The organism is Kaistella pullorum, assembly GCF_014837035.1.
GTDB classification, from domain to species: domain Bacteria; phylum Bacteroidota; class Bacteroidia; order Flavobacteriales; family Weeksellaceae; genus Kaistella; species Kaistella rhinocerotis.
In genome coordinates, this window is sequence record NZ_JACSPS010000002.1 from 56725 (window position 1) to 287410 (window position 230686).

General features: G+C 43.0%; 218 protein-coding genes and 4 tRNA genes (2 of these 222 running past the window's edge). 116 read left to right on the forward strand and 106 right to left on the reverse strand.

All coding sequences use genetic code 11. From position 1 onward, the window contains the following. The 17 genes from H9628_RS04710 to H9628_RS04790 all read right to left on the reverse strand — a co-directional run. Nucleotides 1-162, reverse strand: partial view of a hypothetical protein gene (locus H9628_RS04710; protein ID WP_251832975.1) — the beginning only. Its footprint begins 210 nt before the window's first position; 162 of the gene's 372 nt are visible here — the first part of the coding sequence; it begins with the start codon at nt 160-162; its stop codon lies off the left edge, out of view. A gap of 144 nt (nt 163-306) precedes the next feature. After that, nucleotides 307-1686 (reverse strand): NADH-quinone oxidoreductase subunit N, encoded by a 1380-nt coding sequence (locus tag H9628_RS04715; protein ID WP_251832976.1) that lies wholly within the window; start codon nt 1684-1686, stop codon nt 307-309. A 47-nt stretch (nt 1687-1733) separates the two neighbouring features. Continuing rightward, nucleotides 1734-3227 carry a complex I subunit 4 family protein gene (locus H9628_RS04720; RefSeq protein ID WP_251832977.1) on the reverse strand — a complete coding sequence of 498 codons (1494 nt, stop codon included), beginning with the start codon at nt 3225-3227 and terminating at the stop codon, nt 1734-1736. A 3-nt stretch (nt 3228-3230) separates the two neighbouring features. Next, nucleotides 3231-5126 carry an NADH-quinone oxidoreductase subunit L gene (gene nuoL, locus H9628_RS04725; RefSeq protein ID WP_251832978.1) on the reverse strand — a complete coding sequence of 632 codons (1896 nt, stop codon included), beginning with the start codon at nt 5124-5126 and terminating at the stop codon, nt 3231-3233. Between the two features lie 7 nt (nt 5127-5133). Continuing rightward, a complete protein-coding gene (nuoK, locus tag H9628_RS04730) occupies nt 5134-5463 on the reverse strand; it encodes an NADH-quinone oxidoreductase subunit NuoK (protein ID WP_251832979.1) in 330 nt (109 codons plus the stop codon). 4 nt (nt 5464-5467) lie between these two features. Then, nucleotides 5468-5962 carry an NADH-quinone oxidoreductase subunit J family protein gene (locus H9628_RS04735; RefSeq protein WP_251832980.1) on the reverse strand — a complete coding sequence of 165 codons (495 nt, stop codon included), beginning with the start codon at nt 5960-5962 and terminating at the stop codon, nt 5468-5470. Then, a complete protein-coding gene (locus H9628_RS04740) occupies nt 5963-6511 on the reverse strand; it encodes a NuoI/complex I 23 kDa subunit family protein (protein ID WP_251832981.1) in 549 nt (182 codons plus the stop codon). A gap of 54 nt (nt 6512-6565) precedes the next feature. Next, complete coding sequence (gene nuoH / locus H9628_RS04745) at nt 6566-7624, reverse strand: NADH-quinone oxidoreductase subunit NuoH (protein ID WP_251832982.1); 1059 nt, start codon at nt 7622-7624, stop codon at nt 6566-6568. Nucleotides 7625-7698: 74 nt separating this feature from the next. Beyond that, a complete protein-coding gene (locus H9628_RS04750) occupies nt 7699-8697 on the reverse strand; it encodes a 2Fe-2S iron-sulfur cluster-binding protein (protein WP_251832983.1) in 999 nt (332 codons plus the stop codon). A 101-nt stretch (nt 8698-8798) separates the two neighbouring features. Continuing rightward, nucleotides 8799-10154 (reverse strand): NADH-quinone oxidoreductase subunit NuoF, encoded by a 1356-nt coding sequence (gene nuoF, locus H9628_RS04755; protein ID WP_251832984.1) that lies wholly within the window; start codon nt 10152-10154, stop codon nt 8799-8801. A gap of 13 nt (nt 10155-10167) precedes the next feature. After that, nucleotides 10168-10677 carry an NADH-quinone oxidoreductase subunit NuoE family protein gene (locus tag H9628_RS04760; RefSeq protein WP_251832985.1) on the reverse strand — a complete coding sequence of 170 codons (510 nt, stop codon included), beginning with the start codon at nt 10675-10677 and terminating at the stop codon, nt 10168-10170. Between the two features lie 135 nt (nt 10678-10812). After that, nucleotides 10813-12036 (reverse strand): NADH-quinone oxidoreductase subunit D, encoded by a 1224-nt coding sequence (locus tag H9628_RS04765; RefSeq protein WP_251832986.1) that lies wholly within the window; start codon nt 12034-12036, stop codon nt 10813-10815. Nucleotides 12037-12100: 64 nt separating this feature from the next. Beyond that, a complete protein-coding gene (locus tag H9628_RS04770) occupies nt 12101-12595 on the reverse strand; it encodes an NADH-quinone oxidoreductase subunit C (RefSeq protein ID WP_251832987.1) in 495 nt (164 codons plus the stop codon). 81 nt (nt 12596-12676) lie between these two features. Then, nucleotides 12677-13234, reverse strand: coding sequence for an NADH-quinone oxidoreductase subunit B (locus H9628_RS04775; RefSeq protein ID WP_251832988.1), 558 nt, complete (start codon nt 13232-13234; stop codon nt 12677-12679). A gap of 45 nt (nt 13235-13279) precedes the next feature. After that, nucleotides 13280-13651 (reverse strand): NADH-quinone oxidoreductase subunit A, encoded by a 372-nt coding sequence (locus tag H9628_RS04780; protein ID WP_251832989.1) that lies wholly within the window; start codon nt 13649-13651, stop codon nt 13280-13282. A 110-nt stretch (nt 13652-13761) separates the two neighbouring features. Next, nucleotides 13762-13953, reverse strand: a complete 192-nt coding sequence (locus tag H9628_RS04785) for a hypothetical protein (protein ID WP_251832990.1) — start codon at nt 13951-13953, stop codon at nt 13762-13764. A gap of 6 nt (nt 13954-13959) precedes the next feature. Beyond that, complete coding sequence (locus H9628_RS04790; protein WP_251832991.1) at nt 13960-15087, reverse strand: GNAT family N-acetyltransferase; 1128 nt, start codon at nt 15085-15087, stop codon at nt 13960-13962. 110 nt (nt 15088-15197) lie between these two features. On the opposite strand from H9628_RS04790, the gene H9628_RS04795 reads away from it, so the two are divergent. Then, the gene (locus H9628_RS04795; protein ID WP_251832992.1) at nt 15198-15905 is read left to right on the forward strand and encodes a zinc metallopeptidase; all 708 of its coding nucleotides are present in this window, start codon (nt 15198-15200) and stop codon (nt 15903-15905) included. On the opposite strand, the gene H9628_RS04800 is transcribed toward H9628_RS04795, so the two are convergent. The 5 genes from H9628_RS04800 to H9628_RS04820 form a co-directional block, all read right to left on the reverse strand. Further along, nucleotides 15902-16507: an IMPACT family protein gene (locus H9628_RS04800; RefSeq protein WP_251832993.1), complete on the reverse strand. Its 606-nt coding sequence runs from the start codon at nt 16505-16507 to the stop codon at nt 15902-15904. The genes H9628_RS04795 and H9628_RS04800 overlap by 4 nt on opposite strands. Then, on the reverse strand, nt 16504-17535 hold the full coding sequence (ribD, locus tag H9628_RS04805) for a bifunctional diaminohydroxyphosphoribosylaminopyrimidine deaminase/5-amino-6-(5-phosphoribosylamino)uracil reductase RibD (RefSeq protein ID WP_251832994.1): 1032 nt from the start codon (nt 17533-17535) through the stop codon (nt 16504-16506). Before ribD ends, H9628_RS04800 begins: the two co-directional genes overlap by 4 nt. 54 nt (nt 17536-17589) lie before the next feature. Then, nucleotides 17590-18183, reverse strand: coding sequence for a hypothetical protein (locus H9628_RS04810; RefSeq protein WP_251832995.1), 594 nt, complete (start codon nt 18181-18183; stop codon nt 17590-17592). 8 nt (nt 18184-18191) lie between these two features. Then, nucleotides 18192-20246 (reverse strand): DUF349 domain-containing protein, encoded by a 2055-nt coding sequence (locus tag H9628_RS04815; RefSeq protein WP_251832996.1) that lies wholly within the window; start codon nt 20244-20246, stop codon nt 18192-18194. 82 nt (nt 20247-20328) lie between these two features. After that, on the reverse strand, nt 20329-21054 hold the full coding sequence (locus H9628_RS04820; RefSeq protein WP_251833707.1) for a shikimate dehydrogenase family protein: 726 nt from the start codon (nt 21052-21054) through the stop codon (nt 20329-20331). 172 nt (nt 21055-21226) lie between these two features. Here H9628_RS04820 and H9628_RS04825 point away from each other — a divergent pair, with 172 nt between their 5' ends. Then, nucleotides 21227-22642, forward strand: a complete 1416-nt coding sequence (locus tag H9628_RS04825) for a T9SS type A sorting domain-containing protein (RefSeq protein WP_251832997.1) — start codon at nt 21227-21229, stop codon at nt 22640-22642. Nucleotides 22643-22799: 157 nt separating this feature from the next. On the opposite strand, the gene H9628_RS04830 is transcribed toward H9628_RS04825, so the two are convergent. From H9628_RS04830 to rbfA, 3 genes are all read right to left on the reverse strand, one after another. After that, entirely contained in the window at nt 22800-23879 is a 1080-nt protein-coding gene (locus H9628_RS04830) for an endonuclease (RefSeq protein WP_251832998.1), read from the reverse strand. Nucleotides 23880-23940: 61 nt separating this feature from the next. Then, on the reverse strand, nt 23941-25152 hold the full coding sequence (locus tag H9628_RS04835; protein WP_251832999.1) for an ABC transporter permease: 1212 nt from the start codon (nt 25150-25152) through the stop codon (nt 23941-23943). A 13-nt stretch (nt 25153-25165) separates the two neighbouring features. After that, nucleotides 25166-25528 (reverse strand): 30S ribosome-binding factor RbfA, encoded by a 363-nt coding sequence (gene rbfA, locus H9628_RS04840; protein WP_251833000.1) that lies wholly within the window; start codon nt 25526-25528, stop codon nt 25166-25168. Nucleotides 25529-25718: 190 nt separating this feature from the next. Here rbfA and mce point away from each other — a divergent pair, with 190 nt between their 5' ends. Both mce and H9628_RS04850 read left to right on the forward strand, forming a co-directional pair. Beyond that, the gene (gene mce, locus H9628_RS04845) at nt 25719-26117 is read left to right on the forward strand and encodes a methylmalonyl-CoA epimerase (RefSeq protein WP_251833001.1); all 399 of its coding nucleotides are present in this window, start codon (nt 25719-25721) and stop codon (nt 26115-26117) included. Nucleotides 26118-26193: 76 nt separating this feature from the next. After that, nucleotides 26194-26267 (forward strand) — tRNA-Ile (locus H9628_RS04850). Between the two features lie 240 nt (nt 26268-26507). Here the strand turns inward: H9628_RS04850 and H9628_RS04855 are convergent. After that, on the reverse strand, nt 26508-26945 hold the full coding sequence (locus tag H9628_RS04855) for a very short patch repair endonuclease (RefSeq protein ID WP_262891787.1): 438 nt from the start codon (nt 26943-26945) through the stop codon (nt 26508-26510). A gap of 208 nt (nt 26946-27153) precedes the next feature. Here H9628_RS04855 and H9628_RS04860 point away from each other — a divergent pair, with 208 nt between their 5' ends. From H9628_RS04860 to H9628_RS04910, 11 genes are all read left to right on the forward strand, one after another. After that, a complete protein-coding gene (locus H9628_RS04860) occupies nt 27154-28248 on the forward strand; it encodes a DNA cytosine methyltransferase (RefSeq protein WP_251833003.1) in 1095 nt (364 codons plus the stop codon). Between the two features lie 35 nt (nt 28249-28283). Beyond that, entirely contained in the window at nt 28284-30236 is a 1953-nt protein-coding gene (locus H9628_RS04865; RefSeq protein WP_251833004.1) for a DEAD/DEAH box helicase, read from the forward strand. Nucleotides 30237-30241: 5 nt separating this feature from the next. After that, a complete protein-coding gene (locus tag H9628_RS04870) occupies nt 30242-31897 on the forward strand; it encodes an ATP-binding protein (RefSeq protein ID WP_251833005.1) in 1656 nt (551 codons plus the stop codon). Beyond that, entirely contained in the window at nt 31894-32664 is a 771-nt protein-coding gene (locus H9628_RS04875) for an HNH endonuclease (RefSeq protein ID WP_251833006.1), read from the forward strand. The genes H9628_RS04870 and H9628_RS04875 overlap by 4 nt, the downstream gene beginning before the upstream one ends. Then, complete coding sequence (locus H9628_RS04880; RefSeq protein ID WP_251833007.1) at nt 32642-33607, forward strand: hypothetical protein; 966 nt, start codon at nt 32642-32644, stop codon at nt 33605-33607. The genes H9628_RS04875 and H9628_RS04880 overlap by 23 nt, the downstream gene beginning before the upstream one ends. A gap of 102 nt (nt 33608-33709) precedes the next feature. Next, nucleotides 33710-34036 carry a hypothetical protein gene (locus tag H9628_RS04885; protein ID WP_251833008.1) on the forward strand — a complete coding sequence of 109 codons (327 nt, stop codon included), beginning with the start codon at nt 33710-33712 and terminating at the stop codon, nt 34034-34036. A gap of 70 nt (nt 34037-34106) precedes the next feature. Continuing rightward, nucleotides 34107-34676 (forward strand): Crp/Fnr family transcriptional regulator, encoded by a 570-nt coding sequence (locus tag H9628_RS04890; protein ID WP_251833009.1) that lies wholly within the window; start codon nt 34107-34109, stop codon nt 34674-34676. Nucleotides 34677-34741: 65 nt separating this feature from the next. Further along, entirely contained in the window at nt 34742-35263 is a 522-nt protein-coding gene (locus H9628_RS04895) for a GlcG/HbpS family heme-binding protein (protein WP_251833010.1), read from the forward strand. A 16-nt stretch (nt 35264-35279) separates the two neighbouring features. Beyond that, a complete protein-coding gene (uraH, locus tag H9628_RS04900; protein WP_394368175.1) occupies nt 35280-35678 on the forward strand; it encodes a hydroxyisourate hydrolase in 399 nt (132 codons plus the stop codon). Between the two features lie 140 nt (nt 35679-35818). Further along, a complete protein-coding gene (locus H9628_RS04905) occupies nt 35819-36586 on the forward strand; it encodes an META domain-containing protein (protein ID WP_251833011.1) in 768 nt (255 codons plus the stop codon). Nucleotides 36587-36745: 159 nt separating this feature from the next. Beyond that, a complete protein-coding gene (locus H9628_RS04910) occupies nt 36746-36982 on the forward strand; it encodes a hypothetical protein (RefSeq protein ID WP_251833012.1) in 237 nt (78 codons plus the stop codon). Between the two features lie 150 nt (nt 36983-37132). On the opposite strand, the gene prmA is transcribed toward H9628_RS04910, so the two are convergent. From prmA to H9628_RS04930, 4 genes are all read right to left on the reverse strand, one after another. After that, nucleotides 37133-37960 carry a 50S ribosomal protein L11 methyltransferase gene (gene prmA, locus H9628_RS04915; RefSeq protein ID WP_251833013.1) on the reverse strand — a complete coding sequence of 276 codons (828 nt, stop codon included), beginning with the start codon at nt 37958-37960 and terminating at the stop codon, nt 37133-37135. A 271-nt stretch (nt 37961-38231) separates the two neighbouring features. After that, a complete protein-coding gene (locus H9628_RS04920; RefSeq protein WP_317172608.1) occupies nt 38232-38774 on the reverse strand; it encodes a VOC family protein in 543 nt (180 codons plus the stop codon). A 30-nt stretch (nt 38775-38804) separates the two neighbouring features. After that, complete coding sequence (locus H9628_RS04925; protein WP_251833014.1) at nt 38805-39806, reverse strand: glycosyltransferase; 1002 nt, start codon at nt 39804-39806, stop codon at nt 38805-38807. Nucleotides 39807-39929: 123 nt separating this feature from the next. Next, complete coding sequence (locus tag H9628_RS04930; protein ID WP_251833015.1) at nt 39930-41096, reverse strand: THUMP domain-containing class I SAM-dependent RNA methyltransferase; 1167 nt, start codon at nt 41094-41096, stop codon at nt 39930-39932. A 160-nt stretch (nt 41097-41256) separates the two neighbouring features. Between H9628_RS04930 and H9628_RS04935 the strand changes: the two genes are divergently transcribed. After that, nucleotides 41257-42000 carry a class I SAM-dependent methyltransferase gene (locus H9628_RS04935; RefSeq protein WP_251833016.1) on the forward strand — a complete coding sequence of 248 codons (744 nt, stop codon included), beginning with the start codon at nt 41257-41259 and terminating at the stop codon, nt 41998-42000. 13 nt (nt 42001-42013) lie between these two features. Then, on the forward strand, nt 42014-42715 hold the full coding sequence (locus H9628_RS04940) for a ZIP family metal transporter (protein ID WP_251833017.1): 702 nt from the start codon (nt 42014-42016) through the stop codon (nt 42713-42715). A 53-nt stretch (nt 42716-42768) separates the two neighbouring features. Here the strand turns inward: H9628_RS04940 and H9628_RS04945 are convergent, their stop codons facing one another. Both H9628_RS04945 and H9628_RS04950 read right to left on the reverse strand, forming a co-directional pair. Next, nucleotides 42769-44163 (reverse strand): OmpP1/FadL family transporter, encoded by a 1395-nt coding sequence (locus tag H9628_RS04945; RefSeq protein WP_251833018.1) that lies wholly within the window; start codon nt 44161-44163, stop codon nt 42769-42771. Between the two features lie 27 nt (nt 44164-44190). Next, a complete protein-coding gene (locus H9628_RS04950) occupies nt 44191-45144 on the reverse strand; it encodes a prolyl-tRNA synthetase (RefSeq protein ID WP_251833019.1) in 954 nt (317 codons plus the stop codon). 141 nt (nt 45145-45285) lie between these two features. Here H9628_RS04950 and proS point away from each other — a divergent pair, with 141 nt between their 5' ends. The 6 genes from proS to dnaJ all read left to right on the forward strand — a co-directional run bounded on the left by proS (nt 45286) and on the right by dnaJ (nt 52117). Beyond that, nucleotides 45286-46761, forward strand: coding sequence for a proline--tRNA ligase (proS, locus tag H9628_RS04955; protein WP_251833020.1), 1476 nt, complete (start codon nt 45286-45288; stop codon nt 46759-46761). An 89-nt stretch (nt 46762-46850) separates the two neighbouring features. After that, nucleotides 46851-48134, forward strand: a complete 1284-nt coding sequence (locus tag H9628_RS04960) for an OmpA family protein (protein WP_251833021.1) — start codon at nt 46851-46853, stop codon at nt 48132-48134. Nucleotides 48135-48235: 101 nt separating this feature from the next. Next, entirely contained in the window at nt 48236-49567 is a 1332-nt protein-coding gene (locus tag H9628_RS04965; protein ID WP_251833022.1) for an Nramp family divalent metal transporter, read from the forward strand. Beyond that, nucleotides 49564-50313: a transporter gene (locus tag H9628_RS04970; protein WP_251833023.1), complete on the forward strand. Its 750-nt coding sequence runs from the start codon at nt 49564-49566 to the stop codon at nt 50311-50313. Before H9628_RS04965 ends, H9628_RS04970 begins: the two co-directional genes overlap by 4 nt. A gap of 71 nt (nt 50314-50384) precedes the next feature. Next, complete coding sequence (locus tag H9628_RS04975) at nt 50385-50924, forward strand: nucleotide exchange factor GrpE (protein WP_251833024.1); 540 nt, start codon at nt 50385-50387, stop codon at nt 50922-50924. Nucleotides 50925-50998: 74 nt separating this feature from the next. Then, nucleotides 50999-52117, forward strand: coding sequence for a molecular chaperone DnaJ (gene dnaJ / locus H9628_RS04980; RefSeq protein WP_251833025.1), 1119 nt, complete (start codon nt 50999-51001; stop codon nt 52115-52117). A gap of 84 nt (nt 52118-52201) precedes the next feature. Here dnaJ and H9628_RS04985 read toward each other — a convergent pair whose 3' ends face one another. The 4 genes from H9628_RS04985 to H9628_RS05000 form a co-directional block, all read right to left on the reverse strand. Continuing rightward, nucleotides 52202-52885: a DedA family protein gene (locus tag H9628_RS04985; RefSeq protein ID WP_251833026.1), complete on the reverse strand. Its 684-nt coding sequence runs from the start codon at nt 52883-52885 to the stop codon at nt 52202-52204. Between the two features lie 65 nt (nt 52886-52950). Continuing rightward, nucleotides 52951-54063 (reverse strand): peptide chain release factor 2, encoded by a 1113-nt coding sequence (gene prfB / locus H9628_RS04990; RefSeq protein ID WP_251833027.1) that lies wholly within the window; start codon nt 54061-54063, stop codon nt 52951-52953. A 149-nt stretch (nt 54064-54212) separates the two neighbouring features. Beyond that, nucleotides 54213-55868: an alpha-glucan family phosphorylase gene (gene glgP / locus H9628_RS04995; RefSeq protein WP_251833028.1), complete on the reverse strand. Its 1656-nt coding sequence runs from the start codon at nt 55866-55868 to the stop codon at nt 54213-54215. Between the two features lie 93 nt (nt 55869-55961). Then, entirely contained in the window at nt 55962-56798 is an 837-nt protein-coding gene (locus H9628_RS05000; RefSeq protein ID WP_251833029.1) for a DUF3667 domain-containing protein, read from the reverse strand. A gap of 152 nt (nt 56799-56950) precedes the next feature. On the opposite strand from H9628_RS05000, the gene H9628_RS05005 reads away from it, so the two are divergent. Further along, entirely contained in the window at nt 56951-57175 is a 225-nt protein-coding gene (locus H9628_RS05005; RefSeq protein WP_251833030.1) for a hypothetical protein, read from the forward strand. A 74-nt stretch (nt 57176-57249) separates the two neighbouring features. Beyond that, the gene (mtaB, locus tag H9628_RS05010) at nt 57250-58599 is read left to right on the forward strand and encodes a tRNA (N(6)-L-threonylcarbamoyladenosine(37)-C(2))-methylthiotransferase MtaB (protein WP_251833031.1); all 1350 of its coding nucleotides are present in this window, start codon (nt 57250-57252) and stop codon (nt 58597-58599) included. On the opposite strand, the gene H9628_RS05015 is transcribed toward mtaB, so the two are convergent. The 3 genes from H9628_RS05015 to H9628_RS05025 form a co-directional block, all read right to left on the reverse strand. Continuing rightward, nucleotides 58589-58750 (reverse strand): hypothetical protein, encoded by a 162-nt coding sequence (locus tag H9628_RS05015; RefSeq protein ID WP_251833032.1) that lies wholly within the window; start codon nt 58748-58750, stop codon nt 58589-58591. The genes mtaB and H9628_RS05015 overlap by 11 nt on opposite strands. 129 nt (nt 58751-58879) lie before the next feature. After that, nucleotides 58880-60397, reverse strand: coding sequence for a malate dehydrogenase (quinone) (gene mqo, locus H9628_RS05020; protein WP_251833033.1), 1518 nt, complete (start codon nt 60395-60397; stop codon nt 58880-58882). Nucleotides 60398-60441: 44 nt separating this feature from the next. Beyond that, nucleotides 60442-61449, reverse strand: coding sequence for an NAD(P)H-dependent glycerol-3-phosphate dehydrogenase (locus tag H9628_RS05025; RefSeq protein ID WP_251833034.1), 1008 nt, complete (start codon nt 61447-61449; stop codon nt 60442-60444). Between the two features lie 270 nt (nt 61450-61719). Between H9628_RS05025 and H9628_RS05030 the strand changes: the two genes are divergently transcribed. Then, nucleotides 61720-62574 (forward strand): M23 family metallopeptidase, encoded by an 855-nt coding sequence (locus tag H9628_RS05030; protein ID WP_394368179.1) that lies wholly within the window; start codon nt 61720-61722, stop codon nt 62572-62574. 145 nt (nt 62575-62719) lie between these two features. Here the strand turns inward: H9628_RS05030 and H9628_RS05035 are convergent. After that, nucleotides 62720-62793 (reverse strand) — tRNA-Arg (locus tag H9628_RS05035). A gap of 45 nt (nt 62794-62838) precedes the next feature. Between H9628_RS05035 and H9628_RS05040 the strand changes: the two genes are divergently transcribed. From H9628_RS05040 to H9628_RS05050, 3 genes are read left to right on the forward strand one after another with little or no spacing between them, the layout of a single operon-like run. Beyond that, nucleotides 62839-63885, forward strand: coding sequence for an ABC transporter substrate-binding protein (locus H9628_RS05040; protein WP_251833036.1), 1047 nt, complete (start codon nt 62839-62841; stop codon nt 63883-63885). A 49-nt stretch (nt 63886-63934) separates the two neighbouring features. Continuing rightward, nucleotides 63935-64579 carry a monofunctional biosynthetic peptidoglycan transglycosylase gene (mtgA, locus tag H9628_RS05045; protein WP_251833037.1) on the forward strand — a complete coding sequence of 215 codons (645 nt, stop codon included), beginning with the start codon at nt 63935-63937 and terminating at the stop codon, nt 64577-64579. A 15-nt stretch (nt 64580-64594) separates the two neighbouring features. After that, nucleotides 64595-66631 (forward strand): site-specific recombinase, encoded by a 2037-nt coding sequence (locus H9628_RS05050; protein WP_251833038.1) that lies wholly within the window; start codon nt 64595-64597, stop codon nt 66629-66631. On the opposite strand, the gene H9628_RS05055 is transcribed toward H9628_RS05050, so the two are convergent. Next, the gene (locus H9628_RS05055; RefSeq protein WP_251833039.1) at nt 66609-66902 is read right to left on the reverse strand and encodes a hypothetical protein; all 294 of its coding nucleotides are present in this window, start codon (nt 66900-66902) and stop codon (nt 66609-66611) included. The genes H9628_RS05050 and H9628_RS05055 overlap by 23 nt on opposite strands. A gap of 189 nt (nt 66903-67091) precedes the next feature. On the opposite strand from H9628_RS05055, the gene H9628_RS05060 reads away from it, so the two are divergent. The 5 genes from H9628_RS05060 to apaG all read left to right on the forward strand — a co-directional run bounded on the left by H9628_RS05060 (nt 67092) and on the right by apaG (nt 74124). Continuing rightward, nucleotides 67092-68360, forward strand: a complete 1269-nt coding sequence (locus tag H9628_RS05060) for a glucose-1-phosphate adenylyltransferase (RefSeq protein WP_251833040.1) — start codon at nt 67092-67094, stop codon at nt 68358-68360. Between the two features lie 69 nt (nt 68361-68429). Further along, nucleotides 68430-69464: a polyketide cyclase gene (locus H9628_RS05065; RefSeq protein ID WP_251833041.1), complete on the forward strand. Its 1035-nt coding sequence runs from the start codon at nt 68430-68432 to the stop codon at nt 69462-69464. Between the two features lie 102 nt (nt 69465-69566). Further along, complete coding sequence (locus H9628_RS05070) at nt 69567-72365, forward strand: 2-oxoglutarate dehydrogenase E1 component (protein ID WP_251833042.1); 2799 nt, start codon at nt 69567-69569, stop codon at nt 72363-72365. 39 nt (nt 72366-72404) lie between these two features. Then, complete coding sequence (gene odhB, locus H9628_RS05075; protein ID WP_251833043.1) at nt 72405-73652, forward strand: 2-oxoglutarate dehydrogenase complex dihydrolipoyllysine-residue succinyltransferase; 1248 nt, start codon at nt 72405-72407, stop codon at nt 73650-73652. 85 nt (nt 73653-73737) lie between these two features. Then, the gene (gene apaG, locus H9628_RS05080; RefSeq protein ID WP_251833044.1) at nt 73738-74124 is read left to right on the forward strand and encodes a Co2+/Mg2+ efflux protein ApaG; all 387 of its coding nucleotides are present in this window, start codon (nt 73738-73740) and stop codon (nt 74122-74124) included. A gap of 3 nt (nt 74125-74127) precedes the next feature. Here apaG and H9628_RS05085 read toward each other — a convergent pair whose 3' ends face one another. From H9628_RS05085 to H9628_RS05105, 5 genes are all read right to left on the reverse strand, one after another. After that, on the reverse strand, nt 74128-74685 hold the full coding sequence (locus H9628_RS05085) for a 3'-5' exonuclease (RefSeq protein WP_251833045.1): 558 nt from the start codon (nt 74683-74685) through the stop codon (nt 74128-74130). Nucleotides 74686-74707: 22 nt separating this feature from the next. Further along, on the reverse strand, nt 74708-75472 hold the full coding sequence (locus H9628_RS05090; protein WP_251833046.1) for an alpha/beta hydrolase: 765 nt from the start codon (nt 75470-75472) through the stop codon (nt 74708-74710). Nucleotides 75473-75548: 76 nt separating this feature from the next. Continuing rightward, complete coding sequence (locus H9628_RS05095; RefSeq protein WP_251833047.1) at nt 75549-76406, reverse strand: alpha/beta hydrolase; 858 nt, start codon at nt 76404-76406, stop codon at nt 75549-75551. 50 nt (nt 76407-76456) lie between these two features. Beyond that, nucleotides 76457-77419 (reverse strand): glycosyltransferase family 2 protein, encoded by a 963-nt coding sequence (locus H9628_RS05100; RefSeq protein ID WP_251833710.1) that lies wholly within the window; start codon nt 77417-77419, stop codon nt 76457-76459. 1 nt (nt 77420) lies between these two features. Next, nucleotides 77421-78311, reverse strand: coding sequence for a lysophospholipid acyltransferase family protein (locus H9628_RS05105; protein WP_251833048.1), 891 nt, complete (start codon nt 78309-78311; stop codon nt 77421-77423). Nucleotides 78312-78395: 84 nt separating this feature from the next. Between H9628_RS05105 and H9628_RS05110 the strand changes: the two genes are divergently transcribed. The 7 genes from H9628_RS05110 (at nt 78396) to purF (ending at nt 88048) form a co-directional block, all read left to right on the forward strand. After that, nucleotides 78396-78965 (forward strand): thioredoxin family protein, encoded by a 570-nt coding sequence (locus H9628_RS05110; RefSeq protein WP_251833049.1) that lies wholly within the window; start codon nt 78396-78398, stop codon nt 78963-78965. Nucleotides 78966-79097: 132 nt separating this feature from the next. Beyond that, entirely contained in the window at nt 79098-80525 is a 1428-nt protein-coding gene (gene purB / locus H9628_RS05115; protein ID WP_251833050.1) for an adenylosuccinate lyase, read from the forward strand. A 124-nt stretch (nt 80526-80649) separates the two neighbouring features. Continuing rightward, nucleotides 80650-84339, forward strand: a complete 3690-nt coding sequence (locus tag H9628_RS05120) for a phosphoribosylformylglycinamidine synthase (RefSeq protein WP_251833051.1) — start codon at nt 80650-80652, stop codon at nt 84337-84339. A 147-nt stretch (nt 84340-84486) separates the two neighbouring features. Further along, a complete protein-coding gene (locus tag H9628_RS05125; protein WP_251833052.1) occupies nt 84487-85092 on the forward strand; it encodes a SatD family protein in 606 nt (201 codons plus the stop codon). Then, the gene (locus H9628_RS05130) at nt 85093-85794 is read left to right on the forward strand and encodes a DUF3307 domain-containing protein (protein WP_251833053.1); all 702 of its coding nucleotides are present in this window, start codon (nt 85093-85095) and stop codon (nt 85792-85794) included. A 25-nt stretch (nt 85795-85819) separates the two neighbouring features. After that, nucleotides 85820-86539, forward strand: a complete 720-nt coding sequence (gene purC / locus H9628_RS05135; RefSeq protein ID WP_251833054.1) for a phosphoribosylaminoimidazolesuccinocarboxamide synthase — start codon at nt 85820-85822, stop codon at nt 86537-86539. 18 nt (nt 86540-86557) lie between these two features. Then, on the forward strand, nt 86558-88048 hold the full coding sequence (purF, locus tag H9628_RS05140) for an amidophosphoribosyltransferase (protein WP_251833055.1): 1491 nt from the start codon (nt 86558-86560) through the stop codon (nt 88046-88048). Between the two features lie 51 nt (nt 88049-88099). Here the strand turns inward: purF and H9628_RS05145 are convergent, their stop codons facing one another. After that, complete coding sequence (locus H9628_RS05145) at nt 88100-88711, reverse strand: porin family protein (protein WP_251833056.1); 612 nt, start codon at nt 88709-88711, stop codon at nt 88100-88102. 265 nt (nt 88712-88976) lie between these two features. Further along, nucleotides 88977-90020, reverse strand: coding sequence for a 3-dehydroquinate synthase (gene aroB, locus H9628_RS05150; RefSeq protein WP_251833057.1), 1044 nt, complete (start codon nt 90018-90020; stop codon nt 88977-88979). An 89-nt stretch (nt 90021-90109) separates the two neighbouring features. Between aroB and H9628_RS05155 the strand changes: the two genes are divergently transcribed. From H9628_RS05155 to H9628_RS05180, 6 genes are all read left to right on the forward strand, one after another. Continuing rightward, nucleotides 90110-91279 (forward strand): proline dehydrogenase family protein, encoded by a 1170-nt coding sequence (locus H9628_RS05155; protein WP_251833058.1) that lies wholly within the window; start codon nt 90110-90112, stop codon nt 91277-91279. Nucleotides 91280-91372: 93 nt separating this feature from the next. Then, entirely contained in the window at nt 91373-93817 is a 2445-nt protein-coding gene (gene priA, locus H9628_RS05160; RefSeq protein WP_251833059.1) for a replication restart helicase PriA, read from the forward strand. A gap of 143 nt (nt 93818-93960) precedes the next feature. Then, complete coding sequence (gene dacB / locus H9628_RS05165) at nt 93961-95421, forward strand: D-alanyl-D-alanine carboxypeptidase/D-alanyl-D-alanine endopeptidase (RefSeq protein ID WP_251833060.1); 1461 nt, start codon at nt 93961-93963, stop codon at nt 95419-95421. Between the two features lie 79 nt (nt 95422-95500). Beyond that, nucleotides 95501-97435: a M1 family aminopeptidase gene (locus H9628_RS05170; RefSeq protein WP_251833061.1), complete on the forward strand. Its 1935-nt coding sequence runs from the start codon at nt 95501-95503 to the stop codon at nt 97433-97435. A gap of 65 nt (nt 97436-97500) precedes the next feature. After that, nucleotides 97501-98697: a glycine C-acetyltransferase gene (gene kbl / locus H9628_RS05175; protein WP_251833062.1), complete on the forward strand. Its 1197-nt coding sequence runs from the start codon at nt 97501-97503 to the stop codon at nt 98695-98697. A gap of 83 nt (nt 98698-98780) precedes the next feature. Then, nucleotides 98781-99209, forward strand: a complete 429-nt coding sequence (locus H9628_RS05180; protein WP_251833063.1) for a DUF4268 domain-containing protein — start codon at nt 98781-98783, stop codon at nt 99207-99209. Between the two features lie 13 nt (nt 99210-99222). Here H9628_RS05180 and gldG read toward each other — a convergent pair whose 3' ends face one another. From gldG to H9628_RS05195, 3 genes are read right to left on the reverse strand one after another with little or no spacing between them, the layout of a single operon-like run. Then, nucleotides 99223-100878: a gliding motility-associated ABC transporter substrate-binding protein GldG gene (gldG, locus tag H9628_RS05185; RefSeq protein ID WP_251833064.1), complete on the reverse strand. Its 1656-nt coding sequence runs from the start codon at nt 100876-100878 to the stop codon at nt 99223-99225. Nucleotides 100879-100899: 21 nt separating this feature from the next. Beyond that, complete coding sequence (locus H9628_RS05190) at nt 100900-101628, reverse strand: ABC transporter permease (protein ID WP_251833065.1); 729 nt, start codon at nt 101626-101628, stop codon at nt 100900-100902. A 22-nt stretch (nt 101629-101650) separates the two neighbouring features. Further along, nucleotides 101651-102202 carry a CopD family protein gene (locus H9628_RS05195; protein WP_251833066.1) on the reverse strand — a complete coding sequence of 184 codons (552 nt, stop codon included), beginning with the start codon at nt 102200-102202 and terminating at the stop codon, nt 101651-101653. A 139-nt stretch (nt 102203-102341) separates the two neighbouring features. Here H9628_RS05195 and H9628_RS05200 point away from each other — a divergent pair, with 139 nt between their 5' ends. Continuing rightward, nucleotides 102342-104507, forward strand: coding sequence for a M12 family metallo-peptidase (locus H9628_RS05200; RefSeq protein ID WP_251833067.1), 2166 nt, complete (start codon nt 102342-102344; stop codon nt 104505-104507). Nucleotides 104508-104585: 78 nt separating this feature from the next. Here H9628_RS05200 and H9628_RS05205 read toward each other — a convergent pair whose 3' ends face one another. Further along, nucleotides 104586-105413, reverse strand: coding sequence for an SAM hydrolase/SAM-dependent halogenase family protein (locus H9628_RS05205; protein ID WP_251833068.1), 828 nt, complete (start codon nt 105411-105413; stop codon nt 104586-104588). A 129-nt stretch (nt 105414-105542) separates the two neighbouring features. Between H9628_RS05205 and H9628_RS05210 the strand changes: the two genes are divergently transcribed. Next, the gene (locus H9628_RS05210; RefSeq protein WP_251833069.1) at nt 105543-106502 is read left to right on the forward strand and encodes a PhoH family protein; all 960 of its coding nucleotides are present in this window, start codon (nt 105543-105545) and stop codon (nt 106500-106502) included. Nucleotides 106503-106580: 78 nt separating this feature from the next. Continuing rightward, nucleotides 106581-107105 carry a porin family protein gene (locus H9628_RS05215; RefSeq protein WP_251833070.1) on the forward strand — a complete coding sequence of 175 codons (525 nt, stop codon included), beginning with the start codon at nt 106581-106583 and terminating at the stop codon, nt 107103-107105. Nucleotides 107106-107179: 74 nt separating this feature from the next. Here the strand turns inward: H9628_RS05215 and ffh are convergent, their stop codons facing one another. Next, nucleotides 107180-108547 (reverse strand): signal recognition particle protein, encoded by a 1368-nt coding sequence (ffh, locus tag H9628_RS05220; protein WP_251833071.1) that lies wholly within the window; start codon nt 108545-108547, stop codon nt 107180-107182. A gap of 106 nt (nt 108548-108653) precedes the next feature. Here ffh and H9628_RS05225 point away from each other — a divergent pair, with 106 nt between their 5' ends. The 11 genes from H9628_RS05225 (at nt 108654) to H9628_RS05275 (ending at nt 117002) form a co-directional block, all read left to right on the forward strand. Then, nucleotides 108654-108917, forward strand: coding sequence for an AtpZ/AtpI family protein (locus tag H9628_RS05225; protein ID WP_251833072.1), 264 nt, complete (start codon nt 108654-108656; stop codon nt 108915-108917). A 2-nt stretch (nt 108918-108919) separates the two neighbouring features. Continuing rightward, nucleotides 108920-109327, forward strand: coding sequence for a hypothetical protein (locus tag H9628_RS05230; protein ID WP_251833073.1), 408 nt, complete (start codon nt 108920-108922; stop codon nt 109325-109327). A 48-nt stretch (nt 109328-109375) separates the two neighbouring features. Then, nucleotides 109376-110482, forward strand: a complete 1107-nt coding sequence (atpB, locus tag H9628_RS05235; RefSeq protein ID WP_251833074.1) for a F0F1 ATP synthase subunit A — start codon at nt 109376-109378, stop codon at nt 110480-110482. A 118-nt stretch (nt 110483-110600) separates the two neighbouring features. Next, nucleotides 110601-110795, forward strand: a complete 195-nt coding sequence (atpE, locus tag H9628_RS05240; RefSeq protein ID WP_012782425.1) for an ATP synthase F0 subunit C — start codon at nt 110601-110603, stop codon at nt 110793-110795. 105 nt (nt 110796-110900) lie between these two features. Next, nucleotides 110901-111398, forward strand: coding sequence for a F0F1 ATP synthase subunit B (gene atpF / locus H9628_RS05245; protein WP_251833075.1), 498 nt, complete (start codon nt 110901-110903; stop codon nt 111396-111398). 1 nt (nt 111399) lies between these two features. Further along, nucleotides 111400-111939: an ATP synthase F1 subunit delta gene (gene atpH / locus H9628_RS05250; RefSeq protein ID WP_251833076.1), complete on the forward strand. Its 540-nt coding sequence runs from the start codon at nt 111400-111402 to the stop codon at nt 111937-111939. A gap of 18 nt (nt 111940-111957) precedes the next feature. After that, entirely contained in the window at nt 111958-113535 is a 1578-nt protein-coding gene (gene atpA, locus H9628_RS05255; protein WP_251833077.1) for a F0F1 ATP synthase subunit alpha, read from the forward strand. An 87-nt stretch (nt 113536-113622) separates the two neighbouring features. Then, entirely contained in the window at nt 113623-114480 is an 858-nt protein-coding gene (gene atpG, locus H9628_RS05260) for an ATP synthase F1 subunit gamma (RefSeq protein WP_251833078.1), read from the forward strand. Nucleotides 114481-114633: 153 nt separating this feature from the next. Then, nucleotides 114634-115992, forward strand: a complete 1359-nt coding sequence (locus tag H9628_RS05265; protein WP_251833079.1) for a hemolysin family protein — start codon at nt 114634-114636, stop codon at nt 115990-115992. A gap of 2 nt (nt 115993-115994) precedes the next feature. Then, entirely contained in the window at nt 115995-116306 is a 312-nt protein-coding gene (locus H9628_RS05270) for an ATP-dependent Clp protease adaptor ClpS (RefSeq protein WP_251833080.1), read from the forward strand. 39 nt (nt 116307-116345) lie between these two features. Further along, nucleotides 116346-117002 (forward strand): rhomboid family intramembrane serine protease, encoded by a 657-nt coding sequence (locus H9628_RS05275; protein ID WP_251833081.1) that lies wholly within the window; start codon nt 116346-116348, stop codon nt 117000-117002. Nucleotides 117003-117204: 202 nt separating this feature from the next. Here H9628_RS05275 and prmC read toward each other — a convergent pair whose 3' ends face one another. Further along, complete coding sequence (prmC, locus tag H9628_RS05280; protein WP_251833082.1) at nt 117205-118056, reverse strand: peptide chain release factor N(5)-glutamine methyltransferase; 852 nt, start codon at nt 118054-118056, stop codon at nt 117205-117207. Between the two features lie 161 nt (nt 118057-118217). On the opposite strand from prmC, the gene H9628_RS05285 reads away from it, so the two are divergent. The 6 genes from H9628_RS05285 to H9628_RS05310 are packed head-to-tail and all read left to right on the forward strand — an operon-like array spanning nt 118218 to nt 123600. Beyond that, nucleotides 118218-118754 carry a C40 family peptidase gene (locus H9628_RS05285; protein WP_251833083.1) on the forward strand — a complete coding sequence of 179 codons (537 nt, stop codon included), beginning with the start codon at nt 118218-118220 and terminating at the stop codon, nt 118752-118754. A 39-nt stretch (nt 118755-118793) separates the two neighbouring features. After that, on the forward strand, nt 118794-119603 hold the full coding sequence (locus H9628_RS05290) for a 2,3,4,5-tetrahydropyridine-2,6-dicarboxylate N-succinyltransferase (protein WP_251833084.1): 810 nt from the start codon (nt 118794-118796) through the stop codon (nt 119601-119603). A 9-nt stretch (nt 119604-119612) separates the two neighbouring features. After that, nucleotides 119613-120779, forward strand: coding sequence for a glycosyltransferase family 87 protein (locus H9628_RS05295; RefSeq protein ID WP_251833085.1), 1167 nt, complete (start codon nt 119613-119615; stop codon nt 120777-120779). Nucleotides 120780-120789: 10 nt separating this feature from the next. Further along, entirely contained in the window at nt 120790-121716 is a 927-nt protein-coding gene (locus H9628_RS05300) for a glycosyltransferase family 2 protein (protein WP_251833086.1), read from the forward strand. A 1-nt stretch (nt 121717) separates the two neighbouring features. After that, on the forward strand, nt 121718-122494 hold the full coding sequence (locus H9628_RS05305; RefSeq protein WP_251833087.1) for a polysaccharide deacetylase family protein: 777 nt from the start codon (nt 121718-121720) through the stop codon (nt 122492-122494). After that, nucleotides 122491-123600, forward strand: a complete 1110-nt coding sequence (locus H9628_RS05310) for a glycosyltransferase family 4 protein (RefSeq protein ID WP_251833088.1) — start codon at nt 122491-122493, stop codon at nt 123598-123600. The genes H9628_RS05305 and H9628_RS05310 overlap by 4 nt, the downstream gene beginning before the upstream one ends. Nucleotides 123601-123652: 52 nt before the next feature. On the opposite strand, the gene H9628_RS05315 is transcribed toward H9628_RS05310, so the two are convergent. From H9628_RS05315 to rpmI, 3 genes are all read right to left on the reverse strand, one after another. Continuing rightward, on the reverse strand, nt 123653-124813 hold the full coding sequence (locus tag H9628_RS05315; protein WP_251833089.1) for a M20/M25/M40 family metallo-hydrolase: 1161 nt from the start codon (nt 124811-124813) through the stop codon (nt 123653-123655). Between the two features lie 86 nt (nt 124814-124899). Beyond that, nucleotides 124900-125244 carry a 50S ribosomal protein L20 gene (rplT, locus tag H9628_RS05320; RefSeq protein WP_251833090.1) on the reverse strand — a complete coding sequence of 115 codons (345 nt, stop codon included), beginning with the start codon at nt 125242-125244 and terminating at the stop codon, nt 124900-124902. A 121-nt stretch (nt 125245-125365) separates the two neighbouring features. Then, nucleotides 125366-125563, reverse strand: a complete 198-nt coding sequence (rpmI, locus tag H9628_RS05325; RefSeq protein WP_088358204.1) for a 50S ribosomal protein L35 — start codon at nt 125561-125563, stop codon at nt 125366-125368. A 511-nt stretch (nt 125564-126074) separates the two neighbouring features. On the opposite strand from rpmI, the gene H9628_RS05330 reads away from it, so the two are divergent. After that, nucleotides 126075-127226, forward strand: coding sequence for a zinc-dependent alcohol dehydrogenase (locus tag H9628_RS05330; RefSeq protein ID WP_251833091.1), 1152 nt, complete (start codon nt 126075-126077; stop codon nt 127224-127226). A gap of 29 nt (nt 127227-127255) precedes the next feature. After that, nucleotides 127256-127789 (forward strand): hypothetical protein, encoded by a 534-nt coding sequence (locus tag H9628_RS05335; protein WP_251833092.1) that lies wholly within the window; start codon nt 127256-127258, stop codon nt 127787-127789. Between the two features lie 168 nt (nt 127790-127957). Here H9628_RS05335 and infC read toward each other — a convergent pair whose 3' ends face one another. The 9 genes from infC to H9628_RS05380 form a co-directional block, all read right to left on the reverse strand. Then, nucleotides 127958-128464, reverse strand: coding sequence for a translation initiation factor IF-3 (gene infC / locus H9628_RS05340; RefSeq protein WP_251833093.1), 507 nt, complete (start codon nt 128462-128464; stop codon nt 127958-127960). An 82-nt stretch (nt 128465-128546) separates the two neighbouring features. Then, nucleotides 128547-130466, reverse strand: a complete 1920-nt coding sequence (gene thrS / locus H9628_RS05345; RefSeq protein WP_251833094.1) for a threonine--tRNA ligase — start codon at nt 130464-130466, stop codon at nt 128547-128549. 286 nt (nt 130467-130752) lie between these two features. After that, the gene (locus H9628_RS05350) at nt 130753-131271 is read right to left on the reverse strand and encodes a hypothetical protein (protein WP_251833095.1); all 519 of its coding nucleotides are present in this window, start codon (nt 131269-131271) and stop codon (nt 130753-130755) included. Nucleotides 131272-131387: 116 nt separating this feature from the next. Continuing rightward, nucleotides 131388-131576: a hypothetical protein gene (locus H9628_RS05355; protein ID WP_251833096.1), complete on the reverse strand. Its 189-nt coding sequence runs from the start codon at nt 131574-131576 to the stop codon at nt 131388-131390. Nucleotides 131577-131587: 11 nt separating this feature from the next. Continuing rightward, complete coding sequence (locus H9628_RS05360) at nt 131588-132199, reverse strand: DUF4230 domain-containing protein (protein WP_251833097.1); 612 nt, start codon at nt 132197-132199, stop codon at nt 131588-131590. Then, complete coding sequence (locus tag H9628_RS05365) at nt 132199-132756, reverse strand: TlpA family protein disulfide reductase (RefSeq protein WP_251833098.1); 558 nt, start codon at nt 132754-132756, stop codon at nt 132199-132201. Before H9628_RS05365 ends, H9628_RS05360 begins: the two co-directional genes overlap by 1 nt. Then, nucleotides 132756-133244, reverse strand: coding sequence for a nucleoside triphosphate pyrophosphohydrolase family protein (locus H9628_RS05370; protein ID WP_251833099.1), 489 nt, complete (start codon nt 133242-133244; stop codon nt 132756-132758). The genes H9628_RS05365 and H9628_RS05370 overlap by 1 nt, the downstream gene beginning before the upstream one ends. A 99-nt stretch (nt 133245-133343) precedes the next feature. Further along, nucleotides 133344-136520, reverse strand: a complete 3177-nt coding sequence (locus H9628_RS05375) for a reprolysin-like metallopeptidase (RefSeq protein ID WP_251833100.1) — start codon at nt 136518-136520, stop codon at nt 133344-133346. Nucleotides 136521-136706: 186 nt separating this feature from the next. Next, nucleotides 136707-137849 (reverse strand): acyl-CoA dehydrogenase family protein, encoded by a 1143-nt coding sequence (locus H9628_RS05380; protein ID WP_251833101.1) that lies wholly within the window; start codon nt 137847-137849, stop codon nt 136707-136709. 178 nt (nt 137850-138027) lie between these two features. Between H9628_RS05380 and H9628_RS05385 the strand changes: the two genes are divergently transcribed. Continuing rightward, a complete protein-coding gene (locus H9628_RS05385; RefSeq protein ID WP_251833102.1) occupies nt 138028-139905 on the forward strand; it encodes an endonuclease in 1878 nt (625 codons plus the stop codon). Between the two features lie 7 nt (nt 139906-139912). Here H9628_RS05385 and H9628_RS05390 read toward each other — a convergent pair whose 3' ends face one another. The 3 genes from H9628_RS05390 to H9628_RS05400 all read right to left on the reverse strand — a co-directional run bounded on the left by H9628_RS05390 (nt 139913) and on the right by H9628_RS05400 (nt 143094). Next, nucleotides 139913-141313, reverse strand: a complete 1401-nt coding sequence (locus tag H9628_RS05390; RefSeq protein WP_251833103.1) for a helix-hairpin-helix domain-containing protein — start codon at nt 141311-141313, stop codon at nt 139913-139915. A gap of 88 nt (nt 141314-141401) precedes the next feature. After that, nucleotides 141402-141740 carry a MerR family transcriptional regulator gene (locus H9628_RS05395; RefSeq protein WP_251833104.1) on the reverse strand — a complete coding sequence of 113 codons (339 nt, stop codon included), beginning with the start codon at nt 141738-141740 and terminating at the stop codon, nt 141402-141404. A gap of 46 nt (nt 141741-141786) precedes the next feature. Next, on the reverse strand, nt 141787-143094 hold the full coding sequence (locus H9628_RS05400; RefSeq protein ID WP_251833105.1) for a DEAD/DEAH box helicase: 1308 nt from the start codon (nt 143092-143094) through the stop codon (nt 141787-141789). A 223-nt stretch (nt 143095-143317) separates the two neighbouring features. Between H9628_RS05400 and rpsA the strand changes: the two genes are divergently transcribed. From rpsA to H9628_RS05415, 3 genes are all read left to right on the forward strand, one after another. Further along, complete coding sequence (gene rpsA, locus H9628_RS05405; protein ID WP_251833106.1) at nt 143318-145108, forward strand: 30S ribosomal protein S1; 1791 nt, start codon at nt 143318-143320, stop codon at nt 145106-145108. A 112-nt stretch (nt 145109-145220) separates the two neighbouring features. Further along, nucleotides 145221-147815, forward strand: coding sequence for a T9SS-dependent M36 family metallopeptidase (locus H9628_RS05410; protein ID WP_251833107.1), 2595 nt, complete (start codon nt 145221-145223; stop codon nt 147813-147815). 187 nt (nt 147816-148002) lie between these two features. Beyond that, nucleotides 148003-148731 (forward strand): T9SS type A sorting domain-containing protein, encoded by a 729-nt coding sequence (locus tag H9628_RS05415; protein ID WP_251833108.1) that lies wholly within the window; start codon nt 148003-148005, stop codon nt 148729-148731. A 127-nt stretch (nt 148732-148858) separates the two neighbouring features. Here the strand turns inward: H9628_RS05415 and rplS are convergent, their stop codons facing one another. Continuing rightward, nucleotides 148859-149212, reverse strand: coding sequence for a 50S ribosomal protein L19 (rplS, locus tag H9628_RS05420; protein ID WP_122027716.1), 354 nt, complete (start codon nt 149210-149212; stop codon nt 148859-148861). 456 nt (nt 149213-149668) lie between these two features. Here rplS and H9628_RS05425 point away from each other — a divergent pair, with 456 nt between their 5' ends. The 13 genes from H9628_RS05425 (at nt 149669) to H9628_RS05485 (ending at nt 160708) form a co-directional block, all read left to right on the forward strand. Beyond that, entirely contained in the window at nt 149669-150373 is a 705-nt protein-coding gene (locus tag H9628_RS05425; RefSeq protein ID WP_251833109.1) for a CoA transferase subunit A, read from the forward strand. Continuing rightward, nucleotides 150373-151026, forward strand: a complete 654-nt coding sequence (locus H9628_RS05430) for a CoA transferase subunit B (protein WP_251833110.1) — start codon at nt 150373-150375, stop codon at nt 151024-151026. The genes H9628_RS05425 and H9628_RS05430 overlap by 1 nt, the downstream gene beginning before the upstream one ends. Nucleotides 151027-151190: 164 nt before the next feature. Beyond that, nucleotides 151191-151514 (forward strand): hypothetical protein, encoded by a 324-nt coding sequence (locus tag H9628_RS05435; protein WP_251833111.1) that lies wholly within the window; start codon nt 151191-151193, stop codon nt 151512-151514. 258 nt (nt 151515-151772) lie between these two features. After that, nucleotides 151773-152408 carry an N-acetyltransferase gene (locus H9628_RS05440; protein ID WP_394368176.1) on the forward strand — a complete coding sequence of 212 codons (636 nt, stop codon included), beginning with the start codon at nt 151773-151775 and terminating at the stop codon, nt 152406-152408. Continuing rightward, entirely contained in the window at nt 152396-153586 is a 1191-nt protein-coding gene (gene argG / locus H9628_RS05445) for an argininosuccinate synthase (RefSeq protein ID WP_251833112.1), read from the forward strand. Before H9628_RS05440 ends, argG begins: the two co-directional genes overlap by 13 nt. Before the next feature lies 1 nt (nt 153587). After that, entirely contained in the window at nt 153588-154562 is a 975-nt protein-coding gene (argC, locus tag H9628_RS05450) for an N-acetyl-gamma-glutamyl-phosphate reductase (RefSeq protein WP_251833113.1), read from the forward strand. Between the two features lie 2 nt (nt 154563-154564). Further along, on the forward strand, nt 154565-155704 hold the full coding sequence (locus H9628_RS05455; RefSeq protein WP_251833114.1) for an aspartate aminotransferase family protein: 1140 nt from the start codon (nt 154565-154567) through the stop codon (nt 155702-155704). 2 nt (nt 155705-155706) lie between these two features. Further along, nucleotides 155707-156660: a Rossmann-fold NAD(P)-binding domain-containing protein gene (locus H9628_RS05460; RefSeq protein WP_251833115.1), complete on the forward strand. Its 954-nt coding sequence runs from the start codon at nt 155707-155709 to the stop codon at nt 156658-156660. A 1-nt stretch (nt 156661) separates the two neighbouring features. Then, nucleotides 156662-157450: an acetylglutamate kinase gene (gene argB / locus H9628_RS05465; RefSeq protein WP_251833116.1), complete on the forward strand. Its 789-nt coding sequence runs from the start codon at nt 156662-156664 to the stop codon at nt 157448-157450. Then, nucleotides 157450-158502, forward strand: a complete 1053-nt coding sequence (locus tag H9628_RS05470) for a M20 family metallo-hydrolase (RefSeq protein WP_251833117.1) — start codon at nt 157450-157452, stop codon at nt 158500-158502. Before argB ends, H9628_RS05470 begins: the two co-directional genes overlap by 1 nt. Nucleotides 158503-158504: 2 nt before the next feature. Continuing rightward, complete coding sequence (gene argH, locus H9628_RS05475; RefSeq protein WP_251833118.1) at nt 158505-159818, forward strand: argininosuccinate lyase; 1314 nt, start codon at nt 158505-158507, stop codon at nt 159816-159818. Nucleotides 159819-159821: 3 nt separating this feature from the next. Further along, nucleotides 159822-160283 carry an Lrp/AsnC family transcriptional regulator gene (locus H9628_RS05480; protein WP_251833119.1) on the forward strand — a complete coding sequence of 154 codons (462 nt, stop codon included), beginning with the start codon at nt 159822-159824 and terminating at the stop codon, nt 160281-160283. 65 nt (nt 160284-160348) lie between these two features. Next, nucleotides 160349-160708: a cupin domain-containing protein gene (locus H9628_RS05485; protein WP_251833120.1), complete on the forward strand. Its 360-nt coding sequence runs from the start codon at nt 160349-160351 to the stop codon at nt 160706-160708. Here the strand turns inward: H9628_RS05485 and H9628_RS05490 are convergent. The 3 genes from H9628_RS05490 to H9628_RS05500 all read right to left on the reverse strand — a co-directional run bounded on the left by H9628_RS05490 (nt 160680) and on the right by H9628_RS05500 (nt 163082). Next, complete coding sequence (locus H9628_RS05490; protein WP_251833121.1) at nt 160680-162002, reverse strand: Na+/H+ antiporter NhaC family protein; 1323 nt, start codon at nt 162000-162002, stop codon at nt 160680-160682. The genes H9628_RS05485 and H9628_RS05490 overlap by 29 nt on opposite strands. A gap of 62 nt (nt 162003-162064) precedes the next feature. Next, on the reverse strand, nt 162065-162637 hold the full coding sequence (locus H9628_RS05495) for a hypothetical protein (RefSeq protein WP_251833122.1): 573 nt from the start codon (nt 162635-162637) through the stop codon (nt 162065-162067). A 10-nt stretch (nt 162638-162647) separates the two neighbouring features. Then, nucleotides 162648-163082 carry a type I restriction enzyme HsdR N-terminal domain-containing protein gene (locus tag H9628_RS05500; RefSeq protein ID WP_251833123.1) on the reverse strand — a complete coding sequence of 145 codons (435 nt, stop codon included), beginning with the start codon at nt 163080-163082 and terminating at the stop codon, nt 162648-162650. Between the two features lie 2 nt (nt 163083-163084). On the opposite strand from H9628_RS05500, the gene holA reads away from it, so the two are divergent. The 5 genes from holA (at nt 163085) to ligD (ending at nt 168827) form a co-directional block, all read left to right on the forward strand. Next, nucleotides 163085-164122, forward strand: coding sequence for a DNA polymerase III subunit delta (gene holA, locus H9628_RS05505; RefSeq protein WP_251833124.1), 1038 nt, complete (start codon nt 163085-163087; stop codon nt 164120-164122). 56 nt (nt 164123-164178) lie between these two features. Next, complete coding sequence (gene trxB, locus H9628_RS05510) at nt 164179-165120, forward strand: thioredoxin-disulfide reductase (protein ID WP_251833125.1); 942 nt, start codon at nt 164179-164181, stop codon at nt 165118-165120. Between the two features lie 47 nt (nt 165121-165167). After that, nucleotides 165168-165533: a fluoride efflux transporter CrcB gene (gene crcB, locus H9628_RS05515; protein WP_251833126.1), complete on the forward strand. Its 366-nt coding sequence runs from the start codon at nt 165168-165170 to the stop codon at nt 165531-165533. 109 nt (nt 165534-165642) lie between these two features. Then, nucleotides 165643-165727 (forward strand) — tRNA-Ser (locus H9628_RS05520). 394 nt (nt 165728-166121) lie between these two features. Further along, the gene (ligD, locus tag H9628_RS05525; protein WP_251833127.1) at nt 166122-168827 is read left to right on the forward strand and encodes a DNA ligase D; all 2706 of its coding nucleotides are present in this window, start codon (nt 166122-166124) and stop codon (nt 168825-168827) included. Nucleotides 168828-168891: 64 nt separating this feature from the next. On the opposite strand, the gene H9628_RS05530 is transcribed toward ligD, so the two are convergent. From H9628_RS05530 to H9628_RS05550, 5 genes are all read right to left on the reverse strand, one after another. Further along, on the reverse strand, nt 168892-169593 hold the full coding sequence (locus tag H9628_RS05530; RefSeq protein WP_251833128.1) for a DUF421 domain-containing protein: 702 nt from the start codon (nt 169591-169593) through the stop codon (nt 168892-168894). A gap of 71 nt (nt 169594-169664) precedes the next feature. Beyond that, nucleotides 169665-171791, reverse strand: a complete 2127-nt coding sequence (locus H9628_RS05535; protein ID WP_251833129.1) for a Tex family protein — start codon at nt 171789-171791, stop codon at nt 169665-169667. Between the two features lie 160 nt (nt 171792-171951). Further along, the gene (locus H9628_RS05540; RefSeq protein WP_251833130.1) at nt 171952-172716 is read right to left on the reverse strand and encodes a sensor histidine kinase; all 765 of its coding nucleotides are present in this window, start codon (nt 172714-172716) and stop codon (nt 171952-171954) included. Next, entirely contained in the window at nt 172695-173249 is a 555-nt protein-coding gene (locus H9628_RS05545) for a hypothetical protein (protein ID WP_251833131.1), read from the reverse strand. The genes H9628_RS05540 and H9628_RS05545 overlap by 22 nt, the downstream gene beginning before the upstream one ends. A gap of 86 nt (nt 173250-173335) precedes the next feature. Beyond that, complete coding sequence (locus H9628_RS05550) at nt 173336-173647, reverse strand: hypothetical protein (protein WP_251833132.1); 312 nt, start codon at nt 173645-173647, stop codon at nt 173336-173338. 291 nt (nt 173648-173938) lie between these two features. On the opposite strand from H9628_RS05550, the gene H9628_RS05555 reads away from it, so the two are divergent. The 7 genes from H9628_RS05555 (at nt 173939) to H9628_RS05585 (ending at nt 179463) form a co-directional block, all read left to right on the forward strand. Next, nucleotides 173939-174376, forward strand: a complete 438-nt coding sequence (locus H9628_RS05555; RefSeq protein ID WP_251833133.1) for a DUF6591 domain-containing protein — start codon at nt 173939-173941, stop codon at nt 174374-174376. Nucleotides 174377-174727: 351 nt separating this feature from the next. Then, nucleotides 174728-175690, forward strand: coding sequence for a CsgG/HfaB family protein (locus H9628_RS05560; RefSeq protein WP_251833134.1), 963 nt, complete (start codon nt 174728-174730; stop codon nt 175688-175690). A gap of 177 nt (nt 175691-175867) precedes the next feature. After that, complete coding sequence (locus tag H9628_RS05565; protein ID WP_251833135.1) at nt 175868-176398, forward strand: hypothetical protein; 531 nt, start codon at nt 175868-175870, stop codon at nt 176396-176398. Then, nucleotides 176398-177228: a penicillin-binding protein activator LpoB gene (locus tag H9628_RS05570; protein WP_251833136.1), complete on the forward strand. Its 831-nt coding sequence runs from the start codon at nt 176398-176400 to the stop codon at nt 177226-177228. The genes H9628_RS05565 and H9628_RS05570 overlap by 1 nt, the downstream gene beginning before the upstream one ends. A 3-nt stretch (nt 177229-177231) precedes the next feature. Next, nucleotides 177232-177630, forward strand: coding sequence for a hypothetical protein (locus H9628_RS05575; protein WP_251833137.1), 399 nt, complete (start codon nt 177232-177234; stop codon nt 177628-177630). Between the two features lies 1 nt (nt 177631). Next, entirely contained in the window at nt 177632-178522 is an 891-nt protein-coding gene (locus H9628_RS05580) for a DUF6175 family protein (RefSeq protein ID WP_251833138.1), read from the forward strand. Beyond that, nucleotides 178522-179463 (forward strand): hypothetical protein, encoded by a 942-nt coding sequence (locus H9628_RS05585; protein ID WP_251833139.1) that lies wholly within the window; start codon nt 178522-178524, stop codon nt 179461-179463. The genes H9628_RS05580 and H9628_RS05585 overlap by 1 nt, the downstream gene beginning before the upstream one ends. Before the next feature lie 587 nt (nt 179464-180050). Here the strand turns inward: H9628_RS05585 and H9628_RS05590 are convergent. The 4 genes from H9628_RS05590 to H9628_RS05605 form a co-directional block, all read right to left on the reverse strand. After that, complete coding sequence (locus H9628_RS05590) at nt 180051-182573, reverse strand: AAA-like domain-containing protein (protein WP_251833140.1); 2523 nt, start codon at nt 182571-182573, stop codon at nt 180051-180053. A 1-nt stretch (nt 182574) separates the two neighbouring features. Next, nucleotides 182575-184038, reverse strand: coding sequence for a hypothetical protein (locus H9628_RS05595; protein ID WP_251833141.1), 1464 nt, complete (start codon nt 184036-184038; stop codon nt 182575-182577). A 3-nt stretch (nt 184039-184041) separates the two neighbouring features. After that, nucleotides 184042-185106, reverse strand: a complete 1065-nt coding sequence (locus tag H9628_RS05600; RefSeq protein ID WP_251833142.1) for a ComEC/Rec2 family competence protein — start codon at nt 185104-185106, stop codon at nt 184042-184044. Between the two features lie 105 nt (nt 185107-185211). After that, a complete protein-coding gene (locus H9628_RS05605) occupies nt 185212-186171 on the reverse strand; it encodes an SPFH domain-containing protein (RefSeq protein ID WP_251833143.1) in 960 nt (319 codons plus the stop codon). 184 nt (nt 186172-186355) lie between these two features. Here H9628_RS05605 and H9628_RS05610 point away from each other — a divergent pair, with 184 nt between their 5' ends. Next, nucleotides 186356-186781, forward strand: a complete 426-nt coding sequence (locus H9628_RS05610) for a hypothetical protein (protein ID WP_251833144.1) — start codon at nt 186356-186358, stop codon at nt 186779-186781. A 35-nt stretch (nt 186782-186816) separates the two neighbouring features. On the opposite strand, the gene H9628_RS05615 is transcribed toward H9628_RS05610, so the two are convergent. From H9628_RS05615 to H9628_RS05630, 4 genes are all read right to left on the reverse strand, one after another. Then, nucleotides 186817-187743 (reverse strand): DUF389 domain-containing protein, encoded by a 927-nt coding sequence (locus tag H9628_RS05615; RefSeq protein ID WP_251833145.1) that lies wholly within the window; start codon nt 187741-187743, stop codon nt 186817-186819. A gap of 123 nt (nt 187744-187866) precedes the next feature. After that, the gene (locus H9628_RS05620; RefSeq protein WP_251833146.1) at nt 187867-188400 is read right to left on the reverse strand and encodes a hypothetical protein; all 534 of its coding nucleotides are present in this window, start codon (nt 188398-188400) and stop codon (nt 187867-187869) included. A gap of 114 nt (nt 188401-188514) precedes the next feature. After that, entirely contained in the window at nt 188515-189054 is a 540-nt protein-coding gene (locus H9628_RS05625; protein ID WP_251833147.1) for a hypothetical protein, read from the reverse strand. A 200-nt stretch (nt 189055-189254) separates the two neighbouring features. Further along, nucleotides 189255-190421, reverse strand: a complete 1167-nt coding sequence (locus tag H9628_RS05630) for an aminotransferase class I/II-fold pyridoxal phosphate-dependent enzyme (RefSeq protein WP_251833148.1) — start codon at nt 190419-190421, stop codon at nt 189255-189257. Nucleotides 190422-190477: 56 nt separating this feature from the next. Here H9628_RS05630 and H9628_RS05635 point away from each other — a divergent pair, with 56 nt between their 5' ends. After that, entirely contained in the window at nt 190478-191500 is a 1023-nt protein-coding gene (locus H9628_RS05635) for a M28 family metallopeptidase (RefSeq protein WP_251833149.1), read from the forward strand. Between the two features lie 66 nt (nt 191501-191566). Then, nucleotides 191567-191638 (forward strand) — tRNA-Arg (locus tag H9628_RS05640). 264 nt (nt 191639-191902) lie between these two features. Here the strand turns inward: H9628_RS05640 and uvrA are convergent. Further along, nucleotides 191903-194689, reverse strand: coding sequence for an excinuclease ABC subunit UvrA (uvrA, locus tag H9628_RS05645; protein WP_251833150.1), 2787 nt, complete (start codon nt 194687-194689; stop codon nt 191903-191905). 256 nt (nt 194690-194945) lie between these two features. On the opposite strand from uvrA, the gene H9628_RS05650 reads away from it, so the two are divergent. From H9628_RS05650 to H9628_RS05665, 4 genes are all read left to right on the forward strand, one after another. Continuing rightward, a complete protein-coding gene (locus H9628_RS05650) occupies nt 194946-195659 on the forward strand; it encodes a DUF2490 domain-containing protein (RefSeq protein ID WP_251833151.1) in 714 nt (237 codons plus the stop codon). 143 nt (nt 195660-195802) lie between these two features. Further along, nucleotides 195803-196933 (forward strand): DNA polymerase III subunit beta, encoded by a 1131-nt coding sequence (dnaN, locus tag H9628_RS05655; RefSeq protein WP_251833152.1) that lies wholly within the window; start codon nt 195803-195805, stop codon nt 196931-196933. Between the two features lie 142 nt (nt 196934-197075). Continuing rightward, entirely contained in the window at nt 197076-199478 is a 2403-nt protein-coding gene (pheT, locus tag H9628_RS05660; RefSeq protein WP_251833153.1) for a phenylalanine--tRNA ligase subunit beta, read from the forward strand. 100 nt (nt 199479-199578) lie between these two features. Further along, nucleotides 199579-199977, forward strand: a complete 399-nt coding sequence (locus H9628_RS05665; protein ID WP_251833154.1) for an META domain-containing protein — start codon at nt 199579-199581, stop codon at nt 199975-199977. Between the two features lie 53 nt (nt 199978-200030). Here H9628_RS05665 and H9628_RS05670 read toward each other — a convergent pair whose 3' ends face one another. The 7 genes from H9628_RS05670 to H9628_RS05700 are packed head-to-tail and all read right to left on the reverse strand — an operon-like array spanning nt 200031 to nt 206077. Then, a complete protein-coding gene (locus H9628_RS05670; protein WP_251833155.1) occupies nt 200031-200273 on the reverse strand; it encodes a hypothetical protein in 243 nt (80 codons plus the stop codon). 37 nt (nt 200274-200310) lie between these two features. Beyond that, nucleotides 200311-201633, reverse strand: a complete 1323-nt coding sequence (locus H9628_RS05675; protein WP_251833156.1) for a glycosyltransferase family protein — start codon at nt 201631-201633, stop codon at nt 200311-200313. 10 nt (nt 201634-201643) lie between these two features. After that, a complete protein-coding gene (locus H9628_RS05680; RefSeq protein ID WP_251833157.1) occupies nt 201644-202537 on the reverse strand; it encodes a 3-hydroxybutyryl-CoA dehydrogenase in 894 nt (297 codons plus the stop codon). A gap of 22 nt (nt 202538-202559) precedes the next feature. Beyond that, nucleotides 202560-203375: a M23 family metallopeptidase gene (locus tag H9628_RS05685; RefSeq protein ID WP_317172611.1), complete on the reverse strand. Its 816-nt coding sequence runs from the start codon at nt 203373-203375 to the stop codon at nt 202560-202562. Nucleotides 203376-203378: 3 nt separating this feature from the next. Continuing rightward, a complete protein-coding gene (bla, locus tag H9628_RS05690) occupies nt 203379-204260 on the reverse strand; it encodes a class A beta-lactamase, subclass A2 (protein WP_251833158.1) in 882 nt (293 codons plus the stop codon). Nucleotides 204261-204272: 12 nt separating this feature from the next. Continuing rightward, nucleotides 204273-205091 (reverse strand): M23 family metallopeptidase, encoded by an 819-nt coding sequence (locus tag H9628_RS05695; RefSeq protein ID WP_317172613.1) that lies wholly within the window; start codon nt 205089-205091, stop codon nt 204273-204275. 23 nt (nt 205092-205114) lie between these two features. Then, the gene (locus tag H9628_RS05700) at nt 205115-206077 is read right to left on the reverse strand and encodes a Gfo/Idh/MocA family protein (protein ID WP_251833159.1); all 963 of its coding nucleotides are present in this window, start codon (nt 206075-206077) and stop codon (nt 205115-205117) included. Nucleotides 206078-206180: 103 nt separating this feature from the next. On the opposite strand from H9628_RS05700, the gene H9628_RS05705 reads away from it, so the two are divergent. The 5 genes from H9628_RS05705 to H9628_RS05725 all read left to right on the forward strand — a co-directional run bounded on the left by H9628_RS05705 (nt 206181) and on the right by H9628_RS05725 (nt 212681). Further along, nucleotides 206181-206831, forward strand: coding sequence for a protein-L-isoaspartate(D-aspartate) O-methyltransferase (locus H9628_RS05705; RefSeq protein WP_251833160.1), 651 nt, complete (start codon nt 206181-206183; stop codon nt 206829-206831). Nucleotides 206832-206987: 156 nt separating this feature from the next. Further along, nucleotides 206988-210260, forward strand: coding sequence for a cytochrome c biogenesis protein CcsA (gene ccsA / locus H9628_RS05710; RefSeq protein WP_251833161.1), 3273 nt, complete (start codon nt 206988-206990; stop codon nt 210258-210260). A gap of 143 nt (nt 210261-210403) precedes the next feature. Continuing rightward, a complete protein-coding gene (locus H9628_RS05715) occupies nt 210404-211321 on the forward strand; it encodes a ribonuclease Z (RefSeq protein WP_251833162.1) in 918 nt (305 codons plus the stop codon). Nucleotides 211322-211345: 24 nt separating this feature from the next. Continuing rightward, nucleotides 211346-212113, forward strand: a complete 768-nt coding sequence (locus H9628_RS05720) for a TIGR02757 family protein (RefSeq protein WP_251833163.1) — start codon at nt 211346-211348, stop codon at nt 212111-212113. Between the two features lie 19 nt (nt 212114-212132). Further along, on the forward strand, nt 212133-212681 hold the full coding sequence (locus H9628_RS05725; protein ID WP_251833164.1) for a DUF1003 domain-containing protein: 549 nt from the start codon (nt 212133-212135) through the stop codon (nt 212679-212681). Here the strand turns inward: H9628_RS05725 and rsmA are convergent. Then, the gene (rsmA, locus tag H9628_RS05730) at nt 212678-213445 is read right to left on the reverse strand and encodes a 16S rRNA (adenine(1518)-N(6)/adenine(1519)-N(6))-dimethyltransferase RsmA (protein ID WP_251833165.1); all 768 of its coding nucleotides are present in this window, start codon (nt 213443-213445) and stop codon (nt 212678-212680) included. The genes H9628_RS05725 and rsmA overlap by 4 nt on opposite strands. A gap of 144 nt (nt 213446-213589) precedes the next feature. Between rsmA and H9628_RS05735 the strand changes: the two genes are divergently transcribed. The 5 genes from H9628_RS05735 to rluF all read left to right on the forward strand — a co-directional run bounded on the left by H9628_RS05735 (nt 213590) and on the right by rluF (nt 217224). Then, nucleotides 213590-214489 carry a cell division protein FtsX gene (locus H9628_RS05735; RefSeq protein ID WP_251833166.1) on the forward strand — a complete coding sequence of 300 codons (900 nt, stop codon included), beginning with the start codon at nt 213590-213592 and terminating at the stop codon, nt 214487-214489. 3 nt (nt 214490-214492) lie between these two features. Beyond that, a complete protein-coding gene (locus H9628_RS05740) occupies nt 214493-214804 on the forward strand; it encodes a DUF3098 domain-containing protein (RefSeq protein ID WP_251833167.1) in 312 nt (103 codons plus the stop codon). Nucleotides 214805-214847: 43 nt separating this feature from the next. Further along, the gene (locus H9628_RS05745; RefSeq protein ID WP_251833168.1) at nt 214848-215660 is read left to right on the forward strand and encodes an undecaprenyl-diphosphate phosphatase; all 813 of its coding nucleotides are present in this window, start codon (nt 214848-214850) and stop codon (nt 215658-215660) included. 124 nt (nt 215661-215784) lie between these two features. Then, on the forward strand, nt 215785-216486 hold the full coding sequence (gene truB, locus H9628_RS05750; RefSeq protein ID WP_251833169.1) for a tRNA pseudouridine(55) synthase TruB: 702 nt from the start codon (nt 215785-215787) through the stop codon (nt 216484-216486). Between the two features lie 18 nt (nt 216487-216504). Then, nucleotides 216505-217224 (forward strand): 23S rRNA pseudouridine(2604) synthase RluF, encoded by a 720-nt coding sequence (gene rluF / locus H9628_RS05755; RefSeq protein ID WP_394368177.1) that lies wholly within the window; start codon nt 216505-216507, stop codon nt 217222-217224. Nucleotides 217225-217242: 18 nt separating this feature from the next. On the opposite strand, the gene H9628_RS05760 is transcribed toward rluF, so the two are convergent. From H9628_RS05760 to H9628_RS05810, 11 genes are all read right to left on the reverse strand, one after another. Next, nucleotides 217243-219501 (reverse strand): cation:proton antiporter domain-containing protein, encoded by a 2259-nt coding sequence (locus tag H9628_RS05760; protein WP_251833170.1) that lies wholly within the window; start codon nt 219499-219501, stop codon nt 217243-217245. Nucleotides 219502-219833: 332 nt separating this feature from the next. After that, the gene (locus tag H9628_RS05765) at nt 219834-220028 is read right to left on the reverse strand and encodes a hypothetical protein (protein ID WP_251833171.1); all 195 of its coding nucleotides are present in this window, start codon (nt 220026-220028) and stop codon (nt 219834-219836) included. A 523-nt stretch (nt 220029-220551) separates the two neighbouring features. After that, nucleotides 220552-222333 (reverse strand): acyl-CoA dehydrogenase family protein, encoded by a 1782-nt coding sequence (locus H9628_RS05770; RefSeq protein WP_251833172.1) that lies wholly within the window; start codon nt 222331-222333, stop codon nt 220552-220554. Nucleotides 222334-222397: 64 nt separating this feature from the next. Continuing rightward, on the reverse strand, nt 222398-222757 hold the full coding sequence (locus tag H9628_RS05775) for a four helix bundle protein (RefSeq protein WP_251833173.1): 360 nt from the start codon (nt 222755-222757) through the stop codon (nt 222398-222400). A gap of 33 nt (nt 222758-222790) precedes the next feature. Next, nucleotides 222791-223969: a thiolase family protein gene (locus H9628_RS05780; RefSeq protein WP_251833174.1), complete on the reverse strand. Its 1179-nt coding sequence runs from the start codon at nt 223967-223969 to the stop codon at nt 222791-222793. Nucleotides 223970-224017: 48 nt separating this feature from the next. Further along, complete coding sequence (locus H9628_RS05785; RefSeq protein WP_251833175.1) at nt 224018-224374, reverse strand: four helix bundle protein; 357 nt, start codon at nt 224372-224374, stop codon at nt 224018-224020. A 57-nt stretch (nt 224375-224431) separates the two neighbouring features. Further along, nucleotides 224432-226825 carry a 3-hydroxyacyl-CoA dehydrogenase/enoyl-CoA hydratase family protein gene (locus H9628_RS05790; protein ID WP_251833176.1) on the reverse strand — a complete coding sequence of 798 codons (2394 nt, stop codon included), beginning with the start codon at nt 226823-226825 and terminating at the stop codon, nt 224432-224434. A 50-nt stretch (nt 226826-226875) separates the two neighbouring features. Continuing rightward, nucleotides 226876-227328 carry a MarR family winged helix-turn-helix transcriptional regulator gene (locus tag H9628_RS05795; protein WP_251833177.1) on the reverse strand — a complete coding sequence of 151 codons (453 nt, stop codon included), beginning with the start codon at nt 227326-227328 and terminating at the stop codon, nt 226876-226878. A 162-nt stretch (nt 227329-227490) separates the two neighbouring features. Continuing rightward, nucleotides 227491-228414 (reverse strand): ABC transporter ATP-binding protein, encoded by a 924-nt coding sequence (locus tag H9628_RS05800; protein WP_251833178.1) that lies wholly within the window; start codon nt 228412-228414, stop codon nt 227491-227493. Nucleotides 228415-228454: 40 nt separating this feature from the next. Beyond that, on the reverse strand, nt 228455-229432 hold the full coding sequence (locus H9628_RS05805; protein ID WP_251833179.1) for an iron ABC transporter permease: 978 nt from the start codon (nt 229430-229432) through the stop codon (nt 228455-228457). A gap of 32 nt (nt 229433-229464) precedes the next feature. Continuing rightward, nucleotides 229465-230037: a TlpA disulfide reductase family protein gene (locus H9628_RS05810; RefSeq protein ID WP_251833180.1), complete on the reverse strand. Its 573-nt coding sequence runs from the start codon at nt 230035-230037 to the stop codon at nt 229465-229467. Nucleotides 230038-230069: 32 nt separating this feature from the next. Here H9628_RS05810 and H9628_RS05815 point away from each other — a divergent pair, with 32 nt between their 5' ends. Beyond that, a protein-coding gene (locus H9628_RS05815) for a 2Fe-2S iron-sulfur cluster-binding protein (protein WP_251833181.1) crosses the window boundary here: on the forward strand, nt 230070-230686 show its 5' portion. The gene runs 508 nt beyond the window's last position; the window shows 617 of its 1125 coding nt (coding positions 1-617); its start codon is at nt 230070-230072; the stop codon falls past the right edge of the window.

Consider the following 230686-nt stretch of genomic DNA (forward strand, 5'->3'; position numbering starts at 1 on the left):
TAAATACAGAAAACCGCACAGCCAGTTTGCCCAAACTACAGCAGTTACGAAATTGCCTTCTTTCTGCCGAATCCCAAACCAGTCGAACAGAACGGAACTGCTTACAAATAAAGTGATAAGTCCAAATAATGTCAGCGCAACCGTAAGAATTGTTTTGTTCATGAGGAGTGATCACGCACAGGAGCATGAATGTTCTAAGTTACGAAAGTCTGCACGCGCTGAAAATTTTTGCAAAATGATATTCTCCCATCAGGCAAAAAAAATGCGCAACCGACGGCTACGCAATATTTTAAGATTTGTATTTAATTATAAACCGAACTGACGGGCAAAAAGGTCCGGGAAAATTCCGAAAGCAATCATCGCGACAATCACGAAAACGGCGACAATATTATAGGTTAGCGGTACGCGTTCAGAAGTGTTGAATGTGCTTTCTTTCGGGAAAAACATCACCATGATGAGTCTTAGGTAATAGGCAATTGAAATTGCGGAACCTAAAATCGCCACAAGAACGAGGAATGGAGTAGACTTAATGGCCTGCGCGAAGATCGCGAATTTCCCCATAAAACCTGCTGTAAGCGGAATTCCCGCCATAGACAGCATACCAATTGCCGCAGCAACAGCTAAAATCGGCTCAGACTGTGCCAAGCCTTTGAAAGCTTCATAAGACGTTTCACGCTTCAGTTTTTCAACCCAAATCAGACACATCATCACTCCCACAGTTGCCAATGAATAAGCAAATAGATAAAATGCCAGATTGTACGCAGAAAGGTTGTTTAGTCCAAAGAAAATCAAAGCCAAATAACCTACGTGGGAAACAGAAGAGTAAGCCAGCATCCTTTTCGCATTGCTTTGTGCAAGTCCCATCACGTTCGCGAGGAACAATGTAATGATGATCAGTGTTCCGAGGATGTTAATCCAACTTGCGGTGATACCGCTGAAACCTATTGACATCATTTTGAATAGTGCGAAAAATGCTGAAATCTTTACCACAGACATCATGAATGCCGTAATCAAAGATGGCGATCCCTGATACACGTCCGGGCTCCACATATGGAAAGGTGCTAATGAAACTTTAAATGCGAGGGCACAAAGCATCAGTACCGCTCCGGCCGCGAACATAAAGTCTTTCGGATTTTTAGCTGAAAATTCGTGAATCTGGTAAAGATCGAAGCTTCCGGTACTGCCGTAAACCAATGCAATCCCGAAAAGAAGAAAACCTGTAGCGAAAGCACCCATCAGGAAATATTTTGCCGATGCCTCATTCGAGCGCAGATTGGTTTTGCTGCTACCCGCAAGGACGTATAGCGGAATCGACAGAATCTCTATACCCAAAAACAGCGTTACCAGGTTTTGGAAACCAAACAGTACGATACCCCCGCTCAGCGAAAAAAGCATCAGCGCATAGAGCTCAGACTGGTGGCTGCGGTGATTACTGAATGCGAATCCCGCGATGAAGAACAACAATAGTGTCACCACAATCGAGATGCGCGTGAAAAGGGCAGCATTGGCGCCAAACTCATACATCGCGCTGTATTTGCTGAAGAATTCAGGCTCGGGCAAAAAGCTTACATAAAGGGCGATCAGAAGCCCGAAAATACTGATGTACCGCGAAAATTTGCCATAATCGAACACACCCGAAAATAAGGCTGCGATTGCGGTAATAAATATGATAATTAAAACGCTCATTTAGTTGTATTTGAGATTTTAAACTCGTTTTTTTTAGTCTTAAATAATTAGTTCAGCATTGCGGCATAGATGAATCTCACCGAGCTGCTTACCATTTCGATTATCGGCTGCGGAAAAACTCCGAACAGGATCACGAAGCCCGCCAAGGTTGCAAGCACCGAAAATTCTACACCCGACAGATCTTCTGCAGAGGCTAAAACCCGCTCGTCGCCTTCGCCAAACATTGCTTTGCCATAAAATCTGAACATATAAACGGCGGAGAATATAAGGGTAAGTCCGGCAACTACAGCGGCTAAAATATTATAATCAAAAACAGATTTGATCAGGATAAATTCGCCAACGAAACCATTGGTTAAAGGAAGTCCGACAGATCCGAGAACCAGGATCATGAACACGATGGCAAACTTGGGAGCCACTTTCGCTAAACCGCCCATTTGACGGATGTCACGCGTTTTGAACCTTTTATAAAGAATATCAGCGCAGTAGAACAACCCGACAATATTGATACCGTGTGCAAGAGACTGAATTAATGCACCTTCGCCACCTTGCGTTGAAACTACACCTTTCATAGTTAGGATTGCGGAAGCAATGATACCGGCCACCATTAAACCAACGTGAGAAAGTGAGGAATACGCCAAAATGCGTTTCGAATCATTCTGTACGATAGCGATCAGTGCACCGTGAACGATACCTACGATTGCGAGAACCAGTACTATTTGTCCTGATATACCGAGAATAGGATCCGGTGTGATAGGTAAGAGATATCGTAAAAGTCCGTAAACCGCCATTTTCAGCATGATACCGGAAAGCAGCATTGTTCCTTGTGTTGGCGAATAGGTATAGGTATCTGCCTGCCAGGAATGGAATGGAAATATCGGAAACTTTACTGCAAATGCAAAGAAGATAAACCAAAATACCACAGTCTGTTCAGAAGCGTTAAGCTGTGCATTGTACAGATCTGTAAGTGCGAATGAAGCCGAATTTGAATACACATAGATCAAACCAACCAGCATAAACAGCGACCCTACAAACGTATAGACGAAAAATCTTGTAGTGAACTGGATCTTTTTATTTTCCTGGCCCCAGATTCCGGCAATAAGCCAGATAGGAATTAATGTAATTTCCCAGAAAATATAGAACAGTAGCCCATCCAGTGCAGTGAAAATTCCTACAAGTCCGAATTGCATCAGTAAAATTAAACCATAGAAAGTGTTTCTGTAGCCGGGTTTTTCGTTGAATGATGACAGTATGATCAGTGGCGTCAGCACATTGGTAAGCAAAAGCATCAGCATGCTCATGCCGTCTATACCGAAATGCAGGTTGCTGCGGATGAACTGTGACCACGGATAATTGATTTCATACTGCAATACGCCATCAACGGTTGGTTTAAAATCAAGCTCCGACAGCATAAACAGAGTAAGAAACATCTGTGCAAATGCAAATCCCAGCGCCAAAAATTTACTTGCGGGGTTCTTCCACGCGAACACTACTGCTGAACCTACCAGAGGCAATAGAAGGAATGCTAATAAGAGATACGACATTTACTACTGTAATATAAAGTTAACAATTAAGATAATCCCGATGGCGAGCGACATGATGAGTACATAGTTCTCTACATTTCCGTTCTGAAGTTTTTTGGCTGCACGACCCGAATCTTCCGCGCCTGTCCCGATAAAATCTACGAAACGCTTCAATACACCTTTATCGAACATATTTCCGCCAACACCTAAACCTTCGATAAATCGAACCACGATCGCATTGTTCAGTTCGTCGAGGAATAGTTTTCTGTTAGAAAGTCTTTCCCAGCCGGTGTATTTTTCTTCAGGCAAAGCCATCTTTTTCTTGTCCACGTAGATACGTTTTGTCATAAACCATACGGTGAAAAACATCAGAACTGTGAGGCTTAATAAGATCATTTCAGTTCCAAATGCAACTTCCGGCAGTTCAACATCGTAAACGTAAATTGATTTCAGCCACTCTGCAAGTTTTGCATAATTTCCGTGACCAATAAAGTGTGGCAAGTTGATAAAACCACCAATTACTGAGAGCACAGCCAATATGATAAGCGGAATTGTCATTGTTTTCGGGCTTTCATGAACATGGCTTCTTTGCTCCTCCGTTCCGCGGAATTCGCCGTGGAAAGTAAGATAATATGCTCTGAACATATAAATTGCCGTAAGCGTCGCCACGATGAACAATACCACCCACAAAATCGGGTTTTTACCGTAAACATTGGTTAAAATTTCATCTTTTGAAATCATCCCCGATAAGAATGGGAAACCTGAAATGGCCAGCGTACCAATCAGGAATGTAAAGTGTGTTGTTGGAATGAACTTTTTCAAGCCGCCCATCTTTCTCATGTCCTGCTCGCCACTCATCGCGTGGATTACGGAACCTGAACCGAGGAAAAGCAACGCCTTGAAAAAAGCATGCGTCATCAGGTGGAACATCGCAGTATTATAAGCGCCAACTCCAAGTGCAACGAACATGAATCCAAGTTGTGAAACGGTAGAGTAGGCCAGGACTTTTTTAATATCATTCTGTCTCAAACCAATGAAAGCTGCGACAAGAGCTGTAAGAAGTCCGACGAACAGTATTCCGTCCATCGTGCTTGGCGCCAGGGAGAACAGGAAGTTTGAACGTACTACTAAATAGATACCTGCAGTCACCATCGTCGCCGCATGGATCAGTGCGGAAACCGGTGTCGGTCCTGCCATTGCGTCCGGCAGCCACGTGAAAAGCGGAACCTGAGCAGATTTACCTACCGCTCCGATGAAGAGACTTATCGTAATGAATATAATAATTGGTGAATCAAGTTCGAATTTTGAAGAATTCTGGGCTACAGAAAGGAAATCCACGGCGTTGGTTTGGTAAGCGATCATCAGGATTCCGATAATCATCCCAAGGTCACCAATTCTGTTCATGATGAAAGCTTTTCTTGCAGCCGTGCCATATTCCTGATTTTTATACCAGAAACCAATCAGCAGATAAGAACATAGCCCAACACCTTCCCAACCGATGAAAAGAATCAGGTAGTTACTTCCCATCACAAGCAGCAACATCGAGAAAATAAATAGATTCAGATAGGCAAAAAAGCGGTGAAAGCCTTTGTCGTGGCTCATGTAACCGATTGAATACAAATGAATCAGTGAGCCAATCCCAGTAATGATCATCACCATCATCAGTGAAAGCTGATCGATCTGGAAACTGAAATTGACCTGAATTCCGTTCACCCTAAACCATTCGAAAGCACGAACGATCACAGGCTGTGATTCCGCATCAAAATTTAAGAATATACTTACCGCGATGCAGAACGAAACGAAAACGACCAGTGTCGCCACGCCTCCTACAACCGCATTCGGCAAATTTTTACCGAAAAGTCCGTTAATAAGAAATCCCAATAAAGGTAAAAGTACAATAGCGTAGATTAAATTTTCCATCCTTTATTTATCCTCTTAGTTTATTAAAAATACTGATGTCTACCGATTTTGTATTTCGGTACATCATCGCAATGATGGCGAGACCTACAGCCACTTCCGCTGCCGCAACTACCATGATGAAAAACACAAGAATCTGTCCGTTTCCGTCACCTTTGTAGCTTGAGAATGCTGCCAAAAGTAGGTTTACCGAATTCAGCATTAGTTCCACACAACCCAAAATAATGATTGCATTTTTTCGTATCAACACGCCCAGCACACCAAGACAGAACAGCACGGAACTCAGAATAATGAAATATTCGAGCGGTACGGCCTGTATAAATGAATTTACTTCTCCCATAATTCTATAAGTCTTTTTTACCGATCAATACTGCACCTACGATTCCCGCAAGAATCAGGATAGAGGCAAGCTCGAATGGCAATACATATTCGTTGAACAATAATCTGCCGAGATTTTTTGTGAGGCCGATAGATGAATCTGCACCAGTGCCGTATGTTGCCGTACTTAAACCTTTGTACGCGCCAAGGAGACCGGTGAGTAATATTCCGGCTGCGAAAACGCCGATGAATTTGCTTAAATTCTGCTTTTTGCTCTCATCAGCTTTATTCAGGTTCAGCATCATCAGGATGTAAAGGAATAGAACCATGATCGCTCCGGCATATACGATGATCTGTACAATACCCAAAAACTGCGCATTCAGCAAAATATACATCGCGGCGATAGAAAAGAAAGTCACGATCAGCGACAAAATAGAGTAGAGCGGGTTACGCGCGAATACAAAATAGAAAGCACTGGCAAGTGCGATAGCTGATACCGCGAAAAAAATAATCTGTTCCATCTATTTTACTGCTTTTTTTTGTCTTTCACTCTGGCGGTCCGTGATATCAATTCTTTCATTGATCTTTTCTACCAGTTTGTCTTTACCGTAAATAAAACTGCCGCGGTTCAGTTCAGTATCTACCAAACGGTCTGTAAGGTATATTGCTGATTTCGGGCAGGCTTCTTCGCACAAACCGCAGAAAATACATCGCAACATATTGATTTCGTAAACTGACGCATATTTTTCTTCACGGTAAAGGTCTTTTTCCTCGCGTGTACGTTCAGCCGCTGTCATTGTGATGGCTTCTGCAGGACAAACCACGGCGCACAGTCCGCACGCGGTGCAGCGTTCGCGACCTTCTTCATCACGTTTCAGCACGTGAAGTCCGCGCCACACTTTTGCACGGGGCTTTTCAACTTCAGGATAAGCGTACACTTTACCTTTAGCGCCCTGAAACGCATGTTTCATGGTGATTGCCATTCCCTTCAGGATTTCCGGGAGGTATATTTTTTCCATAAAAGTCATCTCTTTGTTCGAGACTACTTTTGATCGGTTTGTTAACTTCATATTTAATGGTTTTAGCGGTCGGCATCGGCCTACGCATTAAAACTTATTTTTATTTTAAGTGAAGAAAATAATTACAGCTGCCGTAATAACCAGGTTAGCCAAAGCTAAAGGTATTAAAGCTTTCCAGCCCAAATGCATCAGTTGGTCATAGCGGAATCTCGGGATCGTCCATCGGATCCACATAAAGATGATGATCCCTAAAATTACTTTCGAAAGCATCGCTGCGATACTTAGGATTCCGGCAATATTTTCGCCCCAGTTATCTGTCACCCAGTTAATGCCCGGATAGTTGAATCCGCCAAAGAATAGAGTTGCGATCAGCGCATTTGAAATGAACATGTTCACATATTCACCAAACATGTACTGACCGAAGTTCATCGAAGAATATTCGGTCATGTAACCGTTTACGAGTTCTGATTCACATTCGGGTAAGTCAAAGGGATGACGGTTTGTCTCGGCAAGTGCCGCAACGAAGAAAATGATGAATGCCAAAGGCTGATAGAAGATATTCCAGTTCATGCCGTCGAGCGGGATGAAGCCCCAAATATTACCTTCACCCTGCGATGACGTGATCGCATACAGGTCAAGACTTCCAGCCATCAAAATAATGGAAAGTAATGAAAGACCCATAGCGAGTTCATAAGAAATCATCTGGGAAGATGCGCGGATGGCACCGATGAGTGAATACTTGTTGTTGGAAGCCCAACCCCCGATCATCATTCCGTAAACACCAATGGAAACCATTCCGATCAGGTAAAGAACACCTACATCGATGTTTGCCACCTGCACCGCGAAAGAAGTTCCGCCAATGTTCAGGCTTTTACCCCACGGAATCACCGCGCCCGTAATGAGCGACACAAACATTGTGATTGCGGGACCTAAATAGAACAGGAATCGATCGGCATTTTGAGGCACGAAACCTTCTTTGAAGAAGAGTTTACCACCATCAGCCAGAGGTTGCAGTATCCCGAAAGGACCTGCGCGGTTCGGCCCGATTCTGTCTTGAAGAGCTGCGGCCACTTTTCTTTCGCCCCACGTAGAGTAGGCTGCGATACCCATGGAAAGGGCAAAAAGCGACACAACTAAAATGATTTTAAATGTAATTACATCCATAATTTATCAAATGCGGCGGTTTTTAGTTTTATTTAAATATTTTAAACTTATTCAAAACCACCTTTTAACTTTAATTATTCCTCGTCTTTTACACTGATTTCTTTAGCGTCCGGATTATTCAAAAGATTGATCATGTTTTTCGGCTTCTCATAATGGTTCAGCGAGATTACCGAATGGCGGTCTATATGTCGCGGTCCCTCGATCGACCAGTATTTCAGGTCTTTTCGCTCGAAGCGGCATTCGTTACAGATCCACTCTTCAATCTCATCATACTGATCTTTTCTAGCTGTAACACGGATCACTTCTTCGCCTTTCATCCAAAGCACCACTTTACCGGAACATTTCGAACATGAACATGAAGCATTTACCGGTTTTGTAAACCAAACACGCTGTGCAAATCTCGCCGTTTTATCTGTGAGGGCTCCCACAGGACAAACATCAATCACGTTTCCGATGAAATCGTTGTCTAAAGCTTTATTTAAATACGTCGAAATTTCAGCCTGCTCACCGCGGAATAGAATTCCGTGTTCACGTTCTTCGGTTAACTGATTTGCCGCCAAAACACATCTTGCACACAGGATGCAGCGGTTCATATGAAGTTTAATATAAGGACCGATATCTTCAGGCTCGAAAGTCCGTCTTTCAAATTCAGTTCTGGTACGTTCCAAACCATGCTCGTAACCCAAATCCTGAAGATGACATTCACCGGCCTGGTCGCATACCGGGCAATCGAGTGGGTGGTTGATCAGAAGGAACTCAGTCACTGCTTTTCGGGCTTCCTGCGTCTTGTCTGAAGTAAGGTTTTTCACTTCCATTCCGTCCATCACGCCGGTTCGGCAGCTAGCTACCAGTTTCGGCATTGGGCGGGGATCTGCTTCAGATCCTTTAGATACTTCTACGAGACAGGTTCGGCAACGGCCGCCACTATTCTCGAGTGGTTTATAGTAACACATCGCGGGAGGAACTGAACGTCCGCCAATCTGTCGGGCAGCTTCCAGGATAGAAGTACCCGGAGCAACCTCTGTGGTTTGCCCGTCGATGGTAATCTTAAATTTTTTTATTTCTTCGCTCATATCTTAATGCTTTAAGCGTCAGGCCTTAAGCAATCTGCTTTGTTTTAAATAATTGGTTCTGGACTTTCTGATTAAATTTTAAAAATTTAAAATCCTAACGGTTACTGTGCAGCCGATGCTACCGGAATTGGATCTGCATAGCCTGCAAGACCGTAGTTTCGGGTAAGCGCCTCCGGATTATCTATGTGCCATTCAAACTCATCGCGGAAATGACGGATAGCTGCCGCTACCGGCCATGCTGCTGCATCACCCAGAGGACAAATCGTATTTCCTTCGATTTTGCGCTGAATGTCCCAAAGTAAATCGATATCTGCCATTGTACCTTTACCGGTTTCAATATTTTTAAGGATTTTGTACATCCACGGTGTACCTTCACGGCATGGTGTGCATTGTCCGCAGCTCTCATGAGCGTAGAAGTGCGCAAGGCTCATCGTATGTTTTACGATGCACTGATCTTCGTCGAGGACGATGAATCCACCTGAACCCATCATGGTGCCGGTCGCAAAGCCACCGTCAGCCAATGATTCGTAATTCATATAACGGGGTTCGCCGTTGATTGTCTTTAATAATAAATTAGCCGGAACAATCGGAACTGAACTTCCGCCCGGAATACATGCTTTTAGTTTCTTACCGTTCGGAATTCCGCCGCAATACTCTTCGGAGTAAATGAATTCTTCCACGGTAATCGTCATGTCGATTTCATAAACGCCGGGTTTGTTGATGTTTCCACAGGCCGAAATCAATTTAGTACCGGTTGAACGTCCGACACCGATCTTAGCGTATTCAGCACCCGTAATATTGATGATTGGAACTACCGCAGCGATGGTTTCTACGTTATTTACTACCGTTGGAGATTCCCAAAGACCTTTCACAGCCGGGAATGGCGGTTTTAGTCTTGGATTACCGCGTTTGCCTTCAAGTGATTCAAGAAGTGCAGTTTCTTCACCACAAATGTAAGCTCCGGCACCACGCTGAACGTAGATTTCCAGATCATAACCTTTGCCGAGTATATTCTTACCTAAAAAGCCGGCTGCTTTCGCTTCGTCAATTGCCTGTTCCAGGATTTCCGGAATCCAGGCATATTCGCCCCGAATATAGATATACGCAGTATTCGCCCCTAGTGCGAAGGACGAAATAATCATCCCTTCGATCAGTAAATGTGGAATGAACTCCATCAGATAACGGTCTTTGAAAGTACCGGGTTCTGATTCATCTGCGTTCACTACCAAATATCTTGGGATGCCTTCGGGTTTAGCCAAAAAACTCCATTTCATACCGGTCGGGAAGCCTGCGCCACCACGTCCGCGAAGTCCGGAAGTTTTCACTTCCTCCACTATCGCATCAGGAGTCATCGCAAGTGCCTTTTCTACCGCATCGTACCCGCCCTGCTTTCGGTAAACGTCGTAGTGACGGATCCCTTCAATATGTGCGTCTTTAAGTAAAAGTTTTTTACTCATTTCGTTCTCAATATTAATCTAAAGCGATGGCTCCCTGGCGGCAAAGCTGCAGGATCTCATCTACCTTTTCATTAGTTAAGTGTTCGTGATAGAATTTCCCAAGCTGCATCATCGGTGCGTAACCGCATGCGCCCAGGCACTCCACTGTTTTCAGTGTGAAAAGTCCGTCTGCTGTGGTTTCACCGTTCTTGATGTTCAACGTCTCGCGGATGTGCTGAATGATTCCGTCGCTGCCGTTTACCATGCACGGGCCGGTTTGGCAAACTTCAAGAACATATTTTCCCACAGGCTTCATGTTGAACATTGTATAAAATGTCGCTACTTCATACACTTCTATTGGTTTGATGCTCAGTATTTCAGCAACGTAATCCATCACCGGCACAGCCAGCCAGCCGCCAAACTCCTTTTGCGCAATATGAAGCACCGGAATGAGTGCAGATTTTTGTTTTCCCTCGGGATATCTCGCGATAATTTTCTGTACCTGTTTTAATGTTTCAGGCTGAAAAGCTATTGTTTCGCTCATTTTTAAAGATTTTAGATTTTTAGATTTTAGATTTAGATGAAATCACATTTCTAAAAATCTTATCAGTTGTATAACTTTTTATATGTAAAGACTTTGGATTAATTTAAAATTTATAATCCAAAATTTATAATTTCATTATGCGTCAAGTTCGCCTGCGATAACGTTCATGCTGCACATGGTAACTACCGCGTCGGAAATCATTCCTCCTTTGATCATCTCCGGATATGCCTGATAATAAATAAAGCACGGACGGCGGAAATGCAGGCGGTAAGGCGTCCGCCCACCATCGCTCACCAGGTAGAAACCGAGTTCGCCGTTGCCACCTTCTACGCAGTTGTAGATTTCTCCTTTTGGTACGTCAGTTTCGCCCATCACAATCTTGAAGTGATAGATGAGTGCTTCCATGTTATTGTAAACATCTGCTTTTTCGGGAAGATAGAATTCCGGTACATCGGCATGGAAAGCTCCCTCCGGAAGATTTTTATAGGCTTGGTTGATGATTTTCAAACTTTCCCAAACTTCCTGCTGACGCACCATGAAACGGTCATAAGTGTCGCCGGAACTGCCTATCGGAATGATGAAATCGAAATCACTATAAGAAGAATAAGGATCTGCAACACGTACGTCGTAATCTACACCCGTCGCGCGAAGATTCGGCCCAGTAAATCCGTAACTCAAGGCTCTTTCTGCCGAGATCGCACCTACTTTGATGGTACGGTCCATGAAAATCCGGTTTCTTTCGTTCAGGGCGCAGAACTCACCCCAGATTTTAGGGAATTTCTTAAGCCATGTTTGAAGAAGTTCGTGGAATCTCGGGCTGAAATCTCTTTCAAAACCTCCGATTCTACCCATGTTAGTGGTCATACGTGCACCGCAGACCTCTTCGTACATTTCATAGATTTTCTCTCTTTCCTGAAACAGGTAGGTAAGACCGGTGATCGCACCTGCATCCATCGCGATTACACCGTTACAAACCATGTGGTCGGCAATACGCGCCAGCTCCATCATGATCACACGCATATAATCGACGCGTTTTGGAACTTCGCAGCCAATCAGTTTTTCAACCGTTAGGTGCCAGCCAATATTGTTGATGGGCGCTGAACAGTAGTTCATACGGTCGGTAAGCGTCGTAATTTGAGTGAAATTCCGTCTTTCGCTTATTTTCTCATAAGCGCGGTGAATATATCCGATGGTCTGCTCTGAGTGCAGGATGCGTTCGCCGTCCATCGTGAGTACATTCTGGAAAATTCCGTGTGTCGCAGGGTGCGTAGGACCTAGATTGAGGGTATAAAGTTGCCCGTCAATCTGCTCTTTCGAATCGTGCTGGTTAAGTATATTGGATAGTGCGTTGTCTTTCATAATTTTTGATCTGAGTTTTGAAATTTGAAACCGTCGATCTCAAATTCCGTATTTCAAATAATCCCTATCGACCGAACATTTTATCATCCTTGTCTGTACGGGTCCCATCTTCCAGTCGGTATTCTTTAAGCAACGGATGATAACCGATGTCTTCCATATTCAGGATTACGCGGAGATCCGGATGGCCTTTGAATTTGATTCCATAAAACTCAAAAGTCTCACGCTCCATCCAGTTGGCGCCGGCATAAAGATCGGTAAGGGTATCAATTTCAGCATTTTCCCTCGGCATGAAGGTTTTGATTCTCATGCGGAAGTTGGTCATCATGTTGTGAAGATGATAGATCACGCCAAGTTCTTTCTCTGGTTCACCCGGATAATGGATGCCACAGATATCGGTAAGAAACTTGATCTCCAGGCTGGAATCGCGCAGATAGTGAATTACTTTTTTTACGTCTTCTTTCTTTATCTCTAAAGTCAAAAAGTCATAGGGTTCGGAATGTGAAATCACGGAGTCCGGAAACTCGCGTGTGATGGCTTCTAAAACAAATTCGTTGGTCATAGAGTTAAATTGATAGTGCGCAAAAATTCAAAATATACTTTACGCACGGTAATCATTCAGGCTTTTGAGCCATTTTATCTTTTAGCTGATTCCGTAAGATTCAAGCAGGTGCTGATATTCCGGCGTGTCACGTCTGCGGATGCTCTCACTTTCGCAAAGCGCCTGAACCTGCATCACACCCTCGATGATCTGCTCCGGTCTTGGCGGGCAACCCGGTACGTAAACGTCAACAGGAATGATTCTGTCGATTCCCTGCAAAACAGAGTAGGTATCGAAAATACCACCACTGCTGGCACACGCGCCCACAGCAACAACCCATCTTGGCTCTGCCATTTGCGTATAAACCTGCTTCAGGACGGGACCTAATTTTTTTGAGATCGTACCGCATACCATCAGCATATCTGCCTGGCGTGGGGAAAATGAGTTTCTCTCCATACCAAAACGCGATGCGTCATAGGTTGGGTTAAGAACCGCCATGAATTCAATACCGCAACAGGACGTTGCAAAAGGAAGCGGCCAAAGTGAATATTTACGTGCCATGCCAATAACGCTGCTGAGTTTGGTGGCAAAGAAACCTTCGCCTTCGAAACCTTCAGGAGGTTCGGCATCCATTCTTACTACTGGTTTTGTATCTGACATTTTTAAAATGCTTTATAATTAATAAATAGGTTCTGCAGCTTTTCTTTACTTATCCCAATCGAGGGCGCCACGTTTCCACACGTACACAAAAGCAATAAAAAACACGGAAATGAAAGTAAGAACTGCAAGAAAACCTTCAATCCCGAACTCACGCAGATTCACTGCATAAGGATAGAAAAACACAATTTCCACATCGAAGAGCACGAAAAGAATTGCGGTAAGGAAATACTTTACCGAGAAAGGCGTACGTGCGTTTCCTTCGACATCAATCCCACACTCAAAGTTTTCGTTCTTTTTAAATGAAGAATCTTTCTGTTTTGGCCCAAGGAAATGGGTGCCTGCGATGCAAAGCAACACAAAACCGAAACCTACGGCAACCTGAATGAGAATTGGAATATAATCTGCTGGAATATTCATAGGATACTATATTTTTTCAATCTACAAATTTACGAAATTAACTGCAACCATTAAAAATTTAAGCATTCAAATCTCCGCAAAAAGTGTGTATGTACTGATTTTAAATGCAATTATCGGTCCTGCTGTTTCTTTTTGAGCTTTTGGATCAGCACATAGGCCATATAGCCGATGTACAAAAACAGGAAACTGGCAAAAAGTATGTTGATAAGGTCGTTGGTCCGCTCATCCTCCACTTGGAAAAATTGGTTATAGGCAATGAATGCCAGTACCAGAACGGAGTAGATATACAATTGCTTTTTCATCCTTTTCTAATCTAAAGTAAGCGAATACGTCCTTCTGCGTTTATGATTCACCGGATTGTAGTCTTGCCACAGCAGCTGCACGCTTTTGTTTTCCTCAAGTTCCGGATTTGTTTCGGCGAATTTGATGCCCATCTTGCTGAAACGGATAAAGATTTCCTTGAAAATGATCGCCGTCACCCCGCGCCGCTGGTATTCCGGATGAATGCCGATCAGGTAAAAATTTGCTCTGTCGTTCTTCTTCCCGGCCTGCAGGAAGTGCCACCAGCCAAAAGGCCAAAGTTTACCTTTCGATTTTTGTAAAGCCTTCGAGTAGGAGGGCATGGTAACCGCAAACGAAATCAGTTCGTCATTTTCGTCCGTCACACAGATGACGTAATTCGCATCAATGTACGGGAAATACTTTTCGCGGTAGGTCTGTTTCTGCTCCTCGGTGATCGGGGTATAGGTTGAAAGCGTGTTATATGTCTGGTCGAGAAGCCTGAACATCGGGTCGATGTACGGCAGGATTTCTTTTTTATTCTTAAAGTCGACCACTTTCAGATTGTATTTTTTGGCAATCAGCGTGCTGAAGCGGTCTATTTTTTCCGAAAGTACGGTAGGGAAATTCATTTCAAACTCTACCCATTCCTTTTCCTTCACCAGTCCCAACTTTTCGAGGTGCTGCGGATAGTATTCGAAATTGTAAAGACCGATCATTGTGGCCAATTTGTCAAAACCCATCGTCAGCATACCCGATTTGTCAAGGTTTGTAAAACCCATCGGACCTTCTATTTTTTTAATCTGATGTTCGCGTGCGAAATCTTTCGCCGCATTGATCAGTGCTTCAGAAACTTCCGTGTCATCCACAAAATCGAGCCATCCAAATCTCACCTTGCTGATGCCAAGCTCTTTCTCTTCTTTTCGGTTGATGATCAAAGCAATCCGTCCGACTACTTTGCCGGATTTCATTGCTAAATATTTCTTTGTATCGGAATAGGCGAGGGCGGGATTTTGGGAAGGATCCCAAACGTTTTTTTCTTCGTTGATTAAAGGCGGTACGTAATTTTTGTTATTTTTGTAAAGTTCCATAGGAAAACGTACGAATCGATCTAAATCACGGGCATTTTTTACTTCAAGTAAAGATACTTCGGGCATTGCGGTAGGTTTGTAAAAACAAAGATAATTGATTAAAACAGATATAAAAACTTTGGCATGTTTTTTACAATTCAAAGCGGAGTATTAAATTTAAAATATAAAATATAAAAATGACAGGTTATTATGTAATTATTGGGATTTCGATGCTGGTGAGTTGGCTTGTTTCTGCCCGTTTAAAATCAAAATTCGAACACTATTCTAATGTGCATCTCCGAAACGGCATGTCGGGTAAAGAAGTGGCCGAAAAAATGCTTCGCGACAACAATATCCACGATGTGAAAGTAATTTCGGTTCCCGGTCAGCTGACCGACCATTATAACCCAATGGACAAAACCGTAAATCTTTCCGAAGCCGTTTACATGCAGCGAAATGCTGCCGCAGCCGCAGTTGCTGCGCACGAATGTGGCCACGCTGTTCAGCACGCTGTCGGATATTCGATGCTGCAGCTACGGTCAAAGTTGGTTCCGTTGGTGAGCATCAGTTCGAACTTAATGCAGTTTGTACTGATCGCCGGTATCGTTTTGATGACCGCGACGCAAACCATTGATAATCCGAACGGTAACACGACTGTTCTTGCAATTGGTGTCGCAATGTTCGCGGTGACGACGCTTTTCGCATTCATCACCTTGCCGGTAGAGTATGATGCCAGTAACCGCGCGATGAAGTGGCTTAAAGACACGGGAACAGTGACAGCGGAAGAATTTGTCGGGGTGAAGGACTCCCTTACATGGGCAGCCAGAACATATCTTGTGGCAGCGCTGGGTTCACTTGCACAACTTCTCTACTGGGCCTCAATGCTGATGGGCAGACGCGATTAAGCCAAAAACTGAAAAGAAATATTCTGCATCTCGGACAGTTGTTCCGAGATGTTTTGTTTTAAAGCCATTTTAAGGCTGGCTTCAATCGTGCAAATTTGTTCGGAGCTGAAATCCAGGATTTTTGCGTCAAACTTATTAAGCAAAGTGAATATCTGATTTTGTTTCTCGAAACTGAATTTTATCTGAACTGTGCACTCCAGCTCTTTTGTAATGATTTCACTTGCTTTCAGCGTAAGTTTGGCTGAATCTTTATACGCTTTCACCAATCCTGCGACGCCCAGTTTGGTTCCACCATAATATCTTACCACTACCACAAGTATGTTTGTGACTTCGTGCGCAAGCAGTTGGTTGTAAATGGGAAGTCCAGCGCTTCCGGAGGGTTCACCGTCATCGTTCGCGCGGTAATTTTCACCATTGAGGCCAATACGGAAAGCATAGCAATGATGCGTGGCTTTCGGATGTAAGGTTTTGATGTGTTCTAATACTTTTTTCTGGTCCGCTTCATTATCGACCGGAAATGCAAAACTGATGAACTTGCTTCCCTTTTCTTTCAGCAGGATATCGGTAACGGGCGCGGCAATGGTTTTATATTCAAATTTCAAGACGCAGAATTTTTATATAATTCAACTTCATTGTCATCTAAAATCTCTGTCCTTACGATTTCCGCCGCGATTGTGGGTGCTTTCGTGCCGTTTTCAAGTTTAAGGTTTTCGTTTTTAATGATGTTTGCTTCATCCCACAAATTGGCATCGATGAATTGCTGGAGCGTAAATCGGCCACCTTCGATGATCACCGACTGGATCTGCATTTCGTATAATTTTTCGAGCATCATCCGCGGCATTTCATCTTTCGGGATTTTGATAAAACGCAAATTACCTTCGTCCGCATCTTTTATTCCGTTAAAAACAATGGTTTGCGAATCATTATCAAATATTTTACAGCTGCCCGGAACTTTTAACTCAAAATCAATCAGAATCCGTATCGGATTTCGGCCCACAATTTCGCGTGTGGTGAGCGACGGGTTATCTGTAAGCGCTGTGTTCGTTCCAACTAAAATCGCGTGCTCGCGGCTTCTCAGCGTATGCACAAACTGTTTTGTGAGCGGATTTCCGATTTGGGTGGCTTTAAAATCTTTATCCAGAAAACCGTCGCCGGATTGGGCCCATTTCAGTATAATATAAGGTCTTTCCTTTTGATGAAAAGTGAAAAAGCGTTTGTTGAGTTCCTGACATTCTTTCCCCAAAATTCCTGAGACGACTTCTATACCGGCATCTTCAATGATTTTCCGGCCTTTGCCATTCACTTTTTCATGAGGATCCAGTGTACCGATCACTACTTTCCGGAAACCAACGGAAGCCAGTTTTTCCGCGCACGGCGGCGTCTTACCGTAGTGAGAGCAGGGTTCGAGCGAGACGTAGATCGTGGATTCACGCAGCAGCTCAGGATTTTTTACCGAGTTGATTGCATTGATCTCCGCGTGCGGCCCGCCGGCTCTTTTGTGATAACCTTCGCCAATAATTTCATCATCATATACAATCACACTGCCCACCATAGGGTTTGGATAGGTCTGTCCAAAGGCATTTTCCGCCAACTGTATGCAGCGCTGCATATACATTTCGTCTTTCGTCATCTGATTCTAACTAAAAAAGCCCGACTGATGCCGGGCCGTAAATTATTGCATACTCTAATTATTTTCCGTGCGGAGCACCACTATTTCCGGGATTTTATACTCGATCAGGCTCAGCATAAGTTGGTCGCGCTGTTTTGCGAGCGCTTTGGCCGCAGATTTCGGGTCGCCGTAAATTCTTTTGGCGTACGCTAAAATAAGGAAGTTTTTCGCGGTTCCGTTGTTGTAAGGCTTGAAACGGTAGATGTTGTATTCTACGAAGGCGTCGCCTTTATCGGGCATTTCAGATATAAAATAATCAACTACAAACTCGCTGCCGTCCGGACTTTCAGTTACGTTCACTTTCGCCAACCTGTCTGTTTCTGCCCGTTTTTGAATGGATTCCACTTTTTGTCTTACGGCCAGTTCAAGATCGATTTCTTTCGTAAAATAAGAAAAATCGAGGATTTGGTTGAAGTCTTCAATTCGCTCGTCGCGCGGCATATATTGCTGGCGAAGCAGTGTCTTTGATGCTTCTTTGCTCCAGGAAAGGAAAAATTCAGTGCCATCCAGCTCGATTGGACCTGGAATTGAGAGCAAATCCCGCGGTTCCTGTGCATTTATGCTGACGAATGTGCTTATAAATATCGCAAACAGCAGTCTTTTAAACATATCAGATTTTATTGATTTTCGCCGGCCAGAATGTTGTGAAGGCTTTGTTTCATGCTTTCGAGCTGCACTTTTTTATCATCGATTTTTTCAAAAGTCTCTTTAAGTAACGGATTTTCGCGTGTTGGGTTGCTGAAGAAACCGAGGTTGTTTTCCATTTTCACGATTTCCGCTTCGAGGTCAGCGATCTGATTTTTAATCTTACGCGCTTTGTCTGTCAGCTGGTTTTCCGAAAGTCCTTCTTCTTTCAGGTCGTATTCGTGGATTTTGTTGAGTTTCATTTTCTCGCGAAGCACTTTGTTGAACTCGGTATTAATGCTAAGCTTTTCGCGTGGGACTTTTCCTATGTTGTTCCAGGTGGTCTTGATCTGCTCAATCTTTTCTACGCTGCCTTCTTCGTCTGTGATTTCTTTTAGCTCATCCAGCAGTTGCTTTTTCCTCTTATAATTTTCCTTCCAGTTATCGTTCGTGGCGTTGTTTTTCTCGCGGTAGTTGTTAAAGAATGTGTTGCACGCATTGCGGAAATCGTCCCAAACCTTATTGGTCATGCTGCGCGGTACGTGTCCGATCTGTTTCCAGTCTTCCTGCAGTTTTTTAAATAACGGAACTGCGGTCTCCCAATCTTCGGAAAGGCTGTTGTCTTTGGCGGTTTGAATCAGTTGCAGTTTTTTCTCCAGATTCGTGTGCTGCGAAGTTTTCAGGCTCTTGTAAAAATCATTCTTGGCCGAATTGAAGTTTTTAAGCTGAACCTTGAACTCATTCCAGTTTTGGTTTGAAATTTTTCGCGGAACGCTGCCAATCTTCAGAAACTCACTGCGAAGCTCTTCAATTTTCTTGATGGCGTTCTGCCAGTAGCTGTGGTTCGGTTCCTTTTCAGGCTTCGCCAGCTTTTTCAGCTCCTCGATGATCTTATTCTTCTTCTCGAGGTTTTCGTTTTGCTCCGTTTCTATCTGTGCGGAAAGTTCCGACTTGCGGTCGTGGATCTTATTTGAGATCTCTTTGAACATCTCCCACGTTTTTTCGCGGAATTCCTCGGCCACCGGCTCGGCTTCCTCTTTCCAGAGTTTATGCAGATACTGCAGTTCATTAAGCGCTTTTTGCACGGCCGGTTCTTCCTGCAGCTGCTTTGCACGTTCGATGATGTGCTGCCTTTTCTCTAAATTATGTGCGAATTCCTGCTCCAGATATTCCTTGTTCATATCCAGCATCTGGTAAAACTGGTTCAGGTGATGGAAATAGTTGTTATTCAGGATTTTAAATTCAGATTTTGCTACCTGACCCGCGTTTTTCCAGGCCTCCTTTATTTCGCGGATGGCTTTGAAAAGATTGGTGCCGGCTTCTGTGTTGGTGTAGAGCGCCTTTAATTTTTCAATGATATCTTGTCTTTCCACAAGGTTTGCGGCGTGCTGCTCGTCCTGTTTCCGTGTGAAAGCATTATTTTTCTCGCGAAACTGATTCGTTAAAGCTGAAAATCTGCCCTGCTCCGGATGAGTGAAGCTGAATTCTGCCGACTCGTCTTCTTTTTCCTTAAAAATTTTCTTCTCGTCTTCACTTTCGTCATGAATCAGCTTATGCGCCTGGTCTTTAAGTTGGTTGAATTTTTTGAATTCTGCGCCTGCATCGTCTTTAGATACGATATTCTGCATTTCATCCAAAATCTCATTCAGGTTCAGATGGGAGATTTCTTCCGGTTCTTGATCGGAATGGTCTTCTTCAGTTTGGTTCGTACTGTCAGTGGTATTTTCGGGTTCCGGATTTGAAAGCTGACGATCAGGAGCGAGCTGTTCACCAGATTGTGGTGCTGAGCTTTCGGTCTCATCAGCACTGTCGGCTGAGCGTGAACTTTCTGTATTGAGTGAAGATTCTGTTTTATCGCGTTCCTGTTCTACAAGTCTTGCCGAAACCGCAACTTCCGCCGGATTCGTCCCTGTTTCCGGAGAATCTTCGGCCTGTCCGGACGCGGCGTCAACGCCATAGGCGGATTTATTATCGATGTGACCGTCAGCGTTCCCAGCGTCCTGAGGCTTTTTATTTGGTTGGTCAGAGATTGAATCTTCTGTTATCATGGCAGTGTCATTAGGGTTTATTGAAGCTGAAGCCTCATATCATTTGTGTATCAGTGCACTAAATTAATTAAATTTTTTTTATTTAACGGTTCCAAATTTCCCATGCTTTTTCGGCCTGTTGCTCGAGCATGTACAGACCATTGACCGTTTTCGCACCTTGGCGTGCCGCATTTCTGATGAATGCGGTTTCTGATGGGTTATAAATCAGGTCGATTACCAGATGCTGCTTGGTAAGTGACTCGAAAGGGAACTGTACGCAATCTTCAACACTGGGGAAGGTGCCGACCGGCGTGCACTGTACGATCAGAAGATGTTCTGTCACGGTTTCCGGACTTAGATTTTCAAAATTCTGTTCTGATTTCCTGCTGACGGTTATAAAATCAATTCCATTTTGGCTTAAGACGTACTGTACAGCTTTTGCGGCGCCGCCGTTGCCCAGGATGATCGCCGACCGGTGATTTTCATTTCGGTGGAGCAGAATAGTTTTCTCAAAACCGAATACATCGGTATTGTAACCGGTTTTTATATTATTTTTAATTGAGATACAATTCACGGCGCCTGTTTGGCGCGCTTCATCACTCAATTCGTCGAGGAAAGGAATTATTTTTTCTTTGAATGGAATCGTGACATTCAGGCCCCGGAGATTCGGTTTCTCAAAAAGCCTTTGTACCTCTGCGATATCCTGTAAATCATAAAGGTCATAGGCATGATCCTTCAGCATCAGCCGCTGAAATTTGTTTTCGAAGTATCTTTTTGAGAATGAATAGGAGATGTTTTTGCCAATAAGGCCGAATGCGGTCTTTTCCATCATTCAAAAATAGAAAATGGTTTACTCGGACACAACAATTTTTCGTATTATGATGAGCAACAGCTGATGTTTTTTGATAATCCTCCTATATCTGCAGTCTGAAAAAATAGCCCTAAAGTGGTATTGATTCGCCTAAGGTCACTGGTGTACATTTGCTTAAAACCTTAAAACAATGAAGAAAACTTTATCAGCTTTTGTTGTGCTGGCCTTTGCCGGCTTCAATGCACAGTCACTTGACCCGTCGTTCGGGACGAACGGAACGTACACGCATCCGGATCTTCTGAGTCTCTTTGAAGCAACAGAACTTCCCGACGGCAACGTGCTCCTCAGTGGCGACCGGTATATTGAAGATTTAAATATCTCGCAGGCCAAAATGGTGAAAATGAAACCTGACGGAAGTATTGATACCTCATTTGGAACGGGCGGAAGTTTTGTGATTGATCAGTATGCCGGCATGGACTATTACGAAGCATTTTCACAGGCTTATCCATTGCCGGACGGAAAAATTCTGACCCTGTACGGTTCTGAATACGACAACGGAATTGACCAGAGCGTCATTTCATTCCGAATGCTGCGCCTGAATGCCAACGGAACGGTGGATAACACTTTCACAGGCTATCAGCAGAGCAATATGGCGGAAGAGGATGCGCCATATGGTCTGATTCCATTACCTTCTTCAAAATTTTTGGTCTATGGTGGCGATTATATTATGAGATTTAATCAGAATGGAACATTGGACACAACATACGGAAATAACGGTGTGAGATCATTCAGTGTTGATGTGGAAGAAATTAATCGGATAGGCAATGCCCTATATCTTCACGATTACTTAAGTAACAGGCTGATAAAACTTGATAACGAAAGTTCCACCAATACCACCATTTTCAATTTAGCTCAGGGTTCCTATGTGCATTTCAGCGGAAACAATATTTTCATTGAAGATCCGAACAACAAAATCATAAAGCTGAATGCAGATTTGCTGCCTGTAAGCAACTTTGGAGTTAACGGAACGGCAACTTATCAGGATTTTGTGGGCAGCAACTTCGTATTTCAGCCCGGCGGCAGCATCATTGCCGAAAATATTGATTATATCTACGACGGAAACAACAATACCATTGGTTATAACAAAAACTTCCGCCGCATCAATCCAAATGGTTCGCTGGATACCAGTTTTGGCACTGCGGGTGTTTATACCCTGTATGTTCCGGAAAGCGCGCCGTACTCACCGTGGAGTGACCAGTTCCTGCACAGCAACGGCAAACTTTACCACGTTTTTTATGACAAAGAAGTGGATGTAGCCAATGCAACACTGTATCTGAAACGCAGTAATTTACCTGCGGAATTGCTTGCTGTAAGTGACCAGACTGCAGGTTCTACATTGCGGATCGTACAGAATCCGGTAAAAGACCGGCTGCTTCTAAGCGAACCGGTAAGCCAGGCGAAGATTTACGATTTGAGCGGCAGAGCCACTGAAATTGTTTTTGAAGGGAGTGAAAGTGCGGTGAACAGCCTTAAAGCGGGTGTTTATATTCTGAACGCTACATCCAGAACGGGCAAAACAGTAACGCTTAAGTTCATTAAAAAATAGGAACATATTAATTAAATGATCCGAAATTAAATGATCCGAAGATCCGCTTCTTTAGAGAGGCGGATTTTTTTTGATTATTTCAGCCAAGACGCTGGTTAAATATTAAAACAAAAAAAGACCAGCTAGCGCCGGTCTTATTATTTAACATCTAAATGATTTACTGCACGATGAATTTGGTGCTGCTGCTTCCGGCTTTCAGGATATACACACCTTTTGGTAAGTTCTGAAGTGAAATCTTCGATGTGTTTTTGAACGGTTGGCTGACAGACTGAACCAGTTTTCCGGTAAGATCAAAGATCTGTACCTGCGCAACCTCATTAAGATTCTCGCCTTTAACGCTGATTTCGCCGTTTTTCACCGGATTCGGGAAAACCTGCAGTCCACCTGTTTTTACTTCTGTTTCGCCTGTTGCGAGTGTTGAAGTCCATATCATCGTTACGTATTCCGGGTGATCAATATAAGGGTTTCGGTTGCCCTGGTACGTGTATGCATAGTTGTTTCGGTCAATTTCCTTTGGCGAAACAGGATCATTCTGGTGCCACTGGAGCAAAAGATTGATATACCACTGATCGAAACCGCGGTCTGATGAACCATCCTGCGGGTTATTCGCGTCGGTGTGTTTGAAGCTTGCAAGTCTGTCCTGGTAGCGGGTGATAAAATAAAGCAGACTTCGTGCGATGTCACCTTTGAATTCATTGATAGGCTCAAATACAGTTCCGTTGTAACCCGGGAAGTTGCTTGTGCCGAGTTTCGAACCGTTAGTTGATGTCCAGCTTACATTTCCTACGGTACCGAAAGGGTAGTTGCTTCGTTTACCGTTCACATAGCCATCGGTAGGGAAGATGTGAAGGTAGTCACTTTTCATCGGCGCGTTCTCATTGAAAAATCCCTGTGGAAAAACGTGCTCGCGGTTGTAGCATACGCCTTCACCATTGTAGTTTCCGCACTCCTTCTGTCCGGGAATCCAGTTGTAAGCATCCGGCCCGTTGGGTTTTTCCGAGTAAATGTCGAGGATTGTGTTGTCATTTTCATAATATTTATCCAGGTCACCTACTTTGTAAGCGTCAAGCAAAGCATTGTAGCCATTGTCACGGTGACCGTTCTTTACGATCTGGTGCAGCTGTGTTTTCAGGGCGTATCCGGTACCGGTTGCCGTATTATAATATCCGTTTGGGATTTGCGCTGTTGCGAAGCCCGCAATGAAGAGCGCAATTTGAAAATATAGTAACTTTTTCATATCAGTTATTGATTAAAAATTAGGGGTGTAAAGGTAAAGAAAAATTAGGAACGGTAAACTTTTACTTTTGAGTGGAATAGGTAGTGTTTACCTTGGAAAAAAACCAGGATACCGCTACACCGAAAACCGCTGCCGTACCGGCGACAATAAAGTAATTCACGGGAAGAATGCGCACCGGAAATGCCAGGTCTGTGCCTGCACCGGCCTTGAAAAATCCGGTTTCGATCTGCACATAGCTCAGTACAGTCCCCAGCAGCAAACCACTCAGGATACCAAAGGCTACAATGAGAATTCCGGTATAGAAGTAAATATTTCTAAGTGATCTCTGATTCAAACCTAACGAAATCAATGATTTCGCCTGCTCCTTTTTGTCGAGCTGAAGGATGATGATCGCGCCGGCCAGATTGAAGGTGGTGATAAAAATCACCAGTGCGAAGATCAGGTAGATGAACAGTTTTTCGGTATTGATCATCTTCCAGAAGGCCGCATTTTCTTCAGATTTGGTGGTAAGGACGTACTTACTTCCCAATTTTTGCTGCAGAGCGCTTTTCACGGCTTGCGCTTCGTCGGCATTTTTAAGTTTAATGACGATTTGGTAAGCCGAATTCTTAGGGAGTTCCAGCAGTTCGCGTGTTAGTTCGATGGGTGATATCACCGTGTTGTCGAGCTGATCGTTGCCCGGAAAAACGCCGGACACAAAGATGTCGCGCTTGTTGAAAATATCCTCCTCCTTACTGATGATTCCGGTGCCGGGTTTGGGCATCATCAGGTTGGCCACGTCCGAACTTTCGCCTACGGGAATACTCAGCCGGTTGTCGAGCTTGTTTTCAAGCAGTACTTCGTTCGAATATTTAAAACTCGGGTAAGAGCCGTAGAAAATATTTTTGTCAATCGGATTCACCAGTACATAAGCCGAATCTACGCCGCGCAGATTGGCTATATCGCCGTTCTCGCGGAAATTGATGTACACTTTTTCTTCAATGACCTTTGAGAAATGCGCGATCTTCGGTTCAGACGCCAGCACTTTTGCAGCCTTCTGAATTTCCGGTAAAGTTTTCCCCGACTTGCTTTTGAGCGTAAGATCAGCGTGCAGGTTCGCAATCAGGTCCTGGTTCAGGTCCTCCAGGCCTGAAAACACCGAGATGATGATGAACATCGCGGTGGCAGCCACCGTCATCGCCAGTGCCGCGAGCCACGTGATGAACGTCACAGCGGTGCTGCCTTTCTTGGCCAAAAGGTAGCGCGTCGCGATATAGAACGGCGTGTTTTTCAAGAGTTGTGGAGGTTTATAGAATCGGGTTGTCGCCTTCGCCTTTCAGTTCTTTCTCTATTTTTTCCACATCGTCCAGCGTGGTGTCGAGGTAGAAATTCAGGTCCGGAATGATGCGCACCTGCTTGCCCATTTTCTGGCCCAGGAAGTTGCGGTAGGTAGATTTGTTCACCTCAATCTCCTTCATGATCGCGCTTCGCAGAGCCGGCGGAAAAATGCTGAGATATACCTTGGCAATACTCAGGTCGGCCGTGATCTTCACATCAGAGACGGTGACCAGAAAGTTCTGCTTGCTGTCAGACGCCTGTTTGCGGAAGAGTTCAGCCATGTCCTGCTGTATAATCTGGGCTACTTTTCTTTGTCTGTTGCTTTCGTTCATGGTGCAAATTTAGTATTTTTGTTTTGAAATATTTGGGCGTGTCCTTTTTTCGCCAGCACCCTTGCCAGCCGCTGAAAAAGGCCGGTCTGCGTGCAGTCGCTTTTTTGCGGGCGCTGGCGCGCCCACAAAAAGAGCTCCGACAATGCACTCCGCCCTCACGCGGGTGACTGTATAAAAACAAAAAGCATTTATGAAAATAGAACATATCGGCATCGCCGTCAATTCCCTCGGCACTTCCGATGATTTGTTTGAGCGATTGCTCGGAAAGAAAAACTACAAACAGGAATCGGTTGCGCGGGAAGGCGTCACCACCTCGTTTTATGAGGTCGGCGAAAGCAAGGTTGAACTGCTGGAAGCCAGCAGCGAAGATAGCCCAATCGCAAAGTTCCTTTCAAAAAAAGGGGAGGGCATCCATCATATTGCATTCGGTGTAGATGACATTTATGCTGAGATTGAAAGACTTAAAAAAGAGGGATTCATCTTCATCTCCGAAGAACCTAAAGACGGCGCCGACAACAAGCTCGTGGTTTTCCTGCATCCGAAGTCCACCAATGGCGTCCTGATCGAATTATGCCAGGAAAAAGCCTGAAAAATATTTTGGTAATCTATAAAAAAGCTTATTTTTGCACCTCATAAAAACAGCCGGGATACATCCTGATGTTTTTGGCCTTGTAACTCAGTTGGTTAGAGTAGCTGACTCATAATCAGCAAGTCCTTGGTTCGAGCCCAAGCTGGGCCACAACCGTTCCGCAATTTGCGGAGCGGTTTTTTTTTGCTTTCAGGGCTGGCTAGTTGCTGTCGTTCCATTCAATAATCTCGCGAAATCGGGATGAATGCGCTTCCATGAAGCAATGCAGTGTTCGGCCAGTTCATGCTTAGGCTGTCCGCCGAACCAGCAGTAATGGATTTTCTTTGGAATCATGGGGTAGATTTTGGAATATGGATGGGTGGCTGCAAAGATTGAACCTAAATTAACTACTTAACTTGCTGCATCCCCGACGTTACTTTTTATTTTCTGTTGAATAAGTTCGATGGTTTCATCAATTCGATTTTTTTTAAGCTCACACTCCCACACAGTTAAAACCTGCCAACCAGCAGCTAAAAGCTTCCGTTCATTATCTAGATCGCGCCTGATATTCCCGTTGATCTTTGCTGTCCAGAATTCAGTCCGGGTTTTGGGAGTTACAAAATACCTGCAGTGTTCATGTCCATGCCAGAAACAACCATGTATAAAGACTGCAGTTTTATATTTTTTGAAAACCAAATCCGGTTTCCCGGGAAGATTTTTGACGTTCAGTCTGTATCTGAATCCTGCAGCAAACAGTTTTCCACGTAACAACATTTCAGGTTTGGTATTCTTACTCTTGATTCTGCTCATATTAAAGCTGCGCTGTGCAGGGGTATGTCTGTCTGCCATGTTACATTTATAATCTTTAACAGCAAAAACAGTGCGCGGTTTTCAAATATACTGGCACTTTTGTACTATATAGTTTTAGTGTAATTGCTTCGCACCTATCTTTTAATATCTTTGCCACAGTCTCAAATAAAGTAGCTACAAGGTCAAAATAATTGATAAATATTTTTTTTGATTTTGTGAGTTTCTTTTTACTAATTTTAAAAGCAGCATGCACAAATTTAAATTTATAGATCTCTTCGCAGGTATAGGAGGATTTCATATCGCGATGCACGAAAATGGTGGCGAATGCGTATTCGCCTCAGAAATAGATAAGTTTGCACGGCAGACCTACGAGCATAATTTTAGCAAAATATCGCCTGAGTTATTTACTGGGGGACATTTTAACCAGGATATTACGGATTCGGCACTCGTTTACTCCAATATTCCGGATTTTGATGTACTGTGCGCAGGGTTTCCTTGTCAGCCGTTTTCTCATGCAGGTTTAAAGAAAGGTTTTGATGATACGCGTGGAACATTATTTTTTAATATTAAAGAAATCATTCGGGCGAAAATTGAAGCTAACAAACTTGATAAAAAAGTTGCAATTCCAAGAGTTCTTCTTTTGGAAAACGTAAAAGGCTTTAGAAATCATGATAAAGGAAATACATACAAGGTTATTAAGCATACACTAAATGATCTTGGTTATGAGGTGGCGGCCGAAGTATTAAACAGTAAGCATTTTGGCGTTCCCCAGAACAGGGAAAGGATATTCATTGTAGCTTGGCATAGGGATTCAGTTAAAAAAAATGATTTTAAATTCCCTTTTGGTCTCACGCAGAAAGATGAAGTGATTTATGAAAAAGAGAAACGCGATGAACTGGCAAAAAAAATAAAGGTTGGCGATATCCTGTTAACAAACAAGGAGTTGCAGCAATTTGAAAACAGGGATAATAAAACTTACACCATTTCTGAAAAATTATGGGAAGGGCATCAGAGAAGAAAGATTATGCATGCAGAAAAGGGAAATGGTTTCGGCTATTCAATATTTAATTCTCAATCATCTTATACAAGTACCATCTCTGCAAGATATTATAAGGATGGAAGTGAAATCCTCATCGAACAAAAAGGCGTAAAAGGAAAACCTGACCGTCCCCGAAAACTTCACCCAGTTGAAGCTGCAAAACTGCAGGGATACCCTATTGACAGCTGGTATGAAATTCCTGTATCCGATAACCAAGCGTACAAGCAGTTTGGAAACAGTGTTTCTGTACCGGTAGTTAGCACTCTGGCTTTTGAAATAAAAAATCAGCTATTGGATTTGTGAATCACCGGTAACTTATAAATGGAAATCATTAATATATGAATCAGGTTATAGTCTTAAACAAGGAAATAAAAAAGATTGAGTTTGCAAACAAAACTTCTTCTTTAGTGCCTTTAACCCCTATGGACCTCTACAACCTGTTGCATATTAAGAAGGATATTTTTGGGATTTCTTACAGAGAAATTATAATTGATCAGGAAGTATCAGCATTAAAGGTAGTGAAATCACAAAATGAATTGGTAGTAAACGTGGACATAGGTTCAGAGTTCGCATCTTTATCATTTGAATTAACTTCGGTTTTTAAAACAAGGCAGCTTAATGTGGAGGAGGTTATTTTTATAACCGAAAACAATTACCTGATTAAAAATGGAGAAGTATTGTCGGTGGATAAAGAATCTGTTTTGTTTACCGCTGGTTTATTGGAGAAGCTTGATGCTTCCGGCAATTTACCCCTGCTTCTTGCGCTTGAACTTTATTCACAACGTGACAAATACTCTTGCTTAAAATTTTCAAGCGAGCAGCTTGATTTTAAGCAGATTTTAGAAAGTAATTTATATACCGGTAATTCATCTCTATTTATTAGGGACCTGTATGACTATCAGAAAGATGGCTTAAAGTGGTTGCAGTACTGTTGTATAAACAAAATCGGCGGTATTCTTGGCGATGATATGGGTTTGGGTAAAACGGCACAGATTATAGCATTAACTGCCTGGCTTCTGGAAAGGAAGATTTTTGAAAATATATTAATTGTTGTGCCCAGTACGCTTCTTGAAAACTGGAAAAGAGAATTTTTATTTTTTTCCCCTGCTTTGGAGCCATATGTACACCATGGCTCTGTCAGAACCGGCTCAGTAGAATTACTTAAAAGCAAAGATATTGTTATCACGTCGTACTCAATGATCATTAATGACCAGTATTTATTTAACAAATTAAAATGGGGTGCGATAATAATTGATGAAGCCAGCTTAATTAAAAATCCAGATTCGGAAAGAAAGATCTCTTTAAGTAATATAGAAGCTGAAGTAAAAATAGCAATGACAGGAACTCCGGTCGAAAATTCATTACTCGATCTGTGGTCATTAACAGACTTTGTATTGCCTGGTTATTTCGGCACACGGGAATCTTTTACTAATAAATTTATAAAAAAAGATATCGAGCAGACTTTAATAGAGTCGGACCTGTCCTCGCTCCGCAATGAAACATCTTTTATTATGCTTCGGCGAAAAAAAGAAGATGTATTGGATTCGTTGCCGGATAAAATTGATATACACCAGGCTCTCGAAATGTACGGCAATGAAGCCTCATTGTATAATAATGAGCGTGAGTCTATATTAGCCCGGATAAAAACGGAAAGTCCGGCTAATGTTTTTACACTGATTCAAAATCTTAGACAATATACAACCCACCCTTTACTGCTCGATTCACCTTCATTTGAAAATGCTGATGTAAAACAGCTGTCGAACGCCAGTTCAAAGTTTACCAGAACGATTGAAATACTTGATGAAATCAGGATCCGTAATGAAAAGGTTATAATCTTCACTGAATATCTGAAAATGATAGATACTTTCAAAAGAGTATTGGAGGAACATTATGCAACCACTATTTTCACTATAGACGGCAGAGTCGAAGTTTCGGAAAGACATAAAAGAATCGATGATTTTTCTGCATTCGAAGGCTTCAGTATAATGGTTTTAAATCCTAAAACCGCCGGTATGGGGCTGAATATCACCGCTGCAAACCATGTTATTCATTACACTCGTCAGTGGAATCCGGCACTGGAGGAACAAGCTACTGCCAGATCATACCGCAATAAACAGGAAAAAAATGTTAATGTTTACTATTTATATTACGTCAATACAATAGAGGAAATGATAGATAACCGCCTGCGAAATAAACGACAGCTTTCGGGTGAGGTTGTAACTTCAACGTCCGATGATTTATCTTTTGACGACTACCTCTCTTCACTAAGCAAAACACCAATTATAAAATAAATTTTATGACAGATTCTTTAGACACACTGGATGAAATGAAACCATCGGCCGCCCGCCTTGTAGAAAGCTTAAGAGATACCGGCTATATCTTTACAACCTCGGTCGCTGATATTGTGGATAATTCAGTATCAGCGGACGCAGATCAAATTGAGATCATATTGCAAACAGATTTCGGTAATAATCCCTCATTGTGGATTGCTGATAATGGTAACGGTATGGACGAAGCAGCTCTGGAAGCAGCTATGATTTATGGGTCTCCGCTAAGACCGAGTCCCAAATCACTTGGAAAGTTTGGTATGGGTTTGAAGACAGCTTCAACTTCTTTTTGTCGCAAATTAACTGTGATTTCTAAAAAGGACAATCAGTTATCAATAAGGCAGTGGGATCTGGATACAATTAAAAAATTAGACAAGTGGATATTGTTGAGACCCGAAATGGAAGATTATGAGGAAGAAGTAGCTTTTTTAAATAAGGTGACAGTAGGTAAAAATGGAACCATTGTCATCTGGGAATCAATCGACCGCCTTGTAAGATCGACAGGTGACGGTTCTCTAAAGAAGCAGCTTGATAAAATTGAACAGGAATTACGCGAACATTTATCGGGGGTCTTTTTTAATTTTTTAAGTGGAAGCAGTGGTAATCCTAAGATAGAGATCTTTGTAAATAAAACTCCGCTAGAGCCTTGGGATCCCTTCTGTCGTTGGCTTAATGATGACGGTGCGAAAAGGGTGGAAATTCACGAAAACAAGCCTTTTCAAATAACGGAAATGAAAGATGGCGAAGAAGAAGTGATCGGTGAATTCTATGTTAATATTTATATTCTCCCTACTAAAAGTGAACTTAATACCGAGGAGGAAAAAAAAGCAAGATATGGTTTGGATAATCAAGGCTTTCACGTTTTCCGCGAAGGTCGGATGATTTATTCAGGGGGATGGCCCCATAGGTTATTTGTCAAGGACCCTCACTTAAATTTGATTAGGGTGGAGTTATTGTTCGATCACAAACTGGACCACTACTTTCAAATAGATATTAAAAAATCACGGATAGATCTACCGAAGGATTTACGCGAACACTTGAAAAAAGTGATTGCACCGGCAAGAAATGAAGCGAACCGCAGGTATCGTGTGGGTACTGCAGGTAAGGTGAAAAATAATAATGAGCTCTTAAATGAACAGCATGCAAAGTCCAGTACTGCGATCGAAAAACATCATGCATCAGCAACCAGCGGATCTGTCGTGAACAATATTGATACGAGCAGTGGTGAAGCTGAAATCAAAAATAAGTTCGGTACGACGAGGGTTAAACTACAGTTCGATTTCGAAGACTCCCGCGTAATTGAAACAAAAGAAAATCTGACGGATGGTGTCCTGTGGAGTCCCGGTCTGGTGGACGGAAACAGACATGCCGTTTTTATCAATCAGTCGCATGAATTCTACAAAAAGTTCTATCTGGCTAACAAGGATAATTCAGCCTTGATTATTGCGATGGATTCATTATTGTGGAGCCTTGCTGAAGCCGAGCTGAGTGTAATGAGTGATACCGTAAAAAGAAATCTTGAAGATATGCGCGTCAGTGTATCACGATCATTAAGAACATTGGCAGAAGAGCTTCCTGAAATAAAGGAAGAGCTTAATTATGAATCCACTGAATCTATTGAATGAGTTCTTTTAAATCCTACTGTGAAAAAAAATTTCCCGAAAACTGGGAAATCCTCGATAAAGATGGAGGATTGTTTCAGTTCCGTGATAATTCCATAGCTAAAGGAACAGGTTTCCTTGTGATGGTACTGGAAGAAAGTTCAAAATATGAAGTACAGCTAAAATTTGAAAATTTTGCGAGAACTCTGTCATCTCATGCAGCACAAAGCCTCGCTGACCCTGCAAGTCCGCTAAAAAATTTGCTGGAAATATATGAAAACATTTCTGTTATAGTTCACAAACACTACATTGAAAAAAATCTAGATCCTTCAACACGCAAATTTGAAAATTGGGATTTTAATTTAATATATAAAAAGAGAGGCGGCGGCGATCATGCAGATAGTTTTTCGGATATTTTAATATCCTTTATTTTAAACATCTTTCCATACAACGTCGAAGCAGAGGAAGAGGGATCAGCTAAATCAGACTTGCTAACACGATACGAGCGTAGCCACAGAAACAGGTCACTATGTATTGCTTACCATGGTTACAATTGCAAGGTTTGCGGATTAAGAATGAAGGACTTATACGGTGATATTGCCAGGGATTACATACATGTTCACCATTTGAATCCGATTTCAGAAAACGGCGTAATTAAACCCGACCCGATTAAAGATTTCGTTCCCCTTTGTCCTAACTGTCACGCAATAGCGCATTTAAAAAACCCGCCACTGACAGTACAAGAAATTCAACTCAAAATTAAAGAGAATGGAAATACACACGCTAAATAAACACGACTTCAAAAAATATCTGCTTGCGCAATTACCTGACAGCAGGCAGGAAGAATTAATATTCTGGAAAAAAGCTATCCCTCTTCCTGTAGATCTTGTTTACAAAATATTTGATTCCAGAGGCGAGCTCTTTAAAATATATCTGGATCACATTTCAGCAGTTACGTTATACTTTTTTGCAGCTGAGTCTGAAAAAACAGATTACATTCAGCAAATAAATAATCTCCCCAATTCCGGTACCGAACTTTTAAGTGACAGATTGAATGATCAGTTCGAAAAATATTATTTTGACTCTGATATTTCCGCTTTAACTGCAACACTCGCGGAAAAATTATTTGTTGTGGAGTATAAATTCTCCGTTGAAGATTATATTCATGCCCTTTCCCACGAAGGTCGGAAGTACCGCCGGCTTTACGTCCCCCAAAAAATAAAAGAAAGCCTACGAGAGTACCATCCGGCAATGCTTAATTATATAGGAGTTTCGAACGGAGATATGTTCGGAAACATAGTTGCAGATCATCTGGGAGTATACAGGAGTGGTTTTTCAGATGCTTTTGCTGCTATATTTAATAAATTACTTGATTTTGTTGTTGCTAAGACTTATGAGCACAAGGTAGATATTTCTGCAGCCTCCGGAATAAGAATCACTCAGGTCACAGAACCGCCGCAGCAATACTTAAAACCTGAAACAGGAACCGTTGCAGACGGAAGTTTATGGGAACCACGTTACCGCGATGCGAAATCTACTTTTATACTCAACGAAAGACATCCGTATTTGGAGTTAATTGATAAAAAATCCGGCATTGAAGTTTTAGCTGATCTGGCAGGGCAGTCTGCATTGATAGAAAATGAAACGCTCCAGGATTCCAAAGCTAAAATTCTGGAAAACTTTAGACAGGAAATTTCCCGTAAGCTCAGATTAATCGCTGAGAATCCTACTTAATTATGTTGACGTTGCCCACTTCTTTCGACAAAGCAACAAAGAGTTCCAAGATATTAGTTTAAAATTTATAATGAGAAATCACTTGAACTCAGCAGCGAGGTGGTGAACGCAAAATATCTGCTGCTTCGGCGGAGCGGACATACTTACGCTTCGGATCTCTTCGAAATAATAAGTAAAGGCCCAAAAGTATTCTCGCGCCAGCATCTGAAGGAACTGAATTATCCAGCTTCCAAAAGTCCGAAAGACCATTATCTGGCCATCAAAATCCGCAAGGTCCCCGATCCCGAGTTTGAAAATGTACGCTGGGATTTCATACGACTGGAAGCTTACCAAAAGATTCAACGTGAAGAGCCAAACCCCTACTCTAAGGCAGGCCTTCCGTTTACGGTGTCGCTTACTGAACTGATGAGGACCAAAACCAAATTGTAAAACGCATTTCCATCAGCACTTCAATGGTCCGGAAATTGACCTTTGCCAATGATCCCAGCTTCTGACCTTCATGTATGAATTATTAAAACACTTTATCCTCACGCGAAAGCCTGCCGATGAGGCGGCGCTGCAGCGCATTTTTGCATGTTTCAGCCCGGTGAAGACGGCGCGGCGGGAGATTTTGCTGGACCGGAACCAGTTGTGCCGGCATTATTACTTTATTAATTCGGGCGCCCTGCGCATCTTTACCACAGATCAGGACGGGAATGAAAGTTCGCGATACTTTGCTTTCGAGGGAAACTTCATCACCGCGCTGCCCAGCTTTATAGACCAGCTGCCTGCAGATGAATACCTGCAGAGTATTGAGCCCTCGGATCTGCTGCGCATTGGCCGCGCCGATTTCTACGAACTGGTGGCCACCGAGCCCGCTTTTGCGGCCATCTACACTGAAATCCTGGAAGTGGGATTCATTAACGCACAGAAAAGAATCTACGGTTTCCAAAGTTTTGATGCCGAAGAAAAGGTAAAATGGGTGATCCGTCACCAGCCTTTGCTGCTGCAGCGCCTGTCCAACAAAATGGCGGCTACCTATCTGGGACTTTCACCCTCTACCCTGAGCCGGATTAAATCCAGAATTTAAGGAAAACGTTGACCTGGAGCAACATTTTCTACGTAACGGCAAATTACCTTTGCTGAAATTTAAGTATGAAAATGTACCTTCCCTTTCTGATTCTGCTGTCCACACTGACTTTGGCACAACGCCGCCCGGAGCATACGCCGAAACCGCTTGCCACTTTGGTAAAGCCGGCGGATCATCTCACTTTGGAGGCTGCGCTGGAGCTTGCAAAGAGAAGTACTGCTCAGGCTGCGCAGTTGGATAAGCAAGTCTCCATAGCCGTGCTGGACGCCTCCGGAACCGTTATCCTGCTTATGCGCGGCGACGGTGTGGGTCCGCACAATACCGAGGCGGCCAGGCGTAAGGCCTACACGGCGGTATCCACCAAAACAGCGACGCTGGCGCTGCTGAGGAACGCCGCAGCCAACGCCTATACCCATAACCTGAACACCCTGCCCGATCTCCTGCTCCTGAGTGGCGGTGTACCCATTTGGTACCGCGGCAATGTGATAGGCAGCCTAGGTGTGGCAGGTGGCGGCAGCCCCGAAAATGACGATGCGATCGCGCGTGCGGCCGCTATTCCGGAGAAAGGAATCTTAACATCCAAATAATCCAAAAATGATCAATATGAAAAAAATGTTTTTTACTGCTGTCTTTGCAGTCCTGTCGGTTTTCGCTTTCGGCCAGACCTACAGCCATCAGCTTTCCAGTCACATTCTGGATGTCTCGCGCGGCACTCCTGCCAGCGGTGTAAAGATCCGCCTTGAAAAGCAGGTGGCCGGAACCTGGACTTTTGTGGATGAAAAAACCACCGATGCCAACGGCCGGATTACCGATTTTCTGCCGGGTAATACATCCAACGGCATCTTTAAACTGACCTATCTGGTGAGCGATTACTTCAAAAAGAACAATACAGAAAGCTTTTACCCTTTTATTGAGGTGGTTTTCCAGATCCGCGATGAGCAGCACTATCATGTTCCCATTACGCTCTCGGCTTACGGTTATTCCACTTACAGAGGAAACTAAGGAGAGGTGCAGAGGTTGGCTGCCGCTTTCTGACCGTTGAGTTTACAAACCGTTTTCAAACTTTAATATCATTCTAATTGGGGCCTCAGCCACGTTCGGCACGGTATTCTGATGAATGCAATTATTTAAAATTATACCATATGAAATTACTAATGACAGCGGTGCTGGCAGCTATTGTAACAAGCTGTACGCCTATGCAGAATGCAAAAACCGAAGCTTCAAATACGGTAAATAAAACGTGGGAACTTATCTCCCTGGACGGTCAGCAGGTGAATGCGACGTTACCGGTTTATATTAGCCTGGACGGAACTAATAAAGTGAGCGGTAAAACAGGCTGCAACACCCTGATGGGGAATTATTCCATCACCAACGGAACGCAGATACGATTCTCACAACTGGCAAGTTCGCGCATGATGTGTGCACCTGCTGACATGAATATTGAAAAAGATGTGCTTGAAGTACTGAACACAGCAGACAACTTTACGCTGAGTGACGGGAAACTGATGCTGAATGTGGGTAGAAGGGCCCAATTGGCCGTGTTTGCGGAAATGAGCACCAATCCCGTTCTTAATAAATACTGGAAACTGACCGTCCTGGACGGTAAGCCTGTGACCATGGAGGCGGCCCAGGAACGTGAGGCGCATTTTATCCTGAGAAGCGACGGCAGCATCAGCGGTTTTGGTGGGTGCAATGGCTTCAGCGGTTCTTATGAACTTAAGGACAGTAGCAAAATCTCATTTAATGAAAATATGGCCGTCACCATGAGGGCCTGCACGGAACTCAAAATGGATGAGCGCGCCTATCTGAATGTATTTCATAACGCGGACAGTTACACCCTGAACGGAGATACCTTACACCTTAAGAAAGGCAACAGCGCGCTGGCTGTCTTTGAGGCCATCTATTTCTGACTAACCAGCGGCGCAATAGGCGTTATCATTAAATAATCATAAATCAGGCAAGCACTGTTCTCCGCATAATTTGCAGAGAATGGTGCTTTTTTTCGCCGCATCATCCTATATCTGAATCGCCCGGCCGTAATTAAATAACTTTGCTTTAAATGTTAACTTTTGGTACAGCCCATTCAAATTTTTGATGCGAAGAATATTTTTGATTATATAGAAATCAAACATCCGTATCATCCGAAGAATCCGGCATTTTTAATTCTGAGAAATGGGCTGGTGGTTTATCATGAAAATGTAGACAAAATAGAACTTAGCGGAAATCACGTGGCGCTTATTGATTCGCGGCGGGTGTACGAAATCCTGGAGATCAGTGAGGATCTGGAACTTCAGCGCATCCCGTAATTTCCTTCGGGCTATCTGCAATATAAGTCCAATATAAGTCCAATAAAACTCCAATAGTCTATTGGAGTTTTAATACAGTTACATTAAAGTTTCATTGAATTTAAACCTAATCAGGCCGCAAGAATCCATTCGTTAAAATCCTACGCGAGTTTACTTCTCGAGCCACAGCGACACCCATTCTTCCCTCTGAAGCTGTCTTTTCAGATTAAGATTCTGTTGCGTGCAAACTTCCATGATGTCCGCTACATCAAAAAAGCAAAGCCCTGAAAGCAGAATGCTTCCGCCGTCGTTCAGGACGGAAACATAAGTCGGGATATCTGAAATAAGGATATTGCGGTTGATGTTGGCCAGAATGATGTCAAAGTTTTCGCCACCCAGATTTTCGCCGGTTCCCTGCGAGATTTCGAGTTCGACGTTGTTGCGCACCGCATTTTCTTTTGAATTTTCTACAGACCATTCGTCAATATCGATCGCCACCGTTTTTCCTGCGCCTTTCTGTTTCGCGAAAATGGCAAGTACAGAAGTTCCGCAGCCCATATCCAGCACCGTTTTACCCTCAAAATCCATGTCCAGCATCTGCTGGATCATCAGATAAGTGGTGGCGTGATGTCCGGTGCCGAAAGACATTTTCGGCTGTATGATGATTTCGTGCGGCAGATTTTGGTTTTCGTGAAATTCTGCGCGGATGGAAACCTGATTTTCGACGTTGATCGGATCAAAGTTTTTTTCCCATTCCTCATTCCAGTTGATATTCGGCATTTCGCTGTACGTGTAGCTGATCTCAACTTCCGGGTGGGTGAGCAGACTCACGTTTTGCAGACTGCTTTCGGTGAACAGATCCTTCTGAATATAACCCAGGATGCCATCGTGTTCCTCCGTAAAACTGTCGAATCCCACTTCGATGAGCTCAGCCATCAGGATTTCATTCCAGGGTTGTAGAGGTTCTATTTTAAATGTAAATTCAAGATAAGTCTGCATACGTTATGTTTTTTAAAATTAATTTATCTGGCCGCCATTTCCGGCTTTCGCTACTCGCTTCCCACGCCCTGCCGGTCGCGGGAGAGCTCAGACAGGCCGCTCAATCCGGGGCGCGGTGAATCGCGGTTTTCCAAGTGTTTGCTGTCAGTCTCCTGCGAAACGCAATCGGGATTTTTCGTACCGAACTTTGTTTCCCGGGTTTCGCACTTCACTTTCATTAATGCACTGAACCTCATGTGTGTTTCTGTCGTTCAGCTTCATTCAGGCTTTGCTATTTTGTCGTCTCACCGCCCATTTCCGTGAACCCCTTGTCAATAGGTTCCCAAAGTTCGATCTTGTTTCTTTCTGCGTCCATGATGTGCACGAACTTTCCATAATCAAAGGTCTCAATCTCGTCAAGAACAGTCACACCGTTATTTTTGAGTTTTTCGACAAGTCCTTCGATATTCTGGACGCGATAATTTATCATAAACTCCTTTTTTGACGGCGAAAAGTATTCACTTCCCTGTTTGAAAGGACTCCACTGTAAATAATTGATTTCCTCCGGTCTCTTTGCATTTCGAAATTCAAAACTTGAACCCCACTGGTTCACCTCGAGTCCTAAATTTTCTGAGTACCATTCTCTCGTCTTTTCGGGATTTTCGGAGAAAAAGAAAATTCCCCCAATTCCTGTCACTTTCGGTGTTGTGTCTTCCTGCGAAAGTGGGTTTTCAGCCTGATCTTTTTGTTCTGCCATGTTTTTTGATTTGTAGGGTGTCACTGCGCAGTTTATCAGCATTGCAAAAATGGATACCGAAATTATTAATTTTTTCATCGCTTATCACTATTTAGTTATCGGATAACCTTAAGATTTGTGAAAATGTGTGGGGAAAGCTTCCTCCGGTCTCTGCCGGAATATATTGAGCAGTATCCATGATTTCAGAAAACCGTAGCCATATGAAAACATCTGGATATACGTGGAAAGTATGGCGAATGCCGCGATGCTGATATTGCGCGTTTTGTACAGTGCATGGAAAAATACCAGCAGCGTATATAGGCCGTAAAAACCGAGTATGAGGCCTTTTTGAAAGATAAAATATTCAGTGAAACCCATCACGTAACCAAGCAGGAAGAAGGTGGGAAACGCGAAAGAAAGTTTTACGTACTCGGGATGGCGCTGGTTCAAAATCGGGCGCGCACAGCCAAACTGATAGACCTGTTTTGAGAATTTGCCGAAATCTACGCGACGCTTGTGATAGACGCCGATATCATCGAAGAAAGCGGTTTTGAAGCCATTTTCCCACAATGTCATCGACAGATCGGGATCTTCGCCGACGCGCATCTCCGAGAAACCACCCACTTTTTCAAATGCAGCTTTCCGTACGCCCATGTTGAAACTCCGCGGCTGAAATTTACTCACGGATTTTTTGTTGCCGCGGATGCCGCCTGTCGTGAAAACCGAAGTCATCGAGTAGGAGATGGCTTTCTGCATCAGGTTAAAACCTTTGTGGGCTTTATCCGCGCCGCCGAAGGCATCGCAATCTGATATTTCAATGTTTTTTTTAATGTTTTGGATGTAATCTGTCTCCACGATCACATCTGAATCCACGAACACAAGCCATTCATTTTTTGCACGTCTGGCACCATAATTCCGCGAGAGTCCGGGGCCGGTATTTTCTTTCCGGAAAAACTGTATCTGCAGCGTTTCATCGAAGATCGCGACCGTGGGCCTGAGGTCGATCATCGATCCATCGTCCACAATGATGATTTCGAAATCTTTGTCCGTTTGCTTCGTCAGTGACGTCAGCAGCTCGAACAGTTCGTCTTTGCGGTTGTAGATGGCGATGATGAGGGAGAGAGAAGGCAATTCGTTAATTTGAAAATTTGAAAATGGGTTAATTTGAAAATGTAACAATTTACCATTTTAACCATGGAAGTTTACTGGTGAAAATTGCTACATTGTTAAATTGATATATTGCTGGATTATTAATTACTGATTGTTTTCCAGTTTATGCACTTTCTTCGTGCCTTCATACATTTCAAACTGCAGGAAACGGCATTCGAGTTTTCCGTTGTAAAGTTTGATTCTGCGTGATGGTCTTAAACCTACTTTTTTAGCCGCATCCAAATCTGAAGAGATGAACCAGGCCAGCGTATTCGGATAGCTTTTCTTGAAAGTGTCTCCTATTTTCTTATAAAATTCATCGTCGGTGATTTCGATACGTTCATCGTAGGGCGGATTGAAAACCATCAGCAGCGGGAAAAGCTCTTTTTTAGACTCGAAGAAATCCTGTCTTTTAATCTCGATCACATCTTCCATTTCGGCTGCTTCCACATTGAGATGCGCGGCATTGAGCATTTGAGAATCCAAATCATAACCGACAATCTTTCCGGTGAATTCTTTAATACGGTTGATCCGTACTTCCTTGATTTTCTGGAAAAGTTCTGCATCGTAATTTTTCCAGTTTTGGAATGCGAATTTCTTACGGAAAATCTGCGCTGGCAGATCCATCGCGATCATCGCGGCTTCGATCAGCAAAGTTCCCGAACCGCACATGGGATCCAGGAAGTTTCCTTTCCCGTCCCAACCTGCGAGTTGCAGCATGCCGCTGGCTAACACTTCATTGATCGGTGCTTCGCCCTGTTCGCGGCGGTAACCTCTTTTAAAAAGCGCGTCGCCGGAAGCGTCGAACGATACCGTTACCAATTCCCGGTCGATATGCAGGTGGAATTTGATGTCCGGATCCGTCGTATCAACATTTGGTCTTTTACGGTGATGGAATTTAAAATAATCGACGACTGCATCTTTCATTTTCTGCGACATGAACTGCGAATGTCTGAATCTTTCGGAATAAACCGTTGCATCAATTGCGAAACTCTGGTCCACACTCATGTAATCGTCCCACGGGAAGGCAAAAAGTTTGTCATAAAATCGGCTTTCGTCCCAGGCTTTGAATGTCAGCACCGGTACCAAAATCTTGAGTGCGGTTCGTGCAGAATAATTGATCTTATAAAGGAAACCCAGGTCACCCTCACAGTTTACCGCGCGATTTTTGATCTCGACATTGGTGCCGCCTAATTTTTTTATCTCTTCAGCCAATACCGGCTCAAGGCCGAAAAAAGTTTTGATCTGTATTTTTAAATTTTGTGTGTCCATTATTTGTTTGCGGGGTTTATACTGAACCGGCTGTGTGTTAAATATTTAGCCGGAATAGCTTCCTTTCGGTTCTCTAGAAATTATTGTTGGGCGGATTTGCAGAAGTCTCAAACACGCGTATTCGTAGTTCAGGATTTGCAAAAATAGTTATTTTTGCAGAATGGCATGGTTTCAAACATGGTTTAATACCCCTTATTATCACATTCTTTACAGCGACCGGAATTACGAAGAGGCTGAACATTTTATTACCTTGCTTCTGCAGGATTTAAAGATTCCCGAAGGTTCCAAAATTATAGATTTAGCGTGCGGCAAAGGCCGTCACTCGGTTTTTCTCAATAAAAAAGGCTACGATGTTCTCGGTCTCGATCTTTCCGAAGAAAGCATTAAACACAACCAAACATTTGCGAATCCTTCTTTAAAATTTGAAGTTCACGACATGCGAAACGAGATTTTCCCGGATGTGAGCGCGCAAAAAGTGGATGCCGTTTTCAACCTTTTCACCAGTTTCGGATATTTTGACAGCCCGGAGGAGGACCGGAAGATCTTTAAGTCGATAAATAATGTGCTGTTGCCCGGCGGTTTTTTTGTGCTTGATTTCCTGAATGAGAAATGGGTGAAAAATACACTGGTGCCGGAAGAAAAGCTCGTAAAGCAGGGTATTGAGTTTAAGATTAAGAAAAAAATTGAAAACCAATTTGTTATTAAAGACATTCACTTTACAGCAGAAGATAAGGAGCATCATTACTATGAGCGCGTCAAGCTGCATTCACCCGAAACAATCAAGGAATATGCTGCCGAATTGGGTCTGGAAACCGTGAAAACGTACGGTGATTATTCGCTCGGCGAATATGATGCGGAGACTTCGACGCGCTGCATAAGTGTATTCCGAAAAGTCACTAACTAAACAGAAAAATTTTATGTTGCCGATAATAATCCTGCTGGTTCTTAGTGTCGTCATTGGCGTTTTTTTGGGAAAGTTCTTTGGGTCTCAGCAGAAGTTCGCTAAGAACCTGCTCATCCTGAGTGCCGGTTTCCTGATAACAGTATGTCTCAATGAAGTTTTCCCGGAGATCTACACAAGCGACATCAAAAATATCGGCCTGTTTGTGATCGCGGGTGTACTGCTCCAGATGCTGCTAGAAAATCTCACCAAAGGTTTTGAGCATGGGCATTTTCATCACCACCACGAGCAAAAGAACATCCTGCCGCTGGCACTGATGCTGGGAATGTTTGTGCACGCGTTCCTCGAGGGAATTCCACTCGCAAATGAAACGGATGTTTTCAGTCCTTATCTGATGGGTATTCTTTTCCACAATTTACCGATCTCATTTGTCCTGGGCGCATTTTTATCACAGAAAAAAATGCAGTTTTCGACTTCTTCACTGCTGATCATTGGCATTTTCGCTATTGCTTCGCCACTCGGTCTGATGCTTGGGAACTTCTTTAATCCGGCCTATAAAGTGTACTTTCTGGCGCTTGTTGGCGGCATTTTTCTGCATATTTCATCGGTGATCATCTTTGAGAGCAACAAGAACCACAATATTGATTATGTAAAAATACTGATGGTGATCTGCGGTGTGGCTCTGGGGATGTTCGGTCATCTCTTTCACGCACATTAAAAAAAGCTCCGGATAATTCCGAAGCTTTTATTCATATGTGAAGTCTATTGTTCTTAAAATTTCCAGCCCAAAGTTACGAAGAAGTTATTCTGCGTACTTTCAACATCTGAAACGAGATAGTTAGAAGAATTAAGGGCTGTATTACCTGAATAATATCCAGTTCCTGCAGTTTGTGAACCGTACAGGAATGGATTTGAATAGTCTGAATTAACATATTGATATGCAGCATCGATATAAAACGATCTGAAATCATAACCGATACCTGCGCCAACTGTATTTCTGCTGCTGACAAACATATTATCAAATGATCTGTTCGCACCGCTTCCGGCATTATCAAAAGCACTTATGGAAACCGAATCGAAAGGACTTGCAGCATAACCATAACCTGCGCGCAATCTGAAGGCATCAAGTCTGTATTCGGCACCGATTTTTACTTCTGAGTTGCTGGTGTAGCTGTCTGAAAAGAAATCATTAAGAACCGTTTCCGCCTCGCCATACACTTTATACTTAGGTTTTGTGAGCCCCAGTGAATAATCTACGTTAACCGAAAAGTTTTTATTGGCTACATATGCGGCACTCAGCGTTGCTTTCAGCGGTGAGGAAAGTTTGCGGTCTTCGTAGTAAGATCCGTATGTGGAAATAGGGTAGGAGTTATAGATACGCTCAATATTCCACCAGGTAGGCGTTTCCACTGCTGCACCCACTCGGAAATTCGGATTGATCTTTCCAATCACACCCACAGACGCAGAAAAACCGCTGGCAGACTCAGAAAAAGGCGTGAACTGCTTGTCAAAATACTCTACTGATCCTGTTGCATTTGTGAACGCTGCTGAATCAAACTGGTCAAGGATCGAGTTGTGAAAGTTTACGCCAACTCCGACGTAAATTCTGTTAGCATAGTTTCCACCTACCGCGATGCCGGTCTTGTTCAGATTTCCATAGCGGTTGTACGCATGACCTGCAAATCCAAAATTTTGCACATTCTGGTTATCATCCACATATTCCAATGACACGTTACTGTTTCCCGGAGTTTCGGTATAATCGTCAAGTGAGCGGTTTGAGTACGATACACCAACGTTTACAAATTTCCAGTTGGAAGATGAAACCGGAAATACCGCGATTCCGCCGGAATTGGTAATGTCTGTATTGTTTGTTTTATACTCCACAGACTGGTTATTCAGCCGTGAAACATTATTCTGTGACTGTATGCCCAACGTAGCCGAGAAATCATTAGCGATGCTGACACCGATGCCGGCAGGGTTTGAATTGATCACCGAATATTCACCACCTAAGGCGCCCATTGAGCCTGCCATAGCGTTGTATTTAGCAGAACCCTGAAAAGTGGAGCTCGAATATACGTCCGCTGTATTCTTTATCGTCGAAACATCCTGTGCGTTCATCAGATAAGCCGCAGCAAGGGATGTGATCATCAATGTTTTTCTGATCATTATTTGATTTAAATATTTAAATTAAAATTATCTTCTGAAACCACCCGATGAGCGTGTACTGCCGGAGGTAGCGCCACCACTGAAGCCGCCTCTGCTGCCACCGGAACGGAAGCCGCCATCGCTGCCACTGTTGCTTCTGAACCTGGGTTCGTTGTAGGTAGGAGTCGTCTGGCGTGGCGTACTCTGTCTCGGAGACATCTCACGCGTGTTGTTCTGGAAATCGCGCTGTCTCGGCTGTGTAGTCTGATTCCGGAAGCCACTGTTTTCTGAACTTCTTGGCGCTGTTCCGTTGCGGAACCCGGCGCTGTTATTCGTGTTTCTCAGACTGTTGCTAGAGCTACGGATGTTTCTGAATCCGTTGTCAGTACCGCTTCTTCTGTTCGTGAAGCCGCCTTGATAAGTATTATACCCATTTGCATATCCATATCCGTAAGGATTGTACATGTAGTAAGGACTGTAGCCGTAATACGGGTGATAGTAGTCGTAGAAACCGCCGTAGTAGCTGTACCATGGATTATATCCGAAGCCCCACGGATTATAATATCCGCCGTAGCCCCATGGGCTGTAATATCCGCCGAATCCCCAGGGTGAGCCCCAACCAAAAGTCATTCCCCAGCCGAAGCCACTGTAATAACCGTATGGGTAGCCCCAGTTATCGCTGTAATACGTGTTTGTTCCTGCGTAGGTTCCCCAGTCTGAGCCCTGCGCTTCGCGCCAGCTTTCATTTCGGTTCTCCGTGTTGAGGTAAACGTTTTGGTCCTCATTAGCCTGATAGTTATAATAATCGCCAACTCTATTGCTGTTGTGGGTCATAGACCCTTCCGGAAGTGTGTCACGGTTTGGGTCATAGTAGACCCCGTCTGTTTCTGTATAGCCACCTGTCTGGATGACACAGGAGGTTAACACAAAACTTCCCGCAAGCATCAAAACAACTTTAGATTTTAATGCCTGCAGGATATTTTTATAAGTAATTTTTTCCATGATAGGTGAAAAGTTTTAAATTGAATTATATTTGCAATTCATACCAAAATAATACTGCCGAAAAGTTTTATTATGGCTTGAAACCACTGTGAATATTAGATATAGCAAATCTGCAAAAGTTAAATCAAAGATAGATAAAAAATGGCAAAACTTACTTCGCGCGCCGAAGATTACAGCAAATGGTACAATGAACTCGTAGTAAAAGCTGACCTGGCTGAAAATTCGGGTGTTCGCGGCTGCATGGTTATCAAACCTTATGGCTATGCAATTTGGGAAAAAATGAGAGATGAGATGGACCGAAGGTTTAAAGAAACCGGCCACGAAAATGCTTACTTCCCGATATTCATACCCAAGAGTCTGTTCGAAGCTGAAGAGAAGAATGCCGAAGGTTTTGCCAAAGAATGCGCCGTAGTGACGCATTACCGTCTGAAAACCGATCCGGACGATCCGAAAAAACTCGTTGTAGATCCGGAAGCGAAACTTGAAGAGGAGCTCATCGTAAGACCAACTTCTGAAGCTATCATCTGGAATACTTATAAAAACTGGATACAATCTTACCGTGATTTACCGATTCTGATTAATCAATGGGCAAATGTAGTTCGTTGGGAAATGCGTACGCGTTTATTCCTCCGTACTGCTGAATTCCTTTGGCAGGAAGGTCACACAGCACACGCCACGAAAGAAGAAGCCATCGGGGAATCTGAAAAAATGCTTGAAGTATATGCAGATTTTGCTGAAAAGTTCATGGCCATTCCGGTGATCCGCGGACTCAAAACTGAAAGCGAAAGGTTTGCCGGTGCAGATGAGACTTATTGCATCGAGGCTTTGATGCAGGACGGAAAAGCTTTGCAGGCGGGTACTTCGCACTTCCTGGGACAGAATTTTGGGAAAGCATTTGATGTGAAATTCACCAACCGCGAAGGAAAGATCGAGCACGCATGGGGAACTTCGTGGGGAACTTCAACACGTCTGATGGGTGCTTTGATCATGACGCATTCTGATGATTTTGGGCTTGTATTGCCACCGTCATTAGCACCGATTCAGGTGGTGATTGTACCGATCTTTAAAGGTGAAGAACAGCTAAAACAGATTGATGAGGTTGCTTTTGATATCCAGCAAAAACTCAAAGCAAAAGGAATTTCTGTTAAATACGATAACCGTACAGAAAACAAACCGGGCTGGAAATTTGCCGAGTATGAACTTAAAGGTGTACCGGTACGTATCGCGCTTGGTGCGCGCGACCTTGAAAACCGCACCGTAGAAATCGCTCGCCGCGACAATCTTACAAAGGAAACCATCGCGCTCGAAGGTCTTGATTCTTATATCGAAGATTTGCTGAAAACCATTCAGCATGATATCTATAACAAAGCACTGGAATATCGCGATTCCCACATTACGAAAGTGGACAGCTACGAAGAATTCAAAAAAGTTCTTGAAGAAAAGGGTGGTTTCATTTCCGCACATTGGGACGGAACAGCAGAAGAGGAAGAACAGATTAAGAACGAAACAAAAGCCACGATACGCTGCATACCATTGGATAATGAGCTTGAAGAGGGAGTTTCAATGATTACTGGAAAGCCTTCCGCGCAGCGCGTAATATTTGCAAAAGCATATTAGAAGATATAGTTATAGCCGAAAGCAGTAGTTCGTTTGGATTAAAATTTGCATCAGGTTTTTCTGAATGTTAAATTTTAAAATAAACTACTATGTCATTAAACATTATTGATCTTATTCGTGGTCAACTGGGTCCTGCACTTATTTCGCAGAGTGCCACACAGTTGGGTGAAAGTGAATCTGCCGTATCGAAAGCGGTGAGCGTTTTATTGCCTTCAGTCTTTACGGCACTGGCTGATAACGCAGATAAACCCGGTGTACAAAGTACGATAAGCAATTCCTCTGCAAGTGGCCTTTTGGGCAATTTGCTGAGCGGAACAGCGGGTAACTCAATGGTTGCTACGGTGTTGTCAGCAATTTTTGGTGACCGCGTACCTAATTTGGTAAATTCCGTTTCAGAATATGCGGGAATAAACAATACGTCGGCAAATTCACTTCTATATACCGTGACCGGTGCTGCTGTGGGTTCTATTGGTAAATATGCCGAGGATCAAAACATGGATGCATCGGGCATTGCGTCTCTGCTGCGTGATGAGCGCCAAAATGTTGCATCACTTGTTCCGGCTGGATTCACATTTGCTGAGACCGCACAAGGCAGTTTGGCAAATGCTGATGAATATCCGGATGCCGCTAAGATCACTTCTGCCGAGCCTGATGAAACATCTACCGTAGATGTGAACAGAGGAGGAAATACGCATGTGCATGTAGACAGAAATGATGTTCACAAAGAAGGTTCACTATGGAGATGGCTCCTGCCGCTTATCTTGCTGGCGCTGGCTGCGTGGTTCCTCTGGAGACAATGTGACAAATCTGCCGAGCAAACTACTGTGATGACGGATTCTACCGCAGTACAGTCTGAACCGGCTGCAGTGCTTACAGATTCTTTAGCCGACAGCTCGATGACTGCCGCAAACCGCGAATCCATGTCAGTGGCATTGCCATCGGGTAGCAATGTAAATGCGTACCGTGGTGGAATAGAAGACCAAATTGTAGCTTTTTTAAATTCCGAAGAATATAAAAATGCAGATGAGGATGCACTGAAGGACAGATGGTTCAATTTTGATAACCTGAATTTCGAGTTTAATTCAACTAAACTTACACCTGAATCTCAGGTTCAGCTTGATAATATAAAAGCAATTTTAGCGGCTTATCCTGATGCTAAAATTAAAATCGGTGCTTATAGCGATAAAAAAGGAGATGATGATATGAACAAGAAGCTATCACAGGACCGCGCGAACGCAGTGAAGGCTGCACTCGCTTCTCCGCAGGTGGTTTCAGCTGAAGGATATGGAGAAGAGTTTGCCACAGTAGAGGAGTCTGCCAGTGACATGGAGCGTGAAAAAGACAGAAAAACAGCAATCAGATTCACGAAATAGTGATCAATATTTAATTTACTTCCCGGCTTGTCCGGGATTTTTTTTGCTTTTATTTGGAGGCTTCTATTAATTTAATATATTTGTTAGACTAATCTAACATTTTGAAAAATATAAATAATGGTTGGCGTTACGCACGCCGCGCAGATTCGCTGCCTGAAGTCTTTTCGAGTGTAAACATTCCGAAAAATGCCGGTTTCTGGCGGAAACTTTTTGCATTTACAGGGCCCGGTCTTATGGTCGCGGTCGGCTATATGGATCCAGGCAACTGGGCGACCGATATTGCCGGCGGCGCACAGTTCGGCTATGCATTGCTGTCTGTGGTGCTCATTTCAAATCTGTTCGCGATCATTTTGCAGCATCTCTCGCTAAAACTAGGCATCGTTGCGGAGCGTGATTTAGCACAAGCTTGCCGCGACCATTTTGATCCGGTGACGAATTTTATCCTTTGGGTCTTCTGCGAGATTGCGATTGCGGCCTGCGACCTGGCGGAAGTGATTGGTGCGGCCATTGCGCTGAATCTGCTTTTCGGCATTCCGCTTACATGGGGCGTAGTGATCACCGTGATTGATGTTTTCATCATACTTTTTCTTCAGGCTAAAGGTTTCCGCTATATCGAAAGTATCGTTGCAGGTCTGATCATCGTCATCTTAGGATGTTTTGCGTATGAAATAATATTAAGTAAACCCGATATCTTCCCCATTTTAAGTGGTCTTGTTCCTCAGAAAGAGATCGTCACCAATCCGGCGATGCTCTATATTGCGATCGGGATTTTGGGCGCCACCGTGATGCCGCACAATTTGTATCTGCACAGCAGCATCGTACAAACCCGAAATTATGAGCGGACGACGGAGGGAAAGAAAGAAGCCATCAAGTTTGCCACTATCGACAGTACGGTGTCGCTTTTTCTCGCCTTCTTTATTAATGCAGCGATTCTTATCGTTGCTGCAGCCACGTTTCACACGACGGGAAATCAGGATATTGCAGATATTCATGATGCTCACAAAATGCTGACACCGCTTTTGGGGACCACGCTTGCGAGCATTGTATTCGCCGTGGCTCTTTTAGCTTCAGGCCAGAACTCTACACTCACCGGTACGCTTGCCGGCCAGATCGTGATGGAAGGTTTTCTGAACATCCGTCTCAAACCCTGGCTTCGCCGCCTGATCACCAGGTTGATTGCGGTTATTCCGGCCTTGATTGTTACTGTTTTATATGGCGAAAAAGGCACAACCGATTTATTGGTACTCAGCCAGGTCATCTTATCTATGCAGCTGAGCTTCGCGGTCGTTCCGTTAGTGATGTTCACCGGCTCAAAACTTAAAATGGGCGAATTCGTGAATAAATCATGGCTTAAAATTTTGGTTTGGATAATTGCCGCGATCATTATTGCCCTTAATCTATATCTGCTGCTCGAAACATTCACCAACATATGAAAGCGCTAAGTTTTGCAGTATTTTTACTTGCGGTTCCAATTCTGAATTTTGCGCAGGAACAGATTGAGACCGACAGGCCCGATCAAACCGAATCTCCCGCAACCGTTCCTCATCGGTATCTGCAGGCTGAAACCGGATTTATGTATGAGAAAGTGCACAATGATGCACAAACTATTTACCATCCCACGCTATTGTGGCGGTACGGAATCACTCCAAATGTTGAATTTCGACTTCAAACCGATTTCACAACCGAAAGTAGGGCAGGCAGAAGAATTTCAGGTCTTTCTCCGGTAGCGGTTGGTTTTAAAACATCGTTAATAAAAAGTAAAGGTTTTATTCCGGACATTTCCTTCGTTGGTCATCTCACCTTTGCGGAATTAGCGACTGCAGACCTGCAATCTACTTATGTCGCGCCGGATTTCAGGTTTCTTTTCCGCAATGCGTTTTCAGATCATTTCGAGCTCAGTTATAATCTGGGTGCAGAATGGAATGGAGAAACTCCTGACGCAAGTGCGCTCTATACCATTGCCGCAAGCTACAAAGCTGCAGATCACTTGTCTCTCTTTGCTGAATTTTACGGTTATCTGAATAAATATGAAAGTGCCGATCACCGCTTTGATGCAGGCGCAATGCTGCTTTTAAATCAAAACTTTTCCTTAGATATATCAGCGGGCGCCGGACTTTCTGAACTTTCGCCATCCTATTTTGTTTCGGGTGGCTTCTCTTACCGGTTGCCGCTGCACTAAAATCTGCCTAAATGTCCGTATCCCTGATTTGGCAAAATCTTTGAGAACGTTGCTGGATAAATTGTATAATTATGTCAGAAAATAAAGAATTTCAGGAAGATGAACTGAATTTGCAGGAAGAATCCAATGAAAATGTAGAGAATAACCAGCCTGAAAATGTGGCAGAGACACCTTCTGCGGAGGAACTTTTGGCAGACGAGAAAGACCGCTATATCAGACTTTTCGCAGAGTTTGAAAACTATAAAAAACGCACCACGAAAGAAAAGATGGAATTCTTCCAATACGCGAATCAGGATATGATGATTTCGATGTTAGGAGTTTTGGATGACTTTGAGCGTGCCTTGAAAGAAATTGCGAAAAACGGCAATGAAGCAGATCTTCAGGGAGTGGAGCTCATCTATCAAAAACTTAAGACTAAACTCACAGAAAAAGGTCTGAAGCCCATCGAAGTGAAAGCCGGAGACGATTTCAACGTAGATTTTCATGAAGCCATTACGCAGATTCCCGCACCTTCAGAAGAGCTGAAAGGAAAGATTGTCGACGTAGTGGAAACCGGTTATCAGTTGCATGACCGCGTGATCCGTTTCAGCAAAGTAGTTACCGGAAACTAAAATATCAGCAATGATTAGTGGGTTTTCAGGCAACTACCCATTACCCATTCTTCATTACTTATCCTATTTAAAAGATGACAAAAAGAGATTATTACGAAATTCTGGAAGTTTCTAAAAGTGCGTCCGCAGACGAGATAAAGAAAGCTTACCGGAAAATGGCTTTAAAATATCACCCTGATAAAAATCCAGGTGACAAGACCGCAGAAGAAAAATTCAAAGAGGCGGCAGAAGCCTACGAAGTGCTCAGCGACGATAATAAGAAAGCGCGTTATGACCAGTATGGACATGCGGGCGTGAATGGCGGCGGCTTCGGCGGTGGCGGTTTCGGTGGCGGGATGAATATGGAAGATATTTTCTCGCAGTTTGGTGATATTTTCGGCGGTCATTTCGGTGGCGGCGGATTTGCCGGTGGCGGTCAGCGTCAGCAGGCACGCGGCTCAAATCTTCGGGTTCGCATCAGGCTGAACCTGGAGGAAATGGTAAACGGTACGCAGAAAACCATCAAAGTGAAAAAAATGAAGATGGCGCCGGGTGCCACTTCAAAAACGTGTACTACCTGTAACGGTGCCGGTGTGCAGATGAAGGTGATGAACACGATGTTCGGACAGATGCAGACGCAAACTACGTGTGGTACGTGCCAGGGTATAGGTAAAATTGCCGATAAAATTCCTGCTGGTGCCAACGCTCAGGGTTTGATTAAAGAAGATGAAGAAGTAACCATCAACATCCCGGCAGGCGCGCGCGAGGGTATTCAGCTCAATGTCCGCGGCAAGGGTAATGATGCGCCGTTCGGTGGCAATCCGGGCGATTTACTCGTGGTGGTAGAAGAAGAGGCAGATGGTAGCATCAAACGCGAAGGTGACAACCTTCATCAGGAATTATACATCTCTTTCGCGGAGGCCGCTTTGGGAACTCAAAAAGAGATTCCGACGGTTGGCGGAAAGGTGAAGATAAAAGTGGATGCGGGAACGCAATCCGGCAAAATCCTGAGACTCTCAGGCAAAGGATTGCCTAGTATAGACAGCTACGGGAAAGGCGATATGTTTGTACATATTAATGTGTGGACGCCGCAGCATTTGTCTCCGGAGCAGCGTGCCTTCTTTGAGAAACAGATTGAAAACGGCGAAATGATGGCCGAACCTTCCGGAAAGGAAAAGACTTTCTTTGATAAGGTGCGTGATCTTTTCAATTGAATAGCGGCACGCTTTAAGCTGAGTTTTTAACAGAAAATAAAAAGCAATCTAAATTTTAGATTGCTTTTTTAGTATTTAATAGCATTAATGCTGGCTATAATCTTTCGTGTTTTTCTTTCCGAAGAAGAATTTTAATACAAGTGGGACCGTAGTGACCAGCACGATGATCAGGATGATGATTTCAAGATGGGTTTTAAGGTCAATACCGAATTCGTCAAGGAAGATCTTATCCAGATAATGACCCGCAAAAATTAATGAGAAAGACCATAAAAAGGCACCGATGATATTATCTATCAGAAACCGGCCTTTATCCATCTTCACGATGCCTGCAACGATAGGCGTAAAGGTTCGTACAACAGGAAGAAAGCGAGCCATGATCACAGCCAGCGCCCCATGCTGCTCGAAAAAGTCATGCGCCTGAAACAGGTATTTTTTCTTAAAGAGGAAAGTGTCTTCTTTTTTGTAAAGTGCCGGGCCGGCTTTTAAACCAAACCAGTATCCAACTTCATTTCCAATAATGGCTGCCACAGCCACAGCGGTTGCGAGAATGGTGGTATCGAGAAAGTCGCTTCCAGTGGAACCTATTGATTCATTGATGATCTCTACGGCATAGATTCCGGACACGAACAGAAGGCTGTCGCCAGGTAAAAAGAAGCCGACGAACAGGCCGGTCTCAGCAAAAATGATAAACAAAATGAGCCAGAAACCGCCCATTTGTATATAAAATTCAGGATTCAGCAAATCCTTCCAACTCTCAAAATTTCCCATATTCACAAAGGTAACAAAAGGGCAGTTTTTTCGGAAAATTTATATAGTTAAAGTTTCCCAAAACATCAGAGCGAAAAGTCGTCTTCGGTTGCGGCGGTGCCGTCTGCCATAAGGAAGGCTTTAAGGAAAGGTGTAAGGTTACCGTTCATCACGCCGTCTACATCCGACGTTTCATAACCCGAACGCACATCTTTCACCAGTTTATAGGGATGCATGACGTAATTCCGGATTTGGCTGCCCCACTCAATCTTCATTTTGCCGGCTTCGATCTCGTTTCTGGCTTTCATCCTTTCCTCAAGTTCCATTTCGTAAAGTCTTGAACGCAGGAGCTGCATTGCCTTTTCTTTGTTCTGAAGCTGGGAACGGCTTTCAGAGTTTTCTATGATGATTCCGGTAGGAGCGTGGCGAAGTCTTACGGCAGTTTCTACTTTGTTTACGTTCTGGCCACCCGCACCACTGGATCGCATGGTTTCAAATGATATGTCGGCAGGATTGATGTTGATTTCGATAGTGTCATCCACCAAAGGATACACGTAGACGGAAACGAAACTCGTGTGGCGTTTTGCATTTGAATCAAACGGTGAGATTCTCACCAGCCTGTGCACGCCGTTTTCGCCGCGCAGATAGCCGAAAGCAAATTCTCCGTCTATCTCGAGTGTTACGGTCTTTATCCCCGCTACATCGCCTTCCTGAAAGTTGAGTTCGCGGAGTTTGTAACCCTGTTTTTCGGCCCACATCGTGTACATCCGCATCAGCATCGATGCCCAGTCGCAGGATTCGGTACCACCGGCACCGGCGGTGATCTGAAGAACGGCCGAAAGCTCATCGCCTTCGTTTGAAAGCATATTTCGGAACTCAAGGTCTTCGATCTTTTCTACAAGCACAGGAAAGGCTTCATCAAGTTCTTTTTCTGAATCGGGATCTTCTTTCGCAAATTCTATCAAAACCTGGATGTCTTCGAAACGGCTAACGATCTCTTCATAATCAGTCACCCATTTTTTCTTAGAGCGAAGTTGCTTCATGAACGCTTCAGCCTCCTTCGGATTGTCCCAAAACTCCGGCGACACGGTTTTTTCTTCATCGTTGGTGATCTCTATTTTCTTTTTTTCGATCTGAAGGAACTTATATAAATCGGCTACACGCGCCTGTACATCTTTGAGCTGGTCACTGTTTGTCATATCGCAAAAATACGGATTTGACCTTAAATCCGGCTTTTAAATCTTGGTGAAAATTTTGAATGGAATTTTAAATACTTAATTAAGAACATTAGGTACAAAAAAATCCGGAAACGAATTTTCCGGATTGTGTTTAAATATTTAAAAACTTGCTAAGCGTAAATCTGCTTATAATACTCATCGGCCATACGGTCACTGTTGAACGCGGTTTTCACGTCATCCATCGCCTGTTGCTGTACTTTTCTCCACTTATCGGGCTGGTCATAATACATCGGCAGGATTTCGTTCTCCAGGACGTTGTAGAGGTTCTCGAGATCAAAATTATCCTGATCATAAACGCTCATGTTCTCATAATCGGCTTGTGGCACCACGAAACCGTTCACTCCGTTTTTGGCAAATTCCGGAATCCAGCCATCGTCTGTGGAAAGGTTTACTGAGCCGTTCATCGCCGCGGTCATTCCCGAAGTTCCTGAGGCCTCGCGCGGAACTCTCGGGTTATTCAGCCAGAGATCAGAACCTTGCTTTAAAGCTTTGCTCAAAGCCAACTCATAGCCTGTTAGCACGGCCATATTCTTATGATTCTTGCTTTCTTCAACAAGCGTATTAAAGGTAGAGATCGCCGAATAATCCATCGGATACGGTTTTCCGGCCCAGATGATCTGTACAGGATATTTCGGGTTGTTCAGCAGTTTCTCAAATCGTTCTTTATCGTGCAAAAGAATGTCAGCACGCTTGTATCCTGCGAAACGGCGCGCCCAAACAATCGTGAAAACATTCGGATCAAAAAGGTTTCCGGTTTGGTCGGCCACGATCTTGAACGTTCTTTTTTTCAAATGCTTCTTGCGGAAATCAAATGTCATCGTGTCATTCTCATCTTTCGCGTCATAAAGCGGTTTATCGGCCCAGTATTTAAACTCCTGAGCGTTCGTGATCGCCTTTATTTCGCAAATCCCGGGATATTTGTTCCACATTTTTCGCGAAACCTTGCCGTGAAGCTGCGATACGCCATTGGCAATACGTGCCACCTTCAGCGCGCACAGTGAGTGATTGAATCTGTCGTCCTGTTCGCCTTCTATCGCACGCACTTCCTCAATCGAAAGTCCGGAAAAATAAGACATATTATGGCACAGGAAAAGGTCGTGTTTTTCGTTCCCGGCTTCTTCAGGGGTGTGCGTAGTGAAAACGAGTTTCTCTTTTACTTTCGCAAGATCACCGCCGAACTTTTTAAGTAAGTAAAACGCCGCAGGTAAACCGTGTGCTTCATTCAGGTGATAGACATCGCGTGTAAGTTTGATCTCATCAAGAAGTTTCGCGCCGCCTTTTCCGAGGAGGATGTATTGCGCAAGTTTCGTTGATTCATTCGCATCATAAAGACGGTGAGAGATGGTTTTTGAAACATGATCATTTTCCGGCACGTCCGTAGAAAGGAAGAACATGGGTGCGGTATGGAAAATTTCGGGATCAAGGTAATACGCTTTTACCCAAACCGGCGCCGAGTGAATTTCGATCTGAAACTTAATTCCGGTATCAACCAAAAATGAATACATCTTTTTGGTCCATGTCGGCTGCAGGGTCTGGTCATGATTGCGTGCCTGGTCATAATAACCGAATTTCCACAAAATACCTATTCCTACGAGGTCCTGCTTCAGGTTATAAGCACTCCGCATGTGCGATCCGGCTAAAAAACCCAGGCCGCCGGAATAGATTTTCAGTGCCTGGTCGATGGCGAATTCCATCGAGAAGTACGCGACTTTTTTAGAATATTCAGGGTTGATATCAAACGGAATGGTAAAGTTTTCAAAATTCATAATTGCTTTGCTAAAAATTTTAGGTGCAAAGGTAAATATTTAAATGATGGCAAAAATGACCTTTCCCTGTTTTTAGCTAATTCATAACACTTGTCATATTTTCTCGATGATCTTGGTGAAAATACCCTCGTATCCGTAAAGTAAAATCCCAATTACCGTAAATATCAGCGCGGCAAGCACCAGGTAAATCACTGAGAAAAAGTACGTTAAAAACGTTGACCACAAAGAACGGAGAAAAATGTACCGGTGGCCCCTTTCGTCAAAGAACTGCATCAGAGAAAACGTGATAATTCCCCATGAAAGGAGAAAAAACCAGCCGTTCTGGTTACCAAGAAAATGGTTGAGAAATATAAAGGGAATATAGAGTACGAGCGATTGTCCGGCCAGGAAAAGCATTACGACAAGCCATTCGGGATAATTCAGCCGGTATTTTCGGAAGCCTAAAAAGTAACCCAATGCCGCAACCGGGAGAACAAGCAAAACAGTGAACGCAAAATGCTCGGTGAACCAGTCGATGATGTGACGGAAGTAATTCACAAGACCTTCAAAATCCACGTACCTTTCTAAAGATGCATCGCCCGTACCTTTTTTCGTCGTGAGCCCTTCGCCTTCTTTGGTTTCTTTTTTAAAAAAATATTGAACCAGTGCACAAACCGACCCCAAAATCACTACGAGCGTAAAAGGCGGGAAGTGTGGCTTACGTTTTCCATCAATATATTCGCGGATCGAATGTCCGGGACGTGTGAAAAGTTCGCGGAGCGTAAATAGAATTCCGCTGTCAACATGAAAAACACCGTGCTGTAGCTCGTGAATCAAAAAATGGAGGTTGATGCGGTGCGTATCGGTTCTCTGTCCGCACTGGTGGCAAAAACGCTGATGCAGAAGCAGATGCTGACGGCAGTTTCGGCACCTTTTTTCGTGGGTTTTCATTGGATTAGTTTTACCAAATTTAAAATTTTTGCGAGATTTATCATGCCGCGAATCAAAAAATTTAGATCGAATTACTTTGCAACGCATTCACTTTCAGACCTGATTTTTATTTTTTCTATCTTTAATTAAACATTCCATTTGCATTTCAGACGATGAAAAAAACCGACAGTCAGAATAAACACACCGAAGCAACCGACGATTTAAAAAAAAAGTCAAAGTCTGCGGCTACAGCCAATAATTCAAATAAAAAGACGGAAGACCGTAAATCTGGCGGAGTAGAATCAGATGAAAAACTTCGCCCGAACAGTTCGCCGGTTTGTTTCGCCGAAAGTGAGGAGATCCGTGATGAATTCAAAACAGATTCAGACGATCTGTGATAACTGTTATAAATCTGTGAAGTTTTCGGTTTCAAATCTTCCGGAATAATTTCGCTAAATTTGCAGCCTCTAATATGGAAACTTTACTCCCTAAAACCGCTGCATTTCACACGCTTGGATGCAAACTGAACTTCGCTGAAACCTCTACGATCGCGCGTCAACTTACCGCCGCAGGTTATGAAAAAGTGAGTTTTGACGACCGTGCGGCTATTTATGTGATTAATACCTGCTCTGTGACCGACAATGCTGACCGCGAATGTAAACTTCATGTGAAGCGTGCCATGAAGGCCAATCCGGAAGGACTTGTGGTAATTATTGGCTGCTATGCTCAGCTGAAACCCGAAGAAATTTCGGCAATCGAAGGCGTAGATTTGGTGTTGGGCGCAAAGGAGAAATTCAATATTTTAAGCTATCTCGATGATTTGAGAAAGTCGTCGACCAGCGGCCAGATTCACTCCTGTGAGATTGCGGAAACAGATTTTTTCATCGGAAGTTATTCTATAGGAGATCGAACGCGCGCTTTCCTGAAAGTTCAGGATGGTTGCGATTACAAATGTACCTATTGCACCATTCCGCTTGCCCGCGGTATTTCGCGAAGCGACACCATTGAAAATGTAGTGAAAAACGCGAAAGAGATCGCTGCAAAAGGTATAAAGGAAATTGTGCTGACCGGCGTAAATATCGGCGATTACGGCAAAGGTGAATTCGGAAACAAAAAACATGAACACACATTTCTTGACCTGATCTCAGAACTTGATGAGGTAGCAGGAATTGAAAGGATCCGAATTTCGTCGATTGAGCCCAATCTGCTGAAGGATGAAAGCATAGAACTTGTGGCGCAGAGCAGCAGGTTTATGCCTCATTTTCATATTCCGCTGCAAAGCGGTTCAGATGAGATTCTGAAGAAAATGAAGCGGCGCTATCTGACGGGTTTATATTCAGACCGGATTGCGAAAATCCGTGAAGTATTGCCCGATGCGTGTATTGGCGTTGATGTAATCGTGGGTTTTCCGGGTGAGACTGAGGAGAAATTTCTGGAGACCTACAACTATCTGAACAGCCTGCCGATTTCCTATTTGCACGTGTTTACCTATTCTGAACGCGAAAATACGGAAGCAGCTAACATGGAAGGCGTAGTAAGTATTGCGGAACGTAAAAAACGGAACAAAATGCTTCGCATTCTTTCAGAGAAAAAGAAGATGGAGTTCTACCGCACCCAAATTGGCAAGACACTTCCGGTTCTTTGGGAACATGAAAACCGGAACGGAAAGATGTACGGTTTCACAGAGAATTACGTGCGCGTACAAAAACCATTTGACCAAAATTTGGTTAACCAAATCGAGTTGCTCACACTGGGCGAGATTTTAGAAGACGGAAGTGTTTCAGCAAAAGCCTCTTTCAACGCTTTCCTGGCTAAGGTCTAGCATCTACAGGCTGCGCATCGCCGGTGGGCAACGTCATGAAGAGGTTTGGAAAAAGTTGCATGATGATGAGGTATGAAATGATAACGACAACCAGCAGCACGATAGCGGCGATCATGAATTTCCCGGGTTTATTTCTGTCTGGATTTTCCATAGCATTTAATTTTTTTAATGTTAAAATTCCATAAGCGATTTTTATGCCATCAGCGACGTATTGAAAGCGTCGCAGCCATTAAGAAATCCATCTTCAAACCATAAGATGCTTTGGTTCAGGCAAAACAGTTTATTGCTTATCCCCGTAATTAAGATTTAAAATCTCTTTGGTGTACGCACGCGTTTTCCGCACGAGTTCGGGATTATCAGCCAGTTTTTGGCCATAGGTTGGGAATATTTGAAGGATTTTTTCGCGCCATTCATTATTAAATTTGTCCTTAAAGCATTTTTCCAGCACCTGTAGCATTGCAAAAGCCGCCGTAGAAGCGCCGGGCGACGCACCGAGCAAAGACGCGATGGTTCCCGCAGAATTTACCACAACTTCTGTCCCGAACTCCAGTTTTCCACCCAATTGGTCATCCTTCTTGATAATCTGTACGCGCTGACCAGCCACTTTTATTTCCCAGTCTTTTTCTTCGGCATCTTTTATAAATTCACGCAAATGTTGAATCCGCTGCGTCTTGGTCATCGCAACCTGACGCAGCAAATATTGTGTTAATGGTAAATTGTGCCACCATGCGCCAAACAGCGAGCGTATATTCTTGAAATTAATACTTTCGGGCAAGTCGAGATAACTGCCTTCCTTTAAAAATTTAGTGGAAAAACTTGCAAACGGACCGAAAAGCAAAGCCTCTTTCCCGTCGATGATGCGCAAGTCAAGGTGCGGAACACTCATCGGTGGTGCGTCCAGCGGTGCCTGCGTGTACACTTTCGCACGGTGTTGCTTCACCAGATCCGGATTGTGTGTTACCAGCCATTCGCCCGAAACCGGAAACCCGCCGTAGCCTGCTCCTTCGGGGATATCTGAACTTTCAAGCAACGGAAGCGCATATCCACCCGCACCGATAAATACAAAATCTGCTACCACACGCTGGCTGTGCTGATGAAGCCTGTCTTTCACGCGCATCTGCCAGGCATTGTCTTCACGCGGATCCAGATCTTTTACTTCGTGATACAGGAATACTTCAACGCCGGAATCTTCGATGAGGTAATGTGCCATTTTCCGGGTCAATGTACCGAAATTGACATCTGTCCCTAGATCCATTTTTGTTGCTGCAAGTTTCTCATGCGGATTTCTTTTGCTCATGATCAGTGGGATCCACTCGCGCAGTTTTTCATGATCGTCACTGTATTGCATCTCCTCAAACAGCGGTGATTGAGACATACGTTCATGACGTTTTTTCAAAAACTGGCGGTCATTCTCACCAAACACAAGACTCATGTGCGGACACGAATTGATGAACTCTTGCGGATTGCGGATAAAATTCTGCTTAATCAGAAAAGCCCAGAACTGCTTTGAAATTTCGAACTGCTCTGCAATATTTTCGGCTTTGCTGATATCGATGGAGCCATCCGGAAGTTGCGGGGTATAATTCAGTTCACAAAATGCAGAATGCCCGGTCCCGGCATTGTTCCAGGCGGCCGAACTTTCCTGCGCAAAGCGTCCCAACCGTTCAAAAATTGCAATTTTCAGTTCGGGCTGCAGTTCGTGCAGCAAGGTGGCCAGCGTGGCGCTCATTATTCCACCGCCAATCAGCACTACATCATACCGCGGTTTGGGTGTAATTTGGTTTCGGAATTTTGGCATTTTTCAAGTCGTTTTTAATGATGGAACGCCGATAAAGATGCTGATCAATTGAGCAAAACGGTAAGTTTCTTAAACTCAATTTCTGCGTTGGCCTCCTCATACAGAATGCGGTAAACCGCATCTATGATGGGCGTCTTCATGTTTTTTTCCTGTGAAGTTTTGTAGATGGAGTCAGCAGCATAATAGCCTTCTGCGATCATGTTCATAGACTGCAATGCAGATTTCACCGTGTAGCCTTTACCAATAAGATTGCCAAGATTCCGGTTTCGCGAAAAAAGTGAATAAGCCGTCACTAAAAGGTCACCCAGATAAGCGCTTTCATTCACATCGCGGGGCATTTCATGTATGGCTTCAAGAAAAACTTCCATCTCGCGGATCGCATTTGTTACAAACACGGCGGTAAAGTTGTCTCCGTAACCCAAACCGCTCGCAATGCCGGCTCCTACGGCATAAATATTTTTCAGAATGGCACTGTATTCATTGCCCAAAATGTCTGCAGAACAATTTACTTTAATAAAATGCGAGGCGAATTTTCGGCTCAGCATTTTCTGGTTTTCTTCGATGGTCGCAATCGTCACGTACGAAAGCCGCTCCATCGCCACCTCTTCAGCGTGACACGGACCGGCGATCACGGCCTGACTTCGGAATCCTATTTTAAATTCATCACGAAGATAATGTGCCACTACATCATTCACTTTCGGTACAATTCCTTTTATCGCGGATACGAAGATCTTACCCGAATAATCACAGGTCATTTTCTCAAGTGAATCCGACAGATAGATAGAAGGTGTTGCAAGAACGATGATGTCGCAGGCGGTGACAAGCTCATTGACGTCAGTAGTAAGATGAAGATGTTTTACATTGAAATTTACGGCTGTGAGGTAAGTGGGGTTGTGGTGCCGCAGTTCAATGGCTCCCTTTACAAACTCAGTCCGGACACACCAATGGACGATTTTGCTGTTTTCAGTTAGCATTTTTACAATCGCAGTCGCGAAGCTTCCACTTCCCAATACGCCGATTGTCTTATCATTTTCTGAAGCCTTTCTTGCCATTAAAATTTAGTTAATTAACAAATATACAAAAGTGCGGTCATGATTGAGGAAATTTAGGGTAAAACCCGTTCCGAGGTGGGGAGTGTGGCAGTTTTCCGTGATGTACATTCGGCAACTTAAAGTTAAATTATTTTAAAAAAAGACACTTACGTATAGGAATGACAGATTTTTATTAATTTTGCAGCCGCTAATTTAAACATAATGACATTTTACAATAAGATAGTTCAAACAATCAAATCAAAAGCCATTCTTAAAATTATTGGCGCATTAATGTTTACCGTGATTGCTGCGCAGTCGGTAATCATCGGGAAAATGTATTCTGAACAGAATGACAAGACGTACGAGGTGAATCTCGTGAAAATAAACACACAGAAAGACAGTGTGGATTATTTGGAAATGAAAAATAAACTGTCGCTGGTTGACCAAACGGTGAGAGAACTTAACTCTTTTCTTGCAGAAAAAAATCTTTCAGACGCAAGAATTGCCATGCTTGCGCAGGACAGCATTTCAAATGCTGTTTACCTTGCAAGACAAACCAACCGCTACAGCCAATATCTGATGGATTTGCAGAACAAATTGCAGCAGGTGCCGCTCGGCATCCCGACGGACGGTTATATTTCATCAAATTTCGGAAAGCGAGTGAACCCGATTCCGCCAAGAAATATCCTGATGGCATCTGCGCAACCTCTGAAAAGCGTGGTTCCGGAAGCGCAAAATTCACCGGAGAAAGACTCTTTGGGTAATGTGATTGCCTCTAAAAAGCCTAATATCAACGCTACAGCACAAAAATCTGACGCAGCTGAAGCGAAACCGATCCAGTTTCACAAAGGAATGGATATTGCGGTGCCTTACGGAACTGATGTACGTGCTGCGGCGCGCGGGACCGTTATTTTTGCCGGCGCGAAAGGTGGCTATGGTAATTGCGTGATAATCTCGCATGGCAATGGCTTGGCGACACTTTACGGGCACCTATCAACAATCAAAGTGAAGGCGAACGATGTGATCGAAGTGAATGAGGTGATCGCTAAATCCGGAAACTCAGGTCGTTCTACTGGTCCGCATCTGCATTATGAGGTGCACAAAAACAACACACCAGTAAATCCGAAACTGTTCGTAAACCTTTGATTTTAACCTTTATATATAGATTTAAGCACGCTTTCCCAGCGTGTTTTTTATTTTATTAACCCCAGAAGCAATATAAAAACAATGAAATCATCACAAAAAAGTGCAAAAAAAATCCTGCAAACGAATTGCAGGATTTAATAAAAAGTGACCTCGACAGGATTCAAACCTGTAACCTTCTGAGCCGTAATCAGATGCGCTATTCAGTTGCGCCACGAGGCCGTTTTTCGGTTTGCAAATATAGCACTTTTTTGGTTTCTTTGAGAAATGAAATGCAAAATTTTATTTTTTATTTTACTTTTTGTTCTTAACTCATGTAAAAAGGAAAGTAATGATACGTCCGAAGACTGGCATGATATCTCTGAAAATGTTCGTTTTAAGGATGATACAAACACATTCGAACTTCAGTCAGGAAAATTTAAATATACTATTCCGCAAAGTAAATTGCCCTTTCAAAAAGTTATTTTGCTCAATGCAAGCCTTGTTGGCTACGTCAGCGAGCTCGGTCTGGATAATAAAATCACAGGAATTTCAAGCCCAGAGTACGTTTTTTCGCCTGTACTGAATGCACGAATTTCGAATGGCTCCGTCCACAACATCGGCAACGAGCAGAAATATGACGTTGAAAAAATTATCGCCGCAAAGCCGGATGCTGTCTTCACGAACTATATCTCGAGCTTTGACAACACCTATGGTCTTTTACGAAAAAACGGTATAGAAATCATTTTTCTTGATGAATACCTCGAGCAGGATCCGTTAAGAAAAGCCGAATATCTCTTGGTTTTCGGAAAATTACTCGGCGCCGAGAAGCAAGCGGCCGAAAGGTTGGGCAGCATTAGAGCAGCCTACGATTCCCTTAAGAATTTAGCTAAAAAAGCGCAATCTAGTCCAAAGGTTCTGGCGAACGAGATGTACGGCAACCAGTGGTTTTTGCCCGGCGGTAAAACCAGCCTGGCGAAACTCATCAAAGATGCAAATGCGCAATATATAATTGCGCAAAACACCGACTCAAAAGCAATTCCGATGAGTTTTGAAGAAGTGATGTCGCGCGCCGAAAAAGCTGAATTTTGGGTGAATGTTGGCAATCACCGTACAAAGAAAGAACTGCTGAGTATCAATCCGAATTATACGCAAATGCCCGTCTACCACTCGGGAAAGCTGTACACGGTTTCTGGCCGGGAGCGCGGCCGCGCCAATGATTTTTTTGAAAGTGGAGTAGTGCGTGCCGATATCGTCTTAAAAGACTACATCAAGATTTTTCATCCGGAACTATTGCCCGAATATGAACTGACTTACCTTAAAGAACTTAAATAATATCGTTATTTTTGCACGCCCAAAATACCGGCAACATTTACTGAAAGATATGTGGAAAAAAATTAAACGCCTGATTTATATCCTGATCCTTGCCAATATCCTGTTCATCGTATGGGGCAAATTTTTTAATCCTCCCATCACCATTACGCAGATCGGTGGCATCCTTGATTACGGAAAACTGGAGCGCGACTATATTTCCTATGACGAAATGGGAAACAACGTAAAGAAAGCGGTGATCGCCTCAGAAGACCAGGCATTTTTCACCCATAACGGTTTTGATTATAAAGCGATCGAAAAAGCCATGGCGTACAACCAAAAAGGGAAGAAGATTCGAGGTGGCAGCACGATTTCCCAGCAGACAGCCAAAAACATTTTTCTGTGGCAAAGTAGAAGTTGGCTGCGCAAGGGGCTAGAGACAGTTTACACCTTTATCATTGAACTTATTTGGGGGAAAGATGTGATTCTGGAAAGGTACCTGAATTCCATCGAGATGGGCCAGGGCGTTTTTGGGGTAGAGGCTGCCTCCAATTATTACTTTAATAAATCTTCGCAAAACCTGACCAAATCTGAAGCTGCCTGGATTGCCACAATTCTGCCGAATCCGAAAAAATATGATCCCAAAAATCCTTCGGCTTATCTCCAGAAAAAGCACCGATGGATTATGCGTCAGATGAATAACGTAAGTCTGAAATAATTTACCTTTGCACGGATGACGCTCTACCACAACAGAAAGCGCGCTACCTTCACAGCGGTTCTTACCAAATATTTCAGTTTCCAAAATGAAACGAAATCACTGGAGCCGTTATCTGACCTTATGCTTCATCTGCGGCGCACACCGTTTGCCGAAATACTTGATTTTCTTCGGCATAACCCGGATATCACCGCCAATTTTGGCTTCTACCTTAATCATTTGTTTGATGGTAAACCGTTCAACCTTTCGCTCACGGAAGCCAATATACTTTCTGAAAACGCATTTTATCCGGAATTCAAGAAGAGACTTTTAGATAAAGTATTGCCTGCCGTAGAAAACGAAAACTCTGTTTGGGTGCTGGTAGATACTGCGTCGGTGCGGCCCATAAAAGACCTTGAATATTTTCGGAATATAAGTGAAGAGCAGTTCGATGAACTTTTTTTGCTGCTCGGTATAGATGATATCGTGGCCCGCCCAAAAGCTAAGCGTGAGATTCTGTTCTCCCTGAACATCCTTGCCTGGCGCGTGATCGGAAATGCGATGGATGCCGAAGTGGTGCACATGGCCCCGGAATACCGGCAGTTTGACAATCCGTTTTTGGCGCTGCAGAACGAACTCGATGTCCTGAATGAAAATTTTCTGGTGGATCAGGATTTTTTCCTGCATTCGCGCGATGAACTTTATAAACAGATCAAAGTTTATTTAACGCAATGTCTTGAATTTGTAACGATTGCGTTTAAAAATTCCGAGAAATACGGCATTTCCGGTAAAATCAATCAGTCACTGATCAAAATTCGGCAGCAGCTGAACCGAATGACAGATATTCTGGAAATTCTGGTTGTAGATTCTGAAAAAGATGTATTAAAAAATTCCAAACAGCTGTTTTTTAACATATTAGAATACAAAACCCACAAAAACAATCTCCGCGACCTGATTTCAGACAGCACGACGCTGATGTCGCATCTCATTACCAATCACACCGCCGAAACCGGTGCGCATTATATCACGTCTTCTAAAAGTGATTATTTCACGATGTTTATGAAAGCGAGTGGCGGCGGAATCATTGTGGCGTGTCTTGTCATTCTTAAACTTTTCTACGGCACATTGCCCGGCAGTGATTTTTCGCATGCGGTACTGTATGCTTTCAACTATGCGATGGGTTTCATCATGATTTATCTGATGAACTTCAGTCTCGCTACCAAACAGCCGGCAATGACGGCAGCTACGATGGCGCGGGTGCTTTCAGAAGGTGAAAACACACGTAAGAACTATGTGGAATTTGCCCATTTGGTATCAAAGGTTTTCCGTTCGCAGTTCATTGCCTTCATGGGTAACGTTTTACTGTCTTTTCCGGTTGCACTGGCAATTATTTATGGTTTGGATGTGTTGTTCCAGCAAAATTTTGCTGCTGAAAAAGCCACGAAACTGCTTACAGACCAGGATCCGTTCAAATCAAAAGCGATCCTGCACGCGTGTATCGCCGGTTTTTTCCTGTTTGTATCGGGAATCATTTCGGGAAATGTAGGAAACAGCTCTGTGTATTATAATATTCCGAAGAGACTGGCGAAAAATCCTTTGCTCAATTATTTTCTCGGAGCGCGTACGGCGAAGGGAATTTCGAATTATTATGCCCGAAACTGGGCCGGAATTGTCTCAAATTTTTGGTTCGGGATCTTCCTAGGCGTCACCGGACCTATCGGAATTTTCCTCGGACTGGATTTGGACATCCGCCACATTACTTTTGCGGCCGGAAACGTAGCGCTCGGCTTTTACGGCAAAGGCTTTAATGTAGATTTATATACCGTGATCATCACGGTTACCACGGTCTTTTTGATCGGATTTTTCAATTTTGCGGTGAGTTTTGGCCTCTCCATCCTGTTGGCTTTCCGTTCGCGTAAGGTGGATTTGGGAGAGATGAAGGAGATTTCGAGAGAGATCTGGCGCTATTTTATGAAGAACCCGTTCCGGTTTTTCCTACCAATCCGTTCAGAACTTGATGAAACTACCAAGGACATGCTGAATTACAGAAAGGTTACAAAACCTGAAGGTCGATAAAGTTTTCTGCGCCGAATTTATCCTGGAATTTATTTAAATAAAAACTTTTCCGCAACCGGAAATCATTTTTCAGCATTTGAGATTTTATCCTGATTTTCAATACCTTCTGTTCCAGATCTACGGATTCTATCTCTTCGAAAAGCACGTTGCTCAGATATTCTTCCAGAAAATCCTTCACCTCAAAAGCCAGCAGTTTATCTTCAAAACCATGAATTCTTGCAAATGATTTTACAAGTTCGCTGGCCTGAAATTCTCTTTTTTTCTTTTTCACCCTTCAAAGATATGCCTTTCTGTGTTTTTAAATTTACCTTAAGTTAACCGCAGAAATGCCGTTTCGGTGCTGAATTTGCTGGGATAGTAACATCTTTCACGGGATGTAATTTATTTGGTTTCAAGCCAATTAATCCTTAATATTGTTAAGGCCTGGCGAAGGTTTTCAAAACATTAAAAACTTATATTTATGAAGCCCAGCGTAATTTCTATTGTTCTCGGTGGTGGTCGCGGCTCGCGTTTATTTCCACTTACCTATTCACGGTCTAAACCTGCGGTACCTATAGCCGGAAAATACAGGTTAGTTGATATCCCGATCTCCAATTGTCTCAATTCCGGTTTCAACCGTATTTTGGTGCTTACTCAATATAATTCGGCTTCACTGAATTCACATATCAAAAATTCTTATCACTTTGATATTTTCAGCCGTGGTTTTGTGGATATTCTGGCTGCCGAACAGAATGTTGAAAGCGATAAATGGTACCAAGGGACCGCTGATGCGGTGCGCCAGTCTATGAAGCATCTGACCAAATATGAATATGATTATATTCTGATTTTATCCGGTGACCAGCTTTACCAAATGGATTTTCGCGAAATGATCGAATTTCACTGCCAGAACGAAAGCGATATTACGATCGCCACCATTCCGGTAAATGCTCATGATGCAACCGGCTTCGGAATTTTAAAATCTGATGAGCAGGGAAATATTACCTCATTTATTGAAAAGCCTTCCGCAGATCTGCTTCAGGACTGGAAATCGGAGGTTTCGGATAAAAGTAAACGTGAGGGTAAGGAATATTTAGCGTCAATGGGGATTTATGTTTTCAGCCGGAATATGCTTAAAAAAATGTTTGATGAAGATCCAGGTGATGATTTCGGTGGTGAACTGATTCCAAATGCCATCGGCTCGTACAAGATGATGAGTTTTCAGTACGATGGTTACTGGACGGATATCGGAACGATCCAGTCTTTTTTTGATGCAAACCTCGAACTGACTCAGGATTTGCCTAAGTTCAACCTCTTCAGCCGCTCACCGATCTACACCCGCGCGCGTATGCTTCCACCTTCCAAAATCCTGGGATCATATGTGAGCAAAGCCATTTTTGGTGACGGATGTGTCGTGATGGCTGATAAGATCGAAAATTCCATCGTGGGCAACCGCAGCCGAATCGATAAAGGGAGCACACTAATAAGCACGTATATGATGGGCGCAGATTATTACCAAAATACGGAAGAGCTTATGAACAATGAGTCTCAGGGCATCCCAAACCTTGGTGTTGGTAAATATTGCTATATCGAGCGGGCGATTCTGGATAAAAACTGCAGCGTCGGCGATAACGTTCGGATTTTGGGTGGGCAACATCTTCCGGACGGTGATTTCGAAAAATATTCCATAAAAGATGGGATTGTAGTCGTAAAGAAAAACGCCGTAATCACCTCGGGAACTACAATTCCTTAAAATCCAGGGTGAATTTACTGACCTTCATTCCCGGTTGGGCATCAGCTACTTTTTTGTATTTTTGCGGCTATGCGTTGGATTAAGATAATAATGGTCGCCGTAGTGATGGGACTTATTTTTTATGTGATTTCGAAGAATCTTAAGTCCGAAGGTGAAACCTTTTCCGTACGCACCAATGTGAACCAACCACTTGACCGCGTTTACAGCCAGTTTAGTAATCTGCAGAACTTTGCCGAGTGGAATACCTTTTTTACGCAAAATCCTGATTTCCAGTTTCGTTTTTTCAGTCCTTATGAAGGACAGGGCAGTGCCATGACCTACAAAAATTTAGCTGATGACGATGAATTCGGGGAAGTTTTCATCCGTTTTGCGATGCCGAAAAAAGCAGTTAGATATCATATTTACAGTGCTGATAGTGAGAAACCCGTAGTGCTGGATGTGAAATTTACACCTCAAATGAACACTACTGATATCTTGTGGAGTATAAATATTCCGGGAAAAGGATGGTGGGAAAGGTCCGGTAATCTTACGGCTGAAAATATGCGCTTTAATATTGATTCAAGTACAAAAAACCTTGCCTCAACGCTTGGAAATAAAGTGCAGAAAGAGCAGGAGCGGGAAAATATAAAATTCGATTCGCTGATCATTGAACAAAGCCCCGGAAGATTGCTTTTAGGCGTGAATGTCAGCACCCGCAATACAAAAGATTTGCTCTTCAAAAATATCATACTGAATCATAACAAAACGCTTAACTACATTACCAGCGATTTGGCCAAGAAAAATGACGAATACGGTGAACCTGTGCTGATCACCGATGCAGACAGCTATACGGACAAAGAAGTATCTTACTATTATGGCATTCCGCTTTCAAAACGTATCGGTATTTCTGATAATAATTTTACTTTCCGCACCCTGCACGCATCCCGCAACTACGTGGTTTACTACCGTGGCGCATATTCGGGTCGGGTAAAAGCGATTCAGCAGATTCTCTCTCAGGCCAAACGGGACACATTGCGAACCGGTGAGTTGCAGCAAACCTTCATCGAAGAGCCTACTGCGGAAAGCAATGTCCTTTTGAAACTGGCTGTGCCTGTGTTCCGCTAAATTAAATTCACTCACTCATTTACTGTATTTTTCGGGCCTTTTCCTCATATATTTTTGTTAAATTTGTGTTTTAAATAAAAACAACAGTTTAACCTGTAAATAATGGACAGATTTTCATTTCTGAATGCCGCACATGCGCAGCTTATAGAAGACTTATACCAGCAATATTTAAAATATCCCGACTCACTAGAACCTTCCTGGAAAGCATTTTTCCAGGGATTTGATTTTGCGCTTGAAAATTACGGCGATGATCAAAATGAGGCGCCTGCACAGAAAAATATCGTGCACGCTGCCAATGATGCTGCATCTCAAGGACTCATCCCTGATGACATAAAGAGAGAATTTAAAGTTCTCAACCTCATTGAAGCTTACCGCCAGCGCGGACACCTTTTTACCAATACCAATCCGGTGCGCGCGCGCAGAAAGTATGAGCCAACACTCGCAATAGAGAATTTTGGACTTACTGCAGCGGACCTTTCGGTGAAATTTAATTCAGCGACAGAAACCGGATTGAGTTCTGCCGCGACTCTGCAGGAAATCATCCGTCATCTAGAAAATATCTACTGCGAATCTGTGGGTGTAGAATATATGCACATCACTAATGTAGAGGAAAATGCTTTCATCAGAAAGTGGCTTCAGGTAAATGAAAACCAGCCGCAGCTCAGCGCTGCCGAAAAAACTGAAATTCTGCAGAAACTGAACCAGGCTGTTGCGTTCGAAAATTACCTTCATACCAAATTCGTGGGTCAGAAAAGATTTTCACTCGAAGGCGGCGAATCGCTTATTCCGGCGCTGGATCAACTTATCTCACGCGCTTCACAGCTTGGTGTTGACGAGGTAGTATTGGGAATGGCACACCGCGGCCGTCTTAATGTCCTTACGAATATTTTTGGAAAGTCTTACAAGCAGATTTTCTCTGAATTTGAAGGTAAAGAGTTTGAGGAAGACGTATTCTCAGGTGATGTGAAATATCACCTTGGCTCATCAAAAATAATCACGACGGCCTCTGGTGAACAGGTTGCCATAAATCTAACTCCAAACCCGTCGCATCTTGAAACGGTAGGAGCATTGGTAGAAGGAATTTGCCGCGCGAAAGTAGATGACAAGTACAAAGATTACAAAAAAGTATTGCCGATCGTGATCCATGGTGATGGCGCTATCGCCGGTCAGGGCATCGTGTACGAAATCGCACAGATGATGACGCTTGACGGTTACAAAACCGGTGGTACCGTTCATATTGTCGTAAATAATCAGGTTTCATTTACCACGAATTATCTCGATGCAAGATCCTCAACTTACTGTACAGATATCGCTAAAGTGACTGAGTCGCCGGTGATGCATGTGAATGCTGATGATGTGGAAGCGGTGGTGTACGCAATGAAGTTTGCGGCAGATTTCCGTTCTCAGTTTGGCAAAGACGTGTACATCGATTTGCTTGGTTATAGAAAGTACGGCCATAACGAAGGCGATGAGCCGCGTTTTACTCAGCCAAACCTTTATAAGCTGATTTCAAAACACCCGAATCCACGTGAGATCTATAAAGAAAAACTGATCAAGGAAGGAATTGTATCTGAGGAAATCCTGAAAAAGATGGAAACCGAGTTCAAAACACTTCTGGATGCTGATTTTGACGCATCTAAAGAGATCGAAAGAAACACGATGGATATCTTCATGGCGGATGACTGGAAAGATTTTGCTATTTCTCCGCGCGGCGAAATGCTGAAGCCGGTAAATACGGGTTTTGATCTTAATGCATTAAAAGAGTTGGCTAAAAAGATGTCAACCTTGCCTGGCGATAAAAAATTCTTAAATAAAATTACGCGACTGTTCGAAAACCGTCTTAAGATGATCGAAGCCAACTCCCTTGATTGGGCGTTGGGTGAGTGGTTAGCGTATGCAACTCTTCTAACTGAAGGCAATAATATCCGTATTTCCGGGGAAGACGTGGAACGCGGAACATTTTCACATCGCCACGCGGTCTTGAAAACTGAAGATACGGAGGAAGAATTCGTACCGCTGAAACATATTTCGGAAAGCAGATTTGATATTTTCAACTCACACCTCTCAGAATACGGTGTTCTTGGGTTTGATTATGGCTATGCAATGGCTTCACCGCAAACGCTGACGATCTGGGAAGCACAGTTTGGAGATTTCGTGAACGGTGCACAGATTATCGTTGACCAATACCTGTCTGCTGCTGAAGAGAAGTGGAAGATTCAGAACGGTCTCGTGATGCTTTTACCACACGGCTTCGAAGGTCAGGGCGCGGAACATTCTTCTGCGCGACTTGAACGGTTTTTAGGACTTTGTGCCAATGAAAATATGGCGGTTGCCAATGTTACCACGCCGGCAAACTATTTCCACCTGTTGAGAAGGCAGCAAAAATGGAAATTCAGAAAACCATTGATCGTCATGACGCCAAAATCTCTTCTTCGTCATCCAAAGGTGGTTTCACCGCTTGAAGATTTTGCGAACGGACGTTTCGAGCCAATCATTGATGATGCTACGGCAGATGCTACCAAAATTGAAAAACTCGTGTTGTGCTCAGGTAAAATTTACTATGAACTTTTAGCTAAAAAAGAAGAACGCAACTGTGATAATATCGCGCTGGTGCGCTTGGAGCAACTGTATCCACTGGATCAGGAAAAAATTGCGGAAATCTTGTCTAAATACAGCGCCAGAACACAGATTATCTGGGCACAGGAAGAGCCTGAAAATATGGGAGCGTGGGCCTATATACTTCGCAACCTTCGCGATACCGGTATAAACGTTATCGCACCCGTAGCCAGTGGTTCACCGGCGCCGGGAAGCCACAAAATGTTTGAACGCAACCAGAACAGCGTGCTGAACCAGGTTTTCGACTGTGACGATGCACCTGCACCAAGACCTGTAACAGCTTAATTCATATTTAAAAATTAATTTTAAAATAAATTATACCCGATGTCAATATTAGAAATGAAAGTGCCGTCTCCCGGCGAGTCAATCACAGAAGTTGAAATTGCCGCTTGGCTCGTGAAGGATGGCGATTTTGTGGAGAAAGATCAGCCAATTGCTGAAGTAGATTCAGACAAGGCAACATTAGAATTGCCGGCTGAGCAAAGTGGTATCATTACACTAAAAGCGGAGGAAGGCGATGTAGTGCAGGTGGGTCAGGTAGTTTGCCTGATTGATATGAGCGCTGCAAAGCCCGAAAGTACCGCGGAAGCTCCAAAAGCCGAAAACGCTGAGGCGCCGAAAGCTGAAGAGAAAGTGGTAGAGAAGCCTGCGATAGTAGAGGCTTCAAAAGAAGAAAAACCAGCGAGCTACGCTTCCGGTACACCTTCTCCTGCAGCAAAGAAAATCCTTGATGAAAAAGGAGTTCAGGCATCAGACGTTACCGGCTCGGGCAAAGACGGCCGCATCACCAAGCAGGATGCACAAACTGCATCAGTTGCTGCGATGGGTTCCAGCACATCGGGTGGTTCACGCGCTGTTACTTCCACTAAACTTTCAATGCTTCGCCGTAAAGTTGCTACCAGACTGGTTTCTGTGAAAAACGAAACGGCGATGCTTACTACTTTCAATGAAGTGGATATGTCTGAAATCTTCAGAATCAGAAAGCAGTACAAAGACGAATTTGCGCAAAAACATGGCATCGGACTGGGTTTTATGTCATTTTTTACAAAAGCAGTTACACGCGCATTGCAAATGTACCCTGATGTGAATGCTTCTATTGACGGCGATTATAAAATTAATTATGACTTCTGCGATATTTCCGTGGCAGTTTCCGGGCCAAAGGGTCTTATGGTACCTGTGGTGAGAAATGCCGAGAACATGAGCTTCCGGGGCATAGAGGCGAGCATCAAGAATTTAGCGGATAAAGTACGTGAAGGTAACATCAGCGTAGATGAAATGACCGGCGGAACATTCACCATCACCAATGGTGGGGTTTTCGGCTCAATGCTTTCTACGCCAATCATCAACCCGCCCCAATCTGCGATTTTGGGTATGCACAATATCATCCAGCGTCCTGTAGCAGTAGATGGGCAGGTAGTTATTCGTCCGATGATGTATGTTGCAATGTCTTACGATCACAGAATCATCGATGGTCGGGAATCTGTAGGATTTTTGGTAGCCGTGAAAGAAGCTATTGACAATCCTGTGGAGCATTTATTTAATGGAGACGAGCGCAAAGCCCTTGAACTTTAGGTCTAAATCAAACGTTTTGAGTAAAATTATTAAATCCCGCCCGAAAAAGGCGGGATTTTTGCAGATGCAAATTTAAAATGCGGTTATGTTCTCATTAACTACTTTCGACATCAAAGTTACCGTTTATCCGGAGTACGACAGTAAGAACAGTTTTCCGTCGGAAAACCGTTTTGTTTTTCGTTATCATATAACCATTGAAAATCTCAGTGACCAACCTATTGTGCTGCTCCGTCGTGAGTGGCTGATCTATGATGTGGGTTTCGGCTATACCGAAGTGGAAGGTGAGGGCGTGATAGGTCTTACCCCTGAAATCGGCGCAGGAGAAACGTTTAAATATTTCTCAAATGTGGTACTTCGTTCGGGCGTGGGAAGCATGAGCGGAACCTATTTTTGCACACATCTTTCAAGCCGCGAAAACCTGAAGATCGAAATCCCGAAATTCAATCTGCTTGCGGAAGTTTTACACAATTGATTTTTAAAGAACTTTTAAATTTTTTCGGAGTACATCATGCACTTCGTCGGTTCTGGTGACCATCATATTCTGGAAGGCCAGGAGCGAAATTTTGGCGCATACCTCGGCATCATCGCCGGCTCTGTGGTGATTGAAAGAGATTTGATGTTGTTCTGCGAGGTTTTTCAAACCGTATTTACCCAAATTTTTCCAGGATTTTTTTGCGATAGATATGCTGCAGAGATAGTTTAGTTTCGGCTTGTAAAAACCATAATAATCCAGACAGCTCCGAAGTACGCCCGCATCAAAACCAGCATTGTGCGCAATCATCAGGTTGCCGTACATCATTTCCTCAGCTTCATGCCAAATCTCATCAAAAGTAGGCGCATCACGCACGTCGTCAGGATAAATTCCGTGTACGGCGACATTTCGGGGGTTAAAATAGGGGAAACTTGGCGGTTTCAGCAGCCAGGTCTGGGTTTTCACGATTTCGCCATTTTCTACTACACAGATTCCCATTTCACAGGCGGAATTTCGCTCATGTGTGGCGGTTTCAAAATCTATGGCGCAAAAATCAATCATTTTTTCAGTGGTAAATTTAAACTTAAAACACGGTTTTCAATGTTTCCCGGTACAGCGGAAAATCGGCCAAGTCATCATGTCCGGCTTCTTTTATTTCAATAAATTGTTTTTCAACATCCGGCCGAAGTTCCGAATAATGTTCAAAAAGTTTACGTCCCGAACTTACCGGAACAATTTTGTCCAAAGAACCGTGAAACTGATACAATGGAACGTGCAAATGCTGAATATTTTGGTTTGAAAGAAAGTGATACCTCATTCTGGGTGCAACCCGGTCGGTAACTTGCACAGGAAGCCAGCGGTTCACTACATCCTGAAGATTGTAGAACGCCGCCTCCAAAATCACCATTTTAGGATGGTTCTGGGCGCCGGTTTTTACTGCGAAAGCGCCACCAAGGCTGCGGCCGTAGATGACCGTATTGTTTTCGCCGTAATTTTTACGGGCAAAATCGTAGGTCGCCTGTGCGTCTGAATAGAGGAATTCCTCATTTCGGGGTCCACTGCTTTTACCGTATCCGCGGTAATCCATCACCAGAACATCGTATGAATATTTGGTCAGTTGTTCCGCGATGCTGCCCCAACGTGCAAGATTATCGGAATTGCCGTGGTAGTAAACGATTACACCCACAGGGTTCGTCGTCTTAAAATGGATGCAACTTATCTTTCCGCCAAATGGGGTTTCCCAAAAGTATTCTTCAAAAGGCGTCTCAAAATCGAAAGTATGCGAAGTGTCCAGCGCCGCGGGTAAGAAGACTACTTTTTCCTGTAAATATTTAAAAAAATCGGGCATTAAAAATAATTAAGAATGACAGCGGACAATAAAAGGATAAATGCTTTTTGAGTATGCAAAGATAAGTTTTAACGGACTATTTGCGGTGTGAATACCCGAAACTGGTTTTTTCAACATCGATAAATATTTTCCGTTCGTCAAAAATTTCCTGCATTACGCGATGATATTCTTCAAACTGATGCACATTGATATGTCCGGCACCCAGAATGATATAGAGGCGTGTAAGTTTCGGGTTAACTTCCGACAGATCTATGGCCGTGTTTACAGGCACGAGACGGTCGTCACTGCCATGAATAATCTTGATTGGGCAGCGGACATTCTTTAAATACTGGAAAGTCGGAAGATTGTACCGCAGGAACGGCCGTGCAGGCATAAATGGCAAATACCGCTGTACCGCTCGCGAAATGGAGTAGAGCGGCGACGTGAGGATGAGTAGACGCGGATTGTTTTTTGAAGCAAGCCTGGCGGCAAATCCACTACCCAGTGAACGGCCGTAGACCACGATTTTGTCTTCAGTAAATTCTTTTTTTGCAAGGTTATAAATAAACTGCGAATCGCGTTTCATGGCATCTGAAGTCCGTTTTCCGGTGCTTTTCCCGAAACCGCGATAATCCATCATGATGACTTCATAGCCGAGCCGCGTAAAGTCTATCGCAAATTTCCCCCAGCCTTTTATGCTTTTTGTATTTCCTTTTAAATATAACACTACACCTTTTGGGTCATCTACCTGAAAATGCAGGTAATTTATATTTGCACCGGGTTCAGGTTCCACGGTTTTCTCTACTGCACGTAGATTGTCATACGCAAAGCGGAAATCTGCCGGAAGTTTTTCCGGCTGGAAGAAAAATCGGTGCTGAAAAAAGTAGATTAATATGCCTGTAATGAGGATGACAGCACCGAAGACTGCCAATATGGTATAAGCATTTTCATTCATTGCAATGATAAATGTAGCTTATTTTTAGTTAAAGTTGTCAAATTTAAATCCTAAAGGAAATGTTTAAATATGATAAACTTTGCATTGAAATATTTCTGTAGCTGCGGACCTTTTCGAAGTTTCAATGTTCCCGGAATCTGTCTGTAGAAACTGAAATGTGCTTGTATAACGGCTAAAAAATGGGGAAAGCCCATCTTTAAACCAAAATGTACGGCCGCGGCCGCATCAAGAATCAGCCTTGCAAGCAGGACCGGAAAAACGGCTTTTGTAGGCAAATTCTTTAGAAGCATCGTGAAGTTGTTCCTGATGTTCAGGAAAGTTTTACGCGCGCTTTGTTTATTCAGTGTGCCGCCGCCGACATGGTATACCGTTGACTGCGATGTATAGAAAATGCGCCGACCGGCATTCTGAAGCCGCCAGCAGAGATCGATCTCTTCCTGATGTGCAAAAAACCTTTCATCAAAACCATCCCGCGCCCAAAAATCCTTAGACCGGATAAAAAAACAGCAACCTGAGGCCCAGAAAATTTCGGCTTCGTCATTATATTGACCCAAGTCTGTCTCCACCGTTTCAAAAAGTCGTCCGCGGCAATAGGGATAACCTAAATTATCGAGGAAACCGCCTGCAGCACCTGCAAACTCAAACTGGTTTCTGTTATTGTAATCTAATATTTTCGGCTGAATAACGGCAATTTTCGGATTCTCTTTAAATAGGGCAACCACGCGCTGCAGCCAACCTTCGGTGACTTCCACGTCAGAATTTAATAAACAAAATACATCTGCATCGATGCTGCGTAGGCCTTCGTTATAACCTGCCGCAAAACCGCTGTTACTGGCGTTTTCAATTATTTTAACTAAAGGAAATGTGCGTCGGACAAAATCTATTGAATCATCCGTAGAAGCATTGTCAATTACATAGATTTCAGTTTCCGAAGAATATTGGATAACGCCTGGCAGGAACTTTTCAAGCCATGACTTTCCGTTCCAGTTTAAAATGGCAATTGCGACCCTCAACTTATCTGTTTTCATTTGTAGTATCCATGAATTTTACCGCGTGTTGGTACTTCCAGCGGCGGTGTGACCACAAATAATTTGAAGGGTCTTTATTGACGGTGTTTTCGAGCAGTTTATGAAATTTTCGCACCACTTCGAATTCGCTAAACCTTTCGCTATCCGGGTAAATCCGATGGTAATTTATTTGGTAGAAACCGCGTTTCACTTTTTTCATCTCACAGTACACAAAGGCCAGATCCATTCGCGTAGAAAGTTTGTCGTAGCCGATGAATGCCGGTGTTTTTTGATTCAGAAATTTAAGACCATATGAAACTTCGGAGACATGAGGCGTCTGGTCTGCCACAAACATATACACTGAATTTCCGTCATTTTTATTTCTAAAAATGTGTCGGATGACTTCTTTAGCCTCCACTGCGGTGTTGCCGAAGCGGTTCCGCACGGTTTTTATACCTTCCTCCCAAAACCCGCTCTGCACTTTCCGGTAAACGGGGAAGCTGTGTTCCTGCGGAATGATGGTTGCGAGCGCGGTAAACCATTCCCAATTAAAAACATGGCCCGCTAAGAGAATCACGTTCTTCTGCTCAGCCTTTGCCTCCGCAAAGATATCCTGGTTGAGATGCTGCACACGGACCCGAAGTTCCAGCCTTGAAACGGTGAAGGACTTTAGTGTTTCAACGATATAATCGGCAAAATTTCGGTAAAAGTTTTTTTCAATCTGTTTCAGTTCCTCACTGCTTTTCTTTGGAAAAGATTTTCGCAGGTTTTCTTTCACCACCGTGCGACGATAGCGCAACACATAGTAAGTAATCACAAAGATTAAATCCGCAAAAATATACAGTAGCCAAAGCGGCAGCCGGGAAATGGCTAAGATGATTTTAAATAGGAATTTCATGTTGATGCTTGCAAATTTAGCAATTATTAACGTGCTGAAAGCCGCTATTTTTTGTTATTTTGCATCACCAAATTTTTTGAAAGAATGAATATTATTAAAACCAAAATATTATCTATTTCGCTACTTGCTTCTTTTTCTTTATTGTCCGCACAGGTCACCACGAAAGATACCAGCAAAACAAAAGCGGAAACTCAGCAAACGGTCAGTGCTGATGCTGCCAAGAAAGCTGCAGCCGAAGAAAAGGCACGGTTACCTAAGCCCTACAACGCGGAGGAAGACGCTGAAAAGAAAATTGCTGAACTTGTATTGCAGGCAAAGGCCGAAAATAAAAAAATCATATTGCAGGCCGGCGGCAATTGGTGCATATGGTGTCTGCGATTTAATGAATTTGTGCATTCTACACCTGAGCTGAACAAGATTTTAGCGGATAGCTACATCTATTATCATCTGAATTACTCTCCGGAGAATAAAAACGAGAAAGTCTTTGAAAAATATGACAATCCCGGCGCGAAATACGGGTATCCGGTTTTCATAGTGCTTGACGCGGACGGTAAGATGATCCACACGCAAGACAGCGCAGTGCTCGAAGAAGGAAAGGGTTACAGTGCAGACAAAGTGAAAGAATTTTTGCAGAAATACGCTGGCAACTCTTAACATCAAAATAACGCTCCGAACTTTCGGGGCGTTTTTCTTTTCTGAATTTTTAAAATTAAATAGCGGTTTACAACTTTTATATTCCTCTCTAAAAAACTAAATTTGTGCACCGCAACACGCCAAAAAAACAAAATGGATTCATACAAAAACCCACTTGAAGAGCGATATTCCAGCGCAGAAATGCTTTATAATTTCTCGCCCAACAATAAGTTCAGAAACTGGCGGAAACTGTGGATTGCACTCGCCGAAATACAGAAAGAACTTGGCCTGAACATCACAGATGAGCAAATCAGCGAGCTTAAGGCAAATGCGCATCATATCGACTTTCAAAAAGCAGCTGAATACGAGAAAAAATTCCGGCATGACGTGATGGCGCACGTCCACACGTATGGAGACGCCGCACCTGCTGCGAAAGGAATCATTCATCTCGGTGCCACTTCGGCATTTGTAGGAGATAATACGGACCTCATCCAAATGCGTGACGGCCTTTTGCTGCTTCGCAAACAATTGGTAAATGTAATCTCCGGACTTTCAGAATTCGCTTTAAAGTATAAGGATCTTCCCACCCTCGGCTTCACGCATTACCAACCCGCGCAGCTTACTACTGTTGGGAAAAGAGCGACGCTTTGGCTTCAGTCTCTTATTTTGGATTTTGAAGAACTTGAATTTTTTATTGAAACGCTTCGTTTTCGCGGCGTGAAAGGTACAACAGGTACCGCGGCCAGCTTTCTTGAGCTTTTTGACGGAGATTATTCTAAAGTGAAACATCTGGATCGTGAACTTTCCGCGCGTTTCGGTTTTGACAAAGTTTTTGGGGTGTCAGGACAGACGTACGACCGTAAGATCGATGCTAAAGTGTTGGCTTTGCTGAGCAATATTGCGCAGTCGGCACATAAATTTACAAACGATCTCCGCCTGTTGCAGAATTTGAAAGAAATAGAAGAACCTTTCGAAAAAGACCAGATCGGCTCCTCCGCGATGGCATATAAACGAAATCCGATGCGCTCTGAACGAATTGGTTCGCTTGCGAAATTCGTTATGTCGCTTTCGTCAAGTTCTGCAATGGTAGCAGCGACGCAATGGTTCGAAAGAACGCTTGATGATTCGGCCAACAAGCGTCTCGCGATACCGCAGGCATTTTTAGCGGTGGATGCTATTTTGCTGATCTGGAATAATATCATGAACGGCATCGTGGTTTACGAAAAGCGCATCCAGAAGCACATCATGGACGAATTACCGTTCATGGCGACCGAATATATCATCATGGAAGAAGTGAAAGCTGGTGGTGACCGGCAGGAAATTCATGAGATCATTCGCGTTCACTCCATGGAAGCCTCGAAAAAAGTGAAGATGGAAGGTAAAGAAAACGACCTTATCGAAAGGATTTTGAATGATTCAAGATTGAAAATGGATAAGGAGAAATTTATGGAAGTTCTTGATCCTGCCAATTTCATAGGCTTTGCACCGGTTCAGACTGAAGAGTTTATCGAAAATGAGGTTCGCCCGATTTTGGCTAAATACAGCGAACTCATCGGCTGGAATGCTGACCTTAAAGTATAATGATTTGCAGGCTGTTTTGTCTGCATTTTTTTTGTTATTTTTAATTTGTTCCGGTACGTAAACAGTTAATATTTAAAAAGTTAAAGGCAGTGAATATGTTCAATGCTGCCAATCAAAATATCGTATGAAGACCCGAATTTTTGTTGAGAAACGTGGAATTTTTGATGTAGAAAGTCCGCAAATTTACAATGAGCTCAAAAACATTGTTCCGAAACTCGAAAACGTGAAAGTGTACAACATTTACGATGTTTTTGGATTGGCCGAACCCGAAATGGGAAAAGTGGTTTTCAATACTTTCGTCGATCCCGTAACCGACGTTTTACACCATGAAAATCCGGCGAAAGGGCTTTTTTTCGCGACCGAATTTCTTCCCGGACAGTATGATCAGCGCGCAGATTCGGCACAGCAATGCATCACGCTGCTCACCGGTCACACAGATACAACGGTTCGTACAGGAAAACTCATTGAGTTGTTTGGGATTCAGCCGCAAGATTTTGAACTGATTAAGTCTCATCTGATCAATAAAGTTGAAAGCCAGGAAAAAGACCTCGGGAAGCTTGAAATTCCGTCAGTCGAAACACCTGATCCGGTCGTTATTCATAATGGATTCACTCAATGGTCGGAATCTCAGCTGCAAAAATTTTACACGGAACATGGTTTTGCTTTTGGATTTGATGATTTGCTGTTTATCCAGTCTTATTTTAAAAAAGAAAAACGTGATCCGAGTGAAACGGAACTTAAGGTTTTAGATACCTACTGGAGCGACCATTGCCGGCATACCACCTTTGAGACAGAGCTTACTGACATTCGGTTTGAAGGTGCATTTAAAGCAACTTTAGAAAAAATATTTGAAGATTATCTCGCAAAACGAAAATTTCTCGGGCGGGAAGAAAAACCAATTTCGTTAATGGATTTGGCTACGGTTTGTGCGAAATATTTCCATAAAACCGGCAAACTTGAAAACCTGGTGATTTCCGATGAAATCAATGCTTGCACGATAGAGATTGAAGCCGAATTTGACGGAAAAAAGGAGCCGTGGTATCTTCTGTTCAAAAATGAAACGCACAACCATCCCACAGAGATCGAGCCGTTTGGCGGTGCATCCACCTGCCTCGGAGGTGCGATCCGCGATCCTCTTTCCGGCCGTGCTTACGTCTACCAGGCAATGCGTCTTAGTGGTGCCGCTGACGTGCTGGAACCGTTTTCTGCTACGTTACCGGGCAAGTTACCACAACGCACCATCACAAAACAGGCTGCAAACGGTTATTCCTCCTACGGAAACCAGATTGGTTTGGCTACTACGCATGTAAGCGAAATTTACCATGAAGGATACCGCGCAAAACGCATGGAAGTAGGATTTGTGGTAGGAGCTGTAAAAAAAGATTGGGTTCGGCGTGAAAAACCTGTAAACGGTGATATTGTAATCCTTTTGGGCGGTGCTACCGGCCGTGATGGTGTTGGAGGCGCGACAGGCAGTTCAAAGGAGCAGGATGAAACCGCGATCCATACCTTATCTACAGAAGTTCAGAAAGGAAATCCTGTGGAAGAACGCAAGATTCAGCGTTTATTCAGGAGTCCGGAAGTTACCTCACTGATTAAGAAATCAAATGATTTTGGTGCAGGCGGCGTTTCCGTTGCGATTGGTGAAATAGCAGAATCGCTGGAAATTAACCTCGATGTGCTGCCATTGAAATATGGTGGTTTGAATGGTACAGAACTCGCCATTTCGGAGTCGCAGGAGAGAATGGCCGTCGTCATCGAGGCGAAAGATAAAGAAGTTTTCATTAAATATTGTCAGGACGAAAATATACGCGCGGTAGAGGTTGCGAAAGTAAATGATTCCGGACGCATGCAAATGTTTTGGCGCGGCAAAATGATTGTGGACCTGAGCCGCGATTTTCTCGATTCGAACGGATGTGCAAAAAGTCAGACAGTGGAAGTCTCTCATCTGAAAAATGTGCAGACAGACTCGCCTGTATTTTCTGAGGAGTCTTTTTATGCGGCACTTTCCGATAAATCTGCGGCTTCCCAAAAAGGTCTTGTGGAAATGTTTGATTCGTCCGTCGGCGGCACTACCGTTCTGATGCCGTTTGGCGGAAGGTATCAGTTGACTGAAGCCGAAGGTAGCGTGCAGACGTTGCCGGTTTTGGGTGCTGAAGATGTAGAAACCGTTTCGCTCGCGGCCTGGGGTTTTGATGGTGGAGTTTCTTCACAAAATTCGATGGTTGGCGCTGCCAATGCCGTCATTGAAAGTGTTGCAAAAATCGTGGCGATGGGTGGGAACTATCGGAACATCAGGCTCAGTTTCCAGGAGTATTTTGAGAAACTTGGAAATGATCCTTCGAAGTGGGGCAAACCTTTGGCCGCAATTTTAGGCGCTTATGATGCGCAAGTAAATCTGGAACTGGCTGCTATCGGTGGTAAAGATTCGATGAGTGGAACCTATCAGGATATCCATGTTCCGCCTACGTTGATCTCGTTTGCCTGTGCGCCCGGTCAAAAGAATAATATCATTTCTCCGGAGTTCAAGCATGCAGGGAACAAGCTGTATTTTTTCAATCACATACCCGCCGAAAACGGACTGCCTGACTATTCAGCTTTGAAAGAAATCTTCGGTTTTATTCATGATAATATTAAAGCTGGAAATATTAAATCGGTGAAGACTGTAAAGGATGGCGGTGTTGCGGTTGCACTTGCGAAAATGAGTTTTGGGAACATGTTGGGAGCTGAGGTTTCTGTTACTGAGGAGTTTCTGCTAAAGAAAAACTGTGCCAGTTTCGTCATTGAATCTACATCAAATTTAGACAATTCATCACTTCAATTAATTGGTGAAGTTGTTTCGGGAAAATACCTCATAATCAATAATTTTAATTTTGATATTAAAAAATTACTTGAAGTAAATACTTCCGTTTTTGAAGGTCTTTTCCCAACGGTAGAAACGGATAAAATTGAAGTTGAAATTGATTCAAAGCTAAATAGTGTTAAGCGGAGTCCTGTGATAATTAGTAAGCACGGATTTGCAGCGCCGCGGGTTTTTGCACCTGTTTTTCCCGGTACAAATTGCGAATATGAGACGCAGAATGCTTTTACAAAAGAAGGTGCTCTGGTTCGAAGTTTACCACTGATTAATCTTAACAACCAACTTTTAAATGAAAGCATTGATGCGTGGTGTGCGGAGATTTCGCAGGCGCAGATTCTTGTATTTTCCGGTGGGTTTTCGGCAGGTGATGAGCCGGACGGTTCCGCGAAATTCATTGTCAATGTGCTTAAGAATCCCGCGATGATGGATGCAGTTCATAAGTTTTTGGAGCGTGACGGAATGATTCTCGGAATATGTAACGGCTTTCAGGCATTGGTCAAATCCGGACTGTTACCGTTCGGAGAAATTCGCGATTTGGACGCGGAATCGCCAACTTTAGCGCACAATGCGATTGGTCGTCACATTTCGCAGATGACCGATGTTCGGGTTGTAAATGATTCTTCGCCGTGGCTGAAGGGAATGAAGGATCAGGTTTTCACAATTCCGCTTTCGCATGGTGAAGGCCGGTTTGTGGCAGATGAGCGTATAATTTCCGAACTTTACCAAAACGGACAGATTGCGACGCAATACGTAGATCTGGACGGAGAAGTGGCGCATGGAATGCCTTTCAATCCAAACAACTCTTTGTTTGGTATTGAAGGAATTACGGACAGGTCGGGTAAGATTTTTGGCAGGATGGGTCATCCGGAAAGGTATGCAGCGGGACTATTCAGGAATATCCCAACCGCCGAATATCACAATATCTTCCGTAATGGAGTTGAATATTTTAAATAAATCAAGCAACTGGCGAATGCCAAAATCGTAGTTATAAGCTTAATTGCTTATAATGTGGCTTTATAAGCTAAAAACCTTATAAGTGCAGTATATTAGCAAAATAACTTATATTTGGTGTTTATAAGCAAATTCGCTTATATTTGTATTATGATTGCAGTCATTACCGGTGATATCATCAGTTCACAAAATGCAGAATCCGAATCCTGGATCGGAAGCCTGCGCAACTTGCTGTCCACATGGTCTGCAACACCGGAGAACTGGGAAATTTACCGAGGTGACGAATTTCAGATTAAATGCAGTGTTGATGATGCGTTCGCGAAAGCACTGATGATCAAGTCTTTGATTAAAAACATCGAAAACCTTGACGTCCGTCTCGCTATTGGCGTTGGAAACGAAGTCTTTCGCTCAGAAAAAATCACGGAATCAAATGGTTCAGCTTATGTAAATTCTGGCCGCTTGCTGAACGAAATCAAAGCAGAAGGCAGAACGCTCGCCATACGAACAGAAAACGATAACGTGAACCGCGACCTGAATATTCTGTTCAAATGGGCATCCATAGATTTTGATGGTTGGTCAGTCGCCACGGCTGAAATTATTCACCGTATGCTTACCAACCGCGATCTCACACAGGAGCAGCTCGCCAGGGATTTCAGCATCTCGCAATCATCGGTGAGCCAGCGGCTGAAAAGGGCCAATTATGAGCTCATTTACGAGACTAACCAGTTTTTCAGGAAGAAAATAGCAGAACTTTAAATGATTTTCACGCTTCTTATACTAGCTCATCTTTTGGGAGATTTCCTTCTCCAGCCAAACGCATGGGTCAGCCATAAAGAACGAAGAAAAACAGCAAGCATCTATCTCTACCTGCACGGTTTCATCCATTTCGCATTGGTAATCATCGTTCTTTGGAACATCAAACTATGGTGGATCGCGGCAGTAGTTGCTGTGTCACATTTAATAATAGATGCGCTGAAACTTCATTTTCAAACAGATACAAACAAAAGAACGTGGTTTTTCCTCGACCAGGCGCTTCACATCGCCGTAATCGCTGGAGTCTCTGCGCTTTATTTTCCGTATTGGCGTTGGTCTGACCTGTTTTCGCCCGAAAATATCCGCATCGCTACTGCCATCATCTTCCTTACGCTGCCCACTTCAATTTTAATTAAGACCTTAATCTCGATCTGGACGCCCGAAGACGCATCTTCTGCCGACAACCAAACAGAATCTTTGATCAATGCAGGAAAATATATCGGCATCCTGGAGCGATTGCTAGTGTTCGTATTTATCTTAGTGAATCATTGGGAAGGTGTCGGTTTCATGATCGCCGCCAAATCGGTCTTCCGCTTCAGTGATCTGGCACAGGCAAAACAGCGAAAACTTACCGAATATGTGCTCATCGGCACGCTGCTAAGCTTCGGAATAGCGGTTATAGTCGGGATCTTAGTTCAAATTTAACAGCTACAAATCATTACAAAAAGACATGGAAAAAGGAAAAATGTTATACGAAGGCAAAGCGAAACAAATTTTCGAAACTAACAATCCGAATGAAGTGATTGTCCGTTTCAAGGATGACGCAACTGCCTTCAATGCCCAAAAAAGAGGCAGCGTCGACCTAAAAGGAGAGATGAATAATGCGATTACCACGCTGATCTTTGAATATTTAAGTCAAAAAGGCATCGCGACGCATTTCATCAAACAGCTAGACGAGCGCGAACAGTTGGTAAAGAAGGTGAACATTATCCCACTTGAGATGGTAGTGCGGAATTATTCCGCAGGCAGTATGGCCAAAAGACTTGGCGTGGAAGAAGGTATTAAATCACCCGTTACAATCTTCGATCTCTGTCTTAAAAATGACGAACTCGGTGATCCGTTGATCAATGATCACCACGCGGTCTTCCTGGGCGTTGCAACTTATGAGGAACTGGACGAAATGTACGAACTGACTTCTGACATTAATGATATCCTGATTGAACTTTTTGGCCGGATGAATATCATTTTGGTTGATTTTAAAATCGAGCTTGGAAAAACAGCGGACGGAAAAATTATCCTCGCAGATGAAATTTCCCCGGATACCTGCCGTTTATGGGATAAGGAGACCATGAAAAAACTCGATAAAGACCGGTTCCGACGGGATTTAGGCGAGGTGACCGAAGCATACGTAGAAATCTACGAGCGCCTGAAAAAAGTTTTGGGCAAGTAAAATTTTTTTAAACGAATCATGCAGGATTTAGAATCACAAAAAAAACAATATTTAGATCAGTTTAAAGACCGGATGTACGGCCGGAACCTGATGAAGAGCGAGGACATGCACGATTCGCCGTCGGAAGAATGCGGGATTTTCGGTATATATTCGGATATGGATCTGGATACTTTTTCCCTCTCGCAGTTTGGCCTTTTTGCACTGCAGCACCGCGGACAGGAAGCTTGCGGAATCTCGGTGATGAACAAAGGACGCATTTTCAACATCAAGGATGAAGGTCTGGTGCTGGATGTGTACAAAAACATCCGCGAGCCCGAAACTTTCATGGGCAATTCGGCGATCGGGCACACGCGCTACACCACCGCCGGCGACAAGAAGAAATATAATTTTCAGCCCTTCTTCGCGAAAAATGAATATGACCAGATCATTCTCTCAATTGCACATAACGGAAATCTCACGAACGCGGTCGAACTTAAAAGAGAACTTGAAGCCGAAGGCGTCGTTTTCAAAGCTACTTCAGACTCGGAAGTTATTTTAAGGCTTATCCAGAAAAACCTGGACCTGGGTTTGCGTGCCGCAATCAAAGCGACCATGGAAAAAATCGAAGGTGCCTATTCCGTAGTTGGGATGACGCGCAATAAATTTTTCTCGTTCCGTGATTTTAACGGTATTCGGCCTTTGGTTCTTGGCGCTATTGATCAGAACACCTTCGTTGCAGCCTCAGAATCTGTGGCGCTGGACGCGGTGGGAGCGCAATATGTACGTGATATTCTTCCCGGCGAAATAGTGTACACGAGCGAGAATGAACAGGGTTTGAAATCATTTTTAGTAAAAGAAAATTGCCGCAGACGTATTTGTGCATTCGAATATATTTATTTTGCACGACCCGATTCGACGCTGGAAGGAATCAATGTGCATGAAATCCGCGAGAAATCCGGTGAGAAAATTTGGCAGCAGTCTCCTGTAGATGCCGATATTGTGATTGGAGTGCCCGATTCGGGCGTGCCGGCCGCGATTGGCTTTTCAAAAGCCTCCGGAATACCTTTCAGACCTGTTCTGATTAAAAACCGCTATATCGGCCGAAGTTTCATAGTACCGACACAGGATATGCGCGAACGGATCGTCAACCTGAAACTTAATCCCATCATTTCCGAAATACGTGGCAAAAGGGTAGTGATCATTGATGATTCCATTGTACGCGGAACCACTTCGAAACGTCTTGTAAAAATTATGAAAGATGCAGGCGCGAAGGAAATTCACTTCAGAAGTGTGTCACCGCCAATCATTGCGCCATGTTATCTGGGCATCGATACACCTTCCAAAACAGATCTCATCTCTGCAAATATGACAGCTACTGAACTGCGCGATTATCTTGGAGTAGATTCACTGGAGTTTTTAAGTATGGATAACCTGAAGGAAATTTTGGGCAGCAGCGACCACTGCTTTGGGTGTTTTACCGAAATTTATCCCGTTCCTCCCGGACCAAATCCTGATTATACAGACGAATAAAAAAAAGGTTGAGAAATTTCTCAACCTTTCTGTTTAATAAATTCTGTCTTATTAGAACTTATATGCTAAACCTACCTGGAATACGTTGTTCTTCACAGCGTCACCACTGTTCTCACCATCTTTGTAGATGTCTGTGAAACCTGCCACATATCTTGCAGTAAGACCGATATTAGGTGTAAAGTAGTAACCTGCACCAAGACCAACACCAAAGTTGAAGCCGTTTAGCTCGTCTTTGTAGTTATCAGACTCAGCAATTGTGTTACCTGTAGTTTCGTTTTTAGACTTGTCTTTTGCTGAAACCAATAGACCCAATTCCGGACCTGCCTCAAGGTAGAAGCTTGGTGTAGCGTTGTACTGGAACATTACTGGCACAGTGATATAATCAAGATTTCTTGAACCTGAGTAACGCTCGTTGTTAATCGGGTTTACCCAATCTACTTTTGAACCATATTGGCTGTAAAGAAGCTCTGGCTGGATGCTGAAGTTTTCAGCGATCGGAGCGTTCATGAACAAACCAGCGTTAAAACCGATTTTTGAAGACTGATCATCCAAACCTTCTTCAGTAGAAAGTGAAGAAACATTCATCCCTGCCTTGATACCAAACTGCTGTGCGAATGTCAATGAACTCATTGCGATTGCTGCACCTAAAAATAACTTTTTCATAATCTTAAATTTTTAGTTAATTTTTGCTGACTGAATTTAGATTGTGAATATTCTTTAATTTGAAATATCACGGTTCTAAATTATCGGTCTGCGCTTTTTAAATTTTTTGTTTTACGGAAAGCGATGTCGCAAACCGTGTGCCAAAACCGGTGTATGATTTAAAAAATTAAACAAATGTTTAACTAAAAATTATTATAATGCATTGAAATTCAGGACTATATTAGCAGTATAGTCATAAAATTTAATAATAATGCAATGAATAGCACTATGCTGTCATGTTGTTATAGAAAGTCAGAACTTCGGTAATTTCATCATTTGAAACACGCTGATCGTAGCATGATGATCCAATCCCGTTGAGTAGAGAGAAGTTGATTTCACCTAAACTGTTCTTTTTGTCATTGGTCATCAAATGCAGGATTTCTTTAATTTTGAACGATGAAATGTCGTGTAACGGGAAATACTTTTTGATTTGTTTGATGATTTCGTCCGAAACCTCTTCAGTTATCAACTTGTTTAGATAAGACAGCCTTGTTTCGCATATCATCCCGATAGCAATAGCTTCACCATGCGGAATCGGGCAGCCAGACTTTAAAAACAAACTTTCAAGTGCATGCCCGATGGTATGTCCGAAATTCAGCGTTTTACGTATATTTTGCTCTTTGAAGTCCTGCTGCACAATCTCTTGCTTGATCCCAGTTGACCTTTCAATATAATGCGCGATGTTTTCGGGTGTTAATTCAGAAATGGCGGTCAGATCTTCCCAATGCTTTCGGTCTGCTATCAGTCCGTGCTTCAGCATTTCGGCAAACCCGCTGCGCAAATCTGGGTGAGGAAGCGTTTTTAGGAAACCCACATAAATGAAAATCTGCTCAGGATTTGCGAAAGTGCCCACAATATTCTTCAGAAACTGATGGTCAATGCCGTTCTTTCCGCCGATTGCCGCATCACACATTGCCAGAAGCGTAGTCGGTATATTGATAAATGAGACGCCGCGCTTGTAAGTGGATGCTACAAACCCGCCCAGATCCGTGATTACGCCGCCGCCCAGATTAATCATTAATGTTTTTCGGTCTGCTTCGAAATCTGACAAAATTTCCCAAAGCTGCGTGGCAGTGTCGATGGTTTTGAGTTCTTCACCTGGTTCAATCTCTATGACTTCATACGGAACCTCAGTGGTGACATTAGATAACAGAAACGGAAGGCAGTGCTCATGCGTGTTCTCATCGGTAAGAAAGATGATTTTCGAAGGTTTATTGCTTTCTAAATAGGCATTGAGCTCGCTGAAACTGTCGTCTAAAATTGTGATCATTAACTGAATTTTATCACAAAATTAAACTTTAAAATGGTTTTTCTATTCAGCTACTATCGTTAAATTTGCGAACATCCAAAATACCATCCATGAGCCTATTCAATGACACGCAGATCGCCTTCGCAGACAAATCAAACAGCCAGCTCCGCAAAGCCTACTGGATGTTTAAACTGATTGAGCAACCGGCGCTGACAAAAATCGGGACACGACTGCTGAATGTGGCGGTTCACAATAATTTTCCGTTTGCAGGTGATATCGTAAAATCTACTTTATTCGAGCAGTTTTGTGGCGGCGAAACCCGAGAAGAGAGTCTGAACGTGGTAAACCGCATGTACAAACGCGGCGTAGGCAGCATTTTCGATTATTCCATTGAAGGCAAAGAAGAAGAAAGCACGTTTGACGCGGTGTGCGCGGAGATTCAGGATATTGTTCGTTTTTCAGTTGGCAATCCGGCACTTCCTTTTATTGTTTTTAAACCTACCGCATTTGGCCGAATCGGTCTTTATGAAAAAGTAAGTAAGAAATCTACCCTCACAGACGCTGAGCAGCAGGAATGGTCACGCATTGTCGCACGTTTTGATGCGGTTTGCGGGCTCTGCCACGAAAACGGCAAGAAAGTGATGATCGATGCTGAAGAATCGTGGATGCAGGACGCTGTAGATTGGCTGATAGAGGAGATGATGGAAAAGTACAACGCGAAGGAAGCGATAGTATGGAACACCATGCAAATGTACAGGACAGGACGTATTGAATATATGCAGCAAAACCTGAAGTCCGCGAAGGAGAAAGGTTATTTTATCGGTTACAAGATTGTACGCGGCGCTTATATGGAAAAGGAAAGGGAGCGTGCCGCTGAAATGAATTATCCTGATCCTATTCAACCTACAAAGGAAGCTTCTGATAAAAATTATAATGACGCCATTGATTTTGTGATGGCCAATCTGGATTGTGTTTCCGCATTTTTCGGCACGCATAATGAGATCTCGAGTGAGCTTGTCATCGAAAAAATGAAAGCAAACGGTCTGCAGAACAATGACCCACGAATCTTTTACGGGCAGCTTTATGGCATGAGCGACAACATCACCTATCTTTTGGCGAATAAAAATTACAATGTTGCCAAATATCTTCCTTATGGCCCGGTGAAAGATGTAGTTCCGTATCTCACGCGCCGTGCGGAGGAAAATACTTCTGTAGCCGGTCAGACGGGTCGGGAACTCAGCCTGATCAGCCGTGAACTGAAACGCCGAAACGGGAAATAGGAAGCATGCTGCGATGCTCTTCCGCACTTCGCTCTTGCGAATTTTTCTAAATTTGCAGTTGCCGTTTCGCAAACTGTTTATGGCAGCCCGATTTTGAATTTCGCCCAAATCATTTTACCGCTTAACCTGAAAGGTACATTTACCTATAAGATTCCTTCTGATTTTAAAGATAAAATCGAAGTGGGCATGCGTGTGTTGGTCTCATTTCGGGGCAAAAAGATTTACACCGGCATCGTTTTTCAGTTTCACGACGAGGAGCCCGAAGGTTTTTTACCGAAAGACATCATCAGTTTGCTGGATGATGCGGCTATCATGCCTCAAAGTCAATTGCAGTTTTGGCAGTGGCTGTCCGAATATTATCTCTGCAACCTCGGTGAAATCTACCGTTTTTCGTTTCCAGCTTCGCTGAAACTAGAGAGTGAAACTTATTTGAAACTGAAGCCTTATGTTTCCGTTGCCTTTGAGAACCTTGATGTTCACGAGATGCACTTAATTCACGCTCTGGAAGTAAGGCAATTGATCAATGTCACAGAAATCGAAGCATTTATCCCAAAAAAGGAGATTGTAAAAACGATCAAATCGCTCATTGACCTTCAGTACATTGAAATTGACGAGAAAATCGCTGAAACCTATAAGGCAAAAGAAGTCGCGTATCTGAGACTTAAAAATCCTGCGGAGATACGAGCGTCTTTACCCGAAATTCTGCTTTCACTTAAACGCTCACCGCGGCAACAGGAACTTTTGCTAAGCATTCTGGAACATGAGACCGAATTTGCCGGAATACCGCTGAAAAAATCGCAGTTTCTGGATCAGGGAAATTTTGGCACAGCACCATTAAAAACACTTATTTCTAAAAACTGGGTTGAAGAATATTTCATGCAGAAAGACCGGATCGAGCTCTACGACGGCGAAACGGAAAGTCGCGAACAGCTTACACCCGAACAGCAGACTGCTACCAAAGAAATAGAAACTGCTTTCGGTCAAAACCAAAACGTACTTTTACACGGCGTCACTTCCTCTGGTAAGACGCATGTTTATCTTGAAATCATTGAGCAAACCGTATCTGCGGGCCGCACGGTGCTGTTCCTTCTGCCGGAAATCTCCCTCACCAAGCAGATTGTGCAGCGGCTCGAAAAAAAGTACGGACGTCAACTTGGGTTTTATCACCAAAAACTGTCAGATTTTGAGCGGGTAGAGGTGTGGCGTAAAGTCCGGAACGGCGAAATCAAGGTGCTGGTTGGAACCAGAAATGCGCTTTTTCTACCCTATTCGGATCTGGGGCTTATCGTTGTCGATGAAGAACATGATTCTGCTTACAAGCCCCGTGAAGTTTCGCCGTTTTTCAACGCCCGCGATGCTGCCTTGATGCTGGCAAATTTCTATGGCGGCCGTGCCATCCTGGGTTCTGCAACGCCGTCGGTCGAATCTTACTTTTTGGCTTTAAAAAACAAAATTGCACATGTAAAATTGAGGCACCGCTTTGGAAACGTCAATCTTCCGGTAGTTCAGATCATTAATTTCAAAGAAGCGCAGGACTCGAAAAAGTCTGTGGGCAACTTTTCTTTGGGTGTCATAGATGAGATCAAGAAGCAAATTGACCGACACAAGCAAACAATGATTCTGCATAACCGCCGCGGATACTCGAACGTGATAGAATGCGAAAGTTGCGGCTATGTGAATTATTGCTCAAACTGTGATGTGGTGATGACTTTTCATAAGTTTTCTAATGAGATGAAATGTCACTACTGTGGACAGAAAGCAGCAAAGCCAAAGGCGTGTCCGCGCTGTAATTCCGCCAATCTGAACCTTCGTGGCGTGGGTGTGGAGCAAATCCATGAAGAAATCTCAAGGCTCCTGCCCGATGCGGAAGTGGACCGGATGGATGTGGATTCTATGCGCAAGAAATTTGCGTACGAAAAGCTCTACGAAAAAATAGAGGAGGGCGAAACAGACGTCCTTGTAGGTACCCAGATGATTTCCAAAGGTTTGGATTTCGAAAATATCGAACTCGTTGCCATACCAAAAGCTGACTCCTTACTTTATGTGCAGGATTTTCGTGCGGAAGAACGTGCGTATCAGCTGATCACGCAGGTATCCGGCCGTGCAGGGCGCGTTTCGGGTGAAGGGAAAGTGATGATTCAAACTTATAATCCCGAGCATCCGGTCTTCAAGCTGATTGCTGAGCATGATTCCACCGAGGTTTACACCCATTTGCTCGCGGAGCGGCAAAAATTTCATTATCCACCATTTGTAAAGTTGATAATGATCGAAATAAAACATCGGCGTGAAGATAAAGCAGACCGGTGTTCGCAGTTTTTGGGTTCAGTTTTGCGAAAATATTTGCCTGAAGAATGTATTCTGGGACCTGAAAAGTCACCGATTGCGAAATTGAATTTGCTTTATCAATACCAGATCTGGCTAAAACTTCCGCGGAAGAATTACGCTGAATATAAATCACTCGTAATGAAAAGTTTAGACGAAGTGGAAGACATTCCGGCTTACAAAAGCGTGAAAAAACTGATTTTTGTCGATTTTTAACATAGTTTAACAGCTTCTATAAGTGTTTTAAGAAGCTTAATTCTGTTCCTACGGTAATATTTAATATTTTTGGGCGTTTAAGAAAGGTTAATTAAACCTTTACCTAAAACGTAAGTATCAGATAATCAAATAACCAAAATTAAATGATTAGACTTAAAAATATTTTTCTAGCGCCCTTACTTGCAATGTCGTCAATTACATTTGCTCAGGGCACCTTCGCAAATTCTAATATCCCACAGTCTTATGACAGCCATCCGAGTTCAATTGTAAAAGACTTTACCGCTCCGGAAAAATTGATGAGTCCGAAAGAGCTTTTGGACATCAATATTAATGCCATGAGCGATGATCCAGTCTTGCGTAATGCGAATTGGGGCTTCGTGATCTATGATCCTAAAACTAAGAAAGTGGTGAGCTCATACAATGAAACCACGCCACTTATCGCTGCTTCCACCACCAAACTGTTGACAACAGAAACCGCGATGAGCTTGCTGGGCAGTAATTTCCGATGGCACACACTTTTGGAACATTCCGGTGAAATAGATGCAGACGGCGTTTTGCAGGGTAATCTTTACATCGTCGGCAGCGGTGACCCTACATTGGGTACCAACAAAGCTGGCGCGTCATCGTACTCAGCAATCGCGGCAGACTTTCTGGATGCGCTTTCTTCAAAAGGGATTAAAAAAGTAAATGGCGATATCATCATTCAGACTGCCATATTTAAATCAAACAAACTGAATCAGTTGCCCGAAAACATTGTTTGGCTGGAAAACGGAAGTTATTATCTACCTGCTGGTTCTACTTCAGAGATCAGTCCGCAGAATGAAAAACTAATCGCGAAGTCATCAAACCCTTTTTCTGAGAGCAAGAATTTTTATTACATCTCACCTTACATCGGACAAATGGTTTACGCGGATAAATTTGAAGGTGCTGCCCTGACAACCAAGGTTGCGGATCCGCCAGCTTATCTGGCCAATACTTTCAGGACTTTGCTGGTGAAAAGAGGTACATCCGTTACCGGAAAAGTGGTGACGCGTCTTACTGAAACCAATCCTGAACCGCGTGTGAAGATAACGGCCTACAGCTCACCTGCCCTATCCGAAGTGGTTTATTACATTAATCAGCGAAGTGATAATGCTTTGGCGGAAGCAACGCTTCGGACTGTAGGTTTCCAGAAAAAAGGCGACCAGACGGCATCAAGCGGTAAAATTGTAGTAAACGAACATTTAAAATCAATCAACTTCGACCTTGACGGTCTGAATTATATGGACGGCAGCGGACTTTCGCGTTCTAACGTGGTTTCGCCCATTTCGCAGGTTAAGTTTTTAACGGGTCTAATGGACAGAAACTATTTCCGCAATTATTTTGACTCACTTCCTATTGCCGGGCAAACAGGTACATTAAAAAGTCAGTTTGTGGGTGAAGGCAATGGCCAGATTTTCGCGAAAACAGGGACATTAAACAAAGTTAAAACACTGGCTGGCTACCTAAAGACAAACAGTGGGAAGACTTATGTTTTTTCCCTGCTGATCAATAATTACGCTGGTTCTGTAGATCAGGTGAAAAACCGAATGGAGCAAATCCTGAAACCGGCTCTTCAGCTTTGATATTTAAAGATTTAAAAATCAGTGACCCTGCAAATATTATTGCAGGGTTTTTTTTACCTTTATCGGCAAATATTTAAAAATGAAAAACCTTTATGCAATTGCATTTTCATTGATTTCGCTTCAGACATTCGCTCAAAAAAATGAGGAAGCTGAGCGAAAAAGTATGATAAATAGCGAACTACTCAAATACGCGAAGATGATTGAGTACAACGTAAATCCGAATACACTTAACTACGATTTACGCTATCAGCGCCTTGAACTTGAACTTGACCCCGCTCAGCAGTACGTAAGCGGGACGGTGACAAACCATTTTATCCCAAACCAGAATATTTCGAGCATCTATTTCGATTTGGCCGATAATCTCACTGTTTCAGAAGTGAAATATCACGGTGCCAATGTAAGTTTTACGCAGCTTTCAACAAAGGAAATCAAGATCGATTTTCCGGCTGCTATATCTGCGGCCACGCTTGATTCACTTTCGATACGATATGCTGGCGCTCCAAATACCGGCGGCAGTGCGGGTGATGCGTTCACAACTTCTACTCAGGGCGGCGTACCGGCACTCTACACCTTATCTGAGCCTTATGGCGCGCAGGAGTGGTTTCCGACAAAGCAAAGCCTCAATGACAAAATTGAAAAAGTAGATATTAAGATCAATACACCTTCACTGTACAATGTAGCTTCAAACGGCAAGTTGATATCTGAGGCTGCCCTTACGGGCGGGCGGAAACTTACCTGGTGGCAAACAAACTATCCGATTCCCGCATATCTTATTGCGCTGGGAATCACGAATTATACAAAACTGAACGATACGATGGGCAACCCCGCGTTTCCTTTTGTCAATTATTTGTATCCTTCAACCACCACCAATTCTGGGATAATGTCAAATATTGAGTGGACCAAGACGGTGATGAACACGTTTGAACAATACTTTGGGCTTTACCCGTACCGGAATGAAAAATACGGTCACATGCAGTTTGGCTGGGGTGGCGGAATGGAACATGCTACGATGTCTTCAATGGGCGCGTGGAGTCGCGGAATTATCGCTCATGAATTGGCGCACCAGTGGTTTGGTGACAAAGTGACGTGTGGCGCCTGGAATGATATCTGGCTTAATGAAGGTTTTGCCACATTTGGCGAACATCTGGCTAATGAAAAATTGCTGATGACGAATACGCAGTTTTTAAATTATTTAGCTCAGGAGATGAGCTATATTACAAGCAGCCCCGGCGGCAGCGTGTATGTTGCGGATTCCAATTTGGGCAATACAGGTGCCATTTTCAGTGGCAGGCTCAGCTATTCCAAAGGTGGTTATGTCGTAAGGATGATCAAATGGATTTTAGGGGATGACGTGTTTTACGCTGCTTTAAAAGATTATCATTCAAGACCGAACCTGGCGTACAGTTATGCGCGCACGGCAGACCTTAAAAACTCTTTGCAGCAATCTACCGGTAAAGACTTCACGGAATTTTTTAATGACTGGATTTACGGCCAGGGTTACCCAAGTTACCAGATCCGATGGAACCAGACTTCAGATCAGGTCCTTCGTTTTCGCGTGAGCCAGACACAGAGCCATTCTTCAGTAAGTTTCTTCGAGATGCCGTTGCCAATCAAAGTAAATGGTACCGGTGGTCAGGTGGCATATTTGGTTTTGGATCACACAGCCAACAACCAGAATTTTGCTAACCAACTTAATTTTCCCGTGGCCTCCATTCAGTTTAATTATGAAAATCAAATCATTCACAGAAACTCGTCTGTGGTTAAAGATTCGTCGATTCTTGCAGTAAACGATACTACTAACGATGCGGTAAAACTTTATCCAAATCCGGCGAAAAACTACATCTCCGTTTCAGGTTTGAAAACATCACAACCATTTGAAATCATAAGTGCCGACGGCAAGCTCTTGAAGTCCGGGACTTATCAACCGGGCCAAAACCTGGATGTGGGTTCACTTGTAAAAGGTTTATACGTACTGAAAATTGACAGTCAGAACCTTAAGTTCATCAAACAATAAAGCAAAGGAGCCTTCAGAAATGAAGGCTTTTTTCTTAAATTAGCAATTCTAATAAAATTTACCTTATGATCTCCCAAAATTTCATCGATACACTCAGCAATGAACTGCAAAACATAAATAATGACGGACTGTATAAAACCGAACGTATCATCACTTCTCAGCAGTCTGCGGTAATCACCGCGAACGGAAAAGAGTTACTTAATTTCTGCGCGAACAATTACCTGGGACTTTCAAATAATCGCGAGGTGATGCAGGCTTCAAAAGATATGGTTGACAGTCACGGCTATGGTATGTCCTCCGTGCGGTTTATCTGTGGTACTCAGGATATCCACAAACAGCTTGAATCTAAGATTTCTGAGTTTCTTGGGATGGAAGATACCATTCTTTATGCTGCATGTTTCGATGCAAACGGTGGCGTTTTCGAACCGCTTTTTTCAGACCAGGACGCTATCATTTCCGATGAACTGAATCACGCGTCCATTATTGACGGAGTGCGTCTCTGCAAAGCTGCACGCTACCGTTACAAGAACAATGACATGCAGGACCTTGAAGAACAGCTAAAGGCCGCTTCGGAGAAAAATCACCGTTTCAGGATCATCGTAACAGACGGTGTTTTCTCGATGGATGGTATCGTGGCAGACCTCAAAGGTTTGTGCGACCTTGCTGATAAATATGACTGTCTGGTAATGGTAGACGATTCCCACGCGACCGGTTTCATCGGTAAGACGGGCCGTGGGACGCATGAAGCCAATGATGTGATGGGAAGGGTAGACATTATCACTTCAACATTAGGTAAAGCGCTTGGCGGAGCTCTTGGTGGCTTCACTTCCGGTAAAAAGGAAATAATCGATATGCTGAGACAACGCTCGCGGCCTTATTTGTTTTCAAATTCACTAGCTCCCGGGATTGTAGGAGCAGCGATGAAAGTTTTGGATATGATCTCCGATGATCACTCACTCCGCGACCGTGTGATGGAAAATGCTGAATATTTCAGAACTGAAATGAAGGCAAAAGGTTTTGATATCCCGGACGGCGATGCGGCGATAGTGCCCGTAATGCTTTACGACGCTCCTTTAGCCCAAAAAATGGCTGAAAAACTGATGGATGAGGGGATTTATGTAATTGGGTTCTTCTATCCGGTCGTACCAAAAGGCAAAGCCAGGATCCGTGTACAGCTTTCGGCCGCGCATACGAAGGAACATTTAGATAAGGCAATTTTGGCATTTGAAAAAGTAGGCCGAGAACTTGGCGTAATCAAGTAGATTAAAAATTTAAACAAAAATTACAAATCGGGCTTCGGCCCGTTTTTTATTCTTAATATTTGGCAAATTAAAAACGCACATAAATGTTCTCAAAAAACGAAGCGCAGCAACTTAAACAGGAATTCTGGACAGCTTTTGGCAAAAGTTTTCCGCGTAAATGGTTACTTTATGACACAAAGATCAAAGACTTTTCATTTAAGTTTTATGCAGACAACAAGAAAGCAGAAGTCTCGCTGGACATTGAGATGAAGGATGAACTCTTCCGCGAGGCCTATTACGACAAAATATGGTCTTTAGAAGCTATGCTCAAAGACGAGATCGGTGACTTTAATAAAGATTCGACCTATCTTTTGGAAAACGGCAAGATCATCGCGCGCATCTGGGTTTCAAAAGAAAACGTTTCAATCTATAACAAGGAAACGTGGCGTGATATTTTCGAGTTTTTCGTCTCGAAAATGGATGGTTTCGAAAGGTTCTTCTATGATTATGAAGATTTCATTAAAGACGTTTAGCGGTAATATTTGTTTAGCTAAACCGTTTTTTACGCAGCCAAACCAAAACTGCCGCAGCTAAAGCCGTAAAAAACAGCGGCAGCAGCAGATTGATCCATTGCCAATATGTCCGTTCTTCATCAATGCGCTGTCTGTCGAGCAGGCGGGCTTCGATGTTTCGGTTACGAAGTTCCATCAGGTTTGCATCATCCAGCAGAAAATCGAGTGAATTGCGCAGAAATTGGGCGTTTCCATAGGTCTGTTTCGTAAGCAAATCCTCACCTAACGGTAATGCGTTGCCTTTGAAAACCTGGTTTCGGCCCACATCACCATCTGCAATGACAATCATCCGGTTCTCACCACTTTCACTGCGAAAACCTGGGTAGGATCCGCGTTCGCTGCGCGTTTTATAGGCGGACGTAAATTTGCCTTCAAGAGAAACCGCAAAAATCCTCGGCGGCGAAGGCCTGTCGAATTCACTTAACGAATCCGCTTTCACGATTTCGCTCAGTGCGACATAATTCGGGACTTGTTTCGTGTTCGTCCGCGCACTCGATTCAAAAAGTACTCTGGTGCGCAAATTAGGCCTGCCCAAAGTATCGATTGAGGTAGGAAATTCAAATTTTACCGGATTGATGTTTTTCGTGATAGGATTTTGGCTTTCCGCAATGCCCAATGGAAAATAAGGCCATAAAAAACTGCTGAACTGTGGATTTCCGGCGATTTCCCCGGAAACGATTCTGATAAGCGCGGATTTTTGCATATCTTTTACCAAACCTGAATTGATGCGGATTCCATAACTGAAAAAAAGATCCGTAAGATTAGTCTCCATCGGATACGCCATTATTTTCTTCGACTGGAACAATGTATCCATTTCCGCATTCACCGCATCGATCATCCACAGCGTTTTCCCGCCGTTCATGATGTATTGGTCTAAAATTATTTTTTCGTTCTCAGGAAACGGTTTACGCGGTTTCGCGATCACCAGCGCATCCATTTGTTTCAAACGCGGCACGTCAGCCATCGAAAGTTCTGTCTGATTTTGCGGAATCACAGGACCTGCATTGTAATTTTCGAGCGCCATCTCCATAAAACCCTGAAACTGGTCGGGACCCAGCTCATCCTGATTGATGAGGATTCCGATGTTTTTTTTGCGCTCTTCACTTATGCTTTTAATGTTCGAGACAAAATTATATTCCAGATTTTCAATGGAACGGTTGAGCTGTTCATTGGCGTCGATTCCGCTCTGTGTAATTACCAGGGGAATGGACGTTCCGTAAGAATTATATTTAATGGCGGCATACGGAAACATCACGATTTCGGAGATCCGCCCATCCTTCATGTCGGGTAGAATGGAGGGCTGCATTCCCATTGCGGCCAGCGTGTCGCGTGACATCTTTGTTTTGATGGGATCGATGAATTTATAATCGATTTTTGGATTGATTTTCCGGAATTCCTGCAGCATGAATTCGGTTTCGTTTCGCAACTGACGAAAGCTCGCCGGAAAGTCGCCTTCAAGATAAACTTCCACCGTCAGCGGCTTTTGAATTGAATTTAAAACCTTAAGAGTAGATTCTGAAAGTGTATACCGTTTTTCCTGCGTAAAATCGAACCGGTGCGAGAAAACTCCGAAAGTGCCAAGCAATAGAAGCCCGGCGATGGCAATGTATATGAAGTTTTTTTTGTTCATCTTTAAAAATAAATCGCGATGCTATTTTTTCTTTTCAACAAATATTTTAGCTAAAAAAAGACAGAGCCCAACCACCAGAAGAAAGTAGAATACATCCTTTGTGTCTATAAGACCACGAGTAAACGCTACGAAATGCTGGTAAAACCCAAGTGAGGAAAGTACATAATCTGCACCGCCAAGAAGTTTATAACTTGCGAGTTGCTCTATGCCGAAATACATGAAAAAACATAAAACTACGCCGAGCAAATAGGCCATCACCTGGTTCTGCGACAGGGCTGAGGCCACAATTCCAACACCTGAAAATGCTGCTGCCAATACAGACAGACCGAAGTAACCTCCGAGAGTCGCGCCAAGGTCAAGGTTGCCGGCGGGAACGCCTAAAGAATAAACACTGTAAAAATACACGAGTGACGGCAGAAGGCACAAAAGTGCGACCAACCAAACCGCGAGAAACTTTCCCAAAACGATATCAGAAACCTTCAGCGGCTGGGAAAATAGCCAGTAAAGCGTTCCGCTCTGCTGTTCTTCGGCCAGCGTTTTCATCGAAAGTGCCGGTATTATAAACAGCAGCAGCCACGGCGCCAGTACAAAGTAGCTTTGAAGGCTTGCGCTGCCGATATCGAAGATATTGAAATCGTTTTCGAAGAAAAACAGGAACAGACCACCGATAATACTGAGCGCTCCGATCACCAGCCAAGCCGGCCAGCTCCCGAAATAGCTCCAAAGTTCTTTTTTGAAAATTGCAATCATATTTTATTATTCCCGTCAGTAGTTAACGGCCAGCTTTATTTTTATTTACGAGTTTTACGGTGGCGGTAATCGCGGCTACCAGGAGAATAAATCCAGTGATGAGCTGCCACCAATAAGCTAAAACAGCACCTTTAAGAATAACTGTGAAAACCACAAGAAACAAAATGAATGTAGCGATCTCGTTAGCTTGTCGAAGTTTGATGTTTTTTGTTTCAATTGATTTTCCCGAGAGATTCTTTAAATGAAGCACTTTTTTCCAGCACCAGTAATGATAGAGCACAAGTCCTACTAAAAACGTCAGTTTCAGATGAAACCACGGCGACTTCATCAGACCAAAATTTAAAAAAATGAGTGTAAGTCCGCTTGCAAGCATGATTACGCCGGCAGGCACCGTGATGATATTCCAAAGACGGCGCGCCATAAAAACATATTGTTCGCGCAGGATATTTTGCTTCGGGTCGGGGAAATCATCGGTGTCTTTATAATAGACGAAGATCCGAACCAGATAAAAAATTCCGGCAAAATAGCTGACCATGAAAATAATGTGAACTGCCTTCAGAATTACGTACAGCATCTTAGAAATTTAGCCGCAAATATAGTGGATTTTGAGCGGAATACGCCCCTCGAATTTTTTTGTTAAAATTACAGGTTTCGGTGTGTATTTCAATATTATTTACTTTTTTTGCAGATAAATAATCTATTTAATATTACATATGAAAAGAATTCTCCAAGTGTGCTTCACTTTTGCATTATTCGCTTTAGGGTTTTCGCAGAGCCTGAGGCCCGTTGCAGAAAAGGTGCAGCGCGCGCACAGCGCGAACAAGATGTTTGCTAAATACAGTCTGTTCACCGAAGAAAAATCGGTGCAGCTGCGAAATAAATACCAGGCCGCCGCAGATGGCGTCTCGGTAATGAAACTGAATACCGCGGAAATTTCGCGTATAAATGCTGAAAGACCGGAAGCTTTAGAAATGGTTTTCCCATTTGAGGGTAAAGATATCACCGTAGAATTGGTGAAAAACAATTTCCTTACCGATGATTTCAGGCTGAGTACTGACAAAGGCCGCACAACTTATTCACCCGGCGTATACTATCACGGGATCGTGAAAGGTGATAATGAATCACTTGTCGCCATCAGTTTCTTCAATGACGATGTGGTAGGTGTTACTTCAATTAGGAATATCGGTAACATCGTAATCGGAAAGACCAGGGATTCTGAATATTTTGTTTCTTACAATGATGCCAATCTTAAGCAGGCAAATCCTTTTAGCTGCGCGGCAGATGAACTCATTGAAAACCAAAAAATGGCGATGCCGTCTTTCGATCCGAAAACAATGACCGACAAAAAGACGGACAACTGCGTGAGGATTTATTATGAAGCGGGCTTCGGACCATATACACAGAATGGTTCAAACGTGCAGACTACCACCAACTGGGTGACTGCAATGCATAACAATATCTCTACGCTTTACGCAAATGACGGAATAACAGTAGCTTTAAGTGAAGTGATGGTGTGGACAACCACGGATCCATATTCCGGTACACCGTCGAATATCCTGAACCAGTTCCGAAATACAAGAACATCTTTCAACGGTGATATCGCACAATTACTTAGAAACCCCGCAACTACAAGTATCGCTTGGGTAAATGCACTTTGCAGCACTTACAAATATTCGTATTCAGGGGTAAACTTCAGTTACCAGAACGTACCTACCTATTCATGGAACATTGAGGCAATGACCCACGAGATTGGTCACAACCTCGGGTCGCCACACACGCACGCATGTGCCTGGAACGGCAATGATACCGCGATCGACGGTTGCGGTCCTGCATCGGGTAATGACGAGGGTTGTAACGCACCGCTTCCCACAAACGGCGGTACGATCATGAGTTATTGCCACCTTGTTGGCTCTGTGGGAATCAACTTTTCACTTGGTTTTGGTCCGCAGCCGGGTGCGCTGATCAGAAATACGGTAAATTCTAAAGGGTGCCTTGGAACCAACTGTGTAACCTCGTGTGCACTTACTGTAACCGGACTTACTATCACCAGTGTAACCGCTACTTCTGCAAGTGCAACAATCGTTGATGCTACGGGTACAAGCTGGAAATACAGATTGGCGAAAATGGACGGAACCGTTGTTGCTTCCGGAAATACGACCAACAAAGTACTTACTTTTTCAAACCTTGAGCAGGGAATTTATTACACCATCGCTGTAGGAACAGACTGTTCAGGTCCACAGGCATTTGCGTATGAGCAGCTTATACTTACCGACGCAGATTGGTGTGCGGGTGTTCCGTTTACCGATCCGGGTGGTGCAAATGCTAATTATGGTGACAGCCAGATAATCATTAAGACATTCTATCCTTCAACCACTTGCGCGCCTAATGCCAAACTTAAATTGGTATTCACAGAGTTTGCTACGGAGCAGGGATATGATTTCATGAATGTGTATGACGGACCAAGTACCGGTTCACCAAGATTTACAGGCGGTACACAGATCAGTGGAAATACCATTCCGGGACCATTTACTTCCACGCATTCTACAGGTGCCATCACAGTAAGATTTATTTCAGATCCAGGAGCAACTGAAGCGGGCTGGGTGGCTCATTTTGAAAGCTCGATCTTGGGTGTGAATGACGCTGCGCTCTCAAGCGATGTAAACATTTCGCAAACAGCTACTGCAGGTGTCTTTGCCATTACTTCGAAAGATAAAGTACTGTCCTATTCGGTATTTGATGCTTCCGGTAAAATGGTGTCTAAAGGTGCAAAGGTGGATTCTACAGTTGCAAAACTTGATCTGTCTTCTTTACCAAGAGGAACTTATGTGGTGAGCGTTACAACTTCAAAAGAAACTGTGACCAAGAAAGTGATTAGATAATTAATAATTGATAACGAAATTAGCCGGTTCTGAAAAGAGCCGGCTAATTTTTTTTTAATGTTTAAAGGTTTTTAAGATTTACAAAAATTCAATGTAAATACGTTCGCCGACATGAAGTCCGAAAAGTGTTTTCGCACCGTTCTGGCGGTTACCTTTATAGATCGTAAGTTCGAGGAGGCCGGCATCATTAAAAATGGCTGCGGATTTACCGTGGTATTCATGTTCCAGCGACCAGTCAGCAATCAATTCGGTGTACTGATTGTAGATTTTCGTTAATGCAAGGTTCCTGAATTTTAAGTAAAAACCGGTGTAACCGATGCTCCATTTTTCGAAAAAGCGACGGTTGATATTGGATACTACATTTCCGAAATTATCGATGTAAATAATTTCGCCGATGATCATTTTCTCTTTTTCATTGAAGACGGCGCGCGGCAGAGCAAGTTGCTTCGGCATATTATATTTGCGCCCGATTACTTCCGGTAAACCGCCATTCTGCAAATGTACGGCAGCAGGCGCGAAAATATCGGTACATGTAAATGAAACAGCATCATCAAAACGATTGTTGAACGTAAGTTCATAAACATTGTCCGGTTTCAGGTCGTGAAAGATAAGGCTCATCACGCCATTGTCGGCGGCGATGAAGAAATGTCCGTCGGCTTCGTAAACAAGGGACTTACGGGCTTTAGTAAAAAAACTGTCGACTGCAATGATATGCACGGTGCCTTTAGGAAAGTGCCGGTATGCGTTCCGGACAATATAGGCCGTCTGCAAAAGGTTATATGCCTGGATTTCGTGCGTAATATCCACGATGAAAGCATTCTCGTTCAGGCTCAGTATCTTACCTTTCACAGCGGGAACTCTGTGATCAACCAATCCGTAATCTGATGTGAATGTGATGACCGCCATTATTGGAAAAATAGGAACGGCAAATTTAAAGTAAAAAAATATTTTGCGACGTATTCGCCGGCACAAAAGCGTGTATTTAAAATAAAATGAATAATTTTAAACAAATTAACGATCACAAAGTACAACTGAATGTTTGAACTGAATTACGAAATTACAGGCATAGACGCTAAAACATTTTACGGCGTCAACAACCAATATTTTAATCTTATAAAATCTACGTTTCCAACCCTTAAAATAACCGGGCGAGACCATTTTATCTTTGCACAGGGCAACACGGAAACGCTGGATTTGCTCCGAAATAAGCTGGATGATATCATAGGTTTCATCTCCCGAAACAACAGCATTACGCTGAAGGATGTAGAGAATATACTCAGCATAAAGAGCGAAACTGAAAAGCAGATCGTGTTCGATCAGGATATCATTGTAAAAGGCGTCAGCGGTAAAATCATTAAAGCCAAAACCACCAATCTGAAAATTCTGGTAAAGGAATCGGAGAAAAAAGATATGGTCTTCGCCATTGGGCCGGCCGGTACGGGGAAAACCTATACCAGCGTGGCGTTAGCAGTACGCGCCCTTCGGGACAAAGAAGTGAAACGCATCATCCTTACAAGACCCGCAGTGGAGGCCGGTGAGAGCCTTGGTTTCCTGCCGGGCGACCTTAAAGAAAAACTTGATCCATATCTGCAGCCGCTTTATGATGCGCTTCGCGATATGATTCCGCATGAAAAACTGGAAGGATTCATTGAAAAAAAGGTGATTGAAGTTGCGCCACTGGCTTTCATGCGCGGCCGTACCCTAGATGAGGCCTTTGTGATTTTGGATGAAGCGCAGAATACTACGCACGCCCAGATGAAAATGTTTCTTACCCGGATGGGAATGAATGCCAAATTCATCATCACGGGCGACCCAAGCCAGGTAGATTTGCCGCTGCGTCAGAAATCCGGCCTTAAAGAGGCGATGCGCATTCTGAAAGATGTAAAGGAGATCGGTTTTGTACATCTTACGGAAGAAGATGTGGTGCGGCATCCGGTGGTGCGCAAGATCATCAATGCCTATGGAAAGGAAGAGCAGCGCCAGCGGGAAGAATAATTTTATTAAAATTTGCTCGCAAAAAGTTGTTAACATAAGTTAAAACGCTTAGTTTCGCGGCAAAATTTTATAAAAACTATGAAAAAATTACTTTTTGCTGTTGCATTCGTGGCAGCTGGATTGGCTAACGCGCAATCATTTGGTTTAACTGGTGGTGTAGCAGTTTTTAATGCAAAAGCTGAAGCTCCCGGATATTCTGAGAGTGACTCACAGACTGGTGGTTACGTTGGCTTTTTTGGAGAGTTCAACCTTGATGGTAGCTTAAATATAGCACCTGGCATTAATTATCTTTTTGCTGAAGATACCAACGCTTTGCAAATTCCTGTAATGTTGAAGTATTATGTTGATCCAAAATTTAACTTGGCATTCGGTCCTCAGTTAATGTTTGATCTTGCTGAAGTTCCTGCAGGGATGGATCAGTACTACAACAGATTTAATTTTGGTCTTGCGCTTGGAGCGGGATACAACTTTACTCAAGCTTTTGGCGTGGAGGCTAGATACGGATTTCAGCTAAATGATCATATCAAAGGAGCTGCTAAAGATGCCGGTGCTTCTGCAAAAATCAACACACTGAACGTTGGTCTTAACTACAAGTTCAAATAGTATTAAGTTCATATCTAAAATAAACCCGAATCATCTGATCCGGGTTTTGTTTTTTATCTGAATTTTTCGAACTCTTACTTCCCAAAGAGGTTTCCGCCCATTCCAGGCATCTTCGGCATTCCTTTGCTCATCATTTCCATCATCTGCTTGCCTTGCGGTCCCTGCATCATCTTCATCATTTTGCCCATCTGCTCAAACTGTTTCATCAAAGCATTTACATCTTCTATTTTTCTTCCGGCTCCGCGTGCAATTCGGTTTTTACGCTGCGTGTTGATGATTGACGGGCGTCTTCTTTCTTCCGGCGTCATAGAGTGGATGATCGCTTCGATATGTTTAAAGGCGTCATCCTGAATATCCACATCTTTAATCGCTTTGCCAACTCCCGGAATCATTCCCATAAGGTCCTTCATGTTCCCCATTTTCTTGATCTGATTGATCTGTTTCAGGAAATCATCGAAACCGAACTCGTTCTTTGCAATTTTCTTGTGAAGTTTTTTAGCTTCCTCTTCATCAAACTGTTCTTGGGCACGTTCTACGAGGGAAACCACGTCACCCATCCCAAGGATTCTGTCGGCCATCCTTTCCGGATAGAAAACGTCGAGCGCTTGCATTTTTTCACCGGTAGAAATAAACTTGATAGGCTTTTCAACAACCGAACGGATTGTAAGCGCCGCACCACCACGCGTATCACCGTCCAGTTTCGTAAGTACAACACCGTCGAAATTCAAGGCTTCGTTAAACGCTTTCGCCGTATTCACCGCATCCTGACCGGTCATGGAATCTACTACGAATAGTGTTTCCTGCGGCTTGATGAAATAATGAACCGATTTGATCTCATTCATCATCTGCTCATCAACTGCCAAACGGCCAGCCGTATCCACGATCACTACATCATGATTATTCTCTTTCGCAAATTTTACCGCATTTTCAGCAATAGACGAAGGATTTAAGGCACCTTCTTCCGTATAAACAGGGATTCCGGTTTGGGTTCCTAATATTTTAAGCTGCTCGATCGCGGCCGGACGGTAAACGTCGCATGCCACCAAAAGAGGTTTTTTGTTTCTTTTTTGCTTTAAATAGTTCGCCAATTTTCCGGAGAAAGTGGTTTTACCTGAACCCTGCAGACCTGCGATCAAAATCACAGAAGGCTTGCCCGAAAGATTGATGCCCTCACTCGTACTACCCATAAGCTCTACAAGCTCATCGTGCACGATTTTGGTCATCAGCTGTCCCGGCGTGAGGCTCGTGAGAACATTTTGGCCTAAAGCTTTGTCCTGAACACGCTTTGTGAGGTCTTTCGCCACCTTGTAGTTTACGTCGGCATCTACCAGTGCGCGTCGGATTTCTTTTACGGTTTCAGCCACATTGATCTCGGTGATCTTTCCGCGGCCTGAGATATTGTGTAAAGCTTTGTCTAATTTATCCTGTAAACTGTTGAACATCGGTTTTTTATTTTAAAGATGCGCAAAAATAGGGAAAATCGCGGATATTTAAAATTGAAAATTTTTAGGCTGACTGATTATCATTAGCTTTGCAAAAATTAATAAAATGGCAACCGAAAATACCAACCCAAACTCTGCGGGTAAAGACGTTGAACGCAAATTTGCCTCCTCGGGCTTGCGGCAGTACGGTGTTTATTCAGCTGTAGTTTTCCAAATGCTGGCCACGATGGGACTTGGTTTTTGGGGAGGAAAGAAGATTAACGACTATTATGAAATCGAAAGCAACCTGCTGACGGTTGCTATCGGTTTCACCGCGATGGGACTGGCATTTTACAATCTGCTGAAACAGCTAAAAAATATTCAAAAATGAAAATGAAACCTACCACACTTTATATCATCTTGTTCTTTGTCATGATTGCCGTGCATTTCGGGCTTTGGGAATGGTTGAAGATCGGTTTTGATGTCGTGTTCTTCCGCTATTATATTTTCCTTACGCTGCTGTTCGTGATGGTGATTACCGTTCTTAGCATTATAAAAAACCAGTTCCCGCAGTATATCGGTTTTGGTTTTTTGGGTTTGGTGATGGTGAAGATGGCGGCGCTTTTCATCGCGATGGGTCAGCTTGAACTGAGTACCGTTCCGAACTATAAGCTGCATTTTGCAATTCCATATCTGGTATCACTTATCCTCGAAACCCTATTTGCGGTGAAACTTATTCAGTTTCAGGATGCCTCGGCCGCCGAAAAAGATGAAAAAAATCAGGAGACAACCTCTTTGTAATCTGAATATTTATCCTATTTTTGCAAAACTTTAAAAAGATATATCATAATGCTTAAAAGAGTTATCCTTTTACTTGGATTTTTATCTACATTTTCGCTTTCACAGGCGCAGCACGAAACCGGTGCAGCTGATGCACACGCTACTGAACAGGTTGCCGGAAATGTAACTGAGGCCCAGGCTGAAAAAGCTAAAAACCAGGAGTTTATTCAGCACCACGTGAAGGACGCTCACAGCTTCGATATCATGGTAACCAAAGACGGACACCATATCGGGTTTCCGTTGCCGGTAATTTTCTATGATCAGGACAACGGGCTTCACACGATGATGAGTTCTGCCTTTAACCATGGTGAAAATACCGTGGAAAGCAAAGGAAGCCACTACAAGTTATTCCACGAAAAAATCTATAAGACAGATGCTTCCGGAACCATCAAAATGGATGACCAAGGACATGCGACCAACGCTAAAATGCTGGATCTGTCAATTACAAAAAGCGTTTTCGCTATCCTTTTAGTAGCGATTCTGATGACGCTTCTTTTTGTATCGATTGCCAGAAGCTATAAGAATTCTTTGGTGCCATCTGGTGCAGGGAAGATTTTCGAACCGCTTATTATTTTCATTCGTGATGACATTGCCAAACCAAACATCGGGACGAACTATAAAAAGTACATGGGTTACTTGCTGACCGTATTTTTCTTTATTCTGTTCCTTAATGTTTTAGGTCTGATGCCTTTCGGGATCAACGTGACAGGAAACTTAGCAATCACTGCTGCGTTGGCGATCGTGACTTTCCTTTTGACGCAGTTTACCGCAAATAAAACATATTGGCAGCACATTTTCTGGATGCCGGGCTTGCCTTGGCCGATGAAGCTGGTGATGATGCCGATTGAAATTATCGGGATGTTTATCAAGCCTTTCGCGCTGCTTATCCGTCTTTTCGCGAACATGACTGCGGGTCACATCGTAGTAATGTCGCTTATTGCAATGATTTATGTCTTTAAAAATGTAATCGCGGGTATCGCGTTCCCTTTCCTGACATTCGTGCTTTATTTGCTCGAAATTTTGGTAGCGTTCCTTCAGGCGTATATCTTCACGATGCTTTCGGCGGTGTATTTCGGTATGGCCAATGAGGAGCACCATCATGAAGAAGCTCATTAATAAGAGCAAAAGCAATAGTAAAAAGTAAATAGAGCCACGTAAGCGGCAGAAGTAGCCAACAGCTGATTAAAAGTAGCTGAAAGCAATAAACAGAAACTAATTTTTTAAATTATATATTATGGAAATCCCTAAGTTAGTAGGAGCAGGTCTAGTAGTAATCGGAGCAGGTCTTGGTATCGGTAAAATCGGTGCTGCTGCTTTGGAAGGTATGGCTCGTCAGCCAGAGCAGGCAGGTAAACTGCAAACTGCGATGCTTATTGCTGCTGCACTTGTAGAAGGTCTTGCATTTGCTGCATTGTTCGCAGTAAACTAAGAACACTCAGAAATTTTCACTTGCCGGGAACGGTTGGTTACGGCAAGTGATCTTTTTTAAAAAATTAGAAAAAAAATTTAAGAACAATATTTTATTATAACTCGTATGGGATTATTAGAAGACTTTTCGTCAGGTTTATTTATCATTCAGTCTGTGATCTTTTTGATTTTGCTGTTTGTTTTACACAAATTCGCATGGAAACCGATCATGCAGGCCGTGAATGAGAGAGAGATAACTATTGTTGATTCACTTAATCAGGCTAAATTGGCTAAGCAGGAAGTTCAAAACCTTAAAGCTGAAAACGAAATCATTATCCGTGAAGCTAAGGTAGAGCGCGATAACATTCTGAAGGAAGCGCGTGAGATTAAGGAAAGAATCGTAGGTGAAGCCAAAGAAATTGCAAAAGTAGAGGGTGATAAAATGATCGAGCAGGCTCGCCAGTCTATCCAGGCAGAAAAAGCAGCGGCGATGTCTGACATCAAAAACCAGATCGGAACTTTATCCGTAAACATCGCGGAGTCTATCCTTAAGGAAAAACTCAGCAATGACGGTGCGCAGAATGCATTAGTAGAAAACATCCTGAACAAATCTAACCTGAACTAAGATGCTTACAAGTAAAGTAGCCAAACGATACGCACAGGGACTGCTGAGCTTTACGCAGGACAGCGGAAATACTGAGGCTGTATTTGCGGAAATGGGTGATGTTGCAAAAACGATTGCCAATTCCCGTGAACTTCAGAATTTCTTCGCGTCGCCGATTATTGACGGCAAGAAAAAGCAATCGATTGCTGCGGAAATCTTCAAGGGTTTCTCACCGGTAACCAAAAATTTGATCACACTGATCATCAAACAGGGTCGCGAAAGCCAAATGCAGAACGTAGCTCAGGAATTCATCAACAAAGTGAACGAAATGAACGGCGTGCAGAGAATTACGCTTACGTCAGCGGCTCCACTTACAGATGAGAACCAAAAAAACATCCTGAAGGCGACAGATTTGATCAATCATGACAACAAATTTGATGTGAAGACGGTAATCGATTCATCACTTCTTGGAGGTTATATCCTGAGAGTGGGAGATCAGCAAATCGATGCTTCTGTAAGATCAAAACTGAGCAAGCTTAAAAAAGAATTTCAATTAAATTAAGACAAAAACAACCATAAAATGGCAGAAATAAATCCGGCAGAAGTATCTGCAATTCTTAAACAGCAGTTGGCAAACTTCGACACACAGAGTAATGTGGAAGAGGTAGGAACTGTATTGACCATCGGTGATGGTATCGCTTTAGTGTACGGTTTAGAAAATGTTCAGTACGGTGAATTGGTAAAATTCGAGAGCGGTATCGAAGGAATCGTTCTTAATCTTGCTGAAGACAATGTGGGTGTAGCACTTCTTGGTGAGTCTAAGCAGGTGAAGGAAGGAGATACGGTAAACCGAACCAAAAGAATTTCATCTATCAATGTAGGTGAAGGCATGTTGGGTAGAGTAGTAGATACTTTAGGAAACCCAATTGATGGTAAAGGACCGATCACCGGAGATTTATACGAAATGCCATTGGAAAGAAAGGCGCCGGGAGTTATTTTCCGTCAGCCGGTTACAGAACCTCTTCAGACAGGTATTGTAGCCATCGATTCCATGATTCCGGTTGGTAGAGGTCAGCGTGAGCTGATCATCGGTGACCGTCAGACTGGTAAGACAGTTGTGGCGATTGACACCATCCTTAACCAAAGAGAATTTTATGACGCTGGTGAACCAGTATTTTGTATCTATGTAGCAGTTGGGCAGAAGGCTTCTACCGTTGCACAGATCGTTAAAACATTAGAAGATAAAGGTGCGATGGCATATACAGTGGTTGTAGCTGCAAACGCTTCAGACCCTTCTCCAATGCAGGTTTACGCGCCAATGGCCGGAGCTGCAATCGGTGAGTATTTCCGTGATACAGGTCGTCCTGCATTGATCATTTATGATGATTTATCAAAGCAGGCCGTAGCATACCGTGAACTTTCTCTTCTATTGAGAAGACCACCGGGCCGTGAGGCTTATCCAGGTGACGTTTTCTACCTTCACTCCAGATTATTGGAGCGTTCTGCAAAAGTAATCGCTGATGATACCATTGCGGCACAAATGAACGATCTTCCGGATTCTCTAAAACCTATCGTAAAAGGTGGCGGTTCACTTACTGCACTTCCAATTATCGAAACACAGGCTGGTGACGTTTCTGCATATATCCCAACGAACGTAATTTCGATTACGGACGGGCAGATCTTCCTTGAATCTGATCTGTTCAACTCAGGTGTACGTCCTGCGATCAACGTAGGTATCTCTGTATCACGTGTAGGAGGTAACGCGCAGATCAAGTCGATGAAGAAGGTTTCAGGTACATTGAAACTAGATCAGGCTCAGTACAAAGAACTTGAGGCATTTGCTAAATTCGGTTCCGATCTTGATGCTTCTACGCAAGGTGTAATTTCTAAAGGTGAGAGAAACGTAGAGCTTCTTAAGCAGCCGGTAAACTCACCACTTCCTGTAGATTCTCAGGTAGCGATGATTTATGCAGGTACAGAAAACCTGATGAGAAATATCCCAATCAGAAAGGTAAAAGAATTCCAGAAAGAGTATGTGGAGTTCCTTAGATCAAAACATCCGGATACGATGGCCGCTATCAAAGCTGGAAAGATCGACGATAATATTACAGGCGTTCTGAAGCAGGCAGCTACAGAATTGGCTTCAAAATATAATTAATATTTGTTGATGGTTTTTGGTTGGTAGCTCACGGGATTTTCTCTAAAACTATCAACCAGAAGCCGACAACCGACAACTATAGAACAAATGGCAAACTTAAAGGAAATACGGGGTAGAATTACTTCCATCTCTTCTACGATGCAAATTACCAGCGCGATGAAAATGGTTTCTGCAGCTAAGCTGAAGAAAGCTACAGACGCGATCGTAATGCTGAGACCTTACTCGGAAAAATTGCAGGAAATTATTGAAAATGTAAGTTCCTCGACGGATCTTGAAGGGATCTCCACATTTACTGAGGAAAGAGAAGTGCAAAAGGTTCTTTTCATCGTAGTTACTTCAAACAAAGGTCTTGCGGGGGCTTTCAACTCTTCGGTAATCAAAGAGCTGAACAGCGCACTGAGCAATACGCCGCACGAAGTGGAAATTTTAGCCGTTGGGAAAAAAGTGTTCGATGCAGTTCGCAGAACGCGTACCGTGTATGATAACCAAAGTGCGATCTTCGATGGCATGAGTTTCCAGGTGGTATCAAATTTCATGGAGAATGTGATGCGCGATTACCGTGAGGGTAAATTCGATAAAGTATTTGTTGTTTATAACAAATTTATCAACGCCGCAACGCAGGAAGTTCAGCTTGAGCAGGTATTGCCGATAAAGATGTCGGAAAAAGAAGGATCTGCGAATACAGACTACCTTTTCGAGCCAAATGCGGCCGACATCCTGAATGTTCTGATTCCAAAATCGATCAAAACACAGGTCTACAAAGCAATTCTGGATTCTATTGCATCTGAGCACGGCGCCAGGATGACGGCGATGCACAAGGCAACCGACAATGCCGAAGCCCTGAGAAATGATCTGAAGATTTTCTATAATAAAGCACGACAAGCTGCGATTACAAATGAGATTCTTGAAATTGTATCCGGCGCAGAAGCCCTTAAAAATTCGTAAGAATTTCAATAGACAAATTTATATAAGCATCGGTTTTGCCGGTGCTTTTTTTGGTGCTAACCGCGCAATATTGATGCATTTGGATGGCGGATCGTTTCCCCGGCGTTATTTATTTTTTATATATATTTGTAGGAATTATTTTTAAAAAATTAAATGGACTCAGACGTCGTCAAGCTTTTACTGGCTTTATTCTTAGTATTACTCAATGGCTTTTTCGTAGCCGCAGAATTCTCAATCGTTAAGGTTCGTTACTCTCAAATTCAAATCAAAGCTGCCGAAGGCAACTCAATGGCCAAGCAGGCCGAGCACATCATCAAACATCTTGATGAATACCTTTCCGCCACGCAGCTCGGTATTACACTCGCTTCTCTGGGACTCGGTTTTGTAGGTGAAAGCGCCCTGCATCATATCATAGAAAATATCTTCCATTATTTTAACTTCCAAATTGCGGAAGCCACTGTTTATACGGTATCTCTTGTGGTAAGTTTCCTTTTGATCACGATCATGCACATCGTTTTTGGTGAACTGATACCAAAATCTATCGCAATCCGTAAAGCTGAACCTACTACGATGGCGATCGCAATGCCGCTTCGCGTTTTTTATACTGTTTTCAAACCTTTCATTTGGTCAATGAACATGATGTCAAATGCGGTTTTAAGATTAATGAAAGTTCATCCGGTTACGGAACATGAAATACACTCCACAGAAGAACTTCAGCTTTTGGTGAAGCAGTCTGCGGACAGCGGTGAGATCCAGGAAGAAAATTATGAGATCATCAAGAACGCGTTTGATTTTACAGACCATTCTGCGAAGCAGATCATGGTGCCGCGTCAGAATATTGCGTCAATCGACATTGAAGATCCGATAGAAGATATCATTACGCAAATCATGGACAGCGGGTACTCGCGTATTCCGGTCTATAAAGGTTCGATTGACAATATCATCGGAATTTTCTATGCGAAAGAAATCATCCGTGTGTATGTGCGTACCAAAGGCGAAGTGACGCACGACACGCTTGCAGAACTGATGCGTGAAGCCTTCTTCGTAGTCGGAAGCAAGAAAATTTCTGATCTTTTGAAAGTTTTCCAGCAGAAAAAGCAGCATTTAGCCGTGGTTATCGATGAGTTTGGCGGTACGGAAGGTATCATCACACTTGAAGATATTCTGGAAGAACTGGTAGGAGAAATTCAGGACGAGGAAGATGACGAAGACAGAATCGTAGAGAAAGTTGGCGAAAATGTTTACTGCGTGCAGGCGACTCAAAACCTGGATGAGATCAATGAACATTTGCCAAAGATATTTCCGCTTTCCGAAGACGGTGAATACAATACGCTGGCCGGCTACATCCTGCATGAGCTTGAAGATATTCCGGAGGAAAATCAGGAGTTTGTGATGAACAGTTACCATGTGAAGATTCTCAAAATGCAGAATAAGAGTGTGGACGTTGTAGAACTCACCTATGACGAGCCGAACATCATGTCTGAACTGACAGACGAAATCTCAGAAATCTAAAAATGCTTAATCAGTTTTTTGATAACGTGCGCGATTATGAAAATCCGCAGCGCGAATATGATGAAGAAGTAGCGCTGCTGGAGCGTGAAGACGAAGTATATAAAATTGTGCTTTGGAATGATGATGTAAACACTTTCGACTATGTAATCGAGGCTTTGATCGAAATTTGCGGTCACACATTAGAACAGGCCGAGCAATGTACCATTTTGGTTCACTACAAAGGTAAATGTACAGTGAAAACGGGCAGTCTTGAAGTTCTGAAGCCAATGCACGAAAAATTACTTGCCCGGAGTTTAACCTCAGAAATAGTTTAACACCAAAGTTTCGGCGCTGCTGAAACTTTTTATTTAGATATGGATACCTTTTTACTTATTATCATAGCCGCCACGGCCATTATCAGTTTCGTTGCGTTCAGCAACAGAGAAATGTTCGAGAAGTATAAATTCAATATAGGTGCAATCTTACAGCGGAAAGAATATGTAAGGCTTATATCCGCGGGCTTCCTGCACGGGGACATGATGCACCTGCTGTTCAACATGATGACGCTTTACTTTTTTGCGCCCATTGTAATTCAGGCCTTCACACCAATCGGATTTCTAGTCGTGTACTTCGGCTCTATACTGCTTGGAAACTTGTTCTCGCTGTATCTGTACAAAAACCAGTCTTGGTATTCGGCTATTGGTGCGAGCGGTGGCGTTTCGGGAATACTGTTCGCATCCATTGCGATGATTCCGGATCTCGGGATTTACTTTTTCTTCATCCCAATTGCGATCCCGGGCTACATTTTTGGACTCGCATACTTCGCGTATTCGGTGTATATGATGCTGAACCCGCGTGAAAATGACAATATCGGACATGCCGCACATTTAGGCGGTGCATTTTTCGGACTGGTCTTTGCGGTGGCGCTTCAGCCGGAGCGTGCGATCGAGAATGCACTTTACCTCGCCATCATGGCTTTGCCACTAATCTACATGTCGTACATGGTCTTCGTGAAAAAGAAAATCGGGTAATTTTTTAGGAGCAAGAAAGTGAGTCGATTTTTCGACGACTTTACCCGCTGTCCGCTATATCCCGCCGCCGCTGGCGCGTCGCCGGGGATGCCGCTTCCATCGGGGCTAAAAAATCAGGTATTTTTCATTTCGGAGAGACAAAAAAAACTTTTTGGCGCTCGCTTCGCTCGCGCCATACAAAACCGGACCACGAAATTATATCCTATTTTATTCCCCATACCATCCTGTCATTCCCGGAAATATCTTTCACGAGTTCCGCGCGGGTCAGAACCTCTTCAAACAGTCCACACGTTTCCGCTCCAAGCTTCTGATTGATTTCGAGAAATACCATTCCGCCCGCAGCTAGATGTTTTTTGCAGTCCCCGGCGATCTTTTCGTAAAATATGAGCGCATTTTCGGTGGGTGAAAACAGCGCCATTTCGGGTTCAAAATCTTTCACAGAGACGGCGATATCCGATTTTTCATTCTGTCTGATGTAGGGTGGATTCGAAATGATCACCTCAAAAACATCAGAAAGTTCAGAATTCAGATAATCTGCATGGATGAAATTGATATCCACGTTGTGCAGTGCCGCGTTTTTCTGCGCAACTTCAAGCGCTTTCTGAGAGAAGTCGACGGCACAAACTTTAGCCTCCGGAAAATGCTTTTTCAGGATTATCGGAATGATACCACTGCCGGTCCCAATATCAAGTATTTTTAGCGTTCTCTTGGTGGTATGTATGCGGTTTATTTGTCCAATCGCCAGTTCTAGCAGTTCTTCCGTTTCGGGTCTCGGAACCAACACATCTTCAGTCACAATAAAATCAACACCGTAAAATTCGGTTTTTCCGAGGATTTGCTGGAAGGGTTTTCCGCTTTTCAGTTCGTTTAGAGCCTGTATAAGTACTTTTGTTTGGTCTTCGGTTAGGATTAAATCCAAAGACCGCCGCTGTTCCATTCGGCTTAGACCTACAAATTCTGTTGTGAATACCGCAAACAGCTCCGTGATTTCGCCTGCATCATAAATTGCGCTTAATTCAGTTTTATATACATCTTTCAGATCCTGTAAAGTCATTGTTTTTTGCTTGAAGTTTTTAAATATAAATAATTTTTAACCAAAAACTTTTGATGAAGATATTTTTAAGATTAAAAATCTATTAACACCCGGAAAACGCTGTGATATTCAGCTTAGACAAAATAATTTTAGTACTTTTGAACCTCAGTGCGAACTCTACTATGAAAAACCTTCTTCTGGCCGTTCTGGCATTGCTTCTAGTTTCATGTGGCGCTTCCAAACCCGCAGTCGTAAAGCGAAGCATTCCTACAAAAACCGTTGCAAAATCTCCCAACTTAAAAAATCTGGAATCTAATTTTTCCGGCAAACTGAATTCGCAGATCGAAGAGATTCTCCGCGATGCGCAAAAATATCTCGGTGCACCTTACAAATACGCCGGAAATACATCGGCGGGTTTCGACTGTTCCGGTTTGGTGGTAAAAGTTTTCGATGAGAACAAAACGAAACTGCCACGCCGCTCCGAAGACCAGTCGAGTACCGGAAAAGAAGTAAACATCCGCGACGCCAAACCCGGTGATTTGGTGTTTTTCGCCACAGCGGGCGGTAGCCGCGTTTCGCATGTGGGTATTGTGCACGACATTGGTCATGGCGGCGAGGTGAAATTCATTCATGCTTCTACGTCAAAAGGCGTCATCATTTCATCGCTGAACGAAAAATACTGGAATCAGGCGTATCTTTTCGTGCGCAGAGTTTTGTAGATTTGCGGCCTCAATTTTAATATTTAAAAATAATCAGATATGTTACAGCAGACCATCGAGAATATTTGGGATAACCGCGACCTTTTGCAGAACGCAGACAGCCAGGCGGCGATACGCGAGGTAATCCGCCAACTTGACCTAGGCGAATTGCGTGTTGCGGAGCCTACCAATAATGGCTGGAAAGTAAATGAATGGGTGAAGAAAGCGGTGGTGATGTACTTCCCGATCCAAAAGATGGAAACTATCGAAGTGGGTCCGTTCGAATTTCACGATAAAATGCCATTAAAAAGAAATTATGCCGAAAAAGGCGTTCGTGTGGTGCCGCATGCGGTTGCCAGAGAAGGTGCGTATATTGCGCCGGGCGTGATCCTGATGCCGTCTTATGTGAATATCGGCGCGTTTGTAGATTCCGGAACTATGGTAGACACGTGGGCGACGGTAGGTAGCTGTGCGCAGATCGGGAAAGACGTACACCTGAGTGGTGGAGTAGGTATTGGTGGCGTTTTAGAGCCGTTGCAGGCTGCGCCGGTAATCATCGAAGATAATGTTTTCGTGGGTTCCAGATGCATCGTTGTAGAAGGTGTGCACGTAGAAAGAGAGGCTGTTTTAGGCGCGAATGTGGTACTTACGGCTTCCACAAAAATCATTGATGTTACAGAAGATGATCCAATTGAAATTAAAGGTCGTGTACCCGCACGTTCGGTCGTGATTCCGGGAAGTTATACCAAAGAATTTCCGGCCGGAGAATTTCAGGTTCCGTGCGCGCTGATCATCGGTAAGAGAAAAGAATCTACCGATAAGAAAACCTCACTGAATGATGCGCTTCGCGAAAATAACGTCGCAGTATAACCCTGCACCGTGAAATCTAAATTCTTAAAATTCATTTCAGATCCCAAATATATTTTTGGGATTTATTTTCTTGTTTCTGCCGCTTCTGCCATTGCAAAATATCTGGGCGGACCGCTGAAATATAATAATTATCTGATTTTTAAGAATGTCTTCGTCAACACGCTGAGTGAGCGGAATATTTATTCATACTATCCAGACGCGCATTTTGATGCCAATCATTACGGCATCCTGTTCAGCGTAATCATCGCGCCATTTGCATTGCTTCCCGATTGGTTCGGAATGGTTTTGTGGAACGTCGCTAATGCCGCCATTTTCACCTATGCCATCCATAAATTACCGTTCCCGAACCAGTATAAAGCGTTTTTTGCATGGCTGTGTCTGCAGGAATTTATCACAGCCGCGGTGAGTCTTCAATTTAACATTGCATTGACGGGATTACTGATGCTGTCCGCTGTGTACGTTTATGAGCGGAAGGAAGCCAAATCTGCCTTCGCGATTTTAATTGGGTTCTTCGTAAAACTGTACGGGATCGCGGGGCTTTCTTCATTTTTCTTTATTAAAAATAAACTTCGGTTTATCGGTGCATTCATCGCGGTTGCGGTTTTGTTTTTCATCCTGCCAATGATAATCTCAAATCCCGGCTTTGGTTTAAGATCTTATGCGGATTGGTACCAGTCTTTATCGGAGAAGAATATGTCGAATCAGGTATTGGGCAACCGTCAGGATTACTCATTGATGGGAATTGTGCGGAGGATCAGCGGCGCAGAAATTTCAAACCTTACGTTTCTGCTGCCGGGTATCGTTTTGTTTGGATTACCGTATCTTCGGATTAAACAGTATAAAAATTTGGCTTTCCAAATGATGATTCTGGCGTCCACGCTTTTGTTTATCGTGCTTTTCAGTTCCGGTTCCGAATCGCCTACCTTTATCATAGCGGTTTCGGGTGTGATGTTGTGGTTTTTGATGCAGAAAGAAAAAACGGCAGTTGATATCGCGCTGTTGGTATTCGTTATCATACTCACGTGCTTTTCGTTTTCAGATCTGTTTCCGAAGTCAATTAAGGAAAATTATATCATGAAATATTCGCTCAAGGCTTTGCCGTGCTGCGTAGTGTGGTTTCGGGTATGCTATGAACTCATGACGAAAGATTTTGCAAAAGATTATAAATTCGCATAAAACATTTACGGTGAAAAAAATCTCAATTGTAATTCCGGCACATAACGAAGAAGGCAACATCGTGTTGATCTATGACGCGGTTGCACGCGTTTTTGCATCACTGAATTATACATTTGAAATTATTTTTGTCAATGATGGAAGTACCGACGACACTCAAAATGTCTTAGAGAAACTATCAAAACTCCACCCCGAAATAAAAACCATCGAATTTTCGCGGAACTTCGGCCATCAGCCGGCCGTGAAAGCCGGCCTTGACCTTGCTGACGGTGATGCTGTAATTTCGATGGATGCCGATCTGCAGCATCCCGCTGAACTTATTCCGACGCTTATTGCAAAGTGGGAAGAAGGCTACGATGTGGTTTACACCATCCGTAAATACCCAAAGCAGATATCGATGTTCAAAAGGAAATCGTCATCGCTTTATTACCGCTTCCTCACGGCAATTTCTGATGTAGATATGAGCGAGGGTGGCGGCTCAGATTTCAGGCTGATGGATGCAGCGGTGGTGCGTGTAATGCGCAACATGAACGAATCTGACATCTTTCTGCGCGGACTTACCCACTGGATGGGCTTTCGGCAGACCGGCTTAAGATTTACGGCTGGACAACGCGTTTCAGGCCAAAGCAGCTACAACCTCAAAAAAATGATGCGTTTCGCTTTCACCGGCATCACGGCATTCAGCGTTAAACCACTTTATCTGGCGGCGTATCTTGGCTTTATCTTTTCAGCTTTTGCCGCTGTGGGTTATGGTATTTATGTAATCAATTCATTCGTAGACGGCACAGAGATTTCCGGTTGGGCTTCGCTGATCATGACCGTTGTGTTTTTTGGCGGGGTTCAGCTAATCATGCTTGGGATAATCGGCATTTATTTAGGCAAAATTTTCAAGCAGGTTAAGGACAGACCCAACTACATCATCAGATCTAAAAATTTTTAATATGGTTTTGCTCAGTTTTGATATCGAAGAATTTGATATGCCTTTTGAATATGGCGGTGAAATCAGTTTTGAGGAACAACTCGAAATATCGCGGCGCGGCCTGATCGAAATCCTTGCGCTGCTCAGCAAACACAATGCAAAAGCTACTTTCTTTTCCACCGTTGTCTTTGCTGAAAATAACAAAGACCTGATCGTGCAGCTATTGGAAGAAGGTCATGAGCTCGCTTCACATACGTGGTTCCATTCAAAATTTTCTGTTGAAGACCTGAAAAAATCGCGTGAGAAGTTGGCGGAAATGTTCGGGACTAATGTTTCCGGCCTGCGGATGCCGCGAATGAAAAAAGTAGATTATAAGGATGTCGAAGCTGCGGGCTATACCTACAATTCATCGGTCAATCCTACATTTTTACCTGGAAAATACAACAATCTTGGTGTTTCAAGGACTTTTTTTCGTGAGGGAAAACTACTTCAGGTTCCTGCATCTGTATCACCCATACTCCGGATTCCGCTGTTTTGGCTGAGTTTCCATAATTTCCCGCTTGTGTTCTATAAATTTTTAAGCAAAGCTGTCTTAAAGAAAGATAATTATTTAAATATTTATTTTCATCCCTGGGAATTCGCCGGTATTAAAGATGAGAAACTGAAACTTCCGGCTTTCACGACCAAAAACACAGGCCACGAAATGGTGCAGCGCTTTGACGAATATTTAGGCTGGCTTAATAAAAACGGTTTCCGCTTTGGCACTTTTCAGGAATTTGAAAGAAAGGCAAACGTATGAAGATTGCATTCGACGGTAAAAGGTTTTTTAACAACAGTTCGGGCTTAGGCAACTATTCGCGGGACCTGGTGCGGGTTTTAGCTACGCACTTTCCGGCGCATGAGTATCTTTTATTAAATAAGTCGAAGACAGCAAAAGGTGAGTCAATCCTCAGTTTAACGAATGTTGATTTTATTCCGACGTCAAAAGGCAACCTTTCGCGCCAGCTCAAAATGGGCAAAGACGCGCAGAACGAGGATGCTGATGTTTTCCATGGCCTTTCTGGCGAACTGCCGTTGAAATGGAACCCAAAACCGATCAGGAAAGTGGTAACGATCCATGATTTGATCTTTCTGAAATTTCCCAAATATTACTCTTTTTTTGACCGTAAGATTCATTTGTGGAAATTCCGGCAGGCCGCAAAGCAGGCCGACCGAATCATTGCGATTTCCGAACAGACGAAAAGGGACATCATTCATTACCTGAAAGTTCCTGAGCACAAGATCAACGTAGTTTATCAGGGTTGCCACGCCGCATTTAAATCAAAAAAAACCGACGAAGAACGGAGTGTCGTAAAACTTAAGTATTCGCTTCCTGAGCGTTTTATTTTGAATGTAGGAACCATTGAGGAAAGAAAAAACCTGCTGAATGTAGTAAAAGCAATCACGGATTCTGAGATTCCGCTCGTGGTCGTCGGAAAAAAAACCAAATATATCGGGCGCGTGCAGAAGTATTTAATTAAAAACAAGATGCAGCAGCGCGTGCATTTCTTCGAAGGCGTTTCTATGGACGAGCTCGCGGCAATTTATCAGCTCGCAGATATTTTTGTGTATCCTAGCGTGTATGAAGGTTTCGGAATTCCTGTCATTGAGGCGCTTTTTTCGGGAACAGCCGTCATTACCAGCAACAGAACTTCGTTGCCCGAAGCCGGCGGACCGGATTCTCTTTACGTTGATCCGTACAATGTAGCCGATTTAAAAGCCAAAGTTCTCTTCCTGTGGGAAAATAAATCAGAACGTGATCGCCGCACCGAAAAAGGCTTGCGGTATGTCACAAAGTTTGAAGACGAAAAGGTAGCCGCCGACCTGATGGGCGTCTACGAAAGTCTTTTCAATACACAGGAATAAAAAAAGCAGGAAGATTTACTTCCTGCTTTAAGTTTTTAAAAATAAACTAAATCTATTTTCTTACAATAAGCTTTTTACTCACAGACTCGTTGCCGATCTGCGTCGTCAGGATGTAAGCGCCGTTTGTCAATGCTGAAATATCAATGTTCTGCTGATTTTCTGACTGTAAAACCCGTTTTCCGGTAAGATCTGAGATGAATACTTTGAAATACTTTGCATCTACACCTACGTTTACATTGTCTTGTGCAGGATTGGGGTAAAGACTTACGCGCTCCGAAATATTTGCTGAAACTGTCGAAAGTGGAGTTGGGTCAGTTGAAGCGCCTGCGAAATGCTGCATGGCACCTACAACGCCGCGGGTGATGTTAGTGACATACGCCGGATCCATATTACTTTTGAGGTCCGTAGAAGAATGTTTGTGCGGAGTCTCATTGGTTTCAAACAGACCCGTGATTACGTAGCCTTTTTGTTCAAAAGGCATATAATCAGAGGCGTAGGCATATGACATCGTGGTTTGCAGACTGCTGTAATTCCGGATGTATGTGGCCAGGTTGGTGGTAATTGCGAGACTTGGGGCATTGTTCGCTGTTCCACCCGCGCTGGTCTGATCGCTTTCGCAGGTCACCGTGGTGTTCGCTTTGGTGGTTACGCCGCCAATTTCATCAATGTTAAGTATGAAAGCAGTGTTGGCGAGAGAAGGAACAAGTGTACCCGCCACATACGCCCGGCTTCCCAGCAAACCCTGTTCTTCACCGGAGAAGTTGATGAATTTAATAGAATAATCCGTGGGCACGGTAGCTAAAATCCGGGCCAGTTCCAATATTAGTGCGACGCCGGAGCCGTTGTCATTCGTTCCGCGTCCCACGATGGTATCAAAATGTCCACAAACGATGATAAACTTTGAGGCATTGCTTCCAGTCCCGATCTTGGTAACTATAAGGTTTTTGCTGGTGTAGCCACTCTGCGTCCAGCTTTGCTCCTGGATAGAGGACGCGCTGTATCCAAACTCCGAGTATTTATTTTTCAGCCAGGCAAGTGTATTTGCGTTCGCGGTGCTCCCCGTGGTTTTCACGCCCAGCGCTTCGAATTCGGAAAGGAAATTATTGATATTGGTTGCCGATACAAGATCAACCCTCGACTGGTAAACCGAAATAGTTTGGCCAAATACGAAAGCGGTAAATACAACAGCTAAAGCGATGAAAGTCTTTTTCACAGGACGGATTTTTATGGGCGTAAAATTAAAATAAAAAATCCTAAACCGAAGTTCAGGATTTAATAATTGATAACAAAAAATTGTACTTATTTTACTTGATCTACAACTGCTTTGAAAGCTTCAGGGTGATTCATTGCTAAATCTGCTAAAACTTTTCTGTTCAGTTCGATATTGTTGCTTTTCAGAGCGCCCATAAACTGGGAGTAAGACATCCCGTGTTCTCTTGCACCCGCGTTGATACGCATGATCCAAAGGCTACGGAAATTTCTTTTCTTCTCTTTTCTACCGCGGTAAGCGTATTGCATTGCTTTTTCCACGGCGTTTTTAGCTACAGTCCAAACGTTCTTTCTTCTACCGAAAAAACCTTTAGCCTGCTTCATTACTTTCTTTCTGCGAGCTCTGGAAGCTACGGCATTTACTGATCTTGGCATAATTGAATTTGTTTTTTTTGAAAAGGGCGGTAAATTATTTCATTACACTTTTCTGCACCGTTTCAGGGTTAAATTTTCTGAATTTTTTTTGAATTCTTATAAACCGGTTGATTTATAAAAACTACTTAATGGCTAATTGGCGAAGTACGCTTTTCTCATCCACGGTAGCAACGTAAGAAGTTTGCGTAAGATTTCTCTTCTGCTTAGTTTCTTTTTTCGTCAAGATGTGGCTTTTGAAAGCACCTTTTCTTTTAATCTTCCCGGTTCCGGTCAGCTTAAAACGCTTCTTAGCACCTGATTTAGTTTTTAATTTTGGCATTTTGCTTAATTTATCTGTTTGTTATCAATCCTGTTTTCTGTTGTCGCGGCACCTTGGGGTGTTACACTACAATTCAGGGTGCAAAAGTACAACAATTTGTTGTAATAGGAAAGTGGTGTTGCTTAAGTTTTTGGGCGTGCCGCGCGCTCGGTCGTTTTCCCGGCACGTCCTTGCGTCCTTTGCCGGGGCCACTTCCTCACTTGCGTCGGGCGCTCATACTCCTCGCGGCGGCAGGCCTGTCGGCCCGCCGCCGCGAGGAGTAACCGCTGCGATCCCTCACGCAGACGGTGCAAATCATTTCAGACAAAAATATTTACACTTTATCCCTTTTATAGCCGAAACACTTAATTGGATTTAAAAATTCACGGTCCGCGGTACGTGCTGCATTTGATTTGCTCGGCATTGTACTGAACTATTTAACCTCTTAAAAAATCATAAATTATGATTATTTCAGGTTTCGCGGTCTTTTTTTTGATGCATGAAGATTCAATCACCAAAAAAATAAACAAATATGTTAGCAATGAATTTCCGCGGACCTTTTCGCGTCCGTCCCGACCGCAATATGCCGGAGCCACAGATCGAGCATCCGGAAGACGCTATAGTAAAGGTGCTCAGATCCTGTATTTGCGGCTCCGACCTTCATCTGTATCACGGCCTTGTTCCCGATACCCGTGTGGGCACCACCTTCGGGCATGAATTCATCGGTGAAGTTGTGGAAGTAGGATCCGGCGTCCAAAAACTTAAAGTGGGCGATAAAGTGATGGTCCCGTTTAATATTTCGTGTGGCAAATGCGCCTTCTGCAAGCAGGAACTTTACGGTAACTGCCACGAATCAAACCCAAGCGCTACCGCCGTAGGTGGGATTTTTGGATATTCGCATACCGCCGGAGGTTTCCAGGGCGGACAGGCAGAATATGCAAGGGTACCGTACGCGGACGTGGGCCCGACCGTAATTCCAGACTGGATGGATCCTGATGACGCTGTACTTCTAACCGATGTAGTACCGACCGGTTATCAGGCCGCCGAAATGGCCGGAATACAGAAAGGCGATACGGTTGTTGTCTTTGGAGCTGGACCAATCGGTATTATGGCTGCTAAAAGTGCCTGGCTCTTTGGCGCCGGAAGGGTTATCGTAATCGACCATTTGGAATATAGACTCGATTTCGTGGCTAAGTATGCGCAGTGTGAAGCCTATAACTTCAAAAGCATCGGCGATCCCGTGGTCTTCATCAAAACCCAAACCGACTCGCTGGGAGCAGATGTCTGTATCGATGCCGTAGGCTGCGAGGCCAAAGGAAACAGGATGAATACGTTACTGGGTATAAAATTGCTTCTGCAGGGAGGTTCTACTACGGCGCTGCATTGGGCGATCAACTCCGTCAAGAAAGGAGGAATCGTTTCAATTGTCGGTGTTTACGGACCGATTGATGCACTTGTACCAATCGGAAATGTAGTAAACAAAGGAATTACCATCCGCGCGAATCAGGCCGCGGTGAAACGTCACTTGCCGAAACTTATTGAGCATGTGAAAAACGGTGTCATCGATCCGAAACAAATCATTACGCACCGCGTTCCACTGGAAGAAATATCTGATGCTTACCACATCTTTTCGCAGAAACTTGATGGCTGTATAAAAACAGTACTGATTCCGCCGAGAGCTTAAAAGGTTTTTTAACTTAAAAATATTACGACATGCTTACAGATGAAACAAAACCCTCCGATTTTAAAAAGAGTGAAAACGCTGATTTCAGCCACATAAAGGGTTGGGGGATAGACGCCGATCCTGAAAATGATCCTGTCTACCCGATGAAAAAGCGCAATAACGCAGAACATGAAGGTTACGCCTGGGACAGACCAGCGCAGCAACAAGACGATGTGGAAATCCTGAAATCCGTAGAACGGCCAAACCTTACAGCCGTTTTCGGCACTGCTTCACCACCTGAAGGTCTCAACGGAAAACTTCGCGAAATCGCGTTCAAATACAGTGAGTCAAGTTACGGAAGATGGCTTCCTCTTGTCCTGGCAGACCGTGTGGGTGTAGTGGAAGGAATATTGGATGACTTCAAAGAAGGTCATATTCCAAATATTTTCAACGAACTTGGTTGGGGTGCGGAACTCAAGCACAACAAAAAAGGCTTTATCCTGAAAATGGCGCTCATCGCTGCCGGAACGGCTATCGCCGTTAGCTTACTTACATCTAAAAAGAAAGCCGAAGATGAAGAGTAGCAAATTATTTGACACTATCAAAAAAAAAGAGACTTATTTAGTCTCTTTTTTTTGTGCATATATTTTTACTAAAGTTCTTTCAAACTTCCATCTACGATTAAATATAAACAAAAAGAGACCTTAAATAAAGTCTCTTTTTATATTTTAAACCTATCAGCTAAAGCTAAATTACTTTGCCGGTTTCTTAGGGCTCATCATCATGATCATCCGCTTACCTTCCAGTTTTGGCAACTGATCTACCTTCCCCACATGTTCCAGTTCCTGCGCCAGTTTCAGAAGAAGGATTTCTCCCTGATCTTTGAAAACGATAGAACGTCCTTTGAAGAATACGTATGTTTTCAGTTTTGAACCTTCTTCAAGGAATTTTTCGGCGTGCTTTTTCTTGAAGTCGTAATCGTGCTCATCAGTCTGAGGACCGAAACGTATTTCCTTTACCACCACTTTCACCTGCTTGGCTTTAAGCTCTTTGGTCTTCTTCTTCTGCTCGTAAAGGAATTTTTTATAGTCAAGAATCCGCGTGATATACGGTTCCGCCTTGTCTGAGATTACCACAAGATCCAGTTCCTGGTCTTTGGCAATATCAAGCGCTTTCTGCAGCGGATAAACGCCGGGTTCTACATTGTCGCCGACCAAACGTACTTCCTTTGCCCGGATCTTTTCGTTAATCTGATGCAAATCTTCCTGTACGCGTCGCTGTGGACCTCGGCCTCGGTAGTTAAATTTCTGTGCTATGGTGTTTAATTTTTAATGTTAATTCTTAAATTTTTGCTTCCTTCTGGAAGTAGGCGATAAAATCTTCGACACTCATGGTGCCCAAATCGCCTTCGTTTCTTCTGCGGACAGAAATTGTGCCATCCCGCTCCTCATTTTCGCCAACTATCAACATAAATGGCAATTTTTTCATTTCAGCATCCCGAATCTTACGTCCGGTTTTCTCATTTCTGTCGTCGATCAGGCCGCAAATATCGTGATTTTCCAGTAATTGCGAAACTTTTTTCGCATAATCAACATATTTTTCGCTGATTGGCAGAATGGTAAACTGATCCGGTGCAAGCCAAAGCGGGAAATCGCCAGCAGTGTTTTCAAGCAGGATCGCAATGAATCTCTCCATCGAGCCGAACGGCGCACGGTGAATCATCACCGGTCTGTGTTTTTCATTATCGCTTCCCGTGTACCAAAGATCAAATCTCTCCGGTAAATTATAATCTACCTGGATGGTACCAAGTTGCCAGCTGCGTCCGAGCGCATCTTTCACCATGAAATCGAGCTTTGGCCCATAGAAAGCAGCTTCACCGTATTCCACGATCGTTTTCAGACCTTTCTTTTCAGCTGCCTGAATGATTGCATCTTCTGCTTTTTTCCAGTTCTCATCGCTGCCGATGTATTTTTCTTTTTTGTCCGGGTCTCTCAGTGAAACCTGCGTCACGAAATCTTCAAATCCTAAAGATTTAAAAACATAAAGTGTCAGGTCGATCACATTTTCGAATTCCGCCAAAAGCTGGTCGGGTGTACAGAAAAGGTGCGCATCATCCTGTGTAAATCCGCGGACACGTGTCAGACCGTGAAGTTCGCCGGATTGTTCGTAACGATAAACCGTACCGAACTCTGCAAATCGTTTTGGCAAGTCTTTGTACGACCACTGTCCGACTTTGTAGATTTCGCAGTGGTGTGGGCAGTTCATCGGTTTCAGCATGAACTCTTCACCTTCATTCGGCGTTTTGATCGGCTGGAAACTGTCTGCGCCATATTTATCCCAATGACCAGAAGTTACATAAAGTTCTTTGGCACCGATATGTGGAGACATCACGAACTCGTAACCCGATTTTTTCTGGGCTTCAGACAAGAAGTTTTCTAGTTTTTTTCTTAATGCTGCGCCTTTTGGTAACCAAAGCGGTAAACCTGCGCCCACTTTTTCTGAGAATGCGAAAATACCAAGTTCTTTACCGAGTTTACGGTGATCGCGGCGTTTTGCTTCTTCAAGTCTTTCGAGATATTCGGTAAGGTCTTTCTGCTTAGGGAACGAAATTCCGTAAACACGTGTCAGCTGCTTGTTTTTCTCGTCTCCGCGCCAGTAAGCTCCAGCGGCGTTCAGAATTTTCACTGCTTTTACGATTCCGGTGGCAGGAATATGGCCGCCGCGGCAAAGGTCGGTGAAGTTGTCGTGAGAGCAGAACGTGATTTCGCCATCATTAAGGTTTGAAATCAACTCGGTTTTGTACGGATTGTCGGCATATTCTTTCAGCGCGTCTGCTTTGGAAACCGCGTAAAGGTTGAAAGTGGAGTTTTTCTTGGCATTTTCAAGCATTTTCTTCTCGATTTTATCAAAGTCTTTTTCTGAAAGACTTTCATCGCCGAAATCTACGTCGTAATAGAAACCGTTTTCAATGGCGGGCCCAATGGTAAGTTTGGCGTCCGGGTAAAATTCCACGATTGCCTGCGCGAGAAGGTGAGCGGAAGAATGCCAAAAGGCTTTTTTGCCAAGATCATCATTCCAGGTGAGGAGCTGAAGCGTAGAATCTGTACTGATCGGCGTGTTGATTTCGGTTTGTGTGCCGTTTACCATTGCAGAAATTACGTTTCTGGCGAGGCCTTCGCTGATCGATTTTGCTACGTCAACAGGCGTTACCGCGCTCTCGAATTCTCTGACGCTCCCGTCGGGAAGTGTGATCTTTACCATTTTTAGCTCAAAATTTTAAGAAGCAAAAATACGGTTTTTCTTCCAACTTTTGTTGGTGTAAAAGTTGAATTTAAACAGAGGATGTCCTCACTGTATGTTGGAAGAGAAAATGCCTGATGTTTTAGCCCTGATTGCAATGGAAATCCTTTTTTGTTCCCTTCGAATAGAAGGGAACAAAAAAGATTGTAATGGAAAGCAGGCAGGGTAGTGGCACGTGTAAGAGTCTTCGGGCTCTAAAAACAAAAAATCCGAACAAAATGTCCGGATTTTATTTCTTTAGTTTCCTTTAATCATCGGCATTTCCCATGGAATCCATGTCGGTGCTCATGCCGCGTCCGCGAAAATTGTAAGAGCGGTTTTCACCGACCATATACAGGTTGTTTTTGGCTTTGGCAATGATTCTTGCGCGTTCGTCTTCGGTCAAATTGTTGTCAGGCGATGCAAATTCTTCGCCCATGTAGCGGTCCCGTGTGACATCATTTACATTCAGCGCTCCCTCGTCGTTCATGATGTCGCGGGCTTTTTCGGCACGGTCGCTGGTATTGGTGTATACGGTGACGATATTGCTTTTGCTGCCGGCGTAGCTGTATTTTTTGCGGTCGTTATCATTGTCTCCGAAGAGCCAGTTCCAGAATCCGGAAGTGTTTTCGTCCTCATCAAACTCAGAACCTTCGGTGTATTCGCCGGTGGTAGAATAGCGTGAGATCTGGTAATCTTCTTTTCCAAACCCTGCGCTGGCGAGTTTACTGGATGCTTTTTCGGCTGCTTCGGTAGTTGGGAACATGCCCACGACTGTGTATGACATAATTTTAATTTTTTAGGTTAAACTTTGCTTTGGAACAGCAAAAATTATGACATTGTGGTTTAAAGAAGGCTTTTAAGTATAAAGTGCGATAGATTTTACACAAAAAAAACGAAAAATTAATTTTCGTTTTGGTCCTGACTTTCTGTTTTGCCGTCTTTGTGAAGTTTGGATGTATGCTTTATCTCTTTATCCGTCGGCTGTTCAGAGCGTATTTTTTCGGAGGAAGCCGGTATATTCGGCAGATCCTGATTTTCCTTTTTTACATCTGAAGGTGTTTTTTTGTCTTGTTTTTTTTCAGGAATCATGAGTAAAGTTTTTAGAGTTTTGTGGTATCGATCTGACCGGTTTGGTCTTCGATTTCGTAGTTCAAAGCCCTTGCCAAAACGAAAAGCTGATCCAGGTTTTCAAGCAACTGTTTGCGGCCTTCCGCGCGCAGGCGCTGCTGATTTACGGTCTTGTACGCATTGTCTTTCGCCGATTTCGTCACTTTCTGCAGGTCTTTTTCATTGAAACGGTCGAGGAAAGAATCGTCCATAGACTGTATTTCGACACTCGGGATGATCTTGATATCTGCCGCCGGAAGTTCGCGGATGATAACTTTGCGGTTCACGGAATCAACTTCAAGTTTCATTTTATTTAAATCGTAAGAAACCTGCGCATTCGTTTTTGTGAATGTGATGAGCTCTTTTTCGATGTTTGGCAGCATGCCGCCCAAAAGTTGAGATGTCACTTTTGTTTTTTGCATGCTTGAGAAATCCTGCTCCATTACGACCATTTTATTCATCTTTCGGATTTGGTTGGTGATGATGTAGTAATCATTCTGCATCTTATCCTCGGTTCTTTTGGAAAGTGAATTATAGATCAGCACCATCAGCAGCATTGCCGCTGCCCCGATAATAAAAGGTAATATTTTCGAATAATTTTTCACTATTTGAATATTTCTTTAATCGTGGAATTGTCTTTTTTAAGAATTTCAACCAGGTCGCGCTCAATGTAGCCGCTTTGCGGATTTTCAACGATGCGGCCGATTTCCTTGCCGTACTTCTGAACTATAATGGTCGGTACAAACTGAATATTAAGCAGGCCTTCTTCACCGCCTGGCGCTTCTTTCTTGCGGTTTACGCCTATCATTGTAAGTTTGTTTTCGGGGAATTTCAAGGTCTCCAGAATTCTCATCAGCCTTGGTACCTGTCGGTGGCTGTCTTCGCACCACGTTCCCATCACCACTGTAAGATTATAGCTGCTAAGTTTTTCTTTCCGAAGTTCAGCGATTGCGTTTTCATCCACGCTGTATCCCTCAAATTCCGGAGTGTACCACTCGCTGTATGGAGATTTCAGCAGTTGGTTTTTGGTCTGCGGACCGAGAAGCATTTTGCCGTCGGAGGTACTTTCCACTTCGCGGTTTACCACCGTTTTTTGGCTGCTGCACGAAACTGAGGTAAGCGTGAGTGTAGCCGCGAATATAAGCGTTGAAAATTTTCTCATTAACTTAAATTTTTTGTTGGAGTAAGGTTTAGGATCCTTTTAAGATCTGCTGGAGAATAGTATTTGTTTTTAAGAACTTTGTTATCGGAAACCCGGTGAACATTGATTTTTTCACCACTCGTTTCGCAATAGGCGTCTTCTCCTTTTTCTTTATAAAACGCTATTGTTTCATCTGCTTCCATTTGATTAGCGCAGGCTTTAGACATATTGGAACGCTGCACTTCGTTAAAAAGCTCTACAAATTTTTCGCCAAGCCCAAACTCCAAGACCGCGCCACTTAATACATACTGCAAATCGCAAAGCGCGTCGGCGACCTCAACTATATCATTATTATCAATCGCTTCTTTTAGTTCATTGAGTTCTTTCTGAAGTAAGTCGACGCGAAGTTTGCATCTTTCAGCAGACGGTATCTGTGGCGAAGTGAGAATGGGTGCATTAAAGGTTCTGTGGAACTGAGCCACCTGATTCAGCGAATCTATTTTATCCATTAAAATTGATATTTAAACAAAGATAGAAATTCGAACTTAAAATGAAAAAGCCGCCGCAAATTGCTTTGCGGCGGCTCATATAAAGAAGGTTTCGTTAATTTATTCGCGGATAAAACGTTTTGAAGTCTTACCAATCTGAATGATATAAACACCTTTTACCAAACGGTTTACGTCCACTTTTTGGGCGGTGACGGTACCGCTGCTGATCAGTTTTCCACTCATGTCGAATATTCGGAAGTCTGATGACTCCGCATTCTCGATATTCAGGATATTTCCTTTTACCGGATTTGGATAAATTGAAAGTCCTGTTGTAGGCGTAACCATTCGGTCTTCGTCTCTGTTGGCAGAAACGATGTTCAGCGTGTAGTCTTCAACCTGTCCGTAAGTGAAAGTGCCGCAAGGCGCTGAAGGAACGGTATTGTACTGCATCATCACGCGCATTCTTGTGGTACCTACTTTTGCTGTAGTAGGAATCGTGAAACTGCCTGTTACCGGAGTTGTGGTTGAAGCTGTTTTAGTCCAAACTTTCTCGCCGGAATCTGTGAAGACACCGTTTCCGTTGTAATCAATGTACACAGCGTAAGCTTCTTTATACTTGGTAGATGTCCACGTTGGTGTAATTGTAATCTGGTAAGATGTTCCGCGTGTTACGTTTGTTGAAACGTTGGTGAAGTTTTCATATCCGGCAGTTCCGGTAGATGAATTATTAATGGTTCCGAACTTCACATTACCAATTCGCTCATCAGCTGTGTTGCTTGCAGAAGCTGTACAATAAGTAACAGAGTTGCTCAACGTGGTAACTGAAACTGCGTTACTGGCTGCTGAGATATTTCCGGCTGCATCTTTAGCTTTCACAGTGAAGCTGTAATTTGTGGAGGCCGTAAGACCGGTAACTGAATAAGATGTTGAAGCTGTAGAACCGATCAGCGCTGAATTTTGATAAACATCATAACCTGTAACACCCACATTGTCAGTTGCACCGCTCCAGCTTAAATTAGTGGCTGACGATGTAGTTCCTGACGCAGATAAAGTAGGAGGCGTTGGCGCTGTGGTGTCACTGGCGGGAGGAAGTGTGGTAACAGAAACCGAATTACTCGCTGCAGATGTGTTGCCCGCTGCATCCATAGCTTTTACTGTAAAGGTGTATGTAGTAGATGCTGCCAGACCTGTCGCTGTGTAATTTGTGGCCGAAGTATTTCCAAGCAATGTGGAACCACGGTAAATTTCGTAGGCGGTAACTCCCACATTATCCGTTGCACCGCTCCACGACAGATTTGTTGAATTTTGAGTGGTTCCGGAAGCTGCAAGTGTTGGTGCCGTTGGCGCCTGTGTGTCTGAAGTACCCGCGGTCACAGTGATGTTGGCTTTATTCACATTAAAGAAAATGTGATTGCTGCCTTTCACCATGATTCTTCCTGTGGAAGTAGCTGAGTTCGGCATTGTAACATTTTGAGAACCGTCGTTTGGTGTTCCTGCGAGTAATGTTGTCCAGCTGTTTCCATTGTCTGTTGACCAAAGAATGTCTACGTTTGCGGCATTGATATTATTGGCGGTTGTACCGGCAACGTTCCATGTTATTGGCTGTGAAGAACCACCGCTGTATGTAACAGCAGAAGACTGTGAAGTAACTGTAAATGGTCCTGCGGTCGCATTCACCGTAATAACGGCATCATCTGAATTATTTCCGGAACCGCCTGGACGGTTATCACGAACTGTAAATCTGAAATTAAGATTTCTCGCAACTGATGAAAGCGCCTCAACAGTAATTTCCTGCCCAGCCGTGGTGGTTGAACCGGCTAAAACCGACTGCATCCGTGGGAAGTACCGCGTAGGCGAGGTAGAAGGTACCCAGCTGCGGAAGTTCACACCTGTTGTTTTTGTTGCGCTTGGCGCTGCCGACGTAGTCTGGTTGTCCATCTGTTCCCAAATGTAGGTAAGTGCATCACCGTTCGCATCAATTGAAGTTCCGGTAAGCATGTAAGGTGTACTTTTCGGAACCGTATAATCAGAACCTGCGTTGGCTGTGGGGATTGAGTTTCCTGTGGGCGTATTTACTGAGCAGGTTTTGGATTTAATGTTGTTTGTGATCTGCTGAATGGTCACTGCATGAAAGATTGGGTCTGAATGTGGCTGAATGTCAACCGACGTAATGCCCGCATAGCCCATGATCGTGGAGCCCGATCCAGGCTCCATCTGAACACCTGTGCCTTCATTAGAATGAGTAAAAGTATGGTTTCCGCCAAACTGATGACCCATTTCATGTGCAACATAATCAATATCGAAGTTATCACCAGCCGGAATGTTATCAGCCGGGGAGGTTATACCTTTGCCTTTTGAACCGTTTACGCAGACGCAGCCGATACAGCCCGCATTTCCGCCGCCGCCGGAAGCACCGAATAAATGCCCGATGTCATAATTTGCCTCGCCAATCACCGAGGTTAGTGTAGACTGAAGCTGGTTATTCCATTGCGACATAGATGATGCGTTTGAATAGGGGTCTGTGGAAGCGTTGGTGTAAATCACGGCATCGTTATTCGCGATTAAAACCATTCTTACCGAAAAGTCTTTTTCGAAAACGCCATTTACGCGCGTCATCGTGTTGTTCATCGCTGCAAGTGCCTGCGCCTTGGTTCCGCCAAAATAAACGGCATATTCTCCTGTGCACGAAAGCGCGAGCCTGAAAGTACGAAGTAAACCGTCGTCTGCGTTCGGTCTGGCTGAAAGGTCGGTCTGGGCCCGAACCTCATCGATCGTGGTACATTCAAATTTGCTTAAATTATCTTTTTTGTCAGATCTTTTGTACACAACATAGGTTTGTGCGTCGGTTGTGTAAGGCTCAATAAACACGGCAGAATTGTCCGCATGAATTTCCATGGACGAAAGTCCGAGCGGAGAAACACTGAAGTAAATTATTTTGGAAGGATCCGATAGGCTTTGGCCCACATAGGCTTTGATGTCCGGATATTTTGCGGCCAGTGCAGGTTCAAAATTCGACTGTTCTGAAACCTTAAAATCTTCTAAATTACCCTCACCGGAAGGGAAACTTATTATTTTCCCTGATTTTTCATCTGCTGCGAGTTTTTTCGGAGCGTTTTTTAAAGCCAGTTTCAAGCCTTCAATGTCAAGCTGAAAAAGCCTGGGCGTCTGTATGGAAACTTTATTTCCGATGACTTCAGCGTGCGCCGAACGGGAAGTTTGAGTCCACAAAGAACCGGTTTGGCCAAAGGTCAAACCGGCTACTGCCGCGAATGCGAGCGATAATAGTTTTGTTTTCATTTAATACAAATAATTTGAATTATTGTTTCCGTTAAGAAAAATCAAATGTATATAAAAAAACAAATTACATAATGTGTTTTACTATAAAAAATTTAGATAAAAGTTTAAATCGATGATTTTATCGAAATTAGCGTTTAAGCAAAAAAAAACACCGATACCGGTGTTTTTTCTATTGTTTATGATTGATTATTGTCGGGAAATCTCGCGGCCAATCACCAATTTTTGAATTTCTGAAGTACCTTCGCCGATTGTACAAAGTTTCGCATCGCGGTAAAACTTCTCTACCGGGAAATCTTTGGTGTAACCATAACCTCCAAAAATCTGCACCGCATTGTTTGCGATGCGCACGCAAGCCTCAGATGCATACAGTTTAGCCATTGCACCTTCTTTAGTCATAGGTTTCTTGGCGTTTTTGAGATTGGAGGCACGCTGAATAAGTAATTCTGCCGCGTCGATTTCAGTTGCCATGTCTGCAAGCATAAAATTCACTGCCTGGAACTGATTGATCGGTTGACCGAACTGATGTCTCTCAAGTGAATATTTTAAAGCAGCTTTGTATGCTCCGCGGGCAATTCCTAAGCTTAGAGCAGCGATAGAGATACGTCCGCCATCCAAAATTTTCATGGCCTGTTTGAAACCTGAACCTACTTCGCCTAAGCGGTTGGCGTCAGGTACGCGGACATTATCGAAAATGAGTTCCGCTGTTTCAGAAGCACGCATTCCGAGTTTGTTTTCTTTACGTCCGGAAGTGAAGCCTTCCATTCCTTTTTCAAGCACGAAAGCGGTGGAATTGTTTTTAGCTCCTTTTTCGCCTGTGCGAGTCATCACTACTGCTATGTCGCCGGAAATCGCGTGTGTGATGAAATTTTTCGCCCCGTTGATAACCCAGTCATCGCCATCTTTTACAGCTGTTGTGCTCATTCCGCCCGAATCTGAACCTGTGTTGTGTTCTGTCAGGCCCCAGGCACCGATTACTTTTCCGGAAGCCAGTTGTGGCAACCATTTATGGCGCTGTTCCTCATTTCCGAATTCGTAAATATGGTTAGTACACAGGGAGTTATGCGCAGCAACTGAAAGACCTATTGAAGGGTCTACCTGCGAAATTTCATCCAAAATGGCCACATATTCATGATAGCCTAAACCAGAGCCACCGTATTCTTCAGGAATTACGATCCCCATAAAACCCATCTCACCAAGCTGGTGAAAAAGTTCAACCGGGAAATGCTGGCTCTCGTCCCATTCCATAATTCTTGGGCGAATGTTCTTTTCTGCAAAATCTTTGGCAGTTTCGGCAATCATTGAAATGTTATCCATAATGTCGCTACTCATATCTTATGTTTTGTTTCCAAAGATAATTAAAATGAAGGATGCAGAATAATTTTTTTTGTCAAGCGTACGTCGGCAGTGGTAGCGGTGACATTAAGTCCAAAGTACGTTATAAAATAAAGTATCCACTTGATGCCATGCTTCCTGTAAATGATTAATTTAGCTTTTTTAAAATTATTACATGAAGCGAATTTTACTTTTATCAGTCCTCACTTCTTATTATGCATTTTCGCAGGCGCCGGCAGGCTACTATGATGGAACTGCCTCGCTTACCGGCTATGCGTTGAAAAGTAAACTGCACGAAATAGTCTCAAAGAAAAATATAACGTGGCATTATGGAGATTTGCCCGCATTTTATAATCAAACCGATCTTGACCGTTATTACGATCACAGTGCTGGTAATAATACAATTCTCCTTGATATCTACTCGGAAATTCCAAATGGGCCAGATGTATATGAATACACAATCGCTAACATTATAGGTTCTGCTTCTGCTGAAGGACAAGGCTGGAACCGTGAGCACATGATGCCACAAAGTACCTATAACAGTAATTACCCGATGTATTCGGACCTGTTTTATGTAATTCCGACAGATGCGCGGATCAACCAGTTGCGAAGTAATTATCCGTATGGGGTTGCGGGCAGCACCAACTATTACACTTTCACCAATTCTTCCAAGATAAGTAAAAACGGGACGGCAAGCTCAGGCTATACCGGAAGAGTTTATGAACCTATCAATGAATTTAAAGGGGATGTTGCCAGAAGTCTGCTGTATTTCGCGGTACGGTATGAGGGTAAACTGAGTTCATTTAATTTCTATAACGGAAGTTCAGCGGCTAATGATACCAGCCCTCTGGACGGTACGGAAGAAAAAGCATTTGAAAACTGGTACGTTCAGATGTTGCTTCAGTGGCACGCACAGGATCCGGTTTCGCAAAGGGAAATAGACCGTAACAATTCGGTTTTTGCCATCCAAAAAAACCGAAATCCGTTTATTGACCATCCGGAATGGGTGAACGTGATCTGGACGCAGACCCCGGACGCGGCAGCACCTGCAGCGGTTCAAAATCTTTCGGCGTCTGTTACCAGTGCATATTTTGTTAATCTGAACTGGTCCGCCTCCGAATCAGGGGACGTGTTGGGATACCGCATTTATCAGAATGGTCTTCTGGTGGGTGTCACGAAGGATACAAGCTTCTCTGTGGATCATTTGCAACCGGGAACTCTATATAACTTCACCGTCCGCGCGTTCGACAACGGCTATCTGGAATCGGCGGAAAGTAATCTTATTTCCGTTACAACGCTAGCTTCTGATGCATATGCAAAGGATTTACAGATTACGAAATATTTGGAAGGCACCGGCCAGAATGCCGCAATTGAAATCACAAACAGAACCGGCCATGCAGTAGATCTGAACAAATACCGCTTAACCATTCAGTTTTATAACAGTGTGAATGACAATTACTATTTCCCGGCACCCTATGAACTTGAAGGCGTGGTTCAGCATAATGAAACTTTCGTAGTGCTGAATCCATATTCTAATTTTTCCTGTATTACTAATGAGGAGGCTCGTTTCGTCTCGGCATCGCCGCAAATGGCCTTTTCCGGCAGTCAGTATCTTGAACTGCGATATTTGAATTCAACTGTAGATGCTATTGGTGTACGCGCGACTGACAATTATTCAACGTTGGCAAATAAGTCTCTTTACCGACTAAATGCTGTTACTGAGCCTAATGCCACTTTCACGCTTTCTGAATGGCAAACCTACCCGGCCGATTATTGTCAAAATCTCGGAAACTTATCAACCGGAAGTGCTTCAGCCGCCCCGCAGAACAGTTTCAGAATTTATCCTAATCCGGTGACCGGAAATACGCTGTATGTTGAGGGTAATTCACGGGAAAAAGTCGGTTCGCTTTCAATTTTCGATGCGAGCGGGAAATCAGTTTGTGTTATCCAATATCCATTCAAAAAGGCCAATTCAATTGATGTAAGTGGTCTGGTAACGGGCGTTTATACACTGAAACTCGATCAGCAAACATTAAAATTCATTAAAAAATAAAAAACGTTCAGTCATTCCGTACATAAAGTCGCATCCGGGTTTCATATTCTGGTTTTAGCTTCAGGAACTTCCAGATTTTCCTGTCATCCGGATGGGTGATGCGATAGTAGATAATCTTATCAGCGGAATATTTGAAGTAGGGATGATTTCGTAGCCATTCTTCGGGTGCCTCTGCTAGTCTGTATTTTGGAACAGATGAAATATCAAGTGGCGCAACATAAATAAGACGCTGAGCCAAGATTCTGTCGATATCATACGTATCTACAATCTGCTCTTTGGTCACGAAACCGCCAAGTTTTTTACGGTAGCTTAAAATCATTGCGGCACTCTTGTCATCAAAACCAAATTCCTGCAATTGCCTAAAGGTGATTTGGTTGAGATCGGTTTTTGAAAAATCAGTTTTGGTCTCGGGCGACGCCTCATTATTATAAGTTTTCGACGTGAAAGATGCTTTGGGCGTGTTTGCTGAAGTCGAATTTTCCCTATCCAATATAATATAAGGCTTTAATTCCTCAAATTTTTCTGGCGAGATTACAAAACAACTTTGGATATCCTCGAGCGATTTGAAACTGCCGCGGAGTTTTCGGTCACGATAATTAATGATCACGTGCGCCTGCTTCTCCGAAAAACCCAAAGCTATCCAACCGGCTAAATCGGTTCTGTTCGGATCAAATTTCTGATACTTAACCGTTGGTTTCTGTTGTGCCTGGCGGAAGTTGTTTACAGTCATTATGTTTTCCGGAGCAGAATCGGGTAGAAGCAGGTACGGCTCCATCTGTCGGTATTTTTCATCGCTGATCATGAAGCAGGCTCTGAATTTTTCCTTACTGATGAAGCTGCCGCCCAGATATTGTTTGTATTTTAGAATCGAGTTCGCCTGTCTTTCCGAAAAGCCTATCCGCACAAAATCATCTGCGCTAAGGTCGTCGGGATTAAACTTTCGCGTTAAATGAAGTTGTTGGTTGTTGCGATTGTTTGCTGGTGAATAACTTCGGTAGTGAGGTCTGTAGTTTCCGAATTTCTGATAACTGTTCTGAGAATTTTCCGGAAGTAGGATGTAAGGTTCTAACTGCGCAAATTTTTCTGCGGAGATCGCATAACATTTCTTCAATTGTGCCTTCGACTCAAAAGCGCCGCCTACAACCTGCTTATATTTTAGAATTGTGGCAACCTGTCTCGTGCTGAATCCCAGATTTTCCCACTGCACGTCACTTAATTCATTTGGATCGAAGTCCTGCAGCGGAATCTGTTCTGCGGAGACGAAATTTAATTTGACATCTGTAGGGTTTGGCTCAGATGAAGGATTTTTTGAATTGAAATAGTATAAACCGGTAAGCAGAATGGCACCGGATGTTGCTAAGCCTAAGAAGTAGTTCTTGGCGGCGGAAAGTTGGATGTGGTGGCGCATGGCGATTTTTATTTAAAATTATCGCGTACACGCTGATTTTCAGTGGTGTAAACCACCTACATTGTGAAGTATAATCACCCTTTAACGGCTAAGGTTTTTCAATTAAGGAGTCTTTCAGTTTGACGAGTTCTGCCTTTACGAACTCAAGACGGCTGATGATGGAAACGGTTTCGGAGATTTTGCTGTTGGTTGCCAGAGCGATTCGGGCACCGTCAAGCGTGTAACCTTTCTCTTTGACAAGATGATAGATGATCTGAAGGTTTTTGATGTCTTCAGGAGTGAAGTAGCGGTTGCCTTTTTTGTTTTTTTTAGGCTTTATGATCGGGAATTCCTGCTCCCAATAACGTATCAGCGAGGCATTTACGTTAAAAGCTTTTGCCACTTCACCAATCGGATAGTATAATTTGTCGGGCAGATTAAGTTTCATCTAAGTATGCAAATTGATTTTTAAAGATAGCGATTTGAAAATGAATTTAATAAGCGACCTCAATTTTTACTTTTTTGCCTTTCAGTTTTTCCGAACCTAACTTTTTAAGCAAATCCCGCACTTTTGAGCGACTTACCGCAACATAAGAAGTGGTATCTTTTACCTCGATCAAACCGATATCTTCCTTCGTCAGTTCACCTTTTTTGATGAGGTAACCCACGATATCCACTTTATTTACTTTGTCCTTCTTGCCGGCGCTGATATAAATCGTTTGGAACGGTGTTTTTGCCGGAATCCTGCATTGGTCCGAAACCGTTTGTACCGGTGTGTCGCTTTTAATAAAAGGAAAATTTTCCTCTTCGGTCATGATCAGATAGGCAAAACCTTTTGCATTCATACGGGCTGTGCGGCCGTTTCTATGGATAAATGCGTCTTCTTTTGGCGGAAGTTGATAATGAACAATCGATTCTACTTCCGGAACGTCCAATCCTCGTGCAGCTAAATCTGTCGTGATTAAAATTCTCGCGGAATCATTTCTGAATTTCAGCAGCGCGCGCTCTCTTTCGTCCTGTTCCATTCCTCCATGGAAGGTTTCACGGTCAATGCCTTTTTCACGTAATAGGTCGGAAATACGATCAACGGCATCGCGGTGATTACAGAAAATCAAGGTGCGTTTATTTCCGATTTGGCAAAGAAGCTTGAAAAGCGTGTCAAGTTTCTCCTCAGAAATCGTCATCACTTTTTTGAGTTGAATATCTGGTTTCGCTTCCTGTAATTTTAAAAAGCTTAAAATCTTTTCATCTTTCAAGCCAACAAAATCGGGAATTTTATCCATCGCTGTAGCTGAGGTCAGGATTCTTTGTTCTAAATTTTCCAGCGAACGGATGATGAAAGCCATATCATCTTCAAAACCAAGTTCAAGCGCCTTATCGAATTCATCCAAAATCAAGGTATGGACGGTCGTCGGGTCGAAATTTTCGTTTCTGATGTGATAAGCGATACGTCCCGGAGTGCCGATAAGCAGGGCAGGAGCGTCTTTTAAATTGTTAACTTCTATTTTTTTGTCGTGTCCGCCGTAGCAGATGGAAACTTTAAAATCAGTTCCCATGGCTTTGAATACCTGTTCGATCTGTAATGCAAGCTCACGCGCGGGAACCAAAATCATAGCTTGAACGCCCGAAACATTCTTTTGCAAACTGCGCAAAACCGGAAATAAAAACGCGAGCGTTTTCCCGGAGCCTGTAGGCGAAAGAAGGACGGTGTTACGATTATTTTCAGTTGCGGTAAATGCTGATTTCTGCATTTGATTCATGTCCTGAATCTGCAGTTTGCGGTAGATTAAGTCGAATTCCATGCTGCAAAGGTAAATTAAAATGACAAGCGCGGAAAAACCTCCTCAGAATAGCTGTATATTAATGCCTAAGATATTGTGGCAGTGAGAATAATTGCTTATTTTTGCACCACTTTTTGTGGAAGCATTTGGCAAAGTTAAAACATTAACAATTAACATCTTCCGTATTTTTCATTAACCACATTAAGCCAAAGATTGAAAAATAAGGAATACAAATTATTTTATTATGTCAGAAACGACAGACAAAGCAGAGGTTCTTTTGAACCAAAACGTAGCACCAGAGCAGTTTGATTGGGATTCATTCGAATCAGGTCTTGATGCAGACGCTAGAAAAGAGAAAAGCGATTTAGAGGAAATCTACAACGGTTCTCTTAACAATCTTCAGGACAATGACGTTCTTGTAGGTAGAGTTGTAAGACTTACTGACAAAGAGGCGATCGTTGACATTAACTTCAAGTCTGAAGGTGTAATCTCTCTTAACGAATTCCGTTACAACCAAGGATTGCAGGTAGGTGATGAAGTAGAAGTAATGGTTGACAGAAGAGAAGACAAGTCTGGACAGCTACAGCTTTCTCATAAAAAAGCCAGAACGCTGAAAGCTTGGGATAAAGTTAACGAGCTTCACGAAACTGGTGAAATCGTAAACGGTTTCGTAAAGTCAAGAACGAAAGGTGGTATGATCGTAGACGTACACGGTATCGAGGCGTTCTTGCCAGGTTCACAGATTGATGTGAAGCCTATCAAAGATTACGATCAGTTCGTTGGTAAAACAATGGAATTCAAAGTTGTGAAAATCAACCCAGAGTTCAAAAACGTTGTTGTATCTCACAAAGCTCTTATCGAGGCAGACCTTGAAGGTCAGAAGAGAGAGATCATCGGTCAGCTTGAAAAAGGTCAGGTTCTTGAAGGAACTGTTAAGAACATCACTTCTTACGGTGTATTCGTTGATCTTGGAGGTGTTGACGGACTTATCCACATTACAGACCTTTCCTGGTCTAGAGTTAACCACCCATCTGAGATCCTTTCAGACGGTGAAACTGTAAAAGTGGTAATCCTTGATTTCGATGATGAGAAAACAAGAATCCAACTTGGTATGAAGCAGCTTGAAGCTCATCCTTGGGATGCACTTTCTGCTGACATGAAAGTGGGTGACAGAGTTAAAGGTAAAGTAGTGGTTCTTGCTGACTATGGTGCATTTGTAGAAGTTGCTCCAGGTGTTGAAGGATTGATCCACGTATCTGAAATGTCTTGGTCAACTCACTTGAGAAGCGCTGGAGATTTCGTGAAAGTAGGTGATGAGGTAGAAGCTGAAGTTTTAACTTTAGACAGAGAAGACAGAAAAATCTCTCTAGGTATGAAGCAGCTTAACGAAGATCCATGGTCTAACATTGAGTCTAAATACCCAGTAGGTTCTGAGCATACAGGTACTGTAAGAAACTTCACTAACTTCGGTGTATTCGTAGAGTTAGAAGAAGGTATCGATGGTCTTATCTACATCTCTGATCTTTCCTGGACTAAGAAAATCAAGCATCCATCCGAATTCTGCAACGTAGGTGATAAACTTAAAGTTGTAGTTCTTGAATTGGATACAGCTGCAAGAAGACTTTCATTAGGTCACAAGCAACTTCTTGAGAACCCTTGGGATAAATTCGAAACTAAATATGCTGAAGGAACAGTGCACGCTGGTAAAACTACAGAAGTTTTCGACAAGGGAGCTCAGGTACAGTTCGAAGATGCTGAAGTAGAAGCTTTCTGCCCATCTAGATTATTAGAGAAGGAAGACGGATCTAAAATCAAGAAAGGCGAAGACGCTCAGTTCAAAGTAATCGAATTCAATAAAGAATTCAAGAGAGTAGTAGTATCTCATACTGCAACTTTCAGAGATGAGGAAAGAAAGAATGTGAAAGACAATTCTTCTTCACGTTCATCAATGACTTCTACAGGTAACGAAGAGAAATCTACACTGGGAGATCTTGACGTTCTTGCAGAACTTAAAAAGAAAATGGAAGGGAACTAATCCTTACAAATCTTTATAAATGACGCCTCCGCAACCGGAGGCGTTTTTTTGTAAAAAAAAGTTAGCACATGTCTATATTTTTTATAAATTCGGTGCCTAATAATCAATATATATGAAAAACAGAAATTTACCTTTGAAAATTGCGGCAGTTTGTCTGATGTTTTCTTTTGGTAACACGTCTGCACAGGATTTCCAGTCCATAATAAAGCAGCACATGTCATCGAAGAATACATTTATGAAAGCCGACCTCAATAATTTCGAGATTATCGCACAGGATTTTTCGAAATCGATGAATGCGGATGTAATTAAAGTTCAGCAGTCGTACAACGGAATTCCGGTTTACAACGCGGTGGCTACAGCACTTGTAAAAGACAGCAGGATCAATTATTTTACCGATAATTTTGCAAAGACTTACACTCATGTATCGCAGCCTTCATCGGCGCGCGCAGAGAAATCCATCTTCCAGAACGTAGCACAGACTCTTAACCTGAAAAACAGTGCAAATTACAGATTAATCAGCATTAAAGATGCAGATTTGGACGTGCCGTTCGTGAAAACAAGAATGGTGTATTACCTTACGCCAGCCAATGACCTGAAGCTTTGCCACGAGTTCGTATTTGAAGAAAAAGGAACATCAAATTACTGGGATATCTTAGCTGATGCTGCTACCGGTGAAATATTAAGCAAAGAAAACCTTACCGTGTCCTGCTCATTTAAGCATGATGCCTATCACCACGATTATTCGGCACATACACCGGAAGGCTTTTTAAATGATTTCTCAAATACCGCAAAAGCAGTAGCAGCAGCTCCGCAGGACGCGAGTTACCGCGTATTTCCACTACCTGTGGAAAGCCCAAGCCACGGTGGACGTCAGTTGGTTTCAAATCCTTGGTTTGCAGATGCCTCACCTGAAGGTTGGCACACAATTCCGGGCGGAACTTACACCGGAACTTACACCACAACCCGCGGAAACAATGTGATGGCTTATGAAGACAAGGCCAACAACAATGCACCGGGAGCCTATGCAGATGGTGGCGCAAGCCGCGTTTTTGATTTCCCGTTTACGGTAAATGATACAGCAGGTAACATGAATGCAGCTATCTCGAACCTTTTCTATGTAAATAACAAGATTCACGATATTTTCTATCGTCTTGGTTTCACTGAGACTGCGCGTAACTTCCAGGCCTGGAACTTCGGAAAAGGCGGCAATCAGAATGATTATGTTCAGGCTGAAGCACAGGATGGCGGTGGTACAAATAACGCAAACTTTGCTACGCCGGGTGACGGTACGCGTCCAAGAATGCAGATGTACCTTTGGGATCCGTCTGTGATTGAGCGTGTGTATTATAATTCACCTCCTGAAGCCGTGGGTCGCGTAGTACAGAACTACATTTCCACCACTTTCGGACCAGCACTTACGGCAACGGGAGTTACAGCTGATGTGAAACTTTCACCGGTTCTGGATGCATGTACAGCATTACCTGCAGGTTCACTTACGGGTCTTATTGGCCTGGTAGAAAGAGGAAGCTGCGATTTTGTGGTTAAAGTTAAAAATGCACAGAATGCCGGCGCCGTAGCTGCTATTATTTATAGCTTACCAACATCTACTCCTACAGCAGGTATGGCCGGCGTAGACCCTACGATCACGATTCCTTCGGTACTTATTGAGAATTCAGAAGGAGTTTACATGAAAGGTTTGCTGCAGGCATCTGCTCCTGTAAATATTACGCTGAAGTACGATCCACTGATGCAGAAAACGCGTGACGGAAGTTTTGATAACGGAATCGTAATTCATGAATACGGTCACGGAATTTCTACAAGATTGGTAGGGCAGCTGAGCTCTTCGATAAACAAAGAACAGATGGGTGAGGGCTGGTCAGATTTCTTTGCTTTGATGCTTACCAACCGTCCGGGAGATGACGCTTCAGTTCCACGTGGAATCGGGACTTATGCTACTACGGAACCAATTACAGGTTTAGGGATTCGCCCGGCACAGTATTCACCGGATTTTGGAATTAATAATTATGAATACGGTGACACAAACGGAATGGAATATACCAACACTGCTGGCGCACTTGTTCCTGATGTTCACTCTATCGGTTTCGTGTGGGCAAGCATGCTTTGGGATCTGCACTGGAAATATGTTGAAAAGTACGGTTATGCATCAGATGTGATGGCCAACCCGAACAGTGGAAGTGCAAGAGTTCTTCAGCTTGTAGTTGACGCACTTAAACTTACGCCTACAAATCCAGGATTTATCCAGGGTCGAAACGCTATTTTGGCTGCCGAAGAAGCTACAACAGGCAAACAGGATAAATGCATGATTTGGAGCGTATTTGCAAGACGCGGTCTTGGGGTTAATGCTTCAGCAGGGTCAGCAACTAACATCAATGATCAGCAAGGTGACTACACAGAACCGGCACCTGACCCGGCATGTACTACGCTTGCTACTGGTAATGTGGCTGCGGATCGTGGAATCACGATCTATCCGAACCCGGCGAAGAACGAATTCTTCCTGCAAACTTCTAAAAACATTGCGGGTAAAGTAATGGTTCAGATCTACGATGCTTCAGGGAAGCTAGTAACGAGCCAAAAAGTGGCTGCCTCTGAGGCGGTGAATACACAGTCGCTGCCAAATGGCGTATACGTCGTGAAAGCTTCAGGATTGGGTATAGATTATTCATCTAAACTGATTATCAGAAAGTAATTTCAAGAATCAGATTTCTAATAGCCGCTCTGCTTTTGCAGGGCGGTTTTGTTTGCGGGATGGTTCTACTGCATTTTTTTGGAGTGATCGTTTCGCTTTTGCCGCTCGATACCTGTACCGGTTGTATATATTTTTAATCATCGTTAAAATTTTGATAACTTTAATTTACTAAAAACACACACACATCATGAAAAAAATTTACATTCTCATTTTCGCAGTACTTTCAAGCGTTGCGTGGTCACAGCCTTACAGTCACTTGCTGCAAAGTACTGATTGGACAATCATGAAAATTAATTGGTATGGTACCGATTATTATCCGCCCGAGTCCTTTAAAGAATCCGGCAAAGTGATTTTTAATGCTCAAAATAATACATTCGAATCACGTTTTTTTAACTACTGTACTGGTCAGCTTACATTCGGTCCGAATAACGCGGCTTACTTCCAGCTTCAAAACCTCGTCAGATCCTACATAGATATTTGGGATCCGGGACTTCAGGAGATGCGGGATTTCGACAACATAGTGATGGATTTTTATTATCCGTCGCAACCTTTAGACCGTTTCTATTTTGAGTATAACGAGGTGTCTGCCGGTAGAAATCTGGTAGTTACCAATCCGGCAGGTCATAAGATATTCTATTCGAATTTAGTTTTAGGCAGCAGCGGCGTCCTAACTTCAGATAAATGCGGTACAATCTATCCAAATCCGGCGAAAAATGAATTCTATATCAAACCCGCTAAAAACGGGTTAGGAAAAATACATGTCGAAATCTTCGACGCAACCGGCAAATTAGTTTCAACCCAAAAAATTTCAGGCTCTGAAGCCGTAGATACGCACGCATTGCCAAATGGCGTGTACGTCGTAAAAGCTTTAGGCCGGGACACGAATTATTCAACCAAACTGTTAATTAAAAAGTAGGCTTGCAACTGTATTATCATTTTCGCTGCCTGCATTTTGGCGCAGTCGTGTAGAATGCACCGGCATTTCAGCAACAAAAAACCCACCAGAACAAATCTGATGGGTTTTCTTATGAAGTAAGTCTGAATTACTTTTTGTATGCAGCGTCTTTGATTCTCGCTTTTTTACCACGTAGGTTACGGAAGTAGTAGATTCTCGCTCTGCGAACTTTACCTCTTCTGTCAACTTCAATTTTCTGAAGTGCAGGCATGTTAATAGGGAAAACTCTCTCTACACCTACATCACCACTCATTTTACGGATGGTGAAAGTCTTCGTAAGACCGGTACCTCTTAGCTGGATTACAGTTCCTTTGAAGAACTGAGTTCTCGTTTTAGCACCTTCTTTAATTTCGTAATACACAGTGATGGTGTCACCGGCTTTGAATTCAGGGAATTCTTTCTTAGCAATGTACTTGTCTTGTACGTACTTTAATAAATCCATTTTTTAAATAAAAAATTTTTTGTCTAGCCAAGCAACATTCACGTCCTTCGTCAGAGGTTGATTAACAGGCTGCAAAAATAGCACAAAAATTATTACCAGCCAACATCTTAACCGAAATAATGTCGTGTCCTTTTCATCAATTAAAAAACACTAATTCACCACTCAAAACTCAAACAGTCAAACAGTCAAATACTTTACACTCAAACTCCAACTCCTCATCTCAATCTGGGCGTGTCCCTCTTCGGTCATTTCACGCTCGCGGCCTGCGGCCGCTCGCGCTCCATTCCTCTCATCGGGTCGGGCTGTTCGCTATATCTCCTCGCCCCTTAGCAGGGGACAAGGGGGATGCCGCTGCCATCCCTCACGCGGTACACGCTGAAAATCAATGCCGTTTTTCAAAACCCTTAATCTCAAAAAAAAACCTAAATTTAGTAACCGAAAAAACGTGTAAAAACAATGATCGACAAAAGAGTAAAAAACGCCCAGGAAGCCATAGAAGGAATTTCCGACGGCATGACATTAATAGTAGGCGGCTTCGGCCTCTCCGGTATTCCGGAGAATTGTATCAATCAATTGGTAGAAAGCAATGTCACCAACCTTACCTGTATTTCCAATAACGCCGGAGTAGACGATTTCGGCCTCGGACTTTTGCTTCAGAAAAAGCAAATCAAAAAGATGATCGCTTCCTATGTGGGAGAAAATGCTGAGTTCGAAAGACAGATGCTTTCCGGTGAACTGGAAGTGGAATTGACACCACAGGGAACTTTAGCCGAAAAATGTCGCGCTGCACAACACGGAATTCCGGCATTTTATACACCTGCAGGCTATGGAACCGAAGTAGCTGAAGGCAAGGAAACAAATGAATTTGACGGTAAGATGCATATCCTTGAGCATGCGTATAAAGCAGACTTCTCTATAGTAAAAGCCTGGAAAGGTGATTACGCAGGAAATTTAATATTTAGAGGAACTGCACGTAATTTCAATGCGCCAATGGCTGGCGCCGGAAAAATAACTATCGCTGAAGTGGAAGAACTTGTGGAACCGGGCGAACTGGATCCAAATCAAATTCACATCCCCGGAATTATGGTGCAGCGCATCTTTCAGGGTGAGAAATATGAAAAGAGAATCGAGCAGCGTACAACCCGAAAAAGAGAAGCATAATGTTGACAAAAGAACAAATCGCACATCGAATTTCAAAGGAAGTTAAAGACCGCTATTATGTAAATCTCGGTATTGGAATTCCCACTTTAGTCGCAAACTATGTTCCGCAGGACATTTCCGTGGAATTTCAGAGTGAAAATGGGGTGCTCGGGATGGGTCCTTTTCCTTACGAAGGCGAAGAGGATCCGGACTTAATTAATGCCGGAAAACAGACGATAACAACACTTCCGGGCGCTTCATTTTTCGATTCTGCTTTCAGTTTTGGAATGATCCGCAGCAAAAAAGTGGATCTTACCATTCTTGGAGCGATGGAAGTTTCCGAAAACGGTGATATAGCCAACTGGAAAATTCCGGGAAAATTGGTGAAAGGTATGGGCGGCGCCATGGATTTGGTGGCGTCGGCGGAGAATATTATCGTCGCGATGATGCACGTAAACAAAGCTGGTGAAAGCAAAATCCTCAAAAAATGTACGCTTCCCTTGACCGGAGTTGGTTGTGTGAAAAAAGTGGTGACCGAATTGGCTGTGATGGATGTTACGCCAAATGGTTTCAAACTTTTGGAGCGAGCGCCCGGAGTTTCAGTCGAGGATATTATTAAAGCCACCGAAGCCGAACTCATCGTCGAAGGGGAAATTCCCGAAATGCAGGTCTAAATCAGATATCTAAAAAATTTCATCCCTTTCAAATTTTTGAGAGGGATTTTTGTGCTGTTATAATAACAAAATTATTAAATATCGCCCAAAAGTGGGATTGTATAATAGGTATTCATAATCGAAATTTGTTTTTGTCAATATTTTATTAATAAAAAAATAAAACTATGAAAAAACTATTATTTGTGATTTCGCTTATTTTCGCCATGTCGCTGGTTTCTGTGAGTTGTTTTGAAGACCTCTTCGGCAGGGACGAAGAAGAAGTTGTAGAACCGAGTGCGACGCAGCTTCCGGGCTATGATTTTACGTTTACCTGTCCTGCAGGCTCCCAAAACACGGTTCCAATCCCAAAAGGAACCGCAAAATGCCAGAAAGCGTATGAATATTTTGCAAAAGTCTATGGCTGTAATGAGGCAGATTATTTCAATGCGGCAAACTGCAAAATGTGTAATGATTGTGGCATTGCAAATTACTGTACGGTGTGTAAATAGATTTTAAGAATTTGCGCACGCTATAAAGCATGTCAACATATTTTTGATGTAGCTTTAAAATATATCGCGTTTCATCCCTTTCAATTTATTGAGAGGGATTTTTTTTGGCGCTTTGCGAACAGAATTTTTATCTGAAATCAGAAGGTTTCGTAGATAATTATGCTCGAGATGACCCTCTTATTTGAAAAATATATCTAAAAACATTTTGTAATAAACAAAAAATATCTAATTTTGCCGACTTAATTAGATAAACGTACAGTGAATACGAAATTTACAGTAAAAGTTGCAGAGGTGCAGGACTTAAAATATGTACCGGTAATCTTGAGAGAAATTGAGGAATCTGCTAAGGAACGCGGAACGGGAATCGCAAAACGTACCGCTTCTTACCTTGAAGAAAAAATTAATGAAGGCAAGGCTGTGATGGCTTTTTCTGCGGCCGGCGAGTGGGCCGGCTTCTGTTATATCGAAACCTGGAGCAATAAGACTTATGTGGCGAATTCCGGGTTGATAGTTTCCAGAAAATTCAGGAATGAAGGATTGGCTAGGAAAATCAAAGAAGTCATTTTCGATTATTCCCGAACAAAATATCCCGACGCAAAACTTTTTGGCCTCACCACGGGACTTGCCGTGATGAAAATCAACAGCAATCTTGGTTATAAACCGGTTACTTACTCAGAGCTCACCCAGGATGATGTTTTCTGGAGTGGATGCCAAAGCTGCGTGAATTTCGAAATCCTCAAAAGCAAAGAGCGCAAAAACTGCCTTTGTACCGCAATGCTTTACAATCCAAGTGAAGCGAAAGAACCTGAAAATAGTAAAAAAACCGAAGCGGAAGATGACCAGAAGTTATTTTCAAAATTCAAAAAAATAAGAACAATGTTATGGAAAAAGTAGTTTTAGCTTACAGTGGCGGACTCGATACTTCTTTTTGTGCCGTTTATCTCTCAAAAGTGAAGCAGCTTGAAGTTCATGCAGTCATGGTAAATCTCGGCGGTTTTTCCAATGAAGAAATCGCCAAAACTGAAGAGCGTGTTTATCAGTTGGGCGTAAAATCTTTCCACGTTATAGATGATGCGGAGAATTATTACGAAAAATGCATCAAATATTTGATATTCGGAAACGTTTTAAAAAATAATACCTATCCACTATCCGTAAGTTCAGAACGCGTTTTCCAGGCGACCGCGATTGCGGGTTATGCGAAAGAAATCGGTGCAAAAGCCATAGCGCACGGAAGTACAGGTGCCGGAAATGATCAGGTTCGTTTTGACAGTATTTTTCAAATCCTTTTGCCTGAAATCGAAATTATCACACCAATCCGTGACCTCAAACTTTCCAGAAATGCAGAGATTGAATTTTTGAAACAAAACGGCTTTGAAATCAACTTCGAAAAGTCGCAGTATTCTATCAATGAAGGCCTTTGGGGAACTTCGGTTGGCGGAAAAGAAACGCTGACTTCCAATCTGTCACTACTGGAAACCGCTTATCCAACTCAGGTTTCAAAAACCGAACATGAAGAAATGTCCATCACTTTCGAAAAAGGGGAAATTAAAGCTGTAAATGATGAGGAATTTTCAAAACCGATCGAAGCAATCCAGAAAATCCAGGAAATTGCGCAGGCTTTCGGAATTGGCCGCGACACGCACGTTGGCGACACGATTATCGGAATTAAAGGCCGCGTAAGCTTCGAGGCCGCCGCACCTTTGATTATTTTGAAAGCGCATCATTTGCTGGAAAAACATACGCTGACGAAAAATCAGCTTTTAATTAAAGACCAGTTGAGCCTTTCTTATGGAAATTACCTTCACGACGGTCTCGTACTCGATCCCGTGATGAAAGACTTTGAAGCACTTTTCGAAAGCTCTCAGAAAACCGTCAACGGAAAAGTGAAAATTTTACTAAAACCCTATCATTTCAGTTTGATCGGAATTGAATCGCCAAACGATCTGATGTCTTCGGAGTTCGGTTCTTACGGCGAAATGAACAAAACATGGACGGAGGCCGACGTAAAAGGTTTTTCAAAAATATATTCGAATGCGCTGAGCATTTATTACCAGGTAAACAATATGAAATAACATGGAAAAAATAAAAGCAGGAATTGTTGGCGGAACAGGTTTTACGGCTGGTGAATTAATCAGAATTCTGCTCTATCACCCGAATGTGGAAATCTCTTTTGTGACCAGTCAAAGTCTTCAGGGCGATTTTATTTCGGATGTTCATAAAGATCTTTTCGGCGAAACGAACCTTAAATTTGAAAATCTGGCGCAACCGGCCGACATTATTTTTCTTTGTCTTCCGCATGGTGAAAGTAAAAACTGGCTCATAGAAAACGAAAAACGAATCGCACCCGATACGAAAATTATCGACCTTGGAAACGATTTCCGTGTTGATGAAGAATGGAACGATAAGAAATTCATCTACGGACTTTCAGAATTCAACAAAGAAAAAATCGCGAAGTCTTCTTATATCGCCAATCCCGGATGTTTCGCTACTGCGATTCAATTAGGAATTCTGCCGATTTTGAAGCAGGAAAAAATCGAAAAAATCCAGTGCGTTGGAATTACAGGTTCTACAGGTGCCGGAAAAGCGCTGCATCAGACGCTGAATTTTAACTGGCGAAGCGATAATATTTCACCTTATAAAACCTTTATTCACCAGCACATTGCGGAAATTGAAAAAAGCATTTCCCTGATTTCTGATACAAAAACGGAGATCAATTTCATCCCATGGCGCGGTGATTTTACGCGTGGAATTTTCGTTTCCTTGATGATGGAAAACGATTTTTCCCAGGTTGAAATTGAGGAAATCTATAAATACGCATACAAATATTCGAAGTTTGTCTTTGTTTCAGCAAGTCCAATCGATTTGAAACAGGTCGTAAACACGAACAAAGCCGTTGTTTACATCGAAAAAGTCGGTAAAAATCTGGCCGTTCACGTGGCGATCGATAATCTTTTGAAAGGCGCTTCGGGACAGGCGATCCAAAATATGAACCTAATGTTTGGTTTTAATGAAAAAGCAGGCCTCAACCTTAAACCTTCCGTATTTTAATCATGAAATTATTTGATGTATATCCGTTGATGCCCGTAAATATTGTGAAGGCAGAAAACTGCAAACTTTGGGACGAAAACGGCGCCGAATATCTCGATTTTTATGGTGGTCACGCGGTAATTTCTGTTGGACACACGCATCCGCATTATGTGGCAAAAATCAAAAACCAGTTGGATCAGATTGGTTTTTATTCCAACTCGGTGATCAATAAATTGCAGGAAGAACTGGCGGAAAAGCTCGGAAAGATTTCCGGTTACGAAGATTACAGTTTATTTCTCTGCAATTCCGGTGCGGAGGCAAACGAAAATGCGCTGAAAGTCGCTTCTTTCACTTCAAGAAAAAAGAAATTTATTACGTTCAGAAATTCATTTCACGGCCGGACTTCCGCTGTCGTGGCTGCCACAGACGATCCTTCGATTGTTGCGCCCGTAAACGAAACCGAAAATTTTATCTTCTGTGAATGGAACAATGTTGAAGAATTTGAAAAACTTTTTTTTGAAAATATTCAGAAGTTGGCCGGAGTCATTATTGAAGGAATTCAGGGAATTGGCGGAATTCAGATTCCGTCGCAGGAATTGATGAATAAAATTGAAAGGCTGTGCAATGAAAATTCAGTTTTCTTTATTTCTGATGAAATCCAGTCGGGTTACGCGAGAAGCGGAAAATTCTTTGCCCATCAGTATTTTGATGTGAAACCTGATATCATCACGACAGCAAAAGGAATGGCGAATGGCTTCCCGATTGGTGGAGTTCTAATTTCCCCAAAAATTCAGGCAAAACACAAAATGCTCGGAACCACATTTGGCGGAAATCATCTTGCTTGTGCCGCTGCTATTGCGGTTCTTGAAATCATTGAAAACGAAAATCTGATTCGGGAATCTTTAGAGAAAGGGAAATATTTAATTCAAAAATTAAAAGAGATTCCGCAGATCAAGGCAATCCGGGGAAAAGGACTTTTGATAGGAATTGATTTTGAAATTCCGGCCGCTCAGGTTTCAAAAAAATTAAGGGAAGAATTTAAAATCTTTGTCGGAAGCGCTTCAGATCCTTTAACCATGAGGCTTTTACCGCCACTTACCATTTCTTATCCGGAAATGGATTATTTCATCTCTTCTTTAAAATCAGTCCTAAATTCAATTTAAAAATGAAAAATTTCACATCAGTATACGATATATCAAATCCTGAAATCCTTGTTCAGGAAGCTTTGGAACTTAAAAAAGATCTTTACGGCTTTGGCGATTTAGGAAAAAATAAAACGCTTGGATTGGTGTTTTTAAATCCAAGTTTAAGAACCAGAATGAGCAGCCAGAAAGCCGGAATGAATCTCGGAATGCAGGTTCAGGTCATCAACGCCGGACAGGATGGCTGGAACTGGGAATTTGCAGAAAACGCGGTGATGGACGGCTCTACAGTTGAACATATCAAAGACGCCGCAAAAGTTCTGAGCGAATATTGCGATGTCATCGGTTTGAGATGTTTTCCGGGTTTGAAAGATCGCGACGCAGATTACAGCGAATTTGTTCTGAATTCATTTATAAAATACGCAACCGTTCCTGTAATTTCCTTGGAATCTGCAACTCGACATCCTTTACAGAGTTTCGCGGATTTAATTACGATCCGAGAAAACTGGAACAAACCTCAGAAACCGAAAGTTGTTCTTTCATGGGCGCCGCACATCAAACCGCTTCCGCAGGCAGTTGGTAATTCTTTCGCGGAATGGATGAATGCTGCGGACGTCGATTTCTGCATCGCAAATCCTGAAGGTTATGATTTAAGCGAAGATTTTACGGGCGATGCAAAAGTGTATCACAATCAGGAGGAAGCTTTGAAAGATGCTGATTTTGTCTATGGGAAAAACTGGTCGTCTTATGATGAATATGGTGCGATGCCTGTGGTGGAAGGAAACTGGCTTTTAGGTGAAGAGTTTTTGAAAACAAATCCTGAAACGAAATTCATGCACTGTCTTCCGGTCCGAAGAAATCTGGAAATGAGTGACGCGGTTTTAGATTCTGCCAATTCTTTAATTTATGAGCAGGCCAATAACAGAACAATTTCAGTACAGTTAATTATCAAGAAAATCCTCGAAAATTCATTGTAAAATGGGAGATTTATTCATCATAAAAATCGGTGGGGAAACCATCAACAGCAAGGAGACATTGAAAACCTGTCTGAAAGCGATTGCTAATTCCGGCAAAAAGGTAATCTTGGTGCATGGCGGCGGAAAAAAAGTGACAGAACTAGCACAGAAACTGTTCATTCCCCAACAGATGGTTGAAGGAAGACGCATCACTTCTGGTGAAACTTTGGAGCTTTGCACAATGGTTTATGCGGGGTTGATCAATAAAAATATCGTGGCGGGTTTGTCGGCACAAAAACTTATGGCAATCGGACTTTCCGGCGCAGATCTGAATTGTGTAGTCTCGAAGAAAAGAGATGCTTCTGTCATTAATTATGGATTTGTTGGCGATGTGGTGAAAGTTGATGATGTGGTTTTTGAAAATTTTATTGCCGGGAACATCATTCCCGTGGTTAATTCAATCAGCATCAGCGAAGAGGGCGACCTTTTAAATACAAATGCCGATGTAATGGCTGCTGAAATCGCCAAAGCGATGTCGGCAAAATATAAAACGCATCTTATTTACTGTTTTGAGCGAAGTGGGGTTCTGCAGGATATTACCGACGAAAATTCTGTAATTCCTGTCATTTCCAAAGCGGATTTTACGCAAATGAAAGAAACGAAACAGATTGCTGACGGAATGATTCCGAAACTTCAGACGGCTTTTAGGGCGTTGTATCACGGTGTGGAAGAAGCCAGAATTCTTAAAAGTGACGCGTTGGAGCAATATTTCAACAACGAAAATCCGGGAACAAATATCAGTTTGCACTAATGGAGATCTTAAAGAACGACGCCCGGAATTTTCTGATCGAATTGATCGAAACGCCTTCTTTCAGCCGGGAGGAAGAAAATACTGCGCTGATTATTGAGAAGTATTTAAATCTTAAAAATATTCCGTTTCAGCGGAAAGGAAATAATATCTGGGCAAAAAACCTTCAGTTTGACGAAAATTTACCGACAGTTTTATTGAATTCCCATCATGACACGGTAAAACCAAATTCGGCGTACACTCTTGATCCTTTCGAAGCCGTACAGAAACAGGGAAAGATTTTCGGCTTGGGAAGCAATGATGCAGGCGCAAGTTTGGTGAGTTTATGGGCTGTTTTCACGCATTTTTACGCTGTAAAACTTAAATATAATTTGATCTACGCCACCACTGCAGAAGAAGAAATTTCCGGAGAGAATGGCGTAAAATCGATCCTCGAAGATTTAGGAAAGATTGATTTTGCAATTGTTGGTGAGCCTACGAAAATGGATTTGGCGGTTGCGGAAAAAGGTTTGGTTGTATTGAATTGTGTGGCGAAAGGAACAGCTTCTCATGCTGCTCACATTAATGATGATAATTCGATCTATAAAGCGGTTCGGGACATTCAGAAAGTACAGAATTTTGAATTTGATAAAGTTTCTGAAGTTCTCGGGAAAGTAAAAGCGACCGTAACGATTATAAACGCCGGTTCACAGCACAATGTGGTTCCGGATCAGTGTCATTTTACAATTGATGTCCGCACAAATGAGCATTATTCCAATTCGGAAATTTTAGAAATTTTCAGAAATGAACTGGAGTCGGAAATCCAACCAAGATCATTGGCTTTAAATTCTTCAAAAATCAATTTAGATCATCCTTTTGTGTTTGCTGCGCAGAAGGAAAACTGCAGTTTATACGGGTCTCCCACGGTTTCGGATCAGGCGCTGATGCCGTTCGATTCAGTGAAAATTGGTCCCGGAGATTCTACCCGTTCGCATACGGCGGATGAATTTATTTATCAGCATGAACTCGATGAAGGCATCGAAAAATACATTAAAATTCTCTCACATATCCTCTAAAGATGAAACATAATAAATTGTGGGCAAAAGATTCAGCGAATCAGAATTATTTGGAAATCATTGAAAAATTTACCGTTGGTAAAGACAAAGATTTCGACATTCTGCTTGCCCAGTACGATATCATCGGAACCAAAGCACACTGTACGATGCTTACTAAAATCGGATTTTTAACAGAAAACGAAAATATAAAAATCCAGAAAGAACTGGATGAAATGTATATTTTGGCGAAAGATCATCTGCTGACAATTAATGATGGAGTAGAGGATATTCACAGCCATATCGAATTCAATCTTACCCAAAAACTGGGCGATGCCGGAAAGAAAATTCACACAGGAAGATCAAGAAATGATCAGGTTTTGCTCGCGATTAAACTCTATCTGGCCGCGGAAATCAAGGAAATCGCACAGCTTTCAAAAAATTTATTTGAGCGTTTAATAAATCTGGCCGAAACACATAAAACAGCTTTAATGCCGGGTTATACTCATTTTCAGATTGGTATGCCGTCATCATTCGGCTTGTGGTTTAGTGCTTTCGCGGAATCTTTATCTGAAGATTTAGAAGTTTTAGCCTCCGCATTATCGGTTGTTCAGAAAAATCCGTTGGGTTCCGGCGCGGGATTCGGTTCTTCGTTTCCTTTGGACCGGGATTTTACAACGAAAGAACTGGGACTGGAAAAAATGAATATTAATTCCGTTTATGCGCAGATGACGCGCGGAAAATCGGAGAAAATCACGGCAATGGGAATGAGTACGGTGGCGGCCACATTAAGCAAACTCGCGTATGATATCTGCCTGTTCAGCAATCAGAACTACGGTTTCCTGAGTTTTCCGTCCGGACTTACCACTGGAAGCAGCATTATGCCTCACAAAAAAAATCCTGATGTTTTTGAACTGATTCGCGCAAAATCCGCCCGAATTCAGAGTCTTCCGAATGAACTTACACTGCTTACAAACAACCTTCCGTCCGGTTATCACAGAGATTTTCAGCTGACGAAGGAAATAATTTTCCCGGGAATTCAGGATTTAAAAGATTGCCTGCAGATTTTTGAATTTATGCTTAATAATATCCAGATTAAAGAAGATATTTTGAAGGATGAGAAATATGATTATCTTTTCAGCGTCGAAAAAATCAATGAACTGGTAATGAATGGGGCGACTTTCCGGGAAGCTTACCGCGAGGTCGGAAATTCCATTGAAGACGGTTCCTACAGTTACCGGAATGATGATTTAAAGCACACCCACAAAGGAAGTATTGGGGATTTGTGCCTCGATGAGATTTCTGCACAGTTTGCAGAAGTCTTCCAGAAATTTAAATAATGTATGAAAGCTTTAGACCTTACAGACCATAAAATCCTCAATTTCTTACAGGAAGATTCAACGGTTTCGGTGAAAGACTTGGCGGAAAAAATCGGACTTTCCTTTACTGCCACCTATGAAAGGATAAAATCACTCAAAAACAACGGCATCATCCGCAAAAATGTCGTGTTGATCGATCCGGAACTCGCCGGATTTGAACTGATGGCATACTGTAATATCGTTCTGAAAGAGCAGTCGCACGACAAACTTCAGGAGTTTGAAGATAAAATAAAAGCGGAACCGCAGGTGATGGAGGTCGTGAGTCTTTCTGGCCAGTACGATTATATGATCAAGGTCGTCGCTAAAAACATTAAAGATTACAACAGTTTCATGACAACGGTGATTGCCAATATCCCGAATATCGGCCAGTATCACAGCAATATTGTGCTGTCGGTCATCAAGAATGACACTAAGTTTACTTTTTAAACCAGGAATTTTTCCTGATTTTTTTATTTAATTTTGATTGAATCAACTAAATCAGAATTAACAGCATGGCAAAATATAAAATCCAGAAAAATCCATCGATCGTTCCAACGACGGACGGAAAACTCATCAAAGAAATTTGGGGAAATTCCACCGACACACCCGGAATTTCGATTGCACATATGGTTGCACCGCCAAACTGGAGCGAGCCGCATCAAACGCCGGAATTTGACGAGTTTACTTACATTCTGCGCGGTAAAAAACAATTTGAAATCGATGGTGAAACTGTGATGTTGAGCGGCGGTGAAAGCATCCTGATCGAAAAAGGTGCACGCGTACGTTACAGCAATCCGTTTGATGACGAATGCGAGTATATTGCCATTTGCCTGCCGGCCTTTTCTATAGAATTGGTGAATCGGGAAGACTGATGTGCGCTGGTTTTTTCTTAGAGATGAAAATGCTCGCCAACGTGAAAATGAGCAGGATGTGGAGGTAATACGCATTCTGTACAAGCTCGAGATAGTTCATCTTAAAGTTGCTCAGTGAAATCAGGATTAAAATCTGTGCGCCATAAGGAATCAGTCCCTGAATATAGCATGAAAAAATGTCGAGTACAGAGGCGCTCTGCTGCGGCTGCAACTCATATTTATCACTGATTTCTTTTGCAATCTTTCCCGAGATTATAATGGAAATGGTATTATTGGCCACGCAAAGGTTTGCCGCGGAGACCAACGCTCCAATCCCAAGAAGTGCTGTTGTTTTTGAACTGATAATGCGGCTGATGTTTTTAAGCAAATACGCTATGCCGCCAGCTTTTTCCACCAAAGCGGCGAGACCGCCTGTAAGCAGCGACAGCAGAAAGATTTCGGTCATGCCCGTAAAGCCTTCGTAGGTTTTTTTGGCAAAGCCTATGAAATCAAAACTGCCAAATCCCAATCCTAAGATTCCCGCGAACAGCAAACCGGCGAACAGCACCACAAAAACATTCAGGCCTACAAGCGAAAGCGCTACGACCAGGATGTAGGGCAGAATCAACAGTAAGTTGAAGTCTTTAATCTCATTTGCGGCCGACGTCTGTTCGTGCGAAAAACCGATGACCGTAAGGATGATTATTGCTACCGCCGCAGCTGGCAACGCAATTTTCGAGTTGTAGCGGAACTTATCTTTCATCTGGCAACCGAGGCTTTGGGTGGCGGCAATCGTCGTGTCGGAAATCAGCGAAAGATTATCGCCAAACATAGCACCTGCCAATAGACATGCGCCAATCAGCCCTAGCGGTGATTCACTTTTTTCAGCCATTGCGATGACGATAGGGCCGAGTGTTACGATCGACCCGACCGATGTTCCGGCAGCAAATGAAAGAAATGAAGCGATGACGAAAATACCCACCGGGAAAAAAGCCGGCGAAATATAACTGAGACCTAAATTCACGATTGAATCAACGCTGCCCGTCGCCTCCGTAACGGTCGCAAAAGCGCCGGCAAGCAGGTAAATGATGCACATCGTAAGGATTTTGCCGTCGCCGCAACCTTTCAGGAAGGTGTCTACTTTTTGGTTGATTGTCCCTTTAAGCAGAATAAAAGCGGCCGTAATGCCGATCAGCGCTGCGACGGGTGAGGGCAAGGCATAAAAATCATCATAATATATTCCGAAGCCGAGAAAAACCGCGACGAATACCAATAACGGCCAGATAGCCACTGCCTGCGAACTGATTGATTTCATAATGCAAATTTAGCGGAAAAGAATTTCGGTCCGGTTGTACAGAATAAAACCTTAACACGCATTTAGTAATTGCTGACCATTATCCTGGTATGGTCTGCGTTGCCTTTGATAGATTTTAATTTGCCGCTTTTGTATGCGTGCAAATCATCGTGATAAGTGAATGTAATGTTGCCGATAGACTTAATCTTTCCGCTTTGATACGGATGAAAATCATCAAAATAAGAAATTCTAAGATTCCCGATTTGCTCTACTTTTCCTTTGAGATAGGTCTTAAAACCATCATTATATTTAAATGTAACATCACCGACAGATTTTAATTTTCCACTGTTGTAATCGTGAAAGTCGCCATAGTAGGAAATTTCACCGTTCAGCGGTATCGCATCCGGATTATCATAGTCGATATTTGAGTCGGAATCGTATGTTATCCAACCTGTATTGGGCGTGATTTTATCGGAATTTAATGTATTGATGTTTAATAATTTGCCATTCGTATTCAGGATGACGGTTGTGTTATCAATCTGAACCGCTAAATCGGCCGAGTTTCCGCTGTTGAGGAGCCGAATGTCCGTTATCTTCTGGGCTTTCAGCGACGTTAGCATTAAAATGGAAAGGAGTAAATAAAATCTTATTTTCATTGATGTTTCATTAATAATTAAAAGGCTCAAATTTATAATGGTTATCGTCAAATTTTGCCCAGATATGCTGAACGCCGTTGCTTAAAATGATTTCTTCCGCACCAGTTACCGAGTTGTAGCGTGCGCTTTGTTCAAAGGTTTGCTGCGTGAGTTTTATTTCCGGTGCTTTACATTCAACCAAGATTTTCGGCTGGGTTTTTTCGGTAACCAGCAGGTCAATGCGTTTGGTAGTCCCGTTCAGCAGGATTTTTTTTTCAAGGATAAGCGATGAGAGATTGCGGCCTTTTATGAAGTGGAAATAGTGCACCCAATGCTGGCGCACCCACTCTTCGGGCGTGAGCAGGAGCCACGTTTTGCGTACGAGGTCATAAATAAAAAACTTATCTTTGTCGCTCCTGATTTTAAAGTCAAAAGTATCCTCAAAATTCAGTTTCGGAACTTGCATTTATGAAAGATTTAGATTCAATCCTCAAAAATATTAAAAATAAGGAGCTGCTGCCAATCTATTTTTTTCACGGTGAGGAACCCTACTACATCGATGTTGCAATAAAATCTTTTGAAAACGATGTGCTGGAGGAGGATGAAAAAGCCTTTAACCAGACCGTAGTTTACGGCAAAGACACCACATTCAGTGACGTACTTTCACTCGCGCGCCAGTTCCCGATGATGGGCGACCGCCAGGTGATTATCCTAAAAGAAGCCCAGGAAATCAAACTCACCGAAAAAGAAAGTGAAGCACTGAAAGTTTACGCGCAGAATCCGGTACCGTGTACACTTCTCGTCATCGCGTACAAGTATAAAAAAGTGGATGCAAGAAAAGCTTTCGCGAAAACACTTTCGAAAAACAAAATGCTTTTCCTGAGCGAAAAAATGTACGATAGTGACGTGCCGAAGTTTATCGACCAACAAATCCGCAAATTAGGACTTCGCACCAAGCCGAATATTCCGGCGTTGCTTTCGGAATACCTTGGAACTGATCTTTCGCGCATCTCAAACGAGCTTTCCAAGCTAAAGATGATTCTGAAAGACACCGATGTTCTTGACGAGAAAATCATCGAAACCCACATCGGGATCAGCAAGGATTTCAATACTTTCGAACTGACAAAGACGCTGGCCCACCGTGACGCCGCGAAGGCCATGCGCGTAGCCTATTTTTTGGGTAAAAGCGCCAAGCAAAGCCCGTTTGAGATGATAATGGGTTCGCTATACAGCTTTTTTTCAAACCTTATTATTTATCACACGCTGGCCGGAAAGAATCCAAAACTCATTCAGGAGGAAATGAAGCTGAATTACTATCAGGTGGAGGATCTTCGGGTGGCTGCGGCCAATTATTCTTTAAAACATGCCACACGGATCATCTCTGTTCTGCGTGAATTCGACATGAAACGAAAAGGTCTAGGCGCTGTGAATATGAACGAAACGCAGTTGCTGACGGAAATGACTTACAAAATACTAAATGTAGCACAGCTCAAAGTGAAAGTGTGATCTTAATGGTTTAATTTTGCACCTTCTAAAAACCAAAGAATTAAAATAACCTCAATATGGAACAAAATATCTTAGACTGTATCATCGTCGGCTCCGGCCCTTCCGGTTTCACAGCAGCGATCTATGCGGCTCGCGCAGACCTGAAGCCAGAACTTTACACGGGTCTGGAACCGGGCGGACAGCTTACGACAACAACGGAAGTAGACAATTTCCCCGGCTATCCCGACGGTATTACCGGCCCGGCGATGATGCTCGACCTGCAGAAGCAGGCCGAACGTTTCGATACCAAAGTGCATTATGAAATGATCACGAAAACCGAATTTTCAACTGAAAAAGGGGGTATTCATAAACTGTGGGCAGGTAACAAGGAGATTTTAGCCCGTACCGTGATTATTTCAACAGGTGCGACAGCCAAATACCTCGGTCTCGATGACGAAAAAAAATATGCCGGCGGCGGAGTGTCAGCCTGTGCAACCTGCGACGGATTTTTCTATAAAGGAAAAGATGTAATCGTAGTAGGAGCGGGTGATACCGCAGCGGAGGAAGCAACTTACCTCGCTAAACTCACCAACAAAGTGACGATGCTTGTGCGTAAAGATGTTTTCCGTGCGTCAAAAGCCATGATTCACCGTGTAGAAAATACCGCAAATATCGAAGTGAAATTTAACCATGAACTTATCGGTATTGAAGGTGAGAATGCTTTGGTGGAAAGAGCTGTGGTAATCAACAACCAAACGCAGGAAACTTCGAAAATTGATGTACACGGAATCTTCATCGCGATCGGTCATAAACCGAATACCGAAATTTTCGCAGGACAAATCAATCTTGATGAAAATGGCTACATCATAACCGTTCCGGGTTCTACATTTACCAATTTGCCGGGTGTTTTTGCAGCGGGTGATGTGCAGGATCATATTTACCGACAGGCGATTACGGCAGCGGGAAGCGGCTGTATGGCGGCGATGGATGCTGAAAAATATTTGGCTGAACTGGACTGATTTGGCTTTGCTGAATATTTAAGTTAAGAATAACAAAAAACACGCGCGTGAGAAGCCTTCTTTTTGTTTTCATCGGCGGAGGTGCGGGCAGCGTTTTACGATATCTGCTCTCCGTGGGTACCCAGCGATTCTGGATGGTGAAAACGTTTCCACTCGGGACTTTTCTCGCGAATATAATCGGCTGTTTTCTGATTGGGGTGCTTGTTTCAGCGCTGGTAAAAAGTGATCTGCATCTAAGACTTCTGCTGATCACCGGTTTTTGTGGTGGGTTTACGACGTTCTCCGCATTTTCGGTTGAAAGTGTTTCCCTTTGGCAATCCGGGCAGTTTACAGTGCTCGCAATTTATATTTTGCTGAGCGTGATTTTAGGTCTTGCGGCCGTTTGGCTGGGTCAGTCGATAGTTAAATGGTAATTTTCGGTATTGAAAATTAAGCGTTTAAGATAAATTTGAAAAAATAGTTTGGTGAGTATATAAAACCTTTTTATATTTGCACCACTGAAAACGGGAAACCGTGATCAATGGAGGAATGGCAGAGTGGTCGATTGCGGCAGTCTTGAAAACTGTTGACTGTAACAGGTCCCGGGGTTCGAATCCCTGTTCCTCCGCTTAAGTTTCTTATAACCTACTGTAAATCAGTAGGTTTTTTGTTTTATATGTTTCCCGCTTTCGTGAGTCAGTCATTGGACGATACCCATTTCCTTCGAATTTTTCTCATACCGGCCATTTCCTGCTTTCCATTTCGCCATCCGGGTAGGTCTGCAGTATTATAATATTCTCCTCGAGCCGCAACCGTCTGAACGGCTTAATATTTGCAAAAAACTTACGGGCGCTTCAAAATTTAGGATCATCTTTTTGGGCGCCTTCATCCGTCTTCCGCTGCAATCTTTTTGTTCCGCTTTGCTTCACAAAAAGGATTTCCGCTCAAGCCGGGGCGCGGGTGCCTTTAGTGAAACGCTACCCGTCACAGCTAAGTAATGCATTTAATTAAACCCCAATATCATGGCATTAGAAAAATACCGCGAAAAAAGATCTGAAGATAAAACACCGGAACCGTTTGGTGGCAAACCTTCAGGCAAAGAACTGCGTTTTGTCATTCAAAAGCACGATGCCTCACATCTTCATTACGATTTCCGGCTTGAGATGGAGGGCGTTTTGAAAAGTTGGGCAGTGCCGAAGGGACCGTCAATGGATCCTGATATCAAAAGGCTCGCGATGATGGTGGAAGATCATCCGTACGATTACCGGACGTTTGAAGGCATCATCCCGAAAGGCCAGTACGGTGGCGGCACCGTGATTGTCTGGGACGAAGGTACCTATATTCCGTCGGACGTAGAAGGGGATATTAAGGCATACGAAAAAGAACTTCGCAAGGATTTGGAAGCCGGACGGCTGAAATTCAAGATGAATGGTAAGAAACTGAAAGGCGAATTCGCCCTAGTAAAAACGAAAGGTCGCGGTGAAAACAGCTGGCTTTTGATGAAGCTCGAAGATGAGTTTGCAACCAAAAAAGACATCACCAAGCTGGATGAGTCGGTTATTTCCGGAAAATCCATTGCGGAAATGGAAAAATCTCCGGACAAGGTGTATGGCGAAGAAGATGCAGAAAAGAAAGAGAAGAAGACTAAAGCTAAAAAGACAGAAAAACCTTCCTCAACTAAAAAAGATACCGCGACAGAAACCTCGAAACCTAAGAAATCTTCGAAGGATAGTAAGACGGTTGAAAAACTACTGAAAAATGCGCCCGCGCAGAAGTTCTATACTTCCGTAGACCCAATGCTCGCTACGCTGGTGGATAAACCTTTCGACAGTGATGAATGGATCTACGAAGTAAAATGGGACGGTTACCGCGCTGTTGCTTTCATGAATGACGGCGAAGTGACGATGAAATCGCGAAACGACAAAAGTTTCGACGAAAAATTCTATCCCATCTACGACGAACTTAAACAAATTAATTTAAATGCAGTGATTGATGGCGAAATCGTTGTTGTAGGTTCGAACGGCCAGGCGAATTTCGGGGCGCTGCAGAACTGGCGCAGCGAAGCGGACGGTGACCTGGTGTTTTACGTTTTCGATATTCTGTGGCTTGACGGTAAAGATTTGAAAGCATTTACTTTAATGGAAAGACGCGAAATATTAAATCAAATCCTGCCCAAAAGCGACAGTATCCTGCTCAGCGAAGCCTTTGAAACCTCCGGCATAGAATTTCTCGAAACTGCCAAAAAAATGGACCTCGAAGGTATTATGGCCAAACGGAAAGACAGCGAATACCACACAAAGAACCGCACAAAAAATTGGCTCAAGATCAAAGCCAACAAAAGACAGGAAGTGGTGATCGGCGGTTTCACGCTCAACGATGACTCGCGTAAACAGTTCAGCAGCCTTCTGGTGGGCGTTTACGAAGGAAAAAAACTGGTTTATACAGGCAAAGTGGGAACCGGTTTCAACACGAAAGACCAGAAGGAAATGATGGAACAGTTTAAACCGCTGATTACAGATAAACCGCCATTTGACAAAGAACCGGATGTGAACAAAGCGTCACGTTTCCGGCCAGATCCACCCCACGCTACGGTAACGTGGCTCAAACCCAAACTCCTGTGTGAAGTGGCATTCACCGAACTTACAACAGACGGCATCATGCGCCATCCCTCATTCCAGGGGATGCGGGCTGACAAAAAAGCAACAAGTGTAACCCTCGAAAAAGAACAGGCTGTGGAAAAAATTGTAGAAGATGCGGCGCCGATCATCGCAAAACGTGGCAAAGCGCCCAGAAAAACCCTTTTGAACCCAAAAGAAAAGAGTCAGGTTAAAAAAATCAACGGCAACGAAGTGAAATTCACGAATCTTGATAAGATCTTCTGGCCCGATGAAAAACGCACGAAGCGCGACCTAATCAACTATTATTATCAGGTTGCGCCTTACATTTTGCCGTATCTGAAAGGCCGGCCGCAAAGCATGAACCGTTTTCCGGATGGAATTGACGGTGAGAGTTTTTACTTTAAAGATGTCACCGGAAAGGCACCGAAGTGGGCCGATACGTTCAAATATGTAAGCGATTCTGACGGCCGCGAGCGAAAATACCTGGTAGGGAAAGATGAGGCCACACTGCTTTTCATGGCGAATCTTGGCTGCATAGAGATGAATCCGTGGAACAGCACGGTGGAGAAGCCGGATAACCCTACATTCTGCATCATCGATCTCGATCCTGACAAGAATTCTTTGGATCAGGTGATTGAAACCGCGCAGGTCACAAAACAACTGCTCGACGATATGGGCGTACCTTCGTATTGCAAGACCAGCGGGTCAACCGGTCTGCATATTTACATTCCGTTGGCGAATAAATACACCTATGAGGAGTCTAAAGAATTTGCGCGTGCGCTGGTAACGCTGGTCAACCAGGAGTTGCCAGACATCACGAGCATCGAAAGGATCGTGAAAAACCGTGAAGGAAAGATCTATCTCGATTTCCTGCAAAACCGGCCGCATGCTACAATTGCAGCTGCCTATTCTGTAAGACCTAAACCCGGCGCCACCGTTTCGATGCCACTACATTGGGATGAAGTGAAAAAAGGTCTTAAGATGAGCGACTTTACTATTAAAAACGCGCTGGAGCGGTTGAGCTCGGAAGGTGATATTTTCAAACCCGTCTTAGGCAAAGGTATTAATCTTGAGAAAGTGCTGAAGAAATTTGAAAAAAGCAGAAAATAAAAAGTGGCAGTTTTTAAATTTAAATCCTGTGACAGCGGGCTTTTATTTAAACAAAAAAAAGGATCTAGGTGATCCTTTTTTTATGGCAGGCTACCACCCATTTGTCGCGCCTACAGTTCGGACAGTCACCGGGCGACCCTGCCGTTTTCTCTTCCGTGTATGCGCAGAAAATGCACGAATAATAGTCGGGCCGGTCTATCGTTTTTACCGGATTTGAAAGCGAACCAAGCATCACCGAAAGTCCCGGTTTGGTATTTTCTTCTGTGTAGAAAAACGTACTAAGGCCACCGGATGTCTCGGCAATCGCAGTTTCTACCTGACCGAGTTGCGAAACGCCGCGAAGCCGCAGCTCAGCGAAAAATTCATCGCTGCCGAGATTTTCTTTTTTAAAACTGTCGAGTACAAAAACACCGTCCTGAATAAGACAGGCGGGTTCGCCTTCCACCATATCTTCAAACTTTTTCGATTTTCCCAAAAGGAAGGTAAGGCCGGCATAAAGTGCGATGATTATAATAAACACGAGCAGCGAGAATACAATCCCAACTTCTTTATAGAACATGGGGTCGCCCGCCGCGGAACCCAGTCCGATAATCACGACCAATTCAAAAACCGAAAGCTGCTTTACGCCTCTTTTCCCAAGGAATCTCAGCCCGATGATGATGATCAGGAACATGATGACGGTGCGGATCGCAACTTCAGGCAGAAAAGACCAGTCTTCGGCGCCAAGCATTAAATCCGTCCAGTCGATGGCTAGTATGGTATTCATTTTATGCATTGTTTCGGCTCGTATAGCCAAAAGAGTGCCTTATTTTTTCAGCCTTAACCTCAACCTCAGCCTCAACCAAGTTTCATCGTCAGCTGCACTCTTTTCCTGATTTCATCCACCTCTGTCACGCGAACCTGAACATGCTGGTGAAGTTTCACGACCTCATTTACATCCGACACGAATCCGTCTTTCAGTTGTGAAATATGCACCAGTCCGCTTTCTTTGATACCGAAGTCTACGAAACAGCCGAAAGCCACAATATTATTCACGATGCCGGGAAGTATCATTCCGGTTTTTAGATCTTTAATGCTTTTCACGGACGGATCAAATTCAAAAATTTTCGCTGCTTTGCGCGGATCGAGACCAGGTTTTTCCAGTTCCTTCAGGATGTCTTTAATGGCGAGAATCCCAATGGTTTCGGTCACGTATTTTTCCGGTACGATTAGTGCAATTTTCTCCTTATTGGCTATTAAATCGGAAGTTTTAAGTTTCAGGTCTTTAGCCATCTGCTCCACAACGGGATAGGCTTCCGGGTGAACGGCCGAATTATCAAGCGGATTTTTTCCGTTTGAAATCCGGACGAAAGCTGCGGCCTGCTGATATGCTTTTTCCCCAAGGCGCGGGACTTTCTTCAGCTGTTTCCGGTCTTCGAAAGCACCGTTCTCCGCACGGTAACTCACGATATTCTCCGCCATCTTTTCGCCGATACCGGAAACGTAACTCAACAATGATTTACTGGCGGTATTCAGGTTGATGCCGACTGCATTTACACATTTCATCACCGTTGAGTCGAGTTCATTCTTAAGCAAAGTCTGGTCTACATCGTGCTGGTACTGCCCGACACCGATTGATTTTGCATCGATCTTCACGAGTTCTGCCAGCGGATCTGCCAGTCTTCGCCCGATCGAAACCGCGCCGCGTACGGTGACGTCATAATTCGGAAATTCATCCCGCGCGACCTTGCTTGCGGAATAAACCGAGGCGCCTGCTTCGGACACGACGAAAACCTGCGGCGGTTTATCGAATGCGATTTTCTTAATGAAAAACTCGGTTTCGCGGCTTGCCGTTCCGTTGCCAATCGAAATCGCTTCAATATTATAGGCGTTTACCATCGAGCGGATTTTCTTCATGGCCATGCCGGTTTCATTCTGGGGCGCGTGCGGATAAAGGGTTTCATTGTGCAGCAAATCACCTTTCTCATCCAGGCAGACAATCTTGCAACCGCTGCGGTAGCCGGGATCTATGGCCAGAATTCTCTTTTCACCCAAAGGCGGCGCGAGCAGAAGCTGTCTCAGATTTTCCGAAAAAATATCGATGGCTTTGAGGTCGGCTTCTGCTTTCGCTTCCTGCAGGCCTTCGTTGGAAAGAGCAGGTTCAAGAAGCCGTTTGTAGCTGTCGGCAATCGCGATAATGATTTGTTCCGCTGACGCGTTATCGGATTTCAGGACGGCATTTTCAATCAGGCGCAGCGCTTCATCTTTATCGATATCTACTTTGGTCTTTACAAAGCCTTCAGCTTCGGCTCTCAGCATAGCCAAGAGGCGGTGGGAGGGAATCCGGCTGAGACTTTCCTGCCAGTCGAAATACTGGCTGTACTTCTGCGCAGCTTCGCCGTCTTTTTTAGATTTCACAACTTTGGAACTGATGACCGATTTCCGCTGGAAAAGTTTCCTGAGGATTTTCCTGACATAACCGTTTTCGTTGATCCACTCAGCGATGATGTCGCGCGCGCCCTGCAGGGCTTCTTCCACCGAATCTACGTCCGCATTCAGGTATTTTCCGGCGATATAATGCAGGTCATCAGACTTCTGGCTCATGATGATTTTAGCCAAAGGCTCGAGACCTTTTTCGCGGGCACTGTCGGCCTTTGTTTTTCGTCTTTTTTTAAACGGCAGATAAAGATCTTCAAGTTCCTGCAGATCGAAACTTTCATCGATGCGTTTTTTTAGGTCCGCGCTTAATGCGCTCTGCTCCTCAATTGATTTAAGTATGCTTTCCTTGCGCTTCACTGTTTCCTGAAACTGGCTGTTCAGTTTTGCGATCTGTTCGATCTGCACCTCATCCAGATTTCCGGTGACATCTTTCCGATAGCGCGAAATAAACGGAATGGTGCAGTCTTCGGCCAAAAGCCGGAGCGTTGCGCTGATGTTTTGTTCGGAAATGGAAGTGGATTGCTGAATGAATGCGGTGGCCGTCATTAAATATTTTTTTTAAGACCGCTAAAATAGGCAGAAAAATCGAGTGACTGAAGCACTTTACCCTCTGAAACCGCAGGCGGAAAAAGTTTCAGGAACTGACGGAATTTAGCAATGAAAGTTAAAAAGCCAACGAAAGTTCCGGCTTCTTAGGCGTTGTGCTTCAGTCTGCGCTTTTTACAAATATAACAAACTCATTATGGGTGGCAGATTCGCGCTGATGCAGACTTCCGTGGAGATTTTCAACGCGCGAGAGAATGTTCTTTAGCCCATACCCGGTGGAGCGGTTCATTTCTGCAACGAAGTCATACTTTGCACCGTTATCTTTGTAGGTAATGATATTGTGCTTCTTCGCGGTGGTGAGCGTTATACTGATGTCTGTGGCGCCGCCGTGCACGCAGCTGTTGGTAATGAACTCACGTAGGATAAGAAGTACATCATAGGAGGACTGTTTTGAAAATTCAATAAACCCAAGGTGATTAAGTTCGTAGGTAAACCCATACCGAACACTGCTTTTGCGCAGGAAATCTTCCACCGAAGCAATAAAACCGTTGTTACTCAGCAGCGGGGGCATCAGGTTATAGGTAATCTGTCTGATCAGCTGCTTTGTATCCTTTAGCTCATCGTCTATCCCATTAATCACGCCCAGGACTTCAGGGTCTTTGATTTGGTTTTTCAGCATTCCGAAGTAGATACTGATGGACACGAGATTTCCGATTACCGTATCATGCAGATCGGAGGAAATGCGGGCTCGTTCTTCTTTTTCTTTATTAAGTATCGCCCGCATACGCAGGAACGCCTCCTTTTTCTTCAGTTTGTAGAGCCTGCTCTGGTAATACAGGGCAAGGAAGATGACCGCAACAGCCAGGAAGACCATTATTGCGGTTCCGAACCAAAAAAATAGTTTTAATTCCGAATACTTTTCCAAACACCTATTGTTAATAATGTCCTTAAAATCAGCGCGGCAACTACATTTAACATCCAGTAGTTCAGAAATATCACAGAACCGTCAGTCTGAATGATGTCACTGAGTAAAAATAAAAAAAATGTAGTGGAATAGTAGATAAACAGACCCGCAATGTTATAAAAATCAGGCAGATCCCAAAGGTTGGGAACCTCCATTTTCCTGAAGATATCGGTAAACCACAGAAACGTCATTACCATCACAAAAAGAGTAATGGTTCCGGAGAAGACTGCCTGTACGTGCAGAAAATGACTCAGGCTTCTGGGAGCTATAAAACAGCCCGCACCAGCCACCAGGGCAAAAATTACCATGGATACTGTAAAAATACTTCTGTATTTTGGGCGGTTAATTTTAAAAAAATAGTAAAAAATGCACAGAAACGCAAGAATATCGTATACGGTAAACCATACCCGTGAATCTATTTTTAGCATCACGGTAAAAATCATTTCATAAAGTGAACTCGCGGCTGCCAGATAGATAAATGGTTTTGCAGGCATGGTATTTGGGATTTTACTTTTAAGTAAAACCAATGCTGCAAGAGGAAGAAATCCCGCAAAAAAGGTAATATACAGCAATACAGGCATTACATTAACAGGGATGATGATGTGCAGCCTGGGGGACAGGGCGTAAGTTTGTCTAAAATAATACCGGTTTCCATATCTTTTCCGTCAGCATCGACGCCGATCAAAACCCTGTTCTGCATATCGTCCTCCTCACAGTATCCGTTGTAGATTCGGATACCCAGACAGCCCGGCTGTTCAAGAATTTTCCGAAGGATTTCTGCTCCGACAAGGAAGGCTTTCTTTTCGTTTAGATTACGTTTCTGAAAAGCATGGGTGTACCGTCTGGCTTCCTCCAGGCTAATAATTTCTCCTGACTGTGTGCTGAGCTCCATAATAATTAGTTAAGGGTAAAAATACACAGTTTTATTGAAAGATTCGAAATTATTCCAGTTCGCGGCACCAATATTCACACTTTTTCTGGGTGAAATAAATCATGACTTTTAAAAATTGGGGAAATGGCTTCTTGCAGTGCGGATATGTGTGGCTGATTTTGTGAGGATTCGGTGTGACGCTGAAAAAAATTAGGACCCAATAAGCGGAATGAAGGATTGGGCAGAAATGGGCTCACGCTGCGTCGGGTTGCCATCCTATTTTTGAACCCTACTTAAAATAACCTAATTTTTATGAAAAAACTATTATTTACTGTTGCCATGCTTGCAATTGTATGCTCATGTGAAAAAAATGAAAGCCTGGAACCAGAAACATTTACTACTTACTCTACATCGGAGCCAATCGCCACTGAAACTGAAGAAACTATCGAAGAAACCTCATTTGAGTCCGGTAGTTCAGAAGCAGATATCAATAAAATGCTCGACAGTTATGAGGAGTACATGGACCAGTATATCGCCATGTATAAAAAGTCTCTGCAAGGCGACCAACGTGCGTTGGCAGAATATCCTCGATTAATGCAAAAAGCGGTGGATTTTAATACCAGGCTAAAGAGCATCCGTGAAGAACAGTTTTCCGCACAGCAGCTACAACGTATGAACGAGATCAGTTTAAAGATGATAGAAGCAACGCAGAGCTTACAGCAAAGTATGCCGGAAATGAATTTTGAGTAACAAAGCAGAATTCGCTTATTAAACTTTAGAATAGTGATGGCTTGCAGGTAAAGTCCGGTGTTTTTTCACCGGGCTTTTTTTTAATCTGAGCAGTAATTTTAGGACGGGTCATGTTCGTTACTTACACAATGTAAGTACGAAATAGACTCAATATCGTCTAATAAAACTAATGGTTTATAATGGATCCATGATGTTTCAATGTGGGAAGTTGGCCGAAATAAACATCGGAAATTGTGTCAGCGGAACAGGAAGTCATGTTTGAAGATGTGCCGCCTGAGAAATTACCGCGTGCAGCCGGTAATGTGAAACTGACCAAGGGACGCAATATAACTGACGGTAAACCCCAGGAACATGGGATCAGATGCATTTGGGCAATATTGGACAAATATAGTTAGTGTGGAAGAGATACTTTTGAAAAAAATAAAATATCTATTTTACATGAAAAAACCATTACTTTTTATGCTGCTGATCGGCAGTTTGATTTCAGCTCAAGAAAAGGTTTCAATAGGAGTAATTCCCTTTACTTCCAGCTATGACAAAAGCATTACGCGGACGATTGAAGAAGCAGTAACTAATTCCTTTGCAAAAACAAAAAGATTTGACATAGTAAGTCGTGCTCAAATGGAAGCTCTCCGCAATGAAAGAGAACTTCAAAAAACTGAGGATTTTATGGATGGGACTTTTATCGCAAAAAGTAAAAATTTAGGAGCCCAATATTTAGTTGCAGGAAACATAAACTCGGTAACCGCTACGGAACAGAACCATGTTGATTCAAAAGGTAAACATTATACTACCTATGACTCCACGATTTCGCTGGATATAAAACTCATTGATATTGAGACGGGGAAAATTCTCGCTTCCGATATGCTTGCTACTAAAGCAGACAAAGGTATTCTTTCGTTGAAGAGCTGGACTAATGTCCTAACCGGAAAAGACCCTCAAAATACCCAAGAGGCCTTTGCAGTAGCTGTCCAGGATATAAGCGGAGCAATTGACAAATTCGTAGGTGCTAATTTTCCTGTCTCCTTTCCAATTGTCGAAATCCAGGAATTTGATAGTAACAGTGGTGCAAAAAAGATTTTAATTGCAGGAGGGTCAGCTTTTGGTATTAAAGAAAAAGATAAACTTATAGTATCAGAAGTTATCGAAGTAGAAGTTGCCGGGAAAATGATGAAACGGAAAAAGCCCATTGGGGAACTAAAAGTAATTAGAATAGAAGATGAGAACTTTTCTGTTTGCGAAGTAAAAAGCGGCGGGGTAGAATTAAGTAATAAATTTAAGGCTAAGGCAAATCTTCAAATAATTACAAGCTGATTGTGCCGATTTTATGTTGCGGGTATCTGCATTTTGAAATAGAGCAATTCACTTTCATTGAATTTCCATCCTACATCACGCCTTCGAGCACTTTTTATTTTTCAGTTTTCCAGTAGTACAGCTAATAGGACCCATCTACCAGGAGAATTGTGGATACACACTTTACACAACAATATCATGAATAAACTTTTACTCGCGGCAGTATTATTAACTGCTTACACCAATGTTTTTGGACAGACACAAGAACAAATTGAAACTTCAAAACAGAGAATTATAAAAATTCAGAAGTTAGAAACCCCAAAAGAAACTGCAATTTCTTCTATTGACGGTCTTCAGATAAAAATTGCCTCCACTGCGTTGGAGTCCGCAGCTATAACACCGCTGCTTCAGAACCTGTACTACCGGTCCGTCGGTCAGAGTGTTGACGGTGTAACTGATGTTACTGTTAAGAAACCTACCCTGAGAGAACTTGAAGAACTCGCCGTGAGAATATATTCACAGTCAAAAAACCTGGAAAACATTTCCTCTGATGTTGCCAGTGCATCAAAAGATGCGTCTGAAATTAAAAATCCGCTTAAAATTGCCAAAGCTTTACAAGCTGTTAATTATGCAAAAACTGCTGTAGCGCTTTTAGGTGAAGAGACACTTTTTCAGGCTACCGCGATTAAGAGCATGATTCAAACGATTCGCACTTCAGAGAATCTCTAATGTACAGAGCACTTCTTTTCTTACTCCTTCTGCTGCCTGTGACGAAGCTCCCGGCACAGGAGGATACCAGAGCCGTAGTGGGAGTAAGCGCTTTCACCACCAATGAAAGCGACAGGTTTGTAGGTCTGGTCACTGAAAAAGTCGTGGAAATGCTTACCAATACAAAGAGATTCCGTGTCGTAGACCGAACCAGCAGTGAAAAGGTTCGAAATGAACTAGAACTGCAGAAGTCCGAAGCATTTATAGACAGTAAAAACCGGGTGGAGCAGGGAGCCAGTATGGCAGCTGAAAAGATAATTACCGGACATATCACTAAAATACCGGTGTATGCAATGAAGAGTGCGGCTGGAACAATCACCGGTTATAAAGCCAGCGTTGCCTTTCAGATGAAAGTTGTAGACGTGGCTACCGGCCTCAGTACTGATGCTACAAGCTTTGAAGGGAAAGCTGGCGATTTGATGCTGTCCCCGGAAAGTGCCGTGCAGCATGCCATGAGATCTTTACAGGGTGAAATCAACCAATATTTTAAACAGAATTTCCCGGTCCAGGGAAAAGTGATAAAAATACTGGAGTCAGAAAACAGGGGAAAATTCCTGCTGAATGTGGGTAAAAACAATGCAGTCGCAGTGGGAGACAGGTTTACAGTAGAAAAAACGGAAATTATTGAAGGCCAGAAATATCCTCAATTAATCGGTACAGTGGAAGTGATAAATCTAGCCGGCGAAAACCTCAGCGAAGCAGTGGCAGTAGACAGGAAGTCCAGTGAAAACCTTTCTTCTAACTATTCAGATTCACAGAAACTGGACTGTACGCTTATCATTAAAAAATAACAGATGAAGTACCTCTATATTTTGTCACTTACCGGCCTGTTTTTTATTTCCAGCTGCACACCGCAGCGCAGAGTTTCCCAGATACATGTTATCGAGAGCAACAGTACATCTATAACTCTGGATGTAAACTCCGGTAATCCGGAATACGCGGCCATTTACCAATTATTATTTCGGGGATTTCCTGAAAGCAATCAGACTTTTCCTTTGATATCTACCTCCGAAGAGCTGATACAGAAACAGAATCCTGCTTATTTTAAAAACTTCTTCGAAAAGAACCGCTATAAAACATTTGTCACGGTCGCCTCGCGGAACAAAGATGGCAGTTGCCGGATTGTCCTTAACACTAGGGCCCTTAAATTAGATTTAGAACAAAATTCCATTATCCGAAACTTCGGTTACTAAAATGAAAAAATTTCTCCTGAAAACTATACTGCCAGTGGCACTTGTCCTGGTGAGTACTAAAGGATTTGCCCAAATGTCTGCTTCGAACGTGCAGACCGTGCAGCCAAAAATTATGGTCATTCCTTACGTAAAAGAAGGTGAAGACCTCCGAACCATTCTTGAAAATGATGTCAACAAAAGGATAGCGCTTACAAAAATAAAAGAGGTTTTTGACAATCGTGGCTTCACGACCGTAGATTTCGTGGCCAAACTAAAATCTGCAAAAGACAATAATATCTTCACATCTGACAATCAGACTGATCTTAAAGACCAGATCGTCCAAATGTCCGGTGCTGATATCTACGTTCAGGCAGAAGTAACCGAAAACCGGACGCCTTCAGGCAATTCCGTTTCGGTAGTAATGTCTGGCTATGAAGCTTCTACAGGAAATTCGCTGTCCAATAAAGTGGGTGAAAGTGGCAAATTCTATACAGATGATTTTGGTAAGCTGGCTTCCAAAGCGGTAGAAAGCGTTTCTGAAGAATTCCTGAACGTGATGCAAGCTAAATTCACCGATATTGTCCTGAACGGTAAATCTATCAACATTGATATCAGTTTCGCTCAGGATTCAAAATATAAAATGTCTTCCGAGATTGCACCGGAAAACCTTCCTCTTTCCGATCAGATCGAGATGTGGATGGAAAATAATTCCTACAAAAATAACTATCACATACAGGGTACTACAGACTTTAGGATGATTTTGGACGATGTGAGAATTCCGCTTAAAGATTCGACAGGAAAAAACTACAATGCCAACAAATTTGCGCTCGAAATGTTCAAGTTCTTCAGGAATTTAAATCTCCAGACAGACAAAGATATTAAAGGAAATACGATCTATATCACCATTAAATAATGATTAAAAAATTATTACTTTGCGCAGCATTTATGGCTTCGGCGGCCGCGTATTCGCAAACACAGGAAGATCTGGGAAAGATTCAACTCTCAGTTTCCTTTACCGAAGCTCAGACAGAACGTTTTGAGCAGGATGTATTATTGAAAACGGAGTCAAAACTTACGCAGTTACTTGCCGACTATGGAATTGCAGCGACAAACTATAACAATGGTCTCCTCCTTCAACCCAATATCATTATCAACAGCCAGGATGTTGTGGAAGGCGGCATGCAGAATATCAACGTGATTACTATGACCCTGCAGCTTGTGATAAGACAGGATCAGACTGATATTATTTTTTCCTCTTATTCCAAAACCTTAAAAGGAACCGGACGAAATACGGCCTTGGCTATTAGTAATGCGCTAAATACCCTCTCTGCTGGCGACCCGTCGCTGGTCGCCTTCCTGAACAAAGGGACAGATAAAGTGCTGAAGTACTATGAAAGCAACTGTAATCAGATCATTTCAAAATCAGCCAACCTTGATAAATCCGGAAAATATGCAGAATCGTTAGCATTGTTGGCATCCATTCCAGATGCGGCACGGTGCTATAATACCGCACAGTCAAAATCACTGGAAATTTTCAGTAATCTTCAGCGCAAGGAGTGTTCAGCATTCATCAGCGACGCAAAAATGTTTATTGCGCAGAAAGATTATTCTTCTGCTTTTGAAGTTCTCTCCAGAGTCGGCAGCGTATCTCCCTGTGCGGCCGAAAGCAGTCTGTTGGTTAAAAACATCGAAAACAGGATAACGGCGGAGGAGAAAAAACAGTGGGATCAGCAGATGAACATGCGGAAGGATCATGTCGCCCTTGAAAAACAAAGGATCAGTGCGATAAAAGATATTGCTGTATCGTTTTATAACAGCCAAAAACGTCCCGGAAATGTGATTATTGTACGGTGACAAGTCCGCGTGGTTTATCATCATGGTATCCGGGTTCTACCTTGCAGATCGGATTTATATGCAATTACAGGAATTCTGGTGCAGAGTTCAGCAGAACATTCCGTATTGTGGAATAAAAAAATCCTTGTAAGAAGGAAATTAAAAATTCGGTTAAAGTTTTTTTAGCAGGTAGTGGTAATTATATACAGAAATATAATCTAAAGGCGCAAAGTAACAAGGCTTCCGCGTACAGCATTACCAAACTTTATTGCCCTGTCTTAGTGGTATCACCTTTAATCTTCTTTCGTTACTCCGCACGGTGAAATGTATATGGTTGCTCATAATGACGTAACCAAACAGCACCATCCCTTTATTTTGATGCAGAAGTCGAAACAGTTTATGATAATGTGGCGATAGGTTTTCCTTGTGAAAATATCAATCCAGTCAACAACAGTAGCCGTAATAAAATGTGGCTTTTCATGATCTCTGATAACGTAACCGGTTTTCATTGGTTGTGTTTTATCAAAGATAAATAATTTTTGTAGAAGGCTCAAAGTCAGGAGACTTTGCGCAGCGGGGTTCGAATTTAATTTCTCGGTAGCGGGGGCTTATTCTATGATAATACATTTACCATCTAATAAATCTTTTTCAATATGTTTAAATTTACTTTTAATAATTTTCCCCGTATTGTATTTTGCTGTTACAATTTGATTTCTAAGCGTTGATTGATTGTTATTTTGATTAACGATCTTGTTATTTCTTACAAAAGGAATATTAGTCACTTGGTCTCGTATACTAGCTGCTAAACTTACATCAATAATTTCAGGTATAAATTCTTTAATATTATCTAGTTGCACTAATGTTTTGTTCGCGCTTTCAACCGCTTGAATTTTAAAATTTAATTGTAATTCACCAATAAATTTTATATACTGTGCCAAAGCACTTACATGGGTTGAAAAATTATTTTCTACTTGTCTTAATAACGTTAAAACTTCCTCTGAATAAGTTATTGCATTTTTAAAATTTTTCTTATGTATCGTTTGGAACAAGGCATTCAATATAAACATGTAATCGGATTCTTGTAGTATATAATCTTTAATATTCACTGATATCTCATCTATGTACAGCTTAAATTTCACTATATCAATATCTTGGGAACTGCGGGAAGATAAAATACGATAAATTGCTATGCTTTGAGAGGTATCTAATTTATCACGTTTATCACTTAACAGGTATTCACATAATTCCGGAATATTGTTTTCTTCTTTTAATAAAAGATCAATGCATTCCTTTTCACCCTTTAGTAAATTAGTTGATATATATGTAAAGAGAATATCAAATGCAGTTGTATCACTTCCTAAAACTCCATTAAAAAAAACAGGCAGATTTATTCTATTAAATGATACAGGGTAATAATTTTGTTCGGAAAAATTTAATCTCTCACTGACAATGAAATTTACAAGTTCTTGCTTTGTGTCGTTTGTATCTCTTCCTAAAATTTTAAGAATGTTAATTTTATTTAGTAGTAAAATTGGTCTAACGTCAGCTGTTGAAAGACTAAGAGCAATGTTGTTTTCGTTAATTGATTCATCCCACTGTTCCTGCTTTTCATATATATTCGATTTAAAAAAATGAGACAGAGTTTTAAGTTCTTGCAGTTCTTTACTGTTGATGTAAATATTGTCATTTACCGCTGTGATTAAATCTAAAAAGTCTAAAGCTTTTTTACCATCGGGTGTATTGATAGCCACGTTTAGAATTGCCATTAAGAAAGTAATTGAATTGGTATTACCATTCGATACTATTTCCTCTAAAGTTTTTAGACCATTAATATTACCTATTTTTATTTCTGATAGAGCCAGAAATACCCTGGAGTCAAATTCTACATCCGTTTGAAATTCATAGTCAAGATATTCAATAGCTGTTTCGAAATCACCTAGATGGTAGTAACATAATGCAATGTGATATCTAATCTGTTCACTAATTAAAACCGAATTGTTTTCCTTTAATAATGCTTCAAACGTCCCAATTGCTTCATGGTAAAATCCATGCGAATATTTGCTAATTGCATTTGCATAAGATATTTCGTTCTCTAGTGAATTTAACCACTCAATATTAGTTGTATAACTGATAATTCTGTTTTTAATTGAAAGATTTGAATTAAAGTCAGAGCTTATGATTCCAAAAAGATATAATTTTCTTTTTATTTCATCAGTAATATGTACAGTTTTGTTAGATTGAATACATTTTATAGCTTCTCTCAGTTCTTCGTCGTTTTTAATTAATTCTCTGATGTGATCTACTGGTGCAACATCAAAAGCAATTAAATATTTATTATGTATTAGCTCATCAACAATTTCGTTTGTAATCTGGTTACCTTTTAATAAACTCTTTTCAATTTCCGAACATATATCGAATGTCATACGTGGGTTTCCATTTATCCATTCAAAAATGTGATCTGAGCACTCGTTCGAAATTTGAAGCTTAGATTTATATATAAAGGTGTTATGTTCTTCAAAGGAAAAATCGTCTAAATATATTTTTTCGCCAATATTAAAAGGTGATTTGTTTTTATCTTTAATCAGTTCTGTAGGCTCAATAACTCCTGATAGTATATATGTTAATCTCTCAAGTTCACTATAATTTGTTCTGGAAAAGTAATTGCTTCTAATTTGAGCAAAGATATTGTCTGAGTAAGTTTTACTTTTTAAAGCATCAATCTCATCTAAAATTATCACAATATCACCATCAAATTTTTGTAGAATCAAAAGTAACGACCTCAAATATTCATTGTGTGGAGGCGTATTTTTCCCTCTAATCTGATCAATATTTGGTGTGATTTCCAAAAAAATATTTTCATTCAATTCAATAATTGTGTCAATAATATTTCGGTAGCAATCAACTTCGTTTTCGTAGAGATTGGATAAATCTATGTAAATAATCAGCCTCTTAGAACTTTCCAGATTTCGTTTAGCATTTAAAAGTAAATTGGTTTTTCCCATCTGTCTTGCTACCAATACATATCCTGGTCTCTGCATCTCATCAATTATATTTTTTAATTGATAATCCGCCTGTCTTTCGACGTACAGATGGTCTGGTATTGTGGTGTAATTTTTTAAAATTCTCTCCATTTTAAATGTTTTCTTCTATGGTTTTAGAGATAACCTGCTTAATATTTTGTTCATTAGTTTCCGCAAGTATTGAGATCTTTCTGAACATTGTTTTTAGTATTCTTGGTGAATCAGATGAATTGGCAATGATTTCTTCTTTTAAACCACTATCATACAACTTGATTACAGGACAAATTCTGTCATACAAATTTGATAAACTTTCTTTCCATTCATTTAGATCGATAACCTCAAAATATTGTGAAATTTTAGAGAAATTCGAAGTTGAAATTTTTGGATTATGTAATGTAGATATAACAAATTTTAATTTTCCATTTGGATAGGTATTATTATAATGAATTACAACAGCACTTAATGATTTAGTGATTTTTTGAAGTAATTCGTAAGGTAATGTTGTCAATTCATCAATAACAATAACAAATTTATCATCGTCTATTTTTTCGCATAATTTTATAATAGTCTTTATTTTATTTTTTTCAGTATCATCCCGCTCTAAACCATATTTTATTTCGATGCAACTTATTATTTCTTCTAAAATTTGTTCAGGATCTTCTATAATGATTGGACTTAAATCGCAATAACAAAAAGAAATATGATTAATTATTAAATTACGATGTAAAAATGCGGTTTTCCCTTTTCCAGAATCTGCGTGAATCCAAATATTATTTGCGCCTAATGTGATAAGAAAGTTCTTATCCACTTCTCGCTCCTCATAAAATGGTTCACAACTAATTTTATAGTTATTGAATAAAACAAGCCGTAAGTCAACATTTGGAGCATGAAATTGAGTTAATAAGGTGTTAAATTCTTCATAATTTATTATCTCGCAGAAATATTTCATTGGAACAAAACATATTTTACCATTTGCCCAATTCGGATGCTTTACTCTACTTTGAATGCCGATAATCGAGATATGATCTTTTTGTACTGAGGCAATCCCACCACCAGACATCCCTTCAATTTGCTCTTTATTTAATACATCATTTGTTAGTTGAGCATTTTGAGAATAATTTCCTGAAGCTTCTATTTCTCTAACATTGTATGTTGTATATTCTTCACCCAACTCTTGATCAAATTGATTTGGAAACCCATTTAAATAATAGCCATCGCTGATTATTGGAATATCATTTATAACAATTTTATCATATCCCGGCGACAAATAATCAATTTTTAATATTGCAGCATCAGCCTCTTTATGAGGAAAATATGTTACTCCTCTGATAAGCGTATAGTCTATCGGAGTCTTCGTCCACTTATCTCCAACATATTCTTGCCTAACAATCGATATTATTGTTCCATCGGGGATCGGAGGAATGATCTCATCATCCTTGTCCCTTGCCCCGTTTTCAAATAAATGCTTTGCGGTAAGTATATAAGTAAATTCATTACCATTAGATATTGGTTGGAATAAACATCCGCTACCATTATTTATCCGAACAGTGTAAAGTTTTAAACCATCTAATGTCATTATCTAATATTCTAATTCTTTTGTAACCTTTGCTTTAAATGGGTAATCATTACGATCCATATCGGTAAATATAGCATTTCGGACGTGTTCGTAGTTGAAGTGAAAGATGGCATCAGGTTTAACATTTACTATTCGAGCTAATGTTCTTTTACTTGGATGATTATATGAGGAACTATCGGTACTTATAATATAATTTTCTGTTTTTACAATTTCTAATAGTTCCTTGTTGGTATTAGCTTTACTGCCATGATGAGAAACCTTCAATACTTCAACTTCTAAAGGGTTGTTCTTACTAAAACCGCGCGTTTTTAATTGTTTTACTATGCCCTGGGGGTGAGAATCTGCCAAAAACAAAAAACGTTTATTGCCCGAAGTCAAGATAAAAGAAATCGAGCTTCCGTTTTTGATACTAGTATCTTGATAAAATCTAAAATCAGATCCGTTTTCTTCTTCAATTAAATCCTTGAGATTTTTATCCCAATCTTTTTCTTTTGCAGCAGTATATGCGGGATCACTGCTTTTTTCTTTATACTCCGTTAAAAGTTTTTTCAGATGATCGTCATTTGGTGAAAGAATTTGAATTTTTATACCGAACTCTTCAATATCTTCCCCTTGAATAATTATTTTCTGATTCCAAATTTTTTTCTCCAGTAAATAATCTTCAAATTGAATAGCCTCATGTACACCTGTTTGAGAATCAGAAAAAATATTTAAACCAACTTTCAAATATTCATTTTCAGGTTCATTGAGATGCCTAGCAATTGATTTTCCAGAGTTAAACCAAATATTTTTGACCAATTCATGCGCTTTATCGTCTAATTCAAACCATTTAAGTAGTCCACAAATATGATCATTGTCAATATGAGTTAGAATAAGTAAATCAATACATTCACTTTTCTTTTTTATAAAATCTAGCTCAGTTTTTAAATCTCCTTCAATGTTACTACTCTGGGAATAATATGTATCAGCAACACCTCCGTCAATTAATATATTGCGATCTTGCTTCCCATCATTAAAAGATAATAGAAGTGAATCTCCATTACCTGCTTGTAAAAATTTTATTTTCATACTTATTTGTATGTCTCTATAAAAAAATGTAGAATCTATCACTCATTGCTAAAAGTACATAAATTCCCCCGCTGCTGCACGAATCCTTTCGTGGCCTAAATTAACCTACTTCACATTCAACAACGTCCCACTTCCGCTTCCAAGCACCGTCGTCGGCATTACGCCGTCCCATTTCAGCACGCGCTGGTATTCAACATAGGTTTGGGTAATTTCCTGCTGCTTAAGGCTGATCGCTTTGGCGTCGGCCTGCGCTCGGATAACCACAGAAGCCGAATCTCCTTTCGCAAGCTGGATTTTTCTTTGCGCATCAGCCTGCGCCACACGTGCCTGCGCTTCCGCTTTAATGGCGTCGGCATCAGCGGTGGCTTTGTCTTCAATCGACTGGCGGATGGCTTTGGGCGGCTGAATATTGGTTTTCAACTGCGATACGAGGAACCATTTTCCGATGCGTTTGTTTACTTCCGACAGAATTTCAGCTTCGTAGGTTTCACGGTTGTTGAAGAGGTAATCAATCGAATGACGGTTCGCCACATCGTTGATCGCACCGATGATGGCGTTGTTGAGCCAGCCTTCCTGAATAGCTTCGAGTCCGCCCTTTTTATACGTGGAGCGCAGGTTGGTAAACATATCCGCCGCGGTGGATTCTTTCACCGAATAGTTGAACGAAGGCTTGATGGGGCAGGGGAAACCGCCTTTGGCCACGATAATGGATTCCGGATATTCGATATGACGCTGGTCGAGCGGTATTTCCTGGATTTCCTGGGTGTATTTATTGTAGAACACGACCCCGGAAACCTCTTCGGTATCAGACGCACCACGCTTGTCCCCCAGTAAGTTGATGAGCAAACCTTTGTGACCCACGCTGATCACGTCATAATTCATGGGCTGCAGCAGCGCTGCGATGCACGCGAAAAAGATGAAGGTGAGTGGTTTCCAGCGCACACCGTTCGGTACCTGTTTGCCGTTTCGGTCAGTGGAATAGGTGAGGATGTCGAGTTTTTTGGTTACGATGCCGATGATGACTACAAGGGCAATGACGAGCAGAAGAAGGAAAGTTAATGACATGAAATAATTTTAAAATATTAATTCGGAAAATACTTTAATTCTGCAAATCGTGCAAGCGTTTTTAATTATTTTAATGTTCGAAATATTAAATACTGTTAAAAATCATTAAATGTGTTAGTTGTGGCTAAACCTGAGGTAGGAATGTGGAAAGCTTTTTGCTGCATCGCGCTAAACCTTTAAAAAAATGAAAAGAGTATTAGTAAGCCTGCTGATCACGGTTTCTGTGCTTTCATTTGCACAACAGAAACCGGTGCGCGAAATATACAATTACACCACCCGCAACGATGCCGCTCTGGTGAAAGCCAAAACCGACCTGTTTCTGCTCGATGTGGTTTCATCCGGCCGCTTTTCCGTGGAGCCGATAAGTTCAGGCAGCGACCATCTCGACTTGTTTCTCGTAATGCCAGTGGAGGCGGGAAAGATCAAAAGCCGCGTGCGCTATGATTTCCTGAAAGAAGGCTTCGTGGTCTCACTGTCGAATTCACGCCTGATTACAAAGGACAACAAAACCATTAAGATTGACAACGAAAAAGACCGGAATCACAGTACGATCCTGAACAGTCTGAAAAACCTTGTCTTTAAAGCATACGAAAGGGAGATCTATAAATAGTCTCCTTTTTTTGTTTTAATTAATTGTGCCGGATTTTATCTTAGCGGTTCGCGCTTGTGCACCAACTTCTGTTTGAGCACTATGCAGATAATGCCCACAATCACGATTGTCACTACATCCAGCATAAATCTTTTGCTGAAGTTGGCCAGAAAATCCCAGTTCTGAATGTAAAGTGAAATGCCCATCGCCGCAGCTGCCGGAATGATGATCAGTGCGATAAGCGGACCCGCGATTACATTGGTACGGTAGGAGAGGTACATGATGATGCTTGCCGTAGCGGCTGCGAGTGAGAGTAAGATGTCTTTAAGTCTTAAATGCAGCATGCCTGCTGTGGCTTCGTTATGTGTGAAATCCGCTTCTTTTGCCAAACCGAAATTGACGAGTACCATAAACGTAAGAAATGAAGCGGCGATAAGTGTGAAGTAACCAAAGAATGTAGCTTTCAGCCCGGTGAGAAGTACATCGGTTTTTTTCAGCGCGATACCGAGCGGAATTTTGGCTAAAGGTTCCATACCCGGCGCGATAATAGAAGCCGCCACGAATGCGATGATAAGATCGTGGATTTCCGAAATGAAGCCTACCGAAGCGATTACGCCTCCGATGAACATCAGGATCAGATAATTCGTGGTCATACGTCCGTTGTGCCGCAAGCCGGTTTCCATCTCTTCCCAAATGGCTTCATCCACATCATGGTTGATTTCTTTTTGTTTCGAATGGTGCGTAAGGCTGGCGACCTCGGCGGTGGCAATTGAGAATTCGAGACCTTCGGTATGTTCACCAATCATTTTCAATACGTCATCTGTGCCGCGGTTGAGCACATGAATGACGAGGGTGTCGCCGGCGGGTTTCAGCGATGAATTTTCATGTACGCTGAGATGGATGACGTTCTGGTCGTTGAGTAAGGCTTTGGTAACAGCAGGAGTAGCGGTTGATGGAATGGAGGCTTCAATCGTTCTGTGCATAAGTTGGTTTTTGATGATTGCGGCAGAAAATTCCGCCGGATGAATATGATCAAAAACAAAAATTGCTCCGAACTTCGCCGCAGATTCGAACTTGAATTTAAAACGTTGCAGGCAGCGTTCGGCTTATCTCACTTTTTCAAGAAGATAAACCTGGGTTCCCGACATCATCAGGTTTCCTTCAAGCGTCAGGTTTTTCCCGCTGACATCGATGACTGAAATATAATTGCGCGAATTGTACTCGATATAGTTTTCACGTTCACCGTTCGCCGGATTTTTACCGAACTTAAAGTCATATTTCGTCCAGTCTTCTTTTTCACTGCTGCAGTGAACCGGTTTGAATTTACTGCGTTTTGCCTTAAACTCGATTTGTTCAAAACCTTCTGCACAATTGCTGTCAAATGAAGTTTCCGGATTTTCAGCTTTTTCAAATTCGGTGAATGAACCGTTGTAAATCCTCACGATTTTCCATTTACCATCGAGACGGTCTTCATCGATCTTACCTTTGGCTTTGCTCACCGTCCACGCGATACCTTTCACGGTTCCTTTCACGGTTTTATAGGCTAGTTTTCCGGCACCTTTCACCACGCTGGCGGCGGTGGAAACTACGCAGGATTCCAGAATCAGGGCGCCGCAAAGAATAATAAGTACTTTTTTCATAATGCATTTATTAGCTAAGATAATGGTTTCAGCGCTAAAAAGTTTGATCACATCCCTATTGCCAAACAAAAACCACCGAAATGTCGGTGGTTTTGTCTTTTAGATCTGTTCAGATTAAAGTCTAGACTCGGTATCGTCGTTATACCATTTGTCATACGAGTAACGTGCGTCATCTTCGTTACGTGGTTTGTATCCCATGTAGATTCCACCGTCTTTGATCTCGTTTTCATAAATTTTGGCCTCATCTTCAGGTACACCTGCACCGGTAAGCGCGCCTACCAAGCCGCCAGTTGCCGCACCTGCGCCTGCGCCTGCAAGACCTGCAGCTAATGGACCGGCAATTACAAGTCCAAGACCTGGAAGAAGTACGTTAGAACCGATTGCTGCTACAGCACCTACTACGGCACCGATACCCCCACCGATCAGTGAGCCGGTAGCTGCGTTCTCTGCTACTTTATCGCCCAATTCAGAGTCGTGATCATTTTCAGTGAAATATCTATTGCGTGTATCATCAGACATCATCACGTTGATATCGTCTTTGCTGTATCCTCTGCTGTGAAGGTCTGAGTATGCATTGTCAGCTTCTTCTCTTGATCTGAATACGCGTGAAACATAATCGTTTCTGAATTCTGGTCTGTACTGTTGGTTTTCCATAACTTTAAAATTTTTAATGTTAATATTTTTGATTTGTTATGCCGCAGAACATTCAATTAAAATGCCATGCATGGCTGTTTTAACATTGTTTAACGTAACGGTGCTAAAGCGGAGATCCGCAGAAAACCAGCAGTTTGTTTGAATTTAAATTTGATTGTCAGTAAGTTGTCTGACGACGCCCGGAACAATTGAAGCGGAAATTAGCTGCCGAAGAATTTTTTAAGATTGAGTGCGGCCCGCTCAATGGTTTCTTTTTTCTTCGCAAAACAGAAGCGAAGGAGTCCGGTTTTCTGCCGGTCTCTATAAAAAGCGGAAAGAGGAACGGCTGCAACTCCGGCTTTTTCGGTGAGCCAAAATGCAAGTTCGCGGTCGTTGAGGTCTGTATCTTCTAATTTTAATAGCTGAAAATAGCCCGCGCCGGCTTTCTGATCAAAGCTGAACGGCAGACCGGCAAAACTTTCGGTGAAAAAATCGCGTTTGTGCTGCATCATTCTGCGGTTTTCTTTTACATCGAAAACCTCGAGATATTTTGCCAGCGCATACTGTGCAGGCGCATTTACACAAAACGCGGCGTACTGATGAACCCGCCCGAACGCGGCCAGTAATTCTGCTGATGCCAACACGTAGCCCACCTTCCAACCCGTCACATGAAACATTTTACCAAAAGAAAATATGCTGAAGCAGCGTTCGCACAGGTCCGGGTGATGAAATGCGCTGTAGAATGGGTTACCATCATAGGTTAAGATATCATAGACCTCGTCGGAGATCACGAAAATGCCGGTTCGCGTGGTGATTTCGGCAAGCTGATTCCAGTCGGATTGCGTCCACACGTACCCCGACGGATTGTGTGGTGAATTGACCATGATTGCCTTTGTTTTAGCGTTAACTGCATTTTTTAAAGCCTCAAAATCAACAGTGAAGTCATCCTTCAAGGAAACATAGACAGGCACACCACCATTTGTCTCGATGGACGGAACATAAGAATCGTACGAAGGTTCCAGCACAATCACTTCATCTCCGGGCTCGAGTACCGTGGCCAGCGCCATGAAGATCGCATAGCTCGCGCCGGGCGTAATCATGATGTTTTCAAGCTCAAGCTGAAGTGGAATTTCACGCTGACGGTTAAATGTAAGCAGATTTTCGCGCAGAACAGGCAGTCCGCCCATCGGTGGATATTGGTTGTAATGCAGATCAGAAGCTTCGCCAAGCAGTTTACGCAGTCGCGGATCGGTCTCGTAATCCGGAAAACCCTGCGAAAGATTCACCGCCCGATGTTTTGCCGCCAATGCCGACATTTCCGAGAAAATAGACATGTCCTGACCTGAATGTTTCCGTTTTATCATACTCAAATTTACTATATTCTGCATCGAAAAGACTTTAGAATTTTTTTATATTTTTAAACCTTCCAATTAAATAAGAATCTATGAAAAACATCTTTGTGCCGTTGCTTTCGGCGGTATTGCTGACAAGTTGTGCTACGACAAATTATTCCTATGACGGCCGTGCATTTCGCAAAGCGTATGAATCGATCAGCCAGGACGACCTAAAACGGGACCTTTATATCATTGCTTCCGATGAGATGGAAGGCCGCCAGACCGGCAGCGAAGGTCAAAAGAAAGCCGGCCGCTACATGATTGGTCAGTATCAGAAGATGGGTGTAAGTTTCCCCGCACCGCTCAAATCTTATTATCAAATGGTTCCGCAAGCCTTTATGCAGACCAAAACGCGCGGTGGCAGCCTGCCGGAATCTGAAAATATTCTGGCTTACATCCCGGGAAGCGAAAAGCCGGAGGAACTCATCGTGATCTCGGCACACTACGACCACGTCGGAACACGGGACGGGCAGATTTATAATGGTGCGGATGACGACGGCAGTGGAACGGTTGCCCTGATGGAAATCGCGGAAGCCTTTCAGAACGCCAAAAAGGCCGGACACGGGCCAAGAAGATCGGTCCTTTTCCTGCATGTGACGGGCGAAGAACATGGATTGATCGGTTCTGACTATTATTCCCAAAATCCGGTATTTCCGTTGGCCAATACGGTTGCAAACCTGAATATTGATATGATTGGCCGTTGCGATCCTGAGAATTGCGGAAAAGATTATGTATATGTAATCGGTTCAGAAATGCTGAGCTCAGATTTGAAGAAAATCAATGTGGAAGCAAATAATAAAACCGTAAAACTTGAACTTAATTATAAATATGATGATCCTGCAGATCCGCAAAGGCTTTATTACCGGTCTGATCATTATAATTTTGCAAAGCACAACGTGCCTGCTGCTTTTTTCTTTGATGGTATCCACGCCGATTATCACAAGCCGGGCGACGATTCAGACAAGATCGATTACGTCGCACTGCAAAAACGTACGCAACTCGTCTTTGCCACCGCGTGGGAACTGGCGAACCGCGCTGAAAGAATCGTAGTTGACGGTAAGAATACCCGTTGATACTGAATCAATAAATTAATTCCGCTGCAGACTGTAGCGGAATTTTTCTTTGTAAATTTGCCCTTCGGCCCCATAGTTCAACGGATAGAACAAAAGTTTCCTAAACTTTAGATACAGGTTCGATTCCTGTTGGGGCTACAAAATCCTTCCACAAATAAAGAAAATCCCACGCTTCAGACGTGGGATTGACAGATAATTTCATCTCATTTGTTTAGTTATACAACCACGAACAGTGAAGCCGACATCGCTTCTGTTTTTTAGATTTCAAAAATTTCAACTTCAGGATATATCTTAAAACTTGTCCCCTTCTTACTGCAAATGAACTGTTTAAAATATTCCAAAAGATGAACGAAATATTAAAATTCACAAGTTACTAACAATTTTTCGTGGATAACTTCTAAATTACGTAAGCTTCTCAACCAAAAATCGCGCGGTGTGTGACTTTTTATTTTTTATCAGTTCTTCCGGCGTTCCTTGGAACACCACCTCACCGCCATATTTTCCGGCCTCCGGACCAATGTCGATGATGTAATCTGCAGACTTGATGATATCCGGCTGATGTTCGATGACGATCACCGAATGCCCGAGTTCGATAAGTGCCTGCAGTGAGGTCAGCAATTTATTGATATCGTGGAAATGCAGGCCGGTAGAAGGTTCATCGAAAATAAACAGTGTCTTATCCGTCGTGACACCTTTCACCAGGAACGATGCGAGTTTGATCCGCTGCGCCTCACCACCGGACAGGGTAGAGGAGCTTTGCCCAAGCTGTAGATAACCAAGACCGACTTCCTGCAAAGGTTTCAGTTTGGTCACGATTTTCTGTTCGTTGTTGTCTTTAAAGAATTCAAGTGCCTCATCCACAGTCATGTGCAGGATATCGGCGATGTTTTTCTCATCAAACTTTATCTCAAGGATTTCGCTCTTGAAACGCGTGCCTTTGCAGGTTTCACATTCGAGTTCGATATCGGCCATAAACTGCATGGACACGTTGATCACGCCTTCGCCCTTGCATTCATCACAGCGTCCGCCGTCTACGTTGAAGGAGAAATGTTTAGGTTTTAAATTCTGAATTTTAGCGAGTTTCTGCTTTGAAAACAAGTCGCGGATGTCGTCGTAAGCTTTTAAATAAGTTACCGGATTTGACCGCGATGATTTCCCGATGGGGTTTTGATCGATCAGTTCAATATTTCTGACGAGTTTTTTCGGAAATTCTACCGAATCGTAATCACCTTTTTTACCGCCCATTCCAAGCTGGATCTGAATCTCGTTCGTCAGGATTTCCTTCATTAAAGTCGATTTTCCGGAACCCGAAACACCCGAAATCACCACCAGATTCTCAAGCGGAATGTTGACGTCAATGTTCTTAAGGTTGTTTTGCCGCGCACCTTTTATTTCGATGAATTCTTTGGCTTTGCGCCTTTTGGCCGGAACTTCGATCTGTAATTTTCCGGTAAGATATTGCGCGGTAAGCGATTCGGAATCTTTCAATTCTTCAAAATTACCCGCAAAAACCAGTTCGCCCCCCAGATAACCGGCTTCCGGACCGATGTCGATGATGTAATCTGCCGCGCGCATCACGTCTTCGTCGTGTTCTACCACGATTACCGTATTGCCCAGGTCGCGAAGGTTTTTCAGTACTTCGATGAGGTTTTCGGTGTCACGGGAGTGGAGTCCTATTGAAGGTTCATCCAAAATGTAGATCGAGCCTACAAGCGAACTTCCGAGTGATGTCGCGAGATTGATCCGCTGGCTTTCACCGCCGGAAAGTGTGTTTGATGTCCGGTTTAAAGTAAGATATCCGAGCCCAACTTTGAGCAGGAAATCGAGACGCGTGGTGATTTCGTAGAGTAGCCTTTTTGCAATCTCAGCATCGTGTTCGTTGAGTTTCAGCGAATTGATCAGCGGCAGCAATTCGTCGAGCGGCAGCTCTATCATTTCCTGGATGTTGTGGCCATCGATCTTTACCCACTGGGTTTCTTCGCGCAGTCGCAGACCCTCGCAGGACGGACACAGCGTCTTGCCGCGGTATCTGGAAAGCATCACGCGGTACTGGATCTTGTACAGATTTTCTTCCACCATTTTGAAAAAACTGTTGATGGATGGGAAGTTTCGCGTTCCGTCGCCTTTCCAGAGATAATTTTTCTGCTCTTTCGTCAGTTGAAAATAGGGCTTGTGCACCGGAAATGAAGTACCGACCTTCTTTACAAAAGATTTCTTCCATTCGCCCATGCTTTCACCTTTCCAGCTTGCCACCGCATCTTCAAAAACCGACAGGTTCTTATTTGGAACCACCAAATCTTCATCAATGCCGATTACTTTACCGTAACCTTCACATTCGGGACAGGCACCATAAGGATTATTAAAACTGAAAAAATGGACATTAGGTTCCATGAACTCACGTCCGTCGAGTTCGAATTTATTTGAAAATTCGGTGATCTCAGCGGTCTCGGTATTTTTTAAAGAACAGTAACCATGACCTTCGTAAAATGCCATCTGTATTGAATCCGCAAGCCGCTGCAGGAAACTTTCATCTTCCTCATACCGGAATCTGTCGATGACCAGGAAGATTTCCATGTCTTTTTCCGGCACGAAACCGAAACTTTCCAGATCCTCTATTCCTGCGACATTCCCATTTACCTCAAGCTTCGTGAAACCGGAAACCTTCAGCGTGTTCAGCAATTCCTGAAATTTTTCAGTTTCAAATTTAAGCGGACTTCTGAGCAGGAAATCCTGGTTTTCATTCTGTTTGATGTGCTCAATCACATCCGTCACCGAATCTTTTTTTACTTCCCGTCCGGAATCAGGCGAAAAAGTGCGGCCCACGCGCGCGAAAAGCAGCTTTATGTAATCATAGATTTCGGTGGACGTACCCACGGTGGAGCGCGGATTAGATGAAATCACTTTTTGCTGTATCGCGATTGAAGGTGCAAGCCCTTTGATATCATCAATTTTAGGTTTTTCGAGCTTTCCCAAAAACTGCCGTGCGTAAGAGCTTAAACTCTCCACATACCGGCGCTGTCCTTCCGCATAAATCGTGTCAAATGCCAGTGAAGATTTGCCGCTTCCGGAAACACCCGTGATTACGACAAGCTTATTCTTCGGAATCAGTACATCAATGTTTTTCAGGTTGTTGAGATGTGCGTTTTTAACGAAAATCTCTTTTTTTATATCTATTTCTGTAGTACTCATGTGTAAAATTGGAACCCACAAAATTACGCTTTTTCCACCGAATTCATTTTAAAAGGCGGCATTGCTCAATCCGGAAAATTTTAAGATATTTGCAGTACAAATTTGTAACAATCATGAAAAAGTTTTTTAATGATCTGCTTACACATTTGATGAGAAAAAGATAAGTAGTTTTATGTCTAATTTCTTAAAACGCAAAAGTGTAATCTGAAAAGGTTACACTTTTTTTGGCTAAACCAAAAAGTGCTATTTTTGCCCGATGAAAAAATGCCTGTTATTTCTCGTGTTTGCGCTTTTCTTCGGCAAATTAAGCGCTCAGGAACATATTTCGAGTTTCAATAGTGTTTCTGTTACCTATAATTTTCATCCGAAATTCTATCTTTTTGCGGAAGGTCAGCTGCGTGGAATCGAAGATTTCTCATACCCCGATTATTACGAGATCAAGGGTGGGCTTGGCTACAAACTTACGCCCAATCATAAGCCATTCATCGGTATCGGACGCTATGCGACTTACGCAGACCGGAAGCTTGATAAGGAAGAATTCCGTGTCTGGCTTCAGGATGTGGTAGATTTTAAAGCAGGCCGCGTAAAGTTCGAAAACCGTGTGCGGGCAGAAAAAAGTTGGTTTTATGAGCCGCAGACCGATGAAGTTTCAGACCGGATCCGTTTGCGCTACAGGCTCAATCTCACTGTGCCGCTGAATTCTGCCAAGGTTGAAAAGGGAACCATCTTCGCGAATGCTTATGAGGAAGTCTTCTTCGTGACGACGCAGGAGCCGCTGTTCGCACGGAACCGTGTTTATGGTGGTTTCGGGTATCAGATCGATGATCATTTCGGCATCGCGTCCGGCTATCTTTGGCAGCGTGAATTTGCACTGTCCGGAAACAAAAATGTGCATTTCCTGTATCTCGCACTGAATATTACAATAGACGGTTCAGACGAGAAGGAATACGGTTTCCCGGGCGCGGATTAGTGTTGATAACTTTTGCGTAAAGGCCGTTTTTATATTTTAGGATTATTGCGGTTTTTTGCTTCAAATCGTTATATTTGTCAAAATATTTTTCTAAAATGAAGCGTCCACGTTTCATTTGACCTTAAAAAAATAAATATATCCAAATGAAATTTATTGTTGCAAGTGGGGAGTTACAGAAAGCACTGAATACGGTGAGTGGTGTGATTTCCAGTTCCCAGTCACGGCCGATTCTCGAAAACTACCTCTTTGAAATTGACGAAAACAACCTTAAAATAACGGCCTCCGATGGCGAAACCACGCTCATAAATTCCATTGAAGTACGTTCAGACGATACGGGGAAATTCGCCGTGCCTGCCAAGATCTTTCAGGATTTTGTGAAGACTTATGGCGAACAGCCTTTGACATTATCTGTAAAAGATGCGGAAGACGGCAATGGCAGTATCCTGGAGATACTGGATGAAAAAGACAACTTCGCGGTGGCGCTGGATCATGCTGAAGATTATCCGGAAGTTCCGGAATTTGATGCCTCCCAAAGTGTTCAAATCTCAGCCGGCGTTCTTTGCGAAGCACTTACCAATACGCTTTTTGCGACAAGCAACGATTCATTGAGACCAGTGATGACGGGCGTTCTCTTCCAGTTTAAAGAAGACGAAACCAATTTCGTTTCCACAGATTCTCACCGTTTGGTGGTTTACAAAAGAAGCGACCTTGGAAATCCGGAACCGATTGAGTTCATCATGCCGAAAAAGCCGCTTTCAATCTTTAAAAACATCCTTGCGAACTCCAGCGAAGATGTGAAGATTGAATTTAATGAAAACATGGCCAAATTCACATTCGGAAACAATATCTGGATCTGCCGACTGATTGACGGTAAATATCCGAACTACTCCGCGGTAATCCCAAAAGAGAATCCGAATGTACTGACAATCAACAGAAGCCTGTTGCTGAGCTCGATCCGCCGTGCTTCGATCATGTCAAACAAATCGACAAATCAGGTGAGATTCAAGCTTTCGGGCAATATTTTACATTTGCACGCTGAAGATACCGAGTACGCAAACAAAGCAGACATGCAGATTCCGTGCGATTACAACGGTGAAGACATCAACATCGGTTTCAGTTCTAAATTCCTTACCGAAATGCTATCTGTACTGAGTTCCGACGATATCACGATGAAAATGTCGCAGCCGAACAGACCGGGCATCATCGAGCCGGTGGACGGACTGGAAGACCAGGAAAATATCCTGATGCTTTCTATGCCGGTGATTGGAATGTAAAAAGCATCTAACAGTTAAAAAACTATCATTTGAGATTCGAATTTTTCGGGTCTCAATTTTTTTTTAGGCGCTGAAAACACGATATTTGCAGACCGGCGAAACCATGTTTATTTCGGCGGTTATTCTTAAATTATTTTTAAAAATGAAAATTTCACACAGCTGGCTTCAGGATTATATTCAAACAGATTACAGACCGGAGAAAATCGGGGAATATCTTACAGACATCGGTCTTGAGGTTGAGGGTATCGAAAAATTCGAGTCCGTAAAAGGCAGTCTTGAAGGAATTGTGGTCGGAAAAGTGCTTACGTGCGAGCAGCATCCGAATGCGGATAAACTTAAGAAAACCACTGTAGATGTGGGCAACGGAAAGATCCTGAATATCGTTTGTGGTGCACCGAACGTAGCTGCCGGGCAAACGGTTCCTGTCGCGGTGGTCGGAACTCAGCTTTATCTGAACGACGGTAGTCCGCTGGTGATAAAAGAAGCAAAGATTCGTGGCGAAGTGTCGCAGGGAATGATCTGCGCGGAAGATGAAATGGGTCTGAGTGACGACCACGGCGGCATTATGATCTTAGATGGTGATCAATACGAAGTAGGTAAAAATTTCGCTGATTATTTTGATTTGTCTAATGATTCAGTCTTTGAAATTGGCCTCACACCTAACCGTACAGACGCGATGTCACACTACGGTGTAGCACGCGACCTGAATGCATTTTTAAGTTCAAACCAGCTGAAATCGGAGTTCGCGAAGCTCGACTCGAAAACCGTAACCTCGTCCGGAAGCACTGAATTTACGCTTGAAGTGGAAGATTCTGCGCTTTGCCCGCGTTATATTGGCGCTGTCATCGAAAATGTGAAAGTTGCTGATTCGCCAGATTGGTTGAAAAACAGACTGAAAGCAATTGGCTTAAGCCCTATCAACAATATCGTTGATATTACAAATTATATTTTACACGGCCTCGGGCAGCCACTTCACGCGTTCGATGCAGATAAAATCGCCGGGCGGAAGGTGATAGTGGGTGTAAGCCAAAAAGAAACGAAATTCACGACATTAGACCATATAGAAAGGACGCTGAACGGCACCGAGATCATGATTAAAGACGGCGACGGGGAGGCGATGTGTATCGCCGGTGTTTTTGGCGGTGAAAATTCGGGTGTTTCTGAAAATACAACCACCATTTTTCTGGAAAGTGCTTACTTCAATCCGGTGGCGGTGCGTAAGGCAGCGAAATATCACGGTTTGAATACCGATGCGTCCTTCCGTTTTGAGCGCGGTGTAGATCCGGAAATTACCCGGACAGCCCTTACGCATGCCATTTCAATGATTGGGGAAATCGCTGGTGGAGCCATGGCCGGCGATCTGCTGGAACATTATCCGGAAAAAATCGAAAGTCATTATGTGATTTTAAGATTTTCAAAGGTTGAGCAGATTTTAGGAACAAAAATTCATAAAGAAAAGATAAAGGAGATATTAAAATCACTTGAAATTACCGTTTTAAATGAGATTCAGAACGGGCTTGAACTATCTGTGCCAGCCTACAGAGCTGATGTAACGCGCGAAATAGACGTCATCGAGGAGATTTTACGTATTTACGGGTATAATAAAATTGATTCGCAGAGTAAAATCGCTTTTACACCAGCCAAACTTACGCCGGATGACCAGGATGCGCTGGAAAACGCATGGGCCAGGATGCTGCAGAGCAATGGTTTTAATGAAGTAATGAACAATTCATTAACCTCACTGAAGGATGAATCCGACGCGGTAAAACTTCTGAATCCACTGAGCAGCGACTTGCAGTTTATGCGCAAATCTTTACTGGAAGGCTTGCTTGAAAATGCCGATTACAACATCAAACGTAAAAATGCTGACATCAAATTTTTCGAGCTTGGCAAGATCTACCACAAAAAGGAAAAGTATCTGGAACGTAAGCAGCTTGCGATCCTGGTTTCCGGCCGTGATGCCGCAGAAAACTGGCTTTCGCCGAAATCAGCGACAGACTTTTACCGCATGAAATCGTACCTGAAAGTGCTGACGGATAAACTCGGTTTAAATATTGAAGAAAAATCGTTGGAGGACGCCAGATTTTCTGATGCTTTGGAGTTACTTGCAGGCGGCAAAACTATTGCCAGACTTGGGAAAGTGGCACCGCAGTTGCTGAAAGATGCCGACATTGAGCAGGATTGTTTTTACGCGGAACTTGAACTGGAAACTTGCCAGACTTTGCGTGCTACAGGTACATTTAAATTCAATGACATTCCGAAATTCAATAAGATCCGCCGCGACCTAGCGTTGCTGGTAGACCGAAATGTATCGTATGCGGAACTGTTTGACCTGGCGAAGAAAAATCCGTCGAAATACCTGCGGAGCATCAATCTGTTCGATGTTTACGAAGGGAAAAACCTGCCAGAAGGCAAGAAGTCTTACGCAATGAGTTTCGAACTTTTAAATAAAGAGAAAACGCTTGAAGAAAAAGATATTTCAGAAGTAATGAATTCGTTGGTTAATTCGTTTAAGAAAGAGTTTGGAGCTGAGCTTCGTTCGTAACGGGCGAAAATTTGCAGGTAAGTCGGCTTTCAGTCCGGTTTTACGTTGAAGATAGGCCGCGGTAAATTTTTAAATACTTAAATTTGATTAAAGAAACATTATGAAAAATATTTTTTTAGCCCTGTTCGCTGCAGTTTCAATCGCGTCTTGTACTACCATGTCGAGTTCGAGAGTTGGCAGTTCACAGGCGAATATCGCAAATACAAAATGGGTTCTGGCCGATGATGTGGCAGGCAAGAAACCGACATTGAATATCGAGTCCGCCCGAGTGACCGGCAACGGCGGCTGCAACAGCTATTTTGGTGAACTCGTTTTAGACCCGACAGCCGGGAACTTCACCGCAAAAAATGTAGGAGCAACCAAAATGGCCTGCCAAAATATGGACGTGGAGAGCAACTATTTCCGTATGCTCAATGAAGTGAACAAATACGTTGTAAATGGCAATGTGCTCGAACTTTACAGAGGAAATTTGTTGCTACTGAAGTTCAATAAACAGTAATAAACAACAAAACACCACAAAAAAAAGGAACCTTTTTCAGGTTCCTTTTTCATTTATTCAGCGTCTTCCTCTTCGTCATATTTTGCGAGTTCTTCGTCGCACCATTTGAAGCCGGCTTCTACCACCTTTGTTGCTTCATCTGCCATGGTTTCTTCATCGTCACCCTGCAGGTCATCCAGCCATTCCACTTCCTCTTCTTCTACGTTCAGGATATAGCGCGGATACTCCGTATGAACAACAAAAAGGTCTTCAGGAAAATCTGAATTGTCGGCTAATAAAAACTTTGGTAATTTCATAATATTTATTTTTACTGTTTTCAAAAATACTAAAATTTTATTGAAACTTATTCGTGTCAATTTTTATTTTGCGCAAAACTTTGTGCGCCGTCAGCGTGGTTTTTTGCAGTGTGTCTTTCGGGTTTTCGGTAAACCGGATGTTTGGATTTACCGTACTCAGCAGTTCGGCGATTCGGGTGGCAGAAAAGTTCGAGTCCTCTCCGCGGTAAAATTTCAAAGGCGCATCCCGGAGTTTTTCCTGATCTAAAAGTTTGGCCGCCGCACGGCGGTTTTCGAGAAAATTTCCGCGTGAAAGGAAGATGAATATCAATCCTGTAAGCAAACTGATGGCTGGCACCAGATAGGTCAGTTTACCGAAAACCTGATAGAGCTTTTTAAAATAAACCAGCCAAATCAGGAACGTAAACGGAGCGAGTAAGCGGTAATCGAGCGCATCTACAACGTAAACGAACTGCACCAGGAATGTACACACGATTCCCGTGACGCCGATAAACACTAAAAACCATTCTGTTTCTGAAGGTTTATTCCGGATGAACAGGATGGCGGCAAATACTATATTTAATATTCCGACGCCAAAAATCGCGAAATTGACGATACCGCCGCCGGGTTTCGCGATATGGATGAATGGATTGAAAGCGGTTGTCATGCCGCGGAAAAACTCGGTCATGAACTGTGAAGTAGACGAAATTTTCAGCTCTATCACATTTCCGAGATATTCAGGATTGAAATGATCGATAAACATTACTTTATACAGTGCGACGAAAAGAAATCCTGTTAATGCCGCACCGATGAAGTTTTTGCTGTAATGTTTCCTGTAATTGATGAGCCCAAACAACAGCAAGCCACCCATAAAAAAAACGGCCGGATATCTAACCAAATAAAGCAAAATTAATGAAACGGATAACTGAATAAATGCCTGAAAACCACTGCTTTGTCCGATTATCTGAAGTCTCGCCACATACAGAAATACGAATACAAACGGCAACATCAGTGCTTCACTGAGTGTCGCCGCAAAGATGGACACGAAACTGAAAAGGCTGCATACGATGATGGTTTCCCGAAGATAAAATTTGGCCCTTTTCGCAAGATATATCATCGCAATGAGTGCCAGGATACCGACCACTTTGCTGGCCCAGAATTCACCCCAACCAAACAGCGTAAAAAATTTGATACTCAGCGGATAGCCGAGCGGCGTTGTGGTATTATCAATAACAGGAATGACATGCGAAGTCCGCATAAACCGGATCGAATCTGGCGTTACGCGGCCTTTCTCATTAAGCAGGATACGCAAGACAATCATCACAACCGTAGCGGCGAAAAGCCCAATGTGAATCCTGTTCTCAAGAAGTTTTCTCCGCATTGCGAATTTTTTACTTTGGCAAAAACATCTTTGAAACTTTTTCGGCCTTTTTGCTTTCGCTGTAGTCGTAAAAGCCTTCACCCGATTTCACGCCGAGTTTGCCGGCGGTCACCATATTTACCAACAGCGGATTGGGCGCATATTTAGGGTTTTTGAAACCATCGTACATCACATTAAGGATTGCAAGGCATACGTCAAGCCCGATAAAGTCGGCCAGTTGAAGCGGTCCCATCGGGTGTGCCATCCCAAGTTTCATTACCGTATCTATTTCTTCTACGCCGGCCACGCCGTTATACAGTGTTTCGATGGATTCATTGATCATTGGCATCAGGATTCGGTTGGCAACGAAACCCGGATAATCATTCACTTCAACCGGTGTCTTACCCAAGTTTTTGGACATTTCATACACCGCTTCAAATGTTTCGCCCGAAGTAGAGTAGCCTTTGATGATCTCAACAAGTTTCATGATCGGAACGGGATTCATGAAATGCATGCCGATCACTTTTTCCGGACGGTTGGTTACTGACGCGATTTTTGTGATCGAGATCGAGGATGTATTGGTCGCGAGGATGCAGTTTTCAGGTGCCAACTCATCCATCTGTCTGAAAATCTTAAGTTTCAGGTCAAGGTTTTCGGTAGCGGCTTCTACGATCAGATTGACATTCGGAGCGGCGTCTTCAAGCTTCGTGAAAGTCGAAATATTGGCCAGTGTTGACGATTTCTGTTCTTCAGTAAGATTTCCTTTCGCCACAATCCGGTCAAGATTGGCGGTGATGGTTTTCAGTCCTTTTTCCAGCGCTTCATTTGAAACATCAACTAAATTTACTTTAAAACCTGTCTGCGCGAAGGTGTGCGCAATTCCGTTACCCATCGTTCCGGCACCGATAACTACAATATTTTTCATGTTTAATATTTTTTTTAAAAAGCTAATAATTTTTTAGATATGATTTTCCTTCTTCGAGGATTTCAATTCCTTTTGAAGTCCTGAATTTTGTTTTAATAAAGTCTCTTTTACCATCGAGACGGTTCAGGAAAACCGAAAAATGCAGATGCGGCCCGCTGGAGTAGCCTGTATTTCCGCTGTAACCGAGCAGTTGCCCTTTCGTAACGGAATCGCCCTTTTTCACCACCACACCTTTAAATTTAAGATGTGAATAGTCTGCGAATGAACCGTCGCTGTGCATGATGAGGATTCGGTTGTTAAGCTTCACGCAGGAGATTGAGGGGCAGCTTTTGGTATTGTGATCGATGACTTCCGTCACTATTCCCTCACGCGCGGCCCAGATTTCGTCACCAATCTTTAAATCAAAATCCAGTGAAAATTCCCCAGTGTGCGAAAATTTACCGTTGTAACCCTGATAAATCCTCTGCGTTTTGCCCGTGGGATAGGGAAGGTCATAAATATACGTGTCATCAAAGGTTTCCAAAGTTGCATCACCAAAATTGAATGTGTTGGTGTAAGAAAATTCATTCGAAGCATTCACTTTAATTGGGCTCAGTTTTGCGACCGGAAACTTTTTGGTGTACGGCGGAATGACAACTGTTTGCCCGTTTGGCAGCGTATTGTGTAGATTGACCAGTTTAAAATTAAATTTTGCAGACATTGGCATCGGTTCGTCATTGTCTGCATAAAGGTAAACCTCGCGGTTGCTGATTTCATGAAAGAAGCGGATCTTCCAGTTCTGCTGCGCAAAAACGTTGAGGAAACTGATTAAAAAAACAATAAAAAGACTGCGCTTCATCCGTTAATTTTTTTGGCTGAAATGTTTAAAAACAACTTCCGAAATGTCCGCAATGATGCCGGTGTTCACCTGCTCGCTTTCCATAGAATCTGCAACGAAAACGCTGATCGCGTACTGTTTTCCGTTAGGTAATGTCAAGATTCCGATGTCGTTTTCCGCAATCGTCTTGCCCTGCCTGTCTTTGCCCGAAGAGCCGGTTTTATGCGCAACCACAACGGTTTGCGGAAGTTTAGCGACGAGTTTGTTCTTGCCGGTTGAAGTTTCCAGCATTGTGTTCATCAGAAAATCGGTCGAACTTTTCGACAGAATTTTTCGGTCTGCAAATGCTTTCAGTAAATTATTGGCTGCATTGGTGGTCGTAACATTCTGATACATGTATTCAAAACCCTTATGCATCTGGTCTTCGTTTACTGCGATAGTGAAACCTTCTGCGCCTTTGCTGCGTAAGATAATTTCGGTATTCCGGGGTCCGCCAATTAGTTCAAGCAGGATGTCGCAACCGTTGTTATCGCTTTCTGCGACGGTATATTTAATTAAAAGACTAAGCGGCATTTCGAAATTTCCGTTCGGAAACATTTCGCGAATCGGGCTCCAGGTATCTTCTTTAAGGTCTGTTTTTTTTATTAAAATGTTTTGATCAAGGCTTAATTTTCCTTGGTCAACCTGACTTAAAACCGCCAGCGCCACATGGAATTTGACCACGCTGAGCATTGGCAGCTGCCTGTTGCCATTAATGCTGAAAGATTTATTCGTTTCAAAATCCAGTATGGAAACGGCCACAGTGGCGTTCTTGTTTTTGACGATTTCCCTGATCTGTTTATTTAAATTCTGACCTGACCCTAAAGTGGAGACAAAAATCAACAGAATTGAAACGGTTTTTTTCATAATCAGCTTTGTTTAAAGGCTTCGGCTATACGTTTTGCCCTCCGAAAGGTACACCGGAACCTTGCTGCCCGCAATATTAAATTTAGTTTTAAAATATCTTCTGCCACCATCCATTTTCGGAATGAAAACTGAAAAATGTAGATGCGGACCTTTAGACCAACCTGTATTTCCGCTGAAACCGATGTGCTGACCTTGCCCGACTTCGTCCCCAACTTTCACCACCGAACCGTTCTGACGGAGATGTACATATTCGGCAAAAGTACCGTCGGAATGAAGAATGATAATTTTGTTATTGAAGTTGGCGCATTCCTTCGTCATGCAGTTCCGGTTGTTGTTGGTAACCACCGTCACCACCTTTCCGCCGCGCGCCGAAAATACTTTGTCGCCTGTCTGCAAGCTGAAATCAAGAGAACTTGCATCCTGATGCGAGAATTTACCGTTATAACCTTGATAAATGCTGTGTTTCTTGGTTATTTCAAATGGCAAAGTGTACACAAAATGTTCATCGGTGTTTCCTGTATTTACATCACCTAACACATAGTATGCATCGTAGGCGAATTTTGTGGGTTTCGTTCTGTCGACCGTTTTTATATCGCTCAGCGCAAACTTCTTCGACTGCGCCGGAATGACAATCACACTTTTATCCGCCAGTGAGGAGCTCATATTATCTGCCGTGAAAGAAAACTCTACAGAAACAGGCGCTAATTCGTCGTTGTCAGCGTAGATCGTGACGCTGTTGTTCACTTTTTCACGGTATAATTTAAGTTTGATGGTGTCTTGGGAATAGAGGAGTGCAGAACAGAACAGAAATAACAGGAAAATATTTTTCATTTATAATTTTTCAAATTTTAAGTTCAGCTGATCATTTTTACGATTTCGAGTGCAACTTTCAGGGCTTCTGTGCCGTCTTCCAGTGAAACTTCTACATTTTTATTTTGCGCAATGGCATCTGCAAAACTTTCAAGTTCATCTAAGATGGCGTTATTTGGCTGAATGCTCGGATACTCAAAAATGATCTGATTGCGCTCGCCTTCGGCATTTTCGATGATCATATCGAAGTCTGTGGGGTTTTCAGGTGCTTCTTTCATCTTGATCACCTCCGCCTTTTTCTCGAGAAAATCTACCGAAATATATGCGTCTTTCTGAAAAAACCTCGATTTTCTCATCGCTTTCATCGAAATCCGAGACGTAGTGAGATTGGCCACGCAGCCGTTCTCGAATTCGATCCTCGCATTGCAGATATCGGGAGATTTTGAAACGACGGCCACGCCGGACGCATGGATGCTTTTCACTTTAGATTTCACGATGGAAAGCAGAATATCCAAATCATGAATCATCAGATCTAAAACCACTGAAACGTCGGTCCCGCGCGGATTGAATTCAGCCAAGCGGTGAATCTCGATGAACATTGGGTTTTGGATGAAGGCTTTGGAACCGATGAACGCAGGATTATATCTTTCGACGTGTCCTACTTGCGCTTTAATACCGAATTCGCGGCATTTGTGCATGATTTCTTCGGCCTGCTGCAGGGTTTGCGTAACCGGTTTTTCTATAAAGAAATGTTTGCGGTTTTCTATCGCCATCAGCGCATAATCGTAGTGATAAAGCGTTGGTGTGACAATGTCGAGCATATCGATTTCATTCAAAAGTTCCGTGAAATCTTCGAAATACCGGTAGCCAAATTCGGCTTCTATTTTTTTGCCGTTCTCGCGGTCAGCGTCGTGAAAGCCGATCAGTTCGTACTTTTCTGACTGTTTTAAAAGTCTTAAATGAATTTTACCCAAATGTCCGGCGCCCACCAGTCCTGCTTTCAGCATAGAAAATATATTTTCGGTAAAGATAAAAAATTCACGCGGAGAATTGTTGCGCAGAGGCATTTCCGGATTCGGAAATCTCGACTCTATTCAGTAGTTTTGTGGCATGCAGGATTCATTTTTACATAAAGGAAAGAGAAAATTCTTGGTTGAATATCTTCGTGAGAAAATTGGCATCACCGATGAGAAGGTACTAGAAGCGATCAATACAGTGCCGCGTCACCTTTTTCTCGAAAGTATTTTTGAAGATTATGCCTACGAAGACCGTGCATTCCCAATCCTGGCGAAACAGACAATCTCTCATCCTTCCACCGTGGCGGAGCAGACTGAACTTCTTGAACTTAATGAAAAAGAGAAAGTGCTTGAGATCGGCACCGGCAGCGGATTCCAAACAGCGGTTCTGGTCGCGATGAATGCCTGGGTTTACACAGTGGAGCGCCAAAAAGACCTGCACGATTTTGCGCATAAGAAACTTCGTGAACTTCATCTTCGGCCTAAATTCCAGAGTTTCGGTGACGGTTTCGCGGGTTTGCCAACGTTTGCGCCTTTCGATAAAATTCTTGTGACCTGCGGCGCGGAGACATTGCCAACAGAACTTCTGCACCAGCTAAAAATCGGTGGAAAAATGGTCATTCCACTAGGCAAAACCGATGAACAGATCCTTACGCGTTTCACCAAACGTTCTGAAAAGGAATTTGAAAAAGAAGAATTTGGTGCGTATAAATTTGTGCCCATGCTGAACAGCACGAATGGCTAAAATTCAGTACTGAAATTCTGTGATGTTACGCGAATGTTAAACTTTTGCAAACGCGGAAATAACATTCTGGAAATTCGCTTTTTAAGATTATACAACGTATTTTTGCGGCTATTCAGTTTTAATGCGGCTTTCAGTGGCTGCGTAAGTTATCTTATAATGAAAAAACTTCAGAGTATTCTTATCTCAACCCGCACCATGGCGGTCCTGTTGCTTGTTTATGCTTTCTCTATGGCTTACGCCACCTTCCTTGAAAACGATTACGGCACACCTACAGCAAAAGCGCTTATTTATGAAGCGAAATGGTTTGAATTGGTCATGCTGCTTCTAATCCTGAACTTTATCGGAAATATCTCAAGATACCAACTTTGGAAACGAGAAAAATGGCCGGTTTTGGTCTTTCACCTTTCGTTTATTTTAATATTTATCGGCGGTGCGATCACACGTTACATAAGCTATGAAGGCATCATGCATATCCGCGAAGGTGAAACTTCGAATGAGGTGATCACCGATAAGAATTTCTTTAAGATACAGATTGAAGAAAAAGGTGACATCCTGAACTATCAGGATATTCCTTATCTGATGTCGCCGCTTCACAAAAATTTCAGCGCCAATTACGATTATCACGGCAAAAAAGTTTCGGTAAAAACAATAGATTATCTGCAAAGGAAAAAAGACAGTCTGGTAGCGGATAACAACGGTACAGAGTTTCTACATATCGTGTCTACAGGGCAGAATGGTCGTGAGAATATTTACATAAAACCCGGTGAATCAAAATCGATCAACGGAACGCTGGTGAGTTTTAACAGACCGATTGAAGGTGCTGTAGAATTTGACAATACTTCAGGGCCTCTGATGATAAAAACACCGGTTGACGCTGAATACATGACGATGGCAACGCAGGCAACCGGCACCACGAAAAAGGATGAATATCAGCCGCTCGTGCTCCGCAGCTTGTATACCGTGAATGACCTTAAACTGGTAGTTCCGGATGGCCTGAAAAAAGGTAAACTCATTGCTTATGAAGGAGACCGCAAAAAAGACAAGGACGTTTCAGATCAGCTGACAGTGGAAGTACAGGGACCAAAAACCAAGGTAAATGTCGATTTGCCGGTTGAAAAGGGAAATCCGAATGCCTTCAAACAAATTTCGCTGGACGGGATGAATATCATTCTAGGTTTCGGACCGAAAGTTTACAAAACGCCGTTCTCGCTGAAACTCGACGATTTCGTAATGGAAACCTATCCGGGAAGTTCATCACCAAGTGCTTATGAAAGCCACGTGCAGATCATCGATAAAGGAACGCAGACGCCTTATAAAATTTATATGAACCACGTACTGAACCACGGCGGTTACCGCTTTTTCCAGGCGAGTTTTGACCCGGACAGACAGGGAACTGTTCTGTCGGTAAACCATGATTTCTGGGGAACCTTGATCACTTATATTGGTTATGCTTTCCTGTTCATCGGGATGTTTGTGATATTCTTCTGGAAAGGAACACATTTCTGGAAACTGAACAAGATGCTTAAAGACGTTAACCGCAAGCGCGTTGTTTCAGTGCTGCTTATTCTTTTGAGTTTAAATTTAAGCGCACAAAAGATTGATACGCACGGGACCGACGGAGCGCCGAAAACTTCGCAACAGAGCCATTCTGCAGATGACGGACACGGGCACGGAAGTGAAGCAGATTTACTTATAGAAGAACCTGCGCCTAAAAAACAGCAGAATTCGCTGGCTTTGCGTTCACCAAAACCTATTACTGCTGACGAAATCATCGCAAGAAACACCATTAGTAAAGAACACGCTGATAAATTCGCGTATCTGCTGGTGCAGAACTATGAAGGACGTATTGTTCCGATGAACACGCAGGCGCTGGATGTGCTTCGGAAACTCTACAAGAAAGACGCCTTCCGCGGAACGGGTGGTAAACACCTCACGGCAAACCAGTGGTTTCTTTCAATCAACACCGATACGGCTAGCTGGACGATGGTGCCAATTATCAAAGTTGGTACTAAAGGAGGCGAAGAATTAAAGAAAAAAACCAAAGCCAACGAAGACGGCTACACCTCGCTGATGTCGCTTTTCCCGGCCGATGCGCAGGGTAATCTGCATTATGTATTGGAGGAAGATTATCAGGAAGCCTTCCGTAAAAAACCGGCAGAGCAATCTAATTACGACAAGGAAGTAATCAATGTAAACGACCGTGTGCAGGCCTTCAATGAGTTCTTCAGCGGCCAGTTTATGCGCATTGTACCTGTACAGAATGATCCAAACAACACATGGCATTCCTGGCTCGACCAAAGTTTCGAGCCGGATATGGAAGCGCAGAAAGTGATGGGACCTTATTTCTCCGAAGTTTTAGCTGCGCAGAAATCCGGAAACTGGAGCAAAGCTGACGAAGAGCTTAAAAAACTGTCAGATTATCAGCAAACCTGGGGGAAAAACGTAGTTCCGGCCAAGTCGAAAGTTGATCTTGAAGTCTTCATGAACAAAGTGAACATCAACTTCCATTTGCTGATTTTCTACACAATCATTGGCGGTTTGCTCTTGGTATTAGGTTTCATCGAACTGTTCAAACCGAACAGGATATTAAACAAAATAATCCGCGGGTTAATTTTAATCGGACTTATCGGTTATGTTTTCCAGTTCCTGGGATTGGTGGCACGCTGGTATATTTCGGGTCACGCACCGTGGAGTAACGGTTACGAAGCGATCATTTTCATTTCGTGGGTTGGTATTACGGCCGGACTCGTACTTTACCGAAATTCAAATGCGCTCATTCCCGCAGCCGGCTTTATGGTGGCCGTGATCATGATGGGCTTTGCGCACGGCGGTTCGGCGCTGGATCCGCAAATCACACCGCTTGTTCCGGTTCTTAAATCCTACTGGCTAATCATTCACGTGGCGATCATTACCGCGAGTTACGGTTTCTTTGGCCTGTCGATGGTGATTGCGATCATCGTGCTGATGTTTTACATTTTCGCAAACAAAAGGATTTTTAAAATTCATAATGACACCACCATCAAAGAACTCACGATCGTGTCTGAAATGTCACTTACGATAGGCCTATACGCGCTTGTAGTAGGCACGTTCCTCGGCGGTATCTGGGCAAACGAGTCGTGGGGAAGATACTGGAGTTGGGACCCGAAAGAAACCTGGGCGTTCATTTCTGTAATGATCTATGCGTTCGTTCTTCACATGCGAATGGTTCCAGGTTTGCGTGGCCGCTGGCCATTCCACGTTGCGGCGCTGTTCTCTATTTCAACTATCGTGATGACATACTTCGGTGTGAATTATTACCTGAGCGGACTTCATTCCTACGCGGCGGGCGATCCGATACCGGTTCCGGCTTGGGTGTATATCGGCAGTGCAGGGATGCTTACACTTGCAGCCGTGTCTTATTTCAGACTGAAAGCGATTACCAAAAAGTAAAATCACATAAGATTCCCGGTTTTTTTAACCGGGATTTTTTTTGGTTAAATAACTTTTGGCTTTGGGTTTAAAAGGACGGAATGCAGGCATAAGCTCCAAATAATCATTAGATTTGCAGCACGTTAATATTTTGACCAACAAATTTGAGTACATATCTTACTATTCTTGGCTTTAATTCGGCAATTCCGACGGTGAACTCTTCGCCGACGGCGCAGTTTCTGGAGATGGAAGAACGCCATTTTCTCATCGATTGTGGTGAGGGAACCCAGGTTCAGCTTCGCAAGGCCAAAGCGCGGTTTTCGAAAATCAACCATATTTTCATCTCACATCTGCACGGCGACCACTGTTTCGGTTTGCCGGGACTTATCGCCTCGTTTCGCTTGCTGGGCCGTGAGACACCGCTGCACATCTATGGTCCGAAAGGCATCAGGGAAATGCTCGAAACTATTTTCAGGATCACGGAGACGCACCGTGGTTTCGAACTTGTTTATCATGAACTCGAAAGCAAAAAATCACAAAAAATATTCGAAGACAAAAGGGTAGAAGTCTATACGATACCGCTGAACCACCGCATCTACTGTAACGGCTATCTTTTCCGCGAAAAGCCGAAAGAGCGTCACCTCAATATGGCTGAAATCTCGAAATATGCCGAGATTGAAACCTGCGATTATCACAACATCAAACTCGGCAAAGATTTCGTTTTGAGTGATGGTTACGTTTTGAAGAACGAACTTTTAACTACTGAGCCATCTAAGTCTGTTTCCTACGCATTCTGCAGCGATACGCGCTATCTCGAAACCGTAGTTCCGATCATTGAAAATGTAGATGTGCTTTACCATGAATCCACTTTCCTGCACGATCTGAAGGAAATGGCAGATTATACCGGACACACCACAGCTCTGGAAGCGGCGCGGATCGCTAGAAAAGCCAATGTAGGGAAACTCATTTTGGGTCATTTCTCCAACCGTTACAATGACCTGAATGTTTTCACCGACGAAGCGCGGCAGGTTTTCCCGAATTCTTATTTGCCGAAAGCACTTGAGGCAGTAAAAATTGGCTGATATTTTTCTTTTTTTAAATTTAAAATGACCACTGACGACCTTAAAGATTTTCTCGATGAGAAAGCTGAACTATACAATTCAAAATCATTCATAGAAAACGACCCGATTCAGATTCCGCACCGTTTTTCACTTAAACAGGACATCGAAATTTCGGGCTTTCTGGCAGCGACCATTTCGTGGGGAAACCGCAAAGCCATCATCAAAGACGCTGAAAAAATGCTTCATTTCATGGAAGGTGAGCCTTTCGCTTTCGTAAAGAATTTTGAAGAGAATGATCTAAAAACCTTAGATAACAAAAGCATTCACCGTACCTTTTCGGGCGAAGATTTTGCTGAATTTCTGCGCAATCTGCAACGGCTTTATACCTCTCACGAAAGTCTTGAAGACCTTTTTCTGCTACAGGACGGTGAACAGAATTTCTATCATTCACTTGTGCGGTTTCGCCAGGCTTTTCTGGGCGAAAACATCCACAGAAGTCATAAACATGTAAGTTCAACTTATAAAAATTCTTCTGCGAAAAGACTGATGATGTTTCTGCGCTGGATGGTGCGGCGTGATAATAAAGGTGTGGACTTTGGGATTTGGCAACGAATTAATCCGGCAAATCTGTCAATTCCGCTCGATGTGCATACCGGAAATATTTCGCGTAAACTGAACATCATACAACGGAAACAAAACGACTGGAAAACCGTAGAAGAAATGGATCTTGTATTACGAAAACTGAATCCGCAAGACCCTGCAGTCTACGATTTTGCGCTGTTTGGGCTCGGCGTGTCCGGGGATTTTAAGTAAATTTGCCGAAAATAAGCAGATGGGACGAAGCGAAGACCGCGAAAAGAAAATCCAGTTTCTTACGAAGGTTACAGACAGTATCATGTGGTGGATGGGTTCTATACCATCGCTCATCGTGCATTCCGTGGTTTTTCTTACGGCATTTTTGCTGCCGGTTTTCGGTTTGGTTTCGGTGGATAAAATGCTGCTCGTGCTCACCACCGTACTTTCGCTTGAAGCCATTTACCTCGCCATTTTCATTCAGATGTCCGTAAACCGCAGCCAGGAACATATCGAAGATATCCGTGAAGATATCGAGGAGATTCAGGACGACATCGAAGAAATCAGTGAAGATATCGAGGAGATTTCCGAAGATATTGATGATATTCAGGAAGATATCGAAGATATCGCCGACGAAGAAGATGAAGAAGACCACAGCGAACGCGCGCGCAATGTGATGCTGAAAAGCAATGTTTCTTCCAATAAAAACGAGATCAAAGCATTGCGGGAAGTCATTGAAAACCTGCAGAAACAGCTTGAAAACCTTAAAACTGAAGACGAGTCGTCAGACGAAAAAGCGCCTTCCTAAGCGTTTTTCCATTCGTTCGTAAATGCTATAAAATCCTGTACTGAAAGTTCCTCTGCACGCTTATCCAGAAACGGATGGTTTTGCACTGCTTCCGGTATTTCAATGGCTTTGAGTGAGTTCGAAAGTTTCTTGCGCCGCTGTCCGAAGCCTGCCTTCACGATTTTTTTAAACAGAACCTCATTGCCCGCCAGACCTTCTTTTGGATTTCTGGTCAGTTTTATTACGCCGGATTTCACCTTTGGTGGCGGATTGAAAACATTCTCATGTACTGTGAACAGGTATGTAACGTCATAAAGTGCCTGCACCAAAACCGACAGAATGCCGTAATCTTTAGTTCGCGGTACGGCTGCTGTCCTTTCCGCGACTTCTTTCTGAAACATTCCCACCATTTCCGGAATCTGGTCATAGAAATCGATGATCTTAAATAAAATCTGCGACGAAATGTTGTACGGAAAATTTCCAATTACAGCCACCTGACCGCTGAACATCACGGCAATATCGGCTTTCAGGAAGTCGCCGACAAAATGCCCGTCCTGCATTTTGGGATAATGCTGCTTAAGATAGTCGATGGATTCGGTGTCTATTTCAGCCACGAAAGTTTCCGTGTCTTTGTCGAGCAGATATTTGGTCAGGACACCCATTCCGGGACCTACTTCGAGTACTTGTGAATAGTTTTCAAACGACAGGCTGTCAACAATTTTCGCGGCGATATTTTCGTCGGTAAGGAAATGTTGGCCGAGGTGTTTTTTGGCTTTTACGCTCATGGTTTACGGTGGCAGAATTAGTAATTTATCAGAAAAAATCCAGCGTGCCGGCCGGCTTTTTAGATTTTTTTTAACAGCTATTTATAAGGGTTTGGCCGCAAATTACGGAAGATTTTATCTATTTTAGCAGAAATTTTTTATTTAATGGCAAAGACAGCTGAAGATTTTAACAAGAGACGCCTGCGCTCCAGCAATATTACGGTGGTGGTGAGTATCGCGCTCGTATTGTTTCTGCTCGGATTGATGGGTTTGATATTGATTAATGCCCAAAAATATTCAGATTACATAAAAGAGCAGCTCGTGGTGAATGCTTATTTTGATGAGAATTTTGATGCCAAAGATTCCGCTAAAACGGTGAAGATGGAGGCGGAAACATTTAAAAAAATCCAGGCCCTGGCACCCGTGAAGCGTGCTACCTATATCTCGCGCGAGATGGCTGCGGCCGAAGCTAAAAAAAGTATGGGCATCGAAAGCAGCGCGCTTTTCGAAGAAAACATTTTCCCTTCATCTGTAGAAGTTGCCTTGAAACCCGAATTTGTGGATCCGACAAAGATAGATGAAGCCATTAAACAAATCGAGGCTACACCCGGCATTGTGGACGTAAAAAACAATAGTACGCTGATGGTGGAAGTGTACAACAACCTCGAAAATCTGCTGAAGTGGATCCTTGGTTTCTCTGTACTGTTTCTGATCCTGGCTGTGGTGCTGATCAATAACTCAATACGTTTAAAAATATTCTCTAAACGTTTCATTATCAAGACGATGCAACTCGTAGGTGCGAAGCGCAGATTTATCCTCAAGCCTTTCATCAAAGAAGCCGTAATTCTGGGAGTGATCGGCGCGGTGCTCGGACTGGCGGTACTTTTCGGAGCGTGGTATTATTTCATTACGCAGATCGGGACACCGTTCGCACAGGATAACGACAAACTGATCATTTTGGTGGTCGGTATCTTTTTGCTGGGAGTGCTGATTACCGTGTTCTCCACGATATTCGCGACCTGGCGTTTCCTTCGTTCAAATGTTGATGACCTCTATTATTCTTAACAAATGTCCAAAAAATATAAGAAATTTTCCGCCGATTCCATCGGTACCAAGGATGCAGATGTTGTGGCGAAGAAGCCGTTTTATTTCGGTCCGCAAAACTACAGACTGATGTTGATCGGCCTCGCGTTTATCGTGGTAGGTTTTCTGCTGATGATGGGAGCCGGTGCGAACACTGTGGAGGGCAAATATGATCCAAATGCCTGGAATGAAGATATTTTTTCCATCCGCCGCATCCGCATCGCACCACTGCTTGTGATTGCCGGTTTCGTTATAGAAGTGTACGCGATCCTAAAACGGAATCCGAAGCAGGACTAAGGCCCAAACATTACCAATTAATCATCACCCATTATTTATTTAGATGGATCTATTCAAAGCAATTCTCATTGCTATCATCGAAGGTTTAACCGAATATCTGCCCGTTTCTTCCACCGCTCATATGATCTTCACAAGCTCCGTTTTCGGGATTCAGGAAGATGAGTTTGTAAAGATGTTTCAGGTTTCCATACAGTTCGGTGCCATTCTGGCGGTAGTTTTTCTGTACTGGAAAAAGTTTTTTGATTTCAAAAATGTCAATTTTTATCTGAAACTCGCCGTGGCCGTCATTCCGGCACTTGTGCTCGGAAAACTGTTTGATGACAAGATTGAAGCCGTGCTTGGAGACCCGGTGCCAATTGCCGTTGTATTAATCCTCGGTGGCGTGGTGTTGCTGTTCATCGACAGGCTTTTCAAGGTAAGTACCATCGATGACGAAAAAGATATTTCGTACAAAAGTGCGCTGATGATCGGCTTTTGGCAGTGTCTTGCAATGATGCCGGGCACCAGTCGGAGCGCCGCGTCCATCATCGGAGGTATGCAGCAGAAACTTACGCGCAAGGCGGCGGCCGAATTTTCGTTCTTCCTGGCGGTTCCTACGATGCTCGCGGTCACTGTGTATTCGGTTTTCGTGAAAGACTGGAACTACAAAGGCGTAGAACAAAAAGGCTTCGAAATGTTGATGCAGGGCGACAACCTGATGCTTTTTATCGTTGGGAACATCGTCGCATTTGTAGTTGCGGTGGTGGCCATCAAATTCTTCATCGGCGTGCTTACAAAATATGGTTTCAAGCCGTGGGGATGGTACAGAATCATCGTGGGAATCGTGTTGTTAATCTATTTCACGCAGTTTAATTAGTGTGTTATTTGGGCAGCTTTTCCGCCCTCCGTTCCCGCTTTTTTGCTTTCACTGCGTTTCAGCAAAAAGAGCTCCACTCAGGTCGGGCTGCAGGTTCCGCACCTTTCAAATTTAGCTTATCACAATGACAGACCAGGACATCCTAGAAGGACAGATCATTTTACTCGACAAACCGCTGGACTGGACTAGCTTTCAGGCTGTGAATAAGTTGAAATACAAACTTAAGAACGAATTCAACCTACCAAAAAAGTTTAAGATCGGTCATGCCGGAACGCTGGATCCGCGCGCAACCGGGCTTTTGATTGTTTGTACAGGCAAATTCACCAAGAATATCCCGGCCATTCAGGACGCACCTAAAGAATACCTCACCGAGATAAAGATCGGTGTACAAACCGAATCGTACGATACAGAAAAACCGGAGATCCTACACTGCGACTATTCGAAAATTACAGAAGAAGCCATCTGCGAAACTTTAAATACATTTGTAGGCGAGATCGACCAGACGCCGCCGGTTTTTTCAGCCATAAAGATTGACGGAAAGCGCGCCTACGACTTAGCCCGAAAAGGCGAGGAAGTGGAAATGAAATCGCGTAAAACCACGATCCACTATATTAATAATATCGAGATTGAATTGCCATTCGTGCGTTTTGCAGTGGGTTGCTCCAAAGGCACTTACATCCGCAGCCTGGCGCACGATATTGGGCAGAAATTGGCAGTGGGAGCGTACCTCACCAACCTGAGACGTACGAAGATCGGTGAATTTTCAGTGGAAGATGCATCTTCTGCTTATCTTGAAAATGATTTCCGCTTCAATGCGGAGGATTAAACATTTAAAAATATTTACGTGGAAACGCGCATCAACAAATATCTGTCTGAAATAGGCTTTTGCTCCCGCCGCGAGGCCGATAAAATGCTCGAGCATGGCCGAATTACCGTGAACGGCAAAATTCCCGAACTCGGCACAAAAGTTTCAGACGCGGATGAGATCCTGGTCGATGGTGTTTCAGTACGGAAAGTTGAGGAAGAGCACGTTTACATTGCCCTCAATAAGCCTGTCGGCATCGTCTGTACCACCGACACCAAACGCGAGCGCGACAATATCGTTGAATTCGTCAATCATCCGAAACGGATTTTCCCGATCGGGCGCCTTGATAAACCGAGCGAAGGTCTTATTCTGCTGACCTCGGATGGCGACATTGTCAACAAAATTCTTCGCGCCAGAAACAATCACGGGAAAGAATACATTGTACGCGTTGACAAACCCATTACGCCACAGTTCCTGCACAAAATGCGCAACGGAATTCCGATTTTAGGTACTGTCACCAATAAATGTGAAGTGGAACAGATCGATACGCTCTCATTCAGAATCATCCTTACGCAGGGTCTCAACCGACAGATCCGCCGCATGTGCGAGTATCTCGGCTACGAAGTGAAAAAACTGAAACGTATCCGCATCATGAACATTAAACTCGATTTACCCATCGGGAAATGGCGCGATTTAACGGCGCAAGAACTGGCCGAACTCAACGCGCTTCTTGAAGATTCAGAAAAAACGGTGGACTGATCATCCACCGTTTTTCTATTAAATCTCTACATTCAGTTTCTCGATCTTCTTACGGTTACCTACCACCCACACAATGTCATCAAGTTGAAGCACTTCGGATGATTCCGGATTTAATATCCGCTCATTTCCACGCCGGATCGCAATCACAAGACCGTCAGTTTTGTCCCGGATTCCCGACTCGCGTATCGTAAGGCCTTTTTTCACCGAGTGGTGATTGATTAGGATCTTTCCGAGTTTAATATGATCGGCGTTTTCTTCCGGCACCACTTCTTCGCTGTCGAAAACCGGACGGAATACCTGGAACTGCTCATCAGTACCAATGATCCCCACTTTGTCGTATGGCATCAGCACCTCGTTACGGTCCGGTGTGTGGATGAGTTTCGCGCCACGTTTGATATAGCCGATATTGATGCCGAACTTCTCGCGCCACTGCAGCTCAAGCAAGGTTTTGCCTACAAATTCAGCCAAAGGTTTCACCTGATGCTCTACGATGTGTACATCCCACGCAGCAAGATTGCTGATCACTTCTGTGTTTCCGGTCAGCCTCGTCAGTGCAGCATCATCAGAGTTGGTAGCCCGGTCATTAAGGTTCGTGATAAACCTTTTTTCAAGTCTGTCGTAAAATTTATTAAGTCTTTTTGAAAACATGAACATGAAGACGATCGCCACCGGAATTGTGATAAAAAATGATACGGTGGTCGACGCAAACCTGTCGAGGAAAAAACCAAGGATCACAATTCCGAGGATGATTCGGGTAATCTCGATGATGAGCAGCGGTCCGCGGTTGTATTTTGTTTTTGTCCACAGTTCTTTGTAAGCTACAGTTCCGGGGCGTTTTACCATCAGCGCCCAAAGGAATGGCAGGATGAAAAGCACCGGAAGTGCATTCCCAATGATGTTTTTGATATCATTACTGTCCAGATTTTCGTTGATGGCCGGAATGATGAAATTCGAGAACATCAGATAAATCGCCAGAATGATGATCCCATTGATCAAAAGAATGCGGGCATAAAGCGTGAGTATGGTTTTCCAGGTAGATTCAGCCTGAATGTTCTGCGTATTCGATGAATATTGGTTGATTCGTTTAATATATTTAGGCGGAACCACCTTTACCAGCCAGTTGTAGAATGGTTCTGAAAGTTTGATCAGATACGGCGTCGTGAACGTGGTAATGGCTGAAACACCTACCGCAACCGGAAACAGAAAGTCCGAGATTACGCCCAATGAAAGTCCCAGTGTCGCCACGATGAACGCGAATTCACCGATCTGCGCCATAGACATGCCGACCTGTATCGACTGTTTGAGCGGCTGCCCCGAGAGCAGTGCGCCAAGTGCAGAGCTGAACAGTTTTCCGAAAATGGTAAGTATTGTCACAATGAAGATCGGCCAGGCGTAAACCATCATTTCCTGGTAATCAATCATCATCCCGACGGATACGAAAAATACGGCCGCAAACAGATCTTTCACCGATTTCAGTGTGTGTTCCACCTTTTCAGCCACGGTGGTTTCGGCGATGATGGAACCCATTACAAACGCACCAAGTTCCGCTGAGAACCCAACATTCACTGCAATCAGTACCATTCCCAAACACAGTCCGATGGAGACGATGAGCAGGATCTCGTCGTCAACCAAAGGCTTTATTTTCTTCAGTAAAGTAGGAATCAGGAAAATACCCAGCAGGAACCACAGAATGAGGAAGAAGAGCAGTTTTGCGACGGTAAACAGGATTTGCGTGCCTTCAAACTCTTTGGTAACGGCTATAGTTGAAAGTAAAACCATCAGCAAGATCACCACGATATCCTCTACCACGAGGACGCCAAAAACGGTCTTTGCAAAGTTTCTCGTCTTCACGCCCAACTCGTCAAACGCCCTGATAATGATGGTTGTGGACGAACTGGCGAGCATCCCGCCGAGGAACATACTGTCCATCACACTCCAGCCGAGCCAGCGCCCGGTATAGTAACCCGCGATGGTGATGAAAATGATCTCTACAAAGGCGGTGATGGAGGCGGAACCGCCGACATTCATCAGTTTCTTGAAACTGAACTCGAGCCCGAGGCTGAAAAGCAGGAATATCACCCCGATTTCGGCCAGCGTCTTGATGTTCGCGCTGTCTACCACCGACGGAAAAATATTGAGGTTCGGGCTTACCAGAAATCCGGCAATAATATAACCAAGTACGAGCGGCTGCTTGATTTTACGGAAAAGAAGAACCACAAAAGCGGCAACAATCAGTATTAAGGCTAAATCTTCAATTAACTTCGGTAAGTGTCCCATTTTTGTTTAACAGTGTATTTTCCCAAAAATAAGGAAATGCTTCAGTTTTTCAAAGGATTTGTTTTTTAAAGTTGAGTCCGGCAAGTTGTGCGGCGAGTTGATGGGCGCCAATTTTGTATAAGTGTAAAGAAGGAAAGATTTTGAGGGAATTAATAAAGAGGTAAATGCTCGTAGAAAGGATTCGCGCGGGAGCGAGGAGATTAAAATGGGTCTCGTATTACGCAAAAATATTTAGGTAGCACCTTCGACGGAAGTAATTTAGATTTTCCATCTAAGTCACCTAGACATTACGATGGAATATTATATTTGATAATTTAATAAGCCACTGAGGCTTATGCAATCTCCAGCTGCATCAGTTCTTTTCCTAAATCTTTAACCCCGGTCAGGATTCTTTGGATCTGCTTTTCCGAAGGTTCTTTTTTCCCCTTAACGTATTGCGATAATAAAGTTTCATTCATGTTGATGCGTTTGCTCAGCGCTATCGCATTGATTACCGAATAGAACTTAAAGAAACTTAGTAAATCCATTTTGGTGACAATATTGTCGGTCGTTACCGCTTTTTTATCAGAATGTTCTAAATATAAATTAAGCGCGTCAAGGATATTAGTTTTTAGTTCTTGAAGGTCTTTGCCAGTATACTGAATACGGGCGTATTTTCATCCTACGCAAATGCGGAAAAACCCGTGGATGTTCTCTCTACTATAAATTTATATTTTTTCATTTTTAAATTTTAATACGGTTCAAGGTTTAGAAACCAGCTATTTTTTTTAATTTTCGATTGCAGTCCTTTTCCGATTTCCTGCAAGCCTTGAATTGGAACTACAAACTCTTTTCCCGTGATCGGACTGAACCAAATTTCATGACTTACTTTTCAAATAGCAACCTTCTTTTAACGGTTTTCTAATCTATTCATTGGTTTTCACTACGTTGTATCTATCACAAGGTATATAATAGTTTACTTTATTCCAAAAAAAGTAATTTATTTGTTTACCAAAAACTATAAAACGCCCCGGATTCCCGGGGCGTTGAAGTATAGTTTAAAAACTGTTTTTAGTAATGACCTTTCTCTACGTAATGCGCGGCAATTCTTTCGGTAAGTGCTACTACATTCGGTTGGTTGGTGTATTTGGTGAATCTTCTCAAGCCTGAAAGCATCATACGCTGCTCATCGCCTTCGGCAAACGATATGATGCCTTCCTTGGCAGCGGAGATGATTTTTTCTGCGGCTTTGTACAGGTTGAGCTGAGCCATGGCCACTTCCACTGAATCTGCCGCGAAATGTTTCTCTGCTCTTAAAATGGCAGATTCTGCCATGTAAACCTGGTTCAGAATTTCAGACGCGTTCAACAACAAATGCTGCTGTTTCTCGATATCCATCATGTATTTCTGCAGGGCAGCACCGGAGACCATTAAGAACACTTTCTTAAGGTTCGCAATTACGGCTTTTTCTTCGCTTAACAATTCAGAATAATCCGGCACTTCGAAAGACGGGATTCCCATCAGTTCCTTACTGATGGCCATAGCCGGTGACATCAGGTCTGGCTGGCCTTTCATGGCGCGCTTAATCAACATTCCTACCGCAAGAAGACGGTTGATTTCGTTGGTTCCTTCGTAAATTCGGCCGATACGTGCATCTCTCCAGGCCGCTTCCATAGGGGCATCTTCGCTGAAGCCCATACCTCCGTAAATCTGTAAACCTTCGTCGGCAGTTTGCTGCGTAAGATCGGAAACAAAAACTTTAAGTATAGAAGCTTCGACTGCGAACTCTTCCACACCTTTCAGTTCTGCCTGCTGGTGATCCATGCCGCCTGCAACCAGTTCGTCAATTTTATCCTGAACATCTTTTGCTGCACGGTAGGAGCCGGCTTCGGAAACGAAAATTCCGGTTGCCATTTCCGCAATTTTCTTGCGAACTGCACCAAATGTTGAAATCGAAACACCAAACTGTTTTCTTTCGTTTGCATATTTCACAGCATGCGCCACAATTCTGCGCTGTCCGTCGAGGTTGGCTGCAGCAAGCTTGATACGGCCTACGTTAAGTGCGTTCAAGGCGATCTTGAAACCATTGTTTCTTTCACCTAAAAGATTTTCAACCGGCACCTTCATGTCGTTGAAGAAAACCTGGCGGGTAGAAGAGGAACGGATGCCCAATTTGTGTTCTTCCTCGCCGAAAGAAAGTCCTTCTGTACCTTCTTTTTCTACGATGAAACCAGTGATGTTTTTATCGTCTTCAATTTTAGCGAAAACAATGAAAATTTCAGCAAAACCTGCATTCGAAATCCACATTTTCTGCCCGTTGATGATGTAATGTTTGCCGTCTTCAGACAGTTTTGCTTTGGTTTTACCAGAGTTTGCATCCGAACCTGCATCCGGCTCCGTCAAGCAGTAAGCACCGAATTTGGTGCCTGTAGCTAAGTCGGGCAGATATTTGTTTTTTTGCTCTTCAGTACCGTAAAGAAGGATTGGCAAAGTTCCGATTCCGGTGTGTGCACCGAAAGCTGTTGCCAAAGATCCGTTACCGCCGGAAAGATAGTCGCAGGCAAGCATCGTAGTTACGAAGCCCATCCCGAGACCGCCGTACTGTTCCGGTACTGTAACACCGAGGAAGCCCATTTCGCCCAGTTTGCGCATGCTTTCTTCCGTCAAAGCGTAATCTTTATTTTCGAATCTCTCGTGATGCGGTACGATTTCGCGGTCGATAAATTCTTTTGCAGAATCGCGCATCATCTTTTGCTCGTCAGAAAGATCTTCTAAAGTGAAAATCTCCGCAGCAGGTGTTTCCTTGATAAGGAAATCACCGCCGATTAGGGTTTTTTGAGTGGTATTATCCATTAGTTTAATTTTAAAATTTAAATTCTAGATTTTTAATTTTGGATTTTAGATGATGGATTTTGAATTATTTAAGACGTTGTTTATCCTGAAGCGTTTTTACGATCGAAGTGAGGATTTTTACAATACTATCGATTTCGTTTCTGTACTGAATGACATCAAAATTTACAAGAGAAGACTCGTGTAAAAGTTCAATCCAATATTGTGTTTCCCGCGCCTCTTTGCTGGCGATGGACATTTTGTAGAGAAAATCCTTGTCAGTAAATCCCGCTAGGGCTTCCTGAACATTTGCTCCAATGGAAGTTCCGCTTCGCAGCACTTGCTTTGATAAAACATATTCATTCTGAAGTCTGCAAATCTTATATAACTCAATGGTCATCAACGCGAAGTTGAAAGTCTTATCCTTAATCAAGTTATCTTTTTGCATGATTCAAAATTTATAATTTAAAATCCAAAATTTTTAGAGAAGTTCGAATATAGAAGCGGCTCCCTGTCCCGTACCTACGCACATGGTGACCATTCCGTATTTATTGCCGCGGTTACGCATTTCGTCTAAAAGCTGTACGGTAAGTTTGGTTCCTGTACAGCCAAGGGGATGGCCAAGGGCAATGGCTCCGCCGTTTACGTTCAGGATTTCCTTGTTCATATCCAGTTCTTTGATAATTGCAACTGACTGGGATGCAAAGGCTTCATTCATCTCGATTAGATCGATATCCTTAAGATCGAGTCCGGCCTGTTTTAGTGCTTTCGGAATAGCGTAGAGTGGTCCCATACCCATAATTCTTGGTTCGAGACCCGCGGCTGCGTAAGCAACTAAACGTGCTTCCGGCTCAAGACCTAACTCTTTCACCATTTCTTCGGACATCACGATAACGAAAGCAGCGCCATCACTCATCTGGGAAGAATTTCCGGCAGTAACTGAACCTCCGTTCGCGAAAACAGGACGCAATTTTGCCAAGCCCTCCAGAGAAGTGTCTTTCCTTGGGCCTTCATCTACAGAGAAATCGAATTTCTTGGTCTGCATCTTCTGGTTTTCATCCAAGAAATTATATTCTACAGGAATGGAGACAATCTGATTCGCAAACCGTCCTTCTTCATTAGCTTTTAAAGCTTTCATGTGAGATTCAAAAGCAAACTGATCCTGCTCCTCACGAGAAATCTTATACTGGTTTGCCACTTCTTCTGCGGTGTAGCCCATTCCCCAATAGTAATCCGGGTGGGATTTCGCCACATTGGTTTCCGGAACGGGTTTATAACCCCCCATCGGGATGTAACTCATGGATTCGGTACCACCTGCTATAATACAGTCGGCCATACCGGCCTGAATTTTTGCAGAGGCAATAGCGATCGCTTCACTACCGGACGCGCAGTATCTGTTTACGGTTACGCCGGGAACTTTATCGGTGCTCAATCCCATTAAAGAAATCAAACGCGCGACATTGAGTCCCTGTTCCGCCTCTGGCATTGCATTACCAACGATAAGGTCATCAATTCTGTCTTTGTCCAGTTGCGGTACGGCGGCCATCAGTTTTTCAATGACGGTTGCCGCCAGAACGTCGGGTCTGGTAAATCTCAAACTGCCTTTTGGCGCCTTGCCTACGGCTGTTCTGAAGCCTTTTATTATATATGCTTGTTTCATTTTAGATTTTAGATTTTCAGACAAGAGATATGAGACTCTTGCGGTTAATTATTTGTTTTTAATGTTTTCCTTGAAGACATAGATCATTTTCTGAATTTCTTCCAACTTCTCTAAAAGCGGCCGGTTGATTTCATAAGTAATAAATTCTAACCTTTCAGAGATAATAAGTTGCGTTTGTAATTCATACGCTGAACCATATGCGATATTCAAGAAATGATAAAATTCTTTTTCACTTTGTCGGCCTGCGCCTTCAGCGATATTTGAAGGAATGGATACCGAAGATCTTTTGATTTGAGATGATAATCCGTACTTTTCATCCATCGGCATATTTGCTAAGGCTTTATAAACCTCCACGCACAGATCAATCGAGTCATTCCATATTTTCAATTTGTTAATATTATGCATGGTTCTATGGTTTTGCTGTATTAAAAATCTCGTGTCTCAAGTCTCGCATTCTCCATTCTAATTTCTCAAAGGTTTACCTTTCTGCAGCATGTACTGTATCCTTTCCAGGGTTTTTCTTTCACCGCAAAGCTGAAGGAAGGTCTCTCTTTCGAGGTTGAGTAAATACTGTTCTGTTACAACTGTAGGTTCCGAGAGATTACCGCCAACGAGGACGTTGGCCAGTTTGTCGGCAATCAGTTTGTCGTGTTCAGAAATGTACTTTCCGGTAAGCATCTGATCAGTTCCTACTAAGAACATTCCCAGGGCATCTTTGCCTAAAACCTGCACTTTCTGTTCGATAGGTTGAGTATATCCGTGTTCCGCTAAACTTAAAGCAAGCATCTTGGCGGTTTTTATCTGTCGGTTTTTGTCCACAACCACGATGTCCTTGTGCTCTTCCAGGATGCCCATGTCGTATGCTTCATAAGCTGATGTAGCCACTTTACCCATGGCGATATTCATAAACATATCCCTGAGTCTGTTGTTTTTTACATCGTCTTTCTGGAATTCGCGTGAAGTCCTGATGGCAAACTCTTTTGTTCCGCCGCCACCCGGAATTACACCAACGCCGGTTTCAACCAGTCCGATATACGTTTCTGCAGCCGCAACTACGCGATCTGCATGCATCGTCATTTCGCAACCTCCGCCGAGTGTCATTCCGTGAGGTGCAACAACAACTGGAATTGAGGAGTATCGAACCCTCATCATTGATTTCTGGAAATAGGCAATCGCCATATTCAGGTCATCCCAATCCTGCTCAATCGCCATCATCAAAATCATAGCAAGATTGGCTCCCACAGAGAAATTGGCACCTTGGTTACCGATTACAAGACCGTCGTATTCCTTTTCGGCAAGGTCGATGGCTCTGTTTAAACCATCTAAAACTTCACCGCCAAGCGAATTCATTTTGGAACGGATCTCAAAGTTGATGATACCGTCACCCAAATCCTGAATAGCTGAACCTGAGTTGCTCCAAAGGGTTTTGTTTTTTCTGATATTGTCGAGGATGATAAAGGATTCCTTTCCGGGAGTATTCAGATAGTTACCGGAATTTTTGTCGAAATAGGTGGATTGACCTTCTTCATTAACTTTATAGAAAGTGTCTACATTTTTCACCCAATCCGAAACTTCGTAGCCAGCTTCCTTTGCCAGGTCAATTCCCTTTTCTACACCTACCGCATCCCAGATTTCAAACGGTCCGTTTTCCCAGCCGAAACCTGCACGCATAGCGTCGTCAATTTTATATACTTCATCTGAAATTTCGGGAACTTTATGCGAAACGTATCCGAACAGCGCTCCAAGTGATTTTCTGTACAGTTCACCCGCTTTGTCCTTTCCTTCAATTAAAACTTTGAAACGGTCAATAGGCTTATCAATGTTTTTGGTAAGCTCAAGCGTAGGGAAACTGGTTTTTTCCTGAAGTTCGTACTCCATTGTTTCCAGATTCAGACCATGAATCTCAGATTTGCCTTCGGCATTCTTGATTTTTTTGTAAAAACCCTGCTGCGATTTGGAGCCTAACCAGTTATTATCTACCATTTTCTGGATGTACTCAGGCAGTTTAAATACATCATTCGAGTTGGAAGCTTCGGTGCCACTGGCGCTCACACCGTTGGCAACCATTACTAAAGTGTCAAGCCCAACGACATCCGCAGTCCTGAAAGTAGCGGACTTCGGGCGGCCGATTACAGGACCTGTGAGTTTATCGATGTCTGTTACAGACAGTCCAAGTCCTTTTACTTCATGAAGCAGGTTCATCATCGAGAATACACCCACGCGGTTTGCGATAAATGCAGGCGTGTCTTTTGCAAGCACTGTGGTTTTCCCCAGGAATTTTGCCCCGAAATCCATATAGAATTTCACAATTTCCGGGTCGGTATCCGGCGTGGGGATCACTTCCAATAGCGGAAGATATCTTACAGGGTTGAAAAAGTGGGTTCCCGCAAAGTGCTTTTTGAAATCCTCACTTCTGCCTTCCACCAAATGATGAATCGGGATACCGGAAGTATTTGAAGATATTAAAGTTCCCGGTTTACGGAACTGTTCAATTTTTTCGTAAACAGATTTCTTAATGTCGAGTCTTTCAACTACCACTTCAATGATCCAGTCGGTATTTTTAATCTGTTTCAGGTCGTCATCAAAATTTCCTACGGTAATCCTTTCGGCAAATTTTGGTGTGTAGAGAAGGGCAGGACTGGCTTTTTTCAGTTTCGCAAAATTTTCTGCTGCAATCCTGTTGCGCACGTTCTTGTCTTCGAGCGTGAGGCCTTTTTTCTGTTCCGCGTCACTTAGCTCAAATGGAACGATGTCGAGTAAGAGCACCTGCACGCCGATATTGGCAAAGTGTGCTGCAATACCCGAACCCATTATTCCTGAACCGAGAACCGTAACGTGTTTGATTCTTCTTTTCATTATTAATTTTTTTGATTACTATTTTGATAACAGCGTCAACCTTCGTTGCGCTATTTTTTGTTATTGAGCTGATTGGCAATCTGCAGGATTTCTCCCATCACTTCTTTGAAAATTTCAAGTTTTTCGTTTGGAATTTTTTCCATGACGGTCTTATTGAAATTGAGCACGACTTCCTTCGAAAGGTTACGGCTGTTCAGTCCTTTGTCTGTAAGTTTAATGATTACCTCGCGCTTGTCATTGGTGGTTTTCTCCTTATAGATATAGCCGTTGTCCTCAAGCAGTTTGATGATTCGCGTGAGCGACGTAGGTTCTATCGCCATTTTGGGACCCAGATTTGTGCTGCGCGTACCGTCTTTCGGATCAATTTTAAGGAGTGTAAGTGCCTGTACCGCAGTAGCATCATAATCCTGCGCCAAATCAGAGTACATCTTCGAAACCGCAAGCCACGTAGATTTCAGTACCAGATCTATATTATCTACTTTCTCGTTCATTTTGTTTTTCATAGCCCTTAATCTTCTTCAAACCAAATATAACAAAAAAATACTATGCATGCATAGTATCTGGATAGGAGTGTGGTAATGTGTTGATTTGCAGTTAATTAAATAGTATGCAAAACATACCGTAAAAGTGACCTGTATTATTATATCTGAATCTATTTTAAATTTTTAGTAGATATTATTTAATGTTTTTATTATTTCTTCAAATGATTTGCATTCAAAAACTTCATTTTCAGTTTTTACGGTCCAAATATCACCAGAGTAAGAGAATTTCGTTGCAGAGATATCAAAAGCGTAATTTTTTTGGAGCAGAGAGTACAGCATTTCTTTTTGTAAAGCGGGAGCAACAATCTTTGCAGCCACAAAGCCTTTTCCGAGGTTAAAAAGTTGGGGATTGAGTAATTCATGATGATTCAGTAGAATCTCTTCCGCAATTCCCGTATCGAGTTTCCCGTCGTGCAGCAACCAGATTTTATCGGCAAATTCTTTCGCCAGGCGCCAGTCATGTGAACTGAAAAGTATAAGTTTGTGGTGCTTTTTAGCCAGATTTCTTAGAATTTTCAGGATTGTGATCTTATTTTTTTCGTCCAAATGCGTCGTAGGTTCATCCAGGATTATCATCGGCGAGTTTTGTGCGAGGGCGCGCCCGATGAAGGCTTTCTGCAGATTACCGTCTGAGAGGTTGCGCAGCGGGAAATCCGCGTATTGCTGCAGACCGAGATCATCGATGATTTTCGAAACTTCAATTTTATCGTCGTTGTTCAGATCGAAATAATACGGATAATGGATGTATTTGCCTAAGGAAATCAGGTCACGAAGTTTGAAGTTTGCCGGAATTTCGGATTTTGAAAAAACCACCGCAATCTGTTCCGCAATCTGTTCGTGGGAAAGAGTTTTAAGATTTTGATTATTCAGGAAGATGTCACCGCTTAACGTTGGGATCTGTTTTAACAAAGTTTTGAGCAAAGTGGTTTTTCCCACTCCATTATTACCGATGATGAGGCAGATTTCACCGGTGTGCAATGCGGTATCTGCGTTCTTAATCAACGGTTTCCGGTATCCAAAGGCTGCTTTATTTATATTTAAAAACATAATTCCGTGTATTTAAACCTGGGCTGATTCAAGTTTACAATTAAAAATTTGCTTTCCGGCTTTTGAGCATCATTGCCAGAATTACAGGAACGCCAAAAACGGAGGTAATCACATTTAATGGAAACAGCGTGAGTTCTGAAATGACCGAAAAAAACAGCATTATAAAAGTACCCAACAAAAGGTTCAAAATCCACTGATGCCAAAGTTTTGCGGGGTTATAGATTAGTCTGCAGAAGTGCGGAACCACGATTCCGACAAACAGAATCGGTCCTAAAAAGGCCGTTACCGACGCCGCCAAAACCGAAGACGAAATGATGATGAGCAGTTTGAGCCTATTCAGATCCACACCCAAACTTTGCGCATATGCGCTTCCTAAAGCGCTGCCAAGCAAAGGTTTAATACTTTTGAAGGCTGCGAAAAGTCCTCCAAGTACAATTATTCCTAAAATCCACAACTGCCGTCCGGAAGCTTGGTTGTTTGCTCCGAAACTCCACAGAACATAGTTTTTTAAACTTTGGCTTTCCGCGTAAAACTGCAGCACCGAAACTACCGCGCCGGCCAGCGCCGAAACAAGAAATCCGAAGATGATGATCGATGATCTGTCGCTTAATCTGCGCGAAAATGCCAGAAGCAGCAACATCAGGACAAGGCTTCCACCGATTGCCGAAACGCTTATAAAGCTGTCCTGCAAAATCTCCGGCAGAATGATGTACTGCGAAAAGAAAAGATAAAAAGCCACGCTCAGGCTCGCCACAGACGTGATTCCAAGAACAGACGGCCCGGCGAGCGGATTTTGGAAATACTCCTGCAGTAAAAATCCGGATGTGGGAATTGCCAAACCCGCCAGAACGACCGCTACGACACGGTTGATGCGAAGACCTGCTATCTGTGAATTTGCTGTATCGGTGAAAAAATCGCGGAAATTTAAATCTGAAAACCCAATATTCAGGTTGATGGCGCTTACTGTTATGATCGCAAGCGAAATGGCGCCACAAAGAATTTTAAATTTCCTGTCCATTCGGTTTCGTTTATAAACCCTTGACAACCACTTTATTTGAATGAATTTATTTTCTCATCCAAAATCTGCTTCGTCATCATACCGATTGTTTCGTCAGACTTATCGCCTTTGCGCATCAGCGTAAACGGAATGCTGCCGCCGTCCCACTGATCAAAATTTTTGGGGAAAAACTCAAGGGAGAGCTTTTCCGGATCTACGAGTACGATGTTCTTAGACAAATTATTCTCTTCAGCGAAATCTTTTACTTTCGTTGGCCAGTCTTCTCTAGCATCGATGCCCACGAAGGTGAATTTTACCGGCTGACCTTTCACTTCCTGCATCTTTTCCTTGAAGTGCGGAATTTCGCGCATGCACGGTCCGCACCATGTGGCGAAAAAGTTGGTGATGTACAGCGTGTCATTGTCTTTTTTTGCAAGTAAAGCGGATGCCTGGTCGGGTGAGAGCTCTATTTGTCTGAAGGGCGTGAAGTTTTCCGGCGTCGCATGTGCAGACGAGGAATCGGTATTTAAAGTTTCGGTTTCTGTGCTGCTGTCCAGTGTAGTATGTTCTTTTTTACAAGACGAAAGTGCGCCGACGAGCATTAAAACCAGGAGTAAATTTTTCATTTTATTTTTAGTATTTTTGAAACAGTATTGATATGGAAACACTTTCTACAAAGCCGCGTCAGGCCGTATTTCATCCGCTAAAAGTAGCAAAAAAAGAGCAGCTGAACAAAAACACCTTCATGCTCGAATTTGAAATACCGGCGCATTTGAAGAGCAATTTTCAGTTTGAGGCGGGTCAGTACGTCACAGTGAAATATCAGGCCGGCGATACCGTTTTCCAAAACGATTATTCGATGACTTCGGCGCCATTCGAGCAGAAAATAACACTTGGCATCAAGATTTCGTCGGATGACAGTTCTGCAAATGTTTTGTTTAATGATTACAAAGTGGGTGATGTTCTGGAAGTTTCCGAACCTAGAGGGCGATTTACGATCACCTCAAAACCGCACGAATTCCGCACAATAATCGGTTTTGCCGGCGGAATCGGGATTACGCCATTGCTTAGTCATTTCAAAAACATTCTGCATTCCGAACCGCGCACAAGGCTTTTTCTGTTTTACGGAAACCGCCGGACGGAAGAAATCGCCTTTAAAAAAGATCTAGACGAGTTAACTGAAAAGTATAGTGAAAGACTTCAGGTTTACTATTTCTTTTCGCGCGAAAACACACCTGACCATCTTTTTCAGGGTCGCCTGGATGAAAAGAAACT

Bases quoted from the DNA above. Each gene is read 5' to 3' on its own strand.
- H9628_RS05125 (WP_251833052.1), top strand. From the start codon at position 84,487: ATGATTGCAGTCATTACCGGTGATATCATCAGTTCACAAAATGCAGAA.
- ccsA (WP_251833161.1), top strand. From the start codon at position 206,988: ATGAAAAAACTTCAGAGTATTCTTATCTCAACCCGCACCATGGCGGTC.
- prfB (WP_251833027.1), bottom strand. From the start codon at position 54,063: ATGACAAACAGTGACCAGCTCAAAGATGTACAGGCGCGTGTAGCCGAT.
- mtgA (WP_251833037.1), top strand. From the start codon at position 63,935: ATGTGGAAAAAAATTAAACGCCTGATTTATATCCTGATCCTTGCCAAT.
- nuoF (WP_251832984.1), bottom strand. From the start codon at position 10,154: ATGAGTAAAAAACTTTTACTTAAAGACGCACATATTGAAGGGATCCGT.
- H9628_RS05775 (WP_251833173.1), bottom strand. From the start codon at position 222,757: ATGCAAAAAGATAACTTGATTAAGGATAAGACTTTCAACTTCGCGTTG.
- H9628_RS05270 (WP_251833080.1), top strand. From the start codon at position 115,995: ATGCTTAATCAGTTTTTTGATAACGTGCGCGATTATGAAAATCCGCAG.
- H9628_RS05105 (WP_251833048.1), bottom strand. From the start codon at position 78,311: ATGAAATTCCTATTTAAAATCATCTTAGCCATTTCCCGGCTGCCGCTT.
- H9628_RS05770 (WP_251833172.1), bottom strand. From the start codon at position 222,333: ATGGATAATACCACTCAAAAAACCCTAATCGGCGGTGATTTCCTTATC.
- H9628_RS05025 (WP_251833034.1), bottom strand. From the start codon at position 61,449: ATGGCAAGAAAGGCTTCAGAAAATGATAAGACAATCGGCGTATTGGGA.
- H9628_RS05265 (WP_251833079.1), top strand. From the start codon at position 114,634: ATGGACTCAGACGTCGTCAAGCTTTTACTGGCTTTATTCTTAGTATTA.
- H9628_RS05480 (WP_251833119.1), top strand. From the start codon at position 159,822: ATGAAAGCTTTAGACCTTACAGACCATAAAATCCTCAATTTCTTACAG.
- H9628_RS05785 (WP_251833175.1), bottom strand. From the start codon at position 224,374: ATGCATAATATTAACAAATTGAAAATATGGAATGACTCGATTGATCTG.
- H9628_RS05495 (WP_251833122.1), bottom strand. From the start codon at position 162,637: ATGAAAATAAGATTTTATTTACTCCTTTCCATTTTAATGCTAACGTCG.
- H9628_RS04720 (WP_251832977.1), bottom strand. From the start codon at position 3,227: ATGTCGTATCTCTTATTAGCATTCCTTCTATTGCCTCTGGTAGGTTCA.
- H9628_RS04855 (WP_262891787.1), bottom strand. From the start codon at position 26,945: ATGGCAGACAGACATACCCCTGCACAGCGCAGCTTTAATATGAGCAGA.
- H9628_RS05590 (WP_251833140.1), bottom strand. From the start codon at position 182,573: ATGGAGAGAATTTTAAAAAATTACACCACAATACCAGACCATCTGTAC.
- H9628_RS04875 (WP_251833006.1), top strand. From the start codon at position 31,894: ATGAGTTCTTTTAAATCCTACTGTGAAAAAAAATTTCCCGAAAACTGG.
- rsmA (WP_251833165.1), bottom strand. From the start codon at position 213,445: ATGAGCGTAAAAGCCAAAAAACACCTCGGCCAACATTTCCTTACCGAC.
- H9628_RS05595 (WP_251833141.1), bottom strand. From the start codon at position 184,038: ATGACATTAGATGGTTTAAAACTTTACACTGTTCGGATAAATAATGGT.
- trxB (WP_251833125.1), top strand. From the start codon at position 164,179: ATGGAACAAAATATCTTAGACTGTATCATCGTCGGCTCCGGCCCTTCC.
- H9628_RS05330 (WP_251833091.1), top strand. From the start codon at position 126,075: ATGTTAGCAATGAATTTCCGCGGACCTTTTCGCGTCCGTCCCGACCGC.
- atpF (WP_251833075.1), top strand. From the start codon at position 110,901: ATGGGATTATTAGAAGACTTTTCGTCAGGTTTATTTATCATTCAGTCT.
- H9628_RS05210 (WP_251833069.1), top strand. From the start codon at position 105,543: ATGTTTGAACTGAATTACGAAATTACAGGCATAGACGCTAAAACATTT.
- H9628_RS04795 (WP_251832992.1), top strand. From the start codon at position 15,198: ATGACAGGTTATTATGTAATTATTGGGATTTCGATGCTGGTGAGTTGG.
- H9628_RS05050 (WP_251833038.1), top strand. From the start codon at position 64,595: ATGACGCTCTACCACAACAGAAAGCGCGCTACCTTCACAGCGGTTCTT.
- prmA (WP_251833013.1), bottom strand. From the start codon at position 37,960: ATGCAGACTTATCTTGAATTTACATTTAAAATAGAACCTCTACAACCC.
- proS (WP_251833020.1), top strand. From the start codon at position 45,286: ATGGCAAAACTTACTTCGCGCGCCGAAGATTACAGCAAATGGTACAAT.
- H9628_RS04985 (WP_251833026.1), bottom strand. From the start codon at position 52,885: ATGGGAAATTTTGAGAGTTGGAAGGATTTGCTGAATCCTGAATTTTAT.
- H9628_RS05070 (WP_251833042.1), top strand. From the start codon at position 69,567: ATGGACAGATTTTCATTTCTGAATGCCGCACATGCGCAGCTTATAGAA.
- H9628_RS04945 (WP_251833018.1), bottom strand. From the start codon at position 44,163: ATGATCAGAAAAACATTGATGATCACATCCCTTGCTGCGGCTTATCTG.
- H9628_RS05200 (WP_251833067.1), top strand. From the start codon at position 102,342: ATGAAAAGAATTCTCCAAGTGTGCTTCACTTTTGCATTATTCGCTTTA.
- pheT (WP_251833153.1), top strand. From the start codon at position 197,076: ATGAAAATTTCACACAGCTGGCTTCAGGATTATATTCAAACAGATTAC.
- H9628_RS04930 (WP_251833015.1), bottom strand. From the start codon at position 41,096: ATGGACACACAAAATTTAAAAATACAGATCAAAACTTTTTTCGGCCTT.
- H9628_RS04870 (WP_251833005.1), top strand. From the start codon at position 30,242: ATGACAGATTCTTTAGACACACTGGATGAAATGAAACCATCGGCCGCC.
- H9628_RS05310 (WP_251833088.1), top strand. From the start codon at position 122,491: ATGAAGATTGCATTCGACGGTAAAAGGTTTTTTAACAACAGTTCGGGC.
- H9628_RS04715 (WP_251832976.1), bottom strand. From the start codon at position 1,686: ATGAGCGTTTTAATTATCATATTTATTACCGCAATCGCAGCCTTATTT.
- H9628_RS04785 (WP_251832990.1), bottom strand. From the start codon at position 13,953: ATGAAAAAGCAATTGTATATCTACTCCGTTCTGGTACTGGCATTCATT.
- H9628_RS05805 (WP_251833179.1), bottom strand. From the start codon at position 229,432: ATGGACAGGAAATTTAAAATTCTTTGTGGCGCCATTTCGCTTGCGATC.
- glgP (WP_251833028.1), bottom strand. From the start codon at position 55,868: ATGAATTTTGAAAACTTTACCATTCCGTTTGATATCAACCCTGAATAT.
- mqo (WP_251833033.1), bottom strand. From the start codon at position 60,397: ATGCCAAAATTCCGAAACCAAATTACACCCAAACCGCGGTATGATGTA.
- H9628_RS05810 (WP_251833180.1), bottom strand. From the start codon at position 230,037: ATGAAAAATTTACTCCTGGTTTTAATGCTCGTCGGCGCACTTTCGTCT.
- H9628_RS05400 (WP_251833105.1), bottom strand. From the start codon at position 143,094: ATGGAATTCGACTTAATCTACCGCAAACTGCAGATTCAGGACATGAAT.
- H9628_RS04780 (WP_251832989.1), bottom strand. From the start codon at position 13,651: ATGAATATTCCAGCAGATTATATTCCAATTCTCATTCAGGTTGCCGTA.
- argH (WP_251833118.1), top strand. From the start codon at position 158,505: ATGAAACATAATAAATTGTGGGCAAAAGATTCAGCGAATCAGAATTAT.
- H9628_RS05635 (WP_251833149.1), top strand. From the start codon at position 190,478: ATGAAAAACATCTTTGTGCCGTTGCTTTCGGCGGTATTGCTGACAAGT.
- H9628_RS05285 (WP_251833083.1), top strand. From the start codon at position 118,218: ATGAAAAACCTTCTTCTGGCCGTTCTGGCATTGCTTCTAGTTTCATGT.
- H9628_RS05795 (WP_251833177.1), bottom strand. From the start codon at position 227,328: ATGAAAAACAAAATGAACGAGAAAGTAGATAATATAGATCTGGTACTG.
- H9628_RS05015 (WP_251833032.1), bottom strand. From the start codon at position 58,750: ATGGAAAATCCAGACAGAAATAAACCCGGGAAATTCATGATCGCCGCT.
- H9628_RS05130 (WP_251833053.1), top strand. From the start codon at position 85,093: ATGATTTTCACGCTTCTTATACTAGCTCATCTTTTGGGAGATTTCCTT.
- H9628_RS04880 (WP_251833007.1), top strand. From the start codon at position 32,642: ATGGAAATACACACGCTAAATAAACACGACTTCAAAAAATATCTGCTT.
- purC (WP_251833054.1), top strand. From the start codon at position 85,820: ATGGAAAAAGGAAAAATGTTATACGAAGGCAAAGCGAAACAAATTTTC.
- thrS (WP_251833094.1), bottom strand. From the start codon at position 130,466: ATGGTAAAGATCACACTTCCCGACGGGAGCGTCAGAGAATTCGAGAGC.
- H9628_RS05695 (WP_317172613.1), bottom strand. From the start codon at position 205,091: ATGAAAAATATTTTCCTGTTATTTCTGTTCTGTTCTGCACTCCTCTAT.
- H9628_RS05355 (WP_251833096.1), bottom strand. From the start codon at position 131,576: ATGATTCCTGAAAAAAAACAAGACAAAAAAACACCTTCAGATGTAAAA.
- H9628_RS05780 (WP_251833174.1), bottom strand. From the start codon at position 223,969: ATGAAACAAGCATATATAATAAAAGGCTTCAGAACAGCCGTAGGCAAG.
- H9628_RS05670 (WP_251833155.1), bottom strand. From the start codon at position 200,273: ATGAAATTACCAAAGTTTTTATTAGCCGACAATTCAGATTTTCCTGAA.
- H9628_RS04935 (WP_251833016.1), top strand. From the start codon at position 41,257: ATGGCATGGTTTCAAACATGGTTTAATACCCCTTATTATCACATTCTT.
- H9628_RS04765 (WP_251832986.1), bottom strand. From the start codon at position 12,036: ATGAAAGACAACGCACTATCCAATATACTTAACCAGCACGATTCGAAA.
- H9628_RS05005 (WP_251833030.1), top strand. From the start codon at position 56,951: ATGAAAAAAACCGACAGTCAGAATAAACACACCGAAGCAACCGACGAT.
- H9628_RS05455 (WP_251833114.1), top strand. From the start codon at position 154,565: ATGAAATTATTTGATGTATATCCGTTGATGCCCGTAAATATTGTGAAG.
- H9628_RS05290 (WP_251833084.1), top strand. From the start codon at position 118,794: ATGTTACAGCAGACCATCGAGAATATTTGGGATAACCGCGACCTTTTG.
- H9628_RS04820 (WP_251833707.1), bottom strand. From the start codon at position 21,054: ATGGAAAAGACCGCATTCGGCCTTATTGGCAAAAACATCTCCTATTCA.
- H9628_RS05380 (WP_251833101.1), bottom strand. From the start codon at position 137,849: ATGAGTAGCGACATTATGGATAACATTTCAATGATTGCCGAAACTGCC.
- H9628_RS05460 (WP_251833115.1), top strand. From the start codon at position 155,707: ATGAAAAATTTCACATCAGTATACGATATATCAAATCCTGAAATCCTT.
- odhB (WP_251833043.1), top strand. From the start codon at position 72,405: ATGTCAATATTAGAAATGAAAGTGCCGTCTCCCGGCGAGTCAATCACA.
- apaG (WP_251833044.1), top strand. From the start codon at position 73,738: ATGTTCTCATTAACTACTTTCGACATCAAAGTTACCGTTTATCCGGAG.
- H9628_RS05040 (WP_251833036.1), top strand. From the start codon at position 62,839: ATGAAATGCAAAATTTTATTTTTTATTTTACTTTTTGTTCTTAACTCA.
- H9628_RS05580 (WP_251833138.1), top strand. From the start codon at position 177,632: ATGAAAAAATTTCTCCTGAAAACTATACTGCCAGTGGCACTTGTCCTG.
- H9628_RS04825 (WP_251832997.1), top strand. From the start codon at position 21,227: ATGAAGAAAACTTTATCAGCTTTTGTTGTGCTGGCCTTTGCCGGCTTC.
- H9628_RS05625 (WP_251833147.1), bottom strand. From the start codon at position 189,054: ATGGAAAACCAACAGTACAGACCAGAATTCAGAAACGATTATGTTTCA.
- H9628_RS05090 (WP_251833046.1), bottom strand. From the start codon at position 75,472: ATGCCCGATTTTTTTAAATATTTACAGGAAAAAGTAGTCTTCTTACCC.
- H9628_RS05060 (WP_251833040.1), top strand. From the start codon at position 67,092: ATGAAGCCCAGCGTAATTTCTATTGTTCTCGGTGGTGGTCGCGGCTCG.
- H9628_RS05560 (WP_251833134.1), top strand. From the start codon at position 174,728: ATGGGATCAGATGCATTTGGGCAATATTGGACAAATATAGTTAGTGTG.
- bla (WP_251833158.1), bottom strand. From the start codon at position 204,260: ATGAAAAAAACCGTTTCAATTCTGTTGATTTTTGTCTCCACTTTAGGG.
- argG (WP_251833112.1), top strand. From the start codon at position 152,396: ATGGAAAAAGTAGTTTTAGCTTACAGTGGCGGACTCGATACTTCTTTT.
- H9628_RS04895 (WP_251833010.1), top strand. From the start codon at position 34,742: ATGAAAATGTACCTTCCCTTTCTGATTCTGCTGTCCACACTGACTTTG.
- H9628_RS05430 (WP_251833110.1), top strand. From the start codon at position 150,373: ATGTTGACAAAAGAACAAATCGCACATCGAATTTCAAAGGAAGTTAAA.
- H9628_RS05610 (WP_251833144.1), top strand. From the start codon at position 186,356: ATGAAAAGAGTATTAGTAAGCCTGCTGATCACGGTTTCTGTGCTTTCA.
- atpB (WP_251833074.1), top strand. From the start codon at position 109,376: ATGCTTAAAAGAGTTATCCTTTTACTTGGATTTTTATCTACATTTTCG.
- H9628_RS04975 (WP_251833024.1), top strand. From the start codon at position 50,385: ATGTCAGAAAATAAAGAATTTCAGGAAGATGAACTGAATTTGCAGGAA.
- nuoK (WP_251832979.1), bottom strand. From the start codon at position 5,463: ATGGGAGAAGTAAATTCATTTATACAGGCCGTACCGCTCGAATATTTC.
- H9628_RS05675 (WP_251833156.1), bottom strand. From the start codon at position 201,633: ATGCGGAGAAAACTTCTTGAGAACAGGATTCACATTGGGCTTTTCGCC.
- H9628_RS05155 (WP_251833058.1), top strand. From the start codon at position 90,110: ATGAGCCTATTCAATGACACGCAGATCGCCTTCGCAGACAAATCAAAC.
- H9628_RS05735 (WP_251833166.1), top strand. From the start codon at position 213,590: ATGGCAAAGACAGCTGAAGATTTTAACAAGAGACGCCTGCGCTCCAGC.
- H9628_RS04920 (WP_317172608.1), bottom strand. From the start codon at position 38,774: ATGAAAAAATTAATAATTTCGGTATCCATTTTTGCAATGCTGATAAAC.
- H9628_RS05065 (WP_251833041.1), top strand. From the start codon at position 68,430: ATGCGTTGGATTAAGATAATAATGGTCGCCGTAGTGATGGGACTTATT.
- ffh (WP_251833071.1), bottom strand. From the start codon at position 108,547: ATGTTCAACAGTTTACAGGATAAATTAGACAAAGCTTTACACAATATC.
- H9628_RS05700 (WP_251833159.1), bottom strand. From the start codon at position 206,077: ATGCTGAAAGCAGGACTGGTGGGCGCCGGACATTTGGGTAAAATTCAT.
- H9628_RS05500 (WP_251833123.1), bottom strand. From the start codon at position 163,082: ATGCAAGTTCCGAAACTGAATTTTGAGGATACTTTTGACTTTAAAATC.
- purF (WP_251833055.1), top strand. From the start codon at position 86,558: ATGCAGGATTTAGAATCACAAAAAAAACAATATTTAGATCAGTTTAAA.
- H9628_RS04890 (WP_251833009.1), top strand. From the start codon at position 34,107: ATGTATGAATTATTAAAACACTTTATCCTCACGCGAAAGCCTGCCGAT.
- H9628_RS05335 (WP_251833092.1), top strand. From the start codon at position 127,256: ATGCTTACAGATGAAACAAAACCCTCCGATTTTAAAAAGAGTGAAAAC.
- H9628_RS05390 (WP_251833103.1), bottom strand. From the start codon at position 141,313: ATGCGCCACCACATCCAACTTTCCGCCGCCAAGAACTACTTCTTAGGC.
- H9628_RS04740 (WP_251832981.1), bottom strand. From the start codon at position 6,511: ATGAAGTTAACAAACCGATCAAAAGTAGTCTCGAACAAAGAGATGACT.
- uvrA (WP_251833150.1), bottom strand. From the start codon at position 194,689: ATGAGTACTACAGAAATAGATATAAAAAAAGAGATTTTCGTTAAAAAC.
- ligD (WP_251833127.1), top strand. From the start codon at position 166,122: ATGGCATTAGAAAAATACCGCGAAAAAAGATCTGAAGATAAAACACCG.
- rpsA (WP_251833106.1), top strand. From the start codon at position 143,318: ATGTCAGAAACGACAGACAAAGCAGAGGTTCTTTTGAACCAAAACGTA.
- rpmI (WP_088358204.1), bottom strand. From the start codon at position 125,563: ATGCCAAAATTAAAAACTAAATCAGGTGCTAAGAAGCGTTTTAAGCTG.
- H9628_RS05470 (WP_251833117.1), top strand. From the start codon at position 157,450: ATGGAGATCTTAAAGAACGACGCCCGGAATTTTCTGATCGAATTGATC.
- H9628_RS05275 (WP_251833081.1), top strand. From the start codon at position 116,346: ATGGATACCTTTTTACTTATTATCATAGCCGCCACGGCCATTATCAGT.
- purB (WP_251833050.1), top strand. From the start codon at position 79,098: ATGGATTCATACAAAAACCCACTTGAAGAGCGATATTCCAGCGCAGAA.
- H9628_RS05120 (WP_251833051.1), top strand. From the start codon at position 80,650: ATGAAGACCCGAATTTTTGTTGAGAAACGTGGAATTTTTGATGTAGAA.
- argB (WP_251833116.1), top strand. From the start codon at position 156,662: ATGGGAGATTTATTCATCATAAAAATCGGTGGGGAAACCATCAACAGC.
- rbfA (WP_251833000.1), bottom strand. From the start codon at position 25,528: ATGAACGAAAGCAACAGACAAAGAAAAGTAGCCCAGATTATACAGCAG.
- H9628_RS05030 (WP_394368179.1), top strand. From the start codon at position 61,720: ATGTTTACCGTGATTGCTGCGCAGTCGGTAATCATCGGGAAAATGTAT.
- H9628_RS05190 (WP_251833065.1), bottom strand. From the start codon at position 101,628: ATGATTGCAATTTTCAAAAAAGAACTTTGGAGCTATTTCGGGAGCTGG.
- H9628_RS05725 (WP_251833164.1), top strand. From the start codon at position 212,133: ATGGGACGAAGCGAAGACCGCGAAAAGAAAATCCAGTTTCTTACGAAG.
- H9628_RS05425 (WP_251833109.1), top strand. From the start codon at position 149,669: ATGATCGACAAAAGAGTAAAAAACGCCCAGGAAGCCATAGAAGGAATT.
- H9628_RS04735 (WP_251832980.1), bottom strand. From the start codon at position 5,962: ATGGAACAGATTATTTTTTTCGCGGTATCAGCTATCGCACTTGCCAGT.
- H9628_RS05225 (WP_251833072.1), top strand. From the start codon at position 108,654: ATGGCAACCGAAAATACCAACCCAAACTCTGCGGGTAAAGACGTTGAA.
- atpA (WP_251833077.1), top strand. From the start codon at position 111,958: ATGGCAGAAATAAATCCGGCAGAAGTATCTGCAATTCTTAAACAGCAG.
- H9628_RS05305 (WP_251833087.1), top strand. From the start codon at position 121,718: ATGGTTTTGCTCAGTTTTGATATCGAAGAATTTGATATGCCTTTTGAA.
- aroB (WP_251833057.1), bottom strand. From the start codon at position 90,020: ATGATCACAATTTTAGACGACAGTTTCAGCGAGCTCAATGCCTATTTA.
- atpH (WP_251833076.1), top strand. From the start codon at position 111,400: ATGCTTACAAGTAAAGTAGCCAAACGATACGCACAGGGACTGCTGAGC.
- H9628_RS05410 (WP_251833107.1), top strand. From the start codon at position 145,221: ATGAAAAACAGAAATTTACCTTTGAAAATTGCGGCAGTTTGTCTGATG.
- H9628_RS05110 (WP_251833049.1), top strand. From the start codon at position 78,396: ATGAATATTATTAAAACCAAAATATTATCTATTTCGCTACTTGCTTCT.
- H9628_RS05555 (WP_251833133.1), top strand. From the start codon at position 173,939: ATGAAAAAACTATTATTTACTGTTGCCATGCTTGCAATTGTATGCTCA.
- rplS (WP_122027716.1), bottom strand. From the start codon at position 149,212: ATGGATTTATTAAAGTACGTACAAGACAAGTACATTGCTAAGAAAGAA.
- rplT (WP_251833090.1), bottom strand. From the start codon at position 125,244: ATGCCAAGATCAGTAAATGCCGTAGCTTCCAGAGCTCGCAGAAAGAAA.
- H9628_RS04750 (WP_251832983.1), bottom strand. From the start codon at position 8,697: ATGAGCGAAGAAATAAAAAAATTTAAGATTACCATCGACGGGCAAACC.
- H9628_RS04940 (WP_251833017.1), top strand. From the start codon at position 42,014: ATGTTGCCGATAATAATCCTGCTGGTTCTTAGTGTCGTCATTGGCGTT.
- dacB (WP_251833060.1), top strand. From the start codon at position 93,961: ATGATTAGACTTAAAAATATTTTTCTAGCGCCCTTACTTGCAATGTCG.
- H9628_RS05545 (WP_251833131.1), bottom strand. From the start codon at position 173,249: ATGCCTGCAAAACCATTTATCTATCTGGCAGCCGCGAGTTCACTTTAT.
- nuoL (WP_251832978.1), bottom strand. From the start codon at position 5,126: ATGGAAAATTTAATCTACGCTATTGTACTTTTACCTTTATTGGGATTT.
- H9628_RS05490 (WP_251833121.1), bottom strand. From the start codon at position 162,002: ATGAAATCAATCAGTTCGCAGGCAGTGGCTATCTGGCCGTTATTGGTA.
- H9628_RS04760 (WP_251832985.1), bottom strand. From the start codon at position 10,677: ATGAGCGAAACAATAGCTTTTCAGCCTGAAACATTAAAACAGGTACAG.
- H9628_RS04810 (WP_251832995.1), bottom strand. From the start codon at position 18,183: ATGTTTAAAAGACTGCTGTTTGCGATATTTATAAGCACATTCGTCAGC.
- H9628_RS04865 (WP_251833004.1), top strand. From the start codon at position 28,284: ATGAATCAGGTTATAGTCTTAAACAAGGAAATAAAAAAGATTGAGTTT.
- H9628_RS04970 (WP_251833023.1), top strand. From the start codon at position 49,564: ATGAAAGCGCTAAGTTTTGCAGTATTTTTACTTGCGGTTCCAATTCTG.
- H9628_RS04905 (WP_251833011.1), top strand. From the start codon at position 35,819: ATGAAATTACTAATGACAGCGGTGCTGGCAGCTATTGTAACAAGCTGT.
- H9628_RS05630 (WP_251833148.1), bottom strand. From the start codon at position 190,421: ATGCAGAATATAGTAAATTTGAGTATGATAAAACGGAAACATTCAGGT.
- atpE (WP_012782425.1), top strand. From the start codon at position 110,601: ATGGAAATCCCTAAGTTAGTAGGAGCAGGTCTAGTAGTAATCGGAGCA.
- kbl (WP_251833062.1), top strand. From the start codon at position 97,501: ATGATCTCCCAAAATTTCATCGATACACTCAGCAATGAACTGCAAAAC.
- H9628_RS05570 (WP_251833136.1), top strand. From the start codon at position 176,398: ATGTACAGAGCACTTCTTTTCTTACTCCTTCTGCTGCCTGTGACGAAG.
- H9628_RS05600 (WP_251833142.1), bottom strand. From the start codon at position 185,106: ATGAAAATAAAATTTTTACAAGCAGGTAATGGAGATTCACTTCTATTA.
- H9628_RS05765 (WP_251833171.1), bottom strand. From the start codon at position 220,028: ATGGATTTACTAAGTTTCTTTAAGTTCTATTCGGTAATCAATGCGATA.
- H9628_RS04775 (WP_251832988.1), bottom strand. From the start codon at position 13,234: ATGTCAGATACAAAACCAGTAGTAAGAATGGATGCCGAACCTCCTGAA.
- H9628_RS05740 (WP_251833167.1), top strand. From the start codon at position 214,493: ATGTCCAAAAAATATAAGAAATTTTCCGCCGATTCCATCGGTACCAAG.
- H9628_RS04770 (WP_251832987.1), bottom strand. From the start codon at position 12,595: ATGACCAACGAATTTGTTTTAGAAGCCATCACACGCGAGTTTCCGGAC.
- H9628_RS05585 (WP_251833139.1), top strand. From the start codon at position 178,522: ATGATTAAAAAATTATTACTTTGCGCAGCATTTATGGCTTCGGCGGCC.
- H9628_RS05615 (WP_251833145.1), bottom strand. From the start codon at position 187,743: ATGCACAGAACGATTGAAGCCTCCATTCCATCAACCGCTACTCCTGCT.
- H9628_RS04960 (WP_251833021.1), top strand. From the start codon at position 46,851: ATGTCATTAAACATTATTGATCTTATTCGTGGTCAACTGGGTCCTGCA.
- H9628_RS05650 (WP_251833151.1), top strand. From the start codon at position 194,946: ATGAAAAAATGCCTGTTATTTCTCGTGTTTGCGCTTTTCTTCGGCAAA.
- prmC (WP_251833082.1), bottom strand. From the start codon at position 118,056: ATGACTTTACAGGATCTGAAAGATGTATATAAAACTGAATTAAGCGCA.
- H9628_RS05435 (WP_251833111.1), top strand. From the start codon at position 151,191: ATGAAAAAACTATTATTTGTGATTTCGCTTATTTTCGCCATGTCGCTG.
- H9628_RS05205 (WP_251833068.1), bottom strand. From the start codon at position 105,413: ATGGCGGTCATCACATTCACATCAGATTACGGATTGGTTGATCACAGA.
- H9628_RS05790 (WP_251833176.1), bottom strand. From the start codon at position 226,825: ATGAAAAGAAGAATCAAACACGTTACGGTTCTCGGTTCAGGAATAATG.
- H9628_RS05530 (WP_251833128.1), bottom strand. From the start codon at position 169,593: ATGAATACCATACTAGCCATCGACTGGACGGATTTAATGCTTGGCGCC.
- H9628_RS05350 (WP_251833095.1), bottom strand. From the start codon at position 131,271: ATGTCATACACAGTCGTGGGCATGTTCCCAACTACCGAAGCAGCCGAA.
- H9628_RS05085 (WP_251833045.1), bottom strand. From the start codon at position 74,685: ATGATTGATTTTTGCGCCATAGATTTTGAAACCGCCACACATGAGCGA.
- ribD (WP_251832994.1), bottom strand. From the start codon at position 17,535: ATGACGAAAGACGAAATGTATATGCAGCGCTGCATACAGTTGGCGGAA.
- gldG (WP_251833064.1), bottom strand. From the start codon at position 100,878: ATGAACAAAAAAAACTTCATATACATTGCCATCGCCGGGCTTCTATTG.
- dnaN (WP_251833152.1), top strand. From the start codon at position 195,803: ATGAAATTTATTGTTGCAAGTGGGGAGTTACAGAAAGCACTGAATACG.
- uraH (WP_394368175.1), top strand. From the start codon at position 35,280: ATGAAAAAAATGTTTTTTACTGCTGTCTTTGCAGTCCTGTCGGTTTTC.
- H9628_RS05485 (WP_251833120.1), top strand. From the start codon at position 160,349: ATGGCAAAATATAAAATCCAGAAAAATCCATCGATCGTTCCAACGACG.
- dnaJ (WP_251833025.1), top strand. From the start codon at position 50,999: ATGACAAAAAGAGATTATTACGAAATTCTGGAAGTTTCTAAAAGTGCG.
- atpG (WP_251833078.1), top strand. From the start codon at position 113,623: ATGGCAAACTTAAAGGAAATACGGGGTAGAATTACTTCCATCTCTTCT.
- H9628_RS05365 (WP_251833098.1), bottom strand. From the start codon at position 132,756: ATGAGAAAATTTTCAACGCTTATATTCGCGGCTACACTCACGCTTACC.
- H9628_RS05575 (WP_251833137.1), top strand. From the start codon at position 177,232: ATGAAGTACCTCTATATTTTGTCACTTACCGGCCTGTTTTTTATTTCC.
- H9628_RS05180 (WP_251833063.1), top strand. From the start codon at position 98,781: ATGTTCTCAAAAAACGAAGCGCAGCAACTTAAACAGGAATTCTGGACA.
- H9628_RS04830 (WP_251832998.1), bottom strand. From the start codon at position 23,879: ATGAAAAAGTTACTATATTTTCAAATTGCGCTCTTCATTGCGGGCTTC.
- H9628_RS05620 (WP_251833146.1), bottom strand. From the start codon at position 188,400: ATGAAAAAAGTACTTATTATTCTTTGCGGCGCCCTGATTCTGGAATCC.
- H9628_RS05170 (WP_251833061.1), top strand. From the start codon at position 95,501: ATGAAAAACCTTTATGCAATTGCATTTTCATTGATTTCGCTTCAGACA.
- H9628_RS05800 (WP_251833178.1), bottom strand. From the start codon at position 228,414: ATGTTTTTAAATATAAATAAAGCAGCCTTTGGATACCGGAAACCGTTG.
- holA (WP_251833124.1), top strand. From the start codon at position 163,085: ATGAAAGATTTAGATTCAATCCTCAAAAATATTAAAAATAAGGAGCTG.
- H9628_RS04815 (WP_251832996.1), bottom strand. From the start codon at position 20,246: ATGATAACAGAAGATTCAATCTCTGACCAACCAAATAAAAAGCCTCAG.
- H9628_RS05565 (WP_251833135.1), top strand. From the start codon at position 175,868: ATGAATAAACTTTTACTCGCGGCAGTATTATTAACTGCTTACACCAAT.
- H9628_RS05550 (WP_251833132.1), bottom strand. From the start codon at position 173,647: ATGGAGCTCAGCACACAGTCAGGAGAAATTATTAGCCTGGAGGAAGCC.
- H9628_RS05705 (WP_251833160.1), top strand. From the start codon at position 206,181: ATGCAGGATTCATTTTTACATAAAGGAAAGAGAAAATTCTTGGTTGAA.
- H9628_RS05535 (WP_251833129.1), bottom strand. From the start codon at position 171,791: ATGACGGCCACCGCATTCATTCAGCAATCCACTTCCATTTCCGAACAA.
- H9628_RS05680 (WP_251833157.1), bottom strand. From the start codon at position 202,537: ATGAAAAATATTGTAGTTATCGGTGCCGGAACGATGGGTAACGGAATT.
- H9628_RS05760 (WP_251833170.1), bottom strand. From the start codon at position 219,501: ATGGGACACTTACCGAAGTTAATTGAAGATTTAGCCTTAATACTGATT.
- H9628_RS05665 (WP_251833154.1), top strand. From the start codon at position 199,579: ATGAAAAATATTTTTTTAGCCCTGTTCGCTGCAGTTTCAATCGCGTCT.
- H9628_RS05095 (WP_251833047.1), bottom strand. From the start codon at position 76,406: ATGAATGAAAATGCTTATACCATATTGGCAGTCTTCGGTGCTGTCATC.
- H9628_RS04950 (WP_251833019.1), bottom strand. From the start codon at position 45,144: ATGGAAAAAATTACTTATAAAAATATCCTGCAGGCATTAAAATCTAAA.
- nuoH (WP_251832982.1), bottom strand. From the start codon at position 7,624: ATGGATGTAATTACATTTAAAATCATTTTAGTTGTGTCGCTTTTTGCC.
- H9628_RS05000 (WP_251833029.1), bottom strand. From the start codon at position 56,798: ATGAAAACCCACGAAAAAAGGTGCCGAAACTGCCGTCAGCATCTGCTT.
- H9628_RS05375 (WP_251833100.1), bottom strand. From the start codon at position 136,520: ATGAAAACAAAACTATTATCGCTCGCATTCGCGGCAGTAGCCGGTTTG.
- H9628_RS05230 (WP_251833073.1), top strand. From the start codon at position 108,920: ATGAAACCTACCACACTTTATATCATCTTGTTCTTTGTCATGATTGCC.
- H9628_RS05215 (WP_251833070.1), top strand. From the start codon at position 106,581: ATGAAAAAATTACTTTTTGCTGTTGCATTCGTGGCAGCTGGATTGGCT.
- H9628_RS05720 (WP_251833163.1), top strand. From the start codon at position 211,346: ATGACCACTGACGACCTTAAAGATTTTCTCGATGAGAAAGCTGAACTA.
- H9628_RS05415 (WP_251833108.1), top strand. From the start codon at position 148,003: ATGAAAAAAATTTACATTCTCATTTTCGCAGTACTTTCAAGCGTTGCG.
- H9628_RS05370 (WP_251833099.1), bottom strand. From the start codon at position 133,244: ATGGATAAAATAGATTCGCTGAATCAGGTGGCTCAGTTCCACAGAACC.
- truB (WP_251833169.1), top strand. From the start codon at position 215,785: ATGACAGACCAGGACATCCTAGAAGGACAGATCATTTTACTCGACAAA.
- H9628_RS05685 (WP_317172611.1), bottom strand. From the start codon at position 203,375: ATGAAGCGCAGTCTTTTTATTGTTTTTTTAATCAGTTTCCTCAACGTT.
- H9628_RS05395 (WP_251833104.1), bottom strand. From the start codon at position 141,740: ATGAAACTTAATCTGCCCGACAAATTATACTATCCGATTGGTGAAGTG.
- H9628_RS05745 (WP_251833168.1), top strand. From the start codon at position 214,848: ATGGATCTATTCAAAGCAATTCTCATTGCTATCATCGAAGGTTTAACC.
- mce (WP_251833001.1), top strand. From the start codon at position 25,719: ATGAAAATAGAACATATCGGCATCGCCGTCAATTCCCTCGGCACTTCC.
- argC (WP_251833113.1), top strand. From the start codon at position 153,588: ATGGAAAAAATAAAAGCAGGAATTGTTGGCGGAACAGGTTTTACGGCT.
- H9628_RS05605 (WP_251833143.1), bottom strand. From the start codon at position 186,171: ATGTCATTAACTTTCCTTCTTCTGCTCGTCATTGCCCTTGTAGTCATC.
- H9628_RS05145 (WP_251833056.1), bottom strand. From the start codon at position 88,711: ATGAAAAAGTTATTTTTAGGTGCAGCAATCGCAATGAGTTCATTGACA.
- mtaB (WP_251833031.1), top strand. From the start codon at position 57,250: ATGGAAACTTTACTCCCTAAAACCGCTGCATTTCACACGCTTGGATGC.
- H9628_RS05385 (WP_251833102.1), top strand. From the start codon at position 138,028: ATGAAGCGAATTTTACTTTTATCAGTCCTCACTTCTTATTATGCATTT.
- H9628_RS04860 (WP_251833003.1), top strand. From the start codon at position 27,154: ATGCACAAATTTAAATTTATAGATCTCTTCGCAGGTATAGGAGGATTT.
- H9628_RS05195 (WP_251833066.1), bottom strand. From the start codon at position 102,202: ATGCTGTACGTAATTCTGAAGGCAGTTCACATTATTTTCATGGTCAGC.
- H9628_RS04790 (WP_251832991.1), bottom strand. From the start codon at position 15,087: ATGCCCGAAGTATCTTTACTTGAAGTAAAAAATGCCCGTGATTTAGAT.